The sequence below is a fragment of the Amycolatopsis camponoti genome (assembly GCF_902497555.1).
In the GTDB taxonomy this organism is placed as follows: Bacteria; Actinomycetota; Actinomycetes; order Mycobacteriales; family Pseudonocardiaceae; genus Amycolatopsis; species Amycolatopsis camponoti.
Genome location: NZ_CABVGP010000001.1, coordinates 2,493,398 through 2,724,083, shown reverse-complemented (window position 1 = coordinate 2,724,083; position 230,686 = coordinate 2,493,398). Strand labels below are relative to the sequence as shown.

Sequence of the window (230,686 nt, the reverse complement as noted above, 5' to 3'; positions counted from 1 at the left end):
CGTCGCTGAACCCGCCGATCCGGATCCTGTTCCCCTCCGCACCGGCCTACGACCACGCACTCGCCGACTACCTCGGCGCGGTCCGCGAGGCGCTGCTGACCGAATACCGTGCGATCTTCCTGATCACGTCGGCGGTTTGCCTGGCCGGCGCGGCCGTCGCCGTGTTCATCGGCGGCCGGACGCCCCGGACTGCCGTGAGTGCTGAGCCGAGCCGGTCCTCCACCGCACCTTGATCGAGCACCTGACCTCGGGCTGACGCGGAAACCGCGGCTTGCGGGGTTGGTCGCACCGAGCTATTTTCGATACGAAACGGTAGCGTAGTGGAAGTGAGGGGCAGCGTGGGTACACCTGGGTCCAGCGGCGTGCCTCGGCCCTCGACGAAGGGACGGCCGCGGGATTCAAGCCGTGACCTGGCCATTCTCGACGCGACCCTGGCACTGCTGACCGAGGTGGGATACGAGCAGCTCTCCATGGAAGCCGTCGCCGGGCGTTCCGGGGCCGCGAAAACGACGATCTACCGCCGCTACCCCGACAAGGCGGCACTGGTCGCCGCGGCGGTCGAGCGCCGCGGACCCGCGAAACCCCCACCGCCCAGGGGAAAGAACCTCCGGGCGGACGTGCACGCCCTGACCGCCTGGCTCGCGCGGAACATCTCCGAACAGGACGTCGGCCTGCTCGGAGCCCTGTTCACCGGCATGCGCAACGACCCGCGGCTCGCCCAGGCGATGCGGCGGATCCTGCGTCGGGACGAGACCGCGATGACCGACAACCTCGGTCACCCGACGGCCGAGCCACTGGCACCCGGGGCGGCCACACTCTTCGCCGAAGTCGCGCCGGCGCTGATCGTGCATCGCGTCGTCGTCGTGGGCGAGCCGTGCGACGCGGCCTTCGTCGCGCACCTCGTCGACGACATCCTCCTGCCGCTCCTGCGCCGCACCTGAGCGTCCGGCCGACCCGAATCACCGGCAAACCGGGAGACACGATGAAAGCAGTACGTTACGACCGATTTTCCGGCATCGACGGGATCTACCTCGCGGACATCCCCGAACCCGTCGCCGGCCCGGGCGAGGTGGTCGTGCGCGTCGAAGCCGCTGCGCTCAACCCGGGAGCGCTACCGGCGCTGCACGGCAGTTCCTACACGCCGGGCCGCGATCTCGCCGGTGAAGTCGTGACGGTCGGCGCCGACGTGCCCGGCTTCACCGCCGGTGACGCGGTGCTGGGCCGCCTGCAGAGCTGGGACGCCCACGCCCAGTTCGTCGCCATCCCCGCGGACCAGCTGGTGCGCAAGCCCCAACCCCTCTCCTGGGACGTGGCCGGCTCGCTCTACACCACACCGATGGCGGGCCTCGGCGCCATCCGGGCGGTCGCACCCCGGCCCGGCGAGACCATCGTGATCTCGGGCGCATCGGGCGGCGTCGGGTTCACCGCCGCCCAGCTCGCACGTCGCGCCGGAGCCACGGTGATCGGACTGACCAGCGACGCGCATTCCGACCTGCTCCGCCACCACGGCATCGAGCCGGTCCGGTACGGCGACGGCGAACAGGAGCGGATCCTCGCCACGACCGATCGAGTCGACGCCTTCATCGACACGGCCGGTGGCGGCTACCTCGACCTCGCACTCACCCTCGGCGTTCCGGCAGACCGCATCGACACCGTCGTCGACTATCGCGCAGCGAAAGAGAAAGGCGTCAAATCCCTCGGAACCAACGACGCCGGCGGCCTCCCGGCGCTGGCGGAACTGGCCACCCTCGCCGCTTCCGGCGACCTGCACATCCCCATCGCCGCAACGTATCCGCTCACCGCCGTGCGCGACGCCTACCAGGCACTGGCCGACCGCAAGACCCACGGGCGCATCGTGCTGCACCCCCAAGACCTCGCCTGAGCCCGTCGAAGCTCGCGTCGAGCGTCCTGCCGAAACCCGGCAGGACGTGGAGCCCGCGCGCGGGCATCATGGCGGCCATGCCACACCGCGTCCTGCTCGCCGACGACGACCGCGCCATCCGCGAGTCGCTCGTCCGCGCCCTCGACCTCGAGGGCTACCACGTCACCGAGGTGACCGACGGCGTCGACGCCCTCGCCACCGCCCGGCGCGACCCCTTCGACGTGCTGATCCTCGACGTGATGATGCCCGGCGTCGACGGCCTCGGCGTCTGCCGGGTCCTGCGCGCCGAAGGCGACCGGACCCCGATCCTCATGCTCACCGCCCGCGTCGAAACGCCCGATCGCGTGGCCGGCCTCGACGCCGGGGCCGACGACTACCTGCCCAAGCCGTTCGAACTCGACGAGCTCCTCGCCCGGCTGCGCGCCCTGCTGCGCCGCACCTCGCCCGAACCGGACGCACGGCGCACCCTGCGGCTCGGCGAGCTCGCCGTCGACCCGGCCGCCCGGCGGGCGTGGTGGCAGAGCACCGAGATCACCCTGTCGAAAACCGAATTCGACCTGCTGGAACTGCTGGTGCGCAACGCCGGGATCGTCCTCGACCGCACCACGATCTACCAACGCATCTGGGGCTACGAGTTCGGCTCCGACTCCAAGAACCTCGCCGTCTACATCGGCTACCTGCGCCGCAAGCTCGACCAGGCCGGCGCCACCGAGCTGATCCACACCGTGCGCGGCGTCGGCTACTCGGTGCGGCCGGCATGAACCTGCGCAGCAAGCTCGCGATCGGCTTCGCCGGCGTCGGCGCGGCCGCGGCCATCCTCGTCGGCGTCCTGAGCTACCAGGCCGCCTCGGAGCGGATCGACGCGGAGCTGGACCGGTCGCTGCTCACCACCTCGGCGGAAGTCGCGGCCGGCGCGACGCAGGTGCTCGCGCCGAGCCCGGTCACCCGCGGCCCCGATGACGACGACCACGACGAGGCCCAGCCGATGGTCGCCCAGGCGATCGCCGCGGACGGCACCACCCGGCCGCTCGGCGGGCGGCCGGTGCGCCTCCCCGTCGCCGACGCCGACCGGGCACTCGCCGCGACCGGCTCGCTCGGTGACCACCGCTACTGGAACCTCACCGCCGGCCGCGACGACTACCGCGTGATCACCGTCGCCCTCGGGCCCGGCCGCGGCGCCGTCCAGCTCGCCATCGACGTCGACGAGTCCCGGCACGTGCTGAATGGCCTGGCCGCGCGCATCAAGGGCGTCAGCGCCCTGGTCCTGGCCGCCGCGGCGCTCGCCGGCTGGCTGCTGGCCCGCCAGATCACCCGGCGGCTCGTCCGGCTGACCGACGTGACCGAGCAGGTCAGCGACGGCCGCCTCGACGACGTCACCGTGCCCACCGGCGGCCGCGACGAGGTCGGCCGGCTCGCCACGTCGTTCGACCGGATGCTCGGTCGGCTCGCCGACGCCCGCGCCGATCAGGAACGCCTGGTCCAGGACGCCGCCCACGAGCTGCGGACGCCGTTGACCAGCCTGCGCACCAACGCCAGCGTCCTGCGCCGGTTCGCCGAGCTGACCCCGGACTCGCGCGCCCGCCTGCTCGACGACGTCGACGGCGAGACCCGCGAGCTGACCCACCTCGTCGACGAGCTCGTCGAGCTGGCCACCCGCCGCTACGAGGCCGAGGAGGCCACGCCGGTCGAGCTGGGCGAACTCGTCGAGCGCGCCGCCGACCGCGTCCGGCGCCGGTCGGGGCGCGCCATCACCGTCGAGGCCGGCGCGTCGGCGCTGACCGGGCAGGCGAAGGCGCTGGAACGCGCGGTCGCCAACCTGTTGGAGAACGCCGTGAAGTTCGCGCCCGACGGCCCGATCGAGGTCGAGGTCCGCGACGGCCGGGTTCAAGTGCTCGACCGCGGCCCCGGCATCGGCGACGACGACGCGGACCGCGTGTTCGACCGCTTCCACCGCGCGGACAGCGCCCGCGGCCTGCCCGGCTCCGGCCTCGGCCTGGCCATCGTGCGCGACATCGCCCTCGCCCACGGCGGCACCGTGTTCGCCGAACCGCGCCCCGGCGGGGGTGCCGTGGTCGGGTTCACCGTCGGCGCGGATCTTCTCTTACCGAACTCTCACCCTCGTCACGTCGACGGCTAACCCGGCTCCGGAAGGGTGGACCGCGGAAGCGATCACCCGAGGAGCCCGATGTCCACCACCCTCACCGCCCGCCGCCTGGCGCGGCCCGCGGTCCGCGCGTGGTGGCGGGACGCCGCTGGCCTGACGGCCTGGCTGAGCGTCCTGTTCGTAGTCGCGCTCTGGGTGTCCGGCCGCGGCCTGCAGGACATCGGCACGGACTTCTTCACCTCCACCGGACGGCTGACCGGGCTGCTGTCGGCCGACCTCCTGCTGCTGCAGGTGCTGCTCATGGCGCGCATCCCCTGGGTCGAGCGCAGCTACGGCCAGGACGAACTGGCCCGGCGGCACCGGCTCGTCGGCTTCACCTCGATCACCCTGCTCGCCGCGCACCTGGTGCTCATCACCCTCGGCTACGCGGCGACCGACCGCTCCGGCGTCCTGGCCGAAGCCTGGGCGCTGGTGACGACCTACCCGGGGATGCTCCTGGCGGCCGCCGGGACGGCCGCCCTGATCATGGTCGCGGTGACGTCGGTGCGCGCGGCCCGGCGGCGGTTGCGCTACGAGTCCTGGCACCTGCTGCACCTCTACGCCTACCTCGGTGCCGGGCTCGCGCTGCCGCACCAGCTGTGGACCGGCGCCGACTTCACCGCCTCCCCGGTCGCGACCGCGTTCTGGTGGACCGCCTACGCCTCGGCCGCCGGTACCGTGCTCGTCTTCCGCGTCGGACGGCCGGTGTGGCTCAACGCGCGGCACCGCCTGGTCGTCGAGCAGGTCATGCCCGAAGGCCGTGGTGTCGTCTCGGTGTACCTGCGCGGCCGCGACCTCGACCGGCTTCCCGTGGCGGCGGGCCAGTTCTTCGTCTGGCGGTTCGCCTCCGGACCGGGCTGGACGCGCGGCAAGCCGTTCTCCCTCTCCGTCGCCCCGGACGGACACCGGCTGCGGATCACGGCGAAGGACCTCGGCGCGGGCAGCCGCCGGCTCGCCACCCTCCGGCCCGGCACCCCCGCGCTGTTCGAAGGCCCGTACGGCCGGCTGACCGCGACCGTCCGAAAAGGACGGAAGCTCGCGATGTTCGCCTCCGGCATCGGCATCACGCCCCTGCGCGCACTCCTGGACGAACTTCCCTACGGTTCCGGCGAAGCGGTGTTGTTCCAGCGCGCCGGCCACCCGGCCGACCTGCTGTTCCGGCAAGAGATCGAGGACCTCGCCGCCCGGCGTGGGGTGCGCGTCCACTACCTGCTCGGCCGGCGCTCGCACGACCGCACGTCCTGGCTGCCCGCCGGGTACGCCCCCGTGCCCGACGAGCAGGTGCTGCGCCACCTCGTGCCCGACATCGCCGACCACGACGTCTACGTCTGCGGCCCCGACGCCTGGACCGCCGCCGTCCTCGACAGCGCACGCCGCGCCGGCGTCCCCGCCGACCGCGTCCACGCCGAGCGGTTCGCCTGGTAGGAAAGGACTTCCGATGCGCAGGATCGCCATCGCCTTCGCGGCGACCGTGTCCGTCGTCGTGCTGCTGTTCAGCTACCGCACCAGCACCGACCAGACGCCGGTCGCTGCCGGGCGTCAACTCGGGCGCACCCAGCCGTCCCACACCGCGAGCCCGCCCGCCTCCGGTGCCCCTTCCGCCGCGCCTTCGGGCGGCGACGGGACGTTCACCGGAGCCGCCGCCGACACCCGCTACGGCCCGGTCCAGGTGCGGATCACCGTCGCGGGCGGCAAGATCACCGACGCCCAGGCCGTCGAGTACCCCCAGGAAAGCGGCCGCGACGTCCGGATCAACTCCGAGGCGGTGCCGGCGTTGAACCAGGAAGCACTGCAAGCCCAGAGCGCGCAGATCGACACCGTCAGCGGCGCCACCTACACCTCCGAGGGCTACCAGCAGTCCCTGCAGTCGGCGATCGACCAGGCCCACGGGTGACCACCACGCAGCGCCGTTCCTGGACGCACCCCGTCATGGGCACCCAGGCCAGCCTCCACCTGCGCGGCCCGCGCGTCGACTCCGACCCCGCGGTCGAACCGGCCGTGGCGGCGGTGTTCGGGCACCTGCGGGCCGCCGACGAGCTGTTCAGCACCTACCGGCCCGATAGCCAGGTGAGCGCGCTCCGCCGCGGTTCGCTGCCCCGCGACCGCCGGCACCCGTGGCTCACCGAAGTCGTCGAGCTGTGCGAAGAGGCGCGCGACCGCACCGACGGGTACTTCGACGCGTGGCTGCCGGGCGGTTTCGACCCGTCCGGCCTGGTCAAGGGCTGGGCGACGCAGCGGGCGGCCGACGGCCTCCGCACGCTCCCCGGATTCGACCACTACCTCAACGTCGGCGGCGACATCACGGCGCGGGTCGGCGTCACGACCACCCCGCCGTGGCACGTCGCGGTCGAAGACCCGGCCGACCCGAGCGCGTTCCTGACGATCCTCGACGTGCGCACCGGCGGAGTCGCGACGTCCGGCTCGGCCGCCCGGGGCGCGCACATCGTCGACCCGCACACCGGCACCCACCCAGACGAGCTGCTGGCCGTCACGGTCACCGGGCCCACGCTGCTGTGGGCCGACGTCTTCGCCACGGCCGCCTTCGCGCGCGGCGGGCACGACGTCGAGGTCTGGGTCGCCGGCCGCGCGCCCGGTTACCGGGTCGCCGCACTCGCCCGGGCCCCTTGAACCTCATCGATTCCCGTTTCCGCACACCCTCCACAAAGGACACCATGACCACCGTCAACGGCCTGCCCGCCCACGTGCTGCTCGTGCACGCCATCGTCGTCCTGCTCCCCCTGTCCGCGTTGCTGCTGGTCCTCAGCGCGCTGTGGCCCGCCGCACGCGGCAAGCTCGCCGGGCCGAACGCGATCCTGTCCGTCGTCGTGGTGGTCCTCGTGCCGATCACGACCGACGCGGGCGAGTGGCTGGAACGCCGCGTCGCCTCCACCCCGCTCGTGCGGACCCACACCGAGCTGGGCGACACCGCGCTGTGGGTGGCGATCCCGGTGGCCGTGCTGGCGCTCGTCGTGTGGTGGCGCCGCCGAGAAAGCCTGCGAACCCAGGCGGCCGACACCGCCGCCCGTCGCACGTTCCTCGCCCCGGCGTCGACAGCGGTGACAGTGGTGCTCTCGGTCCTCGCTGTCGTGGCCGCGGGTGCGGCGGTCTACGACATCTACCGCATCGGCGACTCGGGGGCCCAGGCCAGCTGGCAGAACCAGTTCAGCTCCGCCCCGGCACCGCGCGCCCCAGGCCACTGACCCGGCGACAGTGCTCAGCGTCCGATGGGTCCGATGGCATCCAGGCAGAACCGCAGCAGCCGTTCCACGTCACCGGGCGCCGGTCGCGTGCCGGGCAGCACGTGCGTGGGCCGGTCCCGCCGGTCGTGCCAGAACCGGCCGGCCGGCGGTCCGAGCCGGGTCGCCGCCAGCCAGACCGCCGTGTCGGCGCCTTCCTCGGCGGTGCGCAGCGCGGGCTCGAGCAGCCGCCGGAACGACGGGAGCGAGCCGGCCAGGCCCGGGGTGTCCGCCCAGCCGGGGTGCGTGCTGTGCACCGCGATGCCGTCCGGACGCCAGCGTTCGGCGAGCGCCGGCGTGAGCTCCACCTGCATCCGCTTCGTGCGCGCGTACGCGGTCGCGCCTCGGTAGCGGCCGCCGCGGTACTCCGGGTCGTCGGCCGCGAGCTTCTGGGTGTACATCCCGCCGGACGACACCCAGATCACCCGGGCGTCCGCCGACGCCCGCAACGCGGGACGCAGCAGCTCGGTCAGCAGCAGCGGTCCGAGCACGTGCGTGGCGAACGTGATCTCGTGCCCGGCCACGCTTTCCTCCCGCCGCGGCGGGAGCACCCCGGCGTTGTGGACGAGCACGTCCACGCGCGGCTCCGTCGCCGCGAACTCGCGCACCGAAGCGAAATCGGCGACATCGCACCGAGCCGTCCGGACCTTCGCCTCCGGGACGGCCGCGCGGACGCGGCTCAGCGCCCGCTCCCCGCGTTCGACGTTGCGCACCACCAGCACCACTTCCGCGCCCAGGCGGGCCAGCCCGGCGGCCGTCGCTTCGCCGAGGCCCGAGCCGGCCCCGGTCACCAGCGCCACCCGGCCGCGCAGCGCGTCCGGCGCGGGGTCGTCCGCCGGCCAGGTGCGGCGCCGCAGCGCGTAGCCGAAGCGGGAGTAGCCGACGACCACGGTGCGGTCGAGCAGGGTGTCGAGCAGCAACGAAGAACTCCGATCAGTTCAGGACGACGATCGCCGCGTTGAGCGCCGTCGCGAAGAGCGTCCAAGCAAGATAAGGCAGCTGGAGGGCGGCCGCCGCCGTCGAGCGGCGCCGGAAGACGACCGCGGTCGCCACGATCACGACGTCGAGCACGACGATCTCCACCAGCGCGACGGTGTAGGCGCCCGCGGCGAAGAACAACGGCGTCCAAGCGGCGTTGAGCACGAGCCCGGCCGCGTACCAGCCGAACTCCCGCCGCCTCGCCCCGGTACGCCAGAACAGCCAGCCGGACAAGGCGATCGTCAGGTAGAGCACCGTCCACACCGGACCGAAGAGCCACGACGGCGGCGCCCACGGCGGCTGCGCCAGTCCGGAGTAGACGACGCGGGACCGCGTCGCGGCAAGACTGCCGACGGTGGCGACGACGGCCACCGCGGCGACGAACCCCGCCAGGGCCAGCGGCGGAGCGGGTCGAGGGAGGGTGGTCATACCGGCTCTCCTACGGTCGGTCGTGCGTCCGATCCGGTCGTGGCGCCCAGCACGTGGGCGAGCGCGTCGCCGAGCCGGCGGTGACGGAACTCGTGCCCGGCGTCGAGCAGCCGCCCCGGCCGGACCCGCTGGTCGGCGAACGCCAGTTCGCGCGCCCCTTCGCGGCCGAGCAGCAGCCGCGGGCCGAACGACGGCACGGCCAGGACCGCCGGGCGGTGCAGCACCTGCCCCAGGGTGCGCGTGTACTCGGCGTTCCGCACCGGTTCGGGGCCGGTGGCGTTCACCACGCCGTCGAGCGCCCGATCCGTGACCGCCCGCAGGTAGACGTCGGTCAGGTCGTCGAGGCCGATCCACGGCATCCACTGGCCGCCGGTCCCCAGCGGCCCGCCCAGGCCCGCGGCGAACAGCGGGCGCTGGAGCCGGAGCACGCCCCCGCGCGGGCTGAGCACCAGCCCCGTCCGCACCCGGACCACGCGGATCCCCGCCGTGGACGCCGGTTCGGCGGCGGCCTCCCACTCTTCGACGACGTCGGCGAGGAAGCCGTCTCCGCGCTCGCTGTCCTCGGTCAGCACCTCGTCGCCGCGCTCGGGCCCGTAGAAGCCGACCGCGGACGCCGAGACGAACACCCCCGGGCCGTCCGGCGTGCGGGCGGCGAGCTCGGCGAGCTTCCGGGTCGGGCCGATCCGGCTGTCCCGCACGGCCCGCCGGTGACGCTCGTCGAACCGTCCGGCCACCGAAGCCCCGGCCAGGTGCACCACCGCGTCGACCCCGGCGAGCAGGTCCGCGGCGGGGTCCTCCGGCCGCCACGTCCGCTCGTCCGGGGTGCGCGCGGTCCGGCGCACCAGGCGGACGACCCGGTGCCCGCCGGTGGTGAGCAACGCCGTCAGCGCGGTGCCCACCAGACCGCCGGCGCCCGTCACCGCGACGGTCAGCGGCTCGTGCCAGTACCGCCGCTGCGCGGCCAGGTCGGCGGCCAGCTGGCGGTGCCGGTAGGCGAACATCGAGCGCAGCACCGCCGCCGGCACCGGCGTCTCCACGCGGTCGGTGAGCACGGTGCGGCCGGGGCCGTCGGCTTCGAACCGGTGGGTGTGCCGCCAGTGCAGGACGGCCGAGAGGCCCGGCGTGGCGAGCCGGTCGACGAACTGGTGCGGCGGCCGGTAGCCGGCGGACTCGTGCGCCGCGGCCCACTTCAGCCCGCCGGGCAGCACCAGCTCGGCCGTCCCGTCACGCAGGGAGTCGCTCTCCGCGCCGACCCGGACCGGCTGCCACGGCGGGGTGAGCCGGGTCATCGCCCCGGGCAGGCCATGCCAGGCGAACACTTCGTCGAGCGGGGCGGAGACCACGCCCGAGAACTCCACGGTCACGTTCTCCTCCGATGCAGGTCCGACTCAGATGACGCCTCGACCTTACCTTTTGCCGCTGAATTCCGTCGATTTCGACCATGCTTTGCGATGCATCTTCGATGCATCCACGTGCATTCGCGGCGCACCGGTGTGACGATCGAAGCCGAGGCACGAGCCGGGAGGAGGGGTGCCGATGAGTTCGCTCACCACGCCGACCAAGGGGTCGAGCCCGGTCGAAAAGGCATTGGCCGACGCCGCGGACAACGCCGACCAGCGGTACCACGCGGCCAAGGGCCTGCGGCACCAGCTGAACAAGGTGTTCCCGACCCACTGGTCGTTCCTGCTGGGCGAGATCGCGCTCTACAGCTTCATCATCCTGTTGCTGACCGGGGTGTACCTGACGCTGTTCTTCGACCCCTCGATGCAGGAGGTCGTCTACCACGGCAGCTTCAAGAACATGCAGGGCCTGGAGATGTCGCAGGCCTTCCGCACCACCCTGGACCTCTCGTTCGACGTTCGCGGTGGGTTGTTCATGCGGCAGCTGCACCACTGGGCGGCGCTGATCTTCGTGGCGTCGATGGCCGTGCACATGCTGCGGATCTTCTTCACCGGCGCGTTCCGGCGCCCGCGTGAGGCCAACTGGGTGATCGGCGGGCTGCTGCTGATCCTCGGGTGTTTCGAGGGTTTCTTCGGGTATTCGCTGCCGGACGACCTGCTCTCGGGTACCGGTATCCGGGCGACGTTGTCGGGGATCGTGTTGTCGGTGCCGGTGATCGGTACCTGGATCCACTGGGCGCTCTTCGGTGGGGAGTTCCCGGGCGATCAGATCATCCCGCGGTTGTACACGCTGCACATCCTGCTGCTGCCGGGCATCATGCTCGCCCTGGTCGGGGCGCACCTGGCGCTGGTGTGGTACCAGAAGCACACCCAGTTCCCGGGGGTGCGGCGCAAGGAGACCAACGTCGTCGGTGTGCGGATCATGCCGTACTTCGCGTTGAAGGGCGGGGCGTTCTTCACCCTGGTCGTCGGGGTGCTGGCGTTGATGTCGGGGCTGTTCCAGATCAACCCGGTGTGGAACTTCGGGCCCTACAACCCTTCCCAGGTGTCCGCCGGGTCCCAGCCGGACTGGTACATGGGGTGGGCCGACGGGCTGCTCCGGATCTGGCCGCCGTGGGAGGTCTACCTCGGCGACCACACCGTGCCGCCCGTCTTCTTCGCCGGCGCCATCGGCATCGGGGTGCTCGTGACCTTGCTACTGAGTTACCCCTTCATAGAACGGAAACTCTCGGGCGACACGGCGCACCACAACCTGCTCCAGCGTCCGCGCGACGCACCGGTCCGCACCTCCATCGGCGCGATGGCGATGGCGTTCTTCCTCGTGCTCACGTTGTCGAGCTTCAACGACATCTTCGCCGTCCAGTTCGACCTGTCGTTGAACGCGACGACGTGGGCCGGGCGGATCGGGTTGCTCGTCGCACCGCCGTTGGCGTATTTCATCACCTACCGGGTCTGCCTCGGCCTGCAACGAGCCGACCGCGAGGTGCTGGACCACGGCGTCGAGACGGGCATCATCAAGCGGCTGCCGCACGGTGAGTTCATCGAGATCCACCAGCCGCTCGCCGCGACCCCGCTCGACTACCAGGGCGCGCCGGTGCCGAAGAAGATGAACCAGCTGGGCTCCGCCGGCCAGGCCGTCCCGGGATCGCTGCTGACCCCGGACCCGGCCGAGGAAACCCGGGCGCTGAGCCGGGAGCGACGATGACCGTCCTCGCGCCCCGCGACGCCGTCGCCACCCGCCTCGCGGCCGGGTGCGCGGCCGGAGCGGCGCTCTTGTCCGTGTTCGCCACGGCGACCGGTTTCCGGTCGCTGCCCCTGGAGTCGCCCGCCGTGGCCGCCGTACTGGCGCTGACCGTCCACGCCGCGCTGATCCTGACCATTGTGGACAGTCACGACCGGCGGCTGCGCGGCACGGCGATCACCGTCGGCTCGGCGCTCGCCTGCTTCCTGCTCGCCGGCTCGCTCTGGTCCGCGACCCTGCGGTTCCCCGGGCATCCGGGGCTGGTTCTCCTCCAGGTACTGGAGAACACGGCCGGTCCGCTGGCCGTCCTCGCCGTCCACACCACCCCCAGGAGCACCTCGTGAGCCCGCCGGTCCTCATCACCACGGCCGCGCCGTCGGCCGACGAACAACTCGCCCGGCGGCGGCGCAAGTACGTCGTGATGATGGCCTGCCGGATCCCGTGCCTGGTCCTCGCCGGGCTCACCGCGCACATCTGGTGGCTGGCCCTGGTGTTCCTGGCGATCTCCGTCCCGCTGCCCTGGGCCGCCGTGCTCATCGCCAACGACGTCCCGCCGCGCCGCCACGACCGCGTCCACCGGTACCGGCGACCGGGGCTCCCGCGGTCAGCCGCCGAACCCGGCCAGGGCCGCGGTGAATGACGGCGGCACGAGGTCGCCCACGGTCGGCAGCCCCCGCCAGCCGGGGCCGGCCGGACGCACCGGCACGCCGTCGCCGTGCAACGTGCGCAGGATCCGCACGTCCGCGGACTGCGACGTCATCGACCACACGACCACGGCGCTCGGCACGAACCGGGTGGCGACCACGCGCAGGACGTCGAGCGACACCAGGCCGTTCAGGAAGATCGCCGGTGCCCCGTCGTCGTTGAGCGCGGCGCTGAGCATCTTGACCGGCAGCTCGTGGCGCTCGGCCGGACCGCACACGAAGACGACGGGCCCCGAGCCCGCCCGAGACGGTGCGGGCGGCCGGTACCGGTCCAGGGCCCCAGACGCCGCCGTCGCCAGCGCCCACTCCGCGGCCATGGCGTTGCGGTCGCCGCGCTGCGCCCAGCGTTCCCCGATGGCGCGCAGCACCGGCGCGATGACGTCGGTCCACGTCTTCGCGACGCCCAGGGTGGCGAGCGCGTCTTCGACCAGGCTGCCCATGGTGGCCAGGTCGAGCTGCTCCGCCGTCTCGGCGAGCCGTTGCCGTCGCTGCCCGGCGGTCGCTCCGGCGGCCGACCGCTCCAGCACCAGCCGGGCGGCGTCGCCCGCGCTGGTTCCCTGGGCCTGCAGGGCCCGCATCCGGCGCAGCCGCTCGACGTCCTCGGGCGTGTACCGCCGCCGGCCGTTCGCTTCCCGCTCCGCGGCGCCGATCCCGTACCGCTGCTCCCAGGTCCGCAGCGTCACCTGCGACACCCCGAGCGTCCGCGCGACCTCGCTCGAGCTGAAGGACCGCGTCCCGGCGGTGTTGCTCATCCGGCCTCCTCCGTGGACGCGTATTGAATCACGAAGTGAGGGCCGACCGGGGTCATCGGCGCCGGTCAGGCGGCGATTCTTCGCCGGTTGGATCGAGAGTGCATCGAACGGTCCGGACGGAACGAGGTGCGGCAATGGACACTGACCGCCTGTGCGCGCGGGTCGCCGAGGTCGCCGAAGGCGTCTACGACCTCCGGCTCCGGCCGGACCCGCCGGTGGTCCGGCGCTGGCTCGCGGGCCGGCTCACGTTCGGAACGGCCCCCGCGGCCGCGCTGGGGTACACCGTGCTCGTCGCCGACGAGCTGGTCACCAACGCCTACGACCACACCGGCGTCCCGCTGCGGCTGCGGTACAGCCGCCACCGCACCGGGTTGCTGCTCGAAGTCACCGACGCCGCACCCGGCAAGGCACAGACCCTGGCGGCCATCCGCGACGGAGCCCGCGGTGCCGGCACCGGCTTGGCGGTGGTCGCGAGCCTGACGCTCGACTGGGGCGTCCACCACGACGCCGCGGAGAAGACGGTCTGGGCCCTGATGCCCACGAAGTGAACCGGGCTCCGGAACCGGCGGCGCGCCCGCCGGAAGTGGTTCCGGCGGGCGATGGTCGGACGCTTGCTCCGGCCGTCCTAGAACCCGGCCGCCTGGGCGGCGTTGAGCACCGGGACCCACGTGTTCGACGCGGTACGCGCGTAGAACGAGTTGGTGGACCGGTCACTGCCGGAGGTGACGCCGAGCAGCTGGTTGCTGCCGTTGATCACCGGGCCACCGCTCCAGCCGCCGAACGCGACGCAGTTGTTCGTGAACAAGTAGGTGTCGCCGTTGAAACCGCCGGCGTTCCGGCCGTTGCCGAGGCAGCGCAGCTGGTTCTGGCCGCCGTACAGCTCCTGCGGGTACCCGTGGGTGTCGAAGCCGTTGATCGTGCCGGAGTTGTTCGACACCCAGCCGAGGCCGCCGACCACGTTGGTGATCTTCGAGGCACCCTGGGCGGCGATCGCCACGGTCGCGACGTCGTCTTCGTGGGTGACACCGTCATTGCCGTGGTTGAAGTACGTCGTCGGGATCCAGAACGTCGCCGCGCTCCACGTGCCCAGCGGGCGGCTGTTGTTGTCGTAGGACGGGATGAAGATGAAGTTCTGGCTCCACACCGACTGGCCGGCCCCGCCCTGGAACACGCAGTGCGCCGCGGTGGCGACCACGCTCTTCCCGGTGGAGTTGATCACCGAGCCGGAGCACACGTAGGTCAGGCCGTCCCGCGGGTTGAAGAAGAAGACCTTGCCGGTCACCCGCGTGTTGAAGTCCGATGTGTAGGGCCGTGCGGCCTGCGCGTTGCCGAACTGGTCACCGCCGGGCGTCAGCACCGGCGAAGCGACCTGAGGTACCGCGGCGGCCTTCGGCGCGTCCTGGGCGACCGGTCGGGCACTCCGCAGCCGCTCCGGCGTCCAGAACTTCTCGAGCTGTCCCTGAGCGAACTGGCCGACCTGCGGAGACTGCACTACACCGTCCGGCGACGCCGCGGACGCGAGCGGTGCGGAGACCAGCGCGGCGCCGGCCACAAGACCGGCCGACACCAGCAGGGTCTTCAACCGCGAAGCACGAATTCTCATGGTTCCTCCCTCGAACAGGAATTGCACGAAACCGGCGCGTGGCAACCACGGCGCCGAGCGTGCGAAAACATCGGATGACGGCCGATCTCCCCGGGATCGGCGAATCAGGCAACCCCTCGAAGGCAGCGGAAACCGCTGCCGTGAAACAGTGTCGGCATTCTCGAAAGTGCTGTCAACAGACAATCGGAGCAACGCTTGGTACGCCGATCAAAATACATCAATTCCAAATCGGAATCATTGTGACCGTGCAGTATTTTCCGTTGGACACGTTCGCCATTAGCGCGTTTTCGCGCCGCATGGCGAAAATCACCCGGGTGCGGTCATCACCCAGCGAGCCGCCTTGACGACGCTCAGACCGGCGACGCGGACGAGGGTGGACTCGGCCACCGGCAGGTGCGGCAACCGCAGTTCCGGCCGCGCCCAGCCGGGCAGCATCGCGGCCGCCGACGCCGCCAACGCCGCGTAAGGAGGCTTCGCCGCCCACGGAACCGGCGGGGTGACCAGCAGGAAGCGAGCCGCCAGCCGGGCGTCGCGAGTGCCGTGGAGCTCCGGCCGGTACGTCGCGAGCGCTTCTTCGAGTGCGGCCACGGTGACCGGCGGGCCGGGCACGCCGAGCTTGCGGGCGACGACCGCGGTCTCGGCGACGTACCGATCGCACCCCGCGTCGTCCAGCGGGTGGGCGCCGTACCGCTGGTGGGCGCGCAGGAAGCTGTCGACCTCGGCGATGTGCACCCACGTGAGCAGGCGCGGGTCGTCCGCACGGTACGGCCGCCCGTCCGGGGCGACCCCGCGGACCCGGCGGTGCACCGCGCGCACGGTCGAAACCGCCCGCTCGGCGTCGTCGGCCACGCCGAAGGTCGTCGTCGCGAGGAACGTGCTGGTGCGCTGCAGCCGGCCCCAGGGATCACCCCGGTAGCCGGAGTGCGCGGCCACCGCCGCCATCGCCAGCGGGTGCAACGACTGCAGCAGCAACGCGCGCAGGCCACCGACGAACATCGCCGTGTCGCCGTGCACGCGGTGGATCGCGCTGTCCGGGAGGAACCACCGGGGACCGGGCGTTTCGTGGATGCGAGCCCGGTTCCGGGGACCCTCGGGGCCCGCGACCCGCGCGAAGAGGGCGTCGCGAGCCCGCTCCCGGATGGCGGCCACCACGGACGGCGTCACGGCCATCGGCTTCCTCCGCTCCTCGGACACTTTCGATTCAACTGCGATGCAATCGGTCGACTTCTTGTCACACGTGCTCAGGGCGCCACCTTCGGCACGAGAGCCACTCTACCTGCATATTTGCGGCAAGGTGCACTGTTCTCGGTCGCGCGGGCCGGTCGAGGTGGGCACCTTCGGTGCCGTCTTGTGCGGCACCGAAGACTCCGTGGCTTTAGATTCGCATCGTCTCTGCATCGGTGATCGGAGGTCGTCGCATGGCCGACAACAATGCGCGCGCGGCGTGGCGTGGCCCCCGGCCGGTCACGAGCCGATACCCGGCTTCCCGTGCCTCATGAGCCTCCGCCACGGCGTGACCCGCGACCCGGGCCACCGCGCCGGGAGTGACGCGCTGGGGATCCAGCACCCGGCCGGCCGGGATGCGCTCGAGGTCGTGGGCCACCGCGAACTGGTCGCTGGAGAACGGCAGGGCCACCGCGGGCACCCCCGCGGCCAGGCACTCGGTGAAGGAGTTGTTGCCACCGTGGTGCACCACCGCGGCCACGCGCGGCAGCAAGGCCCGCTGCGGCACCTGGTCGGCGACGTCGACCCACCGCTCTCCGGCGAACGCCGCCCGAAGACCGGCCGCGCGATCGCCCGCGGCCACCAGCACCGACACCTCGGGCAGTTCGAGCAGTCCCCTGACCACGGTGCCCAGGACGTCGTCCCGGGCGGACAGGAAGGTCCCGAACGACACGAGGACGAGCCGTCGCCGGCCACCGGAGGTCAGCTCGCCGACCCGCTCGTCCCAGCCGCCGCGCAGGACCGCCGTCCCGACGTCGCTGCAGTGCCCGGCGAAGATCCGGGCGGGCCCGGCCGGAAGGTCCGGCAGCCAGGGCAGTTCCGGGTAGTTGAACAGCACCGCTTCCGGCGAGGTCAGCCCGAAGGCGCTCCGCGGCACCTGCCGGTCCGGAGCGCGTCCGGCGAGGAAATCCGCGAACAGCCCGGTGAACGTCCGGTCGTTCGCCTCGGCTTCGCTGCGCAAGCGGTCCAGTTCGCCGTCGGCGGGCCGGATCGAGCGCGGCCAGTACGGCGGCAGCCCGAAGAAGCGGCCGGCGCCTTCGAGGACGTAGCTGGGATGGCCCGGGCAGAAGGCCGCCCAGCGGCGGCCGAGGGCGTACACCGCCAGGGTGACGGCGTAGGCGAGCTGGTCGACCAGGTACCAGTCCGGCCGCAGCCGCTCGTCGAGGGAACGGACCGAGGCGAACACGCTGTCGGGGTCGGGCAGCATGTCGGCCCGCCGGTGCCGGGCCTGGGCCAGCAGGGCGGGCACCGCGCCGGCGCGGGTGGCTTCGAGGAACTCGGCCAGCCGCCGCTCCCCGTCGGCCTCCTGGCGGGTGCGTTCGGCGATACCCGTGTTCGCGTTGTCACCGAACGCCAGCTCCGCGAACGGCAGTCCCAGCTCGGCGGCCAAGCCCGCGAACGCCGGTGCACAAGCGAAAGTCACCTCCGCGCCTTCGGCCGCGAGCGCCGCCCCCACCGTCGCGAGTGGACGCGCGTGTGACGCGAACGGCGGGCTCACCACCACGATCCGCGATGCCGTCATCCCCGGCCACCTCCCTCTCCCCCGCCGACCCTACGGCCCGACCCCCGGAGCAGCGCAGTGATCAGTCAGGACACCCGGACCACCGCCGTCGCCGACCCGGTGGCGGTCCTCCGGACGTTGACCCCCGGAGCCGGCCCGGACCGGGCCGACGCGGTCCGCCGGGCCCTCCACCCCGGCTTCGCCGGACCCGCGCTGGTCGAGTACGCCGGCGCCGTCCCGGACGGGACCGATCCCGACGGTGCGGTGGCCGCGCTGCGCGCCCTCACCCGCCGAACCGGCACGCCCGGCCCCGGCGAGGTCCTCGTGGCGGTCCCGGAAACCGGGGACGCCGCGCTCGACGACCTGGCCGGATCGGTCGCCCTCGACCTCTTCGCCGACGCGGTCGCCGCGCACGGCAAGGCGGCCGCGGCCGCGGCGATCGGCACCGCGTTCGCCGTCGCGCCCCCTCGGCGCGGCGCGCTCCTGCTCGATCTGGCGGAACGGCACGGCCTGCACTGCCTGCCGGTGAGCGCCGCGGCCGACGCCGGCCCGGGTGATCGCCGGTACCGGCACGCCCTGTGGCGTTACCTGTCCCAGCTCGACGAAGCGCCGGCGGCGACCGAAATCCTGGCCGCCGCCCACATCCGCGCCGCGGATCCCTACGAACGCGCCCTGTCCGCGGTGTGCTTGGCCCGGCAGTCGGGACAGGGCTTCGAAAGTCCCTTGTGGACGGTCCCGGCGGCGGACCGGCGCGGGCTGACCGTGGCGCAGTCGATGCTGCTGGGCTCCTTCGACCAGCCCGGCGCCGGCGCCAGCGGCGGCCTCACGGTCCTGGCGCGGCACCTCGGCACCGCCTTGCCACGCCACGCCGGCATCGCGCGGGTCGTGACGCTGACCTTGGCCGGACGGGACCTGCTCCGCGACCGGGACACGCTGGCGGAAGCCGGCGACGACGGGCACCTGGTGCTGCGGCTGCCCGTCGACTCCCCCGGCCCGCCGCCGCAGGCCGCGCTCGCCCGGCACCGCCCGGCCATCGGGTTCCTGGCCCGGCACCTGCTGTGGCTCGCGGACCGCACCCCGGACGTCGTCCACGTGCGCTATTCCGACGACGGATCCGCCGCCGTCGCGGACGCGGCCCGGGCGATGGGCGCGCGGACCGTGTTCACCCTCACCGCCGACCCGCACCGCTCGCTGGCCGAGCGGCACCGGGCCGGCCGGCCGGGAGACCGGCAGGCCGCCCGCTTCGACCTGCACCGGATGTACACCGCCGACCGGCTGGTGGCGGCCGCCGACACCCTGCTCGGCCTGCCCGGCCGACCGGACGGGGAGCTCGCCGCGTACTTCCCCCGGCTGCGCGAGCGCCCGGAGCCGGAGTCCGTGGCCGAGGGCATCCCGGTGGTCTCGCCCGTGGCCGCGGCCGAGGTCCGGCAGGAGCAGCTGATCGACTCGTTGTTCGCCGCCGGTTCCGGGTTGCCCCGGCTCGTTCCCGAGGCCCGCGGCCTGCCGGTCGTGCTGTCCGTGGGCCGGCTGCACCCGGTCAAGCAGCAGGACCTGCTCGTCGAAGCCTGGCTGAGCCGGGGTCTGTACCGGCACACCGCGCTCGTGCTCGTCGGCGGCGACACCACCGACCCGAACGACGACGAAGCACGGATCCTCGGCCGCATCCGGGAACTGGCGAGCCGGTACCCGGCCGCGGCCGGCCGCCTCGCCGTACTGGCCGCCGTGAGCAACGAAGACGTCCGTTCGCTGGAGCACGGCCTGAGCCGCCGCCTGCCCGCGCCGACTCCGCACCTCTACGTCTGCCCCAGCCGCAAGGAAGAGTTCGGCATCGCGGTGCTGGAGGCCATGGACGCGGGCCTGCTGGTCCTCGGCCCCCGCCGCGGCGGGCTCGGCCACTACATCGACCACGGCCGCAACGGCCTGCTCGCCGACACATCGAGCCTCGCCGCCTTCGGAGACGCGCTGACGGCGTTCGTCCGCGGCGCGGCCGACGACCCGGTCCGGGCCCGGGCGGTCGCGGCCGCCGGTCGAGACACCGTCGCGCGGCGGTTCGGCATCCACGAGGTCGCCGGCCGCTTCGCCGCCGTCTACCAGCGCACCGCCGGCACCACCGCACGACCGGCGACCGCCAACCTGCTCGAAGGCCCCCCGTCGCCGAACGCGGATCCACGATGACCGCCTCAGCGCGGTGCACCGTCCCGGGAGTGACCGGATTCATCGGCCGCACACTCGCCGCCGCCGAACAGCGCACCACCGCACGACCGGCGACCGCGAACCTGTTCGAAAGCCCCCCACCGCCGAACACGGATCCACGATGACCACCCCCATGCGCTGCACCGTGCTCGGAGCAACCGGATTCGTCGGCCGCGCGCTCGTCTCCGACCTCCTCGCCGCCGGGCACTCCGTCCGTGCTCTGTCCCGCTCCGCCGAGCACCGCCTTCCCGAGCGCGTCGAGGTGACGCTCGGGGATGCCGCGGATCCGCGAGCGCTCGAGACCGCGGTCGCCGGCGCGGACGTGGTCTTCCACCTCGTCCACTCGTTGGCGCGGGCCGACTTCGCCGAGCGGGACCGCGTCATCGCCGGACGGCTCGGGGTCGCGGCCGCCGGGAGCGGGGTCCGGCAGATCGTCTACCTCGGCGGGCCGCGGCCGGTGACGGCCACGTCGCCGCACCTGGCGTCGCGGTCCGAAGTGGCCGACATCCTGCTCGGCGAGGCCGTCCCGGCGCTCGCGGTGCAGGCGTCGATGATCCTCGGCCGCGGATCGGCCGGGGTCGAGCTCCTGGCCCGGACCGCCCGGCTGCCGATCCGGCCGCGGCCGCGGTGGACCGCCCGGCGGAGCCGCCCCGTCGCGCTCGCCGACGTCCGCCACTACCTGCGGGCCGCCGTCGGTCTCGCGCCGCTGCGGGGGCGGCTCGATGTGAGCGGCCCGGAGACGATCAGCTACCACGACCTCGTGCAGCGGTGCGCCCGCGTCCTGCGCCGGCCCGCCGCCGTCACGCTGCCTTCGCCGTTGTGGTCGCACGAGATCGCCGCCCGGATCGCCGGCCTGGCCTCGCCCGTTCCGGCCGCCGTCGCGGCCGGGCTGTTCGCGTCGCTCGACCACGACCTGCTCCCGGCCGACGTCCCGGCGGAGACCGTCCTGCCCCCGCCGCCCGCCGGGCCGACCAGTCTCGACAACGCCCTGCGCGCGGCCCTCGGCGCTCCGGTGCCGGCCGCCCCGGCGGGACGGTCGTACGAAGAGGTCGACACCGCATCTTCCGCGGCCACCCCCGAGCGGCTGTGGCGGGCGATCACCGGGTTGGGCGGCGACGGCGGCCGGTTCCCGCCCGGGCCCGCGTGGGCCCTGCGCGGCCTGCTCGACCAAGCGCTGGGCGGTGCGGGGCTCTACCGCGGACGTCCGGACCGACCGGGCCCCGGCGACGTCATCGACTTCTGGACCGTCCGGAGCCGGGACGACTCGCGCCGCGAACTCGTGCTGACCGCCGACATGCGCCTGCCCGGCGACGCCGAGCTGACCTTGCGCGCGGAACCGGCCGGCTCCGGAAGCCGCCTGCGGCAGCGGGTGCGGTTCACCCCCGCCGGCCGGTGGGGCGACGCCTACTGGCACCTCCAGAAGCCCGCACACGACCTCGTGTTCGGGTGGCTCGCCCGGTCGATCGCCCGTGCGGCCGAAGCCTGACTGCCTGAGCCGCGCCTGTCCGGCAGTCGTTGACCGCCGCGCTCCGCACTCCGTAAGTTCGGTACCGAACAAGGAGGTCCGGGATGAGCCACCTGGTGCGATTCGCCGACGGGACCGGCACCGTCCGGATCGGCCTGCTCGCCGACGACGGGCTGCGGCCGCTCGCGGTGGCGTCGATGAGTGACCTCCTACGCCGTCCCCTGGCGGAGATCCGCGAGCTGGCCGGCGCCGCCGGGGAGCCCGAGCCCACGGACGGCGTCCGCCTGCTGCCGCCGCTGGACGGGCGCATGGAGGTCTGGGCCGCCGGGGTGACCTACCTGCGTTCCGAGGAAGCCCGCCGCGAGGAGAGCGCCGACGAAGACGTCTACGCACGGGTGTACCGGGCGGAACGCCCGGAGCTGTTCTTCAAGTCGTCCGCGTGGCGCGTGGTCACCGACGACGAGCCGATCGCCGTCCGCGCCGATTCCGCCAACAACGTGCCGGAGCCGGAACTCGGGCTGCTGCTGACCGGTACCGGGGAGATCGCCGGGTACGTGGTGGTCGACGACGTCAGCTCCCGCAGCATCGAAGGCGAGAACCCGTTGTACCTCCCGCAGGCCAAGATCTACACCGGGTCGTGCGCGGTGTCGGCGCGGGTGCGGCCGGCCTGGGAGGTGCCGGACCCGCTGGCGCTCGACCTCCGCATGCGCATCCTGCGCGACGGTCACGAGGTGTTCGCCGGCGAAGCCAGTACCGCGCAGCTGAACCGCGAACCGGCCGGACTGGTCGAGTACCTGTGGCGGGACAACGACTTCCCCGACGGCGCCGTGCTCTCGACGGGCACGTCCGTCGTGCCGGGACTCGACCAGGGCCTGCGGCCGGGAGACGTGGTCGAGATCGAGATCGGCGAGGTCGGATCGCTGCGCTCCCCCGTGGTGCTGGGCGCGGACGAGGTGCGCCGGGTGCTCGCCGCCCGGACCGATGGCCCGAATTAGACGCCGCATTGTTTCGAAGCGTTCGACAATCCATTCGACGATGGCCGCTGTCGAATATTCGATAAAAGGATGACCCATTCCCCCTTGAGGGTTCCTTTTCCGGAAGATCATTGACCGCCGGGAAACAGGGTGCGATAGTCGTCGGCATTCCACACCCTCGCTGCGATTCGAGGGCTCATCGAATGGATTCGACAACCGCGCGAAGAAGCTCGGAAAGGATGCATCCATGCGCCGAGGAGTACGTTCACTGGTGATTTCCCTGACCGCGGCGGCCGCCGTCGCGATGACGGCCGGCACCGCCGAAGCGGCCACCTGGTCTTCGACGGACAAGTGGGGGACCTGGTCCGACGGCGGATACACCATTCGCAACGACGTCTGGGGCAGCGGTGCCGGACCGCAGAACATCTGGGCGAATTCGTACAGCAACTTCGGTGTGTGGGCCGACCACCCGAACACCGGCGGGGTGAAGTCGTACCCGCACTCGGCGAAGAACGTCGGCCGCTCCCTCAGTTCGCTGCGGTCGGTGACCAGCACCTTCGCCGTGTCCCGCCCCGGCGCCGGGGCCTACGAGACGGCGTACGACATCTGGGCGAACAACAACGCCTACGAAATCATGCTGTGGATGAACAAGCAGGGGCCGGTCGGCCCGATCGGCAGCTACCAGGCCGGCGTGACCGTCGGCGGCCACGCCTGGGACGTCTACCGCGGCTCCAACGGCGCGAACGAGGTCTTCTCCTTCCTCCGCAAGTCGAACACCGACTCGGGGTCGGTCGACGTTTTGGGCGTCCTCGGCTGGATCAAGGCGCGCGGCTGGTTCGGTGACGTCACGCTCGGCGAGGTCCAGTTCGGCTTCGAGATCACCTCCTCGGCCGGCGGAATGGACTTCCGGACGAACAGCTACTCCGTGTCCGCATCCTGAAGAACGAGCCCGAACTCCCGCAGCGCGGCGACCGGGCAGGACGTGACGGCCGCCCGCGCGGCGGCGAGCTGCTCCGGCGGGATGGCCCGGCCTTCGAAGCGGTGGACGAGTTCGGCGTCGTCGTCGAATTCGAAGATCGCGGGCGCTTGTTCGGTGCACAGGCCGTGGCCTTCGCAGCGGTCGCGGTCGACGGAGATCTTCACCGGGTGTCCCCTTTCAGGCCGGGACGAGGTCGAGCGGGAGCCGCCCGAGGCGGTGGATGATGTTGTTGCGCGCCCATTCCGGTGGCCCGGCGGGCTCGATCCGGTCGACACGGGCCACCAGGGCGTGCAGCATCGCCTGGGTCTCCAGGCGAGCGAGACCTTGTCCGGCACAGCCGTGCGTACCGTGCCCGAAGCCGAGCTGGCGGGCGGCGTTCCGGCGGATGTCGAAGGTGTCGGGGTCGTCCCACTCCAGCGCGTCGCGGTTCGCCGAGGCGTAGAGGACGAGGACGCGTGCGCCCGCGGGCAGCGCGGCGCCGGCCACCTCGGTCCGGCGGGTCACTTCGCGGCTGAAGGCGCGCAGGGGCGAGAAGAACCGGACGACCTCGTTGACCGCGTCGGGGATCAGGCCCGGGTCCTGCTTGAGGAGCCGCCATTGGCCGGGGTGGGTCGCGAACAGGTGCAGGGCACTGGCGATCGCGCTGAGCGTGGTGTCCAGCGACGGCGCCAGGTAGTCGATCATCAGCGCGGGGCACTCGGCGTGGGCGAGCTTGCCCGCGTCGGCCGCGCGCAGCAGGTCGTCGCCCATGCTGCCCGGCAGCACGTTCCGCCGCTTGGCGACGTCGTGCGCGAAGCGCATCATCTCCAGTCCGCCGGGTACGGCCTTCACCGCTCGCCCGTTCAGCGGGCCCAGGACGTCGAAGGTGGCCGCGCCCCAGCGGAGCAGGTGCTCGCGGCCCTCCGCCGGCCAGCCGACGAGGTCGGGAACCACGGCCGCGGGCAGCGCGGCCGCGACTTCGACGCCGTCGACGCCGCGCCGGGCGAGCGCCGCGTCGACGATCTCGGCCGCCCGGCGTTCGACGACGTCCGTCATCGTGCGCAGGGCGCGGGGTGTGAGCCGGTGGGCGACCAGGGCCCGGCGGCGAGCATGGTCCTCACCGTCGCTGTTGAGGGTCGTGCCGCGGGAGAGGCGGTTGGCGAAGGGGTTCAGCGCGACGCCGTCGCCGGAGCCGAAGGTCTCCTCGTCCCGCAGCACCGCTTTGCACTCCGCGTAGCGGGGCAGCGCGTAGACCTTGTGCCTGGGCAGCCAGACCACCGGCCCGAGTTCGCGCAGCCTGGCGTAGTGCGGGTACGGGTCCAGGATCGCCTGCGGCGAGTAGAGGTCCGGCCGGTACGCGGGCACTTCAGGGCGTCGGGGCATCGTTGCTCCTTGTCAGGGGGTGGTGAACCGCCGCAGAACCCGCGAGAGACTGCTGCTCGCGGTCAGCACCGTGCCGTCCGGACGGACGATCGCCGCACCCGCCCGGAGCCAGCGGCCCAACTCGCCGGAGCGCCGGGTGGTGACGAGAACCGCACCGCGCTCCCGGATGGCCGCGCACTCACTCTCCGACGGGGGATCCGCCGTGACGACGGCGAAGCGGCCACCGGCCACGTCGTCGAAACGGCTTCCGTCGTCGAGAAGAGCGTTGGGGCACAGCCGCCCGGCCGAAGTTCGCCGGGCCGGTGGCCGGATGACGAGGTCCGATCGGCGCAGTGCGGGCGTCTCGCTGCCGACGACGCGACCGCTCAGGCGCGGCGCGGCCACCCGGCGGATCAGGTCGCCGAAGCGGCCGCCTTCGGTCATGGCCTTGCCGATCAGCACCGCCCGGCGGACCATCGCGCGGGCGTGCGGGCGGCGTTCCGCCTCGTACGAGCCGAGCGCGGTCGCGGGCAGGGTCCCGTCGAGGACGCCGGCGAGTTTCCAGGCGAGGTTGACCGCATCGCGCAGCCCGGCGCCCATCCCCTGCCCGATGAACGGCGGGGTCAGGTGGGCGGCGTCGCCGAGCAGGAACACCCTCCGGTCACGCCACCGGTCCGCGACCTGCGCGCGAAACGTGTACTCGCCGACGCGGACGATCTCCAGTTCCCGGGCCGGAATGTCCTTGGTCCACGGCGCGATCAGCGGGTGCAGGCGGCCGGGATCGCGGAAGTCGTCGCTGCTTTCCCCGGGCAGCATCCGGAATTCCCAGCGGTGGCGGGTTTTCCCGACCCGCATGTACGTCGCGGCGCGGGCCGGGTCGCAGACCTGGTGCACCCCCTCCCACTCGCCGAGGTCGGCGTCGGTGGCGATGTCGGCCACGAGCCAGCGCTGGTCGAACCGGAAGCCGGTCATGCGGGCGCCGATCGACGTCCTGGCGAGGCTGTTGGCGCCGTCGCAGCCCAGGACGTAGTCCGCGCGGATCGTCTCCCGCACACCGGTGACGCGGTCGGTCACCTCGACCCGGGCGGCGCCAGTGTCGTCCTGCGCGATTCCGGTGACCTCGGCGTTGCCGCGGAGGGTGACGCTGCCGAGCGCGGCCAGGCCGGCGCGGAGCAGGTGCTCCAGCTCGGGCTGGTCGAACATGTTCGCCTGCGGGTAGCCGTGGCGGCCGGCACCCGGCGAGCGGGGGAACTCGGCGAGCACCCGCAGGTCCGGGTCCAGCAGCCGCAGCCCGTGGCCCGGCCGGGAAATCGCGGCGAACTCCGCGGCCAGCCCCAGGTACCCGAGGATGCGGCAGACCTCGTCGTCCAGGTGCACGGCCCGAGGCCGGGGGTAGACCGCGTCCCACCGTTCCAGCACCAGGCATTCGACGCCGTACCGGCCGAGCAGCGCCGCGGCGGTCAGCCCGGCCGGGCCCGCGCCGACGATCACGACGGACACCTTCACGGCGACACCCCGAGGGCCACGAGGTAGCCGGCGACGCACACCGCGCAGACCACGGCCGGGGTGAGATCGCGGACCCCGTCCCGGTTGCGGACGTGCGTGATCACCGCGCCCGCGAGCAGGAGCAGCAGGCCGGCACCGGCCAGGGCGCCGAGCACCGGCACGGTCAAGCCGAGCAGGAGCCCGGCGGCTCCGGCGATCTCCAGCGCGCCGATGCCGCGGTAGGCCGTGACGGAGAAGCCGGCGTGCGCGGCGCGTTCCCGCATCGGCGCGAGCGCGAACAGCTTGGCCGCGCCGATGAGGAGGAAGACGGCAGCCACGAGGACAGCGAGCACGGTCAAGACGGTCATGGGTTTCCTCGGGACGCCAGGCGGACGGGGACGGTGTAGCGGCCGAGCGTGGCCGTCACCTTCGGTTCGTCCACTTCGGACGGGAGGGTGACGGTGGCGACGACGGTCCCGTCCTCGACGACCGCGTCGACGGCCACCCCGTCGAACGCCGCCAGGGCCTCGGTGATCGCGCGGCGGGTGGCGTCGGCACGCAGGCCGAGCTTGTACGGCTTGCCGACGTCGGTCACGGGCAGCGCCTCGAGCACCGTGACCGCCTTCGGCGCGGCGGCCCGCTCGGGTACGCGGCCGGCTGCCCAGGCCAGCAGGTCGGTCTCGGTCGCCGTGGCACCGGGCGCGAGGCTCACGTAGGCGACGGGCACCTCGCCGGAGTGCTCGTCCGGCCGGCCGACCGCGCCCGCCGCGATCACCTGCGGGTGGGCCAGCAGGGCGTCCTCGATCACCGCCGGGTCGATGTTGTGCCCGCCGCGGATGATCAGGTCCTTGGCCCGGCCGGCCAGGTGCACGAACCCGTCGGCGTCGACGCGGGCCAGGTCGCCGGTGTCCAGCCGGCCGTCGCGGAGTTTGCCGAGACCGTCCAGCCGGTAGCCGTTCTCGTCCCGGCCGACGACGTAACCGGGGAACACGGTCGGGCCGCTGATGGTCAGCACCCCGGTCTCGCCGTGGGGCAGTTCCTCCCCCGTTTCCGGATGGACGACCTTCATCCGCTGGTAGGGCAGGCGCTGGCCGACGGTGCCGAGGCGCGGGGCGTCGGGGAAGCTGCGCGCGCTGGCGCAGGTGGCTTCGGTCAGCCCGTAGCCTTCGACCAGCGTGACGCCGGTGTGGGCCTCGAAGCCCGTCCGCACGGCGGCGGGCAGCGGCGAGGCGCCGACCATGGCGTAGCGCAAGCTGGAGATGTCGGCGTCGACGGGGCACTGGGCGAGCACCGCGTACACGGTCGGGACCGCGCTCATCGCGGCGATCCGGTGATGCTCGACGATCTTCCAGAACTCCCCGTAAAGCGCGGGTTCGCGGTAGCCGAGGGGGCCGGCCCACACCGCGTGCTGGCCCTTGAACAGCGGCGCGAGCAGCGTGACCACCAGCGCGTTGACGTGGAACAGCGGCAGCGCCGCGAAGACCACCGAGCCGACTTCGAGCAGCGGGTTGACCGCGATCATCCACGCGTCGGCGACCTCGTTGGCGTGCGTGTGCGCGGCCGGCTTTGGGGCCCCGGTGGTGCCTCCGGTGTGGAACAACGCGGCCAGGTCCGTCGCCGCGGGCGGTTCCCCGGCGAAGTGGGCGGTGTCGTGCCCGGACGCGAGGTCGGCGAGGTAGCCCACCCGGACGCCGTCGATGACGGGCAGTGCCGCGGGTTCGCCGGCCGCGCCGGTCGGGCGCAGCACGAGGACCGCGTCCAGTCCGCCGGCGAGTTCCCGTGCGGTGGCCCAGCTTTCCGGCGCGAGTTCGGGGCCCGCGGTGATCAGGACCCGAGCCCCGGAGCGCCGGAGCAGTTCGGCGAGGTGGACGCGGGACAAGCCGCCGTTGAGCGGCGCGGCGATCCCGGCGAGCTGCGCGGCCAGGGTCGCCGGGATCAGGTCGGCGCAGTTCGGGGACATCAGCGCGACCGCGTCCCCGCGCCGGATCCCGAGTTCCCGCAGCAGGTTCGCGTAGCGGTGGACGTCGGCCAGCAGCTCCGCGAACGTGCGCCGGACGGGTTCCCGCCACCGCGCGGCCTCGGGCAGCACGGTGACGGCCGGACGATCCGGCCACCGCACGGCCGCCCGGCGGAGCAGGGCGTACGTCGACTCCGGCAGGCCGCGGTCGGCGAGCGGAACAGCCTCGATCGCGGCCAGGTCGGCCGGCTCGGCGCAGCGCGGCCACAACGGGTCGCCGGTCATCGCCGGTGCCTCACGATCGTTCGCTGGGTGCCCAGGTCGAGAGCACCGTCGTCGGTGGCGACCGAAGCCTCGACGACGTCGCCGTCGGCCAGGTACTTCGGGTTCTTCGCCTGTCCCTTGAAGAACAGCTTCCACTTCACCGCCGGCGGCAGCAGCGCGGCGATCTTCTCGACGGCCTTGGGCGGCGCGGACAACGCGGTGCCGGCCGGGGTGCCCGTCAACACCAGGTCGCCGGGATCCAGCCGCTGGAACCGGGCCAGGGCCCGCAGCGCTTCGAGCGGGCGGTGGATCATGTCGCCGGCGACGAGCGCGTTCTGGCGGACCGTGCCGTTGACCGACAGCGTCAGCCGCAGGTCGGCGAACCGCTTCAGCTCGTCGGCCTCCAGGAGTACGAGCGCGGGCCCGACCGGGGTGAACGTCGGGTACGACTTGGCCTCGTAGAACTGGGTCTGGGGCAGCTGGACGTCACGGGCGGAGACGTCGTTGGTGACCACCAGGCCCGCGACGTACTCGTGCACGGCGGTGATCTCGGTACCGACCGGGAGCTCGCGGCCGATGACCAGCCCGATCTCCACCTCGTAGTCGAGCAGCGTCACGTGCGCCGGCCTGACCACGTCGTCGAACGGGCCGCTGATCGACCCGGACGTCTTGCGGAAGAACGTCAACGGCACCGCCGCCGGATCCATCCCGGCATCCGTGACGTGCGAGGTGAAGTTGGTCATCTGGGCGACCACACGGCAGGGCGCGGTGACCGGCGAGACCAGGTCGAGCGACGCCACCGGCACGGTGTCCGCGGAGCCGGCCGCGGCGGTGATCGCCGCCCGGTCGCCGAGCAGCTCGGCGGTGGTCTTCGCCGTCGTGGTGATCTCGGCCGCCCCGGCCGGGGTGGCGACGTACCAGGCGTCGGCGGTGCGCAAGACGTTCAGGCTCATGCGCACACCTCGCCGGCGCTCGGTGCCGTGTGAGCCGGAAGCGCGGTGGTGAACGATTCACTCGCGAGCTCGTTCATGAGCGGGCCACTTTCAGCAGGCCCAGGAAGCGCTGGGCGTCGAATTCGTTGTCTTCGCGCAGGGCGGAGAACACCGCGCGCAGTTCGCGCAGCGACGCCTTGCCGGGCTTGACGCCGAGGAAGTCGGCCGTGGCCGGCGGCCCCCACTGGGCGAGGCCGGAGGCGGTCATCGGCGCCCAGCCGGGTTCGAGGGTGTTGTCGAACAGGTCGCCGTCGCTGTAGTGCTCGACCATGAACCCGTCCGGGTCGCGCCAGTAGTCGAACAGCTGGCTGCCCTCGATGTGGCGCCCGATGCCCCACGAGTGGTGGTAGCCGCGCTCACGCAGGTACTCGCCGCCCGCGGCCAGCGCGTCGAGGTCGGCGACCTGGTACGCCGAGTGCACGTACCGGTTCGCCGGGCCGAGCAGCAGCGCCAGGGTGTGGTGGTCAGCCGGAGTCGCGCCGCGGTCGCACCGGATGAAGCTCATCACCGGCCCGCGCCCGCGGCGGCGCGGGTGGAAGAGGAAGTCGCTGACGATCAGCCCCAGGTGCTGCAGGTACCAGTCCAGCGTCTGCCGGTACTTCGTCGTCTGCAGCACGACGTGTCCCAGCCGCTGCACCCGTGCCGGCGCCCGCGGCGGCCGCTGGGCGGCGTTGACCCGCCCCACCTCGTGGCCGAAGTTCAGCACCTGCGGATCCTGCGGCGGCAAGGCGGCCAGCTCGTCTGTGCCGGAGACGACCCGGACGCGCAAGCCGCTCGGGTCGGGCAGGTCGACGGAGACCCCGCCCAGCGTGCCGGGCAACCCGGTGACCTTCCGCCCGGTGGCGTCGGCCAGGCGCAGGACGTCGCCCGGCGCGGCCGCCCGGAACGCCGGTCCGCGGAACTTCGACCGAGCGCCCTCGCGGACGAGCACGCACGGCGCGCCGGGATCGGTGCCCCGCAGGTGCAGCTCGTGCCCGGTGCTGAGCGTCGTGGTGAACCCGAAGGCCCGCGCGAACACCTCGGCCCGCGCCAGATCCGGCTTCTCGAACTCCAGCCACGCCAGGTCGTGCACCTTGATCACCGGGTTCGCCGCCCGGCCGGGGTGCTCACCCGCGAGTGCGCCCCGCTCGCTGTGCAGGCCGCTGTGGGGATCGTGCTGGTCTGCCACGGCATCCCTCCCTCCACTCTGGTGACGACATCGTCAGTTACGAGCAGGTCGTCAGTCAAGAGTTTCTGACGATTTCATCAGCATTGACGCCACGGGGTACGATGCCCGCGACGAACGGCGGAAGGCAGGAACACGGATGCCGGAGCAAGCCCCGAGCCGGCTGGAGCGGCGCAAGGCGCGCACCCGCGCCGCCCTCGTCCAGGCCGCCCAGACGCTGATCGCGGACGGCAAGACCACCGTGTCGGTCCTGGAGATCACCCAGGCCGCGGACGTCGGACTGGGCTCGTTCTACAACCACTTCGAGACGAAGGAGCAGCTCTACCGGGCAGCGGTCGAGGACGCCCTGGACGCGCACGGTGCCCTGCTGGACGAGCTGACCGCCGGCCTGGACGACCCGGCGCAGGTGTTCGCGCAGAGCTTCCGGCTCACCGGGCGCCTGCACCGCAAGAACCCCGAACTCAGCAAGGTCCTCCTGCACTACGGGCTCGACCTGGCCACCTCGGAGAGCGGGCTCGCCCCCCGCGCCCGCCGCGACATCGAGGCCGCCGCGCGCGCCGGCCGCTTCACCGTGGATGATGCCGAACTGGCCATGGTCACGGTGGCCGGGGCCGCACTCTGCCTGGGCCGGCTCCTGCACCGTCAGCCCGAGCGCGACGACGCCGAGGCGGCCGACCGCGTGACCGAGGATCTGCTGCGCATGCTCGGCCTCCCCGCCGTCGAAGCGCACGAAATCTGCAGCCGCCCCCTGCCCGGCCTCGATACGGCCGCCTGAGCGGACCCGCCGAGCGGCGCACACGGCCGCCGGGAGCACGGCCGCGCCTCCGATCGACCGATGGACGGCGGCGCACCGTTCGCCAACGTATGGGAGCGCTCCCAGAAGTCGACGCCAGGAGTCTACGATGGTCGGTCAGCGACGACGTCACCTACGGCCGGGCACCGCGAGCCGCTGCGTCCTGGCCGCGCCGCTGACCGCACAAGTCGTTGCGGCGCAACCGGCTTCCGCCGCCGGGCTCAGCCTGTCCGTGGACCTGTTCGCCGCCCGGCACGCGATCAGCCCCGACATCTACGGGATGAACGGCGGCGATCCCGCGCTCGTCGCCGAACTCGGCACCCCCGTCTCGCGCTGGGGCGGCAACGCCAGCAGCCGCTGCAACTTCGAGAACCACACCTACAACACCGGCAGCGACTGGTACTTCGAGAACATCGTGGCCGGGCCGGACAACACCCTCGAGGCCTACGTCCGGCGCAACCGGGACCACGGGATCAAGCAGGTGGTCACCGTGCCCATGTCCGGCTGGGTGGCGAAAGACGTGCCGGAGTGGCCGCACGCCTGCGGTTTCCCGGCCACCCGCTTCCCGGCCCAGGACTCGTTCGACCAGTGGGACGCCAACTGCGGCAACGGCAGGCTGAACAACGCGAACCTCACCGGGGCCGAGCCCACCGACACCTCGATCCCGGCCGACGCGTCCTTCGCGGGCGCGGAGGTCTCGCACCTGGTCAGCCAGTTCGGTACGGCGGCCCACGGCGGCGTCCCGATCTACGAACTGGACAACGAACCGGTGCTGTGGAGCTCCACCCACCTCGACGTGCACCCCCGGCCGGTGTCCGACGAGGAACTGGGCAGCAAGAGCACCGCGACCGCGACGGCCATCGAGTCCGCCGATCCTCGGGCGGCGGTGCTCGGCCCGTCCGGGTGGGGCTACCGCGAATGGATCGCGTCCGGTGTGGACGGGTGCGCGCCGGGCGCGGACGCCGCCGCCCACGGCGGGCTGAACCTGTCCCAGTGGTTCCTCGAGAACATGAAGGACGCGAGCGGCGCGGCAGGCAAACGGCTCCTCGACTACTTCGACCAGCACTACTACCCCCAGATCGGCGGCGACAAGACCCCCGAAGCCGACGCGCTGCGGCTGCGGTCCACACGCTCGCTGTGGGACCCGTCCTACGTCGAGGAGTCCTGGATCGGCCCGAGCGGCGTCAACGCTCCCCCGCTGCAGTTCATCCGCACGATGAAGCGGTGGATCGCGCAGTACAACCCGGCACGAAGACCGCCATCACCGAATACGACTGGGGTGCCCTGGACGACATCGACGGCGCACTGGCCGAAGCCGACGTCCTCGGCATCTTCGGCCGCGAAGGCCTCGACCTGGCCACCATCTGGGGCGAGCCGAAACCGACGGACCCGGCCGCCTACGCGTTCCGGATGTACCGCGACTACGACGGCGCCGGAGGAAAGTTCGGCGACATCAGCGTCTCGGCGGCCGGCACCGACCAGGGGCAGCTCGCGATCTACGGCGCTGCGACAGCGCCGTGACCCTCATGGTGGTCAACAAGACGGGCACCGAGCTGACCTCCCCGCTGTCGACGTACGCGGCGAACTCGATCACCTTGCTGGTGCTGCCGCGGCTCCGCTCCTGACCGGGTGGCCCGTCAACGGGCGTGCAGCTGACGCAGGCCGTCGACGATCAGGTCCAGGCCGAAGGCGAACTCGGCCTCCAGGGGCACCGGCAACGAGTCCGCCGTCGCGCGGGTGGCCGGGAACTCCGCCGCCGGCACGGCGTGGAAGTGCGCCGACGCCCGCTCGCGCTCGCTGTCGTTCCCGGCGCCGGCGAGCTGGATCGCGAAGCCGAGGACGTACCGCGCGAGCGTCGCGTACGCGCGCGCGGCGAGGTCCGGCCGGAACCCGCCGTCCAGCAGGACGGCCAGGCAGCGTTCGCGCAGCACCATCGCGTTCGGCCCGGTCGGGGTCTGCTCGATCAGCAAGGGCGCGATCTTCCGGTGCCGGGCCAGCGTGTCGAACATCGCCTGGGCGACGGCTCGACAGGCCTGGTCCCAGCTCAGCTCCGCCAGTGACCGGCCGTCGAGATCGACCTCACCGAAGACGCGGTCGATGACGTGCGCGATCAGGGCCGCCCGGTTGCCGAAGTGCCGGTAGAGCGTGGCCGTGCCCGATTCGAGGCGCTGCGCGAGGCTCCGCATCGACAGGTTCTCGGCACCCTCCTCGTCGACGAGTTCCAGCGCCGCGCCGAGGATCCGGTCCAGCGGGACGGCGGGACGGCCACGGGACCGCCGGGCGGCCGGGGCAGGCGGAGACGAAGAGGTCACACCCATGAGTATGACGGCCGGTTGACACTCGCCGCAATAACGGCAACACTGTTGCCATTATGAAGAGCACTCAGTCAGTCTCGGTCGACGGCCTGCGGATTCACTACGTCCGCGCAGGTCAGGGGCCTGCGGTGGTGCTGCTGCACGGCAGCGGGTCGTCCTTGGAGGGCTTCGAACGGGTGGCGGCGCCGTTGTCGGCGTCCCACGACGTCATCCGCCCGGACCTGCCCGGATTCGGGCGGACGGGACCCCGGCCCGACCGCGACTACCGGGTCCGGACCTACGCCGGGACGGTCGCGCGCTTCATGACCGCCCTGGGGCTGCCGCGCTTCGCCGTGGCGGGGAACTCGCTGGGCGGCAACATCGCGTGGAACCTCGCACTCGACGCCCCGGACCGGGTCGACCGGCTGGTGCTGGTCAACGCCACCGGCTACCCGGCGAAGACCCTGCCCGCCGGGCTGCGGCTGGCCCGGAACCCGTTGCTGCGCCCCCTGCTGCGACGCTGGCTGCCGCGCGGCGCGACCGAACGCGGGCTGCGGGAGGCCGTCGGGGCGAACTCGGCGATCGTCGACGACGCCATGGTCGAGCGGGTGCACGCCCTGACGAGCCGCCCGGGTAACCGCTCGGCGTTCATCGATTTCGCCACTACCGACCAACCGGACCGCAGCGCCGAAATCCCGCGGATCGCGGTTCCCACGCTGGTTCTCCGGAGCGCCGACGTCGACGGGCAGCACTTCGCCCGCGACATCCCCGGCGCCCGGGAGCGCGTCCACGCCGACGGCGGGCACCTGCTCCCGGAAGAAGACCCGGACTGGGTGGCCGCGGCGATCACGGAGTTCCTGCGATGAAGTACTTCGTCGCGTCCGACGAGGACCGCCGGCTCGACGCGACCACGCGACGGGACCTGCGCGGCAGCTTCGTCTCGCTGTCCGACGGCGTGACGCACTACGAGCTGACCGGCCCCGAGAACGGTGAACTCGCCGTACTGGTCGGCGGCATCACGATCCCGCTGTCCTATTGGGACGGTCTCGTCGCCCGGCTGCACGCCCGCGGCCTGCGCACCCTGACCTGCAGCGCTTACGGCCGCGGCTACTCCGACCGCGTCCGGGGCCGCTACGACGAAGCGTTGTTCGTCCGGCAGCTGGCCGAGCTGACCGCGGCGCTGGACCTCACATCGCCGCGGCACGTCGTCGGCACGTCGATGGGCGCACTGGTCGCGATGGCCTACACCGACCGGTACCCCGAAGCGGTCGCCACGCTCACCGTCGCCGGCCCGGCCGGACTGGGCCGACGTCCGCTGCCACAACGGGTGCTGCGCAACGACTTCGTCGCCGGATTCGTCGCCCGGCGCTTCGGCCGCAAGCTGCTGGAGGAGCACCTCGGGCACAACGTCCGCGACCCCGAGCTGTCCGCGGAGCTGGTCGCGATGGTGCGGGACGCCTACCGACACGAAGGCTCCCTCCACGCGTTCTTCCAGACCCTGCAGGACTTTCCGCTCCACGAACGCCAGGAACTGTTCGAGCGGACAGGCACGCTCGGCGTCCCGACCCTCCTGGTGTGGGGCGACGACGACCAGGTCACCCCCATCACCCACCTCGACACCGTCGCCGGGCTGCTGCGCCCGCGGCAGACCCACGTCATCGGCCACTGCGGCCACATGGCCCCCTTCGAACGGCCGGACGACGTCGGCGACCTGCTCGCGTCGTTCGCCGTCTCCCACCCGGATCGGCTCGAACCATGAACGAACCCCTCGACGTCCTGATCGCCGGGGCCGGCCCGACCGGCACCACCCTGGCGATCGACCTCCTCCGCCGCGGCCTGGCCGTCCGGATCATCGACCGGGCCCCGCACTCCTTCGACGGCTCCCGCGCCAAGGGCATCCAGCCGCGCACCCTGGAGGTCTTCGACGACCTCGGCGCGCTCGACGACGTCCTCGCCGGCAGCAGCGACTACCCCCGCCTGGGCATCCACCTGGGTCCGGTCACCGTTCCGTGGCGCATGTTCCGCAACCGCGAACGCAGCGCCGACATCCCGTACCCGAACACCCGGCTGATGCCCCAGTACCGCACCGACTCCGTGCTGCACGACCGGCTCGAGCAGCTGGGCGGGCGGGTCGAGTACGGCCGGGAACTCACCGGGTTCGACCAGGACGGCACGTCGGTCACCGCCACCGTGCTCGGCGACGACGGCCCCGGACGGATCACCGCCCGCTACCTCGTCGGCGCCGAGGGCGGGTCGAGTGCCGTCCGCAAGCACCTCGGCCTGGGCTTCCTCGGCGAGACCCACGACCAGGACCGGATGCTCATCGTCGACGCCGTCACCGACGGCCTGTCGCGCACCCGCTGGCACGTCTGGCCGGGCGTGAAAGGCCGGTTCGCCGGTGCCTGCCCGCTGCCGGACACCGACCTGTTCCAGTGGATGATCCGGCTGGCTCCCGACGAGGAGCAGCCCGAGGGCGAGGAAGCGATCACCCGGCGGATCCGGGCCCACACCCGGAACCGGCGCCTCGCCGTGCGCGACATCCGGTGGCGGTCGGTGTTCCGGCCCAACATCCGCCTGGCGGAGGCCTACCGCGGCGGGCGGGTCTTCCTCGCCGGCGACGCCGCGCACGTCCACACGCCGGCCGGCGCGCAGGGCCTCAACACCGGCATCCAGGACGCCTACAACCTCGGCTGGAAACTCGCCCAGGTCCTCGCCGGAGCCGACCCGCGGCTGCTCGACAGCTACGAAGCCGAACGCCTGCCGATCGCCGCGGGCGTGCTCGGCCTGTCCACCGCGAAGTACGAGGGCCTCGCGAAGCTCGACCCGTCGAGCCTGCGCCGCGGCAAGGACGAACAACAGCTGTCGCTGACGTATCGCGGCGGCCCGCTCGCGCCCGGCGACGGCGACCACACGACGACGCTGCGGATCGGCGACCGCGCCCCCGACGCCGGGCTGCTCGCCCCGGACGGCACGGCGGTGCGCCTGTTCGACATCTGCCGGGGTCCGCACTTCACCGTGGTCGCCTACGGCCCGGAAGCCGCCGCGGCGAGCAAGGAGCTCGACTGGCCGGCGGCCGGGGCACAGCTGCGCCGCGTCGCCGTCGACGCGCCCACCGATCCCGGGCACGGCTTCCGCCGGGTCTACGGGATCGAAGGCGACACCCTGCTGCTCATCCGGCCGGACGGCTACCTCGGGCACATCGCCACCCGGGACTTCCTCGGATCGACCCGCGCCGCCGCCCGGGCGATGACGCCGGCGGTGGCCGGATGAGCCGCATCCTGCTGCACGGCGCGCACGTCATCACCATGGCGCCGCACCGGCCCGACGCCGAAGCCGCCGACGTCCTCATCGACGGCGACAGCATCGCCGCAGTCGGCGACGGACTCGACGCGACCGGCGCGGAGATCGTCGACGTCACCGGCCGGATCATCATGCCCGGTCTGGTGAACGCCCACCTGCACACGTGGCAGACCGCCCTGCGCGGCACCGGCGCCGACTGGACGCTGGCCGACTACCTCGGCCGGATGCACGGCGCCGTGGCCCGGCACTACCGCCCCGAGGACATGCGGATCGGGACGCTCGCCGGCGCGCTGAGCCAGCTGGACCGCGGCACCACCACCGTGGGCGACTGGTGCCACAACACCCCCACCCCGGAGCACACCGACGCCGCGCTCGACGGCCTCCGTGCGTCGGGCGTCCGCGGGGTGTTCCTGCACGGCACCCCGTACTCCGCGGCCGACGCGGCGCACCCGGTCGGTGAGGTCGACCGGCTGCCCGACGGCCCGCTGCTCGGCATCGGCATGGCGATCCGCGGCCCGCAACTGTCCACTCCGGACGCCGCGGTCGCCGACTTCCGCGCCGCCGCCGAGCGCGGGCTCGTGGTGTCGATGCACCAGAGCGGCGGTGCGCCCGGGCCCGCGTGGGCGGCGGTGCGGGCCGCCGGGCTGCTGGGTCCCGCCACCAACGTCGTGCACGGTGCCGGGCTCACCGGGCAGTGGCTCGAGATCCTGGTCGACGCGGGCGCGAGCATCACGTCCACGCCCGAAAACGAGCTCGGCCAAGGCCACGGCTGCCCCGTCACCGGGGACCTGCTCCGGCTCGGCGCCGCACCGTCGCTGGGCACCGACACCGACGCCGTCACACCGGCCGACGTGCTGTCCGCCGCCCGGATCGCGCTGGCGCACCAGCGCGGCCGCGACCACGAGGACCACCGGCGGGACACCGGCTCGTTCGCCCTCACCGCGACCGTCACCGCCAAGCAGGCACTGGGCTGGGCGACGGTCGAAGGCGCTCGAGCGCTCGGTCTCGCCGACCGCGTCGGCCGGCTGGAAGCGGGGATGCGGGCCGACCTCGTCGTCCTCGACAGCTCCGGACCGAATCCGGTCGCGGCCGCGCTGTACGCGGCGGCCGGTGACGTCGAAGCGGTCATGATCGCCGGCCGGTGGCGCAAACGCGACCACGCTCTCCTCGACGTCGACCTCGGGACCGTCCGTGCGCAGCTCCGGGACTCCGCGGCCCACCTGCTCCCCCACGTCCCCGCCTGATGGGCCGGCGGGACGCACTCGCGAGCCGGACGCGGACGGACCTGCTGGCCGCGGCGAAACGCCTGTTCGCCGAACGCGGCTACCTCGACACCAAGATCACCGACATCGCCGCCGCGGCCGGGCGCGCCGTGGGCTCCTTCTACACCCACTTCACCGACAAGGAGCAGCTCCTCGCGGTGCTGCGCGGCGAACTCGGCGAACCGGCCGCGCGCGCGGCCGGCGACGACCCGATCGGCGAGTACGTCACGGCCTGCTGGACCGCGCTGCGCACCCACCGCCCGACCGCCATCGCCCTGCTGCAGTCCGCGATCGCCGCGGCCCCGGCCTCCGGCCGGTTCCGCACCGAGCTGACCAGCTGGACGACCCCGCTGCGGCGGCAGCTGGAGCACCGGCGTGACCGCGGCGAACCACTGCCCGGCGACCCCGAACTGGTGGCGGCCGCGGTGGGCGCCATGCTCGCCGGCCTCAACCACGCCCTGCCCACCGACGACGGCACGGTCGCCGACACCGTCAGGAACCTCGTCCTCCACGGCCTGAGTGGTTCGGGACCGTGAGTTGCCGTGGTGCGCCCGCTCGGCGCTGCTCGACGCGGCCGGCTCACGCGAAGTCCGACCGCCCGGCCCGCGGCGTGGGTCTGCCGCGAGCCGGGCCGGTGTCAGGGCTTCTCGAAGTGCTGGTAATCGATCGGGGTGTCCCAAGACCCACCCCACGTCCAACCCCGCGTCGTGAACGCCCGCTCCGCCACATCACCCGCGTGGATCATCCCCGGCAACGCCTGCGACCGATCGACATACGGCGCACCATTGGGCGGATACACCGCACCACTACCGGAAATGTACGGATTCTGCACCGTGTCCACGTCGATCGCCCGCCCATACGAGTGATTCGACCACGCCGTACCCCCCGTGATCGCCCGGCAGTTGAACGCCGACGTGTTGTTCGCCGCCATCGACGCATCATCGTCGGAGTCGTACTTCTCCACCGTCTCCATCCGCTCGATCGGGAACCGCCCGAAATACAGATCCGCGAACACCCGCGCCACCTCGACCGCACGATCGGCGTTCACGACCAGCTCACCCCGGTGCACCCCACCGTCGAACCCCACGAACGGCAAGCTCACCAACCGCAACTGATCCGGACCGACCGGGCACCCCTCATGCCAGCTCGACCCCAGCCGCTCAGCCGACACCGGCTTGATCACCGCGACATACGGCGGAAGACCACTGCCGGCCGGCGCCGCCAGCTCCACAGTCTGGGCCGGGGCCGCCGGCGCCGGCGTGACACCCGCCAGCACCACCGACAACGCGAACATGAGGACAGCGAACACCCTGGTTCTCAATTTCATGAAGACAACGCTTTCTCTCGGCTTCTCGTGCGACAAAAGGAAAATGGCCGCAGCCAGGTCGGAGAAACAGCACGAAGATGTGGTACGGGCGAACCACCTCGGCCGAATTCCCCCGGCTGCTCAGAAAATGTCGTCGCCCGTCACGGATTCCCCCGGTACTGCTCCCCAGTTGCGAGAGTGCCGGATCGCCACCTCGGCATCCCCCGGCCGGGTGACGGCACCCTCGTGGAATCGAACTTGCCAGCGGCGCGCGAACAGCGTCAACCGACCCGGAAACATTTCGCCCCTCGGCGAAACGTCGTCTCGCGGGGCAACCGCACGGATCCACGCGGCGTCGCGGCCACTCCCCCGCGGAGGTTCCGCGACAGGCAGCGGCGCGCGCCACCGGTGGCCGGTCACCCGATGGCCGTGGAACCGGCCAACTCTCCCCGGCGGGATCCGGGGGTTGTCATCCGTCCGTGTTAGCGCTCACAATGGGCGCTTAATCCCGACCGTCGAACCGGTTCGACGATCACCACCGGCGAACCGGTTCGACCACGCAGAGTCCGATCCTCGCCCCTACGACGTTGACGTCCCTCACCCTCAGGAGCAGCAACGATGGTGCTATCGAGGACACGGCGGGCGCTGGCCTGCGCCCTCCCGGCCGCCCTGGCCGCGACGCTGAGTGCCGGCTCGACATCGGTCTCGGAGGCCGCCGCCGGCCCACCCCCTCCCGCGCTGCACTACGCGTTCGACACCGACGACACCGGCAGCGGCGTGGTGACCGACTCGTCGGGCCACGGGCTCGACGGAACCCTGGTGAACGGCGCGACGGCCACGATGGTGACCGGCGCGGAGGGCGGCACCGCCCTGAACCTGCCCGGTGGCGCTCCCACCTCCGACGGCGCCTACGTCCGGATTCCCCGCCAGGCTCTCTCGGGCGCCCCCGACCTCACGGTCTCGACCCGGGTGAAGTGGGACAACACGAACGCCGGTGCCTGGCAGTGGATCTACGCGCTGGGCCGGGACACCACGAAGTACCTGTTCAGCACACCGTCCAACGGGGACGGAAACCTGCGCACCGCCGCGACCACCGCCGGAGGCGGGGCCGAGGCCCAGGTGACCGGCTACGGCGCAGTGCCCGCCGCGGCGTGGAAAACCGTCACGGTGACCCTCGACTCCGCCGCGCACCGGCTGACCACCTACCTCGACGGCGCCGCCGTAGCGAGCACGCCGACGAACCTCACCGCGGCCCAGATCATCGACTCCACGGCGACTTTCGCGGGCTACCTCGGCAAATCCTTCTACGCCGACCCGCTGTTCAAAGGCGCGATCGACGACTTCCAGCTGTTCGACGCGGCCCTGACCGCCGACCAGGTCACGCAGCTGACCGGCGGCCGGACGCCCACGGCGGTGACCCCGGCCCGGACGGCGTTCGACCTCCGGACCGCCGTCGGCACCGCGCCGGCCCTGCCGCCCGCGGTGCGCAGCACGTTCAGCGACGGCTACGACCGCGACGTCCCCATCGCGTGGCCAGCGGTCGACCCCGCCGCGTACGGCGCTCCCGGCGACTTCACCGTCACCGGCTCCGCCGGGGGCATCCCGGTCACCGCGACCGTGCGGGTGATCCGCCCCGGGCAGCTGACGATCGACCTCGGCACCGGCACCGGGGCGTTCCACGGGGGCGCGTCCGGCAGCCTCTACGGGCTCTACGGCGACGGCGTGCCGACGAACAACCTGATCGAAGGCATGCACGTCCGCACCATCTCCACCAAGGCGCAGGACGGCCCGCAGCACCCGGGTGCCGACGCGCTCGAGGTCGTCAAGCCGCTGGCCGACAGCAGCGACGGCGACGTCTACATCTACATGACCGACATCCACCGCGGCTTCCCGTACCAGTGGCCGGGCGGCACGCCCGAAGAGAAGATGCGGCTGTACCGCGAAAAGATCGCCGAACAGGTCGAGCAGGTCCGCACGCTCGACCCGAAGTACCAGGACAACATCGTGTTCGTGCCGTTCAACGAGCCGGAAGGCAACATGTTCGGCACCGGCGAATGGAGCTACGACGGCGTCAGCTGGCGGACCGACCCGACGGCCTACTTCGCCGCCTGGGACCAGACCTACCGGCTGATCAAGGGGATCCTGCCGGACGCCCGGATCGCCGGTCCCAACACGAGCGTGCTGTACCCGGAGGTCAAGGGCTTCCTGCGGCACACCGCGGCAGCCGGGACGGTGCCCCAGGTGATGACCTGGCACGAGCTGAGCCACCCGGAACAGGTGCGCTCCAGCGTCGCCCAGTACCGCGTGTGGGAGAAGGACGTCTTCACCGGAACGCCCTACGCCGGCCGGCAGCTGCCGATCAACGTCAACGAATACGCGTTCAACTACCACACTTCGGTGCCGGGGCAGATGATCCAGTGGATCTCGGCGATCGAGGACTCGAAGATCGACGCGGACATCGCGTACTGGAACATCGACGGCAACCTGTCCGACTCGGCCGTGCAGGCCAACCGCGGCAACGGGCAGTGGTGGCTGTACAACGCCTACGGCGAGATGAGCGGGCACACCGTGCGCGTCGACCCGCCGTTCCCCGGCGTCAACTACTCCCTGCAGGGCGTGGCGACGCTCGACGAATCGAAGGCACAGGCCCGCGCGATCTTCGGCGGCGCCGACGGTCCCGCCTGGGTCCGGTTCGACCGGGTACCGCCGGGCCTCGGCCGCACCGTGCACGCCTGGATCCGCGAGATCCCCTGGACCGGCCAGATCGGCGACTCGGACCGGCCCGAGCTGATCGCCGAGCGGAACGTCCCGGTCGAGGACGGCAAGGTCGCGTTCGACTTCGGCGGCTCGCTGCCTTCGCTCAAGGAGTCCTCGGCCTACGAGGTCGTGCTCAGCCCCGCCGGGAAGAGCCCGTCCGCCGCGGCTCCGCCGAAGCTCGTCGACCAGAGCTACGAGGCCGAGAACGCGACCTACACCGGCTCCGGCTACTCGAAGAACGGTCCGGAAGGCTCGCCGCAAGAGGTGTCGAAGTTCTACACCTCCGGCGGGTACGACGTCGGCGGCCTGCGGACCGGTTCCGACGGCGTGCTGGGCTTCGCCGTCGACGTACCCCAGGACGGCACCTACGACCTGAGCGTGTTCGCCAACTCCCTCAACACCTTCGGCCTGGTCCAGGACCGGGGCCCGACGAACGTCTTCGTCCGCGTCGACGGGGCGGCCGAACAGGAGATCCTGCTGCCGCTGGGCTACAAGTGGGTGGTGTGGGACCACGCCGACACGAAGGTGCGGCTGACCAAGGGAAAGCACGTGGTCTCGCTCGCCGCTCGCAGCCTCGACGGCACCCGGGCGACCCAGGGCGACGCGATCGTCGACCGCATCAAGCTGTCCCTGCCCAACCCGGCGGCGGCCACGTCCGTGTACGAGGCCGAGCTGGCCACGCTCGACGGCGGAAAGGCCGTCTACGGAACGGGATCCGGCTCCGGCTCCGCCGAGCTCGGCAAGGGTGCCCAGGCGACCTTCTGGGTCTACTCGCCCGCCGAAGCCGAGTCGACGATCACGGTCCGCGGGACGCCCGGCAGCGTCACGGCCGTCGCCGTCAACGGCCGCGAAGTGCGGCGGGTGGCCGGCACCGGCGCGGTCGCGGTGTCGCTGTCCGGCGGTGTCGACAAGGTGACGCTGACCGGGGTGGCGCGCAGGTCGGTGGTCGACCGGATCGACGTCCGCCGGACCGACGGCACCCTGGTGCCCAGGGTGTACGAGGCGGAAGCCGCGCAGCGCGGCGGCTCGGCGCAGATCACCGCCCTGCCGAACGCCGGCGGCGGCCAGGCCGTCACCGGCGTGGGTGGCGCACCGGGCAACGACAACACGCTCACCTTCCGGGTGACCGCCGCGAAGGACGGCACCTACGCCCTGCGGATCCGGTACTCGAACCCCGAGCAGGCGGTCGCCACGCACTACAACCCCGACCCGGTGGCCCGGCACGCGGACGTCTCCGTCAACGGCGGGGCCGCGCACCGGGTGCTGTTCCCGCACAGCTTCCACCAGGACGACTTCTGGGAGCTCACCGTGCCGGTCCAGCTCAGGCCGGGTCAGAACACCCTCACGTTCCGGTCCGGCGAGCTGCCGGACTTCGACGGCACCACCTACGCCTCGGACACGTTCCCCGGCGTGGCGCTGCGCTCCCAGTGGGCGCCGGTGCTGGACCGGATCACCATCGCCCCCTTCAGCGCACCCGCGCGCTGAACCCGGACCGGAGGAAAAGTTGGTCACCATCGGCGACATCGCCAAGGCCGCGGGCGTCTCGCGCAGCACGGCGTCCTATGCCCTGTCCGGCAAGCGCGCGATCTCGGACGGCGTGCGCCGGCGGGTGCGGGAGCTGGCCCTGGAGCTCGGTTACACGCCGAACGCCGGGGCGAAGGCGCTCGCCACGTCCCAGACGATGGTCGTCGGCCTGCTCGCGCAGTTCTTCTCGGACGAGTTCGCGCCCGCCATGTTGCAGTACATGCTGGGCGTCTCGGACACGGCGCGCGCGCTGGGCTACGACACGCTGCTGGTGACCGAGACCGACGGGGCGCACGCGCTCACCCGGATCACCGGCTCCCGCATGGTCGACGGGGTCGTCCTGCTCAACGTCGCGCAGGACGACGAGCGGGTGCCGATCCTGCGGTCGGCTCCGCAACCCGGTGCCCTGGTGGGGATGCCCGGTGACTGCTCGGGCGTGGACGTGTTCGACCTCGACTTCGAGGCGGCCGGGCGCCTCATGGTCGAGCACATGCACGCCCACGGCCACCGCGAGCTGATCCTGGTGTCGCAGCCGGAGCACGTGGTGGAACGGGGCGGCGCCTACGTCTGGCGGCTCCAGAACGCGGCGCTGCGGGAGGCGCGGGAGCGCGGCATCGAGATCCACGCCGTGTTCGGCGCCTCCCGCCAGCCCGAGGTCAGGCAGGACCTGCACGGCCTCCTCGACGCCCACCCGGCGGCGACCGGCCTGCTGCTCAACAACGAGGCCGCCGCGGCGGCGCTGCCGTCGGTGCTGACCGCCCGCGGGCTGCGCGTGCCCGAGGACCTGTCGGTGATCGGCCGGTACTCCGACGAGTTCGCCCGTACCTTCTCGCTCCCCTTCTCGTCGATCGAAAGCGCGCCGGACCGGCTGGGCGAGCAGGCCGTGCGTCAGCTCGTGCGGCGGATCGAGTCGCCGCAGGCCCGCGAGGAGCCGCCGGTCCTGCGGCTCCTCGCCCCCGAGTTCGCCGACCGCGGCAGCACGGGCCGTCCCCCGCTCCGTCCCTAGCCCTTCACGTTTTCAAGGAGGAATCCAGTGAAGCGTTCATCGAAATCCGCTCGCACCGCGATCGCCCTCGGCGCCGCGGCCCTGTGCGTCACCGGCCTGACCGCGTGCTCGTCGGCGAGCGACGGCGGTGGCGGCAACGCCGCGAGCGGCACCTACACGTGGTGGGACCCCTACCCCCAGCACGAGGCGTCCTCGGACTGGGCCAAGCGCGTCGACTCGTGCGGCGGCCAGGCCGGGGTCACCATCAAGCGCACCGCCTACGACACCACCGCACTGACGAACCAGGCGCTGCTCGCCGCGCAGGAGGGCACGTCGCCGGACGTGATCCTGCTCGACAACCCCGCGGTGTCGACGCTCGCCGGCACCAGCATGCTGACCTCGATGGACGAGTTCGGCCTCGACACCACCGGGATCGACCAGAACCTGCTCGCCGCCGGCGTCGTCGACGGCAAGGCCTACGGCGTGCCCATCGGGGCCAACACCTTGGCGATCTACTACAACAAGGCCGTGCTGGACGCCGCCGGGGTCGATCCCGCGTCCGTCAAGGACTGGGCGAGCCTGACCGCGGCGCTGCAGAAGGTGGCGGCCGCCGGGCACAAGGGCATCACGTTCGCCGGGATCGGCACGGAGGAGGGCTCCTTCCAGTTCCTACCGTGGTTCTGGGGCGCCGGGGCCGACCTCAAGCAGCTCGACTCGCCGGCGGCGGTGGCCGCGCTCGACCTGTGGACCGGCTGGCTGAAGTCCGGGTACGCGCCGAACTCCGTCATCAGCAACTCCCAGAACACCTCCTGGGAGGAGTTCCTGACGGGCGGCTTCGGGTTCGCCGTCAACGGCACCTGGCAGGTGACCAGCGCCGCCAAGGCCAAGTTCCCCACCGGCGTCATCCAGCTCCCCGGCCGCACCGGCGGCGTCGCGCCCGCCCCGACCGGCGGCGAGTTCCTCACCGTGCCCGTGCAGAAGGACAACGCGCGCTACGCCGTCACGAAGAAGATCGTCGAGTGCATGACCACCCCGCAGGGCATGGTCGAGACGGCGAACACGTTCGCCTACTACGTCCCGCCGACGAAGGCCGGCCAGGACGCCTTGCTGGCCCAGCACCCCGAGCTGAAGCAGTGGGTCGAAGCCGTGCGCCACGCCAAGGGGCGCACGAGTGACAACCTCGGCACCAAGTACCCGAAGATCTCCGAACCGCTGTGGACCGCCGTGCAGAACGCGCTCAGTGGCTCGAAGTCCCCGCAGGACGCGCTGAGCGAAGCGCAGAAGACCGCGTCCGCCGCGGTCCGCTGACGAAGGAATTCCATGCGTGCCAACACGAACACCGCGGTGGCCGAACGGCGGGCGCGGGCGGAGTCCGCGCCCGCCCCGGCCACCGGGAAGCGGCGGGGACGGCGCCCGGCGCAGTGGGCGTCGCTCGGCTTCCTCGCGCCACTGGCGGTCTACCTGGCGGTCTTCTACGCCTACCCGCTGATCCGGAACATCGACCTCAGCGTGCACGCCTACAACGCGAGAGCCTTCGTGCTGGGCAACGCGAAGTTCGTCGGCTTCGACAACTACACCGCCCTCTTCGGCTCACCGGCGTTCGGGCCCGCGGTGCGGAACACCGTGGTGTTCACCTTCGGGTCGATCGCCGCGCAGTACCTCATCGGGCTGGCGCTGGCCGTGTTCTTCCGGGCCAACTTCCGGCTGTCCGGGCTGCTGCGGGCGCTGTTCCTGGTGCCGTGGCTGCTGCCGCTGATCGTGTCGGGCTCGACGTGGTCGTGGATGCTCAACAGCGACACCGGCATCGTGAACTCCGTGCTGCGGGCGTTCGGCATCGGCGAGGTCAACTGGCTGACGTCACCGGACTGGGCCCTGACCTCGGTGCTCGTCGCGAACATCTGGCTCGGCATCCCGTTCAACCTGGTGATCCTCTACTCGGGGCTGCAGAACATCCCCGAAGACCTCTACGAAGCGGCCTCGCTGGACGGCGCGAACGCCTGGCAGCAGTTCTGGCGCGTCACGGTGCCGATGCTGCGGCCGGTCTCGGCGATCACCCTGCTGCTCGGCCTCGTCTACACCCTCAAGGTGGTGGACGTCATCTGGATCATGACCACCGGCGGTCCCGGGAACGTCTCGACGACCCTCGCCGTCTGGTCCTACCGGGAAGCGTTCGGCACCGGCCAGCCGGACTTCTCGCCCGCGGCGGCGATCGGGAACCTGCTCATCGTGATCGCGCTGGTCTTCGGGTTCCTCTACCTCCACCTGCAACGGCGTCAGGAGCGGTCATGACCCGGCAACGCACCTGGTGGAAGACAGCCCTCGGCGTCGTCCTGGCCGCGCTGATGCTCTTCCCCGTCTACTGGATGGTCAACGTCTCGCTCACCAGGACCGAGGACATGCGCGCCGACCCGCCGCACTGGTACCCGAAGAACCCGACGCTGCGGGGGTACGCGAACGTCGTCGGCGACCAGTTCCCGGCGCTGGGCACGAGCCTGTTCGTCGGGCTCGGCTGCGTCGTGCTGACCCTGGTGATCTCGGCGCCGGCGGGGTTCGCGCTGGCCAAGCTGCGGGTGCGCGGCAAGGGCACGCTCAACTTCGTGCTGCTGGTCGCCCAGATGATCCCCAGTGTGGTGATGGCCATCGGGTTCTACGCGATCTACGTCCGGCTCGGCTGGCTCAACACGGTGTGGGGCCTGATCGTCGCCGACTCGACGATCGCGGTCCCGTTCGGTGTCCTCGTGTTCACCACGTTCATGTCCGGTATCGCGGGCGAGCTGCTGCAAGCGGCCAGGATCGACGGCGCCGGCACGTGGCGCACCTTCACGTCGATCGTGCTGCCGATCAGCCGCAACGCGATCCTGACGGTTTCGCTGTTCGCGTTCCTGTGGGCCTGGTCGGACTTCATCTTCGCGTCCACATTGGACCGCAACGGTGACATGGTCCCGGTGACGCTGGGGATCTACCGCTACATCGGCAACAACACGACCGAGTGGAACTCGATCATGGCGACGGCCGCGGTGGCGTCCGTGCCCGCCGCGATCCTGCTCATCGTCGCCCAACGGTACGTGGCGGGCGGGGTCACCGCCGGCGCGGTCAAGGACTAGGAGTCTTCCCTTGGTGCTCTTCCGTTCTTCCGGCACGGCTCTCGAGGTGCGGCACCGCCACGAGGTGCTCACGATCGAGGCGTGGGGTCACGACAGCGTCCGCGTCCGGGCCGCGCCCCACCGGATCCCGGCCGAAAGCCACGGCGCGCTCGACCGGCCGCCGGCCGCCGAGCCGCCGGTCGTCAAGACCTCGGACCGGCACGCCGTCTTCGTCCACGGCGAGCTGACCGTGGACGTCGGCTTCGACACCGCCGCCGCCTACCCGGAACCGCTGCTGACGTTCACGCGCACCAGCACCGGGGCGGAGCTGCTGGCGGAGCGCCGCGAACACTTCTGGATGCCGGGCGCGCGGGTCTTCCAGGGCAACCGGTCCGGCGCGTACGAGATCCACCAGCAGTTCGCGGCCTACCCGGGCGAAAAGCTGTACGGTCTCGGCCAGCGCACCCACGGGCGGCTGGACGTCAAGGGCCTGTCGCTGGACCTGGTGCAGCGCAACGCCGAGGTGTGCATCCCGTTCGTGCTGTCCAGCCGCGGCTACGGCCTGCTGTGGAACAGCCCGGCGGTCGGCCGGGTCGAGTTCTCCGAGAACGTCACCCGCTGGCAGGCCGGCCAGGCGCGGGAAATCGACTACTGGCTCACCGCCGCTCCGAGCCCCGCCGGGATCCTGGCGCGGTACGCGGACGCCACGGGTCACTCGCCCGAGCTGCCGGACTGGGCGAGCGGCTTCTGGCAGTGCAAGCTGCGCTACCGCGACCAGGAGGAGCTGCTCGGCGTGGCGCGCGAGCACCACCGGCGCGGCCTGCCGATGTCGGTGATCGTCGCCGACTACTTCCACTGGACGGCGATGGGCGACTTCCGGTTCGACGAGACCGAGTGGCCGGACGTGCCGGGCATGGTCGAGGAGCTGGCCGGGATGGGCGTCAAGCTCATGGTGTCGATCTGGCCGACCGTTTCGCCGTTGAGCGAGCACTTCGCCGAGTACCGGGATCGCGGCCTGCTCGTCGGTTCCGACCAGGGCGTGGAGTTCCACCAGACCATCCAGGACAAGGGCATGGCCGTGCCGATGCCGGTCGCGTTCTACGACCCGACCAACCCCGAGACGCGCGAGTTCGTCTGGGACGTCGTCCGGCGCAACTACCTGGACCAGGGCATCGACGTGTTCTGGCTCGACGCCAGCGAACCCGAGCTCAACCCGGCCCAGCCGGGGAACCTGGCCTTCTACGCCGGGCCGGGCGCCGAGGTCGCGACGATCTATCCGCGGGACAACGCCCGCCTGTTCGCCGAGGGCATGGCCGCGGCCGGGCGGGAACCGACGGTGCTGCTGTGCCGCTCGGCGTGGGCCGGGGCGCAGAAGTACGGCGCCGCGGTGTGGTCCGGCGACATCCCGGCGACGTGGCAGTCGCTGCGGGAGCAGGTCCGGGCCGGGCTCGGCGTCGCGCTCTCGGGAATCCCTTGGTGGACCACCGACATCGGCGGGTTCCACGGCGGCGACGCCGGTGACCCGGCCTACCGGGAGCTCATGATCCGCTGGTTCCAGTACGGCGTGTTCTGCCCGCTGTTCCGGCTGCACGGCGACCGCGAGCCCCGCACGCCGACGTCGTACGCGCAGACCGGCGGCCCCAACGAGGTGTGGTCCTACGGCGACGAGGCGTACGAGATCATCTCCGGGCTGCTGCACCTGCGGGAACGGCTGCGGCCCTACATCCACGAGCAGATGCGTGCCGCGGCGCGCGACGGCCTGCCGCCGATGCGGCCTCTGTTCGTCGACCACCCCGCCGACCCGATCGCCTGGGAGGTCGACGACCAGTTCCTGTTCGGCCCCGACATCCTCGTCGCCCCGATCACCGGACCCGGCCGGCGCTCGCGCCCGGTCTACCTGCCGGCCGGCTGCCGGTGGGTGGACGCCGCCACCGGGGAGACCGTCGACGGCGGGACGACCCGCGACGTCGCCGCGCCCCTCGACCGCATCCCCGTCTTCACCCGTGAAGGCGCCGACCTGCCCTGGGAGCCCGCGTGACCACCGTGCTCGGCACCGACCCGGCGGGCGGCCGTCCCGTCGTGCCCTCCCGCGGCGACCGGCGCCCGCTCGGCCTGAAGGAGGTCACGCTGACGGGCGGGTTCTGGGCGCGGCGGCAGGAGACGAACGCGGCCGAAACCCTCGCGCACTGCGAACGGTGGATGGAAAAGCTCGGCTGGCTCGCCAACTTCGACCGGGTCGCCGACGGCACGACCGGCCCGGAGCGGCCCGGGTGGCCGTTCTCGGACTCCGAGGTCTACAAGCTGATCGAGGCGATGTGCTGGGAGCACGGCCGATCCGGCGCGCCGGGGCTCGACGAGTCGATCCGCCGGCTCACCGCCCGCGTCGGCCGGGCCCAGGACGCCGACGGCTACCTGAACACGTGCTTCGGCCACCCCGGCCGGCCTCCCCGCTACCGCGACCTGGAGGACGGCCACGAGCTGTACAACACCGGCCACCTGCTGCAGGCCGCGGTCGCCCGGCTGCGGACCGCCGGGGACGGCGACCTCGTCGACATCGCCCGCCGCGCCGCCGACCACGTCTGCGACGTGTTCGCGACCGCCGGGATCTGCGGCCACCCGGAGATCGAGGCCGGGCTCGCGGAGTTCGGCCGGGCACTGGGCGAAAGCCGGTACGTCGAGCAGGCACGCCGGTTCCTCGACCGGCGCGGCCACGGGACCCTGCGCGACATCCCGCTGGGCCGGGCGTACTTCCAGGACGACGTCCCGATCCGGGAAGCCACGACGTTCCGGGGCCACGCGGTGCGCGCGCTCTACCTCGCCGCGGCCGCGGTGGACGTCGCCGTCGAGCTGGACGACGCACCGCTGCTCCACGCGATCGAACGGCAGTGGGAGCACGCCGTCGCGCGGCGCACGTACCTGACCGGCGGCATGGGCTCCCGGCACCAGGACGAGGGTTTCGGCGAGGACTGGGAACTGCCGCCGGACCGCGCGTACTGCGAGACCTGCGCGGGCGTCGCGTCGATCATGGTGTCGTGGCGGCTCCACCTGGCGACCGGCGACGTCCGGTACGCCGACCTGATGGAGCGCACGTTCTACAACATCATCGCGACGTCCCCGCGCTCCGACGGGAAGGCGTTCTTCTACGCCAACCCGCTCCACCAGCGGGCGCCCGGGAAACCGGGCGACGACGCGACCGTGAGCCCCCGCGCCGAGGGCGGGTCCCGCGCGGCGTGGTTCGACGTGTCGTGCTGCCCGACGAACGTGGCCCGCACGCTCGCGTCGTGGCACACCTACCTGGCCTCGGCCGGGGAACGTGACCTGACGCTGCTCCAGTACGCGCCGTCCCGCGTCACCACGGACCTGGCGGGCGGCCGGTTCGCGATCGAGGTCGCCACGGCGTACCCCGACGACGGCGAGGTGACGATCCGCGTGCTGTCGGCCCCCCGGGATCCGGTGGCCCTGCGGCTGCGCGTCCCGCCGTGGGCGTCCGGCGCGGTGCTCGACGACGGCGGCGAACGGCCGGTCGCACCCGGCCTGGTGACCGTGGACCGGGTGTTCACGGCGGGCGAGGCACTGCGGCTGCGCCTCCCGCTGCGTCCCCGGTTCACCTGGCCCGGCCGGCGCGTCGACGCGGTTCGCGGGTGCGTCGCCGTGGAGCGCGGGCCACTGGTGCTCTGCGCGGAGTCACTGGACCTGCCGGGCATCCGGCTCGACGACGTGGAGGTGCACCCGGCGGGCTTGACCGAACGCGACGGCCGGGTGCTGGCGCGGGCGCGTGCGGTGGCCGGTGGCGAACGTTCGTGGCCTTACGGGTCGCCGGGGACGTCCGAGAGGGGTGCGGCGTTCGAGCTGGAGCTCGTGCCGTACCACCGGTGGGCGGAGCGGGGGCCGACGGCGATGCGGGTTTGGCTGCCGGTCGGCGAAACCGCTCGCGGCGAGGGTGACCGGCCGGAGTGAGCCCGTACCAGGGCGCCGGAATCGTTTCCGGCTTTCTGTCTCGTGGACAACCTGGGCGACGAGTAACCGTGCTGCTAAAATTGCTTGAAACGTTTCAACGCCGATGGACATCACCGCCAAGGCCGACGACGGAGTCGACTCGCGAATGGAGTGTTCATGTCCGGTCACCGCCCACGAGCCGTGCTCGTTCTGTTGACCGCCTTGCTTTCCGTCTCGCTCGCGGCGTCGCCCGCCGATGCGGTGGCGCACGACTCCACGCTCCAGGCGTTCGACCTGCGCGCCGGCAACGTCACCACTCCCCTGGCGGCGAGCAGCGCGCCGGCGCTGAGCTGGAAACTGCGCTCCGGACGACCCGGCGCCCGGCAGACGGCGTACCGGATCCTCGTCGCCACCGATCCGCGCCTGCTCACCGAAAAGCGCGCCGACGTCTGGGACAGCGGCAAGGTCGCGAGCGCCGGTTCCGTCGGCGTGCCCTACCGCGGACCCGTTGCCGCGGTGGGAAAGCGGAACTACTGGACCGTCGAAGTGTGGGGAGCCGACGGCGGTTCCCCGGCCGCGGCCGCGACGACGTGGTGGGAAATCGGGCCCGCGCAGCCGGCCGACTGGGGCGGCGCCGCCTGGATCACGCCGGACACCGGCGGAGCCTACGCCTGGCAGGACTTCGTCCTGGACATCGATTTCACGATCAAGGCCGCGGCCGCGAGCGTGGTCTTCCGGGCCACCGGACCCGACGACTTCCTGATGTGGCAGGTGAACGCCGCCACCACCCCGGGCAAGGTGCTGCTGCGGCCGCACGCCAAGAGCCACGGATCCTTCGCGCTCCTCGGGGAAACCGACCTGAGCGCGGTCATCACCCCGCAGACCGTCAACGCCCCGCACCACCTGCGGATCGAAGCGCGGGGAGCCACCGTCGTCACGGCCGTCGACGGCACGCAGGTCGACTCGCGGACGGTCGACGCCGTGCGCGCGGGCACCGTCGGGTTCCGCACGTCGATCAGCCAAGGGGTGCCCGAAGCCGCCGCCTTCGACAACCTGGCCGTGCACGGTCTCGACGGCACACCGTTGTTCTCCGACGACTTCTCGTCCACTCCGGACGCCCGGTTCCCCGGGGCCACCGTCACCGACGGGATGCTCGAACCCCAGGGCGACCCGCTGCTGCTCGCCCAGTCGCCGGACGCGCCGTTGCTGCGTCACGAGTTCGTCCTGGACAAGCCCGTCGCGAGCGCCCGCGCCTACGTCTACGGCCTCGGCTTCTACGAGCTGCACCTCAACGGCGGCAAGGTCGGCGACCAGGTGCTGGCGCCGGGCAGCACGCCCTACGACCGGCGCACCCTCTACGACTCCTTCGACGTGACGAACCAGGTCCACATCGGACGGAACGCCGCGGGCCTGTGGCTGGGCAACGGATACGGGCCCCGCTTCAGCCAGTACGGCTTCCGCTGGACCGGGCCGAAACAGGGAATCGCCGCGCTGGTCGTCACCTTCGCCGACGGGAGCCGCCGGACGATCACCACCGACGAATCCTGGCGCTGGTCGGACGGCCCGGTGACGGCCAACGACCTCTACGCGGGCGAGAGCTACGACGCCCGGCTCGCCCAGGACGGCTGGGACCGGCCGGGCTTCGACGACTCGGCCTGGCACCCGGTGCGGGCCGCGACCGCGCCGAGCCCGTCGCTCACCGCGTCGACCGCACCGCCGATCCGGGTGGCGCAGACCCTGCGCGCGGTGTCGGTGAAGCAGCCTCGCCCGGGCGTGTACGTCTACGACTTCGGGCAGAACTTCGCGGGCTGGGCCCAGCTCCGCGTCGCCGGGCCGGCCGGCACGACCGTGCGGATGCGCACCTCGGAGGAGCTCGAACCCGACGGCACGCTCGACACCACGACCAACCGCAACGCCGCGTCGACCGACTCGTACACGCTCGGCCCCGCGCGCGGCGTGCAGGTCTACGAGCCGCGGTTCACCTACCACGGCTTCCGCTACCTCGAGCTCACCGGCTTCCCGGGAACACCGGACCTCGGCAGCGTCGCCGGCCGGGTCGTGCACGCCGACGTCGCCGCGACCGGGCACGTCGAGACGTCCGATCCGCTGCTGAACACGATCTGGGCGAACAACCGGCGGGCGGTCCTGAACAACTCGATGAGCCTGCCGACGGACAACCCGGTCCGCGACGAACGGACGCCGCCGGGCATGGACGTGCAGGCCTATCACGACGCGTCCGTCCTCGACTTCGGCATGGACACCTTCTACGGCAAGTACCTGCTCGACCTGCCGCCCGGCACGGCGCTGCCCACCGACGACGGCAACGCGCAGCTGCCGGACATGGGCGGCGGCTCGGTCGACCTGGCCTGGTCGCTCTACGAGCAGTACGGCGACCTCCCGCGGCTCGCCGCCGCCTACCCGGCGATGAAGACGTTCGTGGACACCAACGCCGCCGCCTACCCGGGCCTGATCTGGCCCGAAGACCGCGGGTTCGGCGACTGGTGCCCGCCCGACCGGAGCCCGAACGCCGACGGGGGCCAGGGAAACCCGTCCGCGGGAGCGTGCTTCAGCGAGCGCTCGCTGGTCAACACCGCGCTGTCCTACCGGCAGGCCGAGGACGTCGCGAAAGCCGCGCGAGCACTGGGAAAGACCGACGACGCGACGCACTTCGCGGACCTGGCGACCGCGATCGCCGCGGCGTTCAACGCGCACTTCCTCGACGGGACCACCTACGGCGACGGCCGCCAGACGACCAGTGTCCTCCCGCTGGCCTTCGGCATCGTGCCGCCGGACAAGGTGGCCGGGGTCGGCGCGAAGCTCGTCGACACGATCCTGACCAAGGACGGCGGGCACCTCGACACCGGGATCTTCGGCACCCGCTACCTGCCCGAGGCCCTGGCGAAGGCGGGCCGGATCGACGTCGCCCTGGCCGTGCTGCGCCAGAAGACCTACCCGGGCTTCGGCTACGAGATCGGCCGCGGCGCGACGACGCCGTGGGAGCAGTGGACCTACGAGTCCGGCATGGAAACCCACGACCACGCCATGTTCGCCGGGATCAACGCCGCCTTCTACACGCAGTTCGCCGGCATCACGCCCGCGGCGCCGGGATACGCGTCGATCGCGATCGCCCCGCAGGTGCCCGCCGGGCTGGGGCACGTGGCCGCGTCGATCGACACGGTCCGCGGCCTGGTCGCCTCGGAGTGGACGCAGACCGGCTGCCGCTTCGACCTCACCGTCACCGTGCCCGCCAATACGACCGCCACCGTCACCCTGCCCACCGGCCAGCGGATCCCGATCGGCTCCGGAACCTCGAAGTTCACCGCCCACCACTGCGCCTGATCCCGGGAGGACCTCGTGAAGCGGATCCTGCTCACCGCACTGCTGGCGGCCGGGCTGCTCGCCCCGGCGGCCCAGGCGGTCGCGGCCGTCACTTATCCCGACCTCGCGTCGGCGTTCGACAACGCCAGTACCAGCCCGGCCGCCGTGCCGACGGCCGCCGACTTCGACGGCAGCGGACACAGCCTGATCGCGGAAGACCGCACGGCCGCGGGCTGGGACCGCGGCCGGGTCGTCACGGTCGACGGCGCGCAGCTCCGGCTGCCCACCGCCGCGCCGGGAAGCCCGGACAACGTCGTCGCCGACGGCCAGCGCATCCGCGGCCGGTTCGCCGGTGCGGCGCTGTCGTTCCTCGTGACGAGCACGGGCGCCGGCACCGAGGGCACGGGAACGCTCGAGTACGCCGACGGCCACACCCAGGACTACCGGCTGGCCGCGCCCGACTGGATCGTCGGGCCGGGCAGCCGGCTGACCGTGGCGTTCCCGCGGTGGAACACCCCCGACGGCCCGAACGCGGTCCCCGCCAAGCTCTACACCGTCTCCATCCCCCTCGACCCGGGCGTCCCGGTCACCGCGCTCACCCTGCCGAAGACCGGCTCGGGCGGGCGGCTGCACGTCTTCTCGATCGGCACCCGGCCCACGGCCGGGCCCTGGACGCCGACGTGGGCCACGGCGACGGACGACGGGCTCGCCGCCGGGCCGTGGACCGAACGCACGCTGCGGATGGTGGAGCACACCAGCCGCGGCGGCTCCCAGGTGCGGATCCGGCTCGACAACGCCTACGACCCCGGGCCGCTGGTCGTCGGGCACGCGACCATCGCGGTCCGGAGCGTCGGCGCGGTTCCGGCCCGCACGCCGGTGACGCTCACCTTCGGCGGACGGCGGGAGGCCGCGCTGCCGGCGGGTGGCCAGGCGGTCAGCGACCCGCTGCCGTTCACCGTGCCCGCCGACGCGGACTTGCTGGTGAGCTTGTACTTGAAGGGAACCGTGACCAATGCGCCGATGCACAGCGTCGCGCTGCAGGAGATGTACACCACGGCCGACGGCACCGGTGACCACACCGGTGACGGTGTCGCGTTCCCGTCCGCGGGCACGTTCGGCTTCTGGACGATCCTGTCCGGGATCGATGTGACCGGACCGGGCGGTGGCGCCGTGGTCGCGTTCGGCGACTCGATCACCGACGGCTACTCGTCCACGCCGAACACGAACAGCCGCTGGCCGGACTTCCTGGCCCGGCGCCTGCCGGGCCGCGCCGTGGTGAACGAAGGCATCTCCGGCAACCGGATCCTGCAGGACGCCTTCAGCGGCTACCCCGACGGCCGCACCGCGGGCGTGAACGCACTGGCCCGGCTGAACCACGACCTGATCAGCCTGCCCGGGGTGCGGACCGCGATCGTCCTCGAAGGCATCAACGACATCACCAGCGGCACCAGCGCGAGCGACGTCATCGCCGGGCTGAAGGAGATCGCCGCCGAGCTGCACGCGGCCCGCATCCGGGTGCTCGCCGGCACGCTCACCCCGATCAAGGGGTGCACCTGCGGCAGCGACGCGCACCTCGCGGCGCGCAACGAGGTCAACGCCTTCATCCGCGACAACGGCGGGGTGTTCGACGGCTGGGTCGACTTCGACGCCGCCGTCCGCGATCCGGCCGACCCGGAGACGATGCGCCCCGTCTACGACTCCGGTGATCACCTGCATCCGGGCGACGCGGGCTACGCCGCCATGGCCGCGGCCGTCCCGCTCGCCCGGCTGTGACCCGGCAGCTTCCGGCCGGCTCCGCCCCCGGGTGGTCGTGAGTGAGAAACAGGGTTAGAACACTGTTTCTCACTCACGACCGCCCGCTGTGATCCACCGCGGCCTCAGCCGAAGACGCGCCGCTGGATCTCGCGGCGGTAGTCCTCCAGGGTGTTGTCCAGGTGGACCGCGGCCGCCTGCGCGGCGGCCTCCGGATCGCCGTCCCGGATCGCCCGGTAGATCGCGGCGTGCTCGTCGATCGCCTCGGCCGCGTGTCCGCCGACGGTGCCGTGCAGCCCGATCGTGCTGGACTGGTGCTGCAGCCGCCGCGCCTCGCGGACCGCGGCCAGCAGGAACTGGTTGTGGGACGCCGCCGCGATGCCGAGGTGGAACTCGTCGTCCCCACGATCGAACAGCGCCGCCTCGCCGGTCAGGTGACCCTGGCGGCACGTCTCCGCCGCCGCCTCGATCGACCGCAGCTCGCCGGGGGTGGCCCGGGTCGCCGCCAGCCGGCCGGCGGTCATCTCCTGGACGCGGCGGAACTCGAACAGCATGTAGATGTGTTCGAGGTCCGTCGGCAGGAACAAGCTGCCCCAGTGCGCGGAACCGAGCATCCCCTCGTCGTCGGCGACGTAGAGGCCCCGCCCCTTCTGGGCGCGCACCCGGCCGATCGCGGAGAGGATCTTGACGGCTTCGCGCACCACGGTCCGGCTGGTTCCCATCCGCGCCGCCAGCTCGTTCTCGGTCGGCATGCGGTCGCCCGGCCGCAGCCGCAGCTCGGCGATGAGCCGGAGGATCTGCTCGGCGACGAGCTCGTAGCCCGGCCGGTACGAGGTCGGCGGCGGGGTCCCGGGCGGGTCGCCACCGGCCGGACCGGGTTCGATCGATGCGGGCACGCCGTCCACCACCGCCTCCTTCACGCTCAGCGACCATGAAGCATACATCTGAGTCGCGGCGACATAAATAAGTACGACACATTTTCCCGAAGTTCCCTCTTGACTACGGGCCCTGCACCGACTCTCATAGACGACACCCGCCGGCAACGCACGATGTGTCGGACACATCGTCGGACGACGTTGCCTGATCAGGTAGACCTGCGGGCCCCCACGACGGAGTGGAGTAGCTCATGACAGCCCCAGCCACCGGAGGCAGGAGACCAGCCCGGCGCCGCCGGCGGTCCGCAGGACTGGTGCTCGGCGTCGCGGCCGTCCTCGCCGCGGTCACGGCGTGCGGGAACGGCGACAGCGGTACCGGCGCCCAGAGCGAGTTCAAGCCGGTGCCGCAGACCGGCGGACAGCTCACCGTGTGGGTCGACTCGACGCGGCTGCCCGCCGCGCAGCTGTACCAGAAGCAACACCCGTCGGTGAAGCTGGACATCGTCACCTACGACGGCGACGCCAACGGCTCGAACTACCTCCAGACCAAGGTGAGCCTGTTCAACCGCACCCGCAGCGGCTGGCCGGACGTCGTGTTCAGCACCCAGAACAACGAGACCTCCTGGGCGGTCCAGGCCGGCTTCACCGCACCCCTCAACAAGGGCCAGATCCCCGAAGCCACGCTGAACGGCTGGGCCCCCGGCGCCAACGCCCCCTGCACCGTGGACGGCACGCTCTACTGCCTGCGCAACGACCTCGCCCAGACCGTGCTCTGGTACAACGCTTCGCTGATGCGGCAGTGGAACTACCAGGTGCCGAAGACCTGGGAGGAGTACCAGGCGCTGGGGCAGCGCGTCGCCACCGAGCACCCCGGCTACCTGGTCGGCACGGCCGGGGACAACTTCACCCCGGAGATCTACCTGTGGGCCGGCAAGTGCGGCGCCAACGAGATCACCGGCCCGAAGAAGGTGAAGGTGACCACCACGAGCCCCGCCTGCACCCGGATGGCGGCGCTGCTCGACACGCTGGTCGCGAACCACGCGATGTCCACCAGCAGCGTGTTCAGCTCGGACTTCGACAAGAACTCCGGAGACAAGATCCTCATGCTGCCGGGGCCGTCCTGGTTCGGCGGATCGATCTTCCAGGAGTCCCTGAAGACTCCCCCCGGCCAGATCGCCGTCGCGCCGATGCCCCAATGGGCCGGCGAAACGGCCCCGTCGGTCGGCAACGTCGGCGGCGGCACCTGGCTGATGTCCGCCCACAGCGCCAACCTCAAGGACGCCACCGACTTCCTGACCTGGGTGACGACCGCGCCGGACTACCAGGGCCAGGTCGCCCCGGGCTACCCGGCCAACACGGGCGCGGCGAAGGCCTGGCTGGCGAAGCAGACGGCCAGCGGGTACTACGCCGGCGACGTCACCGGACCGCTGCAGACGGCCGCCGCGCAGGTGTGGCCGGGCTGGGGCTACGGGCAGTTCAGCCAGGAGGCGATCTGGGCCGCGACCGTCACCCCCGGCCAGACCGCCGGCAAGACGATCGTCTCCCTGCTGCCCGACTGGCAGAAGGCGATCACCGACCACGCGAAGTCGAACGGGTACGAGGTCGCCCAGTGAGCACGGCCGCCCGGCCGGCCGGGGCACCGTCGCGACGGCGGACGCTCCGGCCGGGCCGGGCCGGCCACCTCTTCGTCGCGGCCTACGTCGTCCTGCTGGTCGCGTTCGGGGTCGTGCCCACGGTGTACGCGGTGTACTTCGCGTTCACCGACGCGGGCGACCGCTTCGCCGGCCTGGCGAACTTCGTCGAGGCCGCCGAAGACTTCCGGTACGCCGCCGCGGTCGGGCACGTGGCGCTCTACCTGCTGTTCTGGCTGGTGTCGCTGGTGGTGTTCGTCGTCGGGCTGGCGCTGCTGCTGCACCGGCTGCGGTCCCGGGCGGGCGGCACCACCCTGCGCTTCCTCTTCTACATCCCCGGGGCGCTGGCCGGTGCGGCCAGCGTGCTGGTCTGGCTGTTCATGCTGGACCCGTCGGTGAGCCCGGTGAGCTTCCTGTTGCGGGCGCTCGGGTTCGACACCTTCGGCGAGGTCGTCGCGCCCGGCCACCTGCCGGTGCTGTTCACCATGATCGCCTTCTGGACCGGCGCGGGCGGCTGGATCGTCGTGATGTACGGCGCGTTGAACAACATCTCCCCCGACCTGCTGGAGGCGGCGCGGATCGACGGCGCGGGCGCGTGGCAGACGGCCTGGCGCATCCAGATCCCGTTGCTGCGCAAGTGGATCGTCTACATGGTGATCCTGGCGTTCGCCGGGGGCACCCAGCTGTTCGTCGAGCCGCAGCTGCTCTCGCAGGCGAGCGTCGGCGTCGCCGGGCGCGACTATTCGCTCAACCAGCTCTCCTACGACTTCGCCTTCCAGAACAACAATGTGAACACGGCCGCGGCCATTTCCGTCGAGCTGCTGGTGATCGGCGTGGTCGTCGCCGGCGTGTTCGTCGCGCGATCGGGGTTCTTCGATGCCGACTAGGCCGGGTCGGCGGCTGCCGAACCCGCTGTCGCTGCTGGTGCTCGCGCTGTTCCTGGTCTTCTTCGTGCTCCCGGTGCTGTGGCTGCTGCTGGCCGCCACCAAGACCGACGACCAGCTCGTGCACGGCCACCCGCTGTCGTTCGGCTCGTGGGAAGCGCTCGGGGCCAACTGGACCGCGCTGACCTCCTTCGGGGACAACGCGATCTTCGAGTGGCTGGGCAACTCCGCGCTGTACTCGTTCGCCGCGCTCGCGATCACGCTGTGCGTGGCGATCCCGGCCGGCTACGCCCTCGCGATGACCGAGTTCCGCGGCCGGCGCACCCTGCTCGTCGCGACGCTGGTGGTCATGCTGATGCCGAACGCGACGCTGGTGGTGCCGCTGTTCCTCGAGATCAACGCCGTCCACCTGATCGGCTCGATGTGGTCGATCGTCCTGCCGTACGCGTTCTACCCGTTCGGCGTGTACCTGACCTACATCTACTTCAGCACCGCGCTGCCCCGCGACCTGATCGACGCGGCGATGCTCGACGGCTGCTCGCCGTTCGGCGTGTTCCACCACATCGCGTTGCCGCTGGCCGCCCCGGTCGTGGCCCTCGTCGGCTTCTTCAGCTTCGTCGCCAACTGGACCAACTACTTCCTGCCGTACGTCCTGCTGCCGGAGAGCGACCAGTTCCCCGTCCAGGTCGGCCTGGGCACCCTGCTCGACGCCGTCCCGCAGTTCAACCCGACCGTCGGCACCGCGGCGGTCCAGCGCCCCGAGCTCGCGCTGGCCACGCTGCTCGCCATCACCCCGGTACTCGTCGTTTTCCTCTTCTCCCAACGTTTCCTGGTCACCGGGATGCTCGCCGGCGCGACCAAGGAGTGACCACCATGGAGAACTTTGATGCACCCCGTCATCACGGCCTCGGTGCCCCTGCTCGAACCGCCCGGCTGGGCCCTCGCGCAGCGCGAGCTGTTCGCCCTGCTCGACCAGGCCTGGCGCCGGTTCGCCCGCGACTTCACCGGCCCGGACGGGCGGCTGCGCTACGACGGTGAGCTCACCACCCGCGACGGCGTAGACGACTTCTACGAGACGTTCTTCAACTGGCCCCAGCTCTACCTGCTCGGCGGCGCCGACGACCTGCTCGCCCAGTCCGAGCACCACTGGGAGGGCGTCACCCGGCAGCTGACCGAGCTGGGCATGCTGCACGACGGGTACGAACGCGGCTACGACTGGTTCCACCAGGGGGAAAGCCTGCTGCTGCTGTACTTCCTGTGCATGGCCGCACCCGGGCGGTGGCGGGACCGGGCGCTGCGGTTCGCGGAGCTCTACGTCGATCCCGCGCACGGCAACTACGACCCCGGGCACCGCATCATCCGGCGCCCCCACAACGGCAGCGACCCGGCGCGCGAAGGGCTCTTCGACGGCGATTCCTACCCATGGCTGCCCCGGGAGGCCAGGACGTACGGCTTCCCGCTGGAGTGGCTGCCGCCGGACGGCTCGATCATGGGCGAGCAGATGCGCCGGCGGATGGGAGTGGGCGACACCGCGGTCAACCTGGCCGCTTCCGGGCTCGTCCTCAACGCCCTGCTGCTGTCCGGCGAGCCGCGCTACCGCGACTGGCTCGCCGAGTACGTGGGCGCGTGGCGTGAGCGCGCGGCCGCCAACGGCGGCATCCTGCCCGACAACGTCGCGCCCGACGGCACGGTCGGCGGGCTGCTGGAGGGCCGCTGGTACGGCGGGCACTACGGCTGGTCGTGGCCGCACGGCTGGTACAGCGTCGGGCACGCCGCCGTCGTCGGCGCGCTGTCGGCCGCGCTCGCCACCGGCGACGACACGTTCGCCGACCTGGTGCGCCCGGTGCTGGACGAGATCATCGCCCAGGGCAAGGTCATGGCGTTCACCGACGCGGACTCCAGTCTCGAGTCCAAGTGGTCGGTCCAGCTGCGCGAGGACGTGCACCAGCCGACGCTGCACGTGCCCTACCGCCGCGACGACCGCGGGTGGTTCGACTACAACCCGATGCTGATGGGTGTCCCCGTCGCGTTGTGGCACCACACCGCCGCCGCCGGGGACCGGGACCGCATCGAACGGCTGCGCGCCGCCGGCGGCCACGACTGGCGCACCGTGCGATCCTTCCGCAGCAAGGAAGAGGCCGGGCACGAAGAGCCGTGGTTCGCCTACCTCGCGGGCGACGATCCCGGCTACCCGGAGCGGATCCTGGCCGCCGCGCAGGCCCAGGTGCGGCACCGGCTGGCCCGCATGGAGCGCTACCGCGACCTGGACGTCCCCGAGGCCGACATCCACCTGTGGCAGCAGTCCAACCCGGTGGTCACCGAGGCGCTGGTCCAGCTCACCTGGGGCGGGCCGCAGGTCGTCTACAACGGCGGCCTGCAGCAGGCCCGCGTCCGCTACCACGACGCGCGGGCGCGGCGCCCGGGCCTGCCGCCGTCGGTGGCGGCGCTGGTTTCGGACATCGCCCCGGAGGCGACCGTGCTCGAGCTGGTCAACCTCGACCCGCTCGCGGCACGGTCGGTGATCGTGCAGGCCGGGGCCTTCGCCGAGCACCACATCCGCACCGCGGGCTACACCGTGTGCGACGACCCGTCGTGGATCGGCGGTCTCTACGACTACGGCCACGGCGAGCCGGCCGTGACCTCCGCGTCGATCGACGTCGACGGCCCGTGGCTGCGGGTGGAGCTGCCCCGGTCGACCCGGATCCGCCTGACGCTGGAGCTGGCGCTGCGGGCCCGCCCCGCTTCCTACGCCACCCCGTTCGACGAGCCGGTCTCCGGGAGCGGGGCGTGACCGGGTTCCTCGACACGCACGTCCACTTCTGGGACCCGCGGCGGCTGCGCTACCCGTGGCTCGACGACGTCGCGGACCTGAACCGGCCGTTCACCCCGCCGACTTCCCCGGACCTCCGGGCCGGGACGGCGTCATCGTCGTCGAAGCGGGCCGGACACCCGCGGACGCCGCCGCCGAAATCTCGTGGCTGCGGCAGGAAGCGCGGCGGCGGCCCTGGATCCGCGGCATCGTCGCGCACGCGGACCTCGAGCGCCCGGCAGCGGCGGGCCGGTTCGTCGCCGGGCACGGCGGTGACCCGTTCGTGGTCGGCGTCCGGCGCAACGTGCAGGACGAGGCGCCCGGATTCCTCGGCGACCGGGTCTTCCGGGCGGGGGTTCGGCTGCTGGGCGAGGCGGGACTGCCGTTCGACGCCTGCGTCCGCGCCCCTCAGCTGCCCGAGCTGACCGAGCTGGCCGCCGCCTGCCCGCGGACGACCATCGTGCTGGACCACCTCGGCAAGCCGTCGCCGGGCGGCCCCGGGTACGACCGGTGGCGCCGCGACCTGCACCGGCTGGCCCGGCACGGCAACGTGCTGTGCAAGCTGTCCGGCCTGGCCACCGAAACCACCCCCGGCACCACCCGCTCACTCGTGGTGGACGCGGTGCGCGAAGCCCTCGACGCGTTCGGCCCCGGCCGCTGCCTTTACGGCAGCGACTGGCCCGTCATGACCCTGGCGACGGACTACGAGACGTGGCTGGAGCTGGTCCACGAGGCGCTCGCCGACCACGCGGCCACCGACGCCGTCTTTCACCGGAACGCCGTCCGAACCTACCGGCTGCCCGCAGTCGGAACATCACACGTCTGAGCGTCTTCGGGACCTTAGGCCGCATCGAATTCGGCGAACAGGACGCCATCTCCTCGCGATTCATCATACGATTGGTAGGATCTCGCGCAATCACCGTCCGAGGAGCACCATGGCGAAGTCCCTGACCGACGAGGCGATCGACCGGATCCGCGAGTTCGTCCGCTCCGGGCGGTTCCCCGCCGGCTCCCGGCTGCCTCCCGAGCACGAGCTGGCCACGGAGCTGGGGATTTCCCGCAGCCCGACCCGGGAAGCCGTGAAAGCGCTGGCGCTGGCCCGGGTCCTCGAAGTCCGCCGGGGTGACGGCACGTACGTCACGAGCCTCGCGCCCAGCCTGCTGCTGGAGGGCCTGGGCAGCGCGGTGTCGCTCATGGAGAGCAGCGTGCTCGAGCTGACCGAGGTGCGCCGCCTCCTGGAACCCGCGGCGACCGGGGTGGCCGCGACCCGGATCACCGACGCCGAGCTCCAGACCGTGGCCGAGCTGCTCGACGCGATGGAGGAGGCGGTCGAGGACGTCGAGCGCCTCACGGTGCTCGACGCGGCCTTCCACCGCGCGGTGGTCACCGCGACGGGCAACGAAACCCTGACGGCCCTGCTGGACGGAATCTCCTCGCGAACGCTGCGGGCCAGGATCTGGCGCGGCACCGTCGACCGGGGCGTCACGCACGAGACGTTGTCCCAGCACAAGGCGATCTACGACGCACTGGCCGGCCGCGACCCGGCCGTCGCGACCGCGGCGGCGCTGATGCACGTCGACACGTCCGAACGCTGGCTGCGGGCCCACCTGGCCGACTTCCCGAACCTCGAAGACGGGTAGCGCGTCAGTTCTGCCGCTTCCCACTGGTGATCCGGGACATCACGAGCGCGACCAGGATGATCGTGCCGTTGAGGGCGCCGATCCACTGGGCCGGTACTCCGGCCAGCGTGAGCACGTTCTGGATCATGTAGAGCAGCAGGATTCCCGTGAAGGCACCGAAGATCGTGCCGCGGCCGCCGTTCAGGCTGACGCCGCCGATCACCGCCGCCGCGAACACCGTGAAGATGTAGCCGTTGCCCTGGGCCGCGGCCACCGACGCGAGCCGGCCCGAGAGCAGCAGCCCGCCGAGCGCGGCCAGCACGCTCGCCCCGATCAGGACGATCCACACGAGACGGTCGGTCCGGATGCCCGCCGCCTTCGCCGCGTCCTCGTTGCCGCCGATCGCGTACAAGCTGCGGCCGAACCGGGTGTAGCCGAGCAGCACCACACCACCGGCGAACAGGAGCACGCAGATCCAGATGGACGCCGGGATCCCGGCCCACAGGGTGGTGCCGAGGTAGAGCATCGAATCCGGCATGCCGAAGAACGTCTGGCCGCCGGAGATCCCGGTCAGCAGGCCGCGCAGCACGATCAGCATGCCGAGGGTGACCACGAACCCGCTCAACCCGAACCGGACGATCAGCAGCGCGTTGAGCGCACCGACCAGCACCCCGACCAGGAGCACCACGGGCACCGCCGTCCACGCCGGCAGGAGGCCGAGCGAATGGCCGCCCTCGATGGTCAGCCAGGCGGCCACGCCGGGGGCCAGGCCGAACGTGGACTCCAGTGAGAGATCCATCTTGCCGACGACCAGCACCAGCGTCTGGGCGAGCACCAGCAGCGCGATCTCCGACATGGTCTGCAGGATGTTGAGCACGTTGTCGTACTGGAGGAACACCGGGTTCACCAGCTGGCCGACCACGGCGATCGCGATGATCCCGGGCACGAGCGCGAAGTCGCGCACGCGGGCGAAGGCGATGCGCCGCGACGGTCCGGCGGCGCCGGGCTCGGCCGGGGCCTCGGTACGCACGGCGGCGGGGCTATCGGGCATCGAGGTCGACTCCTTCCATGGCGGCCACGATCTCGTGGTCCGGCCGGCCGGCGGGGATTTCGGCGGTGAGCCGTCCGCGGACCATGACGAGCAGGCGGTCGCAGAGGCGCAGGTCGTCCAGCTCGTCCGAGGCGATCAGCACCGCGGTGCCCGCGGCGGCGGCTTCGGCCACCTTGCCGAGGAGGAACTCCTTCGACCGCACGTCCACCCCCGCCGTCGGGGTGATCAGCACGAGCAGCCGGGGGTCGCCCGCGAGCGCACGGGCCATGACGACCTTCTGCTGGTTGCCGCCCGACAGCGCCGACACGGCGAGCTCCGGGCCGGGCGTCTTCACCTCCAGCCGGTCGATCATCGTCCCGGCCAGGCGGTCGCGCAGGCCGGACCGGACGAAGATGCCCGGCCCGAGGCGGTCCAGCACGGACAGGGTGGTGTTGTCCGCGACCGACATCTCCGGGACGAGTCCTTGGCGGTGGCGGTCTTCCGGGACGAAGCCGATCCCGGCGGCGAGCGCCGCCGGGACGTCGCCGGGGCGAGGGCGGTGGTCCCCGACGAGGATGGTGCCCGAGCCGGCCTCCCGCAGCCCGGTCAAGGTCTCGGCGACCTCGGTCTTGCCGCTGCCGCCGGCCCCGGCCAGGCCGACGATCTCCCCCGGCGCGACGTGGAAGGAAATGCCTTCGTAGGTGGGGGCCAGGCTCAGCTCGCGCACCCGGAGCACCGGGGGCAGGCCGAGCCGGGCCGACGAGGCGCGTTCGTCGGCCACGGCGGCGTTCTCGCCGGTCATCGCCGCGACGAGGCCGGGCTTCGGCAGCTCGGCGACCGGGGCGGTCAGGACGTGCCGGGCGTCGCGGAAGACCGTGACCGTGTCGCAGATCTCGTAGACCTCCTGCAGGTGGTGACTGATGAACAGGAACGTCACGCCCTGGCGTTGCAGGTCGGCGATGTGGTCGAACAGCCGGGTGATCGCGCCGCCGTCGAGCTGCGCGGTCGGCTCGTCGAGGATGACGAACCGGGCGCCGAAGGACAGCGCTCGCGCGATCTCGACGAACTGCCGCTGCTCGACACCGAGCTCGCCCGCGGGCCGGCGGACGTCGACGTCCACCGACCAGCGTTCGAGCACCTCGGTGGCCGCGCGGCGCACCGCGGACCAGCGGACGAGCCCGCCCCGGGTCTCCTGCCGGTTCAGGAACAGGTTCTCGGCCACCGAGAGGTCCGGGATGATCGTCGACCGCTGGTACACGCAGGCGACCAGCGAACGCCACTTGTCCCGATCGGACAGTGCCGGCGCCGGGTCGCCGTTCAGCCGCAGGGAGCCGGAATCCGGTTCGGTCAGTCCGGTGAGGACGGAGACGAGGGTCGACTTCCCGGCGCCGTTGCGGCCGACGAGCGCGTGCGTCTGTCCCGGGAGGACGGTGAGGTCCGCGTGGTCCAGCGCGACGGTGGCGCCGTAGCGCTTGACCACCTGCCGCGCTTCGACGACGGGCACGGTGCTCATGTTCGCCTCCTCTCCGAAGCGGGTGCGGTCAGCTCTTGCTGTTGCCCCACAGGGACCGGTCGTCGACCTTGACGCTGGCGACCGGCCCGAAGGTGGCACCGTCCGCGGTGACCAGCGGCGCGGCCAGCTGGTCCTCCATCAGGCCGTCGCGGACCGCCACGATGGTGCTGTCGTGGTCGGTCTTGCCCGGCACCGGCGTCTTGCCCGCGATGGCGTCCTTGATGTACTGCAGCGCGTACTGGGCGAACAGGTCCGCGGGCTGGGAGACGGTCGCGTCCATTTCGCCCGCGCGGATCTTCTCGAGCTCCTCGGGGATGCCGTCGTTGGACACGATGAACACGTGCTTCGGGTCGGTGGCCGGCACGAGCAGGTTCCGCTGCTTCAGCAGTTGCAGCGTCCCGGAGAGGGCGAAGCTGGACTGCATGTAGACACCCTTGATGTCCGGGTTCGCGGTGAGCCGGGTCTGGAGCTTCTGGGCCGCGGTGGCGGCCTCCCAGTTGGTGGCTTCGCCGAAGACCGTGATGCCCGGGAAGTTCTGCTTCATGCAGTCGTTGAACGCCTCGGTGCGGTCCCGCCCGTTGATCGACGCGAGGTCGCCCTGCAGCATGACGACCTTGCCGTGGCCCCCGAGTTTCGTGCCGAGGAACCGGCACGCCTTTTCCCCGTAGGCGCGGTTGTCCGCCCGCACGACCATGTAGACGTTGCCCTGGTCGGGCCGGGTGTCGACGGACACGACCGGGATCTTCTTGCCGGCCAGCTGCTGCAGGGTCGGGATGATCGCCGCGGTGTCCTGCGGTGCCATCACGACGCCCTTGACGCCCTGGCTGATCATCGTCTGCACGTTGGCGGTCAGGGTGGCGACGTCGTTCTGCGAGTTCGTGGTCTTGAGGTCGAGACCGAACCGGCCCGCGAACTGCGGGACGTACTTGATGTAGGCGTTCCAGAAGTCGGTGTCCGAACGGGGGTAGTCGACGCCCACGACGGTTCCGCCGGACGCGGCGGTGCCACCGCCGCCACTGCAACCGGCGAGCACCGCCGCGGTCAGCACGCCGGCCGTGACCGCGGCGGCGGCACCCAGGTACCTGATCTTCATGACCTCTCCTCGTTGACAGGTGGGGACGACAACCACGGGCGGGCGGTCACGCGACCACCACCGCTTCTTCGTGCCAGGCGGGACCGTCGGGGTACCGGTAGCGCGCCACGGACTCGACGTGCAGGCGGGCGCCGAGGCCGGGCCGGTCCGGGGCCAGGTACCTCCCCCGCTCGACCCGCACCGGGTCGACGAAGTGCTCGTGCAGGTGGTCCACGTACTCGATGACCCGGTCGGCCCGGGTGCCGCTCACCGCGACGAAGTCGAACATCGCCAGGTGCTGCACCATCTCGCACAGCCCCACCCCACCGGCGTGCGGGCACACCGGCACGCCGAACTTCGCGGCCAGCAACAGGATCGCGATGTTTTCGGTGACGCCGGCGACCCGGCTCGCGTCGAGCTGGAGGATGTCGATCGCCTCGGCCTGCAGCAGCTGCTTGAACATCACCGCGTTGTGCGTGTGCTCACCGGTCGCCACCTTGATCGGCGCCACCGCCCGGCGGATCGCGGCGTGGCCGAGCACGTCGTCGGGCGAGGTCGGCTCCTCGATCCAGTACGGGTCGAACTCCGCCAGCGGCCGCAGCCAGGCGATGGCCTGCCCGACGCCCCACGCCTGGTTGGCGTCGATGGCGATCCGCACGTCCGGCCCGACGACCTCGCGCGCCAGCCGCATCCGCCGGACGTCCTCGTCGAGATCGGCCCCGACCTTGAGCTTGATCTGGGTGAACCCGTCCTCGACCGCCGCCGCCGCGAGCGCCGTCAGCTTCTCCGGCGAATAGCCGAGCCAGCCGGGAGTGGTGGTGTAGGCCGGGTAGCCCGACGCGAGCAGCTCGGCCTGGCGAGCCGCGCGGCCCGGTTCGGCGCGGCGGAGGATGTCCAGCGCCTCGCCGGGAGTAAGCGCTTCCTGCAGGTAGCGGAAGTCGATGAGATCGACCAGCTCGGCCGGCGGCAGCTCGGCGAGCAGGCGCCAGACCGGCTTGCCTTCGCGGCGCGCCCGCAGGTCCCACACGGCGTTGACGATCGCCGCCGCGGCCATGTGGATGGCGCCCTTGTCGGGGCCCAGCCACCGGAGCTGGCTGTCCCCGGTCAGGCGGCGCGAGAAACCCCCGAGATCGGCGAGCGCGTCGGCCACCGGCATCCCGATGACCAGCGGCACCAGCGCCCGGACGGCGGCGACCTGCACGTCGTTGCCACGGCCGACGGTGAACGCGAGGCCGTAGCCCTCCTCCCCCGCGCTCGTGCGGATGGTGACGTACGCGGCGGAGTAGTCGGGTTCCGGGTTCATCGCGTCCGACCCGTCCAGGCTCAGCGACGTCGGGAAGCGCACGTCCACGGCGTCGATCGCGCTGATCACCTCGGGCACCGTCGCCACCTCTCAGCCGAACAACAAGAAGACAGACAACATACGTATGGCTACGCCTCGACCGGCCCGATGTCCACAACTATCGGAGAAATTGCGAAAAACTGGTCGAGACATCATACGTCTGCTACGGTTTACGGCAGTCCGCTCCGGTCCGCTGAGACGAATGCGGGGTCACGATGACTGCTCAACCAGGCGCCACTCCCCGAAGAACCGCGTTGAAGTACCTGGGCTTGGCGGGCGGTACGGCCGCCGCGAGCGCGGTGCTGGCGGCGTGCACCGGCGTCCAGGAGGCGCAGAACGGGGGCAAGTCCGGGCCGTTCCCGAGCACGCCGGGGTGGCGGTTCGTCTTCGTCAACCACGTAACCACGAACTCCTTCTTCGTCCCGACGCGGTCCGGGCTCGCCGACGCCGCGGCGTTGCTCGGCGTGCCCGAGCCCCAGTGGACCGGGTCGGAAAACGGCAACGTCGCCCAGATGGCGAGCGCCATGGAGACCGCGATCACCGGCAAGGCCGACGGGATCGCCGTCGCCTTGACCGACGACAACGCGTTCGTCGACCTCACCAAACGCGCGCTGGGCGCGGGAATCCCCGTCCTCGCCTACAACGCGAGCGCGGCCGGCAACTACCCGCTCACCTACGTCGGCCAGGACCTCTACCTGTCCGGGTTCCGGATGGGACAGCGCATCGCACAGAAGGTGACTTCCGGCGACATCCTGGTCGGCATCGCCCAGCCGGGCGGGAACAACGTCCAGCCGCGGCTCGACGGCATCACCGACGCGCTGAAGCAGGCCGCGCCCGGCGTGCGCGTCCAGTCGGTGAACACCGGAGCCGAGCAGGCGGGCGAGCTCAACGCGATGACCGCCGCCTACACCGGGAACACGGCGGTGAAAGGGATCTACGCGGTCGACGCCGGCAGCACCGCCGCGTGCGCGAAGCTGGTCGCCGACCGCAAGCTGTCGGGCAAGATCGGCAGCGGCGGGTTCGACCTGCTCGACGACACGGTCACCGGGGTCAAGGACGGCGCGCTCGACTTCACCATCGACCAGTCCCCCTACCTGCAGGGCTTCCTGTCCGTGCTCTACCTGTACCTGTTCCGGCTGTCCGGGACGCTGGTCGCGCCACCGGTCACCGACACCGGTCTCACGTTCGTCACCAAGGAGAACGTCGGGCCGTACGCGTCGGCCCACAGCCGGTTCGAGGGTGGCGACAACAAGGACGTGCTCGCGATGCCGGGTTCGATCCCGCTGCCACCGCCGTCGGTGCTGAGCCGGTAGGCGCCGGTGATGTCGTCGAAGCCGCTGCTGCTCGGCGTGATGCAGGTCAAGGAGCTCAGCATCCTGCTGGTCACGATCGCCGCGGGGATCTACTTCACGGTGACGAGCGGGGCGTTCAACTCCCTGGACAACTACCAGACGATCGCCCAGTACGTCGCGCCGTGGTCGATCATCGCCGCGGGGCAGGTGATGCTGCTGATCTGCGGGGAGATCGACCTGTCGGCCGGCTTCGTGTTCACCCTCGCCCCGTTCACGATGATGCAGTTCTTCGTCAACGGGTGGCCGCTGTGGCTCGCGCTGCTCGGCGCGATCGTGGTGAGCACGCTGATCGGCGTGGCGAACGGGCTGATCCGGACCGTGCTGGGGATCCCGTCGTTCATCACCACGCTGGGCATGGCGTTCCTGTTGCAGGGCCTGGTGCTGATCATCTCGAACGCCCGTCCGGTCGGCACGCCGAAGGACAGCGGCGTGCTCGAGGTGTTCGGCGGGGCGCGCTGGAGCGAGTTCCTGTGGGCGCTCGGCGTGGTCGTCGTCATGCAGGTCGTGCTGTCGGCGACCCGGTTCGGCATCCACACCCAGGCCACCGGCGGGAACCCGGTCGGCGCCGCGGAGTCCGGCATCCCGGTCAACCGGGTGAAGGTGGTCAACTTCGCGATCACCAGCACCCTGGCCGGGCTCGCCGGCCTCCTGCAGGGCACCCGGGTCGGCTCCTACGACCCGACCAACGGCGGGTTCACGACGATGTTCTTCGCGGTCGCGTCGGCCGTGATCGGCGGCACGGCGCTGCTCGGCGGGTCCGGCACGGTGGTCGGGGCGTTCCTCGGCGCGCTGCTGCTGGGTATCGTGTTCGACGGGTTCAACCTGACCGGGGTCAGCGCGAACGCGTTCAACGTGGTGCTGGGCGCCGCCATCCTGGGCGCGATGGTGCTGAACGTGACGCTGATCGTGGTGCGCAAGCGCGTCGGATCCCGGGAGCGGACATGACCGGAGAACCCGGCGCCGAGGTCATCCGGATCGAGGGCGTCAGCAAGAAGTTCGGTCCGGTCACCGCGCTCGCCGACATCACCCTGCGCGTGCGGCGCGGCGAGATCCTCGGGCTCATCGGGGACAACGGCGCCGGCAAGTCGACGCTGATCAAGATCCTCACCGGCTACCACCAGCCGGACGGCGGCCGCATCGTGTTCGAGGGCGAGCCGACGACGCTGAAGTCCGTGGTGCACGCGAGGTCCCTGGGGATCGAGACGGTGTTCCAGGACCTGGCGATGGTCGACGACCTGCCCGTGTACCTGAATCTGCACCTCAACCGCGAGCTGACCCACCGCCCGCTGCCGTTCCTGCGGCGCCGCGAGATGAAGCGCCGCGCGCGCGAGGCGCTGGACTCGATCGGCATCGACATCCCGTCGGTGACGGCCGAGGTGGGCATGCTGTCCGGTGGCCAGCGGCAGGCGATCGCGGTGGCCCGGTCGGTGTATTCGGAGGCGAAGCTGCTGCTGCTCGACGAGCCGCTCGCCGCGATGGGCGCCAAGGAGAGCGCGGTGATCCTGCGCCTGCTGCGGGAGCTGAAGCAGCGCGGCGACATCGCGATCATCCTCATCGCCCACAACTACGGGCAGGTGATCGACGTCTGCGACCGGGTGAACCTCCTGCAGCACGGCGAAATCACCTTCGACCGGCGCTCCAAGGACACCACCGTGGCCGAGCTCCTCGAGCTGGTGAACGCGGAGTACCGGCTCGACCGCGGGCGCTGACCGCCGTGGCCGTTTCAGCTGCGCGGGCCGGCCAGTTCCGCCGCGCCGAAGGACACGTCGAAGCGGTCGCACCAGATGCTCACGCTGGTGTAACCGGTCAGGTCGGTGCCCGCGGGCAGCGCGTAGTTCTGGTTTCCCTTGTTGCCCTTGAGCTTGCCCGCGTCGAGGTGCTTGCCGTCGTCGAACACGCCCCAGCCGTCCTGGCCGGTCTTGACCGGCGCGTCGGTGAGCCAGACGTGCACGTCCGGGCCGCTGCTGGTCACGAGGTTCTCCAAGCGCAGCACGAGTGAACCGTCGGCCGCGCGCAGGACCCGGACGGTGCCGGTGGTCCGATGCTCGTGGCTGATCAGCGTCCCGGTCGCGAGCTCGGCCGGCGCCGCCGGTGGTGCGGGTGGCGACGCCGCAGGCTGCGACGTCGGAGCGGACGGTGCGGGTGCCGTCGCGGCGACCGGCAGGGCCTCCTGCACCGTCTCGTCCACCCAGAGCTGCCACGGCTGGAACCAGTACAGGCCCGCGGCGACCGCCACCAGCCCGGCCACCAGGACACCGGCCACCCACGGCCGGGTGAGCAGGCGGCGTGTTCGGTTCATCTCGGTTCTCCTTCACCCGGTCGGCCGACAGCTCATTCAACCGGACGAATCGCCCAGCCGGGCCCGGCGCGCGGTTACCGATCCCTTACGGCCGGATCCGGGAGCGCCGGTGCCTGCGAACCCGGGTTCGCCGGACTACGCTGGGGATCAAGATCTCATCGCCCCTCTCCGATCGTTACGTCAGCGCGAAACCGAGGAGCTACGACGTGGTCGAGACGCACGACATCGTTCGCCCGCCTGCCGAGCTCAGCGCGGCCCTCGCGGCCATCGGCAGCGCGACCGCCAGCGGCGAGCTCAGCCGCATGGGCATCCGCAGCGCGTTCATCCGCGGCCCGGTCTCGGTGACCCCCGGCGTGCGCGTCGCCGGACCGGCACTGACGCTGCAGTTCCTGCCGAAACGGGAAGACCTCTACCCCGTCGACGAGTACGAGGAACCGGAGAAGCAGCTGCACCGGCACGTCATGTACCACGCCCAGCCCGGCGACATGATCGTCGTCGACGCGCGCGGCGACCTGGAAAGCGGTGTGTTCGGCGAGATGATGCTGACCTACTTCAAGGGCCGCGGCGGCGCCGGCGTGGTGATCGACGGGTGCCTGCGCGACACCGGCGAGGCCAAGCAGCTCGGCCTCGGGTTGTGGATCCGGGGCGCCACACCGAACTTCCACGCCCAGACCGGCATCGTCCCGGCCGCCGTCAACGTCCCGGTGGCGTGCGGTGGCACGCTCGTCGAGCCGGGCGACATCGTCGTCGCCGACGACGACGGGGCGGTCGTCGTACCGGTCAAGCTCGCCCCCGCGCTGGTGGCCCACGCCCAGGAACACGCGGAATGGGAGGAGTTCTCCCGCATCCGCCTCTCCGAGGGCGGCGACCTGCGCCGGTACTACCCGCTGTCGGACGAGGCCCGCCCCGAGTACGAGCGCTGGCGCGCCGAGCAGGGTCGCGCCTAGGCCCCGGCTCTCGAGTCCCGGACGGTCGTGAGTGGGAAACAGTGTTCTAACCCTGTTTCTCACTCACGACCACGCGCCGGCAGTCCAAACCGGACTTCGCCAGGCCCTCGGCTGGGTTGGCAGAGGTGACGATTCCGGCGCTCTCGGCAACTGGGGTTGATCCGCGCAGTGAATCCGAGAACCGGAATCACTCCGAGTTTTCCTTTGCGAACACCTGAGCATCGGCGTCACGGTCTTCCTCGGTCCGGACTACCAGCACCCGAGCCGGCACTACTACCTCAACGACCACTGGGTTTCTCGCGGCTCGCGATCTCGTCGGAGAGCTGCCGCACCCGGGCGGGGTCCACGTCCCGGGCCAGGGCGACGTAGTGGTCCATGACGGCCGGCCGGTAGCGCACGGGCAACGTCTGTCCCGGGGCGAGCCGGGTGAGCTCGGTGATCGTGAGGTCCTCGTCCGCGATACCGCGGAACGAGCTGCCGTCGGCGGTCTCCACGTCGAACATCAGGACCACGCGTGGATTGCTGTTGACTTCCCGCCAGTCGACGAGAACGCCGAGCGCGAGCTCCCCCGTACGCAGTTCCGCGTCGCGCTTCCGTGCGTCACCGCTCAGGAGCGGGTTCGGGGCGACGCCCGGGAAGCCGGGCCCGACGCCGAGCGATTCCCGGCTCAGGTCGGGCCTGAGCCGCGCCATCAGGTCGTCCAGGTCGTTCAGACCGGTGCGCTTCTTCTTCCGACCGAACACCCTGCCCCCTCACGCTTCACCTTCACCGCGAGTGTACGACGCGGCCTAGCTCCACAGCCGATCGTGGCTCGACTCGGCGTCCCAGTGCTTCGTCTCGGCGAAGAACACCGGGTCACGCGGGTCGAGGTGACGGCTCAGCAGCTCTTCGTCGAGATCCCCGAATCCGAGTCCCGGCGTCTCCGGCACCGTGATGTGGCCGTCCTGGATCAAGGGGCGGGGCAGGCCGGTGACGAGGTCGCTCCAGAACTCCACCTCGGCCGCGTGGTGTTCGAGGGCGAGGAAGTTCTCCGTGGCGGCGGCCAGGTGCACGCACGCCATCGTCGCGATCGGCGACGCCGCCAGGTGCAGCGCCATCGGAATCCCGCGCTCCTGCGCGTAGTCGCCGAGCCGCTTGGTCTCCGCGATCCCGCCCGCCGTCGCCGGGTCGGGGTGCACGACGCGGATGGCGCCGGTGTCCAGCAGCGGCCGGAAGCCGTCGAGCAGGTAGATGTCCTCCCCCGTGCACGTCGGGACGGCGACGGCCTCGGTGAGCTGACGCCACTGGCCGGTCAGCTGCCACGGGATCAGGTCCTCGATCCACGCCAACGTGAACGGTTCCAGCGCGCGGCCGATCCGGATGCCCGAGTCGAGCGCGATGTGGCCGAAGTGGTCGGCGGCGAGCGCGACGTCGTAGCCGACCACGGACCTGACTATGTCCACATAGGACACCAAGTGCTCGACACCGAGAGCCGTGACCTGGATGCCGGTGAACGGGTGCATCGTCGTGACGTCCTCGCGGGCACCCGGCGGCGCGATCAGCGCTCCCGGCACGTCCCACAGCAGGTCGATGCCCACGTCCATCTTCAGCATCGTGAACCCGCGCAGCTTGCGCTCCAGCAGCCGGGCGCCCATCGCGTGCGGGTCCGTCAGCGACGGCGTGTCCGCGTAGCAGCGGATCTCGTCCCGGAAGCGGCCCCCGATCAGCGCGTACGCGGGCACTCCGTACGCCTTGCCGGCGAGGTCCGTCAGCGCCATCTCGACGCCGGAGACCCCGCCGCCCTGGCGGCCGTGGAACCCGAACTGCTTGATCTTGCGGAAGATCTTGTCGATGTTGCAGGGGTTCTCCCCGACGAGCCTGCTCTTGAGCATGAGCGCGTAGGTGGCGGCGGCCCCGTCGCGCACCTCCCCGTAGCCGACGAGCCCCTGGTTGGTGTCGATCCGGATGATCGACGAGCGGAACGGCACCCCGGCCAGGTTGGCCACGCGCAGGTCGGTGATGCGCAGGTCGCTCGGGCGGGACGCGGTCGCGACGTGCTCCTCCGTGATCTCGCTCATCCCTTCACCGCTCCCGCGGTGAGGCCCTCGGTCAGGAACCGTTGCCCGAACCCGTACATGAGCACGACCGGGATGCTGACCAGCAGCGAGGCCGCGGCCAGCTGCCCCTGCGGCACGACGTCACCGAAGATCATCGACTGCATGCCGACGGGCAGTGTCTTGTAGTCGTCCTTGGTGATGAACACGAACGCGAACAGGAACTCGTTCCACGCGTTGGTGAGCGTGAAGAGCGCGACCGCGAGCAAGCCCGGTTTGGCCAGTGGCAACACGATCCGCAGGAACGCCCCGAACCGCGTGCAGCCGTCGACCAGCGCCGCCTCCTCGAGGTCGGCCGGGATCGACTTGAAGTAGCCGACGAGCAGCCACGTCGCGAACGGCAGGGTGAACGTCGGGTACGCGAGCACGAGCGACCACAACGAGTCGTTGAGCCCGATCCCGCTCACCAGCTGGTAGAGCGGGATGAACAGCAGCGCGCCCGGCATCACGTAGGTGAGCAGGATCGTCACCGTGAAGCTCTCCGAACCCCGGAACTTCAGCCGGGCCAGCGCATACCCGGCCAGGGCCGCGCAGACCAGCGCGATCGCGGTGGACGCCACCGACACCAGGATCGTGTTCATGTACCAGGTGCCGAACGCCCCCGTGAACAGGTTGGTGAACTGCTCGGTGCTCCACGGGGTCGGCCAGAGGTCGTCGGTGCGCGCGACGATCTGGTCGTCGGACTTGAAGGCCGTGATCGTCATCCAGTAGAGCGGGGCGAGCACGAAGCCCAGCAGGCCCAGCAGCGCGATCCCGCTGCCGGTGCCGCCGACCAGGCGCGCGGCCAGCCGGTTGCCCCGGATGGCGAGCGCGGAGACAACCCGTCCGACCGCGGCCGCGAGCACCACGAACACGGCCAGCACCAGCGCGGCCTTCCAGATGATGTGCGGCGACGCCCAGGCCAGCACGAGCACCGAGACGACGACGATCGCCCACGGCAGTGCCCGGCGCTGGCCGGGCGACAGCGACCTGCCCCGTCCGAGATCCGCCGCGCCCGGCCGGTCGTCCCGGCGCATCAGCCGCACGAGGATCACCACGAGGATCGCGATGACCGGCAGCATCACCAGCGTGACCGCGGCGCCCGCGCCCAGTTGCAGCTGCTGGATGGCCTTCGAGTAGGCCACCATCACGTACGGGGCGGTGGCGTCTCCCGGCCCGCCCTGGGTCATCAGCCAGATCAGGTCGAAGTTGTTGAACGTCCAGATCGACGACAGCAGCACCGTCACGATCATGACCGGGCGCAGCCCCGGCAGCGTGATGTGCACGAAGCGCTGCCACGGCGAGGCGCCGTCCACCATCGCCGCCTCGTGCAGACCGCTGTCGATGGCCTTGAGCCCGGCGAGGAACGTCACCGTGAAGAACGGGATGCCCTTCCAGACGTTGACCAGGATGACCGCGGGCATCGCGAGCGCGGGATCGGACAGCCACTCCGCGGGCCACTTGTCGACGAGCCCGATCGCGGCGAGGCCGGGTCCGATCCCGGACTCGGTGAGCAGGACGTTGACGCTGCCGAAGATCGGGTCGAGCAGCGACCGCCAGGTGAATGCCGTGACGACCGTCGGGATCACCCACGGCAGCAGGATCAGCCCGGCGACGATCGCCTTGCCGCGCCGCATGTGGTGCAGCATCAACGCCGCGATGAGACCGAAGGCCACCTTGAAGATCTCGGCGTACGCGGTGAAGACGAACGAGTTGAGCACGCCCCGGTGGAACAGGCCGTCGCCGATGAGGGCGGTGTAGTTGTCCAGCCCGACGAAGACCGTCTCGGCGCCGTGGCGCTCCGTGGCGCTGGTGAAGATCGAGCTGACGATCGGGACCAGGATCAGGCCGGCGACCAGCACCAGCGTCGGCCCGATGAACACCGCGGCGAGGCGCCAGTCGCGGCCGAGCCGCCGCTGCGTCGGCGTGAGCGAGGACGACGTGCGCGACGCCGGACGGGCCGGCGCCGGCAGTGTCCTCTTCGGACGCACGACGGTCATTGCCGATAGCCCTGCTGCTCGAAGATCTGGACGATCCGGCCGTGGGTCGCGGCGACGGCGTCGGCCGGCTTGGTGCCCTGGATGACCGACTGCATCATGTCGGTCAGCAGGTAGGCGGCGATGGCGGCCTGCTCTCCGGGGCTCGGGGTCTGGGGGAACGCGTAGCCGGTCTTGGTCTTCACCGGGAGCTGGGCACGGGTCTGCTCCCGCAGCGCGGCGAAGGCCGGGTCACCGCCGGTGTAGTACGGATCCGAGTCCCACACCTTGCTCCACGAGGGGTTGACCAGGCACGGTGCTTCCTTCGCGACCCCGAGCAGCGCGGTCCCGCCGGCCATGAACTTCGCCACCACTTTGGCCAGGTCGGGGTTCTTCGCTCCCTTGAACACGACGAAGGAGTTGGACTCGCCGTACGCGAGCGGCACGTCGAGCGCCGGTCCGGTGGCTCCGTTGAACACGTGCGTGTTGCCGTAGACCGGGTTCTTCTTGGTCTTCGAGTCGGCGTAGACGCTGAACTGGTTGAGCGTGAGCCCCAGGATCCCGGCCAGCCAGTTCTCGTTGTTGCTCGAGTCGGTCCAGCTCCCGATACCGGGTGGGAGCATCGGCTTGTACTTCGGGTTCGTGTAGATGTCGCCGATGAACGTGACGGCGGCGACGGTCTCCGGCGAGTTGAACACCACCTTCGTGCCGGTGTTGTCCGCGATCGCCCCGCCGTAGACGTTGATGACGTTCTGGATGAAGCCGTTGGCGTCGCCGGAGCGGTTCACCGTGAGCCCCCAGCCGAAGCGCCGCTTCGCCGGGTCGGAGACCGCCAGCGCGTTGTCGCGCAGCTCTTCCCACGTGTAGTACGGCTTGAGCGGGATGCCCTTCTCCGCGTACCAGTCCTTGCGCAGGTACATCCCGGACGCGATGAAGTGGTACGGGATCGCGAACCAGCGCCCGTCGAACACGCAGTAGTCGTTGGCCTCGGTCGCGGGCTCGCCGTAAAGCGCTTTCATGTCGGTGACCACGTCGGTGACGTCGGTGAGCGCGCCGAGGTTGTGGAGCTGGCCGACGAACCGCCGGTCGCTGACGAAAGCCAGGTCGCGGTTCGTGCCCGCCTTCACTTCGGCGTCCATCTTCGCGACCATGTCCCCGGCGTCGCCGGAGACCAGGTCGTTGCGGACCGTGGTGCCGGTGGCCTGCGCGAACGCCTGCAGCGACTTGTCCAGCGCCTTGTTGGCCGCTTCCGAGTACAGCTTCTGCGAAAGCATTCCCACCGACCCGCCGCGCAACGCGGCCGCCTGATCCAGCAGCGCCTGGGGTACCTGGACGTCGACCTGCGGCGCGGGTGCGGGGCCGCCCCCGCAGCCGGCGAGACCGAGCACGCCCAGCGCGCCCACCCCCGCGCCCATCCCGAGGAAAGTACGTCTCGACAGGTCCGTTTTCTCTTCCATGACCACTCCTTTCGCGTCCGATCGAGCGGACGCGTACCGACGGGGCGACGGTGCAACCGGCGGGACAGCGAGGCGAGCGCCCGGCTGCGGGTCTTTCAAGCGGCGAAGGACGCCGAACTGCTGATGCGTTGTCCTGGCAGCCCGTCGAACAGCCCGGTCGAGCCGCGGGGGTGCCACAGCGGTACCGGGCCCGCGCCGGGCACGGGGTCGAGCGTCAGTGCGGCCGCCTGTTCGGCGGAGTCGAACGCCCGCTGGACGACCATCGCGTTGGCCACGCTCTGCGCGACGCTGCCGACCGGCCGCACGCCGAACTGCACGGCGTCGGCGAAGTCGAGGAGCTCCGCGCGGTAGCCGTTGTCGCTGCCGCGGAAGACCGTCGTGTGGGTGGTGGCGTCGGGGCTGCTGCGCGTCACGCGGCGCTCCGACTCGGATCCGGCGAGCACGAGCACGCCCTCGGTGCCGTACAGCCGCATGTCGTTGGGTTCGGGCGGCACCGGGATTTCGGGGAAGGACGCGGTGTAGTTGCCGATGGCGCCTCCGGTGAAGACGAGGGTGAGCGTGAGGTCCGACGGTGCGTCGATCGTGCTGTTGGCCGCCTGCACGGCACCGTGCACCCGCGCGATGTCGCCGCAGAGCAACCGGATCTGGGCGATGTGGTGCACGCCGAAGTCGAGGTGCACGCCACCGCGGTACTGCGGCCGCTGCCGCCACGGCGTTCCGGTGAAACTGCCCTCGCGGGGCACCGACCGCCCGGCGTGCCGCCACGCCATCAGGTGCGGGCGGCCGATCGCGCCGTCGTCGAGCAACGCGCGGGCGTAGCGCAGGTCGTCGCGGTAGAAGTAGTTCTCGCCCACCATGAACGTGCGGTCCGGGTGCCCGGCCGCCAGGGCGAGGAAGTCGGCGGCCTGTTCCGCGTCGCCCCCGGCCGGCTTCTCGCAGAGCACCTGCTTGCCGGCCGTGAGCGCGTCTCGCGCCACTTCGTACAGGTGCGGGATCGGCACCGAGATCAGCACGGCGTCCACGTCGTCGCGGGCCAGCAGCGCGGTCCGGTCGGCGACGGCCAGTGCCGGATCGGTCCCGCTGTAGGCGGCGAACCTTGTGCTCTGCTCGTCGGCGGAGTCGGTGAACGCGGTGACCGTGAACCGGTCGGCGAGCGTGCGCAACGCCGGCCAGTGCAGCTTTTCCACCGCGAGCCCGGTGCCGATCAGCCCCAGCCGGATAGGCGGGATCGCGGATGCTGCCATGCCTCGTCCGTCCTCGTCATCGGTTCCGGAACTCGGTCGTGCAGGGGGTGCTAACGCCGCTTGGCGGCCCGCTTGCTTCGCTGCTCCTTCTCCGCGAGGAGCGTGGAGTAGTTGTTGCTCAGGTGCTCGCGCATCGCCGCGCGGGCGGCCGAGGGGTCGCGCGCCACGAGCGCCTCGTAGATCTCCGTGTGCTGGGCGGTGGCGCGGTGCAGCCCGGCCGGCGCCTCGTTGGTGAGGCGCCGGCTGGCCGTGCCCAGCCAGCGTGCGGAGTACATGATCCGGTCGAGGATGCGGTTGTCGGCCGCCCGGCAGATCTCCATGTGGAATTCGTGGTCGACTTCGAGGTAGGCCTCGGGATCCGCCTCGAGCGCCGCCATGCGGACGATCTCGTCCCCGAGCCGGGCCAGCGTCTCGTCGGTGATGCTGGCGGCGGCCATGGCGGCCAGTTCGGGTTCGAGCAGTGCGCGCATCTGGTGCAGTTCCTGCAACAGCTCGTCGACGATCTCCGTGGGCAGCCACTCGATCAGCAACGGGTTCAAGTAGTCCCACTCCGCGCGGGGGCGCACGACGACCCGGCGGCCCTGGGCGACGTCGACGATGTCGAGCGAGGCGAGGATCTTGAGCGTCTCCCGCGCCACGACGCGGGAAACTCCGAACTCAGTCGAGATCTCGAGTTCCGACGGCGCCCGGCCGTCCTCGATTTCGCCCTTGACGATGCGCCGGGTCAGGTGGGCCGCCACCTGCACCGGAAGAGTCCGGACCTTGACAGCGTCCGGAGACTCTTGTCTCCTTGGCATGTCATCAGCTTATCGGACAAGTTCGACATCGCGACAGTCCTTTCTCGGCACTACCCTGCGGCGGGAGAGCAATGCGGATCGTGAACGTCACGACGGCGGTGGTGGCCTACCACGGTCAGGCCACGCTGGTCCGGATCGACACCGACGAAGGCCTCAGCGGGTTCGGCGAGGCCAATCCCGATGCCGGCGCGGGTGCCGTCGTCGGGATGATCGAGTCGCTGACGCCCCTGCTGATCGGCGAGGACCCGCGCAACGTCGAGCGCTGCTGGGAAAAACTGCGCCGCAGCAAGGTTTTCGCGGGCGCGCAGAGCGGGGTGTTCGTGATCGCCCTGTCCGGGATCGAGCTGGCGCTGTGGGACCTCGCCGGCAAGGCCGCGGGCCAGCCGGTGTACCGGATGCTCGGCGGCAAGTTCCGCGACCGGATCCGCCTCTACGCCGACTGCGGCGACGGCGACGACCCCGCGGGCTCGATCGCCGGGTGCGTCGACCGGGCCCAGCGGATGGTCGCCGAAGGCTTCACCGCGATCAAGTTCGACATCGACGACCTGCGCCACCCGGCCAAGTTCGACGCCTTCAACCACACGATCAACGCCGCCGAGCTGCGTTCGATGGTCGAGCGCGTGGCCGCGGTCCGGGAGGCGATCGGCCCGGACGTCGACCTGGCCATCGACCTCCACGCCCGCTACGACGTGCCGAGCGCGTGCCGGATCTCGTGGGAGCTCGAGCCGTTCCGCCTGATGTGGCTCGAGGAGCCGCTGCCGGCGGAGAACGTGGACGCGCTCGTGCGGGTGCGCGAGCAGACCCGCACGCCGATCTGCGCGGGAGAAAACCTTTACCTGCGCTGGGGTTTCCGCGAGCTGCTCGAACGCGGCGCCGTGGACGTCATCGAGCCGGACGTGCCGAAGTGCGGCGGCCTCGCCGAGGCCAAGAAGATCGCCAACCTCGCGGAGCTGCACTACATCCCGTTCGCCCCGCACCTGGTGTCGACGCCGCTGGGCACGATGGCCACGTCGCACCAGTGCGGCGCGATCCCCAACTTCCTCGTCCAGGAATGGCACGCCCTCGAGGAGCGCGAGGTGTGGGACAGCTACGTCCACGCCCCCGACGGCAGCGGCTCGATCGTCAAGGACGGCTACATCACGCTGCCCGATACCCCCGGCATCGGCGTGGAGCTCGACATGGACGGCGTCCGCGCCCACGCCGTCGCGGGCTACGGGGTGTTCGAGTAGCCGGGAGTCACCTCATCGTCCCGCCGAGCCTTGCGTTTCCATCTTGGAAACTCTACAGTTGCCGACATGGAAACCAACGGATCCATCAGCGTTCCGGACGCGTCGGCAGCGCTGGCGCAGGTGCGGAGCAGCCGGGCACGCGTGGCGTGGAGCGGCTATCCGGCCTGGTACTGGCTGGTGACCGGAGCCGGTCTGAGCGCGGGGACCGCGGCCGTTCTGCTGCCCGGCTGGTGGGGCCTGGCGGTCGCGGCGGTCGTCACGCTCGGCCTGGTGAAGATGGCGCACATCGCCGGCCGGCAACGCGGTGTCTGCGAGGGCTGGGTCCGCAGCGCGATGACCGCGCGTGAAGTGCTCGCGCTGTACGGGCCGGCGGCCGTGGTGATCCTCGCGGACGCGGTCGCGCAGCGGCTGGACTGGTGGTCGCCCTGGTCGCCGATCGTGGCCGCGGTCCTGGTGTTCGGGCTGTTCACCGGCGTCGGGCTCACCCTCACCGCCCGAGCCGGCCGCCGGTGACCCGGTCGCGGGAGACCGAGCCGGGCACCGCGGCCGAGGACGGGTTCGACCACCTGATCCACGCGCCGGTCCGGTTGCGGGTCTGCGCGGCACTGGAGCCCGTCCGCGAGATCGAGTTCGGCGCGTTGCTGACCCTGCTGGACATCAGCAAGTCCGCGCTCAGCAAGCACATCGCGGCGCTGGCCGAGGCCGGCTACGTCACGCAGCGGCGCGCGGTGCGCGACACCCGGCAGCGGGTCTGGCTCCACCTCAGCGAAACCGGCCGGTCCGCCTACCGCGGACACGTCGCCGCACTGCACCGCATCGTCGGCGACGCCCGTATTCCGTGAGGTGCGCCGGGTCGGCGCGAACCGGCGGCGGCCAGACCGCCGTCGGTTCGCGCCGGTTCCCGTCAGCCGCACGTCCTCCCGTCGACCGCGAAGGCCGGCGGGTTCGGGTTGGTTCCCGTGTAGCTGCCGTTGAAGCCGATCGCGACCGACTGCCCCGGGGCGACCGAAGCGTTCCAGGACAGCGCCGTGGCGGTCACCTCCGCCCCGGACTGCGCCCACGTCGCCGACCAGCCCTGCGTCACCTTCTGGGTGCCGGGGAACGTGAAGCCCAGTTTCCAGCCGTTCCACGCCGTGGTGCCGGTGTTCTTCACGGTGACCGTCGCGGTGAAGCCGCCGTTCCACGTGTTCGCCGCGTACGTCACCGCGCAGCCGCCCGCCGGCCGGGTCGTGAACGACGCGGCGGGCGAATCCGGGCTCGTCGTGCCCGCGCCGTTGCGCGCCACCACGACCACCGTGTACGCCGTCGACGGGGACAGGCCCGTCAAGGTCGCCGTCGTCCCGGTGACCGTGGTCAGCACCGTGCGGACCGAACCGGCCACCCGGACCACGTCGTAGCCCCGGACGCCGCTTTCCGGATCCGCGGCCGCCGTCCAGGTCACCGTGGCGCCGCTGTCCGACACGGCGGACACCGCGGGAGTGCCGGGCGCGGACGGCGGGGTCGTGTCCACGGTGGACGCCGACTTCTCGGCGGTCCAGCCGGCCAGCCAGGCCAGCGCCGCGTTCCAGTTGATCGCGACCTCGTTCACCGAGTACGCCTGGATGTCGTCGACGAAGCAGCGCTGCGGTGCGCACCCGGTGAGCAGCCGGGCCGCGGTCGGGTCCTGCAGGCCGCTGTTGGGGCCGCCGGACAGCGCGCCGGGCGGCGCGGACGGCAGCGACGCGTCCAGCTGGTGCGCCCAGAACCGGTGGTGCACGTTGCGCACCGGCTGGTCGCCGTGGCCGGACACGTAGGAGTAGTTCGCCGGGTTGCGGCCGAGCAGGTAGTCCATCGCCGCGAACGCGCCGTCGCGGTACCTGGCCTGCCGGGTGAGGTCGTAGGCCAGGGCGAGCACGACGCCGTTGTTGGCCACCAGGCCGTTGGACCCCCATTCGTACGAGCCGTCGGCCGTCCGGTAGGGCGCCGGGTAGCCCATCTCGGCCATCTGGGCCAGGTGGCTGTCGGCGGTCGTCGTGATCGCCGTCCTGATCGCCGCGACGTCCGCGGCCGGCAGGTCGGTCGGCACCACCGCGAGCGTGATGTCCCCGAGCGCACCCGTCGAGGCCCAGTCGAAGCCGTGCGTGGTGAAGCTCTTCCCGCGGTAGAGCGGAGAGCCGGTGACGTCGGCCCGGTACGCGCTCTCGCCCGTGGTCGTGAACAGCTCCGCGGCGGCCCAGTAGAACTCGTCGGTGACGGTGTTGTCGCTGTAGGTGCCACCGCCGGTGCCGTCGTTCGGATCGGCGAGCGCGGCCGGGTTCGCCTTGGCCGCGGCGTACGCCTTCCGCGCCGCGGCCAGCAGCTTCGCCGAGTACGCCGGGTCGGTGGTCCGCCACAGCCGGGACGCCTGCGCGGCGACCGCTGCCATGTTCAACGTCGCCGCGGTGCTCGGCGGCGACAGCCGGCGCGGCTGGCTGTCCTGGTCCGGCCGGGTGGGCAGGGACGTCCACTGCGCGTCGTGGATCTTGTGGTGCACCATGCCCGCGTGCGGTGCGCCGTCCGGCACCTGCATGGCGAGCAGGAAGTCGACCTCCCACCGCGCTTCGTCGAGGATGTCCGGCACGCCGTTGGCCCGTTCCGGGATGGCCAGCGTGCCGTCGCCCAGCGCGCTCGCGTCGCCCAGCCGCAGTGCCCGCTCGTACTCGTCGAGCAGCTCCCACGCCGCGATCCCGCCGTTGACGACGTACTTGCCGTGGTCACCCGCGTCGTACCAGCCGCCGCGCACGTCGAGGGTGTAGCCGCAGTCCAGGTCCGCCCGGCAGGGGACGTTGTCGTCACCCTGGTTCGGCGCGACGTTCACGTGCCCGGCCGGACGCGCGTAGGCGGCGCCGACGTACGCGGCGTCGATCGCGATACCGCTGCGCTGGTGGTAGAAGAACGCCAGTGAGTCGGAGCGCAGCCGCTGCAGCCCGGCGGCGGAGATGCCGAACGGGAAGCTCGTCTCGGTCCCGACGCTCAGCGTGTACCCGGTCCCCACGGTGTCGTAGGCGGAGAAGTCGATTTCGTGCACGTTTTCCCCGGAGGCCGCGTCCGCGCCCCGTGGCGTCGTCCGGCCGGTGGCCACCGCGGTGCCGGCGGAATTCTTCAACGTCCAGGTCTGCGCGGTGGCCGAGTCGCTGATCAGCGTGGCCCGCTTGGGCAGCCCGGGCGCGTAGCTCTCCTGGTTCACCCGGATGCCGCTCGTCGGCGGCAGGCCGCCGGGCGGGAGGACGCCGCCGATCAGCGAGATGTTGTCCAGGCACACGGTGTTGGCGGCGGCCTGGCCGCCGAACCAGAACGCCAGCTGGCCGTTGCCCGCCGCCGGGAAGTCCACTGTGGACGTGAACGTGACCGTGAAGTGCTGCGTGGACGGGGTGACGGTCAGGTCGGTCCGGGAGATCTGCCGGTAGGGTGACACGGCTTCCCCGGCGACGGCGGAGATCTGCTGGGTGGTCGTCGCGTGCGCGTCGAAGGTCAGGGTGTACTGCTGGCCCGCCTCGAACGGCACCCCGTTCTGGCCGGACAGCGCGTCGTAGCCGTTGGCCGTGCCGCCGGGGACGTCGGTGCAGAACTCGCCACCGGTCACGCGGCCGCTCGTGCCCGACCCGGCCCACCACGGGTCGGAGGTGCCGCTGGAGAAGCTGCCGTTGAGCAGCCGCTCGTAGTCCGCGGCGGACGCCGGTGCGGCGGCTCCGGCCAGTCCGAGGGCCACCACGACCAGCAGCACCGGTCCGGCTCTCAGCTTTCTCGCCCGCATACGCCATCTCCTCGTCGTCGTCGACTTACGGATGAACCGGACTGAGAGCGCTCCCAGGCGACGGTAACCGGCACTCGCACCCCTTGGCAATCGTCGCCGAAACTTTCGAAGGGCGCTTCCGCGAATTCGGGCGAGAACCCCTTCGCCCCCTTTCCCCATCCGGCATCCCCGGCTACAGTCCAAGCGAATTGGGAGCGCTCCCAGCCTTTTCGGTCCGGCGATGCCGGAGCGGAGACGGTGCTGCGTGCCCGGCACGTTCGCCGGCGCGGCCGTCCTCGCCCCGACGCCACCCCGTCGCTCGAAGGAGAAGGTGCATGCGAAGCAGGACAGTGGCAGCCGGTGCGCTCGCCGCGTTGGCCGTGAGCGGTGTCGTCGCCACGACCACGTTGGCGGGCGCGCGGGCCGCCGGGTCGGCGTACTACACCGACCCGGGTACCAACGCGGCCAGGTGGGTCGCGGCGAACTCCGGCGACTCACGCGCCGCGGTCATCCGCGACCGCGTCGCCGCGGTGCCGCAGGCGAGGTGGTTCACCACCACGAACACCTCCACGGTGCGGGGCGAGGTGGACGCCTACACCGGGGCCGCGGCCGCCGCGGGCAAGATCCCGATCATGGTCGTCTACGACATCCCGAACCGCGACTGCGGCGGCGCCAGCGGCGGCGGCGCGCCGTCCCACGACGCCTACCGGGCGTGGATCGACCAGGTGGCGGCCGGGCTGGCGGGCCGGCCCGCGGCCATCGTGCTCGAACCCGACGTGCTCCCGCAGATGACGAACTGCCAGAACAGCGACCAGCAGCGCCAGACCACGGCGTCGATGGCGTACGCGGGCAAGAAGCTGAAGGCCGGTTCCGCCCAGGCGAAGGTGTACTTCGACATCGGCCACTCCGCCTGGCTGTCCGCCGGCGACGCCGCGACGCGGCTGCGGGCCGCCGACGTCTCGAACAGCGCCGACGGCATCTCCACCAACGTGTCCAACTACCGCGCGACCGCCGACGAGGTGGCCTACGACAAGGCGATCCTCGGCCAGCTCGGCGACTCGCGGCTGAAGGCCGTGGTGGACACGAGCCGCAACGGCAACGGGCCGCAGGGCAGCGAGTGGTGCGACCCCGGCGGGCGCGCGATCGGCACGCCGAGCACGAACCAGACCGGCGACAGCCAGATCGACGCGTTCCTGTGGGTCAAACCGCCGGGCGAGGCGGACGGCTGCATCGCGACGGCCGGCCAGTTCGTGCCGCAGCGGGCCTACGACCTCGCCGTCGCGGCGGGTCCCGTGCCGACCACGACCCCGACCACGACCCCGACGACGCCCACCGGCAGCACTCCCCCGACCAGCACGACCCCGCAGCCGTCCGGCGGCTGCGCCGTCACGCACCGGGTGGTCAGCACCTGGTCGACCGGCTACACCGGCGAAATCGTCATCGAAAACCGCGGAGCGCCGATCGACCATTGGACGCTCACTTTCTCCGCACCGGGCGTGACGGTCAGCCAAGGCTGGAACGGAAACTGGACCGACACCGGCGACATCGTCGAAGTCGGCAGCGCGGCGTGGAACGGCACCCTCGGCACGGGGGCGACCACGACGATCGGCTACAACGCGAACTACACCGGCAGCGCACCGCCTTTCCGATCGGCGACGCTGAACGGCGCCTCCTGCGCCTGATCACCGCGACGCACGGGAAGTCCTCTCCGGAGAGGGCTTTCCGTGCGTTCCCCTGCACCGGAATGCCTCGCGATCTGCACGGACGGCCCGATCTCACGGCGATTGTGGACAGCGCACCGCATCGTCAGCATGATCTCCGGCATGGCAATGCAAACCCCCCGAAATGTGACTATTCCGGCTATCGGTGTCACAATAATGGCCGCCGCCCTGACCGTGGCCTGCTCGGCGAAATCGTCGAATGCCCCCGCGCCGCAGAGCATCCCCACTTCTTCCGCGTCACCGGCGCCCGGCACCACGAGTGCGGCCGCCGACGCGACGGCCAAGGCTTCGACCGCGGAACAGGCACTGGCCCGGTGGGTCGGCGCGGTCGTCTCCGGCGACTTCGTCCAGGCGTGCTCCGTCATGGCCGACACCGGCCAAGCGCCGCCGAAGACGTTCACCCCCGAAGCCTGCGCCGGCCAGGACAAGACCATGAAGGCGATGCGCAAGGTCCTCGACGGCTTGCACACCGCGTTCACCCCGGACAACGCGGCGAACCCGCCCAAGGTCGAGGTCGCGGGTCCGGCCGCCACCGGCGACTCGGCGAAGATCGCCGCCGAGAAGATCTCGGTCGAGGGGAAGAAGCTCGACGACATCGTCCTGTCCCACTCCACCGGCGTGAAGCCCGGCCAGACGAACATCACCTTCGGCCTGCAGAAGGTCGAGGAAGCCTGGTACGTCACGAAGTTCGACCTGGACTTCTGATCCCGGCCACGTCTTCGGGGTGCGCCCGCAGCGAGCAGCGCACCGTTCGGCAACCACGCCCCGGCTCCCGAGGCCCTCGACGGTCGTGAGTGAGAAACAGTGTTCTAACCCTGTTTCACACTCACGACCCCACGGCGATCACCGGCAGTAGCGTAGCTCTCGGTGTTCGGCGTTCAGACCTGGAGATACCGCCATTCGGCGGTGGCCAGGAGTCCGATTTATCTGATTGGATCGCCCGAAGAGCGTTTTACAACGTTGTAAAAACGAAGGGGATCTCGCCGATGAGAAGAGCCGCTTCCGTCCTCCTCGCCCTCCTGGTGGCGCTGGGCGTGGCGTCGGGAACGCCGCCCGCCGGTGCCGCCGAGCCCCTGCACGGCCTGAAAGCCGAGTACTTCACGATGTCGGCGCCGGGCGCGCACGACTTCGCGAACCTGGCCGGCACCGCGCTCGACGGGGAGGTCGACCACCCGGACCTGACCTCGGTCTTCGGGCTGGTCGCCGGGCAGACGGAGAACACGACCGCCCGGTGGAGCGGGCAGCTCGCCGTGCCGCAGACCGGCGACTACACGTTCTACGCCATCGGCGACAACGGGTTCCGGCTGTTCGTCGACGGCGCGCCGGTGATCGACCACTGGGTCGGCGACTGGGACCGGGAGCAGACCAGCGCACCGGTCACGCTGACCGCCGGCCGGCAGTACGACTTCAAGCTGGAGATGTTCCAGGACACCGGCGGCGCGAACATGTTCCTGCGCTGGTCGAGCGCGGCCATCGCGAAGCAGATCGTGCCGCTGTCGGCGTTCACGCCGCCGGCCGGCTACACCGGCGTGCCGCGCTCGGCGGAGGTGTCGAAGGACGGTCGCACGCTCACGGCCGGCTTCGACGGCCGCGTCTCGGGCACCGGCGACCTCGCCGACCACCTGCGGATCGCGGTCGACGCGACGCCGATGCCGGTCTCGCTCATCACGACGAACCGCGACCGGGTGACGATCCGGCTGGCCGAGAGGGTGCTGAAGGGCCAGCGGGTCACGCTCTACTACGACGGCGCGGGTGCGCTCGCGGTGGACGGCGCGAAGGTCGGCAAGACCGGCCGCATCGTCGCGAACGCGTCGACGGAACGCCTCCGGACGCCGTGGGGCGAGGACGCCGACCCGCGCCACCCGTTGCCGGAATACCCGCGCCCGCAGCTCGAGCGCGACAAATGGGTCAACCTGAACGGCCCGTGGGAGTTCTCGGCCGCCAAGGAAGGCCAGCAGCCGGCGTTCGGCAAGCGGCTGCCCGAGAAGGTGATCGTGCCTTACCCGATCGAGTCGCAGCTTTCCGGGCTCGAACGGCACGAGGACCACATGTTCTACCGCCGCACGGTCACCGTCCCGCGCGACTGGAAGATCGGCGGCGGGCAGCGCCTCAAGCTCAACTTCGGCGCGGTCGACTACCAGGCCACGGTCTGGGTGAACGGCAAGCTCGTCGCCGAGCACACCGGCGGGTACACGGCGTTCAGCGCCGACATCACCGACGCGCTCAAGCGCGGCGACGAGCAGGAGATCGTCGTCGCCGTCACCGACACGACCGGCCCGTACCAGCCCAAGGGCAAGCAGTCCGCCGATCCCGGCGGCATCTTCTACACGCCGTCGTCGGGCATCTGGCAGACGGTGTGGCTGGAACCCGTGGCGGACAAGGGCATCGACGAGATCAAGACGACGCCCGACCTCACCACGAACTCGCTGGCGCTGAACGTCAAGTCCGCCGGCAACGCCACCGTCACGGCGGTCGCCAAGGACGCGCGCGGCCGGCAGGTCGCCACGGTCACCGGACCGGCGAACGCGAACCTGAAGCTGCCGGTGCCGAACCCGCACCTGTGGACGCCGGACGACCCGTACCTGTACCAGCTGGAGGTCAAGCTGGGCGGCGACCGGGTCAAGAGTTACTTCGGCATGCGGTCCACCGGCATCACGAACGTCAACGGTGTCCCCAAGCTGACGCTCAACGGCAAGCCGTACTTCTCCCTGATGCAGCTGGACCAGGGCTTCTACCCGGACGGCCTGAACACCGCGCCGAGCGACGAAGCCCTCGTCTTCGACCTGAAGGCGCAGAAGGACCTCGGGTTCAACGCCGTCCGCAAGCACATCAAGGTCGAGCCCGCTCGCTGGTACTACCACGCGGACCAGCTCGGGCTGCTGGTGTGGCAGGACTTCGTGTCCGTCGAGGACGGCAACAACCCCGCGGCGCAGCAGGCGTGGCTCAGGCAGGGCCTGGAAGAGATGCACCAGCTGCAGAACTACCCGTCCGTCTACGCCTGGATCGTGTTCAACGAAGGCTGGGGCGAGTGGGACAAGACCGCCACCGGCCGGATCACCGACCAGGTCAAGGCCACCGACCCGAGCCGGATCGTCAACGCCCACAGCGGGGTGAACTGCTGCGCCTCCAAGGGTGACTCGGGCGCGGGCGACGTCATCGACCACCACGACTACAACAACACCGATCCGGCGCGTTCGGACGGCAAGCGTGTCGCGATGGACGGTGAGCACGGCGGCTTCACGCTGCGCACGCCGGGCCACCAGTGGCCGGGTGCGCCGATCGCGATCTACAGCGGTGTCGAGGACAAGGCGGCGCTGACGGCGAAGTACGTCGACAACACCCGCACGTTCTACCTCGGGCAGGCGCGGGCCGAGCTGTCGGCGTCGGTCTACACGCAGGTCACCGACCTGGAAGGCGAGCTCAACGGGCTCTGGACCTACGACCGCAAGCGCATCAAGGTCGACCCGGGTCCCGTCCGCGAGATCAACCGGCGCGTGATCGAAGCCGGTGCCGACGCGGGCAAGCCGTACCCCTACGCGGGGAAGGGCTCGTGGAACCTCGACGAGCGCCGGGGCACGACCGCGAGGGACTCGAGCGGTGGCAACAACCCGCTGACGCTCACCCCCACCGGGGCGGCCTTCAAGGACGGCGCACTGCAGTTCTCGGGCGGCTCCGCCGACACCTACGGCCCGGTCGTCGACACGACCGCTGACTACACCGTGTCCGCGAGGGTGCGGCTCGACGCGCTGCCCGGCAACTACGCGACCGCGGTGAGCCAGGACGGCCGGGAGCGGGAAAGCCCGTTCTACCTGCAGTACGGGCAGGGCGCGTTCGCGTTCAGCACACCCGGCGGCAACCGGGCCCGGTACGAGGTCGTGCCGGAGACCGGCCGCTGGTACCAGCTCACGGGTGTGCGGGCGGGCAACGAGATCCGGCTCTACGTGGACGGGGTGAAGGTGGCGACGGCCCCGGCCGGACCGGCGCTGGTCAGCACCGGCGCGTTCACGGTCGGCCGAGCCAAGTACGACGGCCGCAACGTCGACTTCTGGCCCGGCGCGGTCGACGAGGTCGCCGTGGCCGGCAAGGCGTTGACGGACACGGAGGTGGCCCAGCTCCCCTGAGCCCTTCCTCGGACGGCGCGGGCGCTGCGAATCGCGGCACCCGCGCCGTTCCGCGGCGCACGTCTCGTCACGGCAGCGGGTAACGCACCCCGGTGAGCTGCTCGCACCGCTCCCACAACATCGCCCCCGCACCCTCGTCGCGCGCGACCGCGGCTGCCTCGACGCGTTCCGGGCGGCCTTTGATGCCGTGTGGCCCGGCCGGGCCGTACAAGTCACCTCCGCGAACCTGCGGATCGACGGCCGCCCGCAGTGTGGGCAAAGCGCCTTCGGCCGCCGTGTTGACCAGCGGCGCCAGCAGCCACCGGACCGGCGGCGCCGAAGCCACCCGCATCGCACCACCGCTGTTGCGGCCGAATTCGGTGGCCGCCGCTCCAGGGTGGGCGGCCACCGAAATCGCCGGCGTCCCGGCTGCCGCCAGCCGTCGCTGGAGCTCCGCCGCGAACAGGACGTTGGCCAGCTTCGTCTGCGTGTAGGCGCGCCAACGGCGGTACCGGCTCTTCGCGAAGCCGAGGTCGTCGAGGAGCAGCCGGCCCATCTCGTGGCCGCCGCTGGTCACCGTGACGATCCGTCCGGCCGGTGCGGCCGTCACGCGGTGCAGCAGCAGCCCGGTGAAGGCGAACGGCCCCAGCTGGTTGGTGACGAACGTCCGGTCCACGCCGTCCACGAGGGACAGTTTCCCGAACGCGGCTCCGGCGTTGTTGATCACCAGGTCGATGTGGTCGAACTCCTCGTCGAGGACCGCCGCCGCCGTGCGGACCGACGCCGCGTCCGCGAGGTCCATCCGGACGGTCCGGAGGTCGGCATCCGGTGCGGTCGCCCGGATCGCGTCGCACGCCGCGGCGGCCTTGCCCGTGTCCCGGCACGCCAGGACCACCCGCGCGCCCCGTTCGGCGAGCATCCTCGCGGTCTCGAAGCCGACCCCGGAATTCGCGCCGGTGACGACCGCGATCCGCCCTCGCTGATCCGGGATGTCGGCAGCGGTCCAGCCCGAGCTCGCCATGAGCGCGTTCCCTCCTCGACGCGACGTCGTCGCACCGCAGTTCCGGCGTATGCCGCGAAAGACTAGAGAACGTCGACGGGGTCGCGAATCCCCGCTCCGCGGACAGCGCGGGTAGCTCCCCCGAGGGACATCGAGCGGAAAAACGGCCGGGCCTCAGCCGGGCATCGTGAGGACGAGCTTGCCCCGCAGGTGCCCGCGGTCGAGCAGCCGGTGCGCGTCGGCGATGCGCTCGAACGGGAAAGTCTCCTGGACGTGGCCCCGGAGACGGCCCCGGTCGACGAGATCGGCGAGGCCTCGCAGAGCGACCGGATCGGGGTCGACCGCGATGCCGCTGAAGCGGCTGCCGGCCGCCTCGCACCGGGCGGCGAGGTCCGCGTTCTCCTCCGCGACCGCCGTCACCAGGTGACCGCCGGGGCGGAGCACGCCGAGCGACCGTTCGGCCGTCTCGCCGCCGATCGTGTCCAGAACCACGTCGACGTCGCGAACCGCGCCGGTGAAGTCGACCGCCGTGTAGTCGACGACTTCGTCGGCACCGAGCTCCTCGACGAAGCCGGCCTTGTCGCCGCTCGCCGTCGCGATCACGTACGCGCCGAGTGCTTTCGCGATCTGGACGGCGACGTGGCCGACCCCGCCCCCGCCCCCGTGCACCAGAACGCGATCGCCCTCGGCCACCCCGGCGAGGTCGACCAGGCCCTGCCACGCCGTCAAGCCGGCGATCGGCAACGCCGACGCCTCGGCGTGGGACAGCGAAGCCGGCTTGCGCGTCAGGTGCAGAGCCGGCGCCGCCACCAGTTCGGCGTACCCGTCGGCCGCGCGCGGGAACAGGGGCATCCCGAACACCTCGTCGCCGGGCCGGAACCGCCACGTCTGCGGCGACGCCTCGACCACTCCGCTGATGTCCCAGCCGAGGACGAACGGCGGCCGGCCGAGCAACGGGAACTCGCCGGCGCGCAGCCGCGCCTCCAGCGGGTTCAGCCCGATCGCCTTGACCCGCACGACGACTTCGGTCGGCCGGGGCCGGGGCTCGGGGGCGTCCACGACGGTGAGGACCTCGGGACCACCGAACGACTGCTGGGTGATGACCTTCATGGTCTCCTGACTCCTTTTTCGGGTGAGCTGCGACCCCAAGCTATGGTCCCGATGGGAACCCCCGGGTACCTTTCGGCGCCATGAGCGGTTTCCGCCCCCGGGACTTCTTCCTCGCCGACTGCCCCGGGCGCCTCGCGGTCGAGCTGATCGCCGACAAGTGGACGGTGGTCGTGCTCGCCGGCCTCAGCGAGGGCCCGGTGCGCCACGGCGACCTGGTGGAGCTGATCGGCGGCATCTCCCGCAAGATGCTCACCCAGACGCTCCGGCGGCTCGAGGCACACGGGCTCGTCCACCGCCGCGCCTACGCCGAGGTGCCGCCCCGCGTCGAGTACGAACTGACCCCGCTGGGCAAGACCCTGATCGACCCGATCCACGTCCTGACCGAGTGGGCCAGGACGAACGGCGACGCCGTGCTGGCCGCGCTCGACGCCGGATCCTCGGCGGCACCTCGCGGCTCTTGACGAAACACGGCGGCAAGATCACGCACGCGTGAAACCGGCCCCAGTGGGTACACGCGCTTGTCTCCTTGTGAGACGAAGGGTGGCGCCGGTTGAGCCAGCAGCCGGCGCCACCGCCCGGCCTCGGGGCCTCCGAGAGCTTGATCACGTCGGTGGCGACCGGCACCACCGGTGTCGATCCGGTACCCGGCCCACGAGCCACCACGGAGAAGGATTCCGACATGAGCGATGTCGACAAGCAGACCGACGTCGGCTGGGAAGCGGATCGTGCCCGGTTCCGCGCCGATCCGGCCGGTGACGGCTGGGACCGTTGTCCCCTCCCGGAAGACGGGCCGCTGGCTCACCACTTCGGCGCTTTGGCCGGCACGCTGCTGGAGGCCGAAACCCTGCACGAGGCGATGCGCCAGGTGGTCGTCGCGGCGTTGCGCATCGTGCCGGAGGCGGATCTGGCCAGCATCACCCTCCGCTCCCCCGACGGCGGCTTCCACACCGCGGTGAGCACCGACGAGACCGCGGAGGAGCTGGATCGGATCCAGTACCTGACCGGCGAAGGTCCCTGCGTGGCGGCGGCGGAACACCGCGGTCCCGGCCACGCGCTGACCGACGACCTGGCCCGCTCGGCGGAGTTCCCGGAGTTCGGTCCGCGGGCCGCCGACCTCGGCTTCGGTTCGCTCCTGGCGACCACGCTGCTCACCGAGCGCGACTCCGAGCGGGAACCGGGCGCCATCAACCTCTACAGCCGGCGACGCGGAGCTTTCGGCGACGGAGCGGTCGACCACGCGCTGGTCCTCTCGGCCCACGCCTCGGTCGCGCTGGCCGGGACCGCCGCGCACACGGCGGCCGCACTGCGCGAAGAGCAGTTGCGGCGCGCCATCGACAGCCGGGACGTGATCGGCCAGGCCAAGGGGATCCTGATGAACCGCCGTGGGGTGAGCGCCGACGAAGCCTTCGACATCCTGCGTCGCACCTCCCAGGAGCTCAACGTCAAACTGAGCCGGCTGGCCCACACCCTCACCGAGCGACACCAGGAACTGGACCGCTGATGCGCACGTTCACCTGCCCGGAATGTGCCAACCTGCTGTTCTTCGAGAACTCCCGGTGCGTGGTCTGCGGCACCGCCGTCCGCTACGACCGTCCGGCCCGCGCGATGGTCGAGGCCGAGGACTCGCACGGGTGCGCCAATGCCGAGCTCGCCGGGTGCAACTGGACCGCGGCCGAGGGCATGCTGTGCGGCTGCTGCGCCTTGACGAGAACGCGGCCCGACGACGGCGACGACCGCGCCCTCGACGCGTTCCGCCGGGCGGAAGCCGCCAAGCGCCGGCTCGTTTACCAGCTCGACGACCTCCGCCTGCCGGTGACCGACCGCACGGCCGATCCCCGGCACGGCCTCGCATTCGACCTGCTGTCCAGCCGCGACCGCCCGGTGACCACCGGGCACGCCGGCGGCGTCATCACGATCGACCTCGCCGAGGGCGACGACAGCCACCGTGAAGCCGTCCGCGCCCGCCTCGACGAGCCCTACCGCACGCTGCTCGGCCACTTCCGGCACGAGGTCGGGCACTGGTACTGGGACCGTCTCGTCGCCGACGGGCCCGCGCTGCCGGAGTTCCGCCGGCTGTTCGGCGACGAACGAGCCGACTACCAGCAGGCCCTGAGCGACCACTACGCGACGACGCCCGGCACCGCGTGGGCGGAGAGCCACGTCAGCCACTACGCCGCGGCGCACCCGTGGGAGGACTGGGCCGAGACGTTCGCCCACCTGCTGCACATCCGCGACACCGTGCAGACCGCCGCGGCGGTGGGCGTGCTCGTGGCCGGCGACCCCATCGAGCCCCACCGGAGCACACCGGTCGACGCCATCCCCGACGAGCACGGCGACGACCTCGACGTCCTGCTGGCGACGTGGACGCCGTTGTCGCGCGCCCTCAACCAGCTCAACCGCAGCATGGGCAAGGACGACCTCTACCCGTTCGTCCTCGCCCCCCGGGTCCACGCCAAGCTGAAGTTCGTCGACGACCTCGTGCGGCCCGCCCGCTGACCGGCCGGGCGGGCACCGCGTCAGCCGAGCCGGACCACGGCCCACACCGTCTTGCCCGCGTCGTCGACGGCCTGGCCCCAGGTGCTCGCCCCGTCGCCGACCATCCGCATCCCGCTCACGCTGCGGACGTCGGGAGCCGGAACGTACGCGAGCGCCGGACTGTGGTCGGCGACCTTCACCACCACCCGGTCCGTCTCCACGGCGAGCACGACGTGGCGGCAACCCCCGCCGTGGAGCACGGCGTTCGACATCAGTTCGTCGACCACCAGCAGCACGTCGGTGACCCGGTCTTCGGGGAGGTCCGGGCTGACCTGCCGGAGGGTCCACCGCGTCCACGCGCGGGTCCGGCCGGGGCTCTCCGGGCCGTCTCCGGGCACCAGCACGCAGCGGGCCTTCGTCCGGGTGGGCGTCGCGGGGTCCTGCGGGTCGTCGATCGTCACCGGGGCCTGCCTTTCGCCGAAGTCGAACCGAGGGCTACCCGTTCCCCCCGCGTTTACTCCGCCACGACGCCACGGTGACTACCCCCGGCCGGCCGCGGGATAGGCGCGGTTGAACCGCGGCGGCGTGTAGGGCAGATAGCGTCCCTGCCCGCCGTCCGCGGCCATCGCCAGGCGGTTCATCGTCGCGGGCGCGGTGTCCGGCCAGTGCCCGGTCCGCAGCCGCGCCAGCATCCGGTCGATCGCCGCCTGCTGCTCGCCGGTGGTGTAGGTGCAGTGGCCGGCGGTCCGGACGTAGGTCTGCCGGAGCAGGGACGCGGTGCCCGCCCGGCCGGCCAGTGCGCCGTAGGACTGCTGCTGGGCGACGGTCGAGATCTGGTCGCCGGTCCCGTTGACCGTGAGCACCGGGATCCGCAGGTCGCCGGTGAACACGATGCCCCGTTCCAGGTGGTGGACGGCCGCGGGATCGGCGGACACGCGGGGTTCGGCCGCGAGCCGTCCCAGGTCCGCGCGCAGGTCGAGCCCCGCCCGCTCGTACAGCCGGCGCACGGCGTTCCGCTGGTCCGGCGTCGCCGTCGCGAGCTGGCGTGCGTAGTCGACGCCGGTGTTCCACGACGGGTTCCCGCCCGTCACCTGCTCGATCGCCCGGCGGCTGCTGACCGCCTGCCCGAGGTAGGGCAGCGGACCACCGGCGAGCGCCAGGTACATCCCCTGCTCGACGCCGTCGGCGTCACGGCCGTCCGGAACCGGGGTCGTCGTGCCGTCGGCGGCCAAGCCCCAGCCCGGCAGCTGGCCGATCGCCGCCGCGAGCGCGATGCGTGCCCGGCCCGCCGCGGTGCCCTGCGCCGACGTCACCGCCGACAGCCACCGCTGCTGGGTGCCGGGGACGTCGGCGGGGATGCCGGTGACCGGCAGGGCGGTGTCGCGGAACAGCAGGGTCTTGAGCGTGAAGACGGTGTCGAGCTTCTGGTTCCACTGCCCGACCGAGCCGCCGAGGCCGCCGCACATCGGGACAGCCGCGTCGAAGCGGTCCGGGTGCACCTGCGCGGCGCCGGCGGCGACCATGCCGCCCATCGAGCGGCCTTCGGCGATCGCGTACCGGGCCGGGCCGAACGCGGTTTCGAACCGGCGAAGCGCTTCCGCCTGGTTGTCGATGGCTCGCGCGATGTTCCAGCCGGTGACCGTGCGCGTGGTGCCGCCCACGGCGTAACCGCGCTCCAGCAGGCTCGCGGTGAGTGCGCTCGCCAGGCCGCCCGCGGCGAAGTCGAGGTCCACCAGCACGGCGCCGTTCCAGCGGCCCGGTCTGGCGAAGGTGTACGGCGTGCCGTCGGCCAGCTGCCCGTCGAGGCACCGCGCGGCCGAAACCGGTGCGGGGCAAGGTTTCCCGGCTTCCGCCGCGTGCGCGGTCGCGGGGAGACCGGCCGCCAGGACCGTGAGCACGGCCAGGTGGGACAGCACCTTGGTGCGCATGAGCAGCTCCTTCATCCCTGCGAGGCCGCGTTGAGGACCGGCTTCGGGACCGAGACCTGGTTGAGTCCCCAGCGGGACATGATTCCGACGTAGGTACCGTCCTGGAAAAGCTCTTCGAACACCTTCTGCAGGACCGGCCCCAGCTTCGAGGACTTGGGGACGTACAACGCCAGGTCGTCCTTGGTCGCTCCCTGCGCTTCGGTCTGGGTGACGTACTTGTTCCCCCCTTGCCGCTGCGTGACGTCGATCGCGGCGGCCTCGGTCATGCCGGCGGCGTCCGCGCGGCCCGAGCGGGTGGCCAGCAGCGTGGCGTCGGTGTCGTCGAGCCCGACCGTCCGCGTGGCCGGGCGCTTGCTTTCCGTGCAGAACCGGGACAGCTTGTTCAGCTGGTCTTCCACGACGCTGGCGGTCACCACGGCGACGCGCTTGCCGCAGAGGTCTTCGACCCGGGCGATCCCGGCCGTCGAGCCGGTCGGGAACACGTAGGCGGTGCGGGTGGTCATCCAGGTGATCGTGTCGAACTGCTTCTCGCGCTCGGCGGTGGCCTTGACCGGGCCGTTGAACGCGTCGTACCGGTTGCCCAGCATGCCCTGGAGCGCGGCCGGGAGCCCGGCGACGACGGTGGTCCGCGTCCGCACCCCGAGCACCTGGCCGATCGCGGCCTGGAAGTCGGCGTCGATCCCGGTGACCGACCCGTCCGGGGCGACCGTGCGGTAGGGCGGGTGGGAGTCGCCGGCGAACCGGATCACCCCGGCGTCCTTGATCGCCTGCGGCAGCGCGTCGTGCAAGGACTGCACCACGGCGAGGTTCGTCCCGGTCGCCAGCGGCGGCGAGCCGGCTCCCACCGTGCACCCGCCGGCCGCCAGGCCGACGGCGGCGGCGGCCGCGAGGATCGTTCTTCGGCTTCGTCGGCGAAGAGGGAGTCTCACAGGGGTCCTTTCCTGATGGTCAAAGCAATGCGTCGAGCCAAGCGGTCATGCGTGCGTCGAGGTCGCCGCCCGTGCGGGCGTCGACGTTGTCCGCGTGCAGTTCGAGCACCGGGACGCCCGCCGCGCGCAGGGCCCGGGTGGTGAAATAGCTGCCGCGGGCGTCGTCGGAGACCAGGTGCACCACCCCGTCCACCCCGTGGTGCCGGGCCTCCTTCACGTACCACTCCGCCGACCACGGCGGTGTGTAGAGCTGGTCGCCGAAGGCGGCGAAGCGGGCGGCGAGGGCGCGCAGCGGGTCGTCGCCGTAGCGCAGGTAGCCGTCGGCCGCGATGGCCAGGTACATCGACCACACGAAGACCGCGCCGTGCGACCGCTGGAACCGCTGGTAGAACTCGAGGTCGAACCACAGCCCGCGGCCGATCCACATCAGCCGCAGCCGCTCGTCCGGGCACACCGCGACGCCCGTGTCGATCCGCTCGCGCACCTCGTCGTGGAACGCGCGCGCGGCGTCGCGCGCCCATTCGGTCCCGCGATGCCACTGGGGCACCATGACGCTCGGGATGCCGTCGGTGACGGCGATCGGGCACGGCCGGGCGGCGGCGATGAGGTCACGGGTGCGGCGGTTCCACTCCTGCTGCTCGTTGACCAGGTCCAGGACCTCCCGGAACCGGGTCTCGGAGAACACCCGGCCGGTCGTCTGCTCCAGGAACCGGATCAGCCCGGTCAGCTCGCCGGTCAGCAGGTCGAGGCGGTCGCTGCCGATCGCCTCCTCCCAGCGGTGCGGCATCAGCTCCCACCACCGCTCCGGGACCTCGTTCTCCGCCGCGCTCTCGAGCGGGTAGTAGGTGACGCCGGGCTGGGCGTCCCAGACGTCGAAGATCTTCCGGGACGCGTCGCCGGTGGTCTCCCCCAGCACGATCGACGGCTTCGGCAGCCCACCCCACGGCGCCTGGCCGGGATCGTCCTCGAACGCCGACGCGAGCGACGTCGCGCTGTACTGCTCGACGTAGTCGGGGTAACCGCGTTCGCGCAGCAGTCCGAGGTAGCGCTGGGTCTGGCGTTTCGCCGCGACGATCGAGGCCCACCACTGGTTGACCACGTACGGGATGTCCATGGCGCGGAAGATCTCCTGGGGCGCGTCCGCGTTGACCAGCGCCACGGGGCCATCGGCGGCGCGGACCCGGGCGAACCACTCGCGCTGGTAGGCGGTCGCGGTGGTCGCCGACGCCAGCCGGGCGGTCATGCCGCCGCTCCCGCCGGGACCAGGGCCGCCAGCGCCTCGGGAGTCAGCTCGCCGTAGGGCTGCCGCTCGGCCAGGACCGCGCGCAGCCCGGTCGCGGCCCGCTGCTCCGGGAAGTCCCACGGCGGCGCGTCGTCGTGGACGCGCGCGTAGGAGAACAAGACCTCGGCACCGCAAGCGCGAGCGGCCGCGGCCGTGTGCGCGGCGCGCTGCCGGATGGACGCGCGGGGGGCGGCGGGGCCGCTGTGCTGGTAGCGCTCGGCGAGCGCGAGTTCCGTGGGCGCCGCGCAGGTGCGGGCGAACAGCAGCTCCCCCCAGTCGTGGTCCTCCCCCACGACGAGGAAACCGGTGCGCTCCAGCGTTTCGTACACCTCCGGGGAGTCGTGCGAGCTCCCGGTGAGGAACAGCCGCACCCCTTCGGTCTCGCGCGGGTCGGCGAGCACCCGATCGACGAGCGCGATGGCCTCCGTGACCGGCACCGCGGTGGTCGCGGCGACGAGTGCGAGGAAGCGGCTGCCGCTCAGCCGGTTCGCGCGGCGCAAGGCGGCGGCCTGCCCGAGCGACCGCCTGAGGGTGTCGTGGGCGGTGATGGCCGCGGCGAGGTCGTCGTCGCCGATCGGCCGCCACTGCCCCAGCCACTCGCGCAGCTGCGCGATCTTCGCGTGGACGTACCGGGTGGTCGTGTGGTGCGGCAGGTGCAGGACGTCCACCAGGCGCACCGGCGGCAACCGCCGCTCCGGCTCGACCCGGTGCAGCTCGCGCAAGGCGTAGAACAACCGCAGCGAGGCTTCGCAGTCGCGGGACACCACGATGGCTTCGAGCGGACCGTAGTCCTCGGCGAGGATCCGCGTCAGGATCGACCGGGCCACCGGGTCCACGCCCCGGCCCAGGTACCGGTCGCCGGGCGCACGGTCCTGGCCGGGCTTTCCGGTCAGCCGCAGCGGGAGCAGCCCGGCCGCGGTGATCAGCTCGACCGGGACGTCCGCGCCGACGTACCCCACGGCGCTCAAATCACGGCCTCCGCGACCAGATCCGCGACCTGCTGTTCGGTGTAGCCGAGCAGCTCGCGGTAGACGTGCTCGTTGTGCTCGCCCAGCCCGGGTGCGGGCCGGTCGAGGGCGACGCGGGCGCCGGAGAACCGGATCGGCACCCCGGTACCCGCCAGGTCGGCCACCGCGCCGTGCCGCGGGTGCGTCAGCGGCACGACCTCCTCGCGGGCCAGGACCAGCGGATCCCGGACCGCTTCCCGCGGCTCGCGCACCTCGGCCGCGGGCACGCCTTCGGCGGTGAACGCGGCGAGGATCTCGGCCAGCGGCCGCACCCGGCACCACTCGCGGATGAGCTCGTGCAACTCGTCGGCGGCGCGGACGCGCTGGTCCCGCGTCCGGTAGCGGTCGTCGTCGGCCAGGTCCGGCCGCCCGATCGCGCGGAGCACCCCGTGGGCGAACGCGTCCGTCGGCGCGCAGAGGGCGAGGTAGCCGTCCAGAGCGGGCAGGATGCCGAACGGCGCCAGCCGCGGCACCATCGACCCGGTGCGCTGCGGCAGGCCGACCGCCTCGAAGGCGTCGAACGGCTCGCACGCGACCAGCGAGGTCAGCGCGCCGAGCATCGACACGTCGACGTGCTGGCCCTCGCCGGTGTGTTCGGCTTGCAGCAGCGCGGAAACGGTGCCGACCACCGCGAACAGCGGCGCCAGCAGGTCGCCGATCGGCAGGCCGAAGCGGACCGGGCCCTCGTCGGGCTCGCCGGCGGTCATCATGACGCCGCTCAGCGCCTGGATGATCGAGTCCATCGCCTTGCCGGAGCCCGGGCCGCCCTGCGCGCCGAACCCGCTGATCGAGGTGTAGACGAGCCGGGGGTTGATCTCCCGGACCCGCTCGTAGGAGATGCCGAGCCGGTCGGTGACGCCCGGGCTGTAGTTCTCGACCAGGATGTCGGCGTCGCGGACGAGGTCGGTGAACACCGCGCGGGACCGGGGGTTCTTCAGGTCGAGCGTGACGCTGAGCTTGTTGCGGCCGCGCAGCAGCATCGACACCGACAGGTCGTCGTCGTACCGCCGCGCCAGGTTGAGCCCGTCGCGACCGACGTAGGGCGCGTTGTTGCGGGAGGAATCCCCGCCCGTGGCCGGGTTTTCGACCTTGATCACCGTGGCGCCGAGCCCGGCGAGCAGCAGCGTCGCGTACGGTCCGGCGAGCGCGGTGGTCAGGTCGACGACGGTGCGGCCGGCCAGTGGCTGGTCGGTCATGCGGAAACCCCTTCGGAGAGAGCGACGAGCACTTCGGTGCCGCGGGTGGTGAACCGGCCGTTCAGCCGGGCGCCGCGGGTGATGTCCTCGACGTACTTCGCCACGGCCTCGCCCTGCGGCGTGCCCCCGACCGGCACGGGACGGCCGCGGTCGTCGATCCAGCACGGGACGAAACCGGCTTCGCGGATCCCGCTCTCGTCGAAGCGGCAGAAGGCGATGACCGTGTTGCGGCTTTCCGGGTGGAACGGGAAGAACGGCATGTCCGGGTCGGGAGCGAAGCCGTAGAGCTTCGTCCGCCGCTCGGCCCACGCGCGCAGCTCGTCCGCGCCGGCCCCGGCTCCCGGCGTCAGGGCGTGGGTGACGGTGGCGAAGTTGCCGAGGCCGTGGAAGATCGGCCGTCCTCTGTGGACCTCGATGCCGCGCATGATGTGCGGGTGGTGGGAGAACACGGCGTCGGCACCGGCGTCGACCGCCGCGCGGGCGACCGGGCTTTCGTACATCGCGACGGTGACCGGCGTGTGCCCGACGCCCTTGTGCAGCGCCACGAGCACGACGTCGGCCTCGGCCCGCAGGCGGCGCACGTCCTCGGCCATCGCCTCCAGGCTGTCCGGGTCGGCGAAGGTGTAGATCTTCGGCGGTCCGCCCGGGCTGGCGTGGTCCAGTTCGTAGTGCGTGAGGACGTGGACGTACGCGCAGCCGGGCTTGCGCGAGGTCGCCCACGAGTCACGCGGGCCGACGCAGTTGTAGGACAGCACGCCGATGCGCAGCCCGCCGCGTTCCACGATCGCCGGGCGCCGGGCTTCGGCCAGGTTCGTCCCGGCGCCCGCGGTCACCATGCCCGCCGCGCGGGAGTAGGCGATCGTGTCGGCCAGCCCCCCGGCACCGGCGTCGAGGACGTGGTTGCCCGCCAGGGTGACCACCTCGAAACCGGCCTCGGCCACCGCTTTCAGCGCCGCGGGATCCGCGGGCGGCGCCGGGACGTCGGTGCTCTGCTGGACCGCAGTGGTCGAGTGCGGCACCTCGACGTGCCCGATCGCCAGGTCCATCCCGCGCAGCACCGGCGCGGCCGGGGCGAGGAAGGACTCCGGGTCCGGCTCGTCCAGGATGAGGTCGCCGACGGCGCCGACAGTGATCACGAAACACCCTCCTTTTCGGACAGATGACGGGACAGGAAGGCACGCAGCCGGTCGGTGCGCGGCCGGGCGAAGAACTCGCCGGGCGGACCCTCCTCGACGATCCGGCCCGCTTCCATGAACACGCACCGGTCGGCCACCTCGCGCGCGAAGGCCATCTCGTGGGTGACCACGACCATCGTGGTCCCCGCCGCGGCGAGGCTCCGGAGCACGGCCAGGACTTCGTCGACCAGCTCCGGGTCGAGGGCGCTGGTCGGCTCGTCGAACAGCATGATCCGCGGCCGGACCAGGACGGCCCGGGCGATGGCGACCCGCTGCTGCTGCCCGCCCGAGAGCTGGCGCGGGTAGTGGTCCTCGCGCCCGGCCAGGCCGATGCGCTCCAGCAGTTCCCGGGCCTCCCGCTCCACAGTGGACCGGTCACGCCCGTGGACGCGGACCGCCGCGTCGGTCACGTTGCGCAGCACCGTGAACTGCGGGAACAGGTTGAACTGCTGGAAGACCATGCTCATCCGGCGGCGCTGGGCGGCGATCCGCCGCTCGGTCAGCGGACGCAGGCCGGCCGGGGAGCGCCGGTGGCCCAGCAGCTCGCCGTCGAGGTACATCGCGCCGCCGTCGATGGGCTCCAGCTGGTGGGCGCAGCGCACGAGCGTCGACTTGCCGGAGCCCGACGGCCCGACCACCACGACCGCCTCTCCCTCGTGGACGTCGAGGCTGACGCCGTCGAGCGCGGTCACCGTGCCGAACCGCTTGCGGACGTCGCCGATCCGCAGCACCGGCGCGCTCATCGCGCACTCCGGTGCCCGCGGGAGAACCGGCGTTCCAGCCGGCGTTGCCCGGCCGTCAGGACGGTGACCACGACCAGGTACCAGAAGCAGGCGACCAGCAGCATCGGCACGATCTCGTAGGTGCGGTTGTAGATGACCTGCACCGAGTGCAGCAGGTCCGACATCGCGATGACCGACACCAGCGCGGTGCCCTTGAGCACGTTGATGAACTGGCTGCCCGCGGGCGGGATGATCACGCGCATCGCCTGCGGCAGCACGATCCGCAGCAGCGTCTGGCCCGGCGGGTAGCCCATCGCGCGGGCCGCGTCGCGCTGTCCGGGGTCGACCGACGTCACCCCGGCGCGGAAGATCTCCGCCAGGTACGCCGATTCGACCAGCGACAGGCCGATCACCGCGGCCGTCAGCGGCGTGATGACGCTGTTGGCGTCCCAGCTGCCGAAGACCGGGCCGAACGGGATGCCGAGCGAGAGCCGGGGCAGCAGGTAGGCGAGGTTGAACCAGAAGATCAGCTGCACCAGCGGCGGGATGCCGCGGAACAGGCCCACCCACAGGGTCGCCACCCACCGGGCGGGCCCGAACCCGCTCAGCTGCATCGCCGCGACCACCCCGCCGGCCAGCGAACCGAGCACCATCGCGGCGACCGCGAGCAGCACCGTGGTGCCGAGGCCGGCCAGGACGCTCTTTTCGAAGAGGTACTTCGCGACGACGTCCCACTGGAACCGGGGGTTGCCGACCAGGAAGACGACCAGCTGGGCCAGCACCACGGCCAGCACGAGCACGAACAGCCAGCGCAGCGGGCGGAAGCGGCCGCGGGCGGCGGCGACGTCGTCACCGGCCGCCGACGTCTTTTCCACAGTGGACACCGCGGTCATTTCGCGGAGGCCACGTCGAACAGCGGCTGCGGGACCGTCACGTCCTCGAGGCCCCAGTGCTGCATGATCCGCGGGTAGGTACCGTTGCGGAACAGCTCCTCGAAGGCCTTCTGCAGCACCGGGCCCAGCTTGCCGGACTTCGGCGTGTAGAGCGCGAGGTTGTCCTTCGTGGCGCCCTGCTCCTCGGTCTGGGTCACGTACTGGTACTGCCCCTTCTGCTGGGTGGTCACGTCGATCGCGGCCGCCTGGGTCATCCCGGAGGCCTCGGCGCGGCCGGACTTCGCGGCCAGCAGGGTGGCGTTCGTGTCGTCGAGCCCGACCACCTGCACCGCCGCCTTCCGCGAGCGTTCGCAGAAGGCGGACAGCTTGGCGAGCTGGTCCTCCACGACGCTGGCCGTGACCACCGCGACGCGCTTGCCGCACAGGTCGGCGGCCTGCTTGACGCCCGCGGCGGAGCCCTCGGGGATCACGTAGGAGGTGCGGGTGGTCATCCACGTGACGGTGTCGAACTGCTTCTCGCGTTCGGCGGTGGCCTTGACGGGTCCGTTGAAGGCTTCGTAACGGCCGCTCAGCATGCCCTGCAGCGCGGCCGGGAGCCCGCTGACGATGGTGGTTTCCGTGCGCACGCCCAGGAGCTGGCCGAGCGCTTCCTGGAAGTCGTGGTCGATGCCGGTGACCGTCTTGCCGTCCGGGCCGACGGTCCGGTACGGCGGGTGGGAGTCCCCGGCGAACCGGAGGACGCCCGAGTCCTTGACCGCCTGCGGCAGCTGGTCGTGCAGCGCCTGGTCGGTGGTCAGCGCGGCGGCCGTGGGCGCCGGGGCCGCACCGTCGTCGACCGTGCAGCCGGCCAGGACGAGCCCGGCGGCGACCACGGCGAGCGAGCTTCGACGCCATTGACGAAGAGAGGAACCCATGTCGTTTTCTTCCTGGGGAAGGCCGTCCTGGCCGGGCGGCGAGGGAACCTGAAGAATCAATTGGTTGCTATCTGGGCGCCGATCGTCGCATGATGTGTCGCGTGATTCAACCCCTCGATGCGACCGGGCGGAGCGCACTGCCACCATGGACACCCGCGGTGGGCAGCTCCGGCCGACCGCCGAGCCGAACCCCGGAAGAGGCAGGCGCGCGATGACGACCGGCCCGCTGCCCCGCGCTCAGCAGGGAGCCGAACCGCAGCTGCTCCTGACTTCCCTGCTCGGCGACTTCTGGTACTGGCGCGACGAGCACATCCCGTCGGCCGCGCTGGTGGAGCTGCTCGGCGAGTTCGACATCAGCCCGGCGAGCGCGCGGGCGGCGATCCGCCGGCTCGCCGCCCGCGGCCTGCTCACCGTGTCCCGCAGCGGGCGGACGACGGCGTACGGCATCCCGGCCCGCACGTCCGAGGTCATCATCGAGCGCACGCACCGGATGCTGACCTTCGGCACGACCGCACCCGACTGGGACGGGCAGTGGACCGTGGTCACCTTCTCGGTGCCGGAACAGGACCGCGGCCTGCGCACCGCGCTGCGGTCACGGCTGCGGGTCCTGCGGTTCGCCGCGCTCTACGACGGGGTGTGGGTCAGCCCGCACGACCTGACCGGACCGGCGCTGACCGCACTGGACGAGCTCGGTCTCCGCAGCGCGACGGTCTTCCGCGCCACCGAGGCCCCGGGGCCGGCCGCGGCGGTCGCGGCGTTCGACCTCGAGCCCCTCGCCCGGGAGTACGAGCAGTTCGTCGAGCAGTACGAGCAGGTGCTCACCGGCCTGGACGCCGGCCTGATCAGCCCGGCGCAGGCCTTCCGCACGCGCACCGAGCTGCGCGTCGACTGGCGCCGGTTCCCGGAGTCCGACCCCGACCTGCCCGCCGAACTGCTGCCCGCCGACTGGGCACGCGACCGGGCCCAGAAGGTCTTCCTGCAGATCTACGACCGCCTCGGCCCGCTCGCGGAGCTCCGGTTCCGGCAGGTGCTGGCGGCCACGGACCCCGCGCTCGCCGAATTCGCCTCCCACCACGACTCGGTGAAGGTGGCGGCGTTGTTCGCCGGACTGGGCGATCGTCACCCGGCGGGCGACACGCCGTTCGAGCAGGCCGCCCAGGCCCGGCGCCTGGACGACGCGCGACGCCGGTAAGCGCGGCACTTCCCGGTTCGTTCGCCTGAGCACCTGCCCCGGTCCGGGGACCGAAAGTCGATCGAAACTCTTTGCGGGCCGGCGATCCACCGTGTTCTTCTGCTGGCGGTAAGTAACTACGTCGACTCGTCCAGGTCACCGGCGACCCGCGGTGGGCAGTTCCTGGGCGCGCATGCCGGTAAGGAGACCACCGATGGCAGGAAGTTCGCCGGGCCCGCGCAGATGGTGGCGGTCACCCGCCACCCGGGCACTGGCCGGAGTGGCCACCGTCGCCGCGACCGCCGCTGTCCTGGTGACAGCCCCCGGCGCCGACGCGGCGGCCAGCACCCTGGGGGCGGCCGCCGCCCAGTCCGGCCGCTACTTCGGCACCGCGATCGCCGCGAGCAAGCTCGGCAACTCGGCCTACACCACGATCGCCGCGCGTGAGTTCAACATGGTCACGCCCGAGAACGAGATGAAGCCCGACGCGACCGAGCCCAACCAGAACCAGTTCAACTTCTCCTCCGGCGACCAGATCTACAACTGGGCGGTCGGCCACGGCGCCAAGGTCCGCGGCCACACCCTCGCCTGGCACGCCCAGCAACCGGGCTGGATGCAGAGCATGGGCGGCAGCTCGCTGCGCAACGCGATGATCAACCACATCCAGAAGGTGATGGCCCACTACCAAGGCAAGCTCGCCTACTGGGACGTCGTCAACGAAGCCTTCAACGAAGACGGCAGCCGCCGCTCGTCGAACCTGCAGAGCACCGGCAACGACTGGATCGAGGTCGCGTTCAAGACCGCGCGCGCGGCCGACCCGTCGACCAAGCTCTGCTACAACGACTACAACATCGACAACTGGAACTACGGCAAGACCCAGGGCGTGTACAACATGGTGCGGGACTTCAAGTCCCGCGGCGTGCCGATCGACTGCGTCGGCCTGCAGGCCCACTTCACCGGCGGCAGCTCGGTGCCGAGCAACCTGCAGACCACGATCTCGAGTTTCGCGGCCCTCGGCGTCGACGTGGCGCTCACGGAGGTCGACGTCACGAACGCGTCGACCTCGCAGTACGCGGCGCTGACCCAGGCGTGCGTGAACGTCGCGCGCTGCGTCGGCATCACCGTGTGGGGCGTGCGGGACAGCGACTCCTGGCGCTCCGGCGAAAGCCCGCTCCTGTTCGACGGCAACGGGAACAAGAAAGCCGCCTACAACTCGGTGCTGAACGTCCTCAACTCCGGCGGCGGGACGACCACGACACCCACCACCACACCGACGAATCCGACGACGACACCGACGACTCCGACCACCACCCCGACCACCCCGGGCGGGGGCAGCTGCACCGCTTCGCTGTCGGCCGGGCAGTCCTGGAGCGACCGGTACAACCTGAACGTCTCGGTCAGCGGCGCCAGTTCGTGGACGGTCACGATGACCGTGCCGAGCCCCGCGCGGATCAGCGCCACCTGGAACATCAACGCGACGTGGCCCAGCAGCCAGGTCCTCGTCGCGACGCCCAACGGGAACGGCAACAACTGGGGCGTCACCATCCAGCACAACGGGAACTGGAACTGGCCCAGCGTCAGCTGCAGCACTTCCTAGGGTGCCCACGGGTGGCTCGTCCGCGCGAGCTGCGCCGGCGAACGAGCCACCCGTGCGGTCACGGTTTCCCGGGCGTCCCGCCCTTGCCCTTGGCCTTCCCGGCGTCCGGGTGACGACCGCCCTCCGGCTTCGCCGGGCCCTTGCCGGGCCCCGCACCGGCTTTCGGCGGTGCGGCGGCCACCACACCGTGGGACACAGGCCTCGCGGCCTGCGACGAGACCACCACGACGGCCGACGCCGTCACCTGGGACGGCAGGACGACGGAACTGGTGGGCGGTGCGGCCTCGGGCAACCGGGCCGGGGGGTTCCCGGGATCGGCCTGCCCGGTGAGCACCACCGCGGCCGCGGCGGCCGCCGCGGCCGCCAGGACACCGGCCGCGGCCACCACCCGCCGTCTGCGCGTGGGCGCCGCGGCGGCGAGCGGGACCTCGTCGAGAGTGGGGGAAGGGCCGCGCAGCAACTCCGGCAGCTGCGCGGCACTCGGCCGGTCCGCGGGTTCGCGGGCGGTCATCCGGGTCAGCGCGTGCGCGATCGGATCGGGCGTGCCGGCGGGCACGCACGGCGCCCGGTGCAGCCGAGCCATCGCCGATTCCGCCAGGGTGCCGGGGAACTCGCGCTGCGCGGTCAGGCACTCGATCAGGATCAGGCCGAGGGCGTAGATGTCGGCCGGCGGGCCGGCCGGCTCCCCCAGGATCTGCTCCGGCGCCAGGTACGCCGCCGTGCCGGTGACCAGGCCGGTACCGGTGATGTGCGTGGAATCCAGCGCGTGCGCGATGCCGAAGTCGGTGATCAGCGGACCGTCGGGACCGAGCAGGACGTTCGCGGGTTTCAGGTCGCGGTGCACGATGTGCCGGGCGTGGACGTGGGCGAGCGCGTCCGCCAGCCGGACCCCCAGCTCGCCGACCTCGTCCGCGGTGAACGGCCCGGCGGCCAGCCGCTCGGCGAGGTTCTCCCCGTCGACCAGCTGCATCACCAGGTACGGCCGGTCCCCTTCGGTGCCGCTGTCGAACAACGCGACGACCCGCGGGTGGTGGACGCTGGCCAGCAGCGTCTTCTCCCGCGCCCGGCGCAGCTCCTCCACGGCCATCGCTCGGCGGTCGTAGACCTTGATGGCGACCGCGCGCCCCAGCTCCCGGTCGAAGGCCCGGTAGACCAGGGCCGTGGCTCCGCTGCCGATCGGCGAACCGACCTCGTACCGCCCGGCGATCACGTCCGGCAGTTCGTTCGTCAGTTCGCTCGTCATCGGCAGGTACCCCATCCGGCTCGTGGTCCTACCCGGTACCCGGAACGCGGGGCGGGGTAAACACGAGTGGCCCGGAACACGGGACCGGCCTCAGCGCCGATCGCCCTCCGCGCGGACCACGAGAGTCCGCGCGACCAGGTCGCCGATCCGCTGGCGTCGCCGGGTCACGACCACGCTGACGACCGCCACCAGACCCAGCAGCAGGCCATCGATCGTGAGGAGCACCCAGCGGACCAGGTAGGCACGCCCGCTCGGCCGGCCGCCCCGCAGGGTCTCGACCCGCAAGCCCATCACGAGCATGCCCGGGGTGACCCCACCGCGCCGCACCGGAATCCAGATCTGGATCACGATGTCGGCGGCGTAGAAGACCGCGATGAACGTGATCGCGGGTGCCCAGAGGATCAGCTTCGGCGGCACCCAGCCCCACCGCAGCAAGGGAATGGTGACGAGCCCGGCCGCAAGCGCGGCGAAAACCCCCACCCCGACGGCGAGAGCCTGGTCCAGCACCGCCTGGACCACCCGGCGACCCGCCATCCCCAGCCGCTCCGGCACCTCGGCCGTTCGTCGGGGGCCGGCCGGTTCCGGGGCCGGATCAGGCGGGGCGGTCATCGCGCTGACTCCACACCCGGCGAGTTTCGCACACCGGTCGAGGACGGGCTCACCCGAGCAAACCACGCTGCCACGCCCACACCGCGATCTCCGTGCGGTTCCGGAGTTCGAGCTTGCGCTGCACGCCGGCCAGGTGCGTCTTGACCGTCGACAGCGAGACGCCCAGCTCGTCGGCGATCTCGGCGTTGGTGCGGCCCCGGGCGACCGCGAGCACGACGTCGGATTCCCGGTCGGTCAGCAGGGCCGGCGTTCCCTGCGCGCGCCACCGGGCTTTCTCGGTGAACCGGGCCAGCAAGCGCAAGGTCACCGACGGCGAGACCATCGCCTCACCGCCGGCCGCCGCGCGGACGGCGTCCACCAGCATCCGCGGGCCGGCGTCCTTGAGCAGGAACCCGCACGCGCCGCCGAGCAGGGCGGCGTAGACGTTCTCGTCGGCGTCGTACGTCGTCACGACCACGACCCGCAGCGGGTCCGCGACGGCCGGCCCGGCCAGCAGCTCGGTCGCCCGGAGACCGTCCACGCCCGGCATCCGGATGTCCATCAGGGTCACGTCCGGCCGCAGCTTCCGCGCCAGCCGGACCGCGGCCTCCCCGTCGGCGGCCTCGGCGATCACCTCGATGTCCGGTGCGGCGGTCAGCACCAGCCGGAAACCGGTGCGCACCATGGCTTGGTCGTCGGCGACGAGCACCCGGATGGTCATCAGATCCCCCGCGACAACGACTCGAAGGGCGCGTCCTCGGCGCCGAGCGGAAGACGGGCCGAGACCCGCCAGCACGAGCCGGCCTCGCGGCCCGCGGTCAGCTCGCCGCCCAGCATCGCGAGGCGCTCGGTCATGCCGATGATCCCGAACCCGCCCGGCGACGGCAGCGGATTCGCCGGGACACCGTTGTTGCGCACCTCGAGCACGAGATCGTCGACCTCGACGCGCGCGGAGACCGACACTTCGGTCGCCGCCGGCGCGTGCCTGCGGACGTTGGTCAGGGCTTCGGTCACGACGCGGTGGAGGGTCGTCGCCAGCTGCGCCGGCACGGGAAGCCGGTCCAGTTCCTCCGCGACGTCCACCCGGGCGGCGGAACCGGCGGCCGCGCGCACCGCGTCCCCGAGCGCGGCGCCCGACGGCGGGGGCACGTCTTCGGTGTCCCGCAGCATCCCGACGAGCTGCCGTGCGGCGGCCAGCGCGGCACCCCCGGCCTCTTCGATCTCGCGGTACACCGCGGCGTGGTCGCCGATGTCCGGATCCGCTTCGGTGATCGCGCGGGCCGCCTGCACCCGGACGACGATTCCGCTGACGTGGTGGGACACCAGGTCGTGCAGTTCCCGGGCCAGCTGCAGGCGTTCCTGGCCGCGCGCCCGCTCCAGCGCGTCCCGCTGCCGGGCGTCCGCCGCCCGCAGGAGGAGCCCGACCCCGAGGCACGCGCCCCAGTACGCCGCGGCGGCCACCGCCACCAGCGCCTCCGGCGCGCCGGAACCGTAGCGGAGCAACGGCGCGGCGATCATCACGACACCCAGCGCCGGCACCAGCGCGGCCGCGTGCTTCGGCTCGAGCCTGCGCCCGGCCGCGGCGGCGAGGATCCCGGCGGCCACGACCTCGGAGATCGGCGGCTCGCTCCGCGTGTGCCCGGCGAGCGGCACGATCGTGGCGACCACCGACAGCGCGACGACGACGCTTCCCAGCACGCCGATGTGGCGGGGGAAGCGCCGCCGCAGCACGGCCAGCACCGGGATCGCCGTACCCGTGGACGCCAGGATCCCGGCCAGCGGGGCCGCCCACCCGTGGTCCCCACCGGGCCCGCGCACGACCAGCACCGCATCGGCGACGACGGCCGCGGCCAGCACCGCGATCTCGGGGCCGAGCATGCTGTGCCGGGCGCGGTTCCCCGCTGTGCGCATGGGCGTCATGATCCACCGGCCGGGGTCACCCCGCGCGCCGGACCCCGGCGATGTAGCGGTTGGAGGGCGACGCGTAGCTCAGCACGGTCGCCACGACCGCCACCCCGCAGCTGACGTAACCCGCCCACGACGGCTCCGTCGCGACCAGTGAACCGGCCTGCAACAACGTGAAGATGGTGAGCGTGACGCGGGCCCAGTTGCGGCCCGCCTTGAGCTTGAACGACAGCCACAGGTAGACGAGTGCGATGACGGCGGCGATCGCGACCGGGATGGCCTGGGCCAGCAGGGTGAGCTTGTCCAGCTGTTCCGGTGACACGGTGGCGTTCGTGCGGCGCAGGGCGGCGGCTATTTCTTCGCGCGAGCCGAGGATGACCACGGCGCCGGCGATCGAGGAGACCGTGGACACCAGGAAGCCGAAGAACGCGGCGATGATCGTGCTGGGCGGGTTCTCCCGCACCGTTTCGGTAGTCATACCGGGAAATTAGGACCCCGCGCCGCCCGCCACCCGCTGAGTCGCGCTCGTCTCGTACTTTCGGCCGAGGTATCGACGCTTTCGATCAGCTCGGGCCGACGAGCTGACCGAGGATCCGGTCGAGGCCGAACCCGAACAGCTCGTCGTCCGGCCACCCGGCGTCGACGAACCCGGACGTGCTGAGGGTGGGGTAACGCCGGGCGGAGCCGAGGATGTGCGCGCGGACCTTGGCGATGGCGGCCGGGTCGTCCAGCCGGCGCCAGGTCGCGTCCGCCATCGACGCCCCGAGGACGAAGCCCGCGAGCGTCCGGGTGGCGGACGCGAGCTCCGGCCCCGCGAGGCCGGACCGGACGAGCATCGCCTGGATGAATTCGGTGCGCGCCAGCACATGGGGCCCGAGCAGCGGGCGGCCGAGCAGAGCGGGCGACCACGGGTGCGCGGAACCGGTGACCTACGGGGACGGCCTGGCCGACCGCCTCCGCGCGCTGGTTCCCGACGGCGTCGACGTCGCGCTCGACGTCGCCGGCAACGGAATCCTGCCCGAGCTGATCGGCCTCGCCGGCGGCGACGCGAAGACGTGATCACCCTCGCCGACTTCGCCGGCGCCGAGCGGCACGGCGTGCACTTCAGCAACGGATTCGCCGACGGCAACGCCTTCCACGCCCTGGCGACCATCGGCGAGCTGGTCGAAGCCGGCAAGTTCTGGCTGCCGGTCGAGCGGACTTTTCCCTTGGCCGACATCACCGAAGCCCACCACGCGAGCGAGACCGGCCACGTCCGCGGCCGGCTGGTCCTCATCGTCGGCTGAGGGGATCAGGTTCGGTCGGCCACCGCCGGCCCGACGGTTTCTTCGGCGAACTCGCGGAAGGTGGTGGGCGTGGTGTTCTCGGCGGTGCGCGGCGTGGTGTTGTTGATGCCGCGTTCGCCGGCGCGGTCCATGTCCATCATGGACCGGGCCATCGCGTCGGAGAACCCGCGTCCGGTGAGGAACTGCTCGATCGCGGCGCGTTCTCCGAGCTGGTACCGGACGGGCGTGCCGAGAACGTCGGCGAGGGTTTCGGCGATGTCGTGGTACGAGAGGTCCTCACCGCCGAGGGTCTCGACCGAGTCCTGCCCGGTCCAGGTGCGGTCGAGCAGGTACCCGGCGGCGAGCGCGGCGATGTCCTTGGTCGCGATCCACGGCATCCGGAAATCGGCGGGCAGGGTGCCCGGGACGACCCCGTTCCCGATCGCGGCCACCTGCCGCAGGATGTTGTCCATGAAGGTCGGCAGGGCCAGTGCGCGCACGTGCGCGCCGGTGCTGCGGAAGAGGTCCTCCATCGCGTGTGACGCCGACACGTGCCCGGCGTAGATCCGCGAGCCGCGCCCCAGCGCGGAAATGATCACCACGCGCGGTACCGCGTGGCGGACGACGGCATCGGCACCCGGAATGGAGGCGGTCACATACGCCTCGTAAGGACTGCTCGCGGTCGCGGCGGCCGGCATGAGCCAGAACAGCGCGTCGGCGCCGTCGAGAGCGTGGTCCAGGACGTCGCGATCGCGGTGCGACCCGACGACGACTTCGGCTCGCTCCCGGACGTCGCCGGGCAGCTTGGCGGGGTCCCGGACGACGAGGCGGACCGGCTCGCCCCGCCCGAGCAGCGTGGGGACGAGCTTGCCGCCGATCTGCCCGGTGGGAGCGGTGACGACGATCATGGATGATGACTCCGATCGCTGAGCAGCAGAAGTAAACTCGACTGTACCGTATACTTTGAGGTGGACGCCATGGCCCGACGCGGGGAAGCGCTGCGCGAGCACATCCTCGACACGGCGAAGCTCGCGTTCCTGGAGACCGGCTTCGACCGGACCTCCATGGACGCGATCGCGGCACGCGCGGAAACGTCGAAGCGGTCCCTGTACGCGCACTTCCCGACCAAGGACACGCTGTTCCTCGCGGTCGTCGAACGCATCCGCGCCCTGTTCGGCGACCGGATGGGCACACCGGCCGACTACGCCGGGCTACCGGAGGAGGCGATCGTGCGGTACTGCGGGCGCTTCGTTCAGCTGCTGGGCTGGTCCTCCGTCGGGAAGATGGTCCGCCTCGGCATCGGCGAGGCGGACCGGCTGCCGGACCTGGCGGCGGGACTGTTCGACGTCCTCTTCGGAGTCACGACCGGCAACCTCGCGGCCCACCTGGTGACGGCGTCGGGGCTCGCGGCCGGCGAAGCCGAGGCGGTGGCGAACGAGCTGATCGGCCTCGCCGTCCACCCGGCCCTGCCCCGGCTGCTGTTCGGCATCGATCCGCTCACCGAGGAGCTGCCGGACCGCACCCGGCTGGCGACCGACGTCGACCTCGACCGGATCCGCCGGCTCGTCCGCCTCCTCGTGCCACCGCCGCCCGAGCCGTGAACACGAAGCACGGCTCGGGCGGCGGCGAAGACGACGGTCCTAGGCCGCTGCGGCCCACTGCTGGTTGGATCCGCCGTTGCACGTCCAGATGATCACCTTGGTGCCGTTGGCCGTGGCTGCGCCCGTCACGTCCAGGCACAAGCCCGACTGGGCGTTCGTGATGGTGCCGCTGCCGGTGAACGTCCACTTCTGGCCGGTGCCGCCGGTGCAGCTCGCGATGACCGCCGCCGTGCCGGCCGCCGTGCCGCCGCTCGCGGTGTCCAGGCAGCGCTTGCCGTCACCGGAATAGACCGTCAGCTCCCCCGTGCTCGCGCGGGTCCACTGCTGGTTCGTCCCGGTGTGGCAGTCCCAGATCTGCAGCGCGGTACCGGCCGCCGTCGCCGAGCCCGGCACGTCCAGGCAGCGGTTCGACGCCACGGCGCGGACCGTGCCCCCGCCGCCGGGGTTCGGCGCACCGCCGTTCAGCACGTCGAGGACGGCGGTGTACGCCTGCTTCTTGCCGTAGTTGCCGTCGAACAGCAGCGGGGTGTCGCCCGAACGCCACGAGTACTTGTCCGTCACGCCCCACACCGTGATGCCGGTGCAGCGGGACACCGCCATGCACGCCTGGGCGACCTGCCGGTAGACGTTCGCCTGGCCGGAACCCGAGCCGCCGACGTCCAGCTCGGTGATCTGGACGTCGACACCCAGGTCGGCGAAGCGCTGCAGGTTCGCCTGGTAGCTGCCGAGGTTGGAGTTCGAGCCGAGGTGGCTCTGGAAGCCCACGCAGTCGATCGGCACGCCGCGGCTCTTGAAGTCACGGACCATGTTGTAGATGCCGGTGCTCTTCGCGTTGACGCCGTCGGTGTTGTAGTCGTTGTAGCAGAGCTTGGCGTTCGGGTCGGCCGTGCGCGCCGCGCGGAAGGCGTCCTCGATGTAGCCGTCGCCGAGCTTCTGCTGGAACACCGACTGCCGCCGGGTGCCGTTCTCCTCGAACGCCTCGTTGACGACGTCCCACGCGATGAGCTGGCCCTTCCAGTGGCCGGCCGCCTGGCTGATGTGGTTCAGCATCGCCGAGCGCAGGTTGTTCGCGTCCAGGCCGCTCACCCAGCCGGGCAGCTGCTGGTACCACACGAGCGTGTGCCCGCGGATCTTCATGCCCCGGCTGCGGCCCTGGCCGGCGATCTGGTCGCCGGGCCCGAAGTTGAACTGGTTGCGGTTCGGCTCGACCGTGTCCCACTTCATCTCGTTCTCCGGCGTGACGCCGTTGAACTCCGCCGCCCACGTGTTCACGTAGGCGCTCTCGCCGAGGTGGCTCGTCGAGATCGCGGCACCGAAGTACCGCCCGCTCTGCGCCGCCGCGGCGCCGAGGGTGCTCGCCGCCCCGGCGACGCCGGGCGACAGCACCAAGGCGGTCGCCGAGAGGCAGGCCGCCGCCAGGACGGTGACGGCGGTCCGGGTGCGTGAACTGATGGTCATGACAACTCTCGTTTCGTCTCGGGTCGGGGATCAGCCCAACGCCCACTGCTGGTTGCCGCCGCCGTTGCAGGTCCACAGCTCGACCGGCGTGCCGTCGGCGGTGGCGGCGCCGGTCACGTCGAGGCACAGTCCTGATTGGACACCGGTGACCGTGCCGTTGGAGTTGACGGTCCACTGCTGGTTGCCCTGGCCGTTGCAGGGCCACGTCACCACCTTCGTGCCCGCGCTCGTGCCCTGGCCGGAGGCGTCCAGGCACAGCGTGGCCCCGCCGAGCGTGGCCGTCAGCCTGCCGTCCGACGTGCGCGTCCAGGTCTGGTTCGCCTGGCCGGTGCAGCCGGCGATCTGCGCCTGCGTGCCCTGCGTCGAGTTCGGGGCGGACAGGCACTTGCCCGCGCCGACCGCGCGCACCGGCCCGGTGCCGGTGGTGCTGCCGCCGGTGCCGTACCCGGCCGCGACGACGTTGGCCTGCACGGCGTTCTCGGTGGCGTCCGACGGGTAGCCGGACGTCATGACGCCCTCGTAGAACGTGCCGGCGGAGCCGATGCTGTTGTCGCCGCCGGTGCCGAGGATGATGGCGCCTTCCTTGCGCATCGGGTTGTAGCCGGACACGTTGGGGCGCACGCCGTCGTAGAACGTCGACACGCCACCGGACTGCGCGTTGCCGCCGCGGATGGCCCACCGGTTCGGGCCGCCCTTGACGATGGCCGTCAGGTACCGGTGGCTGATGCTCGGGTCGTTGGCGTTGTAACGCTGGTTGACGCCGGAGAAGAGGCCGTTCTCGAGGTCCGCCATGATCCACGGGCCGTTCCCGGCACCGTAGCCCCAGACCTTGATGTTGCCGAAGTAGATGGCTTCCATCGTGCCGTTGCCGTTGTCCCGGCTGTTGCGCTCGGCGTTGCCGTAGTCGAAGCAGCAGCCGCCGTTGTAGTGCGTGCCGTCGAAGATGGCGTACATGCCCTCCGGCTGGTCCCCGGTGGCGGTGCCGGTGGCGTTGTTGTTGCGGTAGCCGGTGCCGGGCGCCACGAACACGCCGTACGCCTTCTGACCGCCGACCGTGGTCGGGGCGGCGGTCGCGTTGGCCAGGTTGTCGTACCCGCCCGCGGCCGGGCCGGAGAAGCCGCCCGGCGGGGCCTGGGTGAGGTGGTTGCCGCGGCCGGACTGGTCGTAGATCACGGTGATCAGGCACGTCGTCCCGGCGCAGAAGGAATCCTGGGCCGCGGCGTTCGCGACCCCGCCGGCGCTCAGGACGCCGATGTCCCGCGTCGTGTTGTCCGAAGCGCGCCGCACCTGGTAGAGCGAGCCGTTGTACGCGCCGTACAACGCCCGCGTGGTCGCGTGCGCGGCCACGCACGGCGTGCCGCCGGCCGCGTAGAGGTCGCACGGTCCCTGGCCGGCGGCCTGCGACGGCGTGGCCGTGCCGGCCACCGCGCCCGCGGCGATCACCACGGCCGGCCACCACTTTCTCCAGCGTGCACTCATCGGTGAACTCCTTTGTCCGGAGGGAAGGCGATCAGCTCCGCGTCCACTTCTGGGCGCTGCCGCCGGTACAGGTCTGCAGGGTCACCGGCGCGCTGTTCCCGGTGCCGCCCGGGGTGAGGCACAGTCCGGACGGGACACCGGTGATCGTCCCGTCGGCGGCGGCGGTCCACTGCTGGTTGGCCCCGCCCGTGCAGTCCCAGATGATCGCCCGGGTCCCGGCGGCGGTACCGGCCCCCTCGGCGTCGAGGCACTTGCTGCCGTACACCTGCAGCTGCTTCCCGGAAGTCAGGGTCCACTGCTGGTTGCCGCCGCCGTTGCAGTCCCACAGCGTCACCTGGGTGCCGTTGGTCTGGGACACGTTCGGGACGTCGAGGCAGCGGCCGGCGCCGGTGTTGCGCAGCACGGAGGTCGACCCGCCGCCCGAACCGGCGACGGCGAGGTTGTCGAACTGCGCGGTCTCGCCCTGGGCCGTGCCGATCCCGACCTGGCCGGCCGGGAAGGTGCTGTCGGTGACGGTGCCGAGCACCGCGCCGTCGACGGAGGCGGTGATGGTGCTGCCGGAGAAGCCGAGCGACAGCTGGTGCCAGCGGCCGGTGCCGAGCGCGGTCGTCGTGCCGCTGCGCAACGTCGTGTTCTGCTGGCTGGTGTTGTTGCGCCGGATCGACCAGGCGCCGGTGTCGCTCACCCGCAGGTAGTACGCGTTCAGCGCGCCCTGGTTGCCGGTGTCCTGCGAACCGGCCCGGCCGAGCAGCTCGACGTACCCGGACTTCTCCAGCAGGACGTCCGTGCTCAGCGTGTAGTTGCTCCAGGCCACGTTGCCCAGCAGCGCGTACGGATCGGTCGTCTTCTTCCACGGGATCGCCTTCTGCGGAGCCGACTGGCGCACGCACGTTCCCGCGCGGCCGGCGCCGCACGCGGACGTCTCGAAGGCGCCCTCCATGTCCATCAGGTACTTGGCTTCCTTGCCCTTCGCGTATCCTTCGAAGTCGTCGCCGTAGGGCAGGTTCAGCGAGCCCTGCGGCGGACCGGCCGCGGTGCCCTTGCCCTGCCCGGTGGTCGTCGTGACGGTGTAGAGGTAGCCGGGCTGCGCGGTCAGGGAGAAGGCGCCGCCGGACGGCGTGATGTCCGCGCTGTGGACGAAGTGGTCGCCCGCGTTGTTCGAGTTCAGGTTGGTCGCCCACACGTGCACCTGGCCGGTCGACAGCCCGCCGGTGACGTTCAGGTTCAGCGTCTGGGCCGCGGTGGCGTCCATCGTCTCGATGATCGTGCTGTAGCCGGTGTTGTCCGGCGACTTCAGCGAAACGTAACTGCCGTTGGCGCGGTTTCCGCCCAGGTAGCCGCTCGAGGAGTCGAGGTACTTCCAGCCGGGCGCGGTGAACTGCGTGGTGTGCGCCAGCGTCCAGGCGTCCTTGCCGACCGAGTAGTACCCCGACCACGGCTGGTTGGCGAGGATCAGCCCCACCGTCGGCCAGGGGATGTTCGGTGTGGTGGCGGCGATCAGGTCCCAGTCGAGGTACGCGGTCATCTTGCCGTCGAGGTAGACGCGGTTGATCCCGCGGGCCAGCGGCTTGGCGCCGTCGTTGTAGTCCTGGGAGCCGTTCTCGCTGGACCACAACGTCTTCCCGGTGTTGACGACGTTCGCCGGGACGCTGCAGGAGGTCTGCGCGCTGAGGTAGCCGCAGGTGTAGTGGGCGCTGAGCACGTCGGTCGCGGCGCGGTAGGCCGCGTTGGTCGAGATCGCGCTCGCCGGGCCCCAGTCGCCCGGCCACGAGTCACCGGAGATGACCTTGACCGAGCTGTACCCGTTGGCGTTGAGCGCGTTGCGCAGGGTCACGGTCCAGTCGGCGCTCCACTGCTTCTCGTTCTGGACGCTCGTGAGGTAGTCGATGGTCAGCCCGTGCTGCTTGGCGCACCCCAGCCACGAGAGGTAGTAGTCCGTGAGGTCGTTCGAGAAGAACGTCCCGTTGCCGATCCAGCCCGGCGCTCCCCAGGGCAGGCCGACGAGCTTGATACCGGGGTTGCGCGCCTTGGCCTGTTCCATGATCCACCACTCGTACCCGCGGTTGCAGTCGAGATCGCCGCGGAAGTGCGCGTGGCTGGGTTCGGCGCCGCTGGTCGAGTTGGTGTCCCCGCCCATCTCCACCTTGAGGATCTGCAGCGCGGCGCCGTAGCCGGGCTTGAAGAGGTAGTCGAGGATCTGGCCGCGCTGCGGCTCGGGGTAGTCGATCAGCAGCCGGCTGTTGCCCCCGCCGCCGCTGACCGCCCCGACGCCGTCGAACGTCCGGCCGGCCGAACCGCCGTCGATCGTGATCGAGGTGGCGGCTTCGGCCGGTGCGGCGGCCACCACTCCCCCGGCCAGGACGACGGCCGCGGCCATCGCCGCTCGAACCCTTCCGCGCATGGTGGTTCTCTCCTCCGGAGACGGGGATCAGACGGCCGTGACGGTCCATTGGTTGTTGGTGCTGCTGTTCGGCGCCCACAGGACCACGGTGGACCCGGACGTCGTGGTGCCCGCGCCGTCGAGCGCGGTGCCGGTGCCGCGGTTGACGATCTGGTAGCGCCCGTTGCCGAGCCCGGCCAGCCGCCACTGCTGGTTGTCGCCGCCCGTCCAGGCCGCCTGCCCGGCGTTGACGCCGTTACCGGTGCGGCCGAGGCTGTCGGCGACCATGCCGTTGGTGCGGTTGACGATCCGGTGGTACCCGGTGCCGAGGTCCACCAACTGCCACTGCAGGTTGGTGGAGCCGTCGTAGGACCACTGCTTGAGCACCGACCCGGACGCGACGTTCCCGCCGCTGTCGAGCGCCAGGCCGGTCGTGCCGTTGGCGATCCGCACCCAGCCGGTGGGGAGCGGCCCGGACCCGGGCGCCGGGATCTGGCCGGCGAACGTCAGCTTCACCACGTACGCCGGGGCGCTGAACGGCGCGGTGGCCGACGGCATGCGGATGTGCAGCCCGGAGCCGTCCTGGGTGCGGTCGGGCAGGTCGGTGTAGGCCCCGGCGGTGGCGCCGAGCAGCTGCACGGTCTTCAGCGAGGCGAGGGTGATCCGGTTCGAGCCCAGCGTCGGGATGTCCAGCGTCGCGCCCGGCCAGCCCAGGACCGTCGCGTACAGGACGGTGTTGTCCTTGCTGCGCGTGAACCGGATGTCGCGGTTGGTGCCCTCGCGCGGGGTGGTGAAGGAGCCGCCGCCCATCTGCGTCGGGCCCTCGCCGTAGACCGACCAGGCACGGGTCGCGTAGATCGACTCGCCGAAGCGGCCGAGGTAGTCGCCGATGCCGAGCAGGATCGTGCGCTGCCCGGCCGGGATGGTGCCGTCGGCCATCGGCGCGATGTTCAGCAGCATGGTGCCGTTCTTGCTGACGCGGTCGATCAGCGAGTGCAGCATCGCCTTCATCGAGTAGTAGCCGATGCCGGTCGTGTAGCACCAGCTGGAGGAGGAGATGCTGTCGTCGGTCAGCCAGTACGGGTTCTGGATGTCCCCCGGGCCGCCGCGTTCGAAGTCGAAGACCTCACCCCGGTTGTCGAAGCCGTCCTTGTAGGTGGCGACGACGTCCTTGTTCCACGCGACGGCCTTGTTGTAGTAGTACGCCAGGAAGTTCAGTCGCCGGGACTCGTCGACGCGGGGCAGGTTGAAGTCCTGCCAGAGCAGGTCCGGCTGGTAGCCGTCGACGACCTCGGCGAGCTTGTCGTACCAGAGCTGGTTTTCCGCCGCCGAACCCAGCTGGCCGTACAGCTTGCGCAGACTGGCGTCCGATTGCGCCGGGACGTGGTCGTAGAAGCCGGTGAAGTGGTAGGCGTGGTGCAGCGACACCATGAACTTCAGGCCGCGGGCGCGGATCGCGTCGGCGTGCAGCCGCACCAGGTCCAGCCGCGGGCCCTTGGCGACGGAGTTCCATTCGTTGACGGCGCTGTTCCACATCGAGAAGCCGTCGTGGTGCTCGGCGACGGGCCCGGCGAACTTCGCGCCGGCGTCGGCGAACAGCTGCGCCCACTCCGCCGGGTCGAAGTTCCCGCCCGCCGACTTGAGCTTCGGCGCGAACTGGACCCAGTTGCCCGCCTTGTCCCGGGCACCGTTGACGAAGTTGTGGTACGGCCATGCCGACGGGTCGCCGTACACGGCCTGGTGGTGGTTGTTCTCCGCGGAGCCGCCGATGTACATGTTGCGCGGGTACCATTCGTTGCCGAACGCGGGGACGCTGAAGACGCCCCAGTGGAAGTAGATGCCGAACTTGGCGTCCTGGAACCACTCCGCCGCGGGCGGGTGCTGGTCGACCGAGGACCACGTGGGCGTGTAGCTGCCCGGCCCGGCCGTCGCCGCCGCGGTTCCGCCGCGCAGGAGGCCCGCCGTCGCGGCACCGCTCACGGTGATCAGGCCCAGCATGGTGCGTCGGCTGAACTCGGGCATGGCGCGAAAGCCTCCTCGACACCGGAAAAGAGTTAGCGCTAACAAGCGCTGTAACCGAATTCAGGTGTAGGCGCAGACGGCATCCACGGTCAAGCCTTCCGGCAGATCACTGGTGACAGCTCCCCTAAACCCCAGCGTGGACCCGACGAAAGATGTGTAACTTTCAGGCTCGGTGGCGAATGGTTGTGAGCGTGAACATCGCCGTGCCACACTCCTCCTCGCCCGGCTCCGGAGCGCGAGCACAGTGACCACGACCCCAAGGAGCACTCGTGAAAGCCGCGTCCTCCCCTTCGGCGATCTTCAAGCCCCGGCGCTGCTTCGCGCTGATCGTCGGACTGCTCTGCGCTCTGGGGATGTTCCCCGCGGTGGCCCGAGCGGACAACCCGATCATCCAGACCATCTACACCGCCGACCCGGCGCCGCTGGTGTACAACGGCCGCGTCTACCTCTACACCGGCCACGACGAAGACGGCTCGACGAACTTCACCATGAAGGAGTGGCGGGTGTGGTCGTCGGCGGACATGGTGAACTGGACCGACCACGGATCGCCGCTGAACCTCGCCAGTTTCACCTGGGCGAGCGCCAACGCCTGGGCGGGCCAGACCGTCTACCGGAACGGCAAGTTCTACTGGTACGTCCCCATGACGAACCGGGCCACCGGCTCGATGGCCATCGGCGTTGGCGTGTCGGCCAGCCCCACCGGGCCGTTCAGCGACGCACTCGGGCACCCGCTCGTCGGCAACGGCGAATTCGACCCGACGGTGTTCGTCGACGACGACGGCCAGGCCTACCTGTACTGGGGCAACCCGCACCTGTGGTACGTGAAGCTCAACGCGGACATGATCTCCTACTCGGGCGCGCCCACGCAGATCCCGCTCACCACCGCCGGGTTCGGCACGCGCCCGGGGAACACGAGCCGGCCGACCCTGTTCGAGGAAGGCCCCTGGGTCTACAAGCGCAACGGCTTGTACTACAACGTGTTCGCGGCGAAGTGCTGCTCGGAGTTCATCGGCTACTCGACCGCTCCCGGCCCCACCGGGCCGTGGACCTACCGCGGGACGGTCATGCCCACCCAGGGCGCCAGCTTCACCAACCACCCGGGGGTGATCGACTTCAACGGGAGCTCCTACTTCTTCTACCACAACGGCGCTTTGCCGGGCGGCAGCGGCTACACGCGCTCGGTGGCCGTCGAGAAGTTCGCCTACAACGCCGACGGTTCCATCCCCACCATCACCATGAGCACCACCGGCGCGCCGCAGGTGGGGACGCTCAACCCGTACACCCGGCAGGAAGCGGAAACGATCGCCTTCGAATCCGGCGTCGAGACCGAACCGTCCGGCGAGGGCGGGATGAACGTCGGCTACCTCGAGAACGGCGACTGGATCAAGGTCAAGGGCGCCGCTTTCGGTACCGGTGCCCGGTCGTTCACCGCGAGAGTGGCGTCCGCGGCCGGCGGCGGCCGGATCGAGGTCCGGCTGGACGGGACCGGCGGCACCCTCGCCGGGACCTGCACCGTGCCGGGCACGGGTGGCTGGCAGACCTGGACGAGCGTGTCGTGTCCCGTGACCGGCGCCGTCGGCACGCACGACCTGTACCTCCGGTTCACCGGGGGCAGCGGCTACCTGTTCAACGTGAACTGGTGGCAGTTCGCCGCCTGAGCGCGGATTCGGCCACCCACCACCGGAAAGGGACGATGATGTCCGTTCGAACGCGTCAGCGGATCGCGTACTTGCTCACCGCCGCGGCGGTGGCCGCCACGGCGTGGTCACCACCGGCCGCCGTCGCCGCACCCGGCAGCCCGGCGCTCACCCCGCCGCTCGGCTGGAACAGCTGGAACAGCTTCGGCTGCGGCGTCAGCGAAACGGCGGTCCGCCAGGCGGCCGACGCGATGGTCTCCTCGGGGATGAAGGACGCGGGCTACCAGTACGTGGTGGTGGACGACTGCTGGTTCGACCCGCAGCGCGACAGCCAGGGCGCCCTGCGCGCCAGCCCGTCGAAGTTCCCGAGCGGCATGAAGGCGCTGGGCGACTACATCCACGGGCGTGGCTTGAAGTTCGGCATCTACCAGGTGCCGACCGACCGCACCTGCGCCCAGCGGACCGGCACCTACCCCGGGTCCACCGGCAGTGCGGGGCACGAGGCCCAGGACGCCCGCACGTTCGCGTCGTGGGGCGTGGACTACCTCAAGTACGACTGGTGCTCCCCCGCCGGCACCCGCGACGAGCAGGTCGCCCGGTTCACCCTGATGCGCGACGCGCTGCGCGCCACCGGGCGTCCGATCGTCTACAGCATCAACCCCAACAGCTACCACGCCATCACCGGGGACAAGTACGACTGGGGCCAGGTCGCCGATCTCTGGCGCACCACCGAGGACCTGCTCGACATCTGGCAGAACGGCAACACCAACAGCTACCCGATGGGCGTGGGCAACGTCCTCGACGTCACCGCCCCGCTGGCCGCGCAGGCCGGTCCGGGGCACTGGAACGATCCCGACATGCTGGTGGTCGGGCGGCCCGGGCTGTCGCTGACCGAGTCCCGGGCCCACTTCGCGCTGTGGGCGCTGATGGCCGCGCCGCTGATGGCGGGCAACGACATCCGCACCATGTCCGCCGACGTCAGCGCGATCCTGCGCAACCCGCGGCTGCTGGCGGTCGACCAGGACCGGCTCGGCGCCGGCGGCCGCCGCGTGCGCGACGACGGCGACGTCGAGGTCTTCGCCAAGCCACTGGCGGACGGGTCGGTGGCGGTCGGCCTGCTCAACCGCGGCGGCGGCACGACGACCATCGGCACGACCGCCGCCCAGATCGGGCTCGCCGGTTCGGCGTTCACCCTGACCGACCTGTGGACCGGGACCACGTCGACGACCGGCGGCTCGATCTCGGCGAGCGTGCCGGCCCACGGCGTCGCGGCCTACCGCGTGTCCGGCGGTTCCCCGCTGGCCGCCACGACGTCCCGGCTGCGGGGCACGGGATCGAGTCGGTGCCTCGACGTCGAAAACGCCTCGACGGCCGCCGGCGCGGGCACGGTGATCTGGGACTGCCAGACCGCGGCGAACCAGCTCTGGACGACCTGGCAGAACGGCGAAGTCCGCGTGTTCGGCGACAAGTGCCTGGACGGTTCCACCAGCGGCGCCCGCGTCCTCAGCCGGCCGTGCACGGGTCAGGACAACCAGAAGTGGACGCTGGCCACCGACGGCTCGGTCCGGAACGTCCAATCCGGACTGTGCCTGGACGCCGAAGGCGCGGCGACCGCCAACGGGACCCGAGTGGTCCTGTGGACCTGCAACGCCCAGCCGAACCAACGGTGGACCCGCGCCTGAGCCGCCGCGGCCCCGGGCCGGGGCCGGTAAGTGGCAGTCGGGTGCTCTGCCGCGGCCCGGTCGTGAGTGAGAAACAGGGTTAGAACACTGTTTCTCACTCACGACCCCGGCGCGGCCGCCCTCGCGAGGCCCGTCACCGGGACGCGCGTGCCTGACCATCCGAGGCCCGGGCCGGAAAGGGGTCGGGTGCTCTGCCCGGCCCCGGAGACCGGGGTGCCGAGCACGGACGCACCCAAGGTTGCGTTCGGTGCGTGTGACGCGCCGAACGCAATATTGGGGGCGTTCGCCGCCGCCACCGAGGAAGCACCAGTCGAGCCAGCGGTGGACCCGCGCCTGACCAGCCAAGGCAGGCAGTGGCAGTCGGGTGCTCTGCCGCGGCCCGGTCGTGAGTGAGAAACAGGGTTAGAACACTGTTTCTCACTCACGACCCCGGCGCGGCCGCCCTCGCGAGGCCGGTCACCGGGACGGGGTGGAACCGGACGACCGGCTCCACCCCGCTCTCCCCGGCGGCACACCGGCCTCAGCGATAGCCGGCGGCGACGACGTTGGCCTGCACCGCGTTCTCGGTCGCATCCGACGGATACCCCGCGACCATCGCCCCTTCGTAGAACGTGCCGGCGCTGAGGTTCGCGCCGCCGCCGGGCTTGCAGCAGTCGCCGCCGCTGCCCAGGACGATCGCCCCCTGCTTCTTCATCGGGCTGTAGCCGCTCGGGAGGCCGCCGTCCCACAGGGTCGTGAGGCCGCCGGACTGGGCGTCGCTGCCCTTGATCGCGAACCGGGACGTCCCGTTGTTCTTCAGCACCGCCGTGACGAACTTGCTCGTGAACGCCCGCTGGTTCGGGTTCCACGTCTGGCTCCCGCCGGGGTAGAGCCCCCACTCCAGGTCGGCCTGCACCCACGGGCCGGTGCCGGAGCAGCCGCCGAACCAGCACTGCTTGCCGAAGTTCAGCGCGTCCATCGCGCCCGCGGCGTCGGCCTTCCTGGTCGTTTCGCTGTTGCCGTAGTCGAAGCAGCAGCCGCTGTTCACGTGCGTCCCGCTCGTCACCATGTACATCCCCTCGGGCGCGCTGCCGGTGGGCACACCGGTGAGGTGACCGTCGCGCCAATAGCTGTTGCCCGGGTTGATGTACAGCGAGTACGCCTTCCGGCCGCCGACCGTCAGGGACTCCGACGTCGCCTTCGCCGGACTGCTCTGGCTGGAGCCGGGCACCACGCTCGACCCCTGGTACCACAGGTCGTTGCCCCGGCCGGACTGGTCGTAGACCACCGTGACGACGCACGAAGTCCCGGTGCAGAAGGAATCCTGGGCCGCGGCGTCCGCGGCACCCCCCGCCGCCGAGACGCCGACGTTCCGGGTGGCGTTGTCGGACGCGCGGCGCACCTGGTAGAGACTTCCGTTGTAGGACCCGTAAAGCGCGCGTACCGTGCTGTGCGCGGCGATGCACGGCGTCCCGCCCGAGGCGTAGATGTCGCACGGACCCGCACCCGGCGCCGGCGTGCTCCCGGTGGTCCACCGCTGGTTGCTCTGGCCGTGACAGGTCCACAGGATGACCGTGGTGCCGTTGGCCGTGCCGCCCCCGTTGACGTCGAGGCACAGCCCGGACTGGACGCCGCTGATCGAACCGTCGGAGTTCTGCCGCCACTGCTGGTTCGCCCCGCCGGTGCAGGACCAGATGATCACCGCCGTCCCGGGCGAGGTCCGGTTGCCGTACGCGTCCACGCACCGCGTCCCGTTCAGCGCCCGCAGCTCACCGGCGGCGGTGAACTCGAACGCCTGGCTCGGCTGGCCGGTGCAGTCCCGGATCTCCAGTGCGGTTCCCGGCGTGTCGACGGCGCCTTGGACGTTCAGGCACCGGCCCGACGCCGCGCTGGTCAGCGACGTCGACGCCGCGGACGCCGGTGGCGCGCCGGTCAGCACGGCCGCCACCAGCGCGGCCAGGACCATGACGGCCCGCACCGCCTTGACTCGGATGGTCACGGTTCCTCCAGTAGTAGTGTTAGCGCTAACACCATCAAGCGGAAGCGCGCAGGACGAGCTCGGTGTCCAGCACGGCGCAACAGGGAGCGGCCGAACCGCCGAGCATCGCGAGCAGCTCGTCCGTCATCCGGGCTCCCATCTCTTCGATCGGCTGGCGCACGGTGGTGAGCGGCGGATCCGTGCGCAGGCCGATCGGCAGGTCGTCGAACCCGATGACGGCGACGTCCCCGGGCACCCGCCGTCCGGCGCGGTGCAGGGCCCGCATCGCGCCGACCGCCATCATGTCCGAGGCCGCGAAGATGGCGTCGACGTGCGGCCGGCGGTCCAGCAGGCGCGCCGTCGCCTGCTGGCCGGAGGCCTGGCCGAAGTCCCCGAAGACCACCAGCCCGCGGTCGCCGTGCCCGGCACCCGCCACCGCCTGCCGGTAGCCGAGCAGCCGGTCCACGCCGGCGGTCATGTCCTGCGGCCCGGCGATGGTCGCCACGGTGCGGCGGCCCGCGTCGATGAGCCGCTGGGTGGCCCGCTGGGCGCCACCGCGGTTGTCCACGTCGACGTAGGAGAACCGGCCGGGCTCCCCCGCGCAGACGGGACGGCCGCCGAACACCACCGGGATGCCGAGCCAGCCCAGGTCGAGCGGCCGGCGGCCGTGCATCCCGACGACGAGCGCACCGTCGACGTGGCCGCCGTCGAGGTAGCGCACCACCGGCGCCTGGTAGTCCTCCGTGGCGGGCACGGTGAGCAGGACGAGCTGCAGGCCCGCCGCGGTCAGCTCCCGGCCCGCACCGGCGGCGATGCGGGCGAAGAACGGATCGGCGAACAGGCGCAGGACCTCTTCGCACACGACCAGCGCGATCGAGCCGGTGGGCCCGGTCGCCGCGCGCGCGGCTCGCTGCCGGGCGTAGCCGAGCGCCGACATCGCCGACTCGACCTGTCTGCGCGTCGTCGGCCGGACCCGCGGAAAGCCGTTGAGCACGCGGGACGCGGTGGCGGTCGACACCCCGGCCGCCCGGGCGACGTCGGCGAGGGTGGGACGGAGTTCGGGGGACTCGACGGAGGACACGTTCATTCTCCCAAGACGTCGTTGTCTTTGCGGGACCGTTGAAGGATATCGCCGGGTACCTCAGGTTCGCTGGATCCGGAAGCGCTGGTTGGCCCCGCCCGACGGCGTCCACTGGGAGATCCGCGCGCCGTCGGCGGTCGAGGCACCCCACACGTCCATCGCCAGGCCGCTCAGCCGGTTGACCAGGCCGATCACACCCCCGCCCTGGTCGGTCACCCGCCACTGCTGGGCGGCGGCCCCGGAGTCCGGCTGCTGGCTGATGTCGGCGCCGGTGGCCGAACTCGCCACCTGGAGGACCAGGCCGCTGTGGTGGGCGCGGATGCGGTAGTAGCCGTCCCCGGAGTCGAGGAAGTCGAACTGCTGGTTCTGGCCGCCGGTCGCCGGCCACTGCTGCAGCAGCGCGCCGGCCGCGGTGGAGACGCCGCTGACGTCGAGGAGCTTGCCGCTGTGCTCGGCCGCGAGGGTGTAGTTCACGCCGACCTGCACCGGCGACCCGGACGGCGGGGTCGACGAATCGAACTGGGTGATGAACTTCCAGACCTCGCCGGACGTCCAGGTCTGCCAGCCGCTGCAGGTGCACCCGTCGCGCGGGCCGGGGTCGTGACCGCCGTCGAAGGCGGCCCAGACCACCGGGTACCCGGCGCGGCAGCCGGAGTAGGCCGTGACGATGTGGGTGTGGCTGCCGCTCGACGGCTCCGGCGGGTTCTGCGCGGTGCAGCCGTTGTTCCGGACGAACTGGTCGCGCAGCGAGCGGCCGGACGCGATCGGCAGGACGTTGTCCCCGATGCCGTGCATCCCGATGTAGGCGACCGCCTGCGTGCCACCGGCGCACCCGCTGAGGTTCGCCCCGGAGTAGACCGCGACCGCGCGGAAGACGGTGGGCCGGGCGCAGGCGAGCGCGTAGCTCATCGCGCCGCCGTAGCTGAACCCGCCGGCGAAGACCTGGGAGGTGTCGACGCACAGCGCGCTCTCGAGCTGCCTCAGCAGGTCGTCGACGAACGTGACGTCCTGGCCGCCGGGGTTGGCCCAGCCGTTGCCGTTGCCCTGCGGCGCCACGAAGATCGTGGTGTTGCCCGCGGTGTCGGCGAGCCGCCGGAGCCCGTAGTAGGACCAGTTGTAGCCGTCCGTCCCACCCGAGTCGACGTCGTTGGCCGTGCCGCCGCGCCAGTGCAGCCCGACGAACAGCCGGTAGGCGTGGTTGCTGTCGTAGTTCGCCGGGACCCGCAGGAGGTAGCTGCGGTTCTGGCCGCCGCTGGAGATCGTGTGGCTGCCGCTCGCCAGCCCGGGGGCGGTTCCGCAGCCCGTGGTGCCCGCGGCGGGCGCGGCTTGCGCGATCCCGGCCCCGGACATCGCCACCAGCGCCCCGATCGCGGCGGACGCGAACAGACGTCTGAACTTCACCATCGCGCGAGCTCCTTTCTCGTCACAGGGGACGCCGGTCAGGTCCGGGTCCACTGCTGGTTCGTGGCGTGGGTGCAGGTCGCCAGCCGCACGGCGGCGCCGTTCGCGGTCGAGGCGGCCTCCAGGCAGAGCCCCGACTGCGGCGCGGTGACCGTGCCGTCCGCGTTGACCTGCCACTTCTGGTTCGCTCCGCCGTGGCACGCCCAGATGATCGCGGCCGTGCCGGCGCTGGTCCCGCCGCCTTCGGCGTCCAGGCAGCGGAGGGTGTCGCCGGAGTAGACGGTCAGTTCCCCGGCCGCGGTGGCCGTCCACGCCTGGTTCGCGCCGCCGTGGCAGTCCCACAGCTGCGTTCGCGTGCCTTGCGTGGCCGACTGACCGGGCACGTCCAGGCACCGCCCGGCCGCGACCGACCGCACCGGGCTCCCGGTGGGGGTGCTCCCACCCGTGCTGTCGAGGCCGAGGAAGGAGATCGCGTACGCGAGCATTCCCGCCTGCGGCAGGGTGTGCCCGGTGCCCGCGATGGTGATGCCCTCGACCGGCGCCTGGGTGCCGGTGCCGCCGTAGCGGTTCCGCGTCCACGACGACTGCGGGTGGTCGGTGGCGGACGGCGTCTGGCTCAGCCCGCGCAGGGCGGTCCACTGCTTGATCTCTTCGCCGTAGTTCGGGTACGCCAGGGTGGTGTCCTGGTTCCCGTGCCACAGCTGCATCCTCGGGTAGCCGCCGGAGTAGCCGGGGTGCATCGCGTGGGCCTGGTCGGCCCACTGCTGCGCGGACTTGACTACGTTCCCGCCCGCGCACTGGCTGTTCCACAGCGAACCGTCGGTGGTCGCGAAGCACCCGGCGGGCACGCCGGAAAACGCGGACGCGGCGGAGAAGACGTCCGGGTACTCGGCAGCCAGGACGTTCGTCATCATGGCTCCCGAAGAGAAGCCGCTGACCACGATGCGGCCCGGGTCCACGTTGTAGTGCTGGCGGGTCCAGGCGACCATCGCCATGATGCCGGTGGAGTCGCTGCCGCCGTCGCGGGTCAGGCCCGCCTTCGTGGAGACGTCGAAGCAGTGCCCGTCCCGGGTCGCCTCGGGCACGACGACGAGGTAGCCGTACCGGTCGGCCGCCGTCGCGTAGTCGTGCCCGTTGCCGTTGAAGATCGCGCTCGCCGAGCCGCTGCAGTAGTGCACCAGCACCAGCAGCGCCGGCTTGGCCGCCACCTTGTCGGGCGCGTACAGGTACATGTTCAGGTTGGTCGGGTTGGCGCCGAAGCCGGTGACGCGGGTCAACGCGGCGGCCGACGCCGGGCCGGCGGTCAGCGACACCGTCAGGGGCAGCAGGAGCAGCGTCGCGAGCAGGACGCGGATCAGGTGTCTCATCGGAGGCTCCACTGCTGGTTGGCGGCCTGCGTGCCGCAGGACCAGAGGATGATCTTCGTGCCGTTGGCCGTGCCCTGGGCGTTCGCGTCCACGCACAACCCCGACTGGACACCGGTGATGGTGCCGTTCGCGTTGACGGTCCACTGCTGGTTCGGCTGGCCGGTGCAGTCCCAGATGATCACCTGCGTGCCGTTGGCCGTACCCTTGCCGGACGCGTCGAGGCACTTGTTCCCGTAGACCGTCAGCTGTTTCCCGCTCGTCGGGGTCCACTGCTGGTTGGCGGTCTGGCTGCCGCAGTCGCGCAGCTGGACCTGGGTGCCGTTCGCCGTCGAGGAGTTCGGCACCTCCACGCACCGACCCGACTGCGTGCCGACGATCTGCTTCCCCGACGGCGGCGGGGTACCCGGCAGGCCGACCCCCGCGCCGATGTAGTGGATCCAGTTGACGTTGAACAGGTACGCGGCCCCGGTCTGGCCCGCGGGGTTGCGGGCGACGAAGTACAGCGTGCCGCTGCCGGCCGGCGGGTTGGTCAGGCTGACGGTGAAGTCCTGCCAGTTCTGCCAGCCCCCCGTCCCGGTGATCGGCACCGAGGCGACCAACGCGCCGTCCGGGGCGTTGCGGTGCACCTCCAGCGTGCCGCCGGACCCGCCCGAGGAAGCCCGGACCTCGAGGCCGGTGACGCCGTTCAGCGCGAGCGGGTCGACCGACCACCAGTCGCCGTCCTGGATGAACGCCGCGCTGCTGCCGCCGCCCATCGGGTCCGTGGCGGCTTCCACGGTGACGCCCGCGGTGTCGGTGCCCTTCCCGTCGGCGGTGCGGCCGGTGGCGGTGTAGAACTCCGCCTGCTTGTGCTTGGGCTGCAGGATCACCTGCGCGCGGCCGGTGATCGGGCTGGCGCCACCGGCCCCGCCTTTGTCGGTGTAGGACGCCTCGAGGACGTAGAAGATATTGTCGTTCTCGCTGTGCCCGGACGAAAGCGTGGTCTGGATCGACGCGGTGCAGCCGGGGTACTGGTCGAGCGGGTGGCCGTGCTCGTCGTGGCCGAGGTAGGCCTGGACGGTCACCTGCCCGCAGTCGACCGTCCCGTCCTCGGGGTCGGTGACCGTGACGGCGACGTTCACCTTGTCGCCCCAGTCAAACACCCCGCCGTTCGGTGGCGTGGTGAAGGTGAGCGTCGGTGCCGTGTTCCCGGCGGTGATGGTGACGCTCGCGGTCCCGGTGGCACCCGCCGAGTTGGTTACGGTGAGCACCGCGGTGTAGTTGCCGGCGGCGTAGGTGTGACCCGGGTTCGCCGCGGTCGAGGTGGTGCCGTCACCGAAGTTCCACGAGTAGCGCAGCGTGGAGCCGCCGGGGTCGGCCGAGCCGGCACCGCTGAAGTTCACGGTGAGCGGGGCCGGGCCGCTGGTGCGGTCCGCGGTGGCCTTCGCGACCGGCGCGGCCGAGCCGCCGCCGAGGTAGTCGACGCGGTCGATGGACGCGTCGCTGTTGCCGCCGCCGTACCCGGTCCCCCACTCGATGACGTAGAGCGCGCCGTCCGCGCCGAACTTGAAGTCCATCGGCCGGTTGAACTTCACCGACGGCAGCAGCGGGTCGATCGAGGTGACGTTCGTGCCGTTGCCGTCGAGCTGGAAGGTGTACATCGCGCTGGTGTTCCACTCGGCGAAGACCGCGCGGCCGTCGAAGTCGGCGGGCCACTTGCGGGCCGAGGCGAGGTTCGGGTCGAACCGGTAGACCGGCCCGGCCATCGGCGCCCCGCCGGACAGCTGCGGGAAGTGCGCCGGGTCGGCCTGGTAGTGGTAGTAGACCTGGGCCGGGATCGCGGGCGGCAGCTTGGTCAGGCCGGTGTTGTTCGGCGAGCTGTTGGTGGGGCCGCCCGCGCAGTCGAACTGCGCGCCGGACGCGCCGGTACCGAAGTCGTACCGGTTGTAGGCCAGGTTCGGGCCGACGCAGAACGGCCAGCCGGCGTTGCCGGGCTTGCTGACGACGTCCCACTCGACGGTGTTCTGCGGGCCGCGGGTGGAACTGGCGTTCGGCGCGTCGGGGCCGTAGTTGGCCACGAGCGGGTAGCCGGTCTTCGGGTCGAGGCCCATCCGGAACGGGTTTCGCTCGCCCATCGTGTAGATCTCCGGGCGGGTGTTCGCGGTGCCGGGAGCGAACAGGTTGCCCGACGGGATCGTGTAGGTCCCGTTCGTCTCCGGGTGGATCCGCAGGACCTTGCCGGACAGGCTGTTCGTGTTGCCCGCGGTGCGTTCGGAGTCCCAGTACGCTCGCCCCGAGCGCTGGTCGAGCGGGCTGTACCCGTCCGAGGCGAACGGGTTGGTGTTGTCCCCCAGCGACAACCACAGGTTCCCGTTCTTCTTGTCGATCACCAGGCCCGCGCCGTGGTGGCAGCATTCCGCGCGCTGCACCGGGACGTCCAGCACGACCTTCTCGGTCGACTGGTCGATCGTGTCGCCGGCGACGGTGAACCGGCTCAGCCGGTCGACGTTGCCGGCGTTGTTCGGCGAGTAGTAGACGTAGACCCACTGGTTGGTCGCGAACGCGGGGTCGAGCGCGATGTTGAGCCCGCCGGATTCGTTGGCCGTGAAGACGTTCAGGTGCGTCGCGAGGACCGCGGTGCCATTGGGCTTGACGACCTTGACGTCACCGAGGCGGTCGATGTAGAACACCCGCCCGTCCGCCGCCACGTCCATCGCCATCGGGTTGCCGGTTTCGGTGTGCAGCGTGACCTTCTGGAACTTCGAGTCCGGCGGCAGCGCCGCCGCGGCCGCCGGGCCCACCGGGGCCGTGAGCACCGGGACCAGGGCAGCGGCCAGGACCCCGGCCACCGCCAGCGCGCCGCGGCGCAGCGCGGAAAATCCGGACATGACGAGCTCTCCTCGAGGCAGGGGAGGGACGGTCAGCGGAGGGACCACTGCTGGTTGGCCTGGCCGCCGCAGGACCACAGGATGATCTTCGTGCCGTTGGCCGTGCCGCGGCCGGAGGCGTCCAGGCAGAGGTTCGACGGGACACCCGTGATCGTGTTCGCGTTAACATTCCACTGCTGATTGGACTGCCCGGTGCAGTCCCAGATGATCACCGGCGTGCCGTTGGCCGTGCCGCGGCCGGAGGCGTCCAGGCACTTGTTCCCGTAGACCACGAGCTGCTTGCCGGCGGTGTAGGTCCACGACTGGTTCGCCTGCCCGGCGACGCAGTCCCGCAGCTGCACCTGCGTCCCGTTGGTGGTGGCGGAGTTCGGCACCTCGACGCACCGGCCCGACTGCGCGCCCGCGATCTGCTTGCCCGCCGGAGGCGGTGTGGTGGTGACCGAGCAGTCGGCGGGGACCGCTCCGGCCGCCGTGCGGATCCCGCCCAGCAGCAGGTGCAGGAAGTTGGGTTCGCTGAAACTTTCGATCGTGTGGCCCATCCCGGTGTACCAGGCGCGGCCGCCGTCGAAGGCGTGGCACCAGGTCGTCGGGTGGTCCGCGCCCATCGTCGCGCCCGTGTAGCTGGATTCGTCCACTGTGGTCAGTACGTGCACGGACGGGCGCGGGTCGGCGCGGAAGTCGTACCACTCGTCGTACCGGGTGTACTGCGCGGGCAGCCCCTGCGTGGACGGGTGGTTCGGGTCTTCCACCTTCACCAGGGCGTTCTGCTGGGCGGGGTGCTGCTTGAAGTAGGCGCCGACCAGCTGGCCGTACCAGGCCCAGTCGTACCCGCTGTCGGACGCCGCGTGGACGCCGGCGAACCCGCCGCCGTGCTGGATGTAGCGGCGGAACGCGTCCTTGCCGGCTTGCGTGCCGACCGGGTCGCCGGTCGTGGACAGGAAGACGACGGCGGCGTACTGGGCCAGGGTGGCGTCGGTGAACTGCGCGTCGTCTTCGGTGGCGTCGACCGCGAAGTCGTTCTGCTGACCCAGTTGGCGGATCGCGGCGATCCCCGCCGGGATGGAGTCGTGCCGGAAGCCGGTGGTCTTCGAGAACACCAGAACCTTGAAGGCCGCCGCGGGCGCGGCGGACACGGGTGCCGCGAGCCCCAGGACCAGTGCGGCAAGGAGGACAGCCGCGCGGAGCGAACGAGACAGCATTGTCACGAGTACTCCTTCTCAGGAGCGCAGGGAACGCGCGGGGTGCGCGCTGTGCGATCGCCCGATCACCGACCGAACGGGCATGAGCCAAGATAGAAGCGGCCGGCGGCAAAGGTCAATGCGCGGTGAAACTTACCCACTCACAACGGGTTCCGCCCGGCGACGGGTCACTCCTGTCCACAAAGGAATGAGCGCGGCCGGGAATGCCCAAGCCACCGCTCGGGCATTCCCCGCTGCGCTCACTGGCCGAAGAGCCGGTGCTGGATCTCCCGGCGGTAGTCCTCCAAGGTGTTGTCGAGGTGGACGGCGGCGGCCCGCGCCGCCGTCTCCGGTTCGCCGTCGCGGATCGCCCGGTAGATGGCGGCGTGTTCCTCGATCGCGGCCGGGGCGTGCCCGCCGACCGAGCCGGACATCCCGATGATGTTCGTCTGGCGTTGCAGGCGGCGGGCTTCGCGCACGGCCGCGACGAGGAACTGGTTGTGCGACGCCGTGGCGACGCGGAGGTGGAAGTCGTCGTCGCCGCGGTCGAACAACGCGGCCTGGCCGGTCAGGTGCCCCTGCCGGCAGGTCTCGGCGGCGGCCTCGATCGCCTGCAGTTCGGCCGGAGTGGCGTTGGTCGCCGCGAGCCTGCTGGACGCGGTCTCCTGGACGCGGCGGAACTCGAAGAGCATGTAGACGTGGTCGAGGTCGGCGGGCAGGAAGAACCCGCCCCAGCGGGAAGCGCCGAGCATGCCTTCGTCGTCGGACACATACAGCCCACGTCCCTTGTGCGCTCGCACCCGGCCGATCGCCGAGAGGATCTTGACGGCCTCCCGCACCACGGTCCGGCTGCTCCCCACCCGCGCCGCCAGCTCGACCTCGGTCGGCATCCGGTCGCCGGGCCGCAGCCGCAGTTCGGCGATCAGGTTCAGCAGCTGCTCGGCCACGATTTCGTAGCCGGGCCGGTACGGCGCGGCTTCCTCGTTGCGAGTCACCCGATGAGTATGACTCACCGGGCACCGGACAGTGACCTTACCTCGCGGTCGACCGGTCCCGTCAACTCCCGCGAAACATGGGTGAAACTTACATGCGTTCCCGCAGTTGAAAACTTCGAACGCGCTCGGGTGCATTGACGCGGTGCGGCTTCCCGCTTCGAATGAGTCATACACATGGACGAGTCCCCGCCGTCACCGTTCCCGGAGAGGTCCCCGCCATGCCGCGCACCGGATCCCTGGCCGCCGCGCTCGCCGCCGCCCTCGTGGTGACGGCCGTCGCCGCGCCGTCCGCCCACGCCGCGACCGTCACCATCGCCGTCGCGCCGAACGGCGACGACGCCGGCCCGGGCACGCCCGACCGGCCCGTCGCGACCCCGGCGAGGGCCCAGCAGCTGTCCCGCGCCCAGTCGGCGGGCAACGACGTCATCGTCCAGCTCGCCGGCGGCACCTACCGGCTGACCGCCCCGCTTTCGTTCACCAGCGCCGACTCCGGGCAGAACGGCCACACCGTCACGTGGCAGGCCGCGCCCGGCCAGACACCGGTCCTGTCCGGCGGCACGCAGGTCACCGGCTGGACCGCGCAGGACGCGAGCCAGAACATCTGGGTGGCGTCCGTGCCGGCCGGCGCCGACTCCCGGCAGCTGTTCGTGGACGGCGCGCTGGCGCCGCGCGCGTCGATCCCGATCTCGCGCACCGACGTGCAGGTCACGACGTCCGGCCTGACCATCACCAACTCCGCGCTGAACTACCTCGCCACGCTGCCCCGGCAGAGCCGGATCGAGGTGGAGAGCCAGAACTCGTTCACCGACCGGTACTCCCCCGTCGACCACATCAGCGGCACCTCGATCGTCATGCAGCAACCCGCGTGGAACAACAACAACTGGGGCTACGACACCCTCGCGAAGCCCTTCGGCGGCGGCCAGCTGTTCCTCGAGAACTCGTACTCGTTCCTCAAGAACACCGGCCAGTGGTACCTGGACCCGGCGGCCGGGAAGCTCTACTACAAGGCACCGGGCGGCTGGGTGCCCGGCAGCCACGACGTCGAGCTGCCGCGGCTGACGTCGCTGCTGCAGCTCGGCGGCAGCTACGACGACCCGGTGCGGGGCATCGCGTTCAAGGGCTTGCACTTCGAGCACACCACCTGGCTCGGGCCGAGCACGCCGGCCGGGTACGCGAACCAGCAGACCGGCACGTTCCTCCCGGCCGCGGCGCCGATGCCGGGCGACTTCCTCACGTCGTGCCAGTCGGGCTGCCAGCAGTTCGAGGGGGCCCGCAACGGCTGGGCGCAGGCGCCCGCCGCCGTCCAGGTCTCGGCCGCCACCGGGATCACGTTCAGCGGCAACACCTTCACCCACCTCGGTCAGGTCGCGCTGGGCATCGGCAACGACGCGAACGCGCACGCCTCCGGGACCGGGCTCGGCGCGTCGTCGATCACCGTGGACCACAACACCTTCACCGAGGTCTCGGGCGGTGGCATCGTCGTCGGCGGCGTGCGCCCCGACGCGCACCACCCGTCGAACGCCGCGATGACGAACCGCGACATCACGCTGTCGTACAACACGGTGTCCCGCGTCGCCCTGGACTACCGCGAAATGGCCGGCATCCTGTCGACCTACGCGACGCACACCGTCATCACGCACAACGACGTGGCGAACCTGACCTACGACGGGATCGACGTCGGCTGGGGCTGGGGTGCCAACGACCCGGGCGGCAGCCAGGACTACCGCAACCGCGGGCTCTACGACTACCAGCCGGTGTACTCGACGCCGACGACGTTGCGGGACACCGTCGTCAGCTACAACCGCGTGCACGGCACGAAGAAGCTGATGCACGACGGCGGCAGCATCTACAACCTGTCGGCGAACCCGGGCAGCTCGATCGACCACAACCACATCTTCGACAACAACCGCACGGTCGGGCTGTACCTCGACGAAGGCTCCCGCTACGTGACGCTGTCGGCCAACGTGATCCAGGACTCCGGGGTCTGGGCCTTCACCAACGCGAGCGGCACCAACAACACCAACGACAGCACCTTCAGCGGAAACTGGTACAACGGCGGCGCCACCCAGGTGGCCACCGGGTCGCCCCACAACAACGTCCTGACCGGCAACGTCCAGGTCAGCGGGACGAACTGGCCGTCCGGCGCCCAGCAGGTCATCGCCGCCGCCGGCACGGGCACCACCACCGGCCCGGCCGCGGGCCCGGTGCGCGCGCTCGGCAAGTGCCTGGACGTCAACGGCGCGAGCACGACACCCGGTGCGCAGGTGCAGCTCTGGGACTGCCACGGCGGTGGCAACCAGTCGTGGGCCCGGACCGCCGGCGGCGAGCTCACCGTCTACGACGGCACCCGCTGCCTGGACGCGTCCGGCCAGGGCACCACGCCGGGGACCCCGGTCGTCAGCTGGACGTGCAACGGCGGGGCCAACCAGCGCTGGCAGGCGAACGCGAGCGGCACGATCACCGGCGTCCAGTCCGGGCTGTGCCTGGACGTGACCGGCGGCGGCACGGCGAACGGCACCATCGTCCGGCTGGCGACCTGCACCGGCCAGGCCGGCCAGCAGTGGACGTTCGGCTGACTCGAGGAGGATCATGAGAATCCGGGTTTTCGCGGCCGTGACGGCCCTGTTCCTGAGCGCGTTCCTGCCGGGCGGCCCGGCCGCCGCCGAGTCGAACGGCGGGACCAGGGTCATGCCGCTCGGCGACTCCATCACCGAGGGCACGCAAGTGCCCGGCGGCTACCGGATCGGTCTCTGGCAGCGGCTCGCGGCGGGCGGCTACCAGGTCGACTTCACCGGCTCGCAGTTCAACGGCCCCGCCGCACTCGGCGACCACGACCACGAGGGCCACCCGGGCTGGCGCATCGACCAGATCGACGCGAACATCACCGGCTGGCTGCGGACGAGCACCCCGCACACGGTCCTGCTGCACATCGGCACCAACGACGTCCTGCAGAACTACGACGTCACCCGCGCGCCCGCCCGGCTCGCCACCTTGATCGACCACATCACGGCGACCGCACCGGACGCCGAGGTCTTCGTCGCGACGATCATCCCGCTCGCCAACGCGGGGCAGGAGTCCGCGGCCCGCACCTTCAACTCCGCGATCCCCGGGATCGTGCAGGCCGCCCGGAACGCCGGGAAGCACGTGCACCTGGTGGACATGCACGCCGCGCTCACCGCCGCCGACCTGATCGACGGCATCCACCCCACGGCGGCGGGCTACGACAAGATGGCCGCCACCTGGTTCGCCGCGCTGCAGTCCGTGCCGGGGAGCATCGGCACGCCGGGGACGACCGGCGCCCGGCGGATCGTCGGCGCGCAGTCGGGCCGCTGCGCCGACGCCGGGAGCGCGGCCAACGGCACCCAGGTGCGGCTGCAGGACTGCGGCGGGCAGTCCGGCCAGCAGTGGACCCAGTCGGGCGGCGAACTGGTCGTCGCCGGCTCGAAGTGCCTGGACGCCTCCGGCCACGGCACGGCGAACGGCACCCCGGTGATCGTCTGGGACTGCCACGGCCAGGCCAACCAGCAGTGGACCGTCGCCGCGAACGGCACGATCACCGGTGTCCAATCCGGACTGTGCCTCGACGCCACCGGGCAGGGCACGGCCAACGGCACCCAGCTGATCCTGTGGACCTGCGGCGGGCAGGCGAACCAGCAGTGGGCACTGCGCTGATCCGAAGGGGACGACCATGGCACGGGTACTGGTCCTGACCGGCGACGCCGCCGAGGAGCTCGACTCGATGTACCCGATCTTCCGGTTGCGCGAGGGCGGCCACGAGGCGGTCGTGGCCGCCCCCACGACGCGTCCGGTGCACCTGGTCGTCCACGACTTCGAACCCGGGTGGGACGCCTACACCGAGAAGCCGGGACACCTGCTGCCGGTCGACCTGGCGTTCGCCGACGTGGACCCGGGCGCGTTCGACGCCCTCGTGATCCCCGGCGGGCGGGCCCCCGAGTACCTCCGGACCGACCCGGACGTGGCGCGCGTCGTCACGCACTTCTTCGAGCGCGACCTCCCGGTCGGCACGATCTGCCACGGCGCGCAGATCCCGGCGGCCTTGGGACTGCTGCGCGGCCGCACCACGGCCGCCTTCCCCCCGCTGAAGGCGGACATGGAGCTCGCCGGCGCGACGTTCGCCGACGCGCCCGACGTCGTCGACGGCGCGATGGTGTCCTGCCGCGGGTGGCCGGACCTGCCCGAGTGGTCCCGCGCTTTCCTGCGGGTGCTGGAGAAGGCGGGGCCCGGGCGGGCCGGCCGGTAAGGCGGCGCGGATGTAACTTTCACGACTCGACTGTCCTTTGTGGACCGAATGCGCGGCCCTGAGGTGCGAGGTCGCCGGACCCGGCGTCCGGCATCTCCGGCCCTCGGCCGCTTCGATTGACAACGTCCGGCTCGGAAGTCCAGGCTGGCGCGACCAATGTTAGCGATAACAGTCCCTTTGCCGACGAGCTGCCGGACCAGGCGGACCCGCAGCTGACCGGGAGAAGAACGTCATGAACAGAGGAAGTTCCAGCCGCAGGATCGCCGCGCTCGCCGCCGCGGTGACGGTCGCGGCAGCGGTGGCGACGGGCGTGACGCTGGGGGCGGGCCCGGCCCTGGCCGACGTCACCGGCGCTCTGCACGGTGTCGGTTCCGGCCGCTGCCTGGACGTGCCGAACGCCAACCAGGCCGACGGTACCTCCCTGCAGATCTACGACTGCTCCGGCGGCGCGAACCAGCAGTGGACCTCGACGAACGCCGGTCAGCTGACGGTGTTCGGCGGCAAGTGCCTCGACGTACCCGGCGGCGCGACCGCGGGGACCCGGGTGCAGATCTGGACGTGTCACGGCGGGGCCAACCAGCAGTGGCGGATCGGTTCCGACGGCACGGTGGTCGCGGTGCAGACCGGGCTCTGCCTGGACGTCACGGGTGCCGCCACGGCCAACGGCACCGCCGTGGGGATCTGGACGTGCAACGGCGGCAGCAACCAGAAGTGGACCGGCCTGTCGACCACGACCCCGACGACCACGCCCACGACCCCGACCGGCAGCGGCTGCTCGCTCCCGTCGTCCTACCACTGGTCGTCGACGGGTGTGCTGGCCACACCCAAGAACGGGTGGGTCTCGCTCAAGGACTTCACCAACGTCGTCTACAACGGGAAGCACCTCGTCTACGCGTCGAACGTCGCGGGTTCGTCGTACGGCTCGATGGCCTTCAGCCCGTTCACCAACTGGTCCGACATGGCTTCGGCCGGCCAGAACGGGATGAGCCAGGCCGCGGTGGCGCCGACGCTGTTCTACTTCGCGCCCAAGAACATCTGGGTGCTGGCGTACCAGTGGGGTGCGTGGCCCTTCATCTACCGCACGTCGAGCGACCCGACCAACCCCAACGGCTGGTCCTCGCCGCAGCCCCTGTTCACGGGCAGCATCTCCGGCTCCGGCACCGGCCCGATCGACCAGACCCTGATCGCCGACGGCTCGAACATGTACCTGTTCTTCGCCGGCGACAACGGCAAGATCTACCGGGCGAGCATGCCGATCGGCAACTTCCCGGGCAGCTTCGGCTCGTCGTACACGACGGTACTGAGCGATTCGACGAACAACCTGTTCGAGGCGGTCCAGGTCTACAAGGTCCAGGGCCAGAGCCAGTACCTCATGATCGTCGAGGCGATCGGCGCGAACGGCCGCTACTTCCGCTCGTTCACGGCGAGCAGCCTGAGCGGTTCGTGGACCCCGCAGGCGGCGAGCGAGAGCAACCCGTTCGCGGGCAAGGCCAACAGCGGCGCCGGCTGGACCAACGACATCAGCCACGGTGACCTCGTCCGCACCAACCCCGACCAGACGATGACCGTGGATCCCTGCAACCTGCAACTGCTGTACCAGGGCAAGTCCCCCAGCGCCAGTGGACCCTACGACCAGCTGCCGTGGCGGCCGGGTGTCCTGACGCTGCAACGCTGACCGGTGTCAGCCGGCCGAGGAACCCAGCCGCCCAACGGCTGGGTTCCTCGGCAACGGTCGTCGAACGGCACGTCGAGCCGCAACCAGCAGCGCGGACCGGGTACCGAGGGCCGAAATCTCGCTTTGGCCGCGGCTACCTCGTTTTCCTCGGCGCCTTCCCGCTGTGACCCTGACCAGGTGGCAGGTCGGCAGCAACGGCAACGAGATCGGCAGCACTGCCGGCGAGCAGGTCGGCGAAGTCGGCCCGCTCACCGAGCACCCATCGCCTGGTGGCCGACCCCAGGATCGCCATGCCGAGTGCGGTGGCCAGCCGCGCGGTGTGCTCGTCGTGGCCACGGCGGCACAGCGCCGCCGTGGTCACCTCGGACAGCATCGCCTCCTTGATCAAGCTGCGTTCCCGCAGCGGCGGGTTGTCCGCGATGACGGCGCGCAGCTCGATCAGCATTTCGGGGGGACGCAGCACTTCGGGGACCGCGGTGAACGCGGCCATCAGCGTCGCGAGCGCGCCCGTTCCGGCGGGCACCTCGGCGATGCCGGCTTCCAGGCAGGCCTGCAGTTCGTCCCCGGCGAACAGCACCTCCCGCTTGTCGGTGAACCAGCGGTAGAACGACCGCTCGGTGAGTCCGGCGTGCCCGGCGATCTGCGCGACCGTCGTGCGGTCGTAGCCCTGATCGCGGAACAGCTCCAACGCCGCCCGTTCGAGCCGCTCACGGGTGTTGCCCTCCCAACGCGCCATGCCCCCAGCATAGCGACAGCAGATGCTGTCATCACTGTGCTACCGTCGAGTGACGACAGCATCTGCTGTCATTACTCGATCCGCGGAGATCCTCATGCGCACCCTGCGTTTCCACCACACCGGTGACCCCCTCGACGTCCTGCGGCTCGAGGAGGCCGAGCCGCCACGGCCGGCCCCGGGGCAGGTCCGGGTCGCCGTCGAGGTCTGCACGATCAACCCGGCCGACTTGTCCCTGTGCCGGGGCCTGTACCCCGGCGACCTGCCCCGCGGGGTCGGGCTCGAGGTCGCCGGCACCGTCGACGCCATCGGCGAGGACGTGACCGGTGTCCGGCTCGGGGACGCCGTCTTCGGTCCCGCCCCCTTCACCGGACCGACCGCGGGCGCCTCCGGCCACGCGGTGCTCGACGTCTGGTTCCCGCGGCCACCCGCACTCGAACCGGCGGCCGCCGCCGCACTGCCCATGGCCGTGGAGACCGCTCAGCGCGGTCTGGACCTGCTGGGCATCACCGCCGACACGACCCTGCTCGTCAGCGGAGGCGGCACCACCACCGGCTTCGCCGCCGTGCAGCTCGCCCGGCGGTCCGGCGCGCGGGTGATCACCACCGCGGGCCTCACCCACACCGAGGCCTTGCGCGCCACCGGAGCCGAGGTCACCCCCTACGGCGAGGGCATGGCCGACCGGGTACGCGAACTGGCGGGGGGACCCGTCGACGTCGTCCTCGACGTCTCGCCGCCCGACGACGCCACCATCCCCGAACTCCTCCGCACGGTCACCGACCCCCGGCACATCCTGACCATCAGCAACCTCGCCGCCGCCCGCGAGTCCGGCGCCCGCGACGCGTTCACCGAGGGACCCCTCGCCCACCGCTACGAGGTCATCGGGGAGTGCGCCCGGCTCGCCGCCGAGGGCCGCTTCGGCATCCCGGTCGCCCGCGTCATTCCCCTCGCCGGCTGGCGCGAGGCCATCGAGCTGAGCCAGTCGCAGCGCCCCGGCGGCAAGCTCGTCCTGCGCATCGGCCCGGCCTAGTACTTTCGGCCGATGTCCGCACGGTGAAAACCCTCCGAAAGGCGTGAGCCATTCCGGGCTTCTCGCCTGCACGCCGGTTCTGCCGCCAATTACCGCCCTACCGTGGCGGTGCTTCGTGATCTTGAACCGGAAACCGAAGAGGGGAACCACCTTGCCCGACCGGACCAGATTTCTCGGCAGGACGCTCGCAGCCGCGGGCACCGCTGCGGCACTCGCGCTCGCCACGGCCGTTCCCGCGGCCGCGGCGGCACCATCCACCGTCGAGCAGGACGTCGCTCAGCTGTACCAGGACGTCGTCGACCTCTACAACGGGCTGCCGGCGGACGCTCTGCGCGGCGTCGACCGGCTCATCGAGTCGCCCGTCCCGCGGATCGGCCCCCGGAGCCGGGCCGCGGAAGGCCCGATCCCGGGCTGCACCGAAGGTTCGCTGCTGACGTACGCGAACCAGCTCGCGTCCCAGCTCACCCCGCTCGAGGGCCAGGCGCTCGACGCACTGTCGGGGCTCAGCCAGCTCTACGTGCAGGGCGTCGCGTCCGACAAGACCACGCAGGTCTTCGGCACCGACGGCCAGTACACCCCGCGCGCCACGGCCACGATCGACAAGCTGCGCGGCTTCTGGGACATCGAAAGCTGGAACATCCAGCTCGTCGCCTGGAAGGGCACCGATCTCGGCAGCCAGGCGAAGATGGCGCAGACCTTCAGCCTCGGCCTCGCGCCGGCCAAGGTGAAGGCCGCCGCCACGCTCGCCACCAAGGTGCTCTACGAAGTGCCGGGAATGCAGGGTGGCCGCAACCCGCTGATCACCCTGAACGCGTTCTCCGCACCGGCCGACAGCCTCGGGGGCAAGCGCGTGGCGCTCGGCGACGGCCTGCTCGACGTCGTCGACCACCTCGGGTTCGACGACGTCTCGGTGGAGTCCGTGGTCGGCCACGAGTACGGCCACCAGGTCGACTTCGCCCACGAGAACTACCCGCGCAACGAGTCCTCCGAGATGGGTCCCGACGCCTACGGCGGCTACTTCGTCGCGCACGCCAAGGGCTTCGCGTGGAACGCCCGCACCCAGCAGGAGGTCATCTACCTCGACGCCTCCATCGGTGACTGCTTCCACAGCCACGGCACCCCCGACCAGCGCAAGGCCGCCGGTGCCTGGGGCGAGAAGCAGGCGACGAACCAGGGCAACCCGAACCGGATCGTCCCGTCCGCCACGATGATCGAGAAGTTCCAGAAGGAGTACCCGAAACTGATGCCGCCGGCCACCGACCAGCGGGCCGCGGCGACGGTGGCCGCGGCTCGCGGCTGAGCTTCGCTTCTCGTCGGCGGGCCGTCACCCTCCCGGTTCGGGGGTGACGGCCCGCTCCGCCACGACGGTCCCGTCAGGGCCGCGCACCGGGTGGCCTGGCCGTGCCGCACTCCGGCAGGATGACCGCATGGTCCGTGGCCGGCTCCGCCCCCATCAGGTCTGGTTGATCGGCGTTCCCCTCAACCTGCTGCTGGCGATCCCGTGCTCCTACCCGATCATGTGGTCCCTGCTGGCGTTCCAGGTCATCGCGGGCGAGCTGGGCTGGGCGGAACTCGACCCGACGGTGGTCGACGACGGCGCCGGGCTCGTGATCACGCTCGGCCTCCTCTTCTTGCTGTTCACGGGACTGGTCGTGTTCGGCCTGAACGCCTTGTTCGCTTTCCGGGCACCGAAGCTCAAGGCCGTGGCCTACTGGCTCACGGTCCCGCTGCTGATCCTGATCCCCGCCCTCTTCCGGGTGGCCGCCCGGTAAACCCCTCGCCGCCGGCCCTGTTCACGCGCGCAAGGCGTACCGCCGCTCGGCATACGCGAGGTCGTCACGCCACAACCGCGCCGCCGTGTGGCGCACGAGCGGGCGGATCGCCGGTGCCAGCTTGGCCGCGACGGCGAACCCGGGGCGCTCCGACGCGGCGATCGTCGCCTCGATCACCGCGGTGCGGGGACGCCCGTCCGCACCGGGGCCCAGCGGCGTCGCGTGCGTTTCCACCACGCTGCCGGCCCCCTCGCCCTCGACGATGCGCATCACCACCGTGCGCGGCTCGGGACAGACGAATTCGGCCACGACCGGGACTCCCCATCGGCCGGCGAGCCGGAAGGTCACCTCGACCAGGAAGCGGTCCTCCTCCTCGGCCACCTCGACGCCCTGCGACGCGGAAAGCACCCGCAGACGCGCGAAGGAGTACGGGTGGAACCAGGCGCCGTGCCACGGGTCGAGCCGGTTCGCCACCACGTCCTCCGGCTCGCAGATGCCGCTGAGCGTGGCGACGGCGTCGATGCGCGCACCACCACCGGGCCGGGCGGGAACCACCGGCCGCTCGGTCGGCTGCTCGCGCCCGGTCTCGTCGAGGCGGGCCCAGACGAGCACGCCGTCGTCGTGCGCGGGAACCGGCGCCCACGCGCCGCGACGATCGCCGCCCAGCCGCAGGCCGTGCCACCGGCAGACCAGCTCGCCCCGGTGCAGCCGGGCGTCGGCGAGGGGCGCCCCCAGGTGCGGGCAAGCGCCCGGGCCGACGCGGACCCCGCCGTCGCGGTCACGCCAGGCCACGAGCTCCCGGCCGCCGACCGTCACCCCGAACGGGCGGTCCGGCCGCACCGACCGGCTGGCGCCGAGGACGAACCAGTTGCCGGAGGGACGCGCCGACGCGCGTTTGCCCGCGGCTTCGATGAGCGCGGGTGAGCAGTCCCGGTAGGTCGGCTCCTGGTTGGCCCAGCTCGGCTCGCGGAACGGCTGGACGGGCCATCGCCGCGGCCAGAGCCCGGCGATGCGCTGGCTGACGGTCACCGCTTCATCGTGGACGCCCCGCAGCGAACGTGCACGGTGGACCGCGGTTTCTCGTTCGAGGGAACCTCGTTTATCCCCGGCTCTTCCGGGGAAAGCCCGAGCAGACGCATCGATCGTGTATCGAATGTCCCGCGTCGACCGAAGGAGCCCGGATGACAGTGATCTCCGACGCCGACGTGACCGCCGCCTGGCTGGACGACCTGGCCCGCCACTGCGTCGACGCGGTGCGGGAGTTCGTCGGCGACCGGGTGCGGGAGCACTTCACCGGGCGGGCCGCGACCACCGCGGCGGTCACCGCGCTGCCGGACTTCGTGGCGGACGGGAAGTTCCTGCGGCCGCTGTTCGCCTACGCCGGCTGGCGGTGCGGCAAGCCGGACGACGAAGCGGCACTGCGGGCCGCGTCGGCGCTCGAACTGCTGCACTGCTTCGCGCTGGCCCAAGACGATGTCATGGACGGTTCCGAACGCCGTCGCGGCCGTCCGGCGCTGCACGTCACGTTCGCCCGCTGGCACGCCGAAAGGGAGCTCGGCGGCTCCGCCACGCGCTTCGGCGAGTCGGCCGCGATCCTCGCCGGCGACCTGTTCCTCGTCTGGTCCGAGCAGCTGCTGCGCGAATGCGGCCTGCCCGCCGAGGTGCTCGCCCGCGGCTGGCCGGTCTACGACCACCTGCGCTCCGAACTGGCCGTCGGTCAGCTCGACGACCTGGTGAACGACGCCCGCGCACTGCCCCCGTGGGGTGACGTCCTCGACGTCGTCCGCCGCAAGTCGGGCAACTACACCGTGCGCCGCCCGCTCGAGTTCGGCGCCGCGCTGGCCGGGTGCGACGAGCGCGTCCGCGCGGCTCTGGGCACGTACGGCGGCCTGGTCGGGGAGGCGTTCCAGTTCCGCGACGACCTGCTGGGGGTGTTCGGCGACCCGGCCGTCACCGGCAAGCCGATCGGTGACGACCTGCGCGAGCGGAAGGCCTCCACCGTCGTCGTGCTCACCGCCGAGCTGGCCGGCCGCCCGCAGCGCGCCGAGCTGGCGGAGTTGCTGGCCCTCGACGTCGTGGACGCCGCCGCCGTCGAGCGCTGGCAGCGGCTGATCACCGCGACCGGCGCCCGCGACCAGCTGGAGAAGTTCGCCGACGACCGGGTCCGGCACGCGCTCGAGGTGCTCGACCTCGCCGGCCTCCCCCAGCAGCCGGCCGACGCGCTGACCTCCTTGGCGCTGCGCTGCACCGAGCGGGTCCGATGAGGACGGTCCGCGGCCGCACCGACCGCGTGGTGGTCGTCGGCGCCGGGCTGGCCGGGCTCTCGGCCGCCCTGCACCTGGCCGGGCGGGGCCGCTCGGTGGTCGTCCTCGAGCGCGACCCCGGGCCCGGCGGCCGGGCCGGGCGGGTGGACCTCGCCGGCTACCGGCTCGACACCGGCCCGACGGTGCTGACCATGCCGGAGATCCTCGGCGACGCCTTCGCCGCGGTGGGCGCGGACCTGGCCGACCGGCTGCGGCTGACCCGGCTCGACCCCGCCTACACCGCACGGTTCGCCGACGGCTCGAGCCTGCCGGTCTTCTCCGACGGCGACCGGATGACCGACGCCGTGCGGGACTTCGCCGGCCCGGCCGAGGCGGCGGGCTACCGGCGGCTGCGCGACTGGCTGACCCGCCTCCACCGCGCCGAGTTCGACCGGTTCGTCGCCACCAACTTCGACTCGCCGCTCGGACTGCTCTCCCCCGACCTCGCCCGCCTCCTGGCGCTCGGCGGCTTCCGGCGCCTGGACACCCGGATCGGCGCCTTCCTGACCGACGAACGGCTCAAGCGGGTCTTCACCTTCCAGGCGTTGTACGCCGGGGAATCGCCGATGCGGGCTCTCGCGCTGTACGCGGTCATCTCCTACATGGACACCGTCGGCGGCGTGTACTTCCCCGAAGGCGGCATGGCGGCCGTCCCGCGGGCGATGGCTCAGGCGGCGACCGGCGCCGGGGTCGAGTTCCGCTTCGGCGCGGCCGTGACGGCGCTCGAACGCCGCGGAACCCGGGTCACCGCCCTGCACACGAGCCGAGGTGACCGGATCGAAGCCGACGCCGTCGTCCTGACCACCGAACCACCCGAGAGCTACCGGCTGCTCGGCCGCACGCCACGGCGTCCGGTGCCGCTGCGCCCGGCGCCGTCCGCGCTCGTGCTGCACGCCGGTGGTCCCGTGGAGCACCCGCCCGGGCACCACACGATCTCCTTCGGGCACGGCTGGCGCTCGACGTTCCGTGAGCTGATCACCGAGGGACGGCGGATGAGCGACCCCTCCCTGCTGATCACCCGCCCCACGGCGACCGATCCGTCGCTGGCTCCGCCGGGCAAGGAGCTGTTCTCGATCCTCGCGCCGGTGCCGAACCTCGAGCGCGGTCCGCGCGACTGGGACGTCGAGGCCGGGCCGTACGCCGACGAGGTCCTCGAGCACGTCCGATCGCGGCTGCTGCCGGGCTTCACCCCGGAGCTTTCCCACGTCCTGAGCCCGGCGGACTGGGCCCGCCGCGGGCTGGTGGCGGGCACGCCGTTCAGCTACGCGCACTCGTTCGTCCAAACCGGACCGTTCCGCCCGCGGAACCTGCCACCCGGCACGGAGAACGTGGTGCTGGCCGGCGGCGGGACCGTCCCCGGCGTCGGCGTCCCGACGGTACTGCTCTCCGGCCGGCTGGCCGCGGACCGGATCACCGGGACCCGTCGCACCGCGGACACCACGGTCGATCTCGCCGCGAAGGGAGCCCGATGACGCACCGCGAGCTCGACGCCGCCGGCATCACCGACCCGCGGCTGCGCCAGGCCTACCGGCGGTGCCGGGAGGTCAACGCCCGGCACGGCCGGACCTACTTCCTCGCCACCCGCATGCTTTCGCCCGCCCAGCGCCCGGCGGTACACGCGCTCTACGCGTTCGCGCGCCGCCTCGACGACCTCGTCGACGAGCCGGAACCGGGCGCCACCCCGGAGAGCATCGCCATCACCCTGCACGACGTCGAGCGGCGCTTCTTCGCCGAGCTCGCGGCCGGCCACAGCGACGACCCGCTGCTGACCGCGGTCCTCGACACCGTGTCCCGCCACGCCATTCCCGAGCCGCACTTCCGCGCGTTCTTCGCGTCCATGCGCATGGACCTCACCGTCACCGGTTACCCGACCCGGGCCGCGCTCGACGAGTACGTGCACGGCTCGGCCGAGGTGATCGGGCTGCAGGTGCTGCCGGTGCTCGGCACCGTCGTCGCCCGCGCCGAGGCGGCCCCGCGCGCCGCCGCGCTCGGGAAGGCGTTCCAGCTGACCAACTTCCTGCGCGACGTCGCCGAGGACCTCGGCCGCGGACGCGTCTACCTGCCGGCCGACGAGCTCGCCGCGGACGGCGTCGACCGCGACCGGCTGCGGTGGTGCGCCCGCGCCCGGAGGCTCGATCCCCGGGTCCGGCGGGCGCTCGCCGGTCAGGTCGCGCGGACGCGCCGGATCTACGCCGAGGCCCGGCCGGGGATCGCGATGCTGCACCCGGCGTCCCGGCCGTGCGTGGAGACCGCGTTCACGCTCTACGGCGGCATCCTCGACCGCATCGAGGCCGCGGGCTTCAACGTCTTCGGCGGACGCGCCCGCGTGCCGCGGCACCGCCGGTTGCTGGCGGCCGGCGACGCGCTCGTCCGCGCGCGGTGGGCGCGGCACCGCCACCCGGTGGCGGTGGCCTGAGATGGGCAAGCTGGAGTACCTGCTGGTCCTCGCCGCCTGCGTCGTCGTGACGCTGCCGCTGGAGCTGGCCGGCGCCCGGGTGTACCGGCGGCCGCGGCTGCTGGCGCGCGCCGTGCTGCCCGTCGCGGCGGTGTTCCTGGTCTGGGACGCCGTCGCGATCACCGCCGGCGTATGGGACTTCGACCCCGCCTTCGTCACCGGCGTGGGCGTCCCGCTGGGGATCCCGCTCGAAGAGGTGCTGTTCTTCGTCGTCGTCCCGATCTGCGGGCTGCTGACCTACGAGGCCGTGCAGCTGACCGGCCGGGTCGTCACGCGGCTGCTGCGCCGCCGGGAGCGGGTGCCGCGCTGATGCCCTGGGGCTACACGGTTCCCGCCGTCGCCGCCGTGCTCGTCGTGGTCGCCGCGGAGCTGCTCGTCCTGCGGACCGGGCTGCTGCGCCGGCCGGCCTACTGGGTCACGATGGCCATCGTGACCGCCTTCCAGGTCCCGGTGGACGGCTGGCTGACCAAGCTCTCCGCTCCGATCGTCCGGTACGCACCCGAAGGCATCACCGGGTGGCGGTTCCCCTGGGACATCCCGGTCGAAGACTTCCTCTTCGGCTACGCCATGGTCACCGCGGTCCTGCTGCTGTGGGAACGTGGTGCCCAGTCCCGAAAGGACAGTGCATGAGCCCGTTGTCCCGCACCGGTTTGCCGCGAGCCGAGGTACCGTCCGCGTTCGACGGGGGCGCCGCGGCCTACGACCGGCTCGTCGGCGCCAACCCGGGCTACCATCGCGACCTCCGGATCTCCGCCCGCCGCCTCGGGCTGCCCGGCGGGGGCGCCGGGCTGCACGTCCTCGACGCCGGCTGCGGTACCGGCGCGTCGACCGCCGCGCTGCTGCGGACCGCGCCGGGCGCGCGCGTCACCGCGATCGACGCGTCCGCCGGGATGCTGGGGCGGGCGCGCGCGAAACAGTGGCCGGCGGACGTCCGGTTCGTCCACTCGCCGGTGGAGGACCTGACAGCCGCGCGGCCTTTCGACGCGATCTTCGCCGCCTACCTGGTGCGCAACCTCGCCGATCCCGACGCCCAGCTGGCGAAACTGCACGGTCTGCTGCGCCCGGGCGGCCGCATCGCGCTCCACGAGTATTCGGTGCGGGACTCGCGGCGCGCCCGCTGGGTGTGGAACGCGGTGTGCGGCGCCGTCGTGATCCCGCTGGGCCGGCTCGCCACCGGCGACGCGACGCTGTACCGGCACCTGCGCCGCAGCGTCCTCGCCTTCGACGGCGTCGCCGACCTCTGTGCGCGGCTCACGCACGCCGGCTTCACCGACGTCCGCACGGGCACGATGCCCGGCTGGGCACGCGGGATCGTCCACACCGTCCTGGGCACCCGGCCGTGACGCCGGTCCGCGACCGCCGCGCCGAGCTCCACCCCGCGTCCCCGGGGCTCCCGGACGCCGGGGCGCTCGGCCGCCGTCCGCGTGCCGCCGTGGTCGGGGGCGGCATCGCCGGGCTGACCGCCGCGACCGGCCTCGCCGAGCGCGGCGTCGAGGTCACGGTGTTCGAGCGCGAGCGGTACCTCGGCGGGCGGGCCGGCGGCTGGGCCGAGCGCCTGCCGGACGGCACCGGGGTCACGATGAGCCGCGGCTTCCACGCGTTCTTCCGCCAGTACTACAACCTCCGCGCACTGCTCGCCCGCACCGACCCCGGGCTGCGGCGGCTCACGCCGGTGCCGGACTACCCGCTGGTCGACGCGCTCGGCCGCACGGACACCTTCGCCGGGCTGCCGCGCACCCCGCCGCTGAACGCGCTGGCGTTCGCCTTGCGCAGCCCCACGTTCCGGGCTCGCGACCTGCTGCGCCTCGACGGCCGACGCGCGCTGCCCCTGGCCGGCGTCGGCGTGCCCCGGGTCTACGAGCAGCTCGACCACGTCGACGCGGCGACGTTCCTGAGCGCGATCAACTTCCCCGTCGCGGCCCGGCACCTGGCGTTCGAGGTGTTCTCCCGCAGCTTCTTCGCCGACCCGGCCGAGCTGTCGGCCGCCGAGCTGGCGACGATGTTCCACCTGTACTTCCTCGGTTCCGCCGAAGGCCTGCTCTTCGACGTGCCGGCCGAGCCCTTCCCGCGGGCACTCTGGGACCCGCTGGGCGAGTACCTCACCTCGCGGCGCGCCGACCTCCGCACCGGGGTGTCCGTCACGGCCGTCGAGCCGCGCCCCGGCGGGTTCCTCGTCGACGGCGAGCTCTTCGACGCCGTCGTCCTCGCCTGCGACGTGCCGGGACTGCGGCGCGTCGTGGCCGGGTCGCCGGGGCTGGGCACCGAGGACTGGCGCGCGAGGGTGGCCCGGCTGCGCACAGCTCCCCCCTTCGTGGTGCGCCGGCTGTGGCTCGACCGGCCCGTCGACGCGACCCGGGCCGCGTTCCTCGGCACCGGCGGTCTCCGGCCGCTGGACAACATCAGCGTCCTGGACCGGTACGAAGGGGAAGCGCGCCGATGGGCCCGCCGGCACCACGGCTCGGTCGTCGAACTGCACGCCTACGCCGCCGGCGACGACCCCGGCCGGGTCGCCCACGACCTGGACAAGCTCCTGCACCGGCTCTACCCCGAGACCGCCGACGCCCGTGTGGTCGGCGCGAGCACCCTGGTCCGCGAGGACTGCCCGCTGTTCCCGGTCGGCGGCTTCGCCCACCGGCCCACGGTCGAGACACCTCAGCCCGGCCTGCTCCTCGCCGGTGACGCGATCCGCGTCGACCTGCCGGTCGCCCTGATGGAACGCGCGGCGACCACCGGCTGGACCGCCGCGAACACCCTCCTGCGCCGGTGGGGTCTGGCCGGTCACCCGCTGCGCTCGGTGCCCAACCACGGCCGGATCGCGCTGCTCGACCGGCTGGCCGCCCGAACGGGCGGTTTTCCGGCCGCGGCCGGAAGGTGAGCGGTTAAGCGGGGCCACCGGGGTACCCGTCCGGGCATGGACGACGAACAGACCCGAACCGGGTTCGGCACGAAACAGCAGGTGGACCCCGTACAGGCGTTCTCGTGACCGCGCCCGGGCCGGAGCCCGAGGACGCTCCCGGTCTCGAACCCGGCGGCTCGGTCGCCCCGGGTGACACCCCTCCCGATGCCGGCCAGACCTCGGGCTTGTCCCACCCCCAGCCGATTCCCTCGCGGGCCCCGGCCGTCGTCGCGCTGATCGTGGTCGCCGTACTCGTGCTCGGAACGGCGGCGTTCTTCGTACTCCGCGCGATCGACCTGCTCTGACCGCGTGGCGAAACGGAAATTGACTATTGACCACTTGCCAGTAACGTTCCCCGCCATGGACGATGCTGCCCGCCGGCTGCGACGACGTCTGCTCGCCGCCCTCGGTTCGACCCGCGTCGAGGCGAACGGCCGGTCCTGGGATCCGGGACTGCCGCCCGGGCGCCTGCTCACCCTGCCGGGCAAGGGCGAGCTCTTCGTCCGTGAGCACCGGCCGCCGGGCACCACCGGGCCACCGGTTCTCCTGCTGCACGGCTGGTCCTGGTCGCTGGACGTCAACTACTTCGGCGTGATGCCCGAGCTGGCGGCCGCGGGGATCCCGTTCGTGGGCCACGACCAGCGGGGACACGGGAGGGGTCTGGCGAGCGGGCGCCCGTTCGAGATCGAGGACGTCGCCGAGGACGCCGCGGCGCTGCTCGACTTCCTCGGCATCGAAAAGGTCATCGCGTGCGGCTACTCCCTGGGTGGCCCGGTGGGGCTGCACCTGGCCTTGGCCCGGCCGGACCTGGTCGCCGGGCTGGTGCTGGCCGCGACGGCCTTGAGCTACCGGCAGAGCTTGCGCGACCGGACCGTGTGGCGCCTGATCGCCGCCGGTGCCCCGCTCGCCCGGCTGGGGTTCGGCCGGTCGATTTCCCCGCGCTACTTCGGTCTGAGCAGACGGACGTCGCCGGATCTCGCCGCTCGGTGGTCGTGGTTCCACACCGAGCTGACCCGCGCGCCGGTCACCGGCGTGTTCACGATGGGACGCGCGGTCGGCCGTTACGACCTGCGCGATCGAGTGGCCGCGTTGCGCCGGACACCCGCGGCCGTCGTCCTGACGACCCAGGACACCGTCTGCGCCCCTCGTTCGCAACGGCAGCTCGCCGACCAGCTCGGGGCCCGGGTTCTGGAGCTGCCGGACGACCACGACGTCCCGATCGTGCGCCCCGCGGCGTTCGCCACCGCCGTCCTGACCGGGATCGCCGACGTCCGCGCACGAGCCGGGCGGTGACGCCGGGATCCGGCTCCCGTCGTGGTCGTCAGACGTTTTCGGCCGACACGACGGCCGGCATCCGGTTCAGCCTCTCCAGCAGCAGCGCGGTCGCCGTCGCGGTGAGCCAGACCGTGCACTCGACACGGCTTTCGACCACGCCGTCGCGTACGTCGATCCTGAGGTTGCGCACCGGGTAGCGGCGGCTGTGCAGCAGGCTGACGACGCGCAGGACGCCGGCAAGACCGCCGACCACGTGCGCCGCGACGGTGCGGTGCAACGGAAATTCGGCGGCGGCCTCAGTGGTCCGGCTGGTGACCGGCTCCGGGCGTGGGCTGACGGCAGCGGTGTGAGTCATGGCGGATCTCCTCAGGCGGATTCTGGGAAAGATCCGGACCAGGTCTCCGGAGGCGGCGCACGACATTCGGCACGCCGGCGACCTGGTTCAGCCGGCGCGCCGAGGAATGATGATCCCGCGCATGCGGCGGACTATACATGCCGCCGGTCGCCGACGGTCGAGCCCCAGCAGATCGAACAGCTCCCCCACGATCCGGACGAAGCGGCGAACCAGGCAACTCCCCCAGCCGCCGTCCGCGACTAACGGCTCCTGACGGGTGCCGCTGTCCTCGCGACCGAGGCCCCACCGAGGGTCACGTGGAAGATCTTCTCGTTGCTGTTGTCGGGAATGCTGTCCTTGTCGCCGTTGTTGGTGGTCGTCAGCCACAAGCCGCCGTCGGGTGCGGGTTCCACCGTGCGCAGCCGCCCGTAGGTGCCGTTGAAGTACGCCTGGACGTCGGTCAGGTCACTTCCGCTGATCACCTCCCGGTACATCCGGGTGCCGCGTTCGCAGGCGACGTAGAGCACGTCGCGGACGATGGCGATGCCGGAGCAGGAGCCTTCCGCCGTCGAGTACGTCCGCTTCGGTGCGATGAAGCCCGCGGTGCTGCACGTCCCCGAAGTGCCTTCACACGCCGGCCAGCCGTAGTTGCCGCCCTTGGTGATGAGGTTGGTTTCGTCCATCACCGAGTTGCCGAACTCCTGTTCCCACAACCGTCCTTGGGAATCGAACGCGAGTCCCTGCGGGTTGCGGTGGCCGTAGCTCCACACGTAGGTGCCGAAGGGGTTGTCCGCAGGCACGCTGCCGTCCGGGTTCAGCCGCAGGACCTTGCCGTTGAGGCTCGCCTTGTTCTGGGCGTTGTCGCCGTTCTGGGCGTCGCCGGTGGTGGCGTAGAGCTTGCCGTCGGGACCGAAGCGCAGCCGGCCGCCGTTGTGGAACTTGTTGCGCAGCAACCCACTGAGCAGGACCTGCTCCGATGCCGTGTCGAGCTGGCCGTCCGCCAGCTTGATCCGCACGATCCGGTTGTCGGACGGCGAGGTGTGCATGAGGTAGAGCCAGTGGTCGGCGGCGAACCCGGGCGAGACGGCCAAGCCGAGCAGGCCGCCCTCACCGTCGGTGTTGTCCACCCCGGGGACCGTGCCCACCGACGTCTTGGCGCCGGTGGCGGGGTTCAGGTGGACGATGTCGTGGGCGTCGCGCCGCGTGTAGAGGATCGTGCCGTCCGGCAGCGTCACCAGGCCCCACGGGATGTCGGTGTCGGCGGCGATCTGCGTCACCGCGCACACGGAGTCGCCACAGGCCGCGCCGGTGGTCACGGTCGTGGTCGCGCTGGGCGGCGAGACGTTCGCCTGCGCGTCCCGCGCCACGACGGAGTACTCGTAGCTCGTGTTCGCCGCCAGGCCGCTGTCGACGAAGGTGGTCGCGGGCGGCGCGGTGGCGGTGCCGGTGACCGCACCGACTTTGACGCCGCCGCGGTAGACGTCGTAAGCCCGGACGCCGATGTTGTCCGTGGCCGCGGCCCAGTCCAGGGTCACCGTCGTGCCGGAGGCGGCGCCGGTCAGGTTCGTGGGCGCGGTCGGCGCCTGGTCGTCCGGCTGGCACTGCGGAGGCGTGATCGGGACCGTCGTGCTGGCCTGCGAGACGTTGCCCGCCGCGTCCCGTGCGTTGACGTACAGGCCCCAGGTCACGCCGCCGACCACGGTCAGGCTCGTCGACAGGGTGCTCCCGCTCACCGACTTCATCAGCTGTCCGTCGTGGTAGACGTCGTAGAACGCCACGCCCACGTTGTCGGTGGACGCGTTCCACGCGAACGTCACGGCGTCGCAGACCAGGTCGCTCACCCGCGGGTCGCCCGGCACGCTCGGCGGCTGGGTGTCACCGAGCGTGGTCCGCCACTTCTGGTTGCCTCCGCCGGTGCAGGTGTACATGCCGACCAGGGTGCTGTTGGCGGTGGCCGCCCCGGTGACGTCCAGGCAGAGGCCCGACTGCCCCCCGGTGATCGTGCCGTCGGCGTTGATCCGCCACTTCTGGTTGGCGCCGCCGTTGCAGGTGTAGATCTGGGCGTCGGCCGGGGACGTCGTGCTCGCGTGGGCGACGTCGAGGCACATCGCGCCGTCGTACACCCGCAGCTCGCCCGCCGCCGTGAACGTCCACGCCTGGTTGGCCTGGCCGTTGCAGTCGTAGATGTTCACGCGCGTCTTCGCCGCGGTGCTGTTGCCGACGACGTCGAGGCACCGTCCGGACGCCACGCCGGTCACCGTGAACCCGGAAGCCCCGGTGGCCGCGGGCACGACCACCGCCACCGCGGCGACGGCGGCGATCACCGCGGCCAGGACACACCGGCGGGAACTCGAGGGGAACATTCTCGGCCTTTCGCTGTGGGCGGACTTCACGCGTCGAAGCGGAAGTACACGGTGCGGTGGTAGTCGCCGGTGGCGGCGTTCGGGCGGCTCTCCGGGCCCAGCGCCGCGACGCCGTGGAACTTGTTGCCGATCGGGGAAATCCCGTCGAGCAGCGAGATTCCGCCGGCCGGGTAGGTCACCACGGCGTTCTGCGGGTCGGGACCCACGGCCGGGGTGAACAACCGCAGGTACAGGCCCTCCTCCGCGGCGACCACCGTGATCGCGCCTTCGGTGGTGTCCAGCACGGCCCAGCAGGTCCGGGCGTGGTAGCCCTTGAACTCCGGGTAGGCGAACCCGCTCGCCCCGGTCGCGGTGTCGTCGTACGGCTTGTGCCAGACGTCGGGCCGCACCCCGCGCAGCCGGTTCTTGTAGACGCGGTACGGCCCGTCCCCGAGCCAGGTCAGGCCGCGCACGTTCGCCTCGGGGTAGTCGAAGTTCACGCCGAGGTGGTCGTGGTCGCCGGTGGCGCGGTAGCGGTACTCCAGCCGCAGCCAGCCGTTGGCGTCCAGCCGCCAGCGCACGGACGTCAGGTCGCCGCTGTAGTCCGCCTGCGCGACCCAGCCGGTGCCGTCGCGAAAGTGGCTGAACCCGGTCAGGGCGGCCGCGCCGCCGGCCGGGGCGGGACCGTTGGCCAGCGACACCGGCGAGCCGGCGCGGCGCGCGCCGGTCAGCCGGCCGTCGGCCTTGCCGATGGTGACCCGGGTGGCCCCGGCGACGAGCGTGACGTCGACGGCGGTCTCGGTCATGACGACGCTCCCGGTGGTCGCCGGGCGGACCAGGCGGGCGGCGAGGTCCGGCGCCTTGCGGACGCGCCACGTCCAGCCCGCGATGTCCCGGCCGGCCGGATCGGTCACGCTCAGCCGCAGTGCGTCCGCCCCGGTCCAGTCGGCGGGCAGGCCGAGCGTCACCGCGCCGGTGGCCCCCGGCGCGACGTCCGGGGCCGCCGCCCGGCCTTCGGCGAGCACCTGGTGACCGGGCCCCGCACCGGGCGCGGGGAACGCCAGCAGCTGCCAGCCGAACCGGCACGTCCGGAGGTTCGTGAAGTCGTAGCGGTTGACGAGCTTCACGGTCTTGTCGAACGACGCCGGGAAAACCGAGTCGTAGTAAGCGGAATTGGCCAGCTGGACCGGTGACCAGATGTCCTTGATCGTGAAGAAGCTGCCTTCCTTTTCACGGTACGGGCCGAGGATGCCGTCGGGAGCGCGGCTGCCGTTGGTGTCGAGGGCCCCGCCGCGGTCGTCACGCACGACGCTTTCGTCGACGAGTGCCCAGATGAAGCCGCCCGCCGAACGCTGCGACCCGCCCATCAGCTTCCAGTAGTCGTTCAAGCCGGCTCCGGCGCCGCCGTCGTAAAGGCCGTGCAGGAACTCGGTCGGCATGAAGATCGTGGCGCCGGCGGCCTTGCTCGCGGTGCTGCTGTAGGTCTGGTAGTGGCTGGTGTCGACGCCGCTGAAGGTCGTCCAGGGGTGCAGTACCGCCCGCCGCTGCGGGTCGTACCGGCCGAAGTCGTCGTCCAGCGCGGTGTTCCAGCCGCCTTCGTTGCCGTTGTCCCAGAACAGGATCGACGGGTGGTTGACGTCGCGCTCCACCAGGGCCTTGACCAGCGGAGCCCCGACACCCTCGTCGTACCGGCGCTGCCAGCCGGTCAGCTCGTCCAGGACGTAGAGCCCGAGTTCGTCGCAGAGGTCGAGGAAGTACGCGTCCGGTGGGTAGTGCGACATCCGGACGGCGTTCATGTTCATGTCCTTCATCAGCCCGATGTCCAGCCGGGCGAGGCGCGGGCTCGAGGCCCGGCCGGAGGTCGGCCAGAAGGTGTGCCGGTTCGCTCCTTTGAGGACGATCCGCTGGCCGTTGACGTAGATGCCGTCACCGGCCCGGACCTCGACCGTACGGAAGCCGAAGCGCTCGACGGTGCTGTGCGACGGAGTCCCGCCGGAGTTCACGAGGGTCAGCTCGACCTGGTGGAGGTTCGGCGTTTCGGCGGTCCACAGGGGAGGCCGGTCCGCGGTGGTGGTCAGGTCCGCGCCGGTGGCCCCGCTCGCCACGGCTACCGAGAAGGCGTCGCCGACGGCCGTACCGTCGAGCCGGCGCAGCTGCGCCGTCAGCCGGGCCGCCCCGGTCACCCCGGCGAGCGTGACGTGGGCGGCGAACGTCCCGTCCGCGCGGGCGTCGATCGCGACGCGGTCGATTCGCGCGGCCGGATGGGCTTCCAGCGTCACCGGCCGGAAGATCCCGCCGAAGTTCCAGAAGTCACCGCGGCGCTCGGCGTCGTTCACCGAGTTGTCCGCCGATTCCTTGCTGACGGTCGCTTCCAGGAGGTTCGGCTCGCCGAGCCTCAGCAGATCCGTCACGTCGTGGCGGAAGCGGTAGAAGCCGCCTTGGTGCACCGGCCCGGCGGAGAGGCCGTTGACCCACACGTCGGCGTCGGTCATGGCGGCTTCGAAAACCAGGAAGATCCGGCGCCCGGCCCAGGACGCCGGCGGCGTGAACCGGTGGCGGTAGTTCCCCTTCTCCGCCGGGACGAGGTCCCCTCCGTAGTGGTAGCTGCCGAAGCCGTGGCACTCCCAGTTCGACGGCGTCGGGATCGTGCTCCACTCCCCCGCGCGCCGTCCGGCCGTGACCTGGAACTCCCAGTCGACGGTGTGGTCGGCGTCGGCGCCGGTCAGGAGCAGGGTTTCGGTCACCGGACCGGCGAGTGCCGCACGGGCTGCGCCCGCCGAAGTGACTCCGAACGTCGACAGGCCCGCCGTCGCCACGCCCACCGTGCCGAGGGCCAACGCCGTGCGACGATCGAATTCCACTGGGCCTCCAGAGGACTGGGAGGTGAAGTCCGCCGACGCGCCGAGAGACCCAGACCGGACCGGGCAAGCGCTCTGATATATGACACACCATACAACAGCAGCCGGTGCACAACTGGACAAACCGCCGGACAACCTCCCCGGCCGGAACCTTCGGCGGCTTCACCAATGATCAGGCGAACGCTACCGTCGACCTCCTGAGCTCCTCACCGCCGAGGCCTCGAAGGAGTACTCCATGCGCGGCTCCACGCTCCTCCGCCTGCTCCTGCCCGTCCTGCTCGCCACGACGACCCTGGGGGCGACCGCGGCACCCGCCGGCGCGGCCACCACCACGATCGCCGTCGACGGCGGCAGCACCGGGCGCACCTTCGACGGCGTCGGCGCGATCAGCGGCGGTGGCGGCAACTCGCGCCTGCTGATCGACTACCCGCCCGCGCAACGGGCCCAGATCCTCGACTACCTGTTCAAGCCCGGCTACGGTGCCGCCGTCCAGCTGCTGAAACTGGAGATCGGCGGCGACGCGAACTCGACCGACGGTTCCGAACCCAGCCACCAGCACGTGCGCGGTGACATCGACTGCAACGCGGGCTACGAGTTCTGGCTCGGCGAACAGGCCGTCGCCCGCAACCCGGGGATCAAGCTGGTGGCGCTGCCCTGGGCCGCGCCGGGCTGGGTCGGCGGCGGGAACTTCTGGTCCCAGGACATGATCGACTACGACATCTCCTGGCTGGACTGCGCGAAGCGGCACGGGCTGACGATCGGCTACCTCGGCGGCTGGAACGAACGCGGCCACGACAAGACCTGGTACAAGAACCTGCGCGCGGCGCTGAACTCCCGCGGCTACGGCGCCGTGCAGATCGTCGGCGACGACAGCAGCTGGAACACCGCCGACGACATGCTGTCCGACAGCGGCTTCAACGCCGCGGTCGGCGTCGTCGGCTCGCACTACCCGTGCGGCTACCTTTCGGACGCGACGACGTGCGCGTCGTCCGCGAACGCCGTCTCCACCGGGAAACCCCTGTGGGCCAGCGAATTCGGCTCCCAGGACTTCAACACCGGTTCCGCCGCCTACATCCGGACCATCACCCGGGGCTACCTCGACGGCCAGATGACCGGGTTCATGAACTGGCCGCTGGTGGCCGCGCTGTATTCGAACCTGCCCTACAGCACGGTCGGCCTCGCGACCGCGAACACCCCGTGGTCGGGCGCCTACCAGCTCGGGAAGAACCTGTGGGCCAACGCGCAGGTGGCCCAGTTCACCCAGCCCGGCTGGAAGTTCCTCACCGGCTCGGCGAGCGGCTACCTCGGCGGCAACCGCGCGAACGGCAGCTATATCTCCCTGCGGGCAGCGAACGGCACCGACTACTCGACCATTTACGAAACCACCGGCGCGAGCGCCGCCCAGACCGTGAACGTCACCGCCTCGGGCGGGCTGAACACCGGCACCGTGCACGTCTGGTCCACCGACCTGGGGTCGTCGAACCCCGCCGACCACTTCGTGAAGCAGGCCGACGTCACCCCGGCGTCGGGAACGTATTCCCTGACCCTGCAACCGAACCGGATCTACTCGGTCACCACGACCACCGGCCAGGGCAAGGGCACCGCGACCAGCCCGGCGGCCGGAAACCTGAGCCTGCCTTACTCGGACGACTTCGACGGCTACAGCACGCGCAGCGCCGCCAAGTACTTCTCCGACATGCAGGGCTCGTACGAGGTCCGGCCGTGCGCGGCCGGCCGGGGTGGGCAGTGCCTGCAGCAGGTCGCGCCGGTCCGCCCGATCAACTGGCAGGACGACAGCGACGCCTTCACCCTCGTCGGCGATCCACAGTGGAGCAACTACACCGTCGGCACGGACGTCGACCTGCAGCAGGCCGGCACCGTCACGCTGCTCGGCCGGGCCGGCACCCAGAACCGCCCGCAGAGCCACCAAGCGGCCTACCAGCTGCGCATCGCCGACACCGGCGCGTGGTCGATCGCGAAGAACAGCAGCGGCGGCGTCCTCACCACCCTCGCGTCCGGCTCCCACGCGGCGCTGGGCCTGAACACCTGGCACAACATCAAACTCGGCTTCAGCGGCAACCGGATCACCGCGAGTCTCGACGGCGCCACGCTCGGCGCCGTCACCGACACGGCGTTCACCACCGGCCTCGCCGGCGTCGGTGTCGTGGGGTACCAGACGAACCTCTTCGACAACTTCTCCGTCACCCCGAACGCGGACGGGAACTACGGCGGCATCCTCAAGGGCCAGGAATCCGGCCTGTGCGCGGACGTTCCGGCGGCGAGCCAGACCGACGGCACCGCCATCGCCCTCTGGGACTGCACCGGCGGCGCCAACCAGAGCTGGACCGCGACCCCGGCCAAGCAGCTGATGGTCTACGGCACCAAGTGCCTGGACGCGAGCGGCGCCACCGACGGGTCCCCCGTCCGGATCTCCGGCTGCACCGGCGGCACCGCCCAGCAGTGGGCGATCACCGCGGACGGCTCGGTCGTCGACGCCGGGTCGGGCAAGTGCCTCGACGCCACCGGGCACGGCACGGTCCCCGGGACCGCGCTGGTGCTGTGGGGCTGCAACGGCGGCGCGAACCAGAAGTGGGCGCGCGGCGACACCGCCGGCATCCTCAAGGGGCAGGAGTCGGGCAAGTGCGCCGACGTCCCCGCGGCGAACCAGGCCGACGGCACCGTCCCGGCGCTGTGGGACTGCAACAACGGCACCAACCAGGCGTGGACGTCCACCACGAGCAACCAGCTCAAGGTGTTCGACACCAAGTGCCTCGAGACCGCCGGCGGCGCCACCGCGGACGGAACGGCGATCCAGATCCACGACTGCACGGGCGCCGCCACGCAGCAGTGGCGGGTCCAGGCGGGCGGCGCGGTCGTCAACGTCGGCTCCGGCAAGTGCCTCGACGTGACCGGTCACGGGACGACGAACGGCACCCCGTTCGTCATCTGGCCCTGCACCGGCGCCGCGAACCAGCGGTGGTCACGCAGCTGAGCCGGCCGGGTGTCACCGAAAACTCGAGAACGGTCACGGCTCAGCGGAACTCCGGGAGCACATGCTCCTGCCACCCCCGGAAGAACGCGTCGTGGTCCGGCCCGATCTGCTGGACGTACACCTCGTCCACCCCGGCTTCGACGTACTGGCGGACCCGGTCCACGTGGGCCTTCGGGTCGTCGCCGCACACGATCGCCTCGGCGACGGCGTCGCGGGGCACCAGCTCCATCGCCGCCTCGAAGTCCTGCGGCCGCGGCATCACCTGCGCGAGCTGGCCCGGCAAGGCGTCGTTGGCCCACAGCCGGTGCGCGACGTCGAGCGCCGCCTCCGGGTCGGCGTCCCAGCTCACCTTCATCCCCGCCTGCACCGGCTTGTCGCCCCCGCCGGACTCCCGGAACGCGCGAACGAGGTCGGCGTCCGGGGTGACGGTGCAGTAGCCGTCCCCGATCCGGCCGGCGAGCTCGGTGGCCTGCGGCCCGAAACCGGAGACGTAGATCGGCACCGGCCGGTCGGGCACCGTGTAGATCCGGGCTTCCTGCACCCGGTAGTGCGGCCCGCGGTGGCTGACCGCCTCGCCCCGGATACCCGCCGCGTGCAGTTCGCGGATGACCTCGATCGCCTCCTCGAGCATCGCCAGCCGCTCCCCCACCGACGGCCACGGGTCACCGAGAACGTGCTCGTTGAGCGCCTCCCCCGACCCCACCCCGAGCACGAACCGGCCGTCGAGCTGCACCGCCGCGGTCGCCGCCGCCTGGGCGATCACCGCCGGGTGCAGCCGGATCGTCGGGCAGGTCACCGCGGTCGTCACCGGCAGGGAGACCGCCTCCGACAGCGCGCCGATCACCGACCAGACGAACGGGCTCTGCCCCTGCTCGTCGTTCCAGGGGTGGAAGTGGTCGGAGATCCACAGCCGCTCGAAACCGGCCGCCTCGGCCGCTCGCGCCTGGGCGACGAGCTCGCGCGGACCGTACTGCTCACAAGACAGGAAGTATCCGATCGACGTCATGCTCGCGTGTACCCGGCGCGTGGCCCGGTATGCGTGCGCGGCCGGGTGAAGCGTTCTTGCTTCCGGCACGCCGATGCGTGCGGCTCGGTCGTCAGGTCCTGGTGGCGGCGCGTTTGACGGTCTTGATCACCGGCGCGGTCTCGATGTGCGTAATGGCACGCAGTGCGGCCACCCGGGTGGTCAGGTAGCGGTACAGCTCCCGCTGGTTCGCGCACACCACGCTCGCGTACAGGTTCGTCGGCCCGGTCGTGGCGGCGGCGAACGCGATCTCCGGATGCCCGGCCAGGGCCGCGCCGGCCTCCTCCAGGTGTGCGGGAGCGACCGACAGCCAGAGAAGAGTGCGGGTGCCGACCCCGAACAGGCTTCCGTCGACGTCGATGTCCAGGTACAGCACCCCGCGTTCGCGAAGCTCGGCCATCCGGCGCCGGACCGTGGTGGGCGACCAGCCGGTCACCGCGGCCAGGTGCTCGAACTCGGCCCGCCCGTCGGCGGCGAGCGCGGCGAGGAGCTTGCGGTCGCCGTCGTCGAGCCGCACCGGCCCCGGCCGGTGCGGCACCGGCGGCGGGCGCAGCCGCTCGATCGCCGCTTCGTCCAGCGAGCCGAGCTTGGCGACCAGGCTGTCCGGGCCGCCGTAGTACGCGTGCAGCACCGAGTGTGCGGTCACGCCCTCCACGCGTGGGGTGCGGGGCAGCTTGGTCAGCAGCAATGCCTCGCTGTCGGCTTCGCTCTCGGTAAGGACTGTGCAGCTGATCTCGGTGCCTCCGGAGGTGATGCTCACCCAGGACGTGTCGGGGCGGCGGGCCAGCGCCTCGGCGACCGGGACCGACGCGGCGGGCGCGCAGCGCACCCGCAGGAACCACAGCACCGCGCCCAGCGCCGTCGGGTCGACCCCACCGATCACCCGCACCGCTTCCGCCGACCGCAGCCGGGCGTACCGGCGGGCGATGGTGCGATCCGACACGCCGAGCACCTCGCCGATCGTGCTGAACGGGGCCCGGCCGTTGACCTGCAAGGCGTGCACGAGCCGACGGTCCAGCTCGTCGTAGTCGGATTCCACCGGCTCAAGCCTAGTCGACGTCGGATATCAGCGATGTCGAGTCTGTTCCTGGCGCAGTCGGGTCGGCGGACGGAACGTTGCTCTCGTCCTGATCGGCACAACCAGGGGAGAAACCATGGATACCGAGGTGCTCGTCGTCGGCGCCGGACCGACCGGCCTGACGCTGGCCCACGAACTGCGGCTGGCGGGAGTGTCGGCCGTGCTCGTCGACAAGCTGGCGCAGCGCAGCACGTTGTCGAAGGCAGGGGGCGTGCAGTCGCGCACGCAGGAGGCGTTCGACCAGCGTGGCTTGCTGGAACCGTTGCTGGCGACGGGAAACTTCCCGATCGGCACCGCCCACTTCGCCGGGATCACGCTCCCGCTCACCCGGGAGCGGCACCGGCATCCGTGGCGGTCCATCCCGCAGGTGGCGATCGAGGGATTCCTCGAAGAGCACCTTGCCGCCCGGGGCATCCCCGTGCGGCGCGACCACGAGCTGATCGGCGTCGCCCAGGACGGCGACGGGGTCACCGCGACCTTCGCGAACGGCGGCGTCGTCCGCTCCCGGTACCTGGTCGCCGCCGACGGCGGCCGCAGCACGGTGCGGTCGTTGCTGGGAGCGGAGTTCCCCGGCCGGCCGGGCACGATGACCACCGTCGCCGCCGACGTGCGGCTGGGCGGCGAGGACCTGGCGATGACGCACGCCCGCAGCGCGGACGGGCACTGGGTGTCGGTGTTCCCGCTCGGCACCGATCCGCAGGGAAGGCCACTGCGCCGGCTCTCGCTGGGCGGGCCGGGCCGGTCACTGCCCCGCGAGGCTCCGGTCACCGAGGACGAGATCCGCGACGGCCTGCGCGCCGTCTTCGGCTCCCGGGTGCGGCTGCTGGACCTGCGCTACGCCCGCCGCATCACCAACGCGGCCCGCCAGGCCGCGCGGTACCGGCACGGGCGGGTGTTCCTGGCGGGCGACGCCGCCCACGTCCACCTCCCGATCGGTGCGCAGGGCATGAACACCGGGATCCAGGACGCGCTCAACCTCGGGTGGAAGCTCGGTGCCGCCGTGCACGGCTGGGCCCCGGAACACCTGCTCGACACCTACCACGCCGAACGCCACCCGGTCGCGGCCGCCGTGCTGCGCAACGTCCAGGCGCAGAGCCTGCTGATGGACCAGCAGGGCACCGGCGACCCGGATCTGGTCGCCGCCAAGGAACTGTTCGCGGCCCTGACGCACCTGCCGGCGGTGCAGTACCACCTCGACGACATGCTGTCCGGGATGGGCATCCGCTACCCCATGCCGGGCGCCGAGGACCACCCGAGCGTCGGCCTGCCGGCGCCGGATCACGACCTCGGCCCGCTCCGGTCACACAAGCTGCTGCGGCGCGGACGCGGCGTCCTGATCGACCCGGCCGACCGGTTCGCCAAGCTCGCCGCCCTCTGGCCGGGCCGCGTGGACCGCGCGGGCCGGGGCGCGGAGGCCGAACCGATGCTGATCCGCCCGGACGGGTACGTGTGCTGGGCCGGCAACCCCGACGACCTCGAACCGGCACTCGGCCACTGGTTCGGCGAACCACAGTGATCACCGGCGCCGGCCGAACTACACCCCCATGCGGCCGGCGCGGCCCTCGTCCAGCCGAGCGGAAAGGTCCCGAGCACCGGCGACAGCCTCACCCGGCTCTGCCGGGACCTTCCCGGTTCACCGCGGATCGCTGAACGCGCCAGGAAGACACTTCGCAGCCTTGATCGCGACGGCGCGCAGCGTTCGCCGCCACTTCGGAGAACGGCGGGGACCTACGCCGAGCGTCGCTTGAACCAGCTCAACGCCGCGTCCACCGCCACGAACACCACCAGGCTCGCCCCGGCCATCGGCAGGACCCACGCCAGCAGCGCGATCCCGAGCAGGACCGCGATCAGCGGGCCGCCGGCCAGCTGCCGCCACACCGGCCGGGGCAACGACGTCCACCGCCCCTTGTACGGGTTGTGGATCCACCACATGCGGTACCCGAGCGCGAGCAGGACGAGCGTCGCGACCGCCACCAGCGCGAGAACGATCTGGTTCGCCGGCCCGAACAGCGTGCCGGTGTGGAACTCGGTCGCCAGGGCGCTGAGCTTCGCCGGCAGCGAGTAGTCGTCCCAGGCGATCCGCTCAGTCACCTCCGCCGTGTACGGGTCGATCGTGACCGCACCGCGGTGGATCGGCAGTCCCTCCGCGATTTCCGTGGCGGTGTAGGGCACATCCGGCCGCGGCGGTGCGATTACGGCCAGCTCGCCACTCAGTCCCGCGGCCTCGGCGGCCGCCACCGCGCGGTCGATACCGATCGCCTCAGCGCCCGGCCGGACCGGCACCGGGGCCGCCGTGAGCACGGGGGCCCGCAGGTGGATCGGGTCGGCCGCCGCGTCCGGGCGACCGCCCGCGAACTGGCTCATGACGAGCCCGGTGACGGCCACCAGCAGCAGTCCGGCGGTGAGCCACAAGCCCACGGCACCGTGGATCGCCCGCAGCCGCGTCCATCCCGTCTTGTCCCGGGTGGACGGCAGGAGCACTTCGCGTACCGGGCGTTTCCGGCGCGTGCGGGCGAGCCACAGCACCAGGCCACCCACGGCGACGAAGGGTACCCAGCTCGCGGCGAGCTCGGCGTAGATCCGGCCCGGCGTGCCCAGCTGGAGGTTGCCGTGCAGCTGGCGCAGCCAGGTGTTCGCGGGCAGCCGGTTCTCGACCGTGGTCAGCTCGCCGTTGATCAACCCGGTGTACGGGTCGACGAACACCGTGCGGTCCGCGGTCCCGGCCGGACCCGGAACCGCCAGCACCACGCGCGTGGTGCGGTCGGCCGCGGGTGGGGTGAGAACGGACTTGAGGGTCGCCTCCGGGTGTGCCGTGAGCGCCGCCCGGACCTGCTCGGCGAGGGGACGTTGCACCTCGGCGACCTGGTTCACGTGCAGGTCGGACCGGTAGAGGCTGTCGTGGATCTGGGGGCTGAACACGTAGACGAGCCCGGTCAGGCACAGCACCGCGAGGAAGGGCGCCACGACGATGCCCGCCAGGAAGTGCAGCCGCCGGGCGACGAGCTGCAGGACGGTGTTCAGCCGCGGCCGCGGCGACGGCCGGGTGGCCCGGTGCGAGGGGGCGGTGGAGGTCGAAGACAAGGCGGCTCCCGCGCGACTGGAAGGTGCGGTCATCTGACGTCGATGGGCTGCTTGACCGTCTGCGTGCGGCCGTCGCCGGCCCGCAGCGTCAGCGCGAGCTCCCACCGGCCGGGTCCGAGCGCGCTCGCCTGCCCCGTCCAGTAGCCGGATCCGGCGCGGTCCAGCGGCACCGGCGTGGGGCCGAGCGCGGCGGTCACGGTCGTATCGGCGCTCCGCGGCCCCAGCACCGACACACGAACGTCGAGCCGGCCGGCCGCCGGGATGACGACGAGGTCCAGCACGCCGGTGTCGTACGCGAGCCGCGCCGGCGCGACCTGCTGCCGGATCGCCGCCGGAGCCTGACCCGCCGGGCCCTGCGCGTGCGCGCTCTGGCCGGGGTCGAGCGCGAGCAGCGTCGCCGTGGCCACGGTGATCACCACCGCCGATCCCGCCACCGCGACGATCCGGCCGCCGAGCCGCGCTTTCACCGGGCGACGCGGAACGAGCCAGGCGACGATGGCGAGCACCGCCGCCAGCGCGAGGGCTCCGGCGGGGAGCCAGCCGAGGCGCTGCCCGGTCCACGCCTGGGCGGTCCCCGCGACGGCGAGCAGCGCCGCGCACCCCAGCACCGACCGCGCGAACCGGGAGACCGGGTGCCGGTGGCGGGCGACCGGGAACCGCAGCAGCACCAAGCCACCGGCCGGCACGGCGAGCGCGACGAGCAGGCCGATGTCCGCGGCCAGCGCGAGCGGTGACGGCGCGCCGGGTGGCCGCGGATCGGCGAAGGTCCAGGTGGCGAGGACCGCGGACGCGCAGCCCAGCACCGCCGCGCCGCGCAGCCGCCGGTCGGCGGCGGTGGCCGCGGGCGGACTCTTCACCAGCAGCGCGAGACCGAGCGTGGCGGGCACGAGCGTGGCCAAGCGGGCGAGCAGCGCTCTTCCGGCGTCGGACTCGACGGCTCCCGCCAGCAGCCGCGGGTCGAACCCGGCACGCCAAGGGACCCACGCCGCGTAGGGGCCGAACGACACCAGGGCGACGAGCGTGCCACCGACCACCAGCCACCAGGCGGTCTTGATCCACCACCGGGTCGCCCCGGCCAGTGCGGCGGCGGGCCCGATCGACGCGACGAAGAACGCGAGACCGGCGAGCACCACCATCGCCGCGACCGCCAGCGTCCGCGCCGTCAAGTGGACGGCCGCCACGACCGGGTCGCGCGCCGTCTCGATCTCGGGAACACCGTCGGGCTGGATGGGGTACGACACGTCGAACGTGAAGGAGCCGCTGACCGGCTCCAGCCGGCTCGACGGCAGGGTCCACGCCACGGCGTAGGTGCCCTCGTGGCGCTCCGCGGGCATGGGCACGGAAATCGTGTCCTCCCGGCCGTCCGGGTGGGACGGTCGCGTGAAGACCACCTGGCTGCCGTCGGGGTCGAGGATCCGCACGGTCGCCAGCGCGGCCGGCACCGGCCGGTCGAAGGTCAGCACGACGGCGTCCGGCGACTTGACCACTTCGGTGCTGCCCGGGGACGTCGTCAGGAGCACCGGGTCCCCGGTCGCCGACGGGGTCACAGCGAGCAGCGCGCCCCAGCAGGCGGCGACCAGGAGCACGAGCGCGACGAACCGCCCGGCCCCGTCGCGCCGCCGCGGGACCGCGGCGCGAGGACGCTCTTCCACCGCCGTCATTCGACGCCCACCTCCGTGCGTTCGGGCTCGGGTTCCGCGGCGGGGGCGCGCAACCGGCGGCGGTGCGCCCGGTACCCGACTGCAGCGATCACGACGAGCGCGAGGCCGAACGCACCCCACAGCGCGGCGAACGGCGGGCCGCCGGTGCTCCGCGGCACCTGGCCCACCGGGACCGCGGCATCGTTGGTGGCCTGAACCGGTTGCTGCCCGGCGGTTTCCGCGGCGGGGGCGGCCGGGCCGGTGCCGAAGGTGATCGCCGGAGCGGGCGAAGTCGTCTGGTTCCAGTGCGCGACCATGCCGTTGGCGAAGGTCTGCGTCGCTTCGAAGAGCAGCCGCCCGTCGGCGGGCAGCGGGCCCATGGTGACGAGGAACTGCTCGAACTGCCTCGGCGCGACGGCGCCGCCCTCGACGACGAGGGCGTCCGCGACCTCGCGGACCACGTTGCCGCCGACCTCGATCGGCGGGTTCAGCGGCCGCGGGCGGACGGTGGCGGTCCAGCCCGGCGCCGGGTCGACCTTGACGTAGGCGACCGGCGGGGTCTGCGGGAAGACCAGTTCGAGCCGGGTGGACTTGGTGTCAGCCCGCTCGTTGGCCAGCCGGAAGGCGAAGGTGTGCGTGCCGCCGCCGTCGACGCGATCGGGCACGATCGACACTTGGGCCGCCGCTGGCGGGGATAGCGCCAGCACGCCGAGCACGGCGGTGAGCAATGCGAACGAGGTGCGGGGAAGGGCTTTCCGGCGGTGCGCCATGGGGATCTCCTCCGACGGTGAGGTCCGGGGCCGGGTGAAGTCCCGGCCCCGGACCACTACCGCGTGATGTCAGCAGGCGGACTGGGTGATGGGGTTGAGCTGCCGGCAGGTCAGCTGTGACCGCCAGCTCCCCTGGTTCTGCTGGGCCCAGCCGTTGTAGACCAGCGGAATGGGCAGCACGCCCTGGCCGCCGTAGCCGGCCTTCCCGGCGATCGAACCGTCCATCTTGGTCGCCGCCGTCGGGTCGAGGGTCAGCTGGCCCGCGACCTTCGCGTCATCGATGTTGCCGTCGCCGTTCGGGTCGACGTCGATGATCTGCATGACGTTGGAGAACTTGTTCGACACGTAGGCGTAGTAGCCGCCGCCCTTCTTGGCCCCGAAGTTGATGCCGTGGCAGCCCGCCGTGCACGGCAGGTCCTTGACGATCTTGTTCGTCCGCGGGTCGACCACGGTGACCGTCTGGGACAACACGTTCGCTCCGAGCAACGCCTTGCCGTCCGGGCTCACCGGCAGCTGGATCATCAGCCCGCCGAACGGCGCGCCGCTCTTCGGGCCGTCCTGCGGGCTGTAGTTCGCCCACAGGTCGATCGTCTTGCTGTGCACCTTCTGCCCGTTGTCCGCACAAGCGGCTTCCGCGAGCGAAACGCAGGTGATCGATTCGCCGAGGAAGTCCGCCGTGTAGAACCTCGAGGAGTCCGGGGACATGCTCGAGGCGATCGGGAACTGGCCCGTCTTCTCGGTCCGGACGGTGCCGGTCGGCATGTCGATCACCGACGCGTTGTTGGTCATCACGTTCGGGGTGACCACGGTCTTGCCGTCCGCGCTGGTCCAGTGCGCGTGCGGGTGCCGGACCTCACCGGTCGGGCTGACCGTGATCTTCCGGAGCACGTTCGTGCCGCCCGGCGCCAGTTCGACGACCTCGTTGCCGGCGTTGATACCGATGACGAGCTTGTCACTGCCCGTCTCGGTCATCACGTGCGCCGGGTTCTGGCCGACCTGCGTGGACCGGACGAACTGGCCGGTCTCCCGGTCGAACACATCGAGTTTGTTGGAGAACCACTCCGTTTGGTAGAGGTACTTGTAGTCCTTGTCGGTCCACATGTTGTGCGGGTTGTTCATGTTGATCGACGGGGCGCCGATCTTGCGGTCGACCGTCCAGTTCGTGACGTTGACCTTGGTCGCCGAACCGACCGCCTTCTTGCCGGCCCACTCCTCGACCTCGGTGTCGATCCACACTTCGCCGACACCCGGCGTCGCCGGCAACTGGTTGCCCTTCGACAGGGTCTTCGGGTAGGAGAACTTTTTGTCGAAGTAGGCATCCAGGTTCGGGATCAGGACCGGGTTGCCCGCCGCGTCGTACTGCAGGATCGGCACCGGCGGCTGGATCGCGTCGAACTTGTTCTCCGAGTCCGGCTTGAACTGCTGCCAGTTGTTCGGGTTGGTGATGTTGAAGAACGTGTTCACCAGCCGGTTGACGATGTCGGAGTTGGTCGGGACGACCAGGTTGCGCGAGTTCACCATCGATGCCTTGCCGAAGTCGAGGCCGATGGTGAGCGGGTCGTCGACCACGACGGCGCCCAGCATGTACGGCGTCACCATGTCGGTGAACGCGTACAGGCCGGGCTCGGTCAGCTGGATCGACCGCTGCCCGAAGAACGCGCCGCCGGGCATGTCGTAGGGGAAGCCTTCCGCCCCTTCGGGAGCGATCAGGCCCATCGGGTTCCGGGCACCGGTCGACTCCTTCGGGTCGACCACGAAGTTCACCGTCACGGGCGGGCCCTTGACGGCGAACCGGGCCAGGTCGTTGAGCGCACCCTGCAGGTCCAGGCCGACCGGCAGGGAGCTCAGGTTGATCGGCTGGTCGGCTCGCATCGTGGTCAGCTGCTGGCCGAACTGCCCGAGCAGGTTCTCCGCCTTCGCCGCCGCCGGCGCGGCCTGCCGGTTGGTCGCTCCGATCGACTTCACGGCGGAGAGGGTGCTGTCGAGGTTCAGCGCCTTCCCGAGCTCACCGCCGAGCGAACCGAGCAGCGGGACCTGGCCGAGGAGGTTCTGCGTCAGGTTGCCGACCGCGCCGGCGAGGTCGGAGTTCAGCAGGCTGGACAGCTCACCGCCGGTCGTAAGGCCGCCCAGCGTGCCGAGGCGGGGCATCTCGGCCACGGCGAGCGACTGGTCGCCGAACAGATTCAGCCCGGAGTCGAACCACTTGCCGTTGTCGTCCTTCATGTGGAACGTGATCGGCACCGGACCGACCCCGATCGGCTGCTGCGCCGAGGCCGGGACCGCGGCCACCGCGGAGGCGCCGAGGGTGGCGACCGCGAGGGTGACCGTGACCACCGATCGGGCACGACGCGGCCTCGTGCGGGCTCCTGGCGGAGCTTCTGGGGACATGAGCTTCCTTTCTGTATCTGTTCGGCCCGGCGGGAAACGGGCTGTCCGGACGAAGGAAAGTGAATCACGGACTTCGCGTTCGATTCCGGCTCTTTCTGTTAACTGGACGTGAAATAGTCGTCCTCAAAATGAGGAAGCTTGGTGAGGAATTGAGGCTATAAAAGAGTGGAAACTGTGTGCCTTTGATAGTTCCCTGGTTCAGCCGAGCAGGCCGAGCACGGTGCACAGCAATGGTCCCAGCAGTCCACTCGAATCGCATTCCGGAGCGGGCGGTGGCGCGGGTTCGGTGGGCGGGGGTTCGGACGGTTCCGGCGGCGCCGGCGAAGTCACGGGTGGCGGCGCCGAAGACGGCGGCAGCGGCGGGTACTCCCCGGTCGGCAGCGGTGGATATTCCCCGGTCGGCACCGGTTGCCCGGGCGCCTCCGGCGGCGTCGTGATCGAGGGAACACGACCGGCCGCGACCGGCGAGCCGGGGAGGACGGGATCCGGGCCGGGTACCGACGGCGGTGCCGTCGGTATCGGCGATGCGGGGGCCGGGCCGGACGGGGCGGTGGAGGGGACGGCCGGTGACGTCGTTCGCGGAGCGGCGACCTGGGTCACCTGTGGCCGCTGCTCGTCGCCGAGGTGACCGGCCACCGTCCACAGTGCCCAGCCACACGACGCGGCAGCCAGCAGCGCCGCCGCCCAGGTGCCGATTTTCGTTGTCGTCACAGACATCTCAGAGGTCCAGTACCAGCTTACGGCCGCAGGACCGGGACACGCAGATCATCATGGTTTCGCCGGCCGCCTTCTCTTCATCGGTGAGTAGGGAGTCGCGGTGGTCGGGGAGCCCGCCGAGCACCGGGGTTTCGCAGGTACCGCACGTACCCTCGCGGCACGACGACAGCACCGGCACCCCGGCGTCTTCGGCCACTTCGAGGATCGACCGGTCGGCGGGCACAGTCAGCGTCAGCCCCGACCGGACGAGCTCGACGTCGAAGCCAGCCGCGACCCCGGTGATCTCCTTGGGCGAGAACCGTTCCAGGTGCAGCTCGAGGTGCGGCAGACCGGCGCACACCTCCTCGGCGACGGCCAGCAGCGGCTCGGGCCCGCAGCAGTAGACCGCGGTGCCGGCCGCTGCCGCGCCCAGCATCCCGGGCACATCGGGCAGTCCCGCCCGGTCCCGCGGCCACAGCACCACCCGGTCGCCGTACTCCTCCCGCAGTCGCGCGGCGAAGGCCATCGACGAGTGCGATCGTCCGCCGTAGAGCAGCCGCCAGTCGGCGCCGGTCGCATCGGCGGCCGCCACCATCGGCAGCAACGGGGTGATGCCGATCCCGCCCGCGACGAACAGGTACCGTTCGGCGCGCACGAACGGGAAGTTGTTGCGGGGACCGCGGATCCGGACCCGATCCCCGGGGAGCAGCGTGTCGTGCACGAACGCGGAACCACCGCGTCCGCTGTGCTCGCGCAGCACGGCGACTTCCAGCACCGAGCGGTCGCGTGGGTCGCCGCACAGGGAGTACTGGCGGACGAGGTCCGGCCGCAGCAGCAGGTCCACGTGGGCGCCCGGCGCCCATGGCGGTAGCCGGTCACCCGCGGGGTGGCGGAACGCCAGCCGGACGACGCCGTCGGCGATCGTTTCCTTGTGCGCCAGCAGCACTTCGAGGTCGAGGTCGGCCGAAGGAAGGGTGTTGACGGTCATGGCTCTCCCGGTAGTCCGCATCGGTTCGCAAAACAAGTCAAACCAGCACCGGAAACAGCGGCGTGGCTGGGGAATGAATTCCGTGTATCGCCGTTTTCACGACACACAGTGGGAGCGGTGAGCTTTTCCGCGACCCCAACCCGGCTCTGTTGTCAAATACTACTCGGTTGTGGCGTGACCACAAGACGTCCACTTTCCCTTTCGAAATCCTCAGCCGAGCGTGAAGCGCACCGACAGCCGGCCCGGGTGGGGCTCCGGCCAGGCCCGCAGCATTCCGTCGTGCTCGACGGGCCACTCGCAGACGACGATGTTGAGTCCCCGGTTGAACTGGCCGTTCAGCCGCGTCAAGAATTCGTTCGCCTGCTGCGCGTCGAAAACCCCCTGCCGCGCCTGGAAGTACACCATTCCCCGGTGCGAAAGGGCGAGCAGGAGGTTGACGTCGCCGTAGTAGTCGCGGAACCCCGTCAGCAGGTTCTGCCGGCCCCCGACCGGGCCGCGCCGCGGCTCGGCCGGCGTGTGCGGGCGCGTCCAGGCCAGCCACAGGACTTCCGCTTCCGGGATCCATTCATTGCCGGGCCGGGGTTCGCGCGGACGGCCCGACAGGACCCTCCCGCGCCGCATCTCCAGCAACCGGTGCTCCTCCACCAGTCCCCAGCGGGCGAGGTACTGCGACACCGTCGGCGAGCTGACCAGGATGCCGAACTCCCGGCGGACCAGCTCGGAGATCGCTTGCCGCGTCCAGAGCCGCTGCGGCAGCCCGCACGACTCAGGCAGGCCCGCCACGATCGTCCGCACGATCCACGCCTGCTGCCCGGCCGTCAGCGCGAACTGCTCGCCAGGCCGCCGCCCCCGCCGCCGCGGCCGGAACGCCTCGTCGCCCTGGCGCTGGTACGCCGCGACCCAGGCGCCAACGGTCTTGCGGGACACCCCGAACAGGCGGGCGACCTCCGCTCGCGTCACGCCCGCCTCGACAGCGGCCACGGCCCGCCGGCGGAGCGCTTCGAGTGCGTCCGCGGAGAGACTGCGCGCGTCACGATCGGCCACGGTCAAGTCCCGGATGGTGGCAGCTGCGGTGGTCATGAGGAACGTCCTTTCGTGAACGGGGTGTCACCGCTCGTCCCTCCTGCGAAGATCGCCGTAACCGGGGAGTAACGGGGCTTCGCGGCCGACGGCGGTCAGCGGGGGCGGCGGAAGCCCCACCTGCGCATCAGCTGGGCGCCCACCGCGGCCATCAGCAGGATCCCCGCCAGGACCGGCCAGGAGAGCCCGTCGTCCCGCGGCGCGGCCAGTGCCTCCCCCGATCCGGCCGCGCGCCGGGCGTCGAGCACCACCGGCGCCTCGCCGCCCGCCTGCGGCACCTCCGCACCGGCCGGGAAGCTGGCTCCGGGAAGCTGTCCGGGAATCGGAGTGCCGAACACCGCGCCGCCGCCCGCGGTCGAGCCGGGCACGGCCGCGACCGTCCACTGCCGCCCCGCGATCGGGGTGCCGGCGTCGGGCGAACCGCCGGCCGCACCGGGCGGCACGGGATCCGCGGGCGTCGCCGGCGAACCGGCCGGAGGAGCACCCGGGACCTGGCCTCGCACGAGGATGCCGCAGAGCGAGGCGAGCGACGTGTGCACCGTGGACACCAGCGGGGCGAGCACCGGCGCGAGCACGGGGAGCTCGCGGAGGCGGGCGCCCACCGCGTCCGCGATCCGGATCCCCGGGATCTCCGCCTCGCCCGCGGGGACGGTCCCCAGCGGGATCGGAGCCGTGCCGGCCCAGAGCGACCGGAAGGCGCCCGTCAGCACGCCCAGCGGGTCCAGAACGGACAGCGCGGACACCACGGGCTCCGTCACCGACGCGGGCGCCAGCACCAGTTGCTGCCCCGGCACGCCGGTCGTCGTGGCCGAACACCCCACCACCGTCACCGGGGCTTCGGCCGCGACGGCATTCGCCGGACTCGACAGGGCAAGGGTCAGCGCAGCCGCGGTGAGAAATGGTGTGGTTCGCAAGTGCCGCCTCCTCGGGCGCCGGACTTCTTGGCCCGGTCTCAGGTTTTCGCGGTCCGGATGTGCCAGGCTGGGAAAATCCGGACGACGGCATGGTGGCAGCTTCACCGCTTTGTTGACCAGCAGGGTGAAAACGCGCGTTGCGGCGATGTTGCCACTGCCGGACACAGCGTCCCTACCAGGGCTTATGGTCGCTCCCGCCGATTCGGACCGGAACCGCCGAACCGATCGCGGCGGGCAAATAACGGACACACCGGCGACGCTGAGGGTGAGGTCGTGATCGGGGCGGAACCGGCCGGCCTGTAACCCATTCAAAGCGAGCAAGGAACTCCTTTCCGGCGAAATCACCGGGCCCGATCCGGAAACCGGGAAACTGTTTACGCGGGGGTAACACGTCATCGGCGCACGAAAAACCGCCGATCCGGAATCCGGATCGGCGGTCGGGAACGCCGGGTTCACGCCGGCAGCACGACGTCCCGGCTGTCGTCGAGCAAGGCCGCATGGGCGGCGGGCCAGTCGTGCGGGACCAGCCGGATGTCCCGGCCGCACTGCATCCGCAGCCGGTGCCGGAACTCGGCGACGCCGGTGAACGGCGTCGCCGCGGCGAGGAACTGCAGCGTGCCGCGGCCGCTCACCGCGACCAGGGCGTGCAGCGCACGCGTGCCCGTGGGCGAGCGCGGATGGGTCCAGGTCACCAGCAGCGTTCCCGGCGGGCACCCGGGCCGCCGGGAGAACACACCGTCGCGGCCGACCAGCTCCCACCGCAGCAGATACTTGTCGATCGTCGTCCCGGCCAGCACGACACCGCACTCCCGCGCGACCAGCTCGGCGACCGCCTTGCGCGTCCACACCAGCCACGGCAGCCCGGCCGCGTCGGGTGGCCCGGCGGCCAGGACGTCGACCACCCGGCCCTGCTGGGCCGCGGACAACACCAGCTGCTCCCCGGCCCGGCGTCCGCGGGGCCGGGGCCGCAACGTCGACTCGCCGCCGGACTCGTAGGCCCGCACCCAGGAGCCGACCGCTTTCCTGGACACGCCGAACATGCTCGCGACCCTGGTCTGCGACAGCCCCGAGCCGACCGCGGCCACGGCTTGGCGCCGCAGCTTTTCCAACGCGTCCGCCGGCAGGCTTCGAGCGCCCGGGCCCCGCTGAACCTCCACCATCGCCACCCCATCCGGTTCCGTCGGGCTACAGCTGGACTTTTTCCCGCTCGGGGGCCTCGCAGGCGGTCTCGGGCCGGACGCCGGCGGGTCGCCTGCGCAGCCACGCCACTCCGGCGGCCACCAGCGCGACCCCGAGCGCGGCGCCACCCAGCACGCGAGCGAGAACGTCCACATCGGACACTTCAGCCACGGGCGCCGGAGCTACGGTGACGACGGGCGCCGGGTGTTCGGGTTCGGGCTGCCCCGGGGGCGCGGGATCGGCCCAGCGCACGACCTGGCCGTCCGAATAGGTCTGCAGCACCTGGAAAGCGAGCGTGCCGGTGGGCAGGCCGCCGATCCGCACGGGGAACTCCTGGAACGTGCCGGCGGGCACGGTCCCGCCTTCCCACACGATCGACGTCACCGGCTTGTCCGCCATCGCGTCGCCGCCGCCGGGCCGCACGCTGATCTTCCACCCCGGCAGGTTCTGCGGCGTCGCCGAGACGACGGCGGGCCGGTCCGGGAACAGCACCTCCAGCCGGACTGTCGTCGCGTCGTCGCGTTCGTTGGGCACCAGCAAGGAAATAGTGGCCGGCTCCCCCGGTTCGACGGTGTCCGGGGTGGCCGACACGTGCGCGGCCGCCACGGCCGGGCAGGCGAGCATCACGGCGATCGCGGCGAGGGCGGCCACGGCGAGGCGCGGCGGTTTCGGCCGCCCGATCCGCAGCGGAGGTGCGCGCATGGTTTTCCCTTCATGGGTTCCGACCGGACCATTCCCGGTACGGCCGGATGGCGGAACGGAGATCATGGTCCGGCCAATGGTGCGGGACTACATGACCGATGGATGACGCGGCTGTTGCCAGCTCTTTACCGAAATTTCCCCACCGCCGGGGAGAGTGGTGATCTGCCCTGCGTCGCGCGCAAAAGCCGCGGGGCTGCCGGAAATATGTGCCACGCGACCCGCGTCACCCGGGCTTCCGTGCTGCCCATCCGCCCACTTCAGCCCAACAGCGCCGGCACGCTCGTCACCCGATGGAGTGAGTCACGTATTTGCCTGGCGGCCGCCGCCTTGACTTCGGCACCCTCACCGGTTCGCTGCTTCAGCCCGTGATCGCGAGTACGTGCTTACCCATGACACCGCCGCGCTCGAACGCCTCGTGCGCGGCGGCGATGTCGGCCAGCGGGTACACGCTGTGCACCGTCGGGCGCAGCGCACCGGAGGTCACGAAGCCGGCCAGATCGCTCAACACAGCCGAGTCGGGATTGGCGCTGAACGTGCGGATGCGCCGGGAGCCGTGGATGGCCGACGCCGCGATCGCGGCCAGCGCGGGGGCCGACAGTCCGACGGTGACCATCCGGCCGCCCTTGCCCAGCCTGCCGCGGTAGCAATGCAACTCGGACCCGACCGTGTCGACGATGACGTCGAAAGGCCCGATCGCGTCGGAAGTCGTGGTGCCGTAGTCGAGAACGGCGTCGGCTCCCAGATCGCGCAGGACGGCAGCGTGGCGATCGCGGGCCAGCGCGGTCACGTGGCCGCCCATCGCGTGGGCCAGCTGCACCGCCGCGGTACCGACACCGCCCGCAGCGCCGCGCACCAGGACCCGTTCGCCTTCGCCCAGCCCGACGCTGTCGCGCAACGCGATCAGCGCGGTGCTGCCCGCCACGACCAGGGACGCCGCCTCGACCGCCGGGACACCCGCGGGAGCGAGACCGAGGCGAGCGGCGGGAACCACGACGTACTCGGCCGCCGCGGCCGTGGTGTGCCGCTGCCGCGGGTGCACCATCCCCCACACCCGATCCCCGGCGCGGTAGCCCTCGACACCGGGCCCGACCGCGACGACGGCACCGGCGAAGTCCAGGCCGACACCGAGCGGGAACTTCCGGCCCGACACCATCTTCAGCCCACCGGAGCGGACGATCGTGTCGTGCCCGTTGACGCTGGACGCCTCGACCGCCACCAGGACCTCACCGGCACCGGGCGAGGGACGCTCGGTCTCGGTGACCCGGAGGACCTCCGGCGGCCCGAAGCTCGTGATCTGTGCGGTCTTCATGTCGCATTGTCCTTTCGTGATCGGCTGGTGCGGCACCGATCCTGGGCCCGGCGCCGGACCGCACGGGCGTCCGGGTTTTCCTGGGACCGCCAGACCCACCTTCGGCGGTCACACCGCGGGCATACTGGACCGATGACCGACGACCCCCGCCGCGCGCTCGCCGATTTCCTGCGGACCCGGCGCACCCGGCTGCGGCCACAGGACGTCGGCCTGGAGCCGGGCCCGCGACGGCGCGTCGCCGGGCTGCGCCGCGAAGAGCTGGCCCTGCTGGCCGGGGTGAGCTCGGACTACTACCAGCGCATGGAGCAGGGCCGCGACGTGCGGCCCTCCGACCAGGTCCTCGACGCCATCGCCCGCGCGCTGAACTTCTCCGCCGAGGAGACCCGGCACCTGCACAGCCTCGCCGCCGCCGCGCGCACCCCGGCGCGGCCGGCTCGGGTGTACCCGCCGGAGGAGGTACCGGAGACGACGCTGCGGCTGCTGCACGCGACGACGTCGCCCGCCCTGGTCGTCGGGCGCTTCCTGGACTTGCTGGCCTGGAACCCCCTGGCCGGCGCGCTGCTGGGCACGTTCACCGAGCTGCCGCGGACCGAGCGGAACCTGCTGGCGATGCTGCTGCACCCCGAAGCCGACCAGGCATGCCCGGAGCGGGCGGCCACGGTCGCGGAGCTGACCGGCATGCTGCGGGCCCAGGTCGCCGCCGAACCGGGGCACCCCCGCGCGGTCGAGCTGGTCGGTGAGCTGGCGGTGCGCAGCGCGGAGTTCGCGACGCTGTGGGCCCGCCACGACGTCGAGGACACGACCCGCGGCCGCATGCGCGTCGAGCACCCGCTGGTCGGCGAGCTGAACCTGGACTGGGACGCCTACCCGATGCCGGGCGCTCCCGGGCCGGTGCTCATCGTCTACACGGCGGAGCCGGGCGGCCCGGACCACGAGCGACTCCAGCTGCTGGCCGGCCTGCTCGATGCACCCGGCCGGACAGCGACGTCTGCCCGGCCCACCTAGCGGACGGACCCGCTCACTTCGGTGTTCGAGCGTGACGACCGGCGCCGGTCAGCTCCGGCGGATCGAACCGGACGTAGCGACCGGCCCCGCCGAGTTCCCCGGCGGCTTCGTTGAGGCTCCCCGGGTCCGCGACGTGACCCCAGCGGCCGGTCTCGATGCGGGACTCCAGCGCGTGCAACGCCGCGATGCTCTCCGACGGCTGGAACGCGCAGTGGCCGGTCGCGCCGACGTAAGCCTGGCGCAGCAAGCCCCCGGCGCCCGCTCGGTGCACCTGCTCGCCGTACCAGTCCTCCTGCTCCACGGGCACCAGCTGATCGGCGGTGGTGTGGATGTCCAGCGTCGGCACGCGCAGCCGGCCCGTCACCGTCGACGTGCGCGCGAGGGTGCGCACCGCCTGCGGATCCGGCCGGATGTCGGCGTCACGGGTGAGGGTCGCGAGGTCGGCATCCAGGTCGAGCCCCGCCGCGCGGTACAGGGCCCGGACCTGACGGGCGTGGCTGCTGTCACCGAGCAGCTCGCGGTAGTCGACACCCGCGGTGGACGCGCTGTTCCCGCCCGCGGCCAGCTCGATCTGGTAGCGCCCGGTGACGACGAACCCGAGGACGAACTGCGAAAGTTCCTGCTGCTGCTGGGCTTCCTGGCCCGCGTAGTCGGTCGGCGCCGGCGGTGTCGCGCCGGTGAACCACCCTGGCTCGTTCATCAGGGCCGCGGCCAGCGCGATGCGCGCCTGCCCGGCCGGGGTGGCCTGGGCGTCGGTGGCGATCTTCGTCAGGGCGGCGGCCGACGCGCTCGCCTCGTCCGGGCTCGCGAACCGCACGAGCTTGACGTCCTGGGCCGGTGCGAGCAGGTGCGCCAGCGCGTATTCGCCGTCCAGCTGGTAGTTGTTCAGGTTCAGGCCGCCGGCGACGAGCCCGCACGTGCTCAGGACGCCGTCGAGCCGACGTCCGCCGTCCTCGGCTTCCAGTGCGCTGACCAGGCCGCCCATCGACGTGCCCCACGCGATCGTGCGCCGCGGCTTCCCGGTGAGCTGCTCCAGGGCCGTCAAAGCGCCGAACTGGTCGCGCACGGCCGAAGCGAGCGCCCACCACGACGGGCCGCTGTACGACGAGCCGACGAGCGCGTAGCCGCTGCCGAGCAACGCCTGCTTCGTCTCGTCGTTCGGCGCGTTCTGGGCGGCGAGTGGGCCGAAACCGTGGCTGTACAAGATGGTCGTGCCGTTCCAGGCGTCCGGTACGTCGGCCACCCAGGTGGCCCCGTCCGGCAGCTGCCCGGTGTGGTGCCCGCTCGCGGCCCCGGCGGCGACGCCCGAGGTAAGGCCGATCGCCAGCATGATCGAGCCGGCCAGCGCCACGACGCGGCCATACCACCTGCGCATGCTCGTGCCCCTTTACCCGGGTCGCCTCACCCGGCTCGTCGCGGAATCACTGGCGAGCACAGTGCCACAGCCCCACCGAGATGTACAGGTTTCCTGTCTTTATTCGGCCGGAGGTCAGTGCGAGGGACGATCCGAAAGCGCGGCGTGGCACGCGACGACGTACTCACGGAACCGAGCCGCGTCGCGCGGACGCAGCTGGGAGACCAGCCGCTCTTCGAGCGCGACCACGTCGTCACGGACACGACCGAGGATTTCCGCACCGGAGCCCGTCAAGCGGATCACCCGCCGCCGCCGGTCGCGAGGATCGCCGTCCCGCACGATGAAGCCCAGCCGCTCGAGCGCGACCACCATGTCGGCCATCGCCTGGTCGGTGACGAACGAGTTCCGCGCCAGCTCGGCCGTCGTGAGACCCGGCCGCCGCTCCAGCACGGTGAGAGCGGTGTACTGCAACGGCGTGAGCGCGACGGGACGGAGCACGTCGTCCAGCCGGGCCCGGACGGCGAGCTCGAGCTGCTTCACGAGGTACAGCAGGCCCGGCCCGGCCGGGCTCGAAGACGAAGACGCGGACGGCGACATCGCTCCATGGTGACCGACGACCGAGCACCCGGGGCCCCGGCCCCGGGTCACGGCCGTCCCACGGTCCGGTGTGGACTCCGACGCGGCCGTGCGGAGCCGAAATGGCGGGGCCGGGGCGACGGCGTCGACCGTGATGCCGTGCCGCGCGCCTTCGAGCGCGAGGGTACGGGTGCCGGGCGTGGCGACGGTCGGTAGCGGACGAAGACACCCGGACGGCCGTAGACCTTCGACCGCACGACCTCCGGGCCGCCTGACACCCACTTCAGGTGGATATCGGGCCGCCACGAACCATTCCTTCGTGTCACGACCAAACTGGTCACAGAGGTTACCGAAGTTGTTAGGCTGCCCACCTGCGCGAACATGCTCTGTTTTCCTTGAGGTGCCGGAGGTTCACGGCATGACACTCGCACCACCGCCTGGCCTTTTCACCGCCAGGACGTGGCGGCTCCCCGTCGCTTCCCCGGCGCGGATTCACAACGCGGCCCTCGGCGGTACCGACAACTACGTTCTCGACCGCGAAGCGCTGGCCGCGCTCGAGGAGACCGCACCCGGCTTCACCGAGCTGCTCCGCGCCACCCGCGCCTGGCACGTCCGCGTCGTGCGGCACCTCGCCCACCGAGGCATCGACCAGTTCCTCGACCTCGCCGCGGGCCTGCCCCACGCCCACGAGAACACCCACCAGATCGCCCAGCGCCACAACCGCGACGCGACCGTCGCCTACACCGACACCGACCCTTTGCTGCTCAGCTACGGCCGCGCGCTGCTGGAAGACAACGACGCCACGCACATCGTGTCCGGCGATCACCTCGACCCGCACCGGCTGCTCGACAACGAGGAGCTGTGGTCGGTCCTGGACCTCCGCCGGCCGGTCGCGGTGCTGATGACCCGCGGCGTCCAGCACGAGCTCGACGACCACCGCCTGAGCGCGGCACTGACCGGGTACCGCAGCCTGCTGGCACCCGGATCGGCGCTGGCGCTCAGTGGGTGGATCGAACCGGTCGACGACCCCGATCTGGCGCGATCCGTCGAGCAGGTGTGGCACATCCACTCCGGCCGGCGTCTGCGCTGCCGCACCGGCTCCGAGCTGCGGCGGCTGTTCGACGGATACGACCTCCTCGACCCCGGCCTGGCGCCGGTCCAGAGCTGGTGGCCCGACGGACCGCTGCTGCGCGCCCCGGGAACGGCGCTGAAACTCGGCTGCGGAGGTGTCGGCGTCGTCCCTCCGACGCCCGGCTGACCCCCCGCGTCTCGGCTGACACTGATCAGCCCGCCGGTTCAGCCCTTCAGGTCCGGGAAGTCGTCGTCGCGGTACTCCCCGGCGGTCCGGCCGTGCGCGACCTCGGTTTCGCGCTGCCGCAGCTCCACCCGGCGGATCTTGCCGGAGATGGTCTTGGGGAGCTCGGCGAACTCCAGCCGGCGCACCCGCAGGTACGGCGCCAGGTGCGAGCGGGCGTGGGCGAGGATCGAGCGCGCCGTCTCCGCGTCGGGCTCGTGGCCGGCCACCAGCGAAATGTAGGCCTTCGGGACCGCCAGCCGGACCGGGTCCGGCGCCGGCACGACGGCCGCCTCGGCGACGGCCGGGTGCTCGATCAGGACCGACTCGAGTTCGAACGGGCTGACCTTGTAGTCGGACGCCTTGAAGACGTCGTCGGTGCGGCCGATGTAGGTGAGGTAGCCGTCCTCGTCCCGGGAGGCGACGTCGCCGGTGTGGTAGAAGCCGCCGGCCATCACTTCGGCGTTGCGCTCGACGTCACCCTGGTAGCCCGTCATGAGACTCACCGGCTGTCGCGCCAGGTCCAGGCAGATCTCTCCCTCGCCGGGGCCGTCGACGACCGTGGTGGTCAGCGGATCGACCAGCACGACGGGGACGCCCGGCAGCGGCCGGCCCATCGATCCGGCCTTCACCGGCTGGCCTGGTGTGTTGGCGACGCACGCGGTCGTCTCGGTCTGGCCGAAGCCGTCCCGGATGGTCAGGCCCCAGCGCTTCTCGACCTGGCTGATGACTTCGGGGTTGAGCGGTTCGCCGGCGGCGATCACCTCGCGCAGCGAGCCGGGGCCGCCGGACAGGTCGGCGTTGATGAGCATCCGCCACACCGTCGGCGGGGCGCAGAACGAGGTGACGCCCTCCTCACGGATTCGCGTCAGCAGCGCGGCCGGATCGAAGCGCCCGTAGTTGTAGACGAAGACGGTGGCCTCGGCGAGCCAGGGCGCGAAGAAGTTCGACCAGGCGTGCTTGGCCCAGCCCGGGCTGGAGATGGTGAGGTGCACGTCGCCGGGCCGCAGGCCGAGCCAGTACAGGGTCGACAGGTGCCCGACGGGATACGACACGTGGGTGTGCTCGACGAGCTTCGGCCGGCTGGTCGTGCCGGACGTGAAGTACAGGAGCAGCCGCGCCGTACTGGCGTTGCCCGGATGCGGAACCGCCGGACGACCGCCGTCGTAGGCGGCGGCGTAGTCCAGCCAGCCGTCGACGCTGCCCAGCGCGAAGCGGAGGTAGTCGCCCGGAACCTCGTCGAACTTCGCCGCGTCGGCGGGGTTGCAGATGACCGCCCGCGCCTGTCCCCGGTCCAGCCGGTCGGTCAGTTCGGCGGAGCCGACGGCGGTCGTCGTCGGCATGATGACCGCCCCGAGCCGGATCAGCGCCAGCATGCTCTCCCACAGCTCGACCTGGTTGCCGAGCATCACCACGACGCTGTCGCCGGCGCGCACGCCGTGGGCGGCGAGGTGCGCCGCCACCTGCTCGGAGCGGGTGACCAGGTCGGCGAAGGAGTACTCGCCCCGGCGTCCGTCCTCCTCCGTGATCACCAGTGCGGGCCGGTCGTTGCCGCGGGCGAAGGTGTCGAACCAGTCGTGCACGAAGTTGAAGCTCGGGCCGACGTCGGGCCACCGGAACGCGGCGACGGCTTCGGCGTAGGACGCGCGCAAGTCGTGCAGCCGGTCACGGGCGTCGCGAAGGTCGATGACCGGCGGACGCCGCAGCGGGGTGGGGGTGCTCATCGTCGGGCTCCTCGAAGCGGGCGTTTCGTGGTCAGGGGTGGTGGGCTTCTCCGGGCCGAGCGGGGGCAGCTCCGGCCCGGAGAAGCGGGTCAGGCGCCGGCCGGCGGGCGAGCGTCGCGCATCATGCCGGTTCGGGGGTGGCAGTTGACGTACTCGAAGATCTGCTCCCGGCCGTCGGACACCGACACCTCGTGGTAGAGGCGCAGCTTCTCCAAGCCGGTCACCACCCGGAAGAACGTGACGAAGATCCGCAGGTGGGTCGGGTGGGACTCGGCCCACCGCTCGAGGTGCTCCAGCGACCGCCAGTGGCCGATGTTGTAACTCTCGTCGAGTTCGTTGCCGTCGAGGTCGATGCTGCGCACGAACCGGTTGCTGTAGCAGCCGAGCGTCTCGCCGTTGTCCCGGAGGAAGTCCATGCCTTCCTCCAGCGGCGGGAGAAGCTCGTCGAGGTAGAGCGAGCGCTCTTCCTCCCCCGCGGCCCGCCAATCCTGGCCCGAGCGGATGAGGGCGATGTTGTCGTGGCCGCGGACGACCACCCGGCCACCGTTGCCCGGATCACCGGAGACGATGGTGAGGTTTCCGTCGGCCTGCAACCAGTCGGTCTGCGACTGCGGGATGCGGTCCCGCATCGAACCCCAGTAGCCGTGCTCACTGATCTCGCCGCTGATCTCCCCCATCACGCTCCCGACACCCGGCAGGTCGTCCTGGAACGCGTACAGGGTCTCGAACTGGTCCGCGCGGGGCGTGACGACTTCCCGGAAGTAACCGAGGCCGTCGGCGAGCCGCTCGTCGGCGTCCCACCAGCCCTTGACCTCGTCGGAGCGCAGCCAGCGACAGAAGGCGGCCGGGTCGCTCCAGTAGCCGACGGCCATGAGGTTGTGGTGGCCGGAGTCGTCGACGTGGTCGGTGAGGTCGTGGTGGACGGGGCCGTCCGCGCCCTCGAACGTGCCGGCGATGTGGCGGAGCGCGGCCACGGCGGCCGGGCGCTGCGCGTCCTGTCCGTATTGGACACCGAGGTAGGCCATGACGACCTGCTGGAGGCCGGAGCCGGCGCGGGCCACCCACATCGGGAACGGCGGCCGGTAGTCGTCGGGGACCCGCCGCGACAGGGTGCGCGGGCACTGCAGGTGGGTGTCGATCGCGGATTCCATGGTGCTTCCTCCTTGACGAAACGTTCTGGACGGTCACCGGCCGGGGGCGCTCACCCGCCGGAGCCCGGCCGCGGACAGCACCTCGCCGAGTTCTTCCGGTGGCTCGGCGAGGCCCGGGCCACCGCGCCGCACCCAGTCGGCGACGGCGCGGGCCCGTTCGACGGTGTTGACCTTCGTGACCCAGGCCGGCCGGGCACCTCGCCGGCGCCCCTCGACGGCCGGGTTCACGACCACGACGTTCGAGAGGTCGCACGCCCACAGGCAGCCGACGCGGGTGAGCCGCGCTTCGGGCCCGATCGCGGTGCCGAGGACGTCGGCGATGCCCTCGTGGTCCACATCGGGATGCTTGCCGGTGGTCCCGCAGCAGCAGCCCCGGCACATCCGGACCCGCGGCCCGGACGCGTTCACCGGGCCTGGGCGCGCTGCGGACCCGGGGATGCACCGAGCCTGGGGCGGCCGGAGGCCAGGAAAGCGAAGACGGCGGCGAGAACGAGCCACATCACGCCGATCTGAGCCAGCGACGCGACGCGGAAGTGCCAGATCAGGTCGGCCGGGACGGTCGGCGGCACCGGGTCGGCGACGTCCGGCAGCGCCCAGAACAGGACGACCGTTCCGGCGATTCCCACGGCGGTGGCGGCGATCGCCCGCACCCCGTGCGTCAGGTTCCCGGCGCGCGCGACGCTGGTGACCGCGGCCGTCAGGACGACGGCGCCCACGATCGTCCCCAGGTAGGTGAGGGTGCGGACGTCGACGGTCATCGGGTCGCCGACCGCGGGCGGGTTCGCCGGGATGACGAGGGCCGGGGCCAGGGTGAAGGAGACGAAACCGAGCCCGGCCAGCACCATCACCGACGACGCGGGCGAGCCGCTGCCGGGCAGCCTCGCCCGGAGGAACCGGTGCACGAGCGCGAACGCGATGCCGATCAGGGTTCCGACCACGATCACGGTGGCCAAGCCGAACGAGACCTGCTCGCCCCGCGTCACCACCTCCCCCGCGGCCTGCGCGTGGCCGGCGTGCTCTTCGGCCTCCGCGTCTTCGATGGCGATCGCGGCGCGGATCACCGGTTCGACGAGCCAGTACATCACTGCGGACCCGGTGACCCCGGCTACGACGCCCGCGAGAGCGCCGTAGCCGATGGTGCGGCCCAGGGGAACGGTGTCCATCAGCTGTCCCCGGCCGCTCAGTGACACGGGACGCCGAGGGCGTGCCGCGCGTCGTGGGTGGCTTCGTGCAGGTAGTGGGCGGCCTGCGCGGAGAGGGCGAACCCGTTCTCCTGCAGGAGGAACAGAACGCCCAGCAGCGCGAGGACCGTGAGCGTGATGCCGAGGTGGGTGGTCGCGATCTTGCCCTTCGCGACGATGATGCGCTGTGTCATGGGACTTCCTTCCGGGTCAGGCGGGAACGGTGCGCGCGGGGTCGACGGCGATCGGCTCGGTGTGCGCCTCGTGGTGGTTGCGGTTGGCCGGCAGCGCCAGGACTTCCTCCGTCTGCACGTCGAGCGCGGCCGCGTCGAGCACGCCCGCCTTGGCCATCACCACTTCCAGAGCGGAAACCCAGTGCCGGTAGTAGGACCACGGGGCGTCGCTCGACTCCCAGTCCTGAATGGACGCGATCAGCGCGCCCTGGAACTCCGACCAGTCGAACCCGAGCCGGCGGTGGGCGGTGACGGCCATCGCGAACGCCCGGATTTCCCAGGGGTGCTCGAAACCCGGGTCGCCGCCGGGCATCCCGCAGACGAGCTGCTCGACCTCGCGGCGCGTTTCCCCGAGGGCCGCGGCGCTGGAGTACGGCGCCGGCAGGGTCGTCGTGGCGGACATCAGGCGACCTCGGCGACCGGGCCGACGCCGATCATGGAGTCGCGGGTGACCAGGGCGAGCAGTTGCTCCTCGGTCCACCCCTCGGTGCCGGCGGGGCGCCGCGGCAGCACCCAGTAGCGCATCTCGCTGCTGGAGTCCCACACCCGCACCTCGACGTCCTCGGGGACGTCGAAGCCGAACGCGTCGCGCAGGACCTTGCGCGGCTCCCGGGTGATCGCGGCGCGGTACTGCGGGTCCTTGTACCAGTTCGGCGGCAGGCCGAGCACCGGCCACGGGTAGCAGGAGCAGAGGGTGCAGACGATGATGTTGTGCACCGTGGCGGTGTTCTCCACCACGACCATGTCCTCGCCCTGCAGGCCGCTGATCCCCAGCTCCTGGCACGCCTCGGACGCGTCCTCGACGAGCCGGGCCTTGAACCCGGGGTCGCTCCAGGCCTTGGCGACGACCTTGGCGCCCAGCTGCGGCCCGACCTCGTGCTCGTAGATCTCGACCATCCGGTCGATGGCCTGGGTCGTCATGACCCCCTGCTCGATGAGCATCGACTCCAGCGCCTTGACGCGGGCGGCGATCTCTTCCTGGGTACGGATCTTCGCGCTCATGCGTGCGCTCCTTCGGCGGTGGTGGCGAGCTCGAGGTAGGGGTCCCAGACGTCGAAGTAGACCGACCCGTTGGGCTCGGCGTGGTCGGCGCCCCACAGCTCGTCGTTGGTGAACCGGACGGTGTAGACGTGCTCGGGGTGCTCGCCGAGCCCGTTGCCGGCGGTGTCGGGGTAGATGAAGGCGCCGTGGGCCAGCACCACCTCACCGACGGCACCGCGGATGTAGCGGGCCCGGCGGGTGTGGCCCTTCGGCGAGGACCGGTCGACGCGGACGACGTCGCCGACCTCGAACCGGGCCGGCTTGGCCGGCTCGCGCTTCGCGGTGGCGCCCGCGGGGACGACGGCGTTGACGAACGCGAGCAGGTCGGGGTCGTCGGCGTGCTCGGGCAGCGGGGCGTCCGGGTTGGCCAGGTAGTACTCGGTCCGGCGGTCGAGCTCGGCGAGGTCGAGCTTGCCGAGCTGCTCGCCGTAGTGCTCGACGGTGTGGACCCAGTGCTCGTAGTACGGCGACTTCAGGTACACGGCCGGGTCGATCAGCTCGATGCCGTGCCGGAACTGGTCGACGCCGAAGAAGCCCGCCCGGAAGCACAGGGCGAACATCGGGAACACGGCTTTCTCCCACTCCGTCCGGAAGACCGGTTCCTCGTCCGGGACGACGACCGGACCGACTCCGTCGGTGCCGGCGAGGTCGAATACTCCGTTCATGCGCTGAGCTCCTTGTGGTAATCGGGCGCGGTGAGCGTTCCGAGCGTGCGTTCGAAAGCGTGGGCGGCGGCCAGCACGCCGGCGTCGTCGTGCTTCCGGCCGATGACCATCAGCCCGACCGGGAGGCCGCCGGACAGGCCGGCGGGGATCGAGCAGGCCGGGTGCCCGGTCACGTCGAACGGTGCGGTGTTGGAGACCATCTCCAGTGCGCGGCCGATGATCTCTTCGACCGGTGCGTCCGCGGACGGGATCGGGCTCGCGGTGATCGGGAGCGTGGGCATCACCAGGACGTCGTAGGTGGCGAGAGCCGTGTCGTAGGCGGCGGCCAGGACGCGCTCGAGGTTGCGGGCCTTCGCGTAGCCCGCGCCATAGCCGTTCCGCAACGCGTAAGTGCCGCCGAGGGCGACCAGCTTCACCGTCTCCGAGAACGCCGACGGATCCTGTCGCCACTGCCGGCCGTAGAACGCCATCTGATCCGGGTCGTAGGCGCCCTTCCAGTTGAGTCCGTAGGCGTTGCCCTGCACCATCTGCCACGTCGCGCCCTCCACGGAGATGACGTCCCAGATCGCGGCGCCGTGCTTGTGCCACGGGATCGGCACCTCCTCGGCCACGTGGCCCGCGGCGGTCAGGCTCTCGACGGCCCGCCGGACCACGGCGTTGACGCCGGGATCGGAGTTGGCCTGGTCGAAGCCTTCGGCCACCACCCCGATCCGCAGGCCACGGTCCAGCTCCAGCGCTTCGACGTAGTCGATTCCGGCGAGGCCGATCAGCTGCCGGGGATCCTTGCCGTCCGCGCCGGCGAGGACGGTCAGCATGGCCGCGGCGTCGGCGACCGTCGGCGCGATCGGGCCGAGGTGGTCGAGGGTCTGCTCGATCGGGAACGCGCCGGTGTAGGGCACCAGGCCGAAGGTCGGCTTGTGCCCCACCACCCCGCAGAAGGACGCCGGGATGCGGATCGAGCCGCCCTGGTCGCCGCCGATCGCCAGGTCGACCTCGCCCGCCGCGACCAGGGCGGCGCTGCCGCTCGACGAACCGCCGCTCGTGCGGTCCAGGTCCCACGGGTTGCGGATCGGCCCGGACTTCGCGGTGTGCGAACCGCCGGAAAAGCACAGGTCCTCGCACACCGACTTGCCCGCGATGGTCGCCCCGGCGTCGAGCAGGCGCGTCACGACGGTCGCGTCCACCTTCGGGACGAAGCCCCGGACCGTCTCCGACCCGTTCATCATCGGGACCCCGGCGACGGCGACGTTGTCCTTGACGGCCACGCGCCGCCCGGCCAGGGTTCCGTCCGGGCGTCCGGTGAGCTCGGTGGTGACGTACCAGGCGCCCAGCGGGTTGTCGGCCGGCTCGGACCATTCCCGCCGCGGAGCCGTCGGGGCCACCTCGGCGTCGTACAGGTCGTCGACGACGGCCCACGAGCCGAGCAGGCCCGTCGTCGCGGCGTGGTACACGTCGAGGTCCCCGGGAGCGATGCCCAGCCCCAGCTCGCCGGCGAGGCCCTCGATCGCGCTGCGTGAGGGGAGCTCCATGGTTTCTCCTCGTCAAGGTCCGGTGTCTGCGAGCGATCGAATGCCCGCGGCGCGCCGGGGTCAACGAGGTGCGGCGGCCTTGGATAGCGAGAGTCAATGTCAGGGCACGGACGTACAGCGAAGGGCCCGCGGACCCCGCACGAAGTTGACAAGGTTCCGGTCGCGTCGCACTGTTGGCCCATGTCAGGTGCGGTGCAGATCGATGCCGCGGACCGGCCGCCCCCGGAACGCGTCGACTACTGGCGCTCGATCGTGTGCGACCAGTTCGTGCCGCTCGCGGTCGAGCCGGTCGGGTCCGCCCTGCGCGGGAGGGTCGCCGGTGGCGACGTCGCCGAGACCCGGCTGCGGCGGATCCGCGCCACCCGGCACACGTTCGAACGACGGACCCGCGACATCCGCACCGAAGACCCCGGAGTCCTCCACCTCCTGTTGCAGGACCACGGTCAGGCGACGGTGGAGCAAGACGGCCGGACCGCCACCCTGACGCCGGGCGATCTGCTGTTCTACGACAGCTCCCGTGCGTTCGCCTTCCGGACCGGCGAGGAATTCCAGTTCACGATCTGCCTGCTGCCGAAGAGGCTGCTCCCGGTGCCGGAGAAGGTGCAGAAGGACCACACCGCACGGATCTTCTCCTCCCAGGAGGGCGTCGGCACCGCGGCCGCCGCGCTCCTCACGTCGATGGCGCGGCAGGTGACGGAGGCCGCTCCGCGCCAGCAACTGGCCCTGCAGCAGGCGATGGTGAGCGTGTACGTCGCGTTGATGTCGGAGGACGGGATCGGCGGCAGCCCACCGGAGATCCACCTGTCCCTGGCGAAGTCGTTCATCGTCCGCAACCTGGGTGACCCGAAGCTGTCCCCGGCGGACGTGGCGGCGTCGTGCAACCTCTCGCTGAGCTACCTGCACCGGATCTTCTCCGGCGACGGCACGACGGTCGCGGGCTACCTGCGGGAGCAGCGGCTGCAGGCTGCCCATCGCGATCTTTCGTCGGCCGCGGTGGACGAGCCGGTGATCCAGGTCGCCCAGCGATGGGGCATCACCGACGCGGCCCACTTCAGCCGGATGTTCAAGAAGCACTTCGGCCTCACGCCGGGCGACCTGCGCCGCCGCACCGCACGCTCCTGAGAGGCGGCCTCGGCCGGGGTGGTGTCGCCATTCATCGGGCCACTGATCGCTTTCCGCGACCAAGTCGCCCGGAATCGGGCTCAGACCGGCCGGGCCGTGGGCCGGAGGCCGTCCATGAGCAGGTTCAGCAGGCGACCGGCCTTGGCTTCGTGCTCGGGCCGGGGGGCCACGGTGAAGATGCCGATGAGGGACGCGGCGATGTCTTCGGCGGTGACGTCGGAGCGGAGGTCGCCCGCCGCGCGGCCGGCGTCGAGGATCGTGTCGATGGCCGCCAGCAGCTCGGTCCGGGTCCGGGCATGGGCGATCTCGCCCACCTCGATCATCGCGAGCAGCGTGTCGAGCATGCCGTTCTTGGTCGCGATCCAGTCCCCGAACAAGTCCATCCAGCGCCGCATCGCCGCGGCCGGGGGCAGCTCGCCGAGCAGCTCGCCTGCCCCCGTCGTCAGCCGCACGACCTGGTCCCGGTAGACCGCGTCGACCAGCGACTCGCGGGTCGGGAAGTGCCGGTAGAGCGTGGCGATGCCGACCCCGGCCTCGCGCGCGATCGCCCGCATCGACGGCTCGGCGTCGGCCGAGACGAACATGCGGGTCGCGACGGCGAGCAACTGGTCGCGGTTGCGGGTCGCGTCCGCGCGGGGTCCTCGCGTCTCCACGTCAGCCAAAACGGATCACGCTCCGGTTGTGTTAGAGTCGATCTGGTAAACGGAGCATAGTCCGTTTCGCTGCGTTCCCTCACCCCCAAGGAGACAGGCGTCCATGCAGCACCAGAGCGCGCACCCGTCGACGGCCACGAGCAGGGCAGTCCAGCTCGACGCGTTCGGCGGTCCCGAAGTCCTGGACGTCCGGGAGATTCCCGCGCCGCGGGCCGGCGCCGGCCAGGTCCGGGTGCGGGTCACCGCGGCCGGTCTCAACCCGATGGACTGGATCATGACCGCCGACGCGGACACCGCCGCCCGGTTCGGCTTGAGCCTGCCGGCCGGGTTCGGGTCCGACTACGCGGGAGTGGTCGACCAGGTCGGTGCGGGGGTGACCGCCTTCGCACCGGGCGACCGGGTGTTCGGGAGCGCCCTGTCCCGCGCGGTCGCCGGCTTCGTGGTGATCGACGCGGCCGGGGAGATCGCGGCGAACGAAGCGCATCACACCCCCGACGGCGTCGACGACCGCACCGCCGCCACCCTCGCGATCGCCGGCCGCACGGCATCCGCCGCCCTCGCCGTGGTCTCCCCCGGCCCGGACGACACCCTGCTGATCGGCGGCGCGGCGGGCGGAGTCGGGGTGTTCGCCGTCCAACTGGCCCGGCTCACGGGAGCGCGCGTGATCGGGACGGGATCGGCGACATCGTTCGACTTCCTCCGCGACCTCGGCGCCGAGCCGGTCACGTACGGCGACGGCCTGGCCGACCGCGTCCGAGCCCTCGCCCCCGGCGGCGTGACCGCCGCGATCGACCTGCACGGAACGGAAACAGCCCACACCGCAAAGGAACTCGGCGTCCCGGGCGACCGCATCTGCACCATCGCCGTACAGGTCGAGGGCGTGCCGGGGGCCAACGGCGCGAACGCCGCTCCCGGCGCACTGGACGAGATCGCCCGCCTGGTCGCGGCGGGCCGGATCCGGGTGCCGATCGCGGCAAGCTTCCCGATCGACCGGATCCGCCAGGCGGCCGAACTCCAGGCCGGCCGGCACGTGCACGGCAAGGTCGTCATCGACCTCTAGCCCGAGGCCGTCGCGACGATGAAGGCGCCGTCCCGGCTGCGCCAGGTCGCCGGAACGATCCCCTGTCGGAGCCTCAACCCGAAACCGCGACCGGCAGCATGCCCCCGTCGGATGCGGTGCGGGCGATGAGGCCACTGCCGACGGTGATCGCCATCAAGTTCCCGGCGATCACTACCCCCTGCGCACGTAGGTGTGGACCGCGATGAGGCCGTTCGCGCCGGAGCGGATGATCGGGGTCACTTCAGCGCCATGCCCGGGACGCGGGCGCGGATCGCGTCCATGGTCGCCTCGTCCGAGACGCCCTGCCAGTCGTACCGCGGCGTGTACGGGGCAGTGAGGGCGCGGACGTCTTCGTCGGTGAGCTCGACGTCCAAGGAGGCGATGGCGTCGTCGATCTGCTTGGTCGAACCGGCGCCGACCAGCGGGGCGGTGACCACCGGCTGGCGGTGCAGCCAGGCCAGGGCGATCGCCGCGCGGCTCACGCCGTGCTCGGCGGCGACTTTCCCGACCGCGTCGATGATCGCGCGGTTGGACGCCTCCTCGGTCGGCGAGTAGAGCAGGTCGGCGTACGCGCCATCGGTGTCGGAGCGGGCGGTCGACTTCGCCTCGTCCCAGGCGCGGGCCAGCCGGCCGCGCCCCAGGGGGCTCCAGATGATCGTGCCGACGCCTTCGTCCAGGCACAGCGGGATCATCTCGCGTTCTTCTTCACGGGCGAGCAGGTTGTAGTGGTCCTGCATGGACACGAACCGCGCCCAGCCGTGCTGCTTCTGCAGGTGCAGGGCCTTGGCGAACTCCCAGGCGAACATCGACGACGCGCCGAGGTAGCGCACCTTGCCCGCCTTGACCAGGTCGTGCAGCGCTTCGAGGGTCTCCTCCAGCGGAGTCGCGTGGTCGTTGCGGTGGATCTGGTAGAGGTCGATGTAGTCGGTGCCGAGCCGCCGGAGGCTGTGGTCGACCTCGGTCATGATCGCCTTGCGGGACAAGCCTTTCCCGTTGGGACCGGGGCGCATGGGGTGGCGCAGCTTGGTGGCGATCACGACGTCGTCGCGGTCGGCGAAGTCCTTCAACGCACGGCCGAGGATTTCCTCGCTGGAGCCGTTGGAGTACATGTTCGCGGTGTCGAAGAAGGTGATGCCCGCGTCCAGGGCGTGCTTGATCAGGGGGCGGGCCTGCTCCTCGCCCAGGGACCACACGGGGTGGCCGCGGTCGGGCTCGCCGTAGGTCATCGCGCCGATCGCGATGGGCGAGACCTCCAGGCCGGTGGTGCCGAGCTTCACGTAACGCATGAGGGGTTCTCCAGGGGGTAAACTCGCGGAGGATTCTCCGGAAGTACCTCCGAAACTAGCGGAGAGTTCTCCGCATGTCAAAGCGTGAGGCATCATCGAGTCATGACCGACCAGACGCCGGGCACCTACGGCACGCAGCGGAAGGCCGCCGCGCGCAACCGTGTCGCGATCATCGAGGCCGCCCACGAGCTGTTCGCGGCGGACCCGCTCGTGCCGCTGAACGACGTCGCCAAGCGCGCCGGCGTCGGCGCCGGAACGCTCTACCGCCACTTCCCCACCCGGCAGGACCTGATCCTCGCGGCCTACGAGCACGACATCGAACGCCTGACCACCACCGCCGACGACGTGCTGGCCCGCCACTCGTCCGCGAAAGCCGCCTTCATCGAGTGGTTCGAGACGCTGTCGGCCTACATCCGCATCAAGCACGGCCTCGGCGACGCCCTGCACAGCGCCGCCGCCCAGAACGTGATCAGCGACTCGTGGGCGCCGACCACCGCGGCGGTGAAGAAGCTCGTCGACGCCTGCGTGGCCGAGGGCACCATCGCCCCCGGCCACGACCCGGCCGACATCATCATGCTGATGAGCTTCCTGTGGCGCGTCGCGAACGACGACGAGGGTGCGGCACAGGGGCGGCGCCTGATCGCCGCCGTGTTCTCCGGTCTCCAGGCGCCGCCACCGGCCTGACCGGGGTCATCGCCAGGGCAGGACCTCGCCGTCGCGGACCAGCCCGCCGTACTGGGCGGGGTCCACGGGCCGGAACACGAGATCCAGCAGCACTTCCGCCGCCTGGGCGGGGCTCGGGGCGTCGCGCACGTCCCACCACATCGCCGACGTCGGGGTGTTCATCATGCCCGGGCAGACGGCGGCCAGCAGGATGTCCCGGGCCAGGTCGGCTTCCCTCCGCTCACCCGCGAGCGCACGCACGGCCGCGACCTGGCCGATCTTGGACGGGATGTTGACGAACCCCGGCCAGTCGCCGCCGCGGGCGCTGCCGTCGGCGACCGCATCGCGCCAGACCGCCACCTGCTTGTCCACCTCGTCCAAAGAGGACAGTCCGTCGAACCGGCCGTGCAGTGCGGGCGCGAGGTGGTTCAGCGTGCCGAACGAGCTGGCCACGACGAGGAACCGGCCGCCGTCGCGCAGCAGCGGCGCGAACGCCCGCAGCAGCCGGGTGGTGCCGAAGTTGTTGACCTCGGCGTAGGCGCCGACGATCTCGCGCGGGTCGTCCTCGGGCCCGACGCGCATGACGGCGTTGCCGAACACGATGTCGACGCCGCCGTGGCGCTCGGCCAGCCGCTCGGCGAGGCGGCCGGCCTCGTGGGGGCCGGCGACGTCGAGGACCTCGCCGCGGACGCGGGCCCCGCCGGCGGGCAGTGCTTCGACGGCCTGGGCGACGCGTCCGGCGTCCCGGCCGGTGAGGTACACGGTGTCCTCGGTGGACATCCGGGCGGCGAGCCCCTCGACGAGGGCGAGCCCCAGGCCTTGGGTGGCGCCGGTGACGAGGGCGACCTTCGCGGTCATGCGATTCCTTTCGCGAGCAGGGTTTCCGACAGGGTCCACAGGCGCTCGGCGCCTTCGGGGTCGAGCGCGTAGCGGGCCACGCCGTGCAAGGGCGGGGCTTCGCCTCGGCGGTCGATGGTCGCCGTCTCCTCGCAGTCGGCGAAGTAACGACCGCCGATCCCGTCGAGCAGCGGTGACGTCGCGAGCAGGACCGACGTGGCGGCGCCCTGTTCCGGGGTCTTGATCAGCTCGGGCGGGACCTGGCCGCTGCCGCGGCCGCCGGTGTGGCGCTGCAGGTTCGTGTAGATCGCGCCCGGCATCAGCGCGTTCGCGGTGATGCCGTCCCGCGCCCAGCGGCGCGTCGCTTCGACGGCGAAGAGCACGTTGGCGGTCTTGGACTGGCCGTAGGCGAGCCACGGGTCGTAGCGCCGGAAGGCGAAGTTGACGTCGTCGAAGACCACCGGCGACTGCATGTGCCCGGTCGAGCTGACCACCACGATCCGGGCGGCACCGTCGGCGGCCAGCGCGCCGTGCAAGCCGGTGGCCAGGGCGAAGTGCCCGAGGTGGTTGGTGGCGAACTGCAGCTCCCAGCCCTGCGGCGTGTACCGCTCCGGCGTGGCCATCACCCCGGCGTTGTGCACGAGGACGTGCAGCGGGCCGCCCCAGGACCCGGTGAACGCGGCGACCGAGGCGGGATCGGCGAGATCCAGTGGGGCGACGCGCGGCGCGGTGCTGCCGGTGGTGGCGGCGATGTCCCGCGCGGCCCGCTCCCCCGCCTCGACGTCGCGGACGGCCAGGGTGACCTCCGCGCCGGTGGCGGCCAGTGCGCGCGCGGTCTCGACGCCGAGGCCGGACGACGCGCCGGTCACCACGGCCCGCCGGCCGGTGAGGTCGGCACCCCGGGCGACGTCCAGGGCGGTGCTGCTGAATCCGAAGGGGGTGGTGATCAGGTCCATGACTCCACGCTAGGACCGGCTCGGCCATGCGGAAAGCGAAAGAAACGCAAACCTGGTATGCGTTGAAGTCATGTCCTTCTCCGATGCGTCGTTGACCGCGTTGCGGGTGTTCCGCGAGGTCGCCGAGCGCGGCACCCTCACCGCCGCGGCCACCGCGCTCGGCTACACCCAGTCCGCGGTCTCCCGCCAGATCGCGTCCCTGGAACGCGCGGCGGGCACCCCGTTGCTGGAACGGCGCCACGACGGAGTCCGGCTCACCTCGGCCGGGCAGCTCGTGGTCCGCCGGGCCGCCGACGTCATCGACCAGCTCGACGCCACCGCGCGCGAGCTGGCCGGGCTGCCCGGCGAGGAAGGGACGGTCCGGCTCGGCTGGTTCCCCACCGCGGGGGCCGACCTGGTGCCGCGCGCGCTCGCCGCCCTACGGCGCACCCACCCCGCCATCACCGTGCTCAGCCGCGAGGGCCGGACCCCGGCGCTGGTCCGCGCCCTGCGCGCCGGCACCGTCGACCTCGCACTGCTGGCCTCCGCACCGCCGTTCCGCCCACCCGACACCGAAACCCCGGCCCTGGTCCTGCGGACGCTCACCGAGCGCAGCCTGCGCGTCGCGGTGCCCGACGGCCACCCCCTCGCCCGCCGGGACTACATCGACGTCGCCGACCTGCGCGGGCACCGCTGGATCGGCGGCTCCGGCGAAGACCAGGCGATGGGCGTGTGGCCCGGCCTCGACGAACGTCCCGAGATCGCCCACACCGCACGCGACTGGCTGGCCAAGCTGCACCTCGTCGCGGCCGGCTGCGGCATCACCACCGTGCCCGGCGCGCTCGGATCCGTGCTGCCGGCGGGAGTCCGGGTGCTGCCCATCCGCGGCGGCCCCGGCGAGCGACGCCGCATCGTGCTCGCCCACGTCCCCCGGCCACTGCCGGAACCGGCGGCCCGCGTCGCCGCCGCCTTGCGGACCGCCGCCCTGGAAACCGACACCTGATCCGGTGGCCCCGGCGCGGCCCCACCGCTCAGAAGACGAACTGCTGCCCGCCGTCGATGTCGTACGTCGCGCCCGTCAGGGCGGTGTTGGTCATCAGGTGGACGGCCAGCGCGGCGACGTCGGCCGGGCCGACCACCCGGCCGATCGGGAGCTTCTCGCGCAGCTCGGCGCGGCGGTCCTCCAGCTGGTCCCCGAGCAGCGTCGCCGACAGCGGCGTGTCCACGAACCCCGCGGCGATCAGGTTGACGCGCACGGGCGCGAGTTCGAGTGCGAGCGCCGCGGTGAACGGCGGCAGCGCGGCGGTCGCCGCCGAGACGATGCCCAGGCCGTGCCCGATGCGCCGGCCCCCGGTGCCGCCCATCAGCAGGATCGCCCCGCCCGGCCGCATCTTCGGAGCGGCGTGCCGGGCGATCTCGAGGGAGACGACGATGTGGTCGCTGACCGCCGTCCGCACGTCCTCGGCGCTCATCTCCAGCAACGGCCCGTAGTGCGGCCCGCCCGCGGTGACCAGCACGTGGTCGATCGTGCCGGGCAGGCTGCCGAAGAACTCCGCCACCGCCGCGGCGTCCGAGGCGTCGAACGCGGCGGTGCTGCGCGCACCGAGTGTTTCCGCCGCACGTTCGAGCTTGGCGGGGTCGCGGCCGGTGAGGACGACGTCGGCCCCCTTCGCGCGCGCCAGCCGCGCGGTCTCGAACCCGATGCCGGCGCTGCCGCCGATCAGCACGACCGTCTGTCCGTCCAGGTCCGTCATCCCGGCAGCTCCGTTCCCCCGGCCTTCCGGCCGGCGCCACGCCACGCTAGCGCTCCCCGGCGCCGGGCGATGTCACCCGATCGCCGGGTCTTCCCGGCGCGAACGGCTCAGCCACCGGGCTCGGTATCGGCCTCCGTCCCGGGTTCGTCCGGCACGACGACGAGGCTGACGACGCGGCGGATCCGGCCTTCCCGGGCGTTGCCCATCCGCGAGACGACCGCCCGTTCGATCTCCTCGACCATCGCGGCGAACTCCTCGTCGGACAGCCACACCGCCGCCTGCCGGTAGACCACGCCGTCGGCGTGGGGGTCGGCGTTCTCGTGGGCGAGGTAGCGGTCGAAATCGCCCATCAGCGAGGCCGCGAACGTCGTGTACGCCCGGCGGTGCTCCGCCAGGGTCATCGCCGCGCGCGCCGCGGGGTCGACGACCGCCTCCTCCTTGCGCACCCGGTAGCTGCGCTCCGTCGTGCCGCGCACCCGCCGTTCCTCGGCCACCTCCAGCACGCCCGCCTCGGCCAGCACCGCGATCTGCCGGTACATCGTCGCCGGCGCGATGTCGGGGATGCGCTCGCGAAGCTGCCCCGTGGTCAGCGGATCGGCGTCGAACAGCGCCTGCAGGATGCGCATCCGGACGGGGTGCAGGAGAAGGTCCGCGGTTGCCATGGACGAATGTTCTCACATGCGATACTGTTCCCACCACTGAGAACATTCGCATGATTGATAATGATGGGAGAAGCACTCATGGGGGACGTCGACATGACGGTCACCGCGGACGACGGACTGCGGCTGGCCGGCACCCTGACCCTGCCCGCGGGCGCCGGCCCGCACCCCGCCGTCGTGCTGCTGCACGGATCCGGACGGCTGGACCGCGACGCCAACACGGGCCGGCTCCGCATGGCGTACGGAGCGCCCATGGCGGCCGCGCTCGCGAAGGACGGGATCGCCACGTTGCGCTACGACCGGCGCGGGGTCGGCGCCACGCCCGGCGACTGGCGCGCGACCGGGTTCACCGACAACCGCCGCGACGCTGCCGCCGCCGTGCGCGCCTTGGCCGCGCGACCGGACATCCGCGCGGACGCCGTCGGCGTCGTCGGACACAGCGAAGGCGCCATCCACGCCATGTCCCTCGGCGCGCACCCGGACGTCGCCGCGGTGGTGCTGCTGGCCGGGTTCGCCCGCCCGGGCGAGGACGCCTTGCGCCGGCAGGCCGGGATGATCGCCCGCGATCTCCCCGCGTTCGCCCGGCCGGCGCTGCGCGCGTTCGGCGGGCGGCGGCTGGCCCGGCTCAAGACGACGAGCACGGACGTCGCGCGCGTCGCCGGAGTCCCGGTGAACGCCCGGTGGCTGCGCGAGCTGCTCGCCCACGACCCGCGCGCGGACCTGGCGAACATCCGCGTCCCCGTCCTGGCGATCACCGGCGGCAAGGACATCCAGGTCGACCCCGCGGACCTGGACGTGATCCGCCGCCTGGTGCCCGGCGACGTCGAGGTCCACCGGATCGACGACCTCACCCACCTGCTGCGCCGCGACCCCGGCCGGCCGTCGGTGCGGTCCTACTCCCGGCAGCTGCGCCGCCCGGCCGACGCCGACCTGCTGGCCCAGGTCTCCGGCTGGCTCGCCCGCCGGCTCGGCGCGGCTCCGGCCGCCGACCGGCACTGACGAAACCGCATTCCGCAATTGTTCCCGGGCTCGATGCTGCCCATTTTTCGCAGGAAAGGCGAAAACGTGTCCCTCGCTTCCCCGGTTCGGCAAAGAAATGGCCTCGCTCTTTTCTGGGCCGTCACGTTCACGACGAGCTGGGCCTGCTGGCTCGTCGCGATCCTGCTCGGCGGGCCGCCGACGAGCTCTCCCACGGTCGTCCCCTACCTGCTCGGCGGCTTCGGTCCGGTGATCGGCGCGATCGTGCTCCGGATCCGCCGTGCCCGCCGCGGCGAACCCGCCCCGGCGCACGCGGTGAGCTCCCGGCCGGGCGCGCGGTGGCTCTGGGTGCTGCCCCTGCTGCTGCTGGCCTCGGCCACCGTCGTCGTGGCCGCGCTGCTCGCGAAGCTGCTCGGCGGTCCCGAGCTCAGCTTGACGGCGGGACAGAACCTGATCGCGACCCTCGGCGGCCCGGTTCCGTTCGTGGTCAGCATGCTGATCGGCGGCCCGCTGGCCGAGGAGCCCGGCTGGCGCGGCACGGCCTACCCCCGCCTGCGCGCGTCGATGACCCGCCTGCGGGCCGGCCTGCTGCTGGGTGTCGTGTGGGCCGTCTGGCACGTGCCGCTGTTCTTCATCCCCGGAACCGTCCAGGCCGCGTTCGGCCTGCTCAGCTGGAGCGGGCTGCTGTTCACGCTCAGCGTCGTCCCCATGGCGCTGCTGACCGGCTACGCCTACGAACGCGGCGGCGTCCCGGCGTCGATCGCGGTCCACTTCGGCGTCAACACGACCATCGCGTTGCTCACCATCGATTCACCCGTGACGCAGGCGCTCGTCCTGGCGGTGCAGGCCGTCGTCGGGTTCGCTTTGCTCGGCCGACGCGGAAGCTAGCCGAGGCGGGGTCGTAGCCCGTCGACGTGCCCGTACCGGTCGCCGAACGGGCCCCGGAAATACCGCACGGCGCCGAAACGACCCCAAAGTGCGACGTTTCCTGATTCCGCGCTCGCGCGTTCATGCCTCTTCGTGCGTACTTGCGGGCGTTTCGGGGATTCGATCGGAGAAAAGGCTAGCTTGGTAATCGGGCCCGCCAACCGGGATTGGTCGAGCACCGAAGGCGGGGGTGGGCGTGCCATCCGCACCTTGTCCGTCAAGCTGCATTCACTGGAGGGGGCAGACGTGTCGTTGCTCGTCACGTTCACCGGCAAGGTACTTTTGGCCAAAAGCGGACCGGACGCCGAATACCAGGTCTGGACCTACACCGTCCAGTCGTCGCAGAACGACCTGGCGACCGTACCGCGCATCGCGCTGGCCGTCCCGGCCGACATCGACGTCCAGGACCCGCGCCGGTATCCGAATGTGGCCGCGCTGGGCGGCGCGTTCCTCGAACACGACGCGAACCTCAGCCGGCAGTACGTGGGCAAGACGCTGACCACGCCGGCGATCGGGCCGCAAACCATCTCGTTCGTGGCGCCGGCCGGGCAGACCGACCGGGAGGTACTGCTGGCCGGCGGGGCCGGGGGGCGGCCGTGGACGGTCCTGCCGTACGCCACGGCGGCCGGCGGTCCGGTGGCCAACGTGCAGACGCTCCCGGCGCCGAAGGCCGCGCCGCCGGTCGCGAACGGCCGCCCCGTCAACCAGTTCGCCGGCACGTTGCCCTACGCCAGCGAGGTGTTCGGCGTGTACCAGCCGCTGATGGGCTGGCGCGGCCGGCAGAACGCGCAGCACTTCACCGCCGGCGCGCTGACCCCCGACGAGCTCACCGCGATCGCCGAAGAGCACCCGCTCACCGACGCGGTGCTTTCCCCGGTCGGCCTGGTGAACCTGTTCCGGGAGTACTTCTTCGAGTTCGACACGTTCCTCGGTACGCCGGCCGGGCACCTGTGGCTCAGCCCCGGCGGCACCGTCGAGCTCATCGAGACCAGCACCCGGCGCACGCTGACCGAGCAGACCGCGGAGCAGTCCGAGACGACCGATCGCAAGGTCGAGGAGAGCCTGACCGACCAGAGCGACGTCGCCGACGCCGTCAAGGAGTCCAACGCCAACGACACCACACTGGGTGCCGGCGCGTCGGGCGGCGGCGGCTTCGCCGGAATCTGGCACGCCGAGGGCAGCGCCTCGTTCAGCAACAAGACCACGACCAACCACTCGTCCGAGCTGACCCACAAGTACACCCGGACCCAGAGCAGCAAGGTGTCCAGCGAGATCACGCGCAACTTCAAGACCACGTTCAAGACCAGCACCGAGACCACCGACACCAACAGCCGTCGATACGTGGTGCAGAACACCACCGACAAGCTCGTCAACTACGAGCTGCGGCGCAAGATGCGCAAGGTGGGCGTGCAACTGCAGCACCTGGGCAACCAGCTGTCCTGGCAGGTGTTCCTGGGGCTGTCGACGGACGCGGGCGGCAACCTCACCGGTACGGCGCCCGGCCTGCACCTGGGCATCGGGGAGATGGTCAGCGTGGTGCCCGCGCCCGATCTCACCTCGGTGACGAAGCCGGCCCCGCAGCCGATACCCGGGGAGAAGTCGGTGGTGTACCACCTGTCGGTGCCGTTCCAGCAATCGCACGGCGGGGGCCCGGACAACGACTTGGACTACGAGACCGAGCCGGAGAACCAGGACCACGGCATCAACAAGCCCGTCGCGGGCGAGGCGAACATCATCCAGTTCTGGTTCCCGAACCCGCTGCCCGACCCGCCCGACGGGTACCAGGTGAGCAAGATCGGCCTGCTCGACTTCCACGGCGCGGACGTCCGGTTCGTCACCGACAACCCGGACCACGGCAAGCCGAACCCGGACGTCGCGCAGAACTCGTTCTCGATCCGGCTGACCCACGCCAACTTCCACGGCGCCATGGCCCTGCCGTTCGACGCGACGATCGTGTACGAGCCACTGTCCGCGACCGTGCAGGCGATCAAGGAAGCGAACGCCGCCGCGCAGGCGGACTACGACCGGTCGGTGGCGTTGATCCTGCGGCAGGCGTACGCGAACGCGGTGGCCGACCGGCTCAAGACGGTCAGCGGGGTCAAACCGCGTCCGTCCGAGGACCTGCGCAACGAGGAGCGGCAGGCCGTCTACGCCCAGCTGATCCAGAAGCTGGAGGCGGTCGTCCCGGACAAGCACCTGGCGTCCGAACTGATCCGCCAGATGTTCGACGTCGACCAGATGCTGTACTTCGTGGCGCCCGACTACTGGCGCCCCGGCGCCTCGACCGGCGCCGCCGGCGCGACCTCGCTGGGCCGGTACGAGGTGCCGCCGGCCATCTGGCTCCCGTCCGACGCGCCGCAGTACATGAACAAGAACGACCCGCTGCTCGGCGAGACCGTGCTGAGCTGGTACTCGCACACGTCGTCGGAGAACAAGCCGGGCGCGATCGCCACGAACCTCGGGGACGGGTACGACCCGAGCAAGCCGCCGTCCGAGCAGGAGTACCGGGTCAACTACCTGATCACCGGGAGCTCGCAGCCGGCACCGATGGGCAGTTCGCTGGGCTGGCTGATCCAGACCGACGGCGACGCGCGGCGCAACGAGTTCCTCAACGCAGCGTGGGTCAAGGCGGTGCTGCCCATCCGGCAGGGCTTCGAGTCGGCAGCGTACGACTGGCTGACGAAAGCCGGCGTGGAGGGCACCGAGAACCTCACGCTGACCTACGACTGGCAGGCCGGGGATCCGCCGGAGTGGCGGGGCAAGCAGATCGGCGAGGTGCTCACGCTGCTGGCCGCGGAGCTCGAGGCGGCCAACACCACGATGGCCAACACACTGGCCACCGAGACCGTGTACCAGACCGGATTCGACCCACTGGACGGCGGGTTCCGGCCCGCCGACCCGTACCAGATCTTCGACCAGTGGATCGAGGTCCTGCCCACCGACCAGGTCGTCGCGGTGGAGGTCACCTACGACCCCAAGACCGGTCAGCAGGTGTAGGGATGGCCACCCCGACCTCGCCCGGCGGGATAACGCCGCCGACGCCACGACGGATGGACAGCTACAGCCCGGCGGAGTCGGCGGCGTTCGCCGACAAGGAACGGGACTTCTTCGCCGGGCACCCCAGCACGCCGGACACCGTCATCGAGGTGCTGTCCCCGTTCGGCAAGTTCAAGATCGACAGCTACCCCAATCCGAGCGTCCCCGCGGACATCCACTACGTCGTCTTCTTCTCCAACAACGCCACGAAGGAGACCTTCGAGGTACACGGGACCCTCGCACGCGCCTACCTGGACCTTGTCCGCAACAGATCGGGTGTCACCGATTTCCCGATCGCCGACACCCGCCACCCCGTCGCGGAACCGCGTGGCGACATCTCCTACTTCAGTGCCTACTCACTGAGGTGGGTGCAGGCCACCAACGCGGTGATCAAGAAGTTCTACAAGCCCTACGACCCCGCTCGGGCGTCGAACCCGGCGAAAGCGCACGAGTTCGACCCGGTCGACGGGAACACCCTCGTCGGCTACTCCGAGGAGTACCCGATCGCCTCCGACGCGCTGACCTTCAAGAACTGGAAGGATGTCGCGGATCTGGGCAAGTACAACCCGAGTATCGGGGTCCGCACGGTGGGCATGCCGTCGCAGATCCTCCTCCACGAGACCGCGGGCTTCGGTGACCTCTCGATCGCCGGGATCCGGAAGTCCGCCGAAGGGGACTTCCTGATCCCGCACTTCTGCGTCAACAACCTGGACGCCAAGGGAAAAGGAAGCATTCTGCAGTTCGTGGACGTCGCCACCAAGGTGTTCCACGGCGAGCACACCAACAACCGGGCGGTCGGGATCGAGTTCGTCAACGCCCCGTTCGAGAGCTTCACCCGGGACCGGCCACCCCGGCCGATCTTCGGCCTCGTCACCAGTGACCGGGGCGTCTACCTGCAGACCAAGCTGCCCGCTCGCCGGGATCTGTTCATCCCGCTCGAGTTCGCGACCGAGGCAGGAGACGCCCACCACGAGCTGAGGATCAAGAAGGACAAGGTGCTCAACCTCGCCGCGCTCAAGGCGGGGGTCGGCCCGGACAAGAAGAAGGTCGTCGAGGAGACCGGCGACGAGGTGGTGCTGAAGTTCGTCAAGTCCGGCAAGTTCGAGCACCTGGCCGCGCTCGTCTCCGCGCTGGTCGGCAACAAGCTGGTCAAGGGGATCGACGACCTGGCCAAGGAGGAGTTCTGGCGGCCGGTGGTGCGGGTCGACGGCAAACCGTTCTACATCTTCGAGAACGGCTGGCTGCCCAACCGCAAGGCTCCGTCCCCCTTCGACATCGGCAGCCACTTCTTCGTGAACCCGGGCACCCCCGGCCTGCTCACGCACGTGCTCATCGGCGGGCACGGTGACGGCGCGACCCAGTGCCTCTACCTTTACCTGAAGTTCGTCCGGCGGGTGCCGGTGGCCTCGATCCTCCAGGTGATGGTGGACCTGCTGACGTCCGCGCGCACGCCGGCCGAGACGGCCGGGTTCACCTTGCGGAGCACGGTGGTTCTGGTCGACGGGGTCGGCTACCGGACCCCGCAGCACCCGATGAGCAAGAAGTTCACCAGCATCGTCGAACTCGACGAGGCGCTCATCGAGAAGGCCGCCGCACCCGCGAAACCGGCAGCGCCGAGCAAATAGGCCGGCATCGCGTTCGACTGGGATACTTCGCCGGTGATGCCGGAAGGACGCCGATGAGCCCCGGCGCGCGGAGCTGGGGATCGCCCTGCCGGCGGTCGGGGCCCTGGCCACGACGACGGTGATGGCCGGGACTACGACCTCGTCCTGCGGGGCGGAGCCTGGGTGAACGGCGTCAACGTGACGTGGCCGTTCGCCGGTCTGCTGGTCACCCGCGGCCAGGCCGAGCTGCGCGTCCACGCCGTCGAACCGACGGCTGGCGCTGAAACGGTCGATCACCGGAGGGCGGCGAGCGGCGAAGTCGCCGACTGTTACCGGCGCTTTACCCGTTCGGTCGCTTGCCGACGATTGGTGACCGGCAAATAATTTCCGGCAGTCGATAATTTCAGTGAGGAGCCGAAGTGGAGCCGGCGTTAGGGCTCGACCCGGACACGGCAGATCTTGTCCGGCCGTACTTCCGCACCCATGGACGTACGCGGCCCACGCGCACGCTCCCCGTCGAAACGCTCATCGCGGCAACCGAGCGAGGCCGTACTCCGGAGCACGGCTGCTCCCGGGAAGAGGCAGCTATCTGCCTCCTGTGCCGCTCGTCGCAATCGGTCGCGGAGATCGCCGCGTATCGACGAATTCCCCTGGGCGTCGCACGAGTCCTGGTGTCCGACCTCGCCGACCGTGGCCTGGTGACAGTGCAAGACATGCGACTGGCCCCCGGCGATCGTCCCAGCATCAGCTTCATGGAGCGGGTTCTTCGTGGTCTTCACGCCATGACGTAGTCACTCTCGCCGCACGCCGGGCTGCGGCGGTGGCTGATCCCGGCGATCCAGCACCGAGACCAGCCTGCCCGCGGTGATCAGCCGGTCGGGACGATCCGCCACCGGTTGGCGGCGGCGCCGTTGTCGGGTCCCTGGACGGCGAACGCGCCGGCGGTGGCCGAGCCGTTCGCCACCGTGAGCAGCTTGCCGCTGTTGACGTTGCGGATCTTCGCCGTGCCGTCGCCCTGGTCGACGACCGTCCACCGGTGATCGGCGGTGCCGTTGTCCGCCCACTGCAGGACTTGCGCGCCGTCCATTGTGGACATGTCCTGCACGCCGAGCACCTTGCCGCTGTTGACGTTGCGGAAGCGGACCGCGGTCCCGTCGGCGACGATCTCCCAGTTGTGGTCCGCGGTGCCGTTGTCGGTCCACTGCAGCGCGCGGCCGCCGTCGGCGGTGGACATGTTCTCGATGCCCAGCAGGAGCCCGCTTCCCACGTTGACCAAGTGGGAGGCCGGCCCGCCGGTGTTCCAGTACACCGTGTAGGTGAAGCCCTGCGCGTCGTAGAACGGCACCAAGCCCACCGTGGCACCGTTCGCTTTGGCACTGAAGGACAGCGTGCTGCTGCTGGTCCGGGTGATCGAGCTCGGGTCGAGGGCGGGCAGCCCGGTGAGCGTGCTGTTCCCGTAGTTGCCCGCCAGGACCACCGGCCCGTAGGTGACCGCCGCGACGTTCGTGTTGTCGTTGGCCGGCCGCAGGACGACCTTCATCGGCAGCCGGACGGTGACCGTGTCGCCGGTGGTCCACGAGCGGGTCACGGTGGCGTAGCTGCCGGGGGTGGTGGCGATGTTCTGGGCCACGCCGTTGACGGCGACGGTCGCCCCGCTGGTCCAGCCCGGGATGCGGATGCGCAGGTCCCAGGCCCCGCCGACGTTCCCGGTGATCCCCAGCGTGGTCGTGTCGCCGGCCGGGAAGGACGTCGTCTGGGTGACGGTGATGCCGCGCTCGGTCCAGGTGAGCACCGAGGGCAGGAACTGGTTCACGATCAGCGTCGTGCCGGTGCGGAAGTAGATCGAGTCGGCGAGCTTGGTCTGGGTCTCCAGCCCGCTGCCCTGGCAGCACCAGAACGAGTTGTAGTCGGTGCTCCACGTGCCGCCGCCCCACGCCGGGCCCAGGCCGCGGCGGCCGCCCGGGTTGAGCGAGCTGAAGTAGGTGACGTGCCCGTGGCCGTCGGCCGGGTTCTGCTGGCCGATCATCTGGTTGAGCAGCGCCCGCTCGTAGTAGTCGGCCAGGTCGGCGCGGTCCGGGTAGAGCGTGATCAGTTCCCTGGTCAGCTTGAGCATGTTGTAGGTATTGCAGCTTTCGCACGTGTCCTGGTTCAGGTACGCGGCGATGGCGTTGGGTGCGCGGAAGTGCTCGGCCTGGCTGTTTCCGCCGATGGCGTAGGTGTGCGCGCCGACGGTGATCGTCCACGCGGTGGTGGCGATGTCCCGGTAGCGGGTGGTGCCCGTGGCTTGGTACTCCCGCGCGGCGCCGATCCACTTCGGGATCTGGGTGTTGGCGTGCAGCCCGTTGAGCTGGTCACGGCCGGCCGCCAGCGGGTCGAACACGGCGGCGTGGTCGAACCGCTGGGCGACGGCCAGCCACCGCGTGTCGCCGGTGTCCAGGGCGAGATCGGTCAGCACGGCGTTCATGCCGCCGAACTCGGTGCCCAGCACCGACTGCATCTGGCTGTAGCCGAGCCGGCCGGTTCGCCGGTCGACCCACGCCGCCAGGTTCAGCAGGACGTCGCGGGCCTGGGTGCTGCCGACGTACCGCCACACGTCGAGCAGGCCGGCCATGGTCTTGTGGACGCAGTAGTACGGCACGTTGCCGTTCGACAGGCGACCGGCCTCGAGGCTGTCGAAGTCGGCTTCGGGAAAGCCGGACAGGTAGCCGGCGGTGAACCCGGCCGCGCTGTTGCCGGCTTGGCACTTGGCCAGTTCGGCGACCATGTAGGTGGCCTTGTCCCGGGAGGTGGTGTCGCCGGCGACCGCCCACAGCTGCGCCCACGCCGTCAGGAAGTGCCCCTGCACGTGGCTGCGGAACGGGAAGCTCGGCGCGTCCCAGCCCCCGTTGCTCGCGGCACCGTTGGTGGAGAGCCGGTGGTTGGCCCGGAAGTTGTACAGCAGCCGGTCGACGTCGACGAAGCGCAGGTAGCTCTGCGTCCGGTTCTGGTTGTCCAGCCACCGGCTCGCGGTGAGCCGCACCTGGCCGAGGGCGAACGGGGAGGCGGCCACGCCGATCGCCGCGGGCACCGCACCGGTCGCCGCGTCGGCGAACACCCCGCCGAAGGCCGGTCCGGCGGCGGAAGCGAGAGTGGTGGCACCGACGGCGCGCAGCCACTGCCGCCGGGTGTAGGAAGCGGTCACCGAAGTTCTCCGTTCAGCGCGGAAGGAGTCGGAAGGGTCACCCGATCGCCGGGTAGGACGTGCTGTCGTGCTCCAGGCCGGCCATGACCCACGGGCCGGGGCCGTAGCCCGTGTTGTCGCCGAAGTAGCCGGATGACACAGCTGGTGTTGGCACAGAAGGAAGTCCTGCGCGGCGGCGTTGTCTGCCGCGTACTTGGGAGGCGCTGCCGGAGGCGACCGGACCGGCGGAGGCCGCGATCAGCCCGCGGGCGCAATCGGCGAAACGTTTGCAGCGCAGGCACCATGAACTCCTTTGTTCATCGGTAAGGAACAGCGCGCAGTCCGGCCGTTTTTCGGCACATCAAGTAGCGCCCCCGACCTCGTCGTGTGGCTGTCGCTCCAAAATGTTAACGCTAACATTTCAGCGTCGACTCGTCCGTGCTCGGGCGTCCGGATTGGCTTACCACTATCGACGAACAGCGGGCCGGCGTCAAGACGTCGATCCGCGGCGCAGGCCTCGGAGCCCTGCGCCGGTCGTCCACAGTGGAACCCGGTCGCCCCGCGAGCCCACCCGGCCGTGCCACGACCGGGTGATGTTGCACAGCGCAGCCGGACCTAACCGAGACGTAGCACCGCTGTAATGAAGCGTCACTACGGTCCCCGGGACATGTCGATCGGGCAGATGACGGATCCGGCGCCGGTGGCGCTTCCCAGAGGTCAACGGGCACTACCGGAAACGGAAGCGAAGCAGGTGAACGCGCGAGGATGGTGGCTGCCCGTCTTCGGCGCGGTGCTGGGCGCCGGGCTTTTCCTGGTGGTGCGCGGCAGTCTCACCGACGACGGCTACATCACCCTCGCCTACGCGAAGAACCTCGCCGTGCACGGCGAATGGGGCCTGATCCCGGGCTCGCCCGCGAACTCCGCGACCTCCCCGCTGAACGTCCTGCTCCTCGCCGCGCTCACCCTGCTCACGCGGATCGCCGGCGACCCGCACCCGGTCGTCGCGCTCGGGATCCTCACGGTCCTGTGCGGCGGCGCGCTCGGCTGGGCGTGGCAGCGCATCGGCCGCACCCTCGCCCTGCCGCCCGCCGCCGGCGTCCTCGGCGTCACGCTGGTGCTGCTCAACCCGTTCGTGCTGTCCGCCATCGGCCTCGAAGTCCTGTTGATCCCCGCCGTCCTGCTGGTGCTGACGGTCTTCGCACTCGAAGGCCGGCCGATCCTGTTCGGCGTCACCGCCGGGTTCACCGTCCTCACCCGGCTCGACCTCATCGTGTTCGTCGTGGTGATCGCGCTCAGCGCGCCCGCGATCCGGCGGCGGCTGCTGCCGGCCGCCGGTTTCGCCGTGCTGACCGCCGCGCCGTGGTTCGTCTTCAGCTGGGTCGCCTTCGGCTCGTTCGTGCCCGACACGCTGGCGATCAAGCAGACGCAGGTGGGGCTGTTCGCGCCGTGGACCTACAGCACCGGGCCGGTGATGTACTACCTCGGCTACCCGGTCACCGTGCTCGTGGCGTTCGTCCCGGCGCTGCTCGGTGTGGTCGCGCTCGCCGTGTGGGCGGTGGCGCGGTTCTCGGTGCGCTGGCCGGAGTTCCCCGCGCTCGGCCCGGTCGCGGCGCTGGGTGCCGGCGGGATCCTCTACTTCGTCGCCTATTCGTTCATCGGCGTCGGCCCGTTCCACTGGTACTACGTGGCTCCGACGACGACGGTGGGCAGTTTCGCCGTCGCGGCCTTCGGTGCCTGGTTCGGGCAGGCACGCGCGCGGACGGCGCTGCGCACCGGTCCCCCGCTGCTGGCGCTCGGGCTGACCGGGGTGCTGGTGCTGAGCGCGGCGGCCGTCGACGCCGCGCAGGGCGTGCCGTGGAAGTCGCCGGTCATCTTCGGGAACTGGGCCAGCGCGCAGGACTACGCGCGGGTCGGCAAGGAGCTGGACGCGCGGCTCGACGGCGCGAGCGTGGCCAGTCCCGGGGAGATCGGCACCCTCGCGTACTACTGCGAGTGCGCCATCATCGACGAGTTCTCCGACCGCGGCCACGCGAAAGAGCTGGTCGAGAAGCGGATCGCGACGGCGAACCCGCTGATGAGCCTCGCGCTGCGGATGAACTACCACTGGCTGGACCGCTCGATCACCCCCCGCAAGCCGGACTACCGGCTGCAGTACGGCTCGGGGCCCGCGACCGGGCCGGACAGCTGGCAGGTGCAGTCCGCGGCCAAGGGCGTCGGCCACTTCACCCTCACCCGCGAACCGTGACCGTGGCACAGCGGCGGGACCCCGCCGCCGAGATCGCGGCCCCGGAGTCCAAGCCGCGGCGCTGGGTGCTGCCCGGCGCGGTGGCCGTGGTGTCCGCCCTGGTCTTCGCGGTGGTGCGCCCGCACCTCGTCGACGACACGTTCATCACGCTGGCCTACGCGCGCAACCTCGCCTTCCACGGGCACTGGGGACTGATCGCGGCCGAGACGTCGAACACCGCGACGTCGCCGTTGAACGTCCTGCTCCTCGCCGCGCTGACCCTCGTCCTGCGCGACGCGGTGCTCGCCGCCGGCGCGCTGTTCGTGCTCTGCCAGGTCGCGCTGGCCCTCGCGCTGCGCCGGGCCGGCGACCGGGCGGGGTTGCCGGCCCGGTTCGCGCCGGCCGCCGTCGCCCTGGTGACGGTGAACCCGCTGCTGCTGTCGTCGATCGGGCTCGAGGTCGAGCTCGGCGCGGCCGGCATCGCCTGGCTGCTGGTCTTCGCGGGGGAACGGCGGCCGGTCGCCCTCGGCGTCCTGACCGGGCTGCTCGCCCTCGTCCGGCTCGATCTGGTCGTGGTCGCGCTGGTGCTCTTCGCGCTGCGACGCCGGTTCTGGGAGAAGGCGTGGCAGTCGGTGCTCGCCGCGGCGGCGGTCGCGCTCCCCTGGTTCGCCTTCAGCTGGGTGGTGCTCGGGTCGGCGGTGCCGGACACGGTGATCATCAAGACCCTGCAGAAGTCCTGGGGACAATGGGACTTCGGCAACGGCCCCGGGCTCTACGCCGAGGTCTTCCCCTGGGCGACGATCGCGTCCTTCCTCCCGGCCGCGCTCGCCCTGCTCGCCTTCGCGCTCTGCGTGGCGGACGCGGCCCGGGGAGGCCCGCTGTGGGCCCGGGTGCGGCCGTTCGTCCCGCTGGTGCCCGCCGGGATCGCGCACTACCTGGCCTACACGCGGCTGCACGTGCCGCCGTACCACTGGTACTACGGGCCGAGCCTGGTCGCGGCGACGCTTTTCCTCGCGGCCGCCGCGACGGCCGTGGTGCGCGTGCCGGCCCGGGTGGCGGCCGCCGTCGCGGTCGCGGGCGTGCTGGTGGTCAGCGTCGGGGCCTACGCGGCCGATGGCCTGCCGCGGCGGTTCGCGCCGCTGATGTCCAACCACGACGCGACCGCGGACTACGAACGGATCGGACCGGAGCTGGGCCGGCTGGTCGGCGGCGGCACCGTGCGCAGCGGCGGCGAGATCGGCGTGCTGGCCTACAGCTGCGGCTGCGCGATCGTCGACCTCTTCGACGACCGCGGCGCCGTCGGGCCGGCCATCACCGAGCGCGAGGCCCACCTCGGCGCGCTCGGCCGGGCGCTGGTCGACGTCAACTTCCGGTTCTTCGACTTCGGCGACCAGCCGATCGTCACCGACTACGCCCTGGTGCGCGGCGATCCGCCGCCCGGTGCGCTGGCCCACTGGACACTGACGTCGCCGTGGGCCGGCACCCAGCAGCTGTATCTCGTCCGGGGCAACGGAAGCGGAGCTTGAGCATGACCGACCTCACCACGCAGCGCGGCCTCTACGCGGGCCCGGCGCCGACCGTCAGCAAGGACCTCTACGCCGAGGTCTGCACCGGTTCGGCGGTCCGGGACCGCGACGCGGTCCGGCTGGCCCCGGCCACGAAGGTGTCGGGTAACACGTACTTCGGGCGGTTCCCGGCCTCCTACTGGCAGCGCTGGTCCACGGTGACCGAGGTGTCGGTCGAGGCCGTCGTCACCGGCACCGGGCTGCTGTCGATGGGCGCCTCCGACGTCGAAGGCGAACCCCGCGTCGTCGCCGCCGAGCAGGTCGCCGACGTCAAGCAGACCAAGGTCACGCTGACCGCGCAGCTGGACAAGTTCTACGACGGCGGCGCGCTGTGGCTCGACCTCGAAACCGAAGGCGGCCAGACCCTGCGCGTCGAGCAGGTCCGCTGGACCGTCGAAGCCCCGGAGAAGATCCGCCCGACCGCGGTGACGATCTGCACGATGAACCGCGCCGACGACTGCCTGAAAAACCTGCAGGCCCTCGCCGCGGACGTCTCCTCGCTGGAGACCCTCGACGCGATCTACGTCGCCGACCAGGGCACCGACCTCGTCGAATCCCGCGACGGGTTCGAGCAGGTCGCCAAGGACCTCGCCGACAAGCTGCACTACATCAAGCAACCCAACCTCGGCGGCGCCGGCGGCTTCACCCGCGGCCTCTACGAGGTCGCCGGACACACCGCCACCGAGCACGCGAACGTCCTGTTCATGGACGACGACGTGCTGCTCGAGCCGGACCTGGTGATCCGGATGACGGCGTTCTCCAACCGCGCCGCCAACCCGATCATCGTCGGCGGGCAGATGCTCAACCTGTTCCACCCCAATCAGCTGCACGTCGGCGCCGAGTACGCCCGCCTCAACACCCTCGAGCCCGGCCAGCCCGTCGAGCACTCCCTCACCACCGCCGACCTGCTCGGCGTGGACGAGGAGACCCTGAAGCCGAACCGGCAGGAACGCCGCCTCGATGCCGGGTACAACGGCTGGTGGTCGTGCCTGATCCCGTACGAGGTCGTGCAGGCCACCGGGTACCCGATGCCGTTCTTCTTCCAGTGGGACGACGCGGAGTACTCCTACCGGGCCCGCGCGCACGGCTTCCCGACGGTGACGTTGCCGGGGGCGGGGGTGTGGCACGCGGACTTCCACATGAAGGACTGGGACGAGTGGCACCGGTACTTCAACCTGCGCAACTCGATCATCACCGCGGCGCTGCACTCGCCGTTCAACCTCAACCTGCTCTCGCGGGTCCTGCTCGCGCAGCTGGTGCGGTACCTGCTGGGGATGCAGTACGGGCTGTCGGCGACGTTGATCAAGGCGGTCGAGGACTTCCTGGAGGGCCCGGAGATCCTGCGTGACGGCGGGGTCGAGGCGATGAAGGAGATCCGCCGGATCCGCGACCAGTACCCGGAGACCAAGCGGCACAAGGCCACCGACGTCCCGGGCATCGCCTCCAACGACATCGGCATCATCAACAGCGCGCCGCCGCCGAGCCGGACCGTCGTGGTCCTGATCAAGCGGCTGCTCGACCAGACGAGGGGCCGCCACCGGTTCGGTCTCGGCGCCGTCCCCGCGGACGAAGCTCATTGGTGGCACACGTCGCTGTTCACCACCGTGGTGGTCACCGACGCCGGCCAGGACGGCGTCCGCGTCCGGTCCTACGACCGGGCCAAGACCCTGGACCTGGCCAAGCGCGGCATCCGCGTGATCCAGCGACTGCGCAAGGAAGGGTCGGCGGTGCAGGAGCAGTACAAGCGCGCCATGCCGGAGCTGACCTCACGCGAGAACTGGGCGCGGCTCTACGACCTCTGATCCCCGCTCATCCCGTTACTTCAGCACGCTGACCGCGCGGGCGATGACCAGCAAGGACGTCAGCAGCGCCGCGACGCTCTGCACCGCCATCAGCACCTTCGCCCGCGACGACAGCGGCATCGTGTCGGTCGGGCTGAACGCCGTCGAGTTGGTCACCGACACGTACAGGTAGTCCAGCAGGGCCGGCACCCAGTCGGACTTGACGCTGGAACCCTCGGCGACCTCCTCGACGGTGTCGGCGTTCTCGTCCTGGGAGAACCGGAAATCGGCCAGCGGCAGGTCGGCGCGGCCGGACTGGGTGCGCTTCACCGGGCCGCCGCGGTCCAGCTCCCAGTAGGCCAGCCCGAACGCGATCACGTTGGTCAGCCACACCTGCAGCGCACCCAGCAGCAGGGCCTGGCCGCTGTCGGCCGCGCCGGCGACCAGGTCGTGGATCAGCAGCGCCAGCGCGCCCAGGTTGGTGACGCCGATGACCGCGACCAGCGTCAGGGACAGGACACGGGAAAGCCGGGTCTGCCGGGTGACGCGCCGCGGGTTGATCGCGATCAGCGGCACCAGCAGCAGGATCTCCAGCGCGGGTACCACGAACCGGGGAGCGACCAGCAGTTGTTCCGGCAGCGCCAGGTAGAGCGCGATGGCCACGAGCGTCGCGACGGCGGCGGGCAAGCGGGCCTCACCGCGGCGCTGGTGGCGGGGATGGCGGGTACTGGCCGCGACGCGATCGGCGGGCATGACGGCGGCTCCTCGCGCACGGCCGCGAACCGGCCCCTGGTCATCGGGGCGCCAGCCTAGCCTCCGGCACGGCCATACCCGCTGCCGCGGTGGCCGGCGGCTTTCACCCGCTGCCCGGCGACCGGGCTCCCGGGGCAAAAGACCGGACGTAGGCCAGCGCGGCGTTCATCGATGCTTCCAACGGCTGGATGTGGCGGATGGTCTGGGAGAGCAGAACTCCGCCCTGCAGCGCCGTCAATAGTGCGAAAGAGAGCTCGTCGAGATCGGTGTCGGCACGCAGTTCGCCGCGATCGCGCATGGCCTGCAGGCCGTTGAGGATCAGGGCCTTCCAGCGCAGGAATCCGTCGGCGATGTCGGTGCGGGATTCCTCGTCGCTGGTGCTCAGTTCGCCGGCGAGGGAGCCGAGGCTGCAGTCGCCGCGGCACTCGTTCTCGAGCTGGCGTTCGATCGCGGCGTCCGCCCAGGCGCGTAGTGCCTCGAAGCTGTCCAGCGCGCCGATACGGGGCTCCCCGGCGTCGAGTGCGGCGTCGGCCTGACGGGTGATCACCGCCCGGATCAGGGCCTGTTTGCTGTCGAAGTAGTGGTACAGCTGCGAACCACTCACTCCCGCGGCGGCGCGGACCTCGTCGATGCCGGTGCCCGCCACGCCGTGCCGGGCGACCAGCTCGGTCGCGGCTTCGATGATCCGGTTCCTGGTGGCCCGCCCCTTCGGGGTCAAACGTCGTGGCTTCGCCGTCTCGGTCACCCCCACAGCCTACCGAAGACTGGGTTGCGCCATCCATTTTTTGCCACTACGTTTCTGGATGGGACAACCCAGAAAATGAGGTTCAAGCCATGACCACCACTGAACAGCGCGGGCGCACGGCCTTGGTGACCGGCGCGACCGCGGGCATCGGCCGTGCCGTCGCCCTGCACCTGGCGGCCAGCGGGATCGACGTGATCGCCCACGGCCGCGACCCCGAACGCGGTGCCCAATTGGTGAAGGAGATCACCGAGGACGGTGGCACCGCGCGGTTCGTGACCGCGGACCTGACGAAAACCGAGGAGGTCCGGGCCCTGGCCGAGGAGGCCGGGGAGATCGACATCCTCGTGAACAACGCCGGGATCTATGCCTTCACGAACACTCCCGACACCACTGCCGAGAGCTTCGACCGGCAGTTCGCGGTCAACACCCGAGCCCCGTTCCTGCTCGTCGCGGCGCTGGCCTCCGGCATGGCCGCGCGCGGGCACGGATCCATCGTCAACATCACCTCGACCGCCGCCACGTCCCCCGCGCCGATCGGCTCCGCCTACGGCGCTTCGAAAGCCGCTGTCGAACTGCTGACCCGCTCCTGGGCCACCGAGTTCGGCGCGCGCGGCGTCCGCGTCAACGGCGTCTCCCCCGGGCCGGTCCGCACCGCGGGAACCACCGCGATGCTCGGCGACGACGTCGAGATGCTCGGCCGGGCCAACCTCCGCGAGCGGATCGGCGAACCGGACGAGATCGCCCGTGTCGTCGGCTTCCTCGTGGACTCCGACAGCAGCTACATCAACGGCACCGTCATCGTCGCCAACGGCGGGGAGCCCAGCGCCCTGCCCGCCTGACACCCGCCCCGCCCCGCCCCGCCCCGCCCCGCCCCGCCCCGAACAGGAGTACCGCCTCATGTCCCTTTCCGGTACCGACCCCGCGTGGTTGCCCCCGGGCTTCGAAATCCGTACCGCGCACACCAACGGCGTCCGGTTGTCCGCCGCGGTCGGCGGTAGCGGGCCGCTGGTGGTCCTGGTGCACGGCTGGCCCCAGACGGGCCGCGCGTGGGCGAAAGTCATGCCGGCCCTGGCCGAGCACCACACCGTGCTCGTGCCCGACTTGCGTGGCAGCGGCGCCAGCGAGCGTCCGGTCGACGGCTACACCAAGACCAACCAGGCCGACGACATCCGCGGTCTGATCACCGCGCTCGGGCTGACCGGACCGGCCGTGGTGGTCGGCCACGACATCGGCAGCATGATTGCCTTCGCCTGGGCCCTGCACCGGCCCGAGGACCTCGCCGCGGTCGTGCTGCTCGACGCCTTCCTGCCCGGGGTCGATCTGGAGGAGTCGATGAACGTCGTCACCGGCGGCTCCTGGCACTTCGGCTTCTTCATGACCCCGCACATCCCGGAGATGCTGTTCGACGGTCACGAACTGGAGTTCATCACGGCGACGTTCACCGCCCTGAGCGCGAAGCCGACGTTCACCGACTCCGAACTCGCCTTCTACGCCGATGCCTATCGCGGACGCGACCGTCTCCGCGGCGGTTTCGGGCACTACCGCACGCTGCTCGACGACGGCCGGGAGAACCTGGCGGCCCTCGCCGAGCATCCGGTGACCGTCCCGGTGCTGTCCATCGGTGGCCGGGACTCCGTCGGCGAGCAGACGACGGAGGCGCTGCGGCCCCACGTCGAGAACCTGACGGGCCTGATCGCCCCCACCGGTCACTTCGTCGCCGAGGAAGCCCCGGACTGGCTCGTCCGAACGCTGCGCACGTACCTCGCCGAGACCATTGAGCCCCAACCGAGCGGCGCCACCGTCCTATGAGGATCCTGGTCATCGGCGCCACCGGTGCGGCAGGCCGACGCCGGGGCTCGCTCGCGGTCGCGCGCACCGGAACGGCGTGTTACGTGGGCGAAGCCTTGTCGTCAGTTCAGTGGCTCTTGTCCGAAGGTGCGTTCGCCTCGTGGTTCAGCCGGGCGTGGATCTCCGCGGTCTGTGGGGCACCGAGTTCCTCGCAGATCGCCAGTGCCTGACGCCAGCATTCGACCGCCGTGTCGATGTTGCCGAGGATCTTCGCTATGTCACCGATGGAGGTGAGGCTCCTCGCTTCGCTCCAGCGGTCGCCGACCTCACGCCACATCCCGAGCGCCTGCCGGTAGTGCTCTTCGGCCTTGTCGAGTTCGTCGAGGTCCCGGTAGGTGTCCCCGAGGCTTTTGAGGATCTGGGATTCACCGCCCGGGTCGCCGCTCCGACGTCGCAAGTGCAGTGCCTGCTGGAGATAATCGATCGCCTCGACGTACCGTCCGAGACCGCGGCAGGCGTCGCCGAAGCAGTGCAGGGCCACGCTCTCGCCGTGGGGGCTGTCCACTGCGCGAAACAGCGTGAGCGCATCCTGGGAACGGGCCAAGGCATCGGTGAACCGCTCCAGTTCCCACAAGGTGATGCTCAGGCTTCCCAGGGTCCACGCCTCGGCGTAACGGTCGCCGAGTTCGCGCCAGATAGCGAGTGCGCGCTCGAAGCTGTCGATCGCGTCGTCGTACCGGCGGAGGTTGCGGTAGGCGATTCCCAGACCCGCGAGCAGCCAAGCGTATCCGCTCCGTTCGGCCTGCTGCTCAGCCGCGGCGAGCCCGATGCGGTAGGCACTGATCCAGTCGACCCAGGGAGTCCGCAGCGTGAAATAGCCCCACAACGCGGTCGGGAGCTGCCAAGCGATGTCCAGGTGCGACTCGGCCGAGGCCTGTCGAGTCGCGGCGACGAGGTTGAGGCGTTCCGCCTCGCACCACTGCCAAGCCCGCCCCTGGGTTTCGAAGGTCAGCGGACAGCAGCCGGCGGGTGGTTCGCCGAGCGGCGCATGTCGTCGAAGTGGCGCGAGTTGACGATCGGCGGCGTCGGCGGAATGCAGGTACCACGTCAGCAGACGCAGTTTGGCGTCACCGCGGTCGGCTTCGGTTTCGTCCTCGCCGGCGCGTTCCGCGGCGTACAACCGAAGCAGGTCGTGGAGACGGTAGCGGTTGTGGTCGACCTCCTCCACGAGGTGCACGCTGGCGAGGGCGTCGAGGTTGCGCCGAGCCTGCTCGATGGTGAGGTTGGTCAGCGCCGCGGCAGCCGGGATCGAGATGTCCGGCCCGGAGTGCAGGCCGAGCAAGCGGAACACGTGGGAAACGGCCGGCGGCAGCGCCCGGTAGGACCAGGAGAACACGACGCGCACGGCCGTGCTCTCGTCGTCGTCCGCGGCCAACAGGTCGAGCCGGTCGCGTTCGCCGGACAGTTGGCGAGCGAGTTCGGCAAGGGTGAGTCTGGGGTGCGCGGCGACGCGTTCGGCGGCGATGCGCAGCGCGAGCGGAAGGTATGCGCACGCGCGCGTGATCTCGGCAGCCGCAGCACCCTCGGCCGCGACCCGGTCTTCACCGACGATTTGCTCCAGGAGGGAGTACGCCTCCGTCGGGTGAAGCGGATCGAGGGTCAACCGGGCGGCGCCCTCCCGGGCGACCAGACCGGACATCCGGTGGCGGCTGGTGATGAGCACTCGGCACGTGGCCGATCCGGGGAGCAACGGGCGGACTTGCTCTGGTGTGGCGGCGTTGTCGAGGACGATCAGTACACGCCGGTCGGCCAGCAATGAGCGGTAGAGCGCCGCCTGTCCCTCGAGGTCCGCCGGCATGTTCCGGGTGGTGACACCCAGCGCTCTGAGCACCCGTTCCAGGATCTGCTCGAGCGGTGTGGGCGCGACCGGGTCGTAGCCGTGCAGATCGATGTAGATGTCGCCGTCGGTGAACTGGCTTCTCACAGCGTGTGCCCAGTGCACGGCCAGCGCGGTCTTGCCCATACCGGCGGCGCCGACGATCAGGAATATCGAGGTCTCTCCGGGCCCGCTCGCCCCGGGCTCGACAAGCAACGAGTCGAGCTTGGCGATGTCGGCGACGCGGCCGGTGTAGTGGGCGGTGCTCGCCGGGAGATGCCGGGGTACAGGCAGCACTCGGCGTTCGGCGCCCGCTGCGGGACTTGGCTGTCTCGCTGGGTCGACGATGTCGCGGTAGGGGTTGTCCGGCAGGGCGATCCACGCCGAAGTGACGGTCTCTTTGGCCGAGACAGTCACATTTCGGTAAGTGCCAGGCCTGGCGGTGATGCTGTGCCGCACCACCTCGTCGAAGAACCAGTGCGACGCGATGAGTGCGAGAATGCCCCGCGACCCTGCCAGAGCGGCCCTCAACTCGGAAGAGTTCACGAGGCGAAACGTCAGGTTCACGGACGCGGCTGTGACGCCGTGGTCGTCGTAGTTGATTTCTCCCGCGTGCACCGCGAGCCGCAACCTGATGCGGGCTTCGGGCCCGTGCAGGCGGTTGTGCTCCGCGAATGCGTCCACCACCCGGGCGGGAAGTGACTCCACGAACAGGCTTTTCGGCACTTCCGGCGGCGCGAGAACGAAGACGCCGTCACCGCGGTCTTCCTTTTCACAGGATTCCCAAGGGATGCCGGCGCTGTCGAAGGAGGTCCGCAGGCAGCTGTAGAGCCCGCGCCGGACCGCGAGCTGGTGGTGATTCGTCCGTTGCCACGCGCCGAACCCCTCGACGTCGACCACGACGATCGTACGGTGAACCGCTGCCGTCGATTTCGTCATCACCCTGCCCCCGCCGGTCCCGCACGAGATCACCGTTCGGACAATGATGAACGTGGTTCACACTCCGATGGGCTGTTCTCACTCGAATGGCCGCTTCCCACTGGACAAAACAAGGACCACACAACGATGCGAGGAACTTCAGCGGGGCGCGATCCAGCTACCGCTTCGGATGTGTCACGAGATGGGCGGCAGCGCGAGCCAGTCCTGCCAGTCGATGTCGCGACCCAGAAAGCGGGGCCGCCGGAAGGGCCAGTCGGCGGCGATCCACTGCGGTACCAGCGCGTCGAGCGCTTGCTCCACTTCGCTACCGACGAGGTCGTCCACCACCCACCACGCCACCTCGCCGTCGGAACCGGTGCGCTCGGGCGGGTCGATGTACACGCAACCGAGGATCGCGGTCTCCTCTTCGTCCAGCAGCGCGTAGTTGAACGACTGATGCGCGGCTATCTCCTTCTCGTGCCGCAACAGGTCGAGGCGGTCCTCCTCGAACGTCATCGACTCCTTGGGCCAAGACCAGGCCGGACCGAAGATCCCCCACAACCGCTCCCGAGAGCCCATCACAGCCGGGTAATCGAGAGCGGTGTCCGCCTCCCGGATCGGCCGCAGGTGAAGCCCGGTGTCGGGCACGGGCGTGTAGACCGGGTGGACGAAATCGTCGGGCAGCCAGCTCATAGCTGCCGAGGCTACACAACTGGTCGCTGTGACATCCGCGAGATCATTCCGAACACGCTCAGGCCGCCGAGGGCGAGTTCCAACGGCCCACTTCGGCAGCTCAGCCTGCGAGCGTGGAACCCAGCCGATGCCAAGAATGACTGCAGCCCTGACTGCAGAACACGGCACGCCGCCGCCCGTCGGCGATGCCGAGCAGCGCGATCAGTAAGCGGAACGCCTTGACCCGCTCGGCGGCAGGGAGAATCGTGATCTTCGGCAGTTGCACGTGCACGGGGCCGCGTACCGCCAGGACGGCCGGCGTGTAGGTGGGCTTCAGCTCCGCTCGCCGAATTGCTTCCTGAACGTCGTCGGTGGTCGCCCGTGCCTGAATGCAGTAGCCGGCGATCTCCTCCAGTACGGCGAGCTGCTCGCTACCTGCCACAGCACTGAACCAACCGACACCGAACGCGGTCGAGCGCCGGCCCTGCGCCAGCTCGTTGATGATGATTGCGCGCTCATGCACTGGAATCGCCTCCGCCCTCCCGCTCGACACGGCATAGGACTGGCAGGGTATCCAGGTCGTCCTCGACTCGCGACCCGTTTGCCGCCACACTCACCGCGCGTTACGCGGACACCTTCGGCAAGGCCTGGGCAAAGACGTCGGCGCAAGCGTTTTCGGGCCGCCGGGCAACCGTGGCGGCCTTGCTGGCGTGCTGGAGGCATGACGTCGTCGAGGTCCTGGCTGCCCGAGGCGGCCTTGTGTTTGTGGTGGCTGACTCGCCGGCATTGAGGGACGGTGACGCACGATCTTGTCCGGAACAGGAATCAATGATCATCCGGGAAGCATCTCGGCTTCACCGGCGATGCAGGAGGGACGCCGATGAGACCTGGCGAAGGGATCGCCCTGCTGGTGTTCGGGGCTCTTGCCGTGGTGATGCTGGTCATCAGGTTTCGCTGGCCGGAGAAATTCGAAGGTTTCGGTCGGGTCCCGCCGCCGAACCCGGCTCACGCACGTCAGTTCGCCGCGCTGCGGGACGAGGACTACGACCTCGTCCTTCGGGGCGGAGCCTCGGTGAACCACCTCAACGCAACGTGGCCATACGCCAGCCTGCTGGTCAGCCGCAGCCAAATCGAGCTGCGCGTCCGCCACGTCGAACCGATCCGGATCACTCGCGCCGAGGTCATCGGACTGTCGTGGGTAGGCCTCCCGTTCGGCCGCGGCCTCAAATTCCGAACCGCGTCAGGCCGGTTGGACAAGGTGACCGTCTGGCCCCCGAGAAATGCGGAGAAACAGCTGGCCGACCTCGGCTGGCGCTGAAGACGGTCGATCACTGCCGTGCAACGCCGCCCGAGCCACCGTGCGATCGGCGTCGGCCAGGCCGCTGGTCGAGCAATCGTGGACATCCGGCTCTGCCGAGTCGAGTGCGCCGGGAGGGGCGCAAAGGCTGTCGGCGATGATGCCGAGGTGACGGAGACCGAGGACGCACCGGGCTGGGACGCCATTGACGCGGCTCTGGCCCAGCTGTACCCCGACGTGGAGCCACGGCACGTCGGCTACTTCCCGCCGCGAGGGTTCCAGGGAGCAGGCCTCCAGGGCTGCTCGGCGTACCCGGCCGACCGGCATTGGCACTACATCACCTACGGCTTGAGCGAGTTGTACCAGCTAGCCCCTGAAGCCGACCCGGAATGGTCGGGCTGGGGATTCGAACTCACCTGCCGCACCGTCCGGGGCACCGAGACCGAGCCCCCAGAGTGGCCGTTTGCGATACTCAACCAGCTCGCGAAGCACGTCAACACCAACGACGTCCTCCTCGAACCCGGACACCGCATCGACCTACGGCAACCGATCACCGGCCACCCACACCTGCCCGACGCCCCGCCGAGTGAGCTGACCGTGTACGCCCTGACGCTCGACCCACAGCTGGGGTGCATCCAAACCCCCAACGGCAAGGTCACCTTCCTCCAAGCCGTGGGTGTCTCCAGCCGGGAGAAGACCCGCATGCTCGAGACCTCCACAGCGGCGGTGCTCACCGATCTGGCCGAGAGCAACCCCTTGTACATCACCGACCCGCACCGTCAGGGCTGACCTCACCTCTCGGAGGAACACCGACAAATCCGTGTCCGGTCACGCCGACGAGCGGCAATAGGGTGACTGGATGGGACCAGAAGTTCAGCACCTCCATGCCTCGTCCTTCGGCGCCGCGGCAGGTGCCTACGCCGAGCACCGTCCGGACTACGCGTCGGCTGCGGTGCGGTGGGCGCTGGAGCCCGCGCCCGGATCGCGCGTGCTGGACCTCGGGGCCGGAACCGGCAAGCTGACCAGCACGCTGGTTGCGCTGGACACCGATGTCATCGCGGTGGAACCCGACCCGGCGATGCTGACCGAGCTACGCCGCGCATTGCCGGCTGTCCGCGCGCTTGCGGGTAGTGCCGAGGCGATACCGCTGCCGGACGCGTCCGTCGATGCCGTGCTGGCCGGCAACGCCATGCACTGGTTCGACATGGCCGTTGCGGCGCCCGAGATAGCAAGGGTTCTCGCACCCGGTGGCGTGCTGGCCGGTCTCTGGAACGTCATGGACGACCGGGTCGATTGGGTTGCCGGTCTCGCGCGGTTCAGCGGCAGCGCGGTCATCGGCCCGCGTGACACGCTCCGCAGCTGGCGTGCGGCGACGGCCGGCTTGCCCCTCGGCACCGGCCCGGGTGTGGGGTTCGGCTCCCTGGAGCAGGCCGAGTTCCCGCACAGGCAGCGTCGCACCGCCGACTCCCTCGTCGCGACGCTCGCCACCCGTGCGGGTGTGCTGGTCATGGCCGAGCGGGAACGGGAGGTCACGCTGAGCCGGATCCGGACTTTCCTCGCGAGCAGGCCCGAAACCGCCGGCGGCGAGTTCGCCCTCCCGATGCTGACCGGCGTACTGCGCGTCCGACAGCTGTTCCTTTCGTGAAGTGCGAGACGAGACGGCAGCTGCGAGAGCAGTCATCAGTTCAAGATTTTGTAACAACGGACACAGTCATCACGATGCTTGAGCATGAGCAGACCAAGCCTGGCCTGCCCGCGGCGCACGCGCACCATTCGGGTCGCCTTGTCCCAGGGAAGCCGTTGTCTCCGAGCAGGCTCATAGGTTGTGGGGAATAAATGGAGATCGTCGACACGCTGTTCCAGGTCGGGCTACCCACACTCGCCGGGCTCTTCGTCTTCTTGGCATACCTCAGACCCACGATCCGACTGCTCAACCGCACGATCCATCGAAGGTTCAAGATCACCCGGCTTGTTCGGGCAACCTGGATGGTGCTGACATTCCTCAGCTACGGCCGCTCGCGCACGGAGCTCTACCGAGCGGCTTGCATGCGGGTCGAGGCCGAGTTGCTGCATCCCCGGCCGGAACGACCCGACCGCTGGGAGTACCGGCGCCGCTCCGATTTTCGCTTGGACCTGGAGGACTACCGGAAATCGCTACGGGAATGGCATCGCAAGATCGACTCGCTGGCCGACAACCTGATGAGGAAGTCCGACAAGAACAAGATAGTCGTGGATACCTGCTTCGCAATATCGGACGTACAAGATGAAATCATGGGCTACTTCCGGGTCCGACTCGCCGAAAACGCCAAGGTCGACGCAAACCCGGAAGTCTTCATGTCCGAGGTACACGTACAGGAAGCCTTCGTGGCGCCCTTGCAGTTGCTTTCCGGACTGCTGGGAAAATACGACGAAGACTGGCCCAAACTCATCGAAGGCCACCGCGCGACCGTCGACGAACTCGACGACAGCCTCGGGGACATCCGCAGTTTTCAGGCTTTTTTGTTCACGTGCTGGCTGACCTGGGGTCCGAGCATCCCGTTCGGTACGTGCAAGCGCTGGGGAGGCCACAATGTCATGCAACTCGGCTACGGAGACGAGAGCAATTCGATTGCGCTCGCCGTTCGAAGCGCCGACGAACCCCATCCGCCTCGGGTAGCCCGCGGCGGGCACGTGGTCCTTGCCGAAGGCTGGCAGGTCACCGGTGTGATCAAGACGACGGCCGCACTCGATCGGCTGAAGCTGTGCAGCGCGCAGACCGAGGTACTGCGCGGCGAACAGAACCAGCTCATGCTGGAGGCGAGCGCACCGATCAACGCACCGAGTGAGGCAGAGAGCATCTACTACTCCGCCTACATCTGGGTGATCATCGTTCTCTGCGACGCCGATGGGCGGCCGAGGCACAGCGAACCGTGGAAGAACATGCTGACGTTCTTCGAGCACGGCAACGTGGCCGACGACTCCACATACCTGATGCTCAAGCGGCAGTTGGCCAGCAAGGTGCGCACGTCCCTGGAGTCGATCTTGCGCGAGCACCCCGATCTGATCCTGAGCTTCGCCTGCGCGATCGACGAATGTGGCTGTGGTGAGCCGATCAGGTACCCTGCCCCGCCCGGCGAGTCCATGCGCGAGCTGCTGTTCGCCGAGTCCTGGCTGACCCGGCTGGACGCCGAGGGCCGCCGGGACCGAATGCGTACTGCTCTCACCGGTAAGGCCCGCGTCGCGCATGCGGCCTGCAAGCTCCCGAACACCGTGTCCGGCTACCAGAAGGACCAGGTGAGCAGGACGGGTCCCCAGCCGATCGATCGGCGATACCCGGAGGTGCTGGTCGGTTGATCCGCTTCCACGACCTCACCGCCACCGACGCCGACATCGCACTGCTCACCGTCTTTTACCAGGACCACTACGCCGCCGAATTTCCCGACCCCGACGAGCGGGAATCGCTGGCCAACATGATCGAGTACCTGCGGCTGCGCGAGCAGGGCTGGTACGGGCACAACAATTACCACATCATTCTCGCATCGATGAATGGTGTGACGGTGGGCTGCTCGGTAGTGGATTACTTCGCCGGGCCCAATGCCGGAATGATCGAGTTCCTGATGGTGGTTCCCGCGTTCCGCAACGCAGGCGTGGGACGGGCCATCCTCGCCGAGACCGAACGTGTCCTCGAATCGGATGCCACGGCCGGTGCCGGCGCACCGCTTGCCCACGTGTTCGCCGAGATCAACGACCCCTTCTTGCCGACAGGGGCGCCGGACAACCTCGACCCGGCCGATCGCGCGCTGGTCTGGGACCGGTGGGGCTTCCGCGGTTTGGACCTGCCCTACGTCCAGCCGGCGTTGTCCGAAGCCCAGGAACCGGTCACCAACCTGCTGCTCATCTGCAAGACGTTCGGCGAGCCGTGCACGCCGCGGACGGTGCGCTCGGCCGTGGCCGACTACGTCCGCTGGGCCATGCGCGTGGAGGATCCGGAGCGCTGCCCCGAGTTCCAGGCGCTCGCAGCTCACCTGGCCACGCTCGGATCCGTCGGAATGTTCTCCCTCGCGCGCTACATAGGACATCCGATCCCGCACGCGCGGCCACTGACCGCGCCGACGGACCCCGACTGGACCGCCGCGATGGCTCTCTACCGCACGGCCTTCGGTACCACGGAGTACGGCATCCCCGAGTCGGAGTTCACCCAGGAATACCCGGTACCCCTGCATTTCTGGACGCTACGACGCACACCCACGTCCGCGGTCGCCGGCCTGGTCACGTTCTTTACCCTGACCACCGCCGGATTCGGCGGCTACGGACTGTTCACCGACGACCTGCGCGGCATCGGCGCCCTGCGCCCGACGATCGCCCAGGTCGAGCTCCAGATGCTCGCCGACCGACCCACCACCCGAGGCTGGTACATCGAAGTGGCACCGAAGACCGACCCGGCCCCGTTCCGGGCTGTCGGCTTCGTCGAACTTCCCATCCGCTACACCGTCCCGTCCCCCAACGGGGACGAACTGCCCGCCACGCTCATGTACAAACCGATCGGCCGCCACTATTCACCAGCGCTCCCGACCAAGTCCGAAGTGAAGGTCGCTGTTCGAGAGATCAGGGAAGTCATCTACGGCTTTCAGCCCGGCGAACCTGTTCATCGACCCTGAAGTAGGCTCGCCGGAGGGCGGCAGGTTTCGGTTGATGGGCGCGGGGAAGTGGCGGTCGGAACCCTGCGACGATGTTCCTTAGGTGATTCCAAAGTTGGGTGAAAGTCCCGCTGAAGTGCAGTTGGTGTGGTGGGGGCGGCACCGGATTGGCCGGTGCCCTGCATCGAGCGAGGACACACATGGGAATTCGGACCAGACTTGCCGCCGCTGCCATTGTGGCCGGCCTGACGGCGGTGACCGGCGCGGCCGCCGCGTCGGCAGCGGCTCCGGCGGCTCCGTCGTCGG

198 protein-coding genes and 2 pseudogenes (2 of these 200 cut by a window edge) are annotated in these 230,686 nt (G+C 71.4%); 100 read left to right on the top strand and 100 right to left on the bottom strand.

Annotation, left to right across the window (positions count from 1 at the left end; translation table 11 throughout):
- The 9 genes from AA23TX_RS50085 to AA23TX_RS12915 form a co-directional block, all read left to right on the top strand.
- Positions 1–233 carry the 3' portion of a hypothetical protein gene (locus AA23TX_RS50085; protein WP_230862465.1) on the top strand. It extends 121 nt beyond the left edge of the window, so the window shows 233 of its 354 coding nt (coding positions 122–354); its start codon lies off the left edge, out of view; it ends in the stop codon at positions 231–233.
- 129 nt (positions 234–362) lie between these two features.
- Entirely contained in the window at positions 363–941 is a 579-nt protein-coding gene (locus tag AA23TX_RS12950) for a TetR/AcrR family transcriptional regulator (protein WP_230862464.1), read from the top strand.
- A 41-nt stretch (positions 942–982) separates the two neighbouring features.
- Positions 983–1,882: an NADP-dependent oxidoreductase gene (locus AA23TX_RS12945; protein WP_155542769.1), complete on the top strand. Its 900-nt coding sequence runs from the start codon at positions 983–985 to the stop codon at positions 1,880–1,882.
- A gap of 68 nt (positions 1,883–1,950) precedes the next feature.
- Complete coding sequence (locus tag AA23TX_RS12940) at positions 1,951–2,643, top strand: response regulator transcription factor (RefSeq protein WP_155542768.1); 693 nt, start codon at positions 1,951–1,953, stop codon at positions 2,641–2,643.
- The gene (locus tag AA23TX_RS12935) at positions 2,640–4,019 is read left to right on the top strand and encodes a HAMP domain-containing sensor histidine kinase (RefSeq protein ID WP_155542767.1); all 1,380 of its coding nucleotides are present in this window, start codon (positions 2,640–2,642) and stop codon (positions 4,017–4,019) included. The genes AA23TX_RS12940 and AA23TX_RS12935 overlap by 4 nt, the downstream gene beginning before the upstream one ends.
- Positions 4,020–4,067: 48 nt before the next feature.
- Positions 4,068–5,450: a ferredoxin reductase family protein gene (locus tag AA23TX_RS12930; protein ID WP_155542766.1), complete on the top strand. Its 1,383-nt coding sequence runs from the start codon at positions 4,068–4,070 to the stop codon at positions 5,448–5,450.
- 13 nt (positions 5,451–5,463) lie between these two features.
- Positions 5,464–5,919, top strand: coding sequence for an FMN-binding protein (locus AA23TX_RS12925; protein ID WP_155542765.1), 456 nt, complete (start codon positions 5,464–5,466; stop codon positions 5,917–5,919).
- Positions 5,916–6,653 (top strand): FAD:protein FMN transferase, encoded by a 738-nt coding sequence (locus tag AA23TX_RS12920; RefSeq protein WP_230862463.1) that lies wholly within the window; start codon positions 5,916–5,918, stop codon positions 6,651–6,653. Before AA23TX_RS12925 ends, AA23TX_RS12920 begins: the two co-directional genes overlap by 4 nt.
- Before the next feature lie 44 nt (positions 6,654–6,697).
- Positions 6,698–7,225 carry a DUF2231 domain-containing protein gene (locus AA23TX_RS12915; protein ID WP_155542764.1) on the top strand — a complete coding sequence of 176 codons (528 nt, stop codon included), beginning with the start codon at positions 6,698–6,700 and terminating at the stop codon, positions 7,223–7,225.
- A 14-nt stretch (positions 7,226–7,239) separates the two neighbouring features.
- Here the strand turns inward: AA23TX_RS12915 and AA23TX_RS12910 are convergent, their stop codons facing one another.
- Genes AA23TX_RS12910 through AA23TX_RS12900 form a run of 3 tightly spaced genes read right to left on the bottom strand, consistent with a single transcriptional unit; the run spans position 7,240 to position 10,032 of the window.
- Entirely contained in the window at positions 7,240–8,181 is a 942-nt protein-coding gene (locus tag AA23TX_RS12910) for an SDR family NAD(P)-dependent oxidoreductase (protein WP_230862462.1), read from the bottom strand.
- Positions 8,182–8,194: 13 nt separating this feature from the next.
- Positions 8,195–8,668 (bottom strand): TspO/MBR family protein, encoded by a 474-nt coding sequence (locus AA23TX_RS12905; RefSeq protein WP_155542763.1) that lies wholly within the window; start codon positions 8,666–8,668, stop codon positions 8,195–8,197.
- On the bottom strand, positions 8,665–10,032 hold the full coding sequence (locus tag AA23TX_RS12900) for a TIGR01777 family oxidoreductase (protein WP_196425299.1): 1,368 nt from the start codon (positions 10,030–10,032) through the stop codon (positions 8,665–8,667). The genes AA23TX_RS12905 and AA23TX_RS12900 overlap by 4 nt, the downstream gene beginning before the upstream one ends.
- A 172-nt stretch (positions 10,033–10,204) precedes the next feature.
- Between AA23TX_RS12900 and qcrB the strand changes: the two genes are divergently transcribed.
- The 3 genes from qcrB to AA23TX_RS12885 are packed head-to-tail and all read left to right on the top strand — an operon-like array spanning position 10,205 to position 12,449.
- Positions 10,205–11,773: a cytochrome bc1 complex cytochrome b subunit gene (gene qcrB / locus AA23TX_RS12895; protein ID WP_155542762.1), complete on the top strand. Its 1,569-nt coding sequence runs from the start codon at positions 10,205–10,207 to the stop codon at positions 11,771–11,773.
- Entirely contained in the window at positions 11,770–12,153 is a 384-nt protein-coding gene (locus tag AA23TX_RS12890) for a hypothetical protein (protein ID WP_155542761.1), read from the top strand. Before qcrB ends, AA23TX_RS12890 begins: the two co-directional genes overlap by 4 nt.
- Positions 12,150–12,449 (top strand): DUF3099 domain-containing protein, encoded by a 300-nt coding sequence (locus tag AA23TX_RS12885; RefSeq protein ID WP_155542760.1) that lies wholly within the window; start codon positions 12,150–12,152, stop codon positions 12,447–12,449. Before AA23TX_RS12890 ends, AA23TX_RS12885 begins: the two co-directional genes overlap by 4 nt.
- Here the strand turns inward: AA23TX_RS12885 and AA23TX_RS12880 are convergent.
- The gene (locus tag AA23TX_RS12880; RefSeq protein WP_155542759.1) at positions 12,414–13,265 is read right to left on the bottom strand and encodes a MerR family transcriptional regulator; all 852 of its coding nucleotides are present in this window, start codon (positions 13,263–13,265) and stop codon (positions 12,414–12,416) included. The genes AA23TX_RS12885 and AA23TX_RS12880 overlap by 36 nt on opposite strands.
- A gap of 134 nt (positions 13,266–13,399) precedes the next feature.
- On the opposite strand from AA23TX_RS12880, the gene AA23TX_RS12875 reads away from it, so the two are divergent.
- Complete coding sequence (locus tag AA23TX_RS12875) at positions 13,400–13,813, top strand: ATP-binding protein (protein ID WP_155542758.1); 414 nt, start codon at positions 13,400–13,402, stop codon at positions 13,811–13,813.
- 77 nt (positions 13,814–13,890) lie between these two features.
- Here AA23TX_RS12875 and AA23TX_RS12870 read toward each other — a convergent pair whose 3' ends face one another.
- The 3 genes from AA23TX_RS12870 to AA23TX_RS12860 all read right to left on the bottom strand — a co-directional run bounded on the left by AA23TX_RS12870 (position 13,891) and on the right by AA23TX_RS12860 (position 17,614).
- On the bottom strand, positions 13,891–14,868 hold the full coding sequence (locus tag AA23TX_RS12870) for a trypsin-like serine peptidase (RefSeq protein WP_155542757.1): 978 nt from the start codon (positions 14,866–14,868) through the stop codon (positions 13,891–13,893).
- Positions 14,869–15,174: 306 nt separating this feature from the next.
- Entirely contained in the window at positions 15,175–16,038 is an 864-nt protein-coding gene (locus AA23TX_RS12865; protein WP_155542756.1) for an oxygenase MpaB family protein, read from the bottom strand.
- A 205-nt stretch (positions 16,039–16,243) separates the two neighbouring features.
- A complete protein-coding gene (locus tag AA23TX_RS12860) occupies positions 16,244–17,614 on the bottom strand; it encodes a glycosyltransferase (protein ID WP_155542755.1) in 1,371 nt (456 codons plus the stop codon).
- Between the two features lie 57 nt (positions 17,615–17,671).
- Between AA23TX_RS12860 and AA23TX_RS12855 the strand changes: the two genes are divergently transcribed.
- The 4 genes from AA23TX_RS12855 (at position 17,672) to AA23TX_RS12840 (ending at position 23,165) form a co-directional block, all read left to right on the top strand.
- Entirely contained in the window at positions 17,672–19,768 is a 2,097-nt protein-coding gene (locus AA23TX_RS12855) for a glycosyltransferase family 4 protein (protein ID WP_155542754.1), read from the top strand.
- Between the two features lie 139 nt (positions 19,769–19,907).
- Entirely contained in the window at positions 19,908–21,272 is a 1,365-nt protein-coding gene (locus AA23TX_RS12850; RefSeq protein WP_155542753.1) for a DUF2867 domain-containing protein, read from the top strand.
- Between the two features lie 83 nt (positions 21,273–21,355).
- The gene (locus AA23TX_RS12845; protein WP_155542752.1) at positions 21,356–22,246 is read left to right on the top strand and encodes a fumarylacetoacetate hydrolase family protein; all 891 of its coding nucleotides are present in this window, start codon (positions 21,356–21,358) and stop codon (positions 22,244–22,246) included.
- A 226-nt stretch (positions 22,247–22,472) separates the two neighbouring features.
- Positions 22,473–23,165 (top strand): glycoside hydrolase family 12 protein, encoded by a 693-nt coding sequence (locus AA23TX_RS12840; RefSeq protein ID WP_155542751.1) that lies wholly within the window; start codon positions 22,473–22,475, stop codon positions 23,163–23,165.
- Here the strand turns inward: AA23TX_RS12840 and AA23TX_RS12835 are convergent.
- The 7 genes from AA23TX_RS12835 to AA23TX_RS12805 all read right to left on the bottom strand — a co-directional run bounded on the left by AA23TX_RS12835 (position 23,144) and on the right by AA23TX_RS12805 (position 30,411).
- Entirely contained in the window at positions 23,144–23,368 is a 225-nt protein-coding gene (locus tag AA23TX_RS12835) for a ferredoxin (protein ID WP_155542750.1), read from the bottom strand. The two genes, AA23TX_RS12840 and AA23TX_RS12835, sit on opposite strands and share 22 nt — an antisense overlap.
- A 13-nt stretch (positions 23,369–23,381) precedes the next feature.
- Complete coding sequence (locus AA23TX_RS12830) at positions 23,382–24,566, bottom strand: cytochrome P450 (protein ID WP_155542749.1); 1,185 nt, start codon at positions 24,564–24,566, stop codon at positions 23,382–23,384.
- 12 nt (positions 24,567–24,578) lie between these two features.
- On the bottom strand, positions 24,579–26,051 hold the full coding sequence (mhpA, locus tag AA23TX_RS12825; RefSeq protein ID WP_338422494.1) for a bifunctional 3-(3-hydroxy-phenyl)propionate/3-hydroxycinnamic acid hydroxylase MhpA: 1,473 nt from the start codon (positions 26,049–26,051) through the stop codon (positions 24,579–24,581).
- Entirely contained in the window at positions 26,048–26,398 is a 351-nt protein-coding gene (locus tag AA23TX_RS12820) for a DoxX family protein (RefSeq protein ID WP_155542748.1), read from the bottom strand. Before AA23TX_RS12820 ends, mhpA begins: the two co-directional genes overlap by 4 nt.
- Positions 26,395–28,272, bottom strand: coding sequence for an acyl-CoA synthetase (locus tag AA23TX_RS12815; RefSeq protein ID WP_155542747.1), 1,878 nt, complete (start codon positions 28,270–28,272; stop codon positions 26,395–26,397). The genes AA23TX_RS12820 and AA23TX_RS12815 overlap by 4 nt, the downstream gene beginning before the upstream one ends.
- Positions 28,269–29,204: a fumarylacetoacetate hydrolase family protein gene (locus AA23TX_RS12810; protein ID WP_155542746.1), complete on the bottom strand. Its 936-nt coding sequence runs from the start codon at positions 29,202–29,204 to the stop codon at positions 28,269–28,271. The genes AA23TX_RS12815 and AA23TX_RS12810 overlap by 4 nt, the downstream gene beginning before the upstream one ends.
- Before the next feature lie 73 nt (positions 29,205–29,277).
- A complete protein-coding gene (locus AA23TX_RS12805) occupies positions 29,278–30,411 on the bottom strand; it encodes a VOC family protein (protein WP_155542745.1) in 1,134 nt (377 codons plus the stop codon).
- A gap of 136 nt (positions 30,412–30,547) precedes the next feature.
- Here AA23TX_RS12805 and AA23TX_RS12800 point away from each other — a divergent pair, with 136 nt between their 5' ends.
- The 3 genes and pseudogenes from AA23TX_RS12800 (at position 30,548) to AA23TX_RS50075 (ending at position 32,722) form a co-directional block, all read left to right on the top strand.
- On the top strand, positions 30,548–31,183 hold the full coding sequence (locus AA23TX_RS12800; RefSeq protein WP_155542744.1) for a TetR/AcrR family transcriptional regulator: 636 nt from the start codon (positions 30,548–30,550) through the stop codon (positions 31,181–31,183).
- 433 nt (positions 31,184–31,616) lie between these two features.
- Positions 31,617–32,219 (top strand): annotated as a pseudogene (locus tag AA23TX_RS50080) (glycoside hydrolase family 44 protein); the annotation flags it as partial.
- Positions 32,220–32,425: 206 nt separating this feature from the next.
- Positions 32,426–32,722 (top strand): hypothetical protein, encoded by a 297-nt coding sequence (locus AA23TX_RS50075; RefSeq protein ID WP_230862460.1) that lies wholly within the window; start codon positions 32,426–32,428, stop codon positions 32,720–32,722.
- A gap of 116 nt (positions 32,723–32,838) precedes the next feature.
- Here AA23TX_RS50075 and AA23TX_RS12790 read toward each other — a convergent pair whose 3' ends face one another.
- Positions 32,839–33,513, bottom strand: coding sequence for a TetR/AcrR family transcriptional regulator (locus tag AA23TX_RS12790; RefSeq protein ID WP_230862459.1), 675 nt, complete (start codon positions 33,511–33,513; stop codon positions 32,839–32,841).
- A gap of 59 nt (positions 33,514–33,572) precedes the next feature.
- Between AA23TX_RS12790 and AA23TX_RS12785 the strand changes: the two genes are divergently transcribed.
- Genes AA23TX_RS12785 through AA23TX_RS12765 form a run of 5 tightly spaced genes read left to right on the top strand, consistent with a single transcriptional unit; the run spans position 33,573 to position 38,593 of the window.
- On the top strand, positions 33,573–34,361 hold the full coding sequence (locus AA23TX_RS12785; RefSeq protein WP_155542742.1) for an alpha/beta fold hydrolase: 789 nt from the start codon (positions 33,573–33,575) through the stop codon (positions 34,359–34,361).
- Positions 34,358–35,254 carry an alpha/beta fold hydrolase gene (locus AA23TX_RS12780; protein WP_155542741.1) on the top strand — a complete coding sequence of 299 codons (897 nt, stop codon included), beginning with the start codon at positions 34,358–34,360 and terminating at the stop codon, positions 35,252–35,254. Before AA23TX_RS12785 ends, AA23TX_RS12780 begins: the two co-directional genes overlap by 4 nt.
- Positions 35,251–36,765, top strand: coding sequence for an FAD-dependent oxidoreductase (locus AA23TX_RS12775; protein WP_155542740.1), 1,515 nt, complete (start codon positions 35,251–35,253; stop codon positions 36,763–36,765). The genes AA23TX_RS12780 and AA23TX_RS12775 overlap by 4 nt, the downstream gene beginning before the upstream one ends.
- Positions 36,762–38,039 (top strand): amidohydrolase family protein, encoded by a 1,278-nt coding sequence (locus AA23TX_RS12770; RefSeq protein WP_155542739.1) that lies wholly within the window; start codon positions 36,762–36,764, stop codon positions 38,037–38,039. The genes AA23TX_RS12775 and AA23TX_RS12770 overlap by 4 nt, the downstream gene beginning before the upstream one ends.
- Positions 38,039–38,593, top strand: coding sequence for a TetR/AcrR family transcriptional regulator (locus tag AA23TX_RS12765; RefSeq protein WP_155542738.1), 555 nt, complete (start codon positions 38,039–38,041; stop codon positions 38,591–38,593). Before AA23TX_RS12770 ends, AA23TX_RS12765 begins: the two co-directional genes overlap by 1 nt.
- Before the next feature lie 101 nt (positions 38,594–38,694).
- On the opposite strand, the gene AA23TX_RS12760 is transcribed toward AA23TX_RS12765, so the two are convergent.
- Entirely contained in the window at positions 38,695–39,384 is a 690-nt protein-coding gene (locus AA23TX_RS12760; protein WP_155542737.1) for a M15 family metallopeptidase, read from the bottom strand.
- Positions 39,385–39,981: 597 nt separating this feature from the next.
- Between AA23TX_RS12760 and AA23TX_RS12755 the strand changes: the two genes are divergently transcribed.
- From AA23TX_RS12755 to AA23TX_RS12715, 9 genes are all read left to right on the top strand, one after another.
- Positions 39,982–43,605 carry a LamG-like jellyroll fold domain-containing protein gene (locus AA23TX_RS12755; protein ID WP_155542736.1) on the top strand — a complete coding sequence of 1,208 codons (3,624 nt, stop codon included), beginning with the start codon at positions 39,982–39,984 and terminating at the stop codon, positions 43,603–43,605.
- A 19-nt stretch (positions 43,606–43,624) separates the two neighbouring features.
- Complete coding sequence (locus AA23TX_RS12750) at positions 43,625–44,650, top strand: LacI family DNA-binding transcriptional regulator (protein WP_155542735.1); 1,026 nt, start codon at positions 43,625–43,627, stop codon at positions 44,648–44,650.
- A gap of 27 nt (positions 44,651–44,677) precedes the next feature.
- A complete protein-coding gene (locus AA23TX_RS12745; protein WP_196425298.1) occupies positions 44,678–45,937 on the top strand; it encodes a sugar ABC transporter substrate-binding protein in 1,260 nt (419 codons plus the stop codon).
- Between the two features lie 12 nt (positions 45,938–45,949).
- The gene (locus AA23TX_RS12740; protein ID WP_155542734.1) at positions 45,950–46,918 is read left to right on the top strand and encodes a carbohydrate ABC transporter permease; all 969 of its coding nucleotides are present in this window, start codon (positions 45,950–45,952) and stop codon (positions 46,916–46,918) included.
- A complete protein-coding gene (locus tag AA23TX_RS12735) occupies positions 46,915–47,733 on the top strand; it encodes a carbohydrate ABC transporter permease (protein WP_155542733.1) in 819 nt (272 codons plus the stop codon). Before AA23TX_RS12740 ends, AA23TX_RS12735 begins: the two co-directional genes overlap by 4 nt.
- A 13-nt stretch (positions 47,734–47,746) precedes the next feature.
- Complete coding sequence (locus AA23TX_RS12730) at positions 47,747–49,750, top strand: glycoside hydrolase family 31 protein (protein WP_439328766.1); 2,004 nt, start codon at positions 47,747–47,749, stop codon at positions 49,748–49,750.
- Positions 49,747–51,669, top strand: a complete 1,923-nt coding sequence (locus AA23TX_RS12725; protein WP_230862458.1) for a glycoside hydrolase family 127 protein — start codon at positions 49,747–49,749, stop codon at positions 51,667–51,669. The genes AA23TX_RS12730 and AA23TX_RS12725 overlap by 4 nt, the downstream gene beginning before the upstream one ends.
- A 156-nt stretch (positions 51,670–51,825) precedes the next feature.
- Complete coding sequence (locus AA23TX_RS12720) at positions 51,826–54,987, top strand: family 78 glycoside hydrolase catalytic domain (protein ID WP_230862457.1); 3,162 nt, start codon at positions 51,826–51,828, stop codon at positions 54,985–54,987.
- A gap of 15 nt (positions 54,988–55,002) precedes the next feature.
- Positions 55,003–56,739, top strand: coding sequence for a GDSL-type esterase/lipase family protein (locus AA23TX_RS12715; RefSeq protein ID WP_155542731.1), 1,737 nt, complete (start codon positions 55,003–55,005; stop codon positions 56,737–56,739).
- Between the two features lie 104 nt (positions 56,740–56,843).
- Here the strand turns inward: AA23TX_RS12715 and AA23TX_RS12710 are convergent, their stop codons facing one another.
- Positions 56,844–57,638 (bottom strand): FadR/GntR family transcriptional regulator, encoded by a 795-nt coding sequence (locus AA23TX_RS12710; protein WP_230862456.1) that lies wholly within the window; start codon positions 57,636–57,638, stop codon positions 56,844–56,846.
- A gap of 206 nt (positions 57,639–57,844) precedes the next feature.
- On the opposite strand from AA23TX_RS12710, the gene AA23TX_RS12705 reads away from it, so the two are divergent.
- The 6 genes from AA23TX_RS12705 to AA23TX_RS12680 all read left to right on the top strand — a co-directional run bounded on the left by AA23TX_RS12705 (position 57,845) and on the right by AA23TX_RS12680 (position 64,557).
- Positions 57,845–59,206 (top strand): ABC transporter substrate-binding protein, encoded by a 1,362-nt coding sequence (locus AA23TX_RS12705; RefSeq protein ID WP_155542729.1) that lies wholly within the window; start codon positions 57,845–57,847, stop codon positions 59,204–59,206.
- Positions 59,203–60,111, top strand: a complete 909-nt coding sequence (locus AA23TX_RS12700) for a carbohydrate ABC transporter permease (RefSeq protein ID WP_155542728.1) — start codon at positions 59,203–59,205, stop codon at positions 60,109–60,111. Before AA23TX_RS12705 ends, AA23TX_RS12700 begins: the two co-directional genes overlap by 4 nt.
- Positions 60,101–60,976, top strand: a complete 876-nt coding sequence (locus AA23TX_RS12695; RefSeq protein WP_155542727.1) for a carbohydrate ABC transporter permease — start codon at positions 60,101–60,103, stop codon at positions 60,974–60,976. Before AA23TX_RS12700 ends, AA23TX_RS12695 begins: the two co-directional genes overlap by 11 nt.
- Positions 60,977–60,994: 18 nt before the next feature.
- Positions 60,995–62,899: a DUF8034 domain-containing protein gene (locus AA23TX_RS12690; protein ID WP_155542726.1), complete on the top strand. Its 1,905-nt coding sequence runs from the start codon at positions 60,995–60,997 to the stop codon at positions 62,897–62,899.
- A gap of 28 nt (positions 62,900–62,927) precedes the next feature.
- Entirely contained in the window at positions 62,928–63,743 is an 816-nt protein-coding gene (locus AA23TX_RS12685; protein WP_155542725.1) for an amidohydrolase family protein, read from the top strand.
- Positions 63,744–63,852: 109 nt separating this feature from the next.
- On the top strand, positions 63,853–64,557 hold the full coding sequence (locus tag AA23TX_RS12680) for a FadR/GntR family transcriptional regulator (RefSeq protein ID WP_155542724.1): 705 nt from the start codon (positions 63,853–63,855) through the stop codon (positions 64,555–64,557).
- Positions 64,558–64,561: 4 nt separating this feature from the next.
- Here the strand turns inward: AA23TX_RS12680 and AA23TX_RS12675 are convergent, their stop codons facing one another.
- Genes AA23TX_RS12675 through AA23TX_RS12660 form a run of 4 tightly spaced genes read right to left on the bottom strand, consistent with a single transcriptional unit; the run spans position 64,562 to position 69,541 of the window.
- Positions 64,562–65,587, bottom strand: coding sequence for an ABC transporter permease (locus tag AA23TX_RS12675; RefSeq protein ID WP_155542723.1), 1,026 nt, complete (start codon positions 65,585–65,587; stop codon positions 64,562–64,564).
- Positions 65,577–67,079 carry a sugar ABC transporter ATP-binding protein gene (locus AA23TX_RS12670; protein ID WP_155542722.1) on the bottom strand — a complete coding sequence of 501 codons (1,503 nt, stop codon included), beginning with the start codon at positions 67,077–67,079 and terminating at the stop codon, positions 65,577–65,579. The genes AA23TX_RS12675 and AA23TX_RS12670 overlap by 11 nt, the downstream gene beginning before the upstream one ends.
- Positions 67,080–67,107: 28 nt before the next feature.
- Positions 67,108–68,172: a sugar ABC transporter substrate-binding protein gene (locus AA23TX_RS12665; RefSeq protein WP_155542721.1), complete on the bottom strand. Its 1,065-nt coding sequence runs from the start codon at positions 68,170–68,172 to the stop codon at positions 67,108–67,110.
- Between the two features lie 46 nt (positions 68,173–68,218).
- Positions 68,219–69,541, bottom strand: a complete 1,323-nt coding sequence (locus tag AA23TX_RS12660) for an enolase C-terminal domain-like protein (protein WP_155542720.1) — start codon at positions 69,539–69,541, stop codon at positions 68,219–68,221.
- 167 nt (positions 69,542–69,708) lie between these two features.
- On the opposite strand from AA23TX_RS12660, the gene AA23TX_RS12655 reads away from it, so the two are divergent.
- From AA23TX_RS12655 to AA23TX_RS12645, 3 genes are read left to right on the top strand one after another with little or no spacing between them, the layout of a single operon-like run.
- The gene (locus AA23TX_RS12655) at positions 69,709–70,806 is read left to right on the top strand and encodes a sugar ABC transporter substrate-binding protein (RefSeq protein WP_155542719.1); all 1,098 of its coding nucleotides are present in this window, start codon (positions 69,709–69,711) and stop codon (positions 70,804–70,806) included.
- 9 nt (positions 70,807–70,815) lie between these two features.
- Positions 70,816–71,790, top strand: a complete 975-nt coding sequence (locus tag AA23TX_RS12650; RefSeq protein WP_155542718.1) for an ABC transporter permease — start codon at positions 70,816–70,818, stop codon at positions 71,788–71,790.
- The gene (locus tag AA23TX_RS12645) at positions 71,787–72,554 is read left to right on the top strand and encodes an ATP-binding cassette domain-containing protein (RefSeq protein WP_155542717.1); all 768 of its coding nucleotides are present in this window, start codon (positions 71,787–71,789) and stop codon (positions 72,552–72,554) included. The genes AA23TX_RS12650 and AA23TX_RS12645 overlap by 4 nt, the downstream gene beginning before the upstream one ends.
- 14 nt (positions 72,555–72,568) lie before the next feature.
- Here AA23TX_RS12645 and AA23TX_RS12640 read toward each other — a convergent pair whose 3' ends face one another.
- Positions 72,569–73,144 carry a DM13 domain-containing protein gene (locus AA23TX_RS12640; protein WP_155542716.1) on the bottom strand — a complete coding sequence of 192 codons (576 nt, stop codon included), beginning with the start codon at positions 73,142–73,144 and terminating at the stop codon, positions 72,569–72,571.
- A gap of 206 nt (positions 73,145–73,350) precedes the next feature.
- Between AA23TX_RS12640 and AA23TX_RS12635 the strand changes: the two genes are divergently transcribed.
- Positions 73,351–74,091, top strand: coding sequence for a ribonuclease activity regulator RraA (locus tag AA23TX_RS12635; protein ID WP_155542715.1), 741 nt, complete (start codon positions 73,351–73,353; stop codon positions 74,089–74,091).
- A 278-nt stretch (positions 74,092–74,369) separates the two neighbouring features.
- On the opposite strand, the gene AA23TX_RS12630 is transcribed toward AA23TX_RS12635, so the two are convergent.
- The 6 genes from AA23TX_RS12630 to AA23TX_RS12605 all read right to left on the bottom strand — a co-directional run bounded on the left by AA23TX_RS12630 (position 74,370) and on the right by AA23TX_RS12605 (position 81,637).
- Positions 74,370–74,834, bottom strand: coding sequence for a hypothetical protein (locus tag AA23TX_RS12630; protein WP_230862455.1), 465 nt, complete (start codon positions 74,832–74,834; stop codon positions 74,370–74,372).
- 45 nt (positions 74,835–74,879) lie between these two features.
- Entirely contained in the window at positions 74,880–76,148 is a 1,269-nt protein-coding gene (locus tag AA23TX_RS12625) for a mandelate racemase/muconate lactonizing enzyme family protein (protein ID WP_155542714.1), read from the bottom strand.
- Complete coding sequence (locus AA23TX_RS12620; RefSeq protein WP_155542713.1) at positions 76,145–78,163, bottom strand: ABC transporter permease; 2,019 nt, start codon at positions 78,161–78,163, stop codon at positions 76,145–76,147. The genes AA23TX_RS12625 and AA23TX_RS12620 overlap by 4 nt, the downstream gene beginning before the upstream one ends.
- Positions 78,160–79,596, bottom strand: a complete 1,437-nt coding sequence (locus AA23TX_RS12615; RefSeq protein WP_155542712.1) for an extracellular solute-binding protein — start codon at positions 79,594–79,596, stop codon at positions 78,160–78,162. The genes AA23TX_RS12620 and AA23TX_RS12615 overlap by 4 nt, the downstream gene beginning before the upstream one ends.
- A 95-nt stretch (positions 79,597–79,691) precedes the next feature.
- Positions 79,692–80,840: a Gfo/Idh/MocA family protein gene (locus AA23TX_RS12610; RefSeq protein ID WP_155542711.1), complete on the bottom strand. Its 1,149-nt coding sequence runs from the start codon at positions 80,838–80,840 to the stop codon at positions 79,692–79,694.
- Between the two features lie 50 nt (positions 80,841–80,890).
- Positions 80,891–81,637, bottom strand: a complete 747-nt coding sequence (locus AA23TX_RS12605; protein WP_230862454.1) for a FadR/GntR family transcriptional regulator — start codon at positions 81,635–81,637, stop codon at positions 80,891–80,893.
- Between the two features lie 71 nt (positions 81,638–81,708).
- On the opposite strand from AA23TX_RS12605, the gene AA23TX_RS12600 reads away from it, so the two are divergent.
- From AA23TX_RS12600 to AA23TX_RS12590, 3 genes are all read left to right on the top strand, one after another.
- Entirely contained in the window at positions 81,709–82,866 is a 1,158-nt protein-coding gene (locus AA23TX_RS12600; RefSeq protein ID WP_155542710.1) for a mandelate racemase/muconate lactonizing enzyme family protein, read from the top strand.
- A 66-nt stretch (positions 82,867–82,932) separates the two neighbouring features.
- Complete coding sequence (locus AA23TX_RS12595) at positions 82,933–83,379, top strand: hypothetical protein (protein ID WP_155542709.1); 447 nt, start codon at positions 82,933–82,935, stop codon at positions 83,377–83,379.
- Positions 83,376–83,708, top strand: coding sequence for a transcriptional regulator (locus AA23TX_RS12590; RefSeq protein WP_155542708.1), 333 nt, complete (start codon positions 83,376–83,378; stop codon positions 83,706–83,708). Before AA23TX_RS12595 ends, AA23TX_RS12590 begins: the two co-directional genes overlap by 4 nt.
- A 62-nt stretch (positions 83,709–83,770) precedes the next feature.
- On the opposite strand, the gene AA23TX_RS12585 is transcribed toward AA23TX_RS12590, so the two are convergent.
- A complete protein-coding gene (locus AA23TX_RS12585) occupies positions 83,771–86,638 on the bottom strand; it encodes a glycoside hydrolase family 9 protein (protein WP_230862453.1) in 2,868 nt (955 codons plus the stop codon).
- 329 nt (positions 86,639–86,967) lie between these two features.
- Here AA23TX_RS12585 and AA23TX_RS12580 point away from each other — a divergent pair, with 329 nt between their 5' ends.
- From AA23TX_RS12580 to AA23TX_RS12570, 3 genes are all read left to right on the top strand, one after another.
- Complete coding sequence (locus AA23TX_RS12580) at positions 86,968–88,299, top strand: glycoside hydrolase family 6 protein (RefSeq protein WP_155544413.1); 1,332 nt, start codon at positions 86,968–86,970, stop codon at positions 88,297–88,299.
- Positions 88,300–88,494: 195 nt separating this feature from the next.
- Positions 88,495–89,043, top strand: coding sequence for a hypothetical protein (locus AA23TX_RS12575; protein WP_155542707.1), 549 nt, complete (start codon positions 88,495–88,497; stop codon positions 89,041–89,043).
- Positions 89,044–89,324: 281 nt separating this feature from the next.
- Positions 89,325–92,459 (top strand): LamG-like jellyroll fold domain-containing protein, encoded by a 3,135-nt coding sequence (locus AA23TX_RS12570; protein ID WP_155542706.1) that lies wholly within the window; start codon positions 89,325–89,327, stop codon positions 92,457–92,459.
- A 67-nt stretch (positions 92,460–92,526) separates the two neighbouring features.
- Here the strand turns inward: AA23TX_RS12570 and AA23TX_RS12565 are convergent, their stop codons facing one another.
- Together AA23TX_RS12565 and AA23TX_RS12560 are read right to left on the bottom strand one after the other, a co-directional pair.
- Positions 92,527–93,459 (bottom strand): oxidoreductase, encoded by a 933-nt coding sequence (locus tag AA23TX_RS12565; protein WP_155542705.1) that lies wholly within the window; start codon positions 93,457–93,459, stop codon positions 92,527–92,529.
- 153 nt (positions 93,460–93,612) lie between these two features.
- Positions 93,613–94,548, bottom strand: coding sequence for an NADP-dependent oxidoreductase (locus AA23TX_RS12560; protein WP_155542704.1), 936 nt, complete (start codon positions 94,546–94,548; stop codon positions 93,613–93,615).
- A gap of 80 nt (positions 94,549–94,628) precedes the next feature.
- Here AA23TX_RS12560 and AA23TX_RS12555 point away from each other — a divergent pair, with 80 nt between their 5' ends.
- The 3 genes from AA23TX_RS12555 (at position 94,629) to AA23TX_RS12545 (ending at position 97,044) form a co-directional block, all read left to right on the top strand.
- Positions 94,629–95,009, top strand: coding sequence for a winged helix-turn-helix transcriptional regulator (locus AA23TX_RS12555; protein ID WP_155542703.1), 381 nt, complete (start codon positions 94,629–94,631; stop codon positions 95,007–95,009).
- A 218-nt stretch (positions 95,010–95,227) separates the two neighbouring features.
- Entirely contained in the window at positions 95,228–96,049 is an 822-nt protein-coding gene (locus tag AA23TX_RS12550) for a GAF and ANTAR domain-containing protein (protein WP_155542702.1), read from the top strand.
- Positions 96,049–97,044, top strand: a complete 996-nt coding sequence (locus AA23TX_RS12545; protein ID WP_155542701.1) for a zinc-binding metallopeptidase family protein — start codon at positions 96,049–96,051, stop codon at positions 97,042–97,044. The genes AA23TX_RS12550 and AA23TX_RS12545 overlap by 1 nt, the downstream gene beginning before the upstream one ends.
- Positions 97,045–97,064: 20 nt before the next feature.
- On the opposite strand, the gene AA23TX_RS12540 is transcribed toward AA23TX_RS12545, so the two are convergent.
- The 10 genes from AA23TX_RS12540 to AA23TX_RS12495 form a co-directional block, all read right to left on the bottom strand.
- Complete coding sequence (locus AA23TX_RS12540) at positions 97,065–97,484, bottom strand: ATP-binding protein (protein ID WP_155542700.1); 420 nt, start codon at positions 97,482–97,484, stop codon at positions 97,065–97,067.
- A gap of 78 nt (positions 97,485–97,562) precedes the next feature.
- Entirely contained in the window at positions 97,563–98,951 is a 1,389-nt protein-coding gene (locus AA23TX_RS12535) for a homoserine O-acetyltransferase family protein (RefSeq protein ID WP_155542699.1), read from the bottom strand.
- An 11-nt stretch (positions 98,952–98,962) separates the two neighbouring features.
- Complete coding sequence (locus tag AA23TX_RS12530) at positions 98,963–99,880, bottom strand: transporter substrate-binding domain-containing protein (RefSeq protein WP_230862451.1); 918 nt, start codon at positions 99,878–99,880, stop codon at positions 98,963–98,965.
- Between the two features lie 19 nt (positions 99,881–99,899).
- Complete coding sequence (locus AA23TX_RS12525; protein WP_155542698.1) at positions 99,900–101,123, bottom strand: 2-hydroxyacyl-CoA dehydratase family protein; 1,224 nt, start codon at positions 101,121–101,123, stop codon at positions 99,900–99,902.
- Positions 101,120–102,121 (bottom strand): 2-hydroxyacyl-CoA dehydratase family protein, encoded by a 1,002-nt coding sequence (locus AA23TX_RS12520; protein WP_230862618.1) that lies wholly within the window; start codon positions 102,119–102,121, stop codon positions 101,120–101,122. Before AA23TX_RS12520 ends, AA23TX_RS12525 begins: the two co-directional genes overlap by 4 nt.
- 5 nt (positions 102,122–102,126) lie before the next feature.
- Positions 102,127–103,365, bottom strand: coding sequence for a CaiB/BaiF CoA transferase family protein (locus AA23TX_RS12515; RefSeq protein WP_155542696.1), 1,239 nt, complete (start codon positions 103,363–103,365; stop codon positions 102,127–102,129).
- Positions 103,362–104,501, bottom strand: a complete 1,140-nt coding sequence (locus AA23TX_RS12510; protein WP_155542695.1) for a CapA family protein — start codon at positions 104,499–104,501, stop codon at positions 103,362–103,364. Before AA23TX_RS12510 ends, AA23TX_RS12515 begins: the two co-directional genes overlap by 4 nt.
- Positions 104,498–105,283 (bottom strand): amino acid ABC transporter ATP-binding protein, encoded by a 786-nt coding sequence (locus AA23TX_RS12505; RefSeq protein ID WP_155542694.1) that lies wholly within the window; start codon positions 105,281–105,283, stop codon positions 104,498–104,500. The genes AA23TX_RS12510 and AA23TX_RS12505 overlap by 4 nt, the downstream gene beginning before the upstream one ends.
- The gene (locus AA23TX_RS12500) at positions 105,280–106,155 is read right to left on the bottom strand and encodes an amino acid ABC transporter permease (RefSeq protein ID WP_155542693.1); all 876 of its coding nucleotides are present in this window, start codon (positions 106,153–106,155) and stop codon (positions 105,280–105,282) included. Before AA23TX_RS12500 ends, AA23TX_RS12505 begins: the two co-directional genes overlap by 4 nt.
- Positions 106,152–107,069 carry a transporter substrate-binding domain-containing protein gene (locus tag AA23TX_RS12495; RefSeq protein WP_155542692.1) on the bottom strand — a complete coding sequence of 306 codons (918 nt, stop codon included), beginning with the start codon at positions 107,067–107,069 and terminating at the stop codon, positions 106,152–106,154. Before AA23TX_RS12495 ends, AA23TX_RS12500 begins: the two co-directional genes overlap by 4 nt.
- Positions 107,070–107,214: 145 nt before the next feature.
- Here AA23TX_RS12495 and AA23TX_RS12490 point away from each other — a divergent pair, with 145 nt between their 5' ends.
- The gene (locus AA23TX_RS12490) at positions 107,215–108,261 is read left to right on the top strand and encodes a PaaX family transcriptional regulator (protein ID WP_439328755.1); all 1,047 of its coding nucleotides are present in this window, start codon (positions 107,215–107,217) and stop codon (positions 108,259–108,261) included.
- Between the two features lie 193 nt (positions 108,262–108,454).
- On the top strand, positions 108,455–109,837 hold the full coding sequence (locus AA23TX_RS12485) for a glycoside hydrolase family 10 protein (RefSeq protein WP_155542691.1): 1,383 nt from the start codon (positions 108,455–108,457) through the stop codon (positions 109,835–109,837).
- Between the two features lie 58 nt (positions 109,838–109,895).
- Here AA23TX_RS12485 and AA23TX_RS12480 read toward each other — a convergent pair whose 3' ends face one another.
- The 6 genes from AA23TX_RS12480 to AA23TX_RS12455 form a co-directional block, all read right to left on the bottom strand.
- Positions 109,896–111,080: a serine/threonine-protein kinase gene (locus AA23TX_RS12480; protein WP_230862450.1), complete on the bottom strand. Its 1,185-nt coding sequence runs from the start codon at positions 111,078–111,080 to the stop codon at positions 109,896–109,898.
- Between the two features lie 90 nt (positions 111,081–111,170).
- Positions 111,171–111,689 carry an RDD family protein gene (locus AA23TX_RS12475; protein WP_155542690.1) on the bottom strand — a complete coding sequence of 173 codons (519 nt, stop codon included), beginning with the start codon at positions 111,687–111,689 and terminating at the stop codon, positions 111,171–111,173.
- A 49-nt stretch (positions 111,690–111,738) separates the two neighbouring features.
- Entirely contained in the window at positions 111,739–112,389 is a 651-nt protein-coding gene (locus AA23TX_RS12470) for a response regulator (protein WP_155542689.1), read from the bottom strand.
- Positions 112,389–113,579 carry a sensor histidine kinase gene (locus AA23TX_RS12465; RefSeq protein WP_230862449.1) on the bottom strand — a complete coding sequence of 397 codons (1,191 nt, stop codon included), beginning with the start codon at positions 113,577–113,579 and terminating at the stop codon, positions 112,389–112,391. The genes AA23TX_RS12470 and AA23TX_RS12465 overlap by 1 nt, the downstream gene beginning before the upstream one ends.
- Before the next feature lie 25 nt (positions 113,580–113,604).
- Complete coding sequence (locus tag AA23TX_RS12460) at positions 113,605–114,051, bottom strand: hypothetical protein (protein ID WP_155542688.1); 447 nt, start codon at positions 114,049–114,051, stop codon at positions 113,605–113,607.
- A gap of 85 nt (positions 114,052–114,136) precedes the next feature.
- Entirely contained in the window at positions 114,137–114,439 is a 303-nt protein-coding gene (locus AA23TX_RS12455; RefSeq protein WP_230862448.1) for a hypothetical protein, read from the bottom strand.
- A 49-nt stretch (positions 114,440–114,488) separates the two neighbouring features.
- Between AA23TX_RS12455 and AA23TX_RS51010 the strand changes: the two are divergent.
- Positions 114,489–114,859, top strand: a pseudogene (locus AA23TX_RS51010) (zinc-binding dehydrogenase); the annotation flags it as partial.
- A gap of 5 nt (positions 114,860–114,864) precedes the next feature.
- Here the strand turns inward: AA23TX_RS51010 and AA23TX_RS12445 are convergent.
- Positions 114,865–115,746 (bottom strand): NmrA family NAD(P)-binding protein, encoded by an 882-nt coding sequence (locus AA23TX_RS12445; RefSeq protein WP_155542687.1) that lies wholly within the window; start codon positions 115,744–115,746, stop codon positions 114,865–114,867.
- 69 nt (positions 115,747–115,815) lie between these two features.
- Here AA23TX_RS12445 and AA23TX_RS12440 point away from each other — a divergent pair, with 69 nt between their 5' ends.
- The gene (locus AA23TX_RS12440) at positions 115,816–116,439 is read left to right on the top strand and encodes a TetR/AcrR family transcriptional regulator (protein WP_155542686.1); all 624 of its coding nucleotides are present in this window, start codon (positions 115,816–115,818) and stop codon (positions 116,437–116,439) included.
- 39 nt (positions 116,440–116,478) lie between these two features.
- On the opposite strand, the gene AA23TX_RS12435 is transcribed toward AA23TX_RS12440, so the two are convergent.
- From AA23TX_RS12435 to AA23TX_RS12420, 4 genes are read right to left on the bottom strand one after another with little or no spacing between them, the layout of a single operon-like run.
- The gene (locus AA23TX_RS12435) at positions 116,479–117,897 is read right to left on the bottom strand and encodes an endo-1,4-beta-xylanase (RefSeq protein WP_196425295.1); all 1,419 of its coding nucleotides are present in this window, start codon (positions 117,895–117,897) and stop codon (positions 116,479–116,481) included.
- Between the two features lie 30 nt (positions 117,898–117,927).
- Complete coding sequence (locus tag AA23TX_RS12430) at positions 117,928–119,376, bottom strand: arabinofuranosidase catalytic domain-containing protein (protein ID WP_155542685.1); 1,449 nt, start codon at positions 119,374–119,376, stop codon at positions 117,928–117,930.
- Positions 119,377–119,407: 31 nt separating this feature from the next.
- Complete coding sequence (locus AA23TX_RS12425; RefSeq protein ID WP_155542684.1) at positions 119,408–121,777, bottom strand: ricin-type beta-trefoil lectin domain protein; 2,370 nt, start codon at positions 121,775–121,777, stop codon at positions 119,408–119,410.
- A 27-nt stretch (positions 121,778–121,804) separates the two neighbouring features.
- Positions 121,805–123,778, bottom strand: a complete 1,974-nt coding sequence (locus AA23TX_RS12420) for an alpha-L-fucosidase (RefSeq protein ID WP_155542683.1) — start codon at positions 123,776–123,778, stop codon at positions 121,805–121,807.
- A 269-nt stretch (positions 123,779–124,047) separates the two neighbouring features.
- Here AA23TX_RS12420 and AA23TX_RS12415 point away from each other — a divergent pair, with 269 nt between their 5' ends.
- Both AA23TX_RS12415 and AA23TX_RS12410 read left to right on the top strand, forming a co-directional pair.
- A complete protein-coding gene (locus AA23TX_RS12415) occupies positions 124,048–125,436 on the top strand; it encodes a glycoside hydrolase family 43 protein (protein WP_230862447.1) in 1,389 nt (462 codons plus the stop codon).
- A gap of 38 nt (positions 125,437–125,474) precedes the next feature.
- A complete protein-coding gene (locus tag AA23TX_RS12410) occupies positions 125,475–127,097 on the top strand; it encodes a glycoside hydrolase family 27 protein (protein ID WP_155542682.1) in 1,623 nt (540 codons plus the stop codon).
- A 520-nt stretch (positions 127,098–127,617) separates the two neighbouring features.
- Here the strand turns inward: AA23TX_RS12410 and AA23TX_RS12405 are convergent.
- The 7 genes from AA23TX_RS12405 to AA23TX_RS12375 form a co-directional block, all read right to left on the bottom strand.
- Positions 127,618–129,075 carry an arabinofuranosidase catalytic domain-containing protein gene (locus AA23TX_RS12405; RefSeq protein ID WP_230862446.1) on the bottom strand — a complete coding sequence of 486 codons (1,458 nt, stop codon included), beginning with the start codon at positions 129,073–129,075 and terminating at the stop codon, positions 127,618–127,620.
- A gap of 34 nt (positions 129,076–129,109) precedes the next feature.
- Positions 129,110–130,141 carry a LacI family DNA-binding transcriptional regulator gene (locus tag AA23TX_RS12400; protein ID WP_155542681.1) on the bottom strand — a complete coding sequence of 344 codons (1,032 nt, stop codon included), beginning with the start codon at positions 130,139–130,141 and terminating at the stop codon, positions 129,110–129,112.
- A gap of 54 nt (positions 130,142–130,195) precedes the next feature.
- Positions 130,196–131,539, bottom strand: a complete 1,344-nt coding sequence (locus tag AA23TX_RS12395; protein ID WP_155542680.1) for an RICIN domain-containing protein — start codon at positions 131,537–131,539, stop codon at positions 130,196–130,198.
- A gap of 35 nt (positions 131,540–131,574) precedes the next feature.
- Positions 131,575–132,903: an extracellular catalytic domain type 1 short-chain-length polyhydroxyalkanoate depolymerase gene (locus AA23TX_RS12390; protein ID WP_155542679.1), complete on the bottom strand. Its 1,329-nt coding sequence runs from the start codon at positions 132,901–132,903 to the stop codon at positions 131,575–131,577.
- The gene (locus tag AA23TX_RS12385) at positions 132,900–135,770 is read right to left on the bottom strand and encodes a PQQ-dependent sugar dehydrogenase (protein ID WP_155542678.1); all 2,871 of its coding nucleotides are present in this window, start codon (positions 135,768–135,770) and stop codon (positions 132,900–132,902) included. The genes AA23TX_RS12390 and AA23TX_RS12385 overlap by 4 nt, the downstream gene beginning before the upstream one ends.
- 32 nt (positions 135,771–135,802) lie before the next feature.
- Positions 135,803–136,969 (bottom strand): ThuA domain-containing protein, encoded by a 1,167-nt coding sequence (locus AA23TX_RS50920; RefSeq protein WP_155544406.1) that lies wholly within the window; start codon positions 136,967–136,969, stop codon positions 135,803–135,805.
- A gap of 239 nt (positions 136,970–137,208) precedes the next feature.
- The gene (locus AA23TX_RS12375; protein WP_230862445.1) at positions 137,209–137,943 is read right to left on the bottom strand and encodes a FadR/GntR family transcriptional regulator; all 735 of its coding nucleotides are present in this window, start codon (positions 137,941–137,943) and stop codon (positions 137,209–137,211) included.
- A gap of 218 nt (positions 137,944–138,161) precedes the next feature.
- On the opposite strand from AA23TX_RS12375, the gene AA23TX_RS12370 reads away from it, so the two are divergent.
- From AA23TX_RS12370 to AA23TX_RS12355, 4 genes are all read left to right on the top strand, one after another.
- Entirely contained in the window at positions 138,162–140,519 is a 2,358-nt protein-coding gene (locus AA23TX_RS12370) for a ricin-type beta-trefoil lectin domain protein (protein ID WP_155542677.1), read from the top strand.
- A 13-nt stretch (positions 140,520–140,532) separates the two neighbouring features.
- On the top strand, positions 140,533–141,615 hold the full coding sequence (locus AA23TX_RS12365) for a ricin-type beta-trefoil lectin domain protein (protein ID WP_155542676.1): 1,083 nt from the start codon (positions 140,533–140,535) through the stop codon (positions 141,613–141,615).
- A gap of 16 nt (positions 141,616–141,631) precedes the next feature.
- On the top strand, positions 141,632–142,204 hold the full coding sequence (locus tag AA23TX_RS12360; protein ID WP_155542675.1) for a DJ-1/PfpI family protein: 573 nt from the start codon (positions 141,632–141,634) through the stop codon (positions 142,202–142,204).
- A 232-nt stretch (positions 142,205–142,436) separates the two neighbouring features.
- The gene (locus AA23TX_RS12355; protein ID WP_155542674.1) at positions 142,437–143,879 is read left to right on the top strand and encodes a non-reducing end alpha-L-arabinofuranosidase family hydrolase; all 1,443 of its coding nucleotides are present in this window, start codon (positions 142,437–142,439) and stop codon (positions 143,877–143,879) included.
- A 133-nt stretch (positions 143,880–144,012) separates the two neighbouring features.
- On the opposite strand, the gene AA23TX_RS12350 is transcribed toward AA23TX_RS12355, so the two are convergent.
- A complete protein-coding gene (locus AA23TX_RS12350; protein WP_155542673.1) occupies positions 144,013–144,615 on the bottom strand; it encodes a TetR/AcrR family transcriptional regulator in 603 nt (200 codons plus the stop codon).
- A 94-nt stretch (positions 144,616–144,709) separates the two neighbouring features.
- On the opposite strand from AA23TX_RS12350, the gene AA23TX_RS12345 reads away from it, so the two are divergent.
- The 3 genes from AA23TX_RS12345 (at position 144,710) to AA23TX_RS12335 (ending at position 147,414) form a co-directional block, all read left to right on the top strand.
- Positions 144,710–145,642, top strand: coding sequence for an NADP-dependent oxidoreductase (locus AA23TX_RS12345; protein WP_155542672.1), 933 nt, complete (start codon positions 144,710–144,712; stop codon positions 145,640–145,642).
- A gap of 151 nt (positions 145,643–145,793) precedes the next feature.
- Positions 145,794–146,942 (top strand): hypothetical protein, encoded by a 1,149-nt coding sequence (locus AA23TX_RS12340; RefSeq protein ID WP_155542671.1) that lies wholly within the window; start codon positions 145,794–145,796, stop codon positions 146,940–146,942.
- Between the two features lie 163 nt (positions 146,943–147,105).
- Positions 147,106–147,414 carry a hypothetical protein gene (locus AA23TX_RS12335; protein ID WP_230862444.1) on the top strand — a complete coding sequence of 103 codons (309 nt, stop codon included), beginning with the start codon at positions 147,106–147,108 and terminating at the stop codon, positions 147,412–147,414.
- 21 nt (positions 147,415–147,435) lie between these two features.
- Here AA23TX_RS12335 and AA23TX_RS12330 read toward each other — a convergent pair whose 3' ends face one another.
- A complete protein-coding gene (locus tag AA23TX_RS12330; RefSeq protein WP_155542669.1) occupies positions 147,436–148,443 on the bottom strand; it encodes a Rieske (2Fe-2S) protein in 1,008 nt (335 codons plus the stop codon).
- Positions 148,444–148,595: 152 nt separating this feature from the next.
- On the opposite strand from AA23TX_RS12330, the gene AA23TX_RS12325 reads away from it, so the two are divergent.
- The 9 genes from AA23TX_RS12325 (at position 148,596) to AA23TX_RS12285 (ending at position 156,361) form a co-directional block, all read left to right on the top strand.
- Positions 148,596–149,678 carry a polyprenyl synthetase family protein gene (locus AA23TX_RS12325; RefSeq protein ID WP_155542668.1) on the top strand — a complete coding sequence of 361 codons (1,083 nt, stop codon included), beginning with the start codon at positions 148,596–148,598 and terminating at the stop codon, positions 149,676–149,678.
- Positions 149,675–151,189 (top strand): phytoene desaturase family protein, encoded by a 1,515-nt coding sequence (crtI, locus tag AA23TX_RS12320; protein ID WP_155542667.1) that lies wholly within the window; start codon positions 149,675–149,677, stop codon positions 151,187–151,189. Before AA23TX_RS12325 ends, crtI begins: the two co-directional genes overlap by 4 nt.
- Positions 151,186–152,133 (top strand): phytoene/squalene synthase family protein, encoded by a 948-nt coding sequence (locus AA23TX_RS12315; RefSeq protein WP_155542666.1) that lies wholly within the window; start codon positions 151,186–151,188, stop codon positions 152,131–152,133. The genes crtI and AA23TX_RS12315 overlap by 4 nt, the downstream gene beginning before the upstream one ends.
- A gap of 1 nt (position 152,134) precedes the next feature.
- The gene (locus AA23TX_RS12310; protein WP_155542665.1) at positions 152,135–152,482 is read left to right on the top strand and encodes a lycopene cyclase domain-containing protein; all 348 of its coding nucleotides are present in this window, start codon (positions 152,135–152,137) and stop codon (positions 152,480–152,482) included.
- A complete protein-coding gene (locus tag AA23TX_RS12305) occupies positions 152,482–152,802 on the top strand; it encodes a lycopene cyclase domain-containing protein (RefSeq protein ID WP_155542664.1) in 321 nt (106 codons plus the stop codon). The genes AA23TX_RS12310 and AA23TX_RS12305 overlap by 1 nt, the downstream gene beginning before the upstream one ends.
- Entirely contained in the window at positions 152,799–153,515 is a 717-nt protein-coding gene (locus AA23TX_RS12300; RefSeq protein WP_155542663.1) for a class I SAM-dependent methyltransferase, read from the top strand. The genes AA23TX_RS12305 and AA23TX_RS12300 overlap by 4 nt, the downstream gene beginning before the upstream one ends.
- Positions 153,512–155,047: a hydroxysqualene dehydroxylase gene (locus AA23TX_RS12295; protein ID WP_155542662.1), complete on the top strand. Its 1,536-nt coding sequence runs from the start codon at positions 153,512–153,514 to the stop codon at positions 155,045–155,047. The genes AA23TX_RS12300 and AA23TX_RS12295 overlap by 4 nt, the downstream gene beginning before the upstream one ends.
- 104 nt (positions 155,048–155,151) lie before the next feature.
- Positions 155,152–155,373 (top strand): DUF6480 family protein, encoded by a 222-nt coding sequence (locus AA23TX_RS12290; protein ID WP_155542661.1) that lies wholly within the window; start codon positions 155,152–155,154, stop codon positions 155,371–155,373.
- 55 nt (positions 155,374–155,428) lie between these two features.
- Positions 155,429–156,361 carry an alpha/beta fold hydrolase gene (locus AA23TX_RS12285; protein WP_155542660.1) on the top strand — a complete coding sequence of 311 codons (933 nt, stop codon included), beginning with the start codon at positions 155,429–155,431 and terminating at the stop codon, positions 156,359–156,361.
- 28 nt (positions 156,362–156,389) lie between these two features.
- Here the strand turns inward: AA23TX_RS12285 and AA23TX_RS12280 are convergent, their stop codons facing one another.
- The 3 genes from AA23TX_RS12280 to AA23TX_RS12270 all read right to left on the bottom strand — a co-directional run bounded on the left by AA23TX_RS12280 (position 156,390) and on the right by AA23TX_RS12270 (position 161,880).
- Positions 156,390–156,698, bottom strand: a complete 309-nt coding sequence (locus AA23TX_RS12280; protein ID WP_155542659.1) for a hypothetical protein — start codon at positions 156,696–156,698, stop codon at positions 156,390–156,392.
- A gap of 239 nt (positions 156,699–156,937) precedes the next feature.
- Positions 156,938–159,040 (bottom strand): PQQ-dependent sugar dehydrogenase, encoded by a 2,103-nt coding sequence (locus AA23TX_RS12275; RefSeq protein WP_155542658.1) that lies wholly within the window; start codon positions 159,038–159,040, stop codon positions 156,938–156,940.
- Positions 159,041–159,066: 26 nt separating this feature from the next.
- Positions 159,067–161,880 (bottom strand): glycoside hydrolase family 2 TIM barrel-domain containing protein, encoded by a 2,814-nt coding sequence (locus AA23TX_RS12270; protein ID WP_196425294.1) that lies wholly within the window; start codon positions 161,878–161,880, stop codon positions 159,067–159,069.
- Positions 161,881–162,112: 232 nt separating this feature from the next.
- Between AA23TX_RS12270 and AA23TX_RS12265 the strand changes: the two genes are divergently transcribed.
- Complete coding sequence (locus AA23TX_RS12265; protein ID WP_155542657.1) at positions 162,113–164,869, top strand: ricin-type beta-trefoil lectin domain protein; 2,757 nt, start codon at positions 162,113–162,115, stop codon at positions 164,867–164,869.
- Between the two features lie 40 nt (positions 164,870–164,909).
- Here the strand turns inward: AA23TX_RS12265 and AA23TX_RS12260 are convergent, their stop codons facing one another.
- Together AA23TX_RS12260 and AA23TX_RS12255 are read right to left on the bottom strand one after the other, a co-directional pair.
- Positions 164,910–165,875: a TIGR03557 family F420-dependent LLM class oxidoreductase gene (locus tag AA23TX_RS12260; RefSeq protein WP_155542656.1), complete on the bottom strand. Its 966-nt coding sequence runs from the start codon at positions 165,873–165,875 to the stop codon at positions 164,910–164,912.
- A gap of 91 nt (positions 165,876–165,966) precedes the next feature.
- The gene (locus AA23TX_RS12255; protein ID WP_155542655.1) at positions 165,967–166,932 is read right to left on the bottom strand and encodes an Lrp/AsnC family transcriptional regulator; all 966 of its coding nucleotides are present in this window, start codon (positions 166,930–166,932) and stop codon (positions 165,967–165,969) included.
- A 115-nt stretch (positions 166,933–167,047) separates the two neighbouring features.
- On the opposite strand from AA23TX_RS12255, the gene AA23TX_RS12250 reads away from it, so the two are divergent.
- Positions 167,048–168,487: an FAD-dependent monooxygenase gene (locus AA23TX_RS12250; RefSeq protein WP_155542654.1), complete on the top strand. Its 1,440-nt coding sequence runs from the start codon at positions 167,048–167,050 to the stop codon at positions 168,485–168,487.
- A gap of 212 nt (positions 168,488–168,699) precedes the next feature.
- Here AA23TX_RS12250 and AA23TX_RS12245 read toward each other — a convergent pair whose 3' ends face one another.
- The 11 genes from AA23TX_RS12245 to AA23TX_RS12195 all read right to left on the bottom strand — a co-directional run bounded on the left by AA23TX_RS12245 (position 168,700) and on the right by AA23TX_RS12195 (position 181,718).
- Positions 168,700–170,052 (bottom strand): PepSY-associated TM helix domain-containing protein, encoded by a 1,353-nt coding sequence (locus tag AA23TX_RS12245; protein WP_230862443.1) that lies wholly within the window; start codon positions 170,050–170,052, stop codon positions 168,700–168,702.
- Positions 170,053–170,081: 29 nt separating this feature from the next.
- Positions 170,082–171,713 (bottom strand): copper resistance CopC family protein, encoded by a 1,632-nt coding sequence (locus AA23TX_RS12240; RefSeq protein ID WP_155542652.1) that lies wholly within the window; start codon positions 171,711–171,713, stop codon positions 170,082–170,084.
- A complete protein-coding gene (locus tag AA23TX_RS12235; RefSeq protein ID WP_155542651.1) occupies positions 171,710–172,462 on the bottom strand; it encodes a DUF1775 domain-containing protein in 753 nt (250 codons plus the stop codon). Before AA23TX_RS12235 ends, AA23TX_RS12240 begins: the two co-directional genes overlap by 4 nt.
- A gap of 69 nt (positions 172,463–172,531) precedes the next feature.
- Complete coding sequence (locus AA23TX_RS12230; RefSeq protein ID WP_155542650.1) at positions 172,532–174,796, bottom strand: YncE family protein; 2,265 nt, start codon at positions 174,794–174,796, stop codon at positions 172,532–172,534.
- 252 nt (positions 174,797–175,048) lie between these two features.
- Positions 175,049–175,567, bottom strand: coding sequence for a hypothetical protein (locus AA23TX_RS12225; protein ID WP_155542649.1), 519 nt, complete (start codon positions 175,565–175,567; stop codon positions 175,049–175,051).
- 1 nt (position 175,568) lies between these two features.
- Positions 175,569–176,534, bottom strand: a complete 966-nt coding sequence (locus AA23TX_RS12220; RefSeq protein WP_155542648.1) for a PDR/VanB family oxidoreductase — start codon at positions 176,532–176,534, stop codon at positions 175,569–175,571.
- A 210-nt stretch (positions 176,535–176,744) separates the two neighbouring features.
- Complete coding sequence (locus tag AA23TX_RS12215) at positions 176,745–177,614, bottom strand: helix-turn-helix domain-containing protein (RefSeq protein WP_155542647.1); 870 nt, start codon at positions 177,612–177,614, stop codon at positions 176,745–176,747.
- A 95-nt stretch (positions 177,615–177,709) separates the two neighbouring features.
- Positions 177,710–178,528, bottom strand: coding sequence for a hypothetical protein (locus tag AA23TX_RS12210; RefSeq protein ID WP_155542646.1), 819 nt, complete (start codon positions 178,526–178,528; stop codon positions 177,710–177,712).
- Positions 178,529–178,980: 452 nt separating this feature from the next.
- Complete coding sequence (locus tag AA23TX_RS12205) at positions 178,981–179,685, bottom strand: helix-turn-helix domain-containing protein (RefSeq protein WP_230862442.1); 705 nt, start codon at positions 179,683–179,685, stop codon at positions 178,981–178,983.
- A gap of 28 nt (positions 179,686–179,713) precedes the next feature.
- The gene (locus AA23TX_RS12200) at positions 179,714–180,409 is read right to left on the bottom strand and encodes a YcnI family copper-binding membrane protein (protein WP_230862441.1); all 696 of its coding nucleotides are present in this window, start codon (positions 180,407–180,409) and stop codon (positions 179,714–179,716) included.
- Positions 180,410–180,767: 358 nt separating this feature from the next.
- Positions 180,768–181,718, bottom strand: coding sequence for an NADP-dependent oxidoreductase (locus AA23TX_RS12195; RefSeq protein WP_155542644.1), 951 nt, complete (start codon positions 181,716–181,718; stop codon positions 180,768–180,770).
- 132 nt (positions 181,719–181,850) lie between these two features.
- Here AA23TX_RS12195 and AA23TX_RS12190 point away from each other — a divergent pair, with 132 nt between their 5' ends.
- Positions 181,851–182,723, top strand: a complete 873-nt coding sequence (locus AA23TX_RS12190; protein WP_155542643.1) for a helix-turn-helix domain-containing protein — start codon at positions 181,851–181,853, stop codon at positions 182,721–182,723.
- A 13-nt stretch (positions 182,724–182,736) separates the two neighbouring features.
- On the opposite strand, the gene AA23TX_RS12185 is transcribed toward AA23TX_RS12190, so the two are convergent.
- The gene (locus AA23TX_RS12185; RefSeq protein ID WP_155542642.1) at positions 182,737–184,098 is read right to left on the bottom strand and encodes an alpha/beta fold hydrolase; all 1,362 of its coding nucleotides are present in this window, start codon (positions 184,096–184,098) and stop codon (positions 182,737–182,739) included.
- Between the two features lie 114 nt (positions 184,099–184,212).
- The gene (locus AA23TX_RS12180; RefSeq protein WP_155542641.1) at positions 184,213–184,674 is read right to left on the bottom strand and encodes a MarR family winged helix-turn-helix transcriptional regulator; all 462 of its coding nucleotides are present in this window, start codon (positions 184,672–184,674) and stop codon (positions 184,213–184,215) included.
- Positions 184,675–185,071: 397 nt separating this feature from the next.
- Between AA23TX_RS12180 and AA23TX_RS12175 the strand changes: the two genes are divergently transcribed.
- Positions 185,072–185,911 carry an SAM-dependent methyltransferase gene (locus AA23TX_RS12175; protein WP_196425293.1) on the top strand — a complete coding sequence of 280 codons (840 nt, stop codon included), beginning with the start codon at positions 185,072–185,074 and terminating at the stop codon, positions 185,909–185,911.
- A 38-nt stretch (positions 185,912–185,949) separates the two neighbouring features.
- Here AA23TX_RS12175 and AA23TX_RS12170 read toward each other — a convergent pair whose 3' ends face one another.
- The 9 genes from AA23TX_RS12170 to AA23TX_RS12130 all read right to left on the bottom strand — a co-directional run bounded on the left by AA23TX_RS12170 (position 185,950) and on the right by AA23TX_RS12130 (position 193,471).
- Positions 185,950–187,671, bottom strand: a complete 1,722-nt coding sequence (locus AA23TX_RS12170) for an AMP-binding protein (RefSeq protein ID WP_155542639.1) — start codon at positions 187,669–187,671, stop codon at positions 185,950–185,952.
- Between the two features lie 89 nt (positions 187,672–187,760).
- Complete coding sequence (gene oxdA, locus AA23TX_RS12165) at positions 187,761–188,822, bottom strand: aliphatic aldoxime dehydratase (protein ID WP_155542638.1); 1,062 nt, start codon at positions 188,820–188,822, stop codon at positions 187,761–187,763.
- Between the two features lie 33 nt (positions 188,823–188,855).
- On the bottom strand, positions 188,856–189,230 hold the full coding sequence (locus tag AA23TX_RS12160; RefSeq protein ID WP_230862440.1) for a hypothetical protein: 375 nt from the start codon (positions 189,228–189,230) through the stop codon (positions 188,856–188,858).
- Positions 189,227–189,985 (bottom strand): CbtA family protein, encoded by a 759-nt coding sequence (locus AA23TX_RS12155; protein ID WP_155542637.1) that lies wholly within the window; start codon positions 189,983–189,985, stop codon positions 189,227–189,229. The genes AA23TX_RS12160 and AA23TX_RS12155 overlap by 4 nt, the downstream gene beginning before the upstream one ends.
- Before the next feature lie 17 nt (positions 189,986–190,002).
- Positions 190,003–190,197 carry a CbtB domain-containing protein gene (locus tag AA23TX_RS12150; protein WP_155542636.1) on the bottom strand — a complete coding sequence of 65 codons (195 nt, stop codon included), beginning with the start codon at positions 190,195–190,197 and terminating at the stop codon, positions 190,003–190,005.
- 16 nt (positions 190,198–190,213) lie between these two features.
- Positions 190,214–190,639 carry a nitrile hydratase accessory protein gene (locus AA23TX_RS12145; protein WP_155542635.1) on the bottom strand — a complete coding sequence of 142 codons (426 nt, stop codon included), beginning with the start codon at positions 190,637–190,639 and terminating at the stop codon, positions 190,214–190,216.
- A complete protein-coding gene (nthA, locus tag AA23TX_RS12140; protein WP_155542634.1) occupies positions 190,639–191,238 on the bottom strand; it encodes a nitrile hydratase subunit alpha in 600 nt (199 codons plus the stop codon). The genes AA23TX_RS12145 and nthA overlap by 1 nt, the downstream gene beginning before the upstream one ends.
- Positions 191,235–191,942: a nitrile hydratase subunit beta gene (nthB, locus tag AA23TX_RS12135; protein WP_155542633.1), complete on the bottom strand. Its 708-nt coding sequence runs from the start codon at positions 191,940–191,942 to the stop codon at positions 191,235–191,237. The genes nthA and nthB overlap by 4 nt, the downstream gene beginning before the upstream one ends.
- Positions 191,939–193,471 carry an amidase gene (locus tag AA23TX_RS12130; protein WP_155542632.1) on the bottom strand — a complete coding sequence of 511 codons (1,533 nt, stop codon included), beginning with the start codon at positions 193,469–193,471 and terminating at the stop codon, positions 191,939–191,941. The genes nthB and AA23TX_RS12130 overlap by 4 nt, the downstream gene beginning before the upstream one ends.
- Positions 193,472–193,651: 180 nt before the next feature.
- Here AA23TX_RS12130 and AA23TX_RS12125 point away from each other — a divergent pair, with 180 nt between their 5' ends.
- The gene (locus AA23TX_RS12125) at positions 193,652–194,593 is read left to right on the top strand and encodes an AraC-like ligand-binding domain-containing protein (protein WP_196425292.1); all 942 of its coding nucleotides are present in this window, start codon (positions 193,652–193,654) and stop codon (positions 194,591–194,593) included.
- A gap of 80 nt (positions 194,594–194,673) precedes the next feature.
- Here AA23TX_RS12125 and AA23TX_RS12120 read toward each other — a convergent pair whose 3' ends face one another.
- A complete protein-coding gene (locus tag AA23TX_RS12120) occupies positions 194,674–195,255 on the bottom strand; it encodes a TetR/AcrR family transcriptional regulator (RefSeq protein ID WP_155542630.1) in 582 nt (193 codons plus the stop codon).
- Positions 195,256–195,349: 94 nt separating this feature from the next.
- On the opposite strand from AA23TX_RS12120, the gene AA23TX_RS12115 reads away from it, so the two are divergent.
- Positions 195,350–196,306 (top strand): NADP-dependent oxidoreductase, encoded by a 957-nt coding sequence (locus AA23TX_RS12115; RefSeq protein WP_155542629.1) that lies wholly within the window; start codon positions 195,350–195,352, stop codon positions 196,304–196,306.
- Between the two features lie 236 nt (positions 196,307–196,542).
- Here the strand turns inward: AA23TX_RS12115 and AA23TX_RS12110 are convergent, their stop codons facing one another.
- On the bottom strand, positions 196,543–197,592 hold the full coding sequence (locus AA23TX_RS12110; protein WP_155542628.1) for an aldo/keto reductase: 1,050 nt from the start codon (positions 197,590–197,592) through the stop codon (positions 196,543–196,545).
- Positions 197,593–197,694: 102 nt separating this feature from the next.
- On the opposite strand from AA23TX_RS12110, the gene AA23TX_RS12105 reads away from it, so the two are divergent.
- Positions 197,695–198,276: a TetR/AcrR family transcriptional regulator gene (locus AA23TX_RS12105; protein ID WP_155542627.1), complete on the top strand. Its 582-nt coding sequence runs from the start codon at positions 197,695–197,697 to the stop codon at positions 198,274–198,276.
- A 6-nt stretch (positions 198,277–198,282) separates the two neighbouring features.
- On the opposite strand, the gene AA23TX_RS12100 is transcribed toward AA23TX_RS12105, so the two are convergent.
- A complete protein-coding gene (locus tag AA23TX_RS12100) occupies positions 198,283–199,113 on the bottom strand; it encodes an SDR family NAD(P)-dependent oxidoreductase (RefSeq protein WP_155542626.1) in 831 nt (276 codons plus the stop codon).
- Complete coding sequence (locus AA23TX_RS12095) at positions 199,110–200,048, bottom strand: SDR family NAD(P)-dependent oxidoreductase (RefSeq protein ID WP_155542625.1); 939 nt, start codon at positions 200,046–200,048, stop codon at positions 199,110–199,112. The genes AA23TX_RS12100 and AA23TX_RS12095 overlap by 4 nt, the downstream gene beginning before the upstream one ends.
- Positions 200,049–200,118: 70 nt before the next feature.
- On the opposite strand from AA23TX_RS12095, the gene AA23TX_RS12090 reads away from it, so the two are divergent.
- Positions 200,119–201,030, top strand: coding sequence for a LysR family transcriptional regulator (locus tag AA23TX_RS12090; RefSeq protein WP_155542624.1), 912 nt, complete (start codon positions 200,119–200,121; stop codon positions 201,028–201,030).
- A 28-nt stretch (positions 201,031–201,058) separates the two neighbouring features.
- On the opposite strand, the gene AA23TX_RS12085 is transcribed toward AA23TX_RS12090, so the two are convergent.
- Together AA23TX_RS12085 and AA23TX_RS12080 are read right to left on the bottom strand one after the other, a co-directional pair.
- Complete coding sequence (locus tag AA23TX_RS12085; RefSeq protein ID WP_155542623.1) at positions 201,059–201,781, bottom strand: SDR family NAD(P)-dependent oxidoreductase; 723 nt, start codon at positions 201,779–201,781, stop codon at positions 201,059–201,061.
- Positions 201,782–201,888: 107 nt separating this feature from the next.
- Positions 201,889–202,443: a helix-turn-helix domain-containing protein gene (locus AA23TX_RS12080; protein ID WP_155542622.1), complete on the bottom strand. Its 555-nt coding sequence runs from the start codon at positions 202,441–202,443 to the stop codon at positions 201,889–201,891.
- A gap of 63 nt (positions 202,444–202,506) precedes the next feature.
- Between AA23TX_RS12080 and AA23TX_RS12075 the strand changes: the two genes are divergently transcribed.
- The 6 genes from AA23TX_RS12075 (at position 202,507) to AA23TX_RS12050 (ending at position 209,776) form a co-directional block, all read left to right on the top strand.
- Positions 202,507–203,439 carry an alpha/beta hydrolase family protein gene (locus AA23TX_RS12075; protein ID WP_230862439.1) on the top strand — a complete coding sequence of 311 codons (933 nt, stop codon included), beginning with the start codon at positions 202,507–202,509 and terminating at the stop codon, positions 203,437–203,439.
- A gap of 66 nt (positions 203,440–203,505) precedes the next feature.
- Positions 203,506–204,306: a CPBP family intramembrane glutamic endopeptidase gene (locus AA23TX_RS12070; protein ID WP_155542620.1), complete on the top strand. Its 801-nt coding sequence runs from the start codon at positions 203,506–203,508 to the stop codon at positions 204,304–204,306.
- Between the two features lie 285 nt (positions 204,307–204,591).
- Positions 204,592–207,342, top strand: a complete 2,751-nt coding sequence (locus AA23TX_RS12065) for a hypothetical protein (protein ID WP_230862438.1) — start codon at positions 204,592–204,594, stop codon at positions 207,340–207,342.
- A 2-nt stretch (positions 207,343–207,344) separates the two neighbouring features.
- Positions 207,345–209,006 carry a hypothetical protein gene (locus tag AA23TX_RS12060; protein WP_155542619.1) on the top strand — a complete coding sequence of 554 codons (1,662 nt, stop codon included), beginning with the start codon at positions 207,345–207,347 and terminating at the stop codon, positions 209,004–209,006.
- Between the two features lie 162 nt (positions 209,007–209,168).
- The gene (locus AA23TX_RS12055; protein ID WP_155542618.1) at positions 209,169–209,369 is read left to right on the top strand and encodes a hypothetical protein; all 201 of its coding nucleotides are present in this window, start codon (positions 209,169–209,171) and stop codon (positions 209,367–209,369) included.
- A 35-nt stretch (positions 209,370–209,404) separates the two neighbouring features.
- Positions 209,405–209,776, top strand: a complete 372-nt coding sequence (locus AA23TX_RS12050) for a DUF742 domain-containing protein (RefSeq protein WP_155542617.1) — start codon at positions 209,405–209,407, stop codon at positions 209,774–209,776.
- A gap of 77 nt (positions 209,777–209,853) precedes the next feature.
- Here AA23TX_RS12050 and AA23TX_RS12045 read toward each other — a convergent pair whose 3' ends face one another.
- Complete coding sequence (locus AA23TX_RS12045) at positions 209,854–212,166, bottom strand: beta-L-arabinofuranosidase domain-containing protein (protein WP_155542616.1); 2,313 nt, start codon at positions 212,164–212,166, stop codon at positions 209,854–209,856.
- A 730-nt stretch (positions 212,167–212,896) separates the two neighbouring features.
- Here AA23TX_RS12045 and AA23TX_RS12040 point away from each other — a divergent pair.
- From AA23TX_RS12040 to AA23TX_RS12030, 3 genes are read left to right on the top strand one after another with little or no spacing between them, the layout of a single operon-like run.
- Positions 212,897–214,390, top strand: coding sequence for a glycosyltransferase family protein (locus AA23TX_RS12040; protein WP_230862437.1), 1,494 nt, complete (start codon positions 212,897–212,899; stop codon positions 214,388–214,390).
- Positions 214,387–215,895, top strand: a complete 1,509-nt coding sequence (locus AA23TX_RS12035) for a hypothetical protein (protein WP_230862436.1) — start codon at positions 214,387–214,389, stop codon at positions 215,893–215,895. The genes AA23TX_RS12040 and AA23TX_RS12035 overlap by 4 nt, the downstream gene beginning before the upstream one ends.
- A gap of 2 nt (positions 215,896–215,897) precedes the next feature.
- A complete protein-coding gene (locus AA23TX_RS12030; protein ID WP_196425291.1) occupies positions 215,898–217,736 on the top strand; it encodes a glycosyltransferase in 1,839 nt (612 codons plus the stop codon).
- Positions 217,737–217,751: 15 nt separating this feature from the next.
- Here AA23TX_RS12030 and AA23TX_RS12025 read toward each other — a convergent pair whose 3' ends face one another.
- Positions 217,752–218,468, bottom strand: a complete 717-nt coding sequence (locus AA23TX_RS12025) for a DUF1345 domain-containing protein (RefSeq protein WP_155542615.1) — start codon at positions 218,466–218,468, stop codon at positions 217,752–217,754.
- Between the two features lie 103 nt (positions 218,469–218,571).
- Complete coding sequence (locus tag AA23TX_RS12020) at positions 218,572–219,213, bottom strand: TetR/AcrR family transcriptional regulator (RefSeq protein WP_155542614.1); 642 nt, start codon at positions 219,211–219,213, stop codon at positions 218,572–218,574.
- Positions 219,214–219,302: 89 nt separating this feature from the next.
- On the opposite strand from AA23TX_RS12020, the gene AA23TX_RS12015 reads away from it, so the two are divergent.
- Both AA23TX_RS12015 and AA23TX_RS12010 read left to right on the top strand, forming a co-directional pair.
- A complete protein-coding gene (locus tag AA23TX_RS12015) occupies positions 219,303–220,052 on the top strand; it encodes an SDR family NAD(P)-dependent oxidoreductase (protein WP_155542613.1) in 750 nt (249 codons plus the stop codon).
- A gap of 58 nt (positions 220,053–220,110) precedes the next feature.
- Positions 220,111–221,022 (top strand): alpha/beta fold hydrolase, encoded by a 912-nt coding sequence (locus AA23TX_RS12010; protein ID WP_155542612.1) that lies wholly within the window; start codon positions 220,111–220,113, stop codon positions 221,020–221,022.
- A 106-nt stretch (positions 221,023–221,128) separates the two neighbouring features.
- Here AA23TX_RS12010 and AA23TX_RS12005 read toward each other — a convergent pair whose 3' ends face one another.
- The 3 genes from AA23TX_RS12005 to AA23TX_RS11995 all read right to left on the bottom strand — a co-directional run bounded on the left by AA23TX_RS12005 (position 221,129) and on the right by AA23TX_RS11995 (position 224,990).
- Positions 221,129–223,816, bottom strand: coding sequence for an ATP-binding protein (locus tag AA23TX_RS12005; protein WP_196425290.1), 2,688 nt, complete (start codon positions 223,814–223,816; stop codon positions 221,129–221,131).
- Between the two features lie 174 nt (positions 223,817–223,990).
- Positions 223,991–224,488, bottom strand: coding sequence for a GNAT family N-acetyltransferase (locus AA23TX_RS12000; RefSeq protein ID WP_155542610.1), 498 nt, complete (start codon positions 224,486–224,488; stop codon positions 223,991–223,993).
- 100 nt (positions 224,489–224,588) lie between these two features.
- Complete coding sequence (locus AA23TX_RS11995; RefSeq protein WP_155542609.1) at positions 224,589–224,990, bottom strand: DUF5958 family protein; 402 nt, start codon at positions 224,988–224,990, stop codon at positions 224,589–224,591.
- A gap of 357 nt (positions 224,991–225,347) precedes the next feature.
- Between AA23TX_RS11995 and AA23TX_RS11990 the strand changes: the two genes are divergently transcribed.
- The 6 genes from AA23TX_RS11990 to AA23TX_RS11965 all read left to right on the top strand — a co-directional run.
- Positions 225,348–225,785 (top strand): hypothetical protein, encoded by a 438-nt coding sequence (locus AA23TX_RS11990; RefSeq protein WP_155542608.1) that lies wholly within the window; start codon positions 225,348–225,350, stop codon positions 225,783–225,785.
- 147 nt (positions 225,786–225,932) lie between these two features.
- Positions 225,933–226,553 (top strand): suppressor of fused domain protein, encoded by a 621-nt coding sequence (locus AA23TX_RS11985; protein ID WP_155542607.1) that lies wholly within the window; start codon positions 225,933–225,935, stop codon positions 226,551–226,553.
- A 70-nt stretch (positions 226,554–226,623) separates the two neighbouring features.
- Positions 226,624–227,409, top strand: a complete 786-nt coding sequence (locus AA23TX_RS11980; protein WP_155542606.1) for a class I SAM-dependent methyltransferase — start codon at positions 226,624–226,626, stop codon at positions 227,407–227,409.
- A gap of 191 nt (positions 227,410–227,600) precedes the next feature.
- Positions 227,601–229,097, top strand: a complete 1,497-nt coding sequence (locus tag AA23TX_RS11975) for a hypothetical protein (RefSeq protein ID WP_155542605.1) — start codon at positions 227,601–227,603, stop codon at positions 229,095–229,097.
- Positions 229,094–230,401, top strand: coding sequence for a GNAT family N-acetyltransferase (locus AA23TX_RS11970; protein ID WP_196425289.1), 1,308 nt, complete (start codon positions 229,094–229,096; stop codon positions 230,399–230,401). Before AA23TX_RS11975 ends, AA23TX_RS11970 begins: the two co-directional genes overlap by 4 nt.
- A gap of 215 nt (positions 230,402–230,616) precedes the next feature.
- Positions 230,617–230,686: the 5' portion of a hypothetical protein gene (locus AA23TX_RS11965; protein ID WP_230862435.1), read on the top strand. The gene runs 521 nt beyond the window's last position; only the first 70 of its 591 coding nucleotides appear in the window; the start codon lies at positions 230,617–230,619; its stop codon lies off the right edge, out of view.

Coding starts and splice junctions, on each gene's coding strand:
- AA23TX_RS12945 (WP_155542769.1), top strand. CDS start 983: ATGAAAGCAGTACGTTACGACCGATTTTCCGGCATCGACGGGATCTAC.
- AA23TX_RS12940 (WP_155542768.1), top strand. CDS start 1,951: ATGGCGGCCATGCCACACCGCGTCCTGCTCGCCGACGACGACCGCGCC.
- AA23TX_RS12935 (WP_155542767.1), top strand. CDS start 2,640: ATGAACCTGCGCAGCAAGCTCGCGATCGGCTTCGCCGGCGTCGGCGCG.
- AA23TX_RS12930 (WP_155542766.1), top strand. CDS start 4,068: ATGTCCACCACCCTCACCGCCCGCCGCCTGGCGCGGCCCGCGGTCCGC.
- AA23TX_RS12925 (WP_155542765.1), top strand. CDS start 5,464: ATGCGCAGGATCGCCATCGCCTTCGCGGCGACCGTGTCCGTCGTCGTG.
- AA23TX_RS12915 (WP_155542764.1), top strand. CDS start 6,698: ATGACCACCGTCAACGGCCTGCCCGCCCACGTGCTGCTCGTGCACGCC.
- AA23TX_RS12905 (WP_155542763.1), bottom strand. CDS start 8,668: ATGACCACCCTCCCTCGACCCGCTCCGCCGCTGGCCCTGGCGGGGTTC.
- qcrB (WP_155542762.1), top strand. CDS start 10,205: ATGAGTTCGCTCACCACGCCGACCAAGGGGTCGAGCCCGGTCGAAAAG.
- AA23TX_RS12890 (WP_155542761.1), top strand. CDS start 11,770: ATGACCGTCCTCGCGCCCCGCGACGCCGTCGCCACCCGCCTCGCGGCC.
- AA23TX_RS12880 (WP_155542759.1), bottom strand. CDS start 13,265: ATGAGCAACACCGCCGGGACGCGGTCCTTCAGCTCGAGCGAGGTCGCG.
- AA23TX_RS12875 (WP_155542758.1), top strand. CDS start 13,400: ATGGACACTGACCGCCTGTGCGCGCGGGTCGCCGAGGTCGCCGAAGGC.
- AA23TX_RS12870 (WP_155542757.1), bottom strand. CDS start 14,868: ATGAGAATTCGTGCTTCGCGGTTGAAGACCCTGCTGGTGTCGGCCGGT.
- AA23TX_RS12865 (WP_155542756.1), bottom strand. CDS start 16,038: ATGGCCGTGACGCCGTCCGTGGTGGCCGCCATCCGGGAGCGGGCTCGC.
- AA23TX_RS12860 (WP_155542755.1), bottom strand. CDS start 17,614: ATGACGGCATCGCGGATCGTGGTGGTGAGCCCGCCGTTCGCGTCACAC.
- AA23TX_RS12850 (WP_155542753.1), top strand. CDS start 19,908: ATGACCACCCCCATGCGCTGCACCGTGCTCGGAGCAACCGGATTCGTC.
- AA23TX_RS12845 (WP_155542752.1), top strand. CDS start 21,356: ATGAGCCACCTGGTGCGATTCGCCGACGGGACCGGCACCGTCCGGATC.
- AA23TX_RS12840 (WP_155542751.1), top strand. CDS start 22,473: ATGCGCCGAGGAGTACGTTCACTGGTGATTTCCCTGACCGCGGCGGCC.
- AA23TX_RS12830 (WP_155542749.1), bottom strand. CDS start 24,566: ATGCCCCGACGCCCTGAAGTGCCCGCGTACCGGCCGGACCTCTACTCG.
- AA23TX_RS12820 (WP_155542748.1), bottom strand. CDS start 26,398: ATGACCGTCTTGACCGTGCTCGCTGTCCTCGTGGCTGCCGTCTTCCTC.
- AA23TX_RS12815 (WP_155542747.1), bottom strand. CDS start 28,272: ATGACCGGCGACCCGTTGTGGCCGCGCTGCGCCGAGCCGGCCGACCTG.
- AA23TX_RS12810 (WP_155542746.1), bottom strand. CDS start 29,204: ATGAGCCTGAACGTCTTGCGCACCGCCGACGCCTGGTACGTCGCCACC.
- AA23TX_RS12800 (WP_155542744.1), top strand. CDS start 30,548: ATGCCGGAGCAAGCCCCGAGCCGGCTGGAGCGGCGCAAGGCGCGCACC.
- AA23TX_RS12785 (WP_155542742.1), top strand. CDS start 33,573: ATGAAGAGCACTCAGTCAGTCTCGGTCGACGGCCTGCGGATTCACTAC.
- AA23TX_RS12780 (WP_155542741.1), top strand. CDS start 34,358: ATGAAGTACTTCGTCGCGTCCGACGAGGACCGCCGGCTCGACGCGACC.
- AA23TX_RS12775 (WP_155542740.1), top strand. CDS start 35,251: ATGAACGAACCCCTCGACGTCCTGATCGCCGGGGCCGGCCCGACCGGC.
- AA23TX_RS12770 (WP_155542739.1), top strand. CDS start 36,762: ATGAGCCGCATCCTGCTGCACGGCGCGCACGTCATCACCATGGCGCCG.
- AA23TX_RS12765 (WP_155542738.1), top strand. CDS start 38,039: ATGGGCCGGCGGGACGCACTCGCGAGCCGGACGCGGACGGACCTGCTG.
- AA23TX_RS12760 (WP_155542737.1), bottom strand. CDS start 39,384: ATGAAATTGAGAACCAGGGTGTTCGCTGTCCTCATGTTCGCGTTGTCG.
- AA23TX_RS12755 (WP_155542736.1), top strand. CDS start 39,982: ATGGTGCTATCGAGGACACGGCGGGCGCTGGCCTGCGCCCTCCCGGCC.
- AA23TX_RS12740 (WP_155542734.1), top strand. CDS start 45,950: ATGCGTGCCAACACGAACACCGCGGTGGCCGAACGGCGGGCGCGGGCG.
- AA23TX_RS12735 (WP_155542733.1), top strand. CDS start 46,915: ATGACCCGGCAACGCACCTGGTGGAAGACAGCCCTCGGCGTCGTCCTG.
- AA23TX_RS12720 (WP_230862457.1), top strand. CDS start 51,826: ATGTCCGGTCACCGCCCACGAGCCGTGCTCGTTCTGTTGACCGCCTTG.
- AA23TX_RS12705 (WP_155542729.1), top strand. CDS start 57,845: ATGACAGCCCCAGCCACCGGAGGCAGGAGACCAGCCCGGCGCCGCCGG.
- AA23TX_RS12695 (WP_155542727.1), top strand. CDS start 60,101: ATGCCGACTAGGCCGGGTCGGCGGCTGCCGAACCCGCTGTCGCTGCTG.
- AA23TX_RS12690 (WP_155542726.1), top strand. CDS start 60,995: ATGCACCCCGTCATCACGGCCTCGGTGCCCCTGCTCGAACCGCCCGGC.
- AA23TX_RS12680 (WP_155542724.1), top strand. CDS start 63,853: ATGGCGAAGTCCCTGACCGACGAGGCGATCGACCGGATCCGCGAGTTC.
- AA23TX_RS12675 (WP_155542723.1), bottom strand. CDS start 65,587: ATGCCCGATAGCCCCGCCGCCGTGCGTACCGAGGCCCCGGCCGAGCCC.
- AA23TX_RS12670 (WP_155542722.1), bottom strand. CDS start 67,079: ATGAGCACCGTGCCCGTCGTCGAAGCGCGGCAGGTGGTCAAGCGCTAC.
- AA23TX_RS12665 (WP_155542721.1), bottom strand. CDS start 68,172: ATGAAGATCAGGTACCTGGGTGCCGCCGCCGCGGTCACGGCCGGCGTG.
- AA23TX_RS12655 (WP_155542719.1), top strand. CDS start 69,709: ATGACTGCTCAACCAGGCGCCACTCCCCGAAGAACCGCGTTGAAGTAC.
- AA23TX_RS12650 (WP_155542718.1), top strand. CDS start 70,816: ATGTCGTCGAAGCCGCTGCTGCTCGGCGTGATGCAGGTCAAGGAGCTC.
- AA23TX_RS12645 (WP_155542717.1), top strand. CDS start 71,787: ATGACCGGAGAACCCGGCGCCGAGGTCATCCGGATCGAGGGCGTCAGC.
- AA23TX_RS12640 (WP_155542716.1), bottom strand. CDS start 73,144: ATGAACCGAACACGCCGCCTGCTCACCCGGCCGTGGGTGGCCGGTGTC.
- AA23TX_RS12625 (WP_155542714.1), bottom strand. CDS start 76,148: ATGAGCGAGATCACGGAGGAGCACGTCGCGACCGCGTCCCGCCCGAGC.
- AA23TX_RS12620 (WP_155542713.1), bottom strand. CDS start 78,163: ATGACCGTCGTGCGTCCGAAGAGGACACTGCCGGCGCCGGCCCGTCCG.
- AA23TX_RS12615 (WP_155542712.1), bottom strand. CDS start 79,596: ATGGAAGAGAAAACGGACCTGTCGAGACGTACTTTCCTCGGGATGGGC.
- AA23TX_RS12610 (WP_155542711.1), bottom strand. CDS start 80,840: ATGGCAGCATCCGCGATCCCGCCTATCCGGCTGGGGCTGATCGGCACC.
- AA23TX_RS12605 (WP_230862454.1), bottom strand. CDS start 81,637: ATGCCAAGGAGACAAGAGTCTCCGGACGCTGTCAAGGTCCGGACTCTT.
- AA23TX_RS12600 (WP_155542710.1), top strand. CDS start 81,709: ATGCGGATCGTGAACGTCACGACGGCGGTGGTGGCCTACCACGGTCAG.
- AA23TX_RS12595 (WP_155542709.1), top strand. CDS start 82,933: ATGGAAACCAACGGATCCATCAGCGTTCCGGACGCGTCGGCAGCGCTG.
- AA23TX_RS12585 (WP_230862453.1), bottom strand. CDS start 86,638: ATGCGGGCGAGAAAGCTGAGAGCCGGACCGGTGCTGCTGGTCGTGGTG.
- AA23TX_RS12575 (WP_155542707.1), top strand. CDS start 88,495: ATGGCCGCCGCCCTGACCGTGGCCTGCTCGGCGAAATCGTCGAATGCC.
- AA23TX_RS12570 (WP_155542706.1), top strand. CDS start 89,325: ATGAGAAGAGCCGCTTCCGTCCTCCTCGCCCTCCTGGTGGCGCTGGGC.
- AA23TX_RS12565 (WP_155542705.1), bottom strand. CDS start 93,459: ATGGCGAGCTCGGGCTGGACCGCTGCCGACATCCCGGATCAGCGAGGG.
- AA23TX_RS12560 (WP_155542704.1), bottom strand. CDS start 94,548: ATGAAGGTCATCACCCAGCAGTCGTTCGGTGGTCCCGAGGTCCTCACC.
- AA23TX_RS12555 (WP_155542703.1), top strand. CDS start 94,629: ATGAGCGGTTTCCGCCCCCGGGACTTCTTCCTCGCCGACTGCCCCGGG.
- AA23TX_RS12550 (WP_155542702.1), top strand. CDS start 95,228: ATGAGCGATGTCGACAAGCAGACCGACGTCGGCTGGGAAGCGGATCGT.
- AA23TX_RS12545 (WP_155542701.1), top strand. CDS start 96,049: ATGCGCACGTTCACCTGCCCGGAATGTGCCAACCTGCTGTTCTTCGAG.
- AA23TX_RS12535 (WP_155542699.1), bottom strand. CDS start 98,951: ATGCGCACCAAGGTGCTGTCCCACCTGGCCGTGCTCACGGTCCTGGCG.
- AA23TX_RS12525 (WP_155542698.1), bottom strand. CDS start 101,123: ATGACCGCCCGGCTGGCGTCGGCGACCACCGCGACCGCCTACCAGCGC.
- AA23TX_RS12515 (WP_155542696.1), bottom strand. CDS start 103,365: ATGACCGACCAGCCACTGGCCGGCCGCACCGTCGTCGACCTGACCACC.
- AA23TX_RS12505 (WP_155542694.1), bottom strand. CDS start 105,283: ATGAGCGCGCCGGTGCTGCGGATCGGCGACGTCCGCAAGCGGTTCGGC.
- AA23TX_RS12500 (WP_155542693.1), bottom strand. CDS start 106,155: ATGACCGCGGTGTCCACTGTGGAAAAGACGTCGGCGGCCGGTGACGAC.
- AA23TX_RS12495 (WP_155542692.1), bottom strand. CDS start 107,069: ATGGGTTCCTCTCTTCGTCAATGGCGTCGAAGCTCGCTCGCCGTGGTC.
- AA23TX_RS12490 (WP_439328755.1), top strand. CDS start 107,215: ATGGACACCCGCGGTGGGCAGCTCCGGCCGACCGCCGAGCCGAACCCC.
- AA23TX_RS12485 (WP_155542691.1), top strand. CDS start 108,455: ATGGCAGGAAGTTCGCCGGGCCCGCGCAGATGGTGGCGGTCACCCGCC.
- AA23TX_RS12480 (WP_230862450.1), bottom strand. CDS start 111,080: ATGACGAGCGAACTGACGAACGAACTGCCGGACGTGATCGCCGGGCGG.
- AA23TX_RS12475 (WP_155542690.1), bottom strand. CDS start 111,689: ATGACCGCCCCGCCTGATCCGGCCCCGGAACCGGCCGGCCCCCGACGA.
- AA23TX_RS12470 (WP_155542689.1), bottom strand. CDS start 112,389: ATGACCATCCGGGTGCTCGTCGCCGACGACCAAGCCATGGTGCGCACC.
- AA23TX_RS12465 (WP_230862449.1), bottom strand. CDS start 113,579: ATGCGCACAGCGGGGAACCGCGCCCGGCACAGCATGCTCGGCCCCGAG.
- AA23TX_RS12460 (WP_155542688.1), bottom strand. CDS start 114,051: ATGACTACCGAAACGGTGCGGGAGAACCCGCCCAGCACGATCATCGCC.
- AA23TX_RS12445 (WP_155542687.1), bottom strand. CDS start 115,746: ATGATCGTCGTCACCGCTCCCACCGGGCAGATCGGCGGCAAGCTCGTC.
- AA23TX_RS12440 (WP_155542686.1), top strand. CDS start 115,816: ATGGCCCGACGCGGGGAAGCGCTGCGCGAGCACATCCTCGACACGGCG.
- AA23TX_RS12435 (WP_196425295.1), bottom strand. CDS start 117,897: ATGACCATCAGTTCACGCACCCGGACCGCCGTCACCGTCCTGGCGGCG.
- AA23TX_RS12430 (WP_155542685.1), bottom strand. CDS start 119,376: ATGAGTGCACGCTGGAGAAAGTGGTGGCCGGCCGTGGTGATCGCCGCG.
- AA23TX_RS12425 (WP_155542684.1), bottom strand. CDS start 121,777: ATGCGCGGAAGGGTTCGAGCGGCGATGGCCGCGGCCGTCGTCCTGGCC.
- AA23TX_RS12420 (WP_155542683.1), bottom strand. CDS start 123,778: ATGCCCGAGTTCAGCCGACGCACCATGCTGGGCCTGATCACCGTGAGC.
- AA23TX_RS12410 (WP_155542682.1), top strand. CDS start 125,475: ATGTCCGTTCGAACGCGTCAGCGGATCGCGTACTTGCTCACCGCCGCG.
- AA23TX_RS12400 (WP_155542681.1), bottom strand. CDS start 130,141: ATGAACGTGTCCTCCGTCGAGTCCCCCGAACTCCGTCCCACCCTCGCC.
- AA23TX_RS12395 (WP_155542680.1), bottom strand. CDS start 131,539: ATGGTGAAGTTCAGACGTCTGTTCGCGTCCGCCGCGATCGGGGCGCTG.
- AA23TX_RS12390 (WP_155542679.1), bottom strand. CDS start 132,903: ATGAGACACCTGATCCGCGTCCTGCTCGCGACGCTGCTCCTGCTGCCC.
- AA23TX_RS12385 (WP_155542678.1), bottom strand. CDS start 135,770: ATGTCCGGATTTTCCGCGCTGCGCCGCGGCGCGCTGGCGGTGGCCGGG.
- AA23TX_RS50920 (WP_155544406.1), bottom strand. CDS start 136,969: ATGCTGTCTCGTTCGCTCCGCGCGGCTGTCCTCCTTGCCGCACTGGTC.
- AA23TX_RS12370 (WP_155542677.1), top strand. CDS start 138,162: ATGCCGCGCACCGGATCCCTGGCCGCCGCGCTCGCCGCCGCCCTCGTG.
- AA23TX_RS12365 (WP_155542676.1), top strand. CDS start 140,533: ATGAGAATCCGGGTTTTCGCGGCCGTGACGGCCCTGTTCCTGAGCGCG.
- AA23TX_RS12360 (WP_155542675.1), top strand. CDS start 141,632: ATGGCACGGGTACTGGTCCTGACCGGCGACGCCGCCGAGGAGCTCGAC.
- AA23TX_RS12355 (WP_155542674.1), top strand. CDS start 142,437: ATGAACAGAGGAAGTTCCAGCCGCAGGATCGCCGCGCTCGCCGCCGCG.
- AA23TX_RS12350 (WP_155542673.1), bottom strand. CDS start 144,615: ATGGCGCGTTGGGAGGGCAACACCCGTGAGCGGCTCGAACGGGCGGCG.
- AA23TX_RS12345 (WP_155542672.1), top strand. CDS start 144,710: ATGCGCACCCTGCGTTTCCACCACACCGGTGACCCCCTCGACGTCCTG.
- AA23TX_RS12325 (WP_155542668.1), top strand. CDS start 148,596: ATGACAGTGATCTCCGACGCCGACGTGACCGCCGCCTGGCTGGACGAC.
- crtI (WP_155542667.1), top strand. CDS start 149,675: ATGAGGACGGTCCGCGGCCGCACCGACCGCGTGGTGGTCGTCGGCGCC.
- AA23TX_RS12315 (WP_155542666.1), top strand. CDS start 151,186: ATGACGCACCGCGAGCTCGACGCCGCCGGCATCACCGACCCGCGGCTG.
- AA23TX_RS12310 (WP_155542665.1), top strand. CDS start 152,135: ATGGGCAAGCTGGAGTACCTGCTGGTCCTCGCCGCCTGCGTCGTCGTG.
- AA23TX_RS12305 (WP_155542664.1), top strand. CDS start 152,482: ATGCCCTGGGGCTACACGGTTCCCGCCGTCGCCGCCGTGCTCGTCGTG.
- AA23TX_RS12300 (WP_155542663.1), top strand. CDS start 152,799: ATGAGCCCGTTGTCCCGCACCGGTTTGCCGCGAGCCGAGGTACCGTCC.
- AA23TX_RS12285 (WP_155542660.1), top strand. CDS start 155,429: ATGGACGATGCTGCCCGCCGGCTGCGACGACGTCTGCTCGCCGCCCTC.
- AA23TX_RS12280 (WP_155542659.1), bottom strand. CDS start 156,698: ATGACTCACACCGCTGCCGTCAGCCCACGCCCGGAGCCGGTCACCAGC.
- AA23TX_RS12275 (WP_155542658.1), bottom strand. CDS start 159,040: ATGTTCCCCTCGAGTTCCCGCCGGTGTGTCCTGGCCGCGGTGATCGCC.
- AA23TX_RS12265 (WP_155542657.1), top strand. CDS start 162,113: ATGCGCGGCTCCACGCTCCTCCGCCTGCTCCTGCCCGTCCTGCTCGCC.
- AA23TX_RS12260 (WP_155542656.1), bottom strand. CDS start 165,875: ATGACGTCGATCGGATACTTCCTGTCTTGTGAGCAGTACGGTCCGCGC.
- AA23TX_RS12250 (WP_155542654.1), top strand. CDS start 167,048: ATGGATACCGAGGTGCTCGTCGTCGGCGCCGGACCGACCGGCCTGACG.
- AA23TX_RS12240 (WP_155542652.1), bottom strand. CDS start 171,713: ATGACGGCGGTGGAAGAGCGTCCTCGCGCCGCGGTCCCGCGGCGGCGC.
- AA23TX_RS12235 (WP_155542651.1), bottom strand. CDS start 172,462: ATGGCGCACCGCCGGAAAGCCCTTCCCCGCACCTCGTTCGCATTGCTC.
- AA23TX_RS12225 (WP_155542649.1), bottom strand. CDS start 175,567: ATGTCTGTGACGACAACGAAAATCGGCACCTGGGCGGCGGCGCTGCTG.
- AA23TX_RS12220 (WP_155542648.1), bottom strand. CDS start 176,534: ATGACCGTCAACACCCTTCCTTCGGCCGACCTCGACCTCGAAGTGCTG.
- AA23TX_RS12215 (WP_155542647.1), bottom strand. CDS start 177,614: ATGACCACCGCAGCTGCCACCATCCGGGACTTGACCGTGGCCGATCGT.
- AA23TX_RS12200 (WP_230862441.1), bottom strand. CDS start 180,409: ATGCGCGCACCTCCGCTGCGGATCGGGCGGCCGAAACCGCCGCGCCTC.
- AA23TX_RS12195 (WP_155542644.1), bottom strand. CDS start 181,718: ATGAAGACCGCACAGATCACGAGCTTCGGGCCGCCGGAGGTCCTCCGG.
- AA23TX_RS12190 (WP_155542643.1), top strand. CDS start 181,851: ATGACCGACGACCCCCGCCGCGCGCTCGCCGATTTCCTGCGGACCCGG.
- AA23TX_RS12185 (WP_155542642.1), bottom strand. CDS start 184,098: ATGCGCAGGTGGTATGGCCGCGTCGTGGCGCTGGCCGGCTCGATCATG.
- AA23TX_RS12180 (WP_155542641.1), bottom strand. CDS start 184,674: ATGTCGCCGTCCGCGTCTTCGTCTTCGAGCCCGGCCGGGCCGGGCCTG.
- AA23TX_RS12175 (WP_196425293.1), top strand. CDS start 185,072: ATGACACTCGCACCACCGCCTGGCCTTTTCACCGCCAGGACGTGGCGG.
- AA23TX_RS12170 (WP_155542639.1), bottom strand. CDS start 187,671: ATGAGCACCCCCACCCCGCTGCGGCGTCCGCCGGTCATCGACCTTCGC.
- oxdA (WP_155542638.1), bottom strand. CDS start 188,822: ATGGAATCCGCGATCGACACCCACCTGCAGTGCCCGCGCACCCTGTCG.
- AA23TX_RS12155 (WP_155542637.1), bottom strand. CDS start 189,985: ATGGACACCGTTCCCCTGGGCCGCACCATCGGCTACGGCGCTCTCGCG.
- AA23TX_RS12150 (WP_155542636.1), bottom strand. CDS start 190,197: ATGACACAGCGCATCATCGTCGCGAAGGGCAAGATCGCGACCACCCAC.
- AA23TX_RS12145 (WP_155542635.1), bottom strand. CDS start 190,639: ATGTCCGCCACGACGACCCTGCCGGCGCCGTACTCCAGCGCCGCGGCC.
- nthA (WP_155542634.1), bottom strand. CDS start 191,238: ATGAGCGCGAAGATCCGTACCCAGGAAGAGATCGCCGCCCGCGTCAAG.
- nthB (WP_155542633.1), bottom strand. CDS start 191,942: ATGAACGGAGTATTCGACCTCGCCGGCACCGACGGAGTCGGTCCGGTC.
- AA23TX_RS12130 (WP_155542632.1), bottom strand. CDS start 193,471: ATGGAGCTCCCCTCACGCAGCGCGATCGAGGGCCTCGCCGGCGAGCTG.
- AA23TX_RS12125 (WP_196425292.1), top strand. CDS start 193,652: ATGTCAGGTGCGGTGCAGATCGATGCCGCGGACCGGCCGCCCCCGGAA.
- AA23TX_RS12115 (WP_155542629.1), top strand. CDS start 195,350: ATGCAGCACCAGAGCGCGCACCCGTCGACGGCCACGAGCAGGGCAGTC.
- AA23TX_RS12110 (WP_155542628.1), bottom strand. CDS start 197,592: ATGCGTTACGTGAAGCTCGGCACCACCGGCCTGGAGGTCTCGCCCATC.
- AA23TX_RS12105 (WP_155542627.1), top strand. CDS start 197,695: ATGACCGACCAGACGCCGGGCACCTACGGCACGCAGCGGAAGGCCGCC.
- AA23TX_RS12100 (WP_155542626.1), bottom strand. CDS start 199,113: ATGACCGCGAAGGTCGCCCTCGTCACCGGCGCCACCCAAGGCCTGGGG.
- AA23TX_RS12095 (WP_155542625.1), bottom strand. CDS start 200,048: ATGGACCTGATCACCACCCCCTTCGGATTCAGCAGCACCGCCCTGGAC.
- AA23TX_RS12090 (WP_155542624.1), top strand. CDS start 200,119: ATGTCCTTCTCCGATGCGTCGTTGACCGCGTTGCGGGTGTTCCGCGAG.
- AA23TX_RS12085 (WP_155542623.1), bottom strand. CDS start 201,781: ATGACGGACCTGGACGGACAGACGGTCGTGCTGATCGGCGGCAGCGCC.
- AA23TX_RS12080 (WP_155542622.1), bottom strand. CDS start 202,443: ATGGCAACCGCGGACCTTCTCCTGCACCCCGTCCGGATGCGCATCCTG.
- AA23TX_RS12075 (WP_230862439.1), top strand. CDS start 202,507: ATGGGAGAAGCACTCATGGGGGACGTCGACATGACGGTCACCGCGGAC.
- AA23TX_RS12060 (WP_155542619.1), top strand. CDS start 207,345: ATGGCCACCCCGACCTCGCCCGGCGGGATAACGCCGCCGACGCCACGA.
- AA23TX_RS12030 (WP_196425291.1), top strand. CDS start 215,898: ATGACCGACCTCACCACGCAGCGCGGCCTCTACGCGGGCCCGGCGCCG.
- AA23TX_RS12025 (WP_155542615.1), bottom strand. CDS start 218,468: ATGCCCGCCGATCGCGTCGCGGCCAGTACCCGCCATCCCCGCCACCAG.
- AA23TX_RS12015 (WP_155542613.1), top strand. CDS start 219,303: ATGACCACCACTGAACAGCGCGGGCGCACGGCCTTGGTGACCGGCGCG.
- AA23TX_RS12010 (WP_155542612.1), top strand. CDS start 220,111: ATGTCCCTTTCCGGTACCGACCCCGCGTGGTTGCCCCCGGGCTTCGAA.
- AA23TX_RS12005 (WP_196425290.1), bottom strand. CDS start 223,816: ATGACGAAATCGACGGCAGCGGTTCACCGTACGATCGTCGTGGTCGAC.
- AA23TX_RS12000 (WP_155542610.1), bottom strand. CDS start 224,488: ATGAGCTGGCTGCCCGACGATTTCGTCCACCCGGTCTACACGCCCGTG.
- AA23TX_RS11990 (WP_155542608.1), top strand. CDS start 225,348: ATGAGACCTGGCGAAGGGATCGCCCTGCTGGTGTTCGGGGCTCTTGCC.
- AA23TX_RS11980 (WP_155542606.1), top strand. CDS start 226,624: ATGGGACCAGAAGTTCAGCACCTCCATGCCTCGTCCTTCGGCGCCGCG.
- AA23TX_RS11975 (WP_155542605.1), top strand. CDS start 227,601: ATGGAGATCGTCGACACGCTGTTCCAGGTCGGGCTACCCACACTCGCC.